Here is a 230,686-nt window from a genome sequence, read left to right on the forward strand (position 1 = left end):
CACCGCGCGTGTCATGGCTGTTACATGGACAAAGAAGGCTGTAGGTCATGCGGTGACCGATGTCATCATCCGCGATCCGGTGGTGATCACCGCTGGTCTGCCACGCTTCATGGCCCCTGGTGATCAGGCCAATATCCGCTTCGATATTGCCAATACGGATGCACCGGACGGCGATTATCGTGTGAGCCTTGAGACCACCGATAATCTCGGTGTCGAGGTTGGCTCCTACCCTGAAAGCATTGCGCTTACAGGTGGCAAACGGCAGTCGATCACCGTTCCGCTCAATGCTGTGGCCACGGGTGCCGGTGGTGTGACGATCTGGCTTTCCAACGATGCAGGCCTCAACGTTGAACAGGCCTTGGCATTGCCGGTGCGTCCGGTCGATCTGCCGGTCACGAGCCGTCATGTCGTCAATCTCGCGGCCAATGGCGGAAGCCTGAAAGTCGACGGCGGCCTTCTGTCGGAAAGCCTGCTTGATGGTGCTTTTGTCAGCGTTGGTGTGACGCGAAGCGCTGCATTTGATGTTCCAGCGCTTTTGATGGCGCTCGACCGCTATCCTTATGGTTGCACAGAGCAGACCACCAGCCGCGCGTTACCGCTGCTCTATTTGAGCGAAATGGCGGCAGGCACAGAAGCCGCAGCGGGTCTGGAAAGTCAGGAAGAGCTCAAGAAGCGCGTTCAGGACTCGATCTTCCGCGTGCTGAACAACCAGTCTTCAAGCGGTTCGTTTGGCCTGTGGTCGCCGGGGTCGGGCGATCTCTGGATGGACGCCTATGTGACCGACTTCCTCACGCGTGCCCGCGAAAAGGGTTATGACGTGCCGCAGCAGGCGATGCTTTCGGCTCTTGCTAATCTGCAGAATGCGCTCGGCTATACCACCGACGTCAAGGAACGCGGCAACGACATTGCCTATGCGCTCTATGTTCTCTCCCGCAACAAGAAGGCTTCTGTTGGCGATCTGCGTTACTTCGCCGATACCCAGCTCGAAAACTTCGCAAGCCCGATGGCCGTTGCCCAGCTTGGTGCAGCACTTGCCCTTTATGGTGATCAGCCGCGTTCGGAACGCGTGTTCAATGCGTCGCTCCAGCTTGCAACCAGCCAGTCCAGCTACGACTATAATCGCTCCGATTATGGTTCGCCGCTGCGTGATGGTGCGGCCATGCTGGCGCTTGCTGCGGAAACCAAGCCTGCGCCGAAAGTGCTGCCGTCGCTGATTACGCTGGTCGAGTTCCAACGTGAGCGCGCGCGTTATCTGAGCACGCAGGATCAGGCATGGATGCTGCTTGCAGCACGTGGGCTTCAGGATGACAATGGTGTAATCAGCCTCGACATCAATGGCACCGCGCATGAAGGTGCGTTCTCCGAGCGTCTCAACGGCGCGACCCTTGAAGCGCAGCCTTTGGTCGTCACAAATACCGGCAAAGGCTCGGTCGATGCGGTCGTCACGGCTGTTGCTGCACCCGCTCAGTCACTGCCTGCGGGTGGTGAAGGTTTCGCAATCGAGCGCACCTATTATACGCTTGATGGCGAACCGGCCAATGTCACCGGCGTCAACCAGAATGAGCGCTATGTGGTTGTTCTGAAAATCGATGATCTGCAGCAATGGCAGTCGCGTCTGCTTGTGACTGATCTCTTGCCAGCCGGTTTTGAGATCGATAATCCGGGCCTTGTTTCCAGTGCCGATCTTGGCAATTTCCCATGGCTGACCCGCACACAGGCCGCGCATCTCGAATTCCGCAATGATCGTTTTGTGGCCGCTTTCGACCGCTCGGCAGGTGAGAAGCAGCCGATCACGCTGGCTTATGTGGTGCGTGCGGTGACGCCGGGTCTTTACACCCATCCGGCAGCAACGGTTGAGGATATGTATCGTCCGCAATTTGCAGCGCGCACGGCAACGGGCATGATGGAGGTGGCCGCGCCATAGCGCGGCCAGACGAATGAAAAGGCGGTGGAAAATAGCGATTGGCGGTGCCGCGTTTCTCGGCATCGCCGCTGTAGGAACGGTCGCTGGGCTTGACTGGCTCGACCGCGCTTATCCTCCGCCTTTGCCGGAACGGCTGACCATTTCCACCGAAGTCATGGATCGTGACGGCGCTTTGCTCCGCGCCTATGCAACGCCGGACGGCTATTGGCGGCTCAATACCCGCATCGAAGATGTCGATCCGAAATTCGTGAAAATGCTGATCGCCTATGAGGACAAGCGTTTCTACGATCACGGTGGTATTGATTTCACAGCGCTTCTTCGGGCCGCTTATCAGCTTGCAGGGAGTGGTCGTATTGTTTCCGGCGGCTCCACACTGTCCATGCAGCTTGCCCGCCTGATCGAACCGCGCGAAAGCCGCAGCTTCGGCTCCAAGTTCCGACAACTGGCGCGTGCAATCCAGATCGAACGGCGGTTAAGCAAGTCTGAAATTCTTGAACGCTATCTGACGCTTGCACCTTATGGCGGCAATCTGGAGGGCGTGCGGTCGGCATCACTTGCCTATTTTGGCAAGGAGCCGCTTCGCCTCACCACTTCGGAAGCAGCACTTCTTGTGGCTTTGCCGCAATTGCCTGAACGCCGCCGCCCGGATCGCGAGATGAAGAACGCGGTTGCTGCGCGTGATCGTGTGTTAACACGCATGGTAACCTCTGCAGTTTTCACAAGCGAGGAAGCCGAACGTGCATCGCGTGAGCGCATATCCGCGATGCGTCATCCGCTGCCCGCATTGGCTGCCCACTTTGCCGATCTTGCATTGAAGCAGGCACCGACCGAGGCACGTCACCACTTAACGCTTAAAAAATCTGTGCAGGCTGGGCTTGAAGTTGTGGCGCGCGAAGCTGCTGCGAAGCTTGGGCCAAAAGTCTCTGTGGCAATCGTGCTGGCCGACAGCCGCAATGGCAATATTCTGGGTGAGGTTGGCTCCGCTGATTACTTCGATGGCAAGCGGCAGGGCTGGATCGATATGACCCGCGCCGTGCGTTCGCCCGGCTCCACGCTCAAGCCCTTCATCTATGGGCTGGCCTTCGAGCAGGGACTGATTGCGCAGGAAACCATCATCGAGGACCGCCCGCAGGATTTTGCGGGTTATCGTCCGCGCAATTTCGATATGAGCTATCAGGGCGATGTCAGCATCCGTCAGGCGCTGCAAATGTCGTTGAATGTGCCGACCATCAGCCTGCTCAATGCAGTCGGTCCTGCGCGGCTCACCACGCGTATTCGTCAGGCAGCGGTTAATCTCCAATTGCCGAAAGGCGAAGCGCCGGGCCTTGCCATCGGGCTTGGTGGCGCGGGCATCAGCCTGCGTGATCTGGTGCAGCTTTATACAGGCCTTGCCAATGGTGGTCGCGGTGCAGCCCTTCGTGACGGCACCGAAGGCTCAGAGCCGGTGCAGCCATCGGCCCCTATTCTCACCGAGCAGGCATCGTGGCAGATTGGCGATATTCTGGCCGGTGTCGTGCCACCGCAAGGCGCAAAGCGTCTCGGCCTCGCTTACAAGACCGGCACGTCCTATGGTTATCGCGATGCATGGTCGGTCGGTTATGATGGGCGTTATGTGCTGGGTGTCTGGGTCGGGCGTGCGGATGGCGGCTCGGTGCCGGGCCTTGCTGGTTATGCTTCGGCAGCGCCCATCCTGTTTGAAGCCTTTGTGCGTTCGGGCGTTGCTTCCGTGCCGTTACCGCGTGCGCCTGCTGGCGCATTTCGCACAGCACGCGCTGATCTTCCGGTGACGCAGATACGTTTTTCATCGAGCAGCGATCCTCTGCCGGTTCTCAAAGCCACGATTGAGCCTGCACCGCGCATCGTGTTTCCACCTGATGGCGCGCATGTCGAACTGAAAGCTCTGACCGACAATGCATCGCCGCTGGTGCTGAAATTACAGGGCGGACGCGCACCGTTTCGCTGGCTTGCCAATGGCAAGCCCATTGCTGAGATTGAGCGGCGGCGGACAACAAACTGGCAACCGGACGGAACCGGATATTCGACGTTGACCGTGGTCGACGCTGCCGGACGGGCCGCCAGCGTCAACATTTTCGTAGAATAACAGCTACTGGGCCGCTTCTGATAGAACAGCGCTTACAGCGGCCTTCTTCTCCAGCGACATGACTTTCAAATTGCCGGAAAACAGCATGCCGGTTATCGGAAGCACCGGCTCCGCAGGCAGTTCCTCGTGATGGGCACTATCTTTGGGAACATGCAGCTTGTGTTCCACGCCCTCTTCGGCACCAGATAGAGTAAGCGCCACATTTCCGCGTGCTTCCAGCAATTTAGTGCCGTAAAGAAACTCGAAACTCAGCATCGAAACCAGAAACTTGTAGGTTCCGTCGCGTACGCCGCCTTTCATCATTGCCGCGCGATGCACCTCCCCGCCCATCGCCACATCGAGCGGTGGAATGCGCGGATCACAGACATAGCCAAGCGCCAGCAGTTGTCCGTTATCAACCTCAAAGCGCATTCTGTCTAGACCAAGATCGAGCGCCGAAATCGAAAAACGGCGATTGCTGTATTGGACCGGCACGCGCCCCAGCCGCTTGCAAAGCTGCTCGCCGCTCAAAGCGCGTGCATTGGCGAAATGGTCCGGGTCGATAGCGAACGGCAGCGCTTTTGGACGATGTGGAACAGACAAAGCCGGTTCGAGAACATCTGCAATCAAGTTCGCAACGATGGTTGTCGAAACTGGGCGCGCATAATGACCCTGATCGAGATAGAAAGCCGGATTGCTTACGACATCGCGGCCATATTGCTGCATCAGCATTCGCGAAACATCAACCGTGGTCGTTCCATACCATTGCGAAATGTAGTTGATGCCTGCATCAATCGAGGGAACGGAATTCAGAAATGAGCCATTGCGTGCGCCGAACACAAGCGTTGCAATACGCAAGTTTGGGTTGCGTTCAAGCGCGTAACGAATGATCCCTTCGTAAAACCGTGCCCAATGACGGAATGGACGCCGTTCATCGCCATAAACAAAGGCATCGTTGATCGCGTACTCAATCAGCAACAGCTCACACTCTTCGAGCTGTTCAAACTGCTTGAGCTGATAAAGGCCAAGAGCACTCGTCGTGCCCCCAACCGCGAGATCAGCGACGATGTCGAGTTCCACGCCGCGTTTCGCCATCGTCGATAAAAGCGTCGGCAGATAGCCGGGCAGCATGACGGTGTTTGAACCACCGATGATTACAGTCTTGAGTTTCATTTCGTCACCGTTGCAGCCTTACCGGCTGGCGTCAGCGAACCGCAACGCCACACACCGTAAGTGCTTGCATCCCAATCAAAATAATAAGCGGCTGCGATCTGGCCGCTGTCCATCATCTGCCGAAAACGGTCGCGTGCCTTCTCGACCAGTTGTTCACGATTATTGTCATTGGCCGGACAGGCTTTTGAGGTATTTGCGAAGCCCCATTCGGTGATCCAGCAAGGCTTGCCATCTGCTCCACCGCAGAAAGACAGCGCACTGGCGATGTGTTTCGCGCGCGCAGCCCGCGTGCCGCTGCTGCCGGGATAGATGTGAATGCCGTAGCCATCAGCAGCGTCATTAAGACCATACTTCTTGAGGAGGTCGGTAAAGACGGCGGGGTCAACAGTATCTATCCCGCGCCGGTCGGCATCGATGAAGGGGATGTCGGACAAACCCGCAGATACGACCTTTGCCTTGGTGCTATGCCTGGTTTTCGCCAGCTCTACCCGGACAATACGCAAAAGTTCGACGTATTTTTCAGCACCTTTTTCGACCAGCGGAAGCTCGTCCATCTCGCTTAAAGAGCGGGCAGTCTTCATCTTTTCCTTGGGCAGGATGGCAAGATCGCCATTATAAGCGCCCCAGTTGATCTCGTTTCCGGGTTCAACCGCGACCAGCGGCACACCCAGCGCATCAATCTTTTGCAAGGCGTCACCCATCGCCTGCTGAAAGTGCTCGGGGGATATGTCGGAAAGCCGATACATGTCCCAGATACGCCCACGCCCGGAACGGGGCTTCGTTCCTTCAGGATAGAAGTCTGCATTGTTGAGCGATATTTCGAGCAGAATAGCGAGGCCTTTTTCATGGGCAAGGCGTACGGCATCGATGCTTTGATCGAGCGGTCGTGTGAGTGACAGCCGAACCGCCACCACACCGTTCTCAATCATCTGATTGAAAATCAGCTCGCGCTCTGCCGGCTTGAGCCAGGCCATGTTGACCCTGTTGACGCCAAAGCGCGTATCGGCAAAAGCGCTCTCAGATTGGGCTGCTAACAACATGCCGCCTAAAAGCGCCACCGCTGCCACCACCCCACTCCCGATGCTCTTGCAGGTTTCCATCATCGGATACCGATATCCTTCAGCGCGCCGTTGAAATTGGCTTCACATTCCGAATAACGATTGATGGCCGCTGGCACATCGATCCTGGAAAGGAAGTCGCGCAGATAGGCTTTTTTCTGCGGCTCGCGATTCCAGACGCTCGCATCGATATGCGGGAAGCCAACAAAACCGAGCATTTCGCGCATGCGATCATCGACAGCGATCATCAGTCCCGGGACACCCGACTGCATTCCGATGATCGTGCCGTGGAAACGGCGGCTCAGGCCGAAATCCTGACTGGAAATCCAGCTGCGCCATTTGTGCGTATCAAAGAACACCAGCAGCTCGTTCTTGCGCTGCCATTTTTCCATGTGTTTGTAATCGACCGGCGCCGTGATGCGGCTTGCGGCCTGATCATAGGCTTCGGAATGATCTTCACCCGCCATGTTCATGTTGTAGACGATGACCTCATCCTGAATGACATAGCTTGCAACGCTGTCCTTTTCGAGCAGTGCATGGGCATCAACAATCGTATCCGCCACACTGCCAAGATAGCCGCCGAAGGAAATTTTCTGCGCGTCTGCAAGGCTGGGATCGGCAAGGCGGCTCAGCGAGAGCTTCATCTGATCCGGCGCATAATAAAGCGATGGGCAGCCCGTCGGACGGACATATTTCATGCCCGCATCTTTCAGGAACTCTTCGGTGAAATGCCCGCGCGTGAGGAAAAAGCTCTCCTTGCGGCGCAGAATTTCGAGGAAACGGCGCGTACCTTCCGGCAACTCCGCTTTCAGATTTTCCTTCTTCTGAATACCGATGCCCATGACCACAATCGGCATGTTCAGCTTTTCAAAGACGAAGGATTCGGTCGTTGCGGCATAGCCGGGACGCAAAAGATTGGCTGATGCAAACAGGCAGAGATCGAAGCTTTCATTTAGCTTCGCATAGGTGTCCGGCGAGTTGAGGCTATTGGCCAGATGCCAGAATGGCACATAGGTCACATCATGGCCGCGCACGGCGTTAGCCGCGCCCTCACCGATGAGGTAATTGCCGGTATTGGCAATCTTCTTGACCTGATCGATCACATCCTTCTTGCTGCGGATGGGCTCGAAATAGGGGCGATGCTTAACGCTCGCCCCGGAAACACTTTCGACGGTCCGCATCAGATATGACGGAATGCCGGTGATCATTATGCGCATGGTGATCCATCTTCGCTGGAGTTGTGAAACGGGTTGGACTGGGAGTTATCCAATACCGATATCTGAAAGCACGTTTCGGAAATTGCGTTCTCGCGCCGAGTAGTTCTCGATGACTTCGGGAATATTCATCGCGGCGATGTGATCGCTGACGAAAGCTCGCCGATCATTGGCAGCGTTGAGATCGCGGGCGTCAATCTTTGGCAGACCGGAGAAATTCAGCATCTCGCGCATACGGTCATCGACAGCGACCATCAGGCTCGGCACACCAGCCTGCATGGAAATAACATTGCCGTGGAAACGACGACCGAAGGAGAAATCCATAGTCGAGCACCAGGCGCGCCATTGATTAGTATCGAGGAAGGCGTGAACGCTGATCTTCTTCTTGAGATCGTCCGAGCCCTTGTAGGTCAACGGACCGACGAGTTCGCCGGTTGTGGAATCGTAGGCGCGGCCATTGGCATCGGATTCAAGCTGCATGTCGAAGTGCAGCAGCTCATCTTGAACCACATAGGCTGAACGACCGTCATCCGAACTCAGCGCGTTCATATCGCCAATGGTTTCAAGTTCCGCCCCCATATAACCGGTGAAAACGGTACGGCCCTCGCCCACCTTCACATCGGGCAGACGGCTGATCGCCTTGCGCATATTATCCGGACGGAAATAGAGCGACGGACAGCCGACCGGACGAACATAGGAAAAGCCTTGATCGCGGAGATATCCGGCAGCATTTTCACCGCGCGTGAGGAAATAATGCTCGCGGGATTTGAGTACTTCCAAAAGCTTCTTCGTGCCCGCTGGCAGGCCGTCTTCGCCTTCAATGTCAGGACGGTTCTGGATGCCGATGCCGAGCATGACGACGGGCATATTAAGTTTGGATAGAACAAGCGCTTCCGCATCTGCGGACAGGCCCTTGCGCAGAAGGTTTGCGCAGGTGAAGACGCAGATATCGAAATCCTTGTTGACCTCTTCGAGACCCGTTCCATTGTTCACGCAATTATAGAGATGCCAGAACGGGATGTGCTTGGCGCTCGGCAGAAGCGCCGTCATCGCACCTTCGCCGATCAGATAATTGCCAGTATTGCTGATATTCTTCAGCTCCTGGATGAAATTATCCCTGGATTCGGAATCCCGCTGTTTTTCCGAATAATGGACCTGCGCTTTATCCGCACGTTGGATAAGGCGCGTCAGATGGCTCGGAATGCCTGTGACGAGGATTCTTGGATTGGTTGGGCGGCTCATAGGTCGACCTTTCTGATATAATCAGGCAACTGCACGGCCGGGAAGAACGGCAATCGTGCTGGCAGCATCTGCAACATCCGGCTGGGAAGACCGGGATTTCGGATAAGCGGGACGAATTTCATTCGCCCAATCGGTAAATTCGGAGAAAGCCGAGCTCCATGTGCGGTGAGCAGCGGAGGCGAGCGCACCTTCAGCGGTTCGCATCAGGGCTTCGCGATCCTGCGCAAGAATGGTCAGAATGCGCGTCATGTCGGAGACGATCTGCGCGTCGTTGCCATTGCGGATGAGAATGCCATCGCGGCCATGATTGATCAGCTCATCGACAGCACCAACCGCCGTCGCAACCGGCACGCAGCCAAGCTGCTGTGCTTCGGCAATCATCAGCGGCGCACCTTCCCAGCGCGATGGCATCAAGAGAACATCGGCCCATGCAAGATGGTTCGCAATGTCCTTGCCGTCAAAGACTGGTGGCGAGACTTTCACACCCGCATCCTTCAGGCGCGTCATCCAAGAGGCACTTGGATCGTCGGAGAGGATTTCGCCGCCAATTGCCTGCGCTTCGAAGGGAATACCCTGCTCTTTCAGCTTGACGATTGCATCGTGCAACCGGTCGATACCCTTCTGACGGTCAAGGCGCCCCATATAGAGCATTCGTATCGGCTCGCCTTTGCGCCCCTGCTTGCGCGCTGCGGTGACCTGCGTACGCAGTTTTGTATCGATTGAAAAACTGGCTCCGTTTGGCACCGAGAACACTTTTTCATACGGCACGCCAAAGCTGTGCAGATAGATTTTCAACTGATCCGAACAGGTCAGGAATGCATCGTAGGCATGTTCGAAAGCAATCGCGGCATAGGGCTGCCCCGCCTGGCGGCGGAAGACCGTTTCATCCACCACATGCAGATAGCAGGCGGTGCGGGTGCCTTCAGAGCGAAGTTTACCCATCAACGGATGCGCCGCCATGACGTGATTGTTCACAACAAGGTCGAATCCTGAAAGCTGGCCACGCAGGATGCCCCAATCAAGCGGATGATCGTCGGTGATAAAATCCTGCCCCAAGAAGCGATTTGTGTCTCCCCAGGCGGGAATGCCATCCTTCCAGAAATGCAGGTAGTCGAAGGACTGGTCGAACTCGTCCAGCACATCCATCCGCTCATTGCCAAGCACGAAGAGGTGGGTTTCAAATCCTTGGTTTTTCAACTCACGCCCGGCGGCATAAGCAACCTTCTCCGCCCCGCCGAACGAGGCATTCGGCACCAGAACGGCAGCCGTTTTCTTCCTTGCTGCATTATGCGCAAGTGGCAGCACCGGCCCGCCACCAAGTTCATTGCGCAGCACCTGATACATTTCAGAAAGAGCGGGCAGGCGACGCGGACGCCATGTCCAGCGCATGGCCGCACTTTGCTTGAGCGGGCTCGTCGCAATCGACGTCACCAGATTGAGCATCGATTGTTCAGGCCGTGACAAGGCCCGGCGCTGACGCACACGCGGGAACGGGAAACGCACTTTCATCCGCGCCGATGTAGGCCACAATTGCTGCGTGCCCAGTGATGCGAACCAATCCAGCGCATCGTTTTCGATGATGTCCTTGATCAATTTCGTCGAGACGAAAATCAGATCAGCGTGCGGCTGGCGCGTGCCGGAAGGCATGATTTCGGTGTCAATGCGCCGCTCGTCTTCAACATTGGTGAGTTCCACAAAGACGATATTGGCCTGTTCAGAAAGCTTTTCGAGCCGCGACAGGATATTCGGCAACAGTCGTGAACGCGCCAGAAGTTTCAATGTCTCTGTATTGGACGAGGCGAGAAATGGAGGAAAGTGAAAATTATCCGGTTCGGATACGCTGCCCCAAAACGCACGAATGGCATCATCAAATTTAAGATCTGAGGTGCCAAGGCTGAGGTCGGTGAAAAGGCTGACTGTCCCCTCGCCTGCGCGGATCACGCCATAGCGCGGACATTCTTCATGCTCGAAACCCACAAGTGTCGGGCGACGGAACAGCGCCTTGTGCCGCTTGCGCAGGAAACTGATTGAGCCGGAGCGGTCACGATTGGCTTCCTTGAAACGGCTCTCCGCGCGCAGGCGATACTCGAAACCGGTATCGTGGCAAGGCGCACCGACAAAGCCTGCCTCAATGGCGGACAGCCAGAACTCCCAGTCTTCAAAGCCATTTTGACGATCATCATCAAAACGGACACCGCTGCGGAAAACCTCCGCAGAAATCATTGATCCGGTATCGCAGATATTATCAGTGATGCAGTGGATCAGGCGCGAATAGCTGTCGCCATAATGAGCGCGCCAGTTGACCGAAAAGGTATCGATATTGGTGTAAACCCAGCCCGCATTCGACGCCAAAAGCTTGCGATAGAGCGTATCGATGGTGTGGGGCTGTACCCGGTTGTCGGCATCAACGAAATAAACCGCTTTAACATCCGGCATCTCTTCGAGAATATAGTCGACAGCACGATTGCGCGCACCGCCGGGCCCTGCATTCTCGCCGAAGATGATGTGAATGTTTGGATGAGCCGCCGCATAAAGCGTCAGGCTATCAAACACTTCGCGGCGCGGATCACCATCGACAGACACCACGATCTGCGTGCGGAAAACCGTTTCTGACGCGAGAACGGTTTCCAGCGCTTCGAGAGCCAGCGCCGCATGACCATAGAGCGGCATGGCGACAACGATCAAATCTTTCGACCTATCGTACATTCGCGGCCTCTTTGGTTATTTCCTGACTGGGGCGCGCCTCAATGTGCTTGACCAGCCGGAAGTTGAACACTTTGAGCCAGGAAAAATCCACGGAACCTGCTGCGGCTTTGCTCAGGACGACGAGATCCATCGTGCGGTCGATCGGTTCCTCAAGCATGAAGTTGATGTCGATCGGATGATTGGGTGCAACTTCCGACCAGCCGCTGAACAACACCTGCTGGCGGCGGCGGTCGAGGCTGGAAATCGCATCGATTTCTTCCTTCACATCCGACGCCAGATTGACCAGCAGCAGTCCCACTGCGCAGGGCTGGCCTTCGGGATGATCGATCACAGCCCGCGCTGAAACTCGAACTGTGCCCGGCGCGACCACACGACGGATTGCAGCTGCGGTGACCCCATCCTCAAGCGGATGGCAGCCGATGGCATCTTCATGTTCAAGAAACCGCACAGTCGGAAAGTCGGGCGTAATAGGTGTGACGGACACGTTGGCCACGTTACGCAGCAATTCAACGGGCAGACGGTAATCATCAACCTTGCGGCCATTGATCAGCGCAGTCGGTACAATGGCATTCGGCAGCGATGCCGGACGGACGCCCGGCAGGCCGGTGAAAATCCGCAATGCCAGAGGGCGCATGTCAAGATCAGCATGTGGAATACGCGCACGCGCCGCATAACGCTCATTGGCGATCACATTGCCCAACGACAATTCTGGTGGAACCCCGCCCGAAGCTGAGATGCGCAGACGCAATGTCCGATGGCTGCCATCGCACGCCTTCGGAAGCGAGAAGAAGTTCCACTCCGAATGCAGCGCACCGTAAGGCACCAGCCATTCGGCGATCCCTTCACCGTTTTCAAGATAGTCCAGCGTAACGATCAGCTGGCCATTGCGATTAGCAGGCAACTCACGGAAATGCAGGGCAAAACCGGAAACGGCATAGCTCGAAACCGGGAAAAGCTGTTCGATCTCCGATTCGCGCAGCAGACGCGCAAAGCCTTCGTCCTTCGGGTCGACCAGAGGGGCATGGCTGAAGATTTCCGTTGAGGAATCCCAGTTGCGAGCGTGAAACGCGTCTTCAATCGCCCGGTAATTCTCAAACATTGTCTCACGCTCGCGACGCAGCATGGCGAGCTCGGTGTGAACCTTGCTGACGTGGCCTACAAGGCGATCCAAACTGCTCTCAAGCAGTTGGGTGACCAGCAGGGGAACGGTTTCCGCCGTCGCATCGTCGATTCGCACAACGGGAAGTTCCGGAATGGTGCTCAGACGATAAACCTGTTGCAGAACCGTCTTCAGTTCGTCCTCGCCCTCTTGCGAAGCAGCAATCGCGATGAGCGGAAATGTATTCGCCAGCCGAAGACGTTTTCCATCCCCTTCAACAAAAGTGGTCAGCCCGCCCAGAGACGTCGCTTCCAGCGCTTCACGATCACGCATCGAAGCAATGGCATATCGGCGGGATTTCCGCGCCGAGATCGCAGGAAGTGGTGTGCTCAACATAATCATCCATTGTGTGATGGCCGACTTGGGAGTCTCGGCCTGCACTTGCAATGAGAAAATACAGTCAATGTATTGTCAACAGCCTTATAGCATCAACTATATGATAATATTGCGAATATTTGAAACAAGTTTAATTCAAAATTTGAAACAATGTGCATATATATTGCGTTTACGTCGTAAACACGCAGAAATACGGCATTTTATATTTTAGTATCACTGTTTGCACGCCCGATTGTCGCCACATACTGACTATCTCCCGTTCAATACTGCATCGATCAAGGTTTTTTGCTGCTGTAAACAATCCGACAGCCTGAACCGATTTTCGACTGTCCGGCGTGCGGCTGCACGCATCTGGAGGCATGCATCGGGATCGCGAAGGACATTCATGATCACTTCCGCCAACACATCCGAGTCAAAAAACGGCACGAGCAGCCCGTTTTGACCTGAGCGGATCACTTCCCGAACAGGCGGCGTGTCCGAACCGATGATAAGCGCGCCGCAGGCCATCGCTTCCACCACCGACCAGGACAGGACAAACGGATATGTCAGATAAATATGTGCGGTGGATATCTGGTAGAGCTTACGGAGTTGGGCGTGCGGAATTGTACCAGGAAATACGATGCGATCCGGCGGCAGATCCAAATTCTTGACCAGATGCTCGCGCCACGATCCGCCACCGGGCGGTGGCGTTCCATAGCTGACACCATCACCGCCGACAAACACGAAGATCGCATCATCGTTCTGCCGAACGACCTTGGCAGCGGCTTCAAGCGCTTGCGGAAATCCACGATAGGGTTCGAGATCGCGTGCGACAAATGTAATCACGCGCGATTCTCCTGCCTTCAGCGTGCGTCCATCGGGTAGCTGAATCGTGGCGTGACGGTCTGGATAGAAGAGTTTTGTATCCACCCCTTCGTGCACCACGGCGATGCGATTCTGCACGGAACGCGGGTAGAGGCTTTTCTGCCAGTGTGTCGGGCTAAACCCACCATCGATTCCTTCAAGGGTGACGAGCTGGGCCATGTTGCGCAAACGCAGACGCTTGCGAGTTTCGATGTCTGGTCGGTCGCCGGGCGCAAATCCTACATCCGCACCATTGGCGCGATAGAAGAACTCGCAATAACCAAGAGCTGGTGCTGACGGCAGCACGTCCTTGACGAACATCATGCTGCCCCAACCAATATGACCGATGACGATATCGGGCGCCTGGCCTTGATGAGCCATGGATTCCAGGGTTTCGGCCACACGGTACCCGATCCTCGTATGATGATCGGGTACTTCGAGATATCTGGCCATCGCACCGCCGGTGCGAGGACCAGATTCCACTCTGTGGCGGATGACGCGGACCGCTGGGAGGCGACGGTCCACTGTCTCGCAGATCAGGCTTACATCATGTCCGCTGGTAGCCAGACTTTCGGCTAAAGCAGCAAACTGGCCGAAACCGCGCCTGTGCACAAATGCTATACGCATGTTACGAAACGTGCTCGGCTAGTGGCCGAAAAGCGTCGCAACACATCAAATGCCAAATCGTGCGGCGTTACCCCACACGAGTTCCAGTCTGTGCAGAGTCTGATAGGCGATCTCGAGATTTCTGAGATCGTCATCATCGCGAGTGAGGATATGGTTGTAGGCCCGGCTTGCATTCCGCAAGCTTGCACACAGCCGCTCACCCTTGTCCGTCAGGCGGATACGGGCAGACCGTTTGTCCCTCTGCGAGGCGACACGATCAACATACCCACCATCGGTAAGCTGTTTAAGATAATAGGAAATGTTGGAACCGACGTAATGTCCGCGATCCAGTAATTCACCCACAGTGAGCTCGACATCGCCGATAGCCATCAGAACCAGGGTCTGGGCCGGGCCGATATCTTCCACGCCCAACTTCGTCAGCTCGGTTTTTAGCAAGCTCACAAAGCGGCGGTTTACTCGTTCTATCATCCGGGCCAGTTCGAAATGCGTGATAACGACTGTATGGACCGGATGTCTGCGTTCCTGTTTTTCGGCGGTAACTTCAGGAAAATCAACGGCAGTAAAGCCATCGACTGATGTTTCGACTTCCACTCCCTCGTGTAGAAGTTTTTGCATCTTTTGCTCTCCATTTTCAATTTTACTTCAAATTTTGAAGAAATTTGCAGCTATATTTTCTTTGCTCCTTTCGCATTTCCCCGCCGTAAGAACCTTTTTTCTGTCACATTCTCTGCAGTATTACTTTACTGATCTTGAGAACTAGCACACAGTTTTTAGGGATATCCGCCACCTGTGACCATTCCAAGGCAGATAGCGTATGAATGATACTCGCGAATTCAAATCGATTGGCAAGAGCCCTGCGCACAAAAAGGGGCAGGACGATTCGGTAACTACGCCCAAAGGCCTGATTTTCAAGGCCCGCCGCGTTTTCCTGTCGGGACTACTTTATGCAGTGCTGCTGAGCGCCTGTATCAATTTGCTACAACTCACTGTACCTCTCTATATGTTGCAGGTTCATGATAGGGTGCTGAACAGCCGAAGCATGGACACGCTCACCATGCTGACCGTGCTCGCCATTGGTGCGATGCTGGTGTTCGGCGTGCTGGAATATATCCGCTCGCTTTCCTTCCAGGCCATGGGCAGCGCGCTCGTGCGCCGCCTGAACCTAGCGGTTCTGACAGCAGCGGTGCAGGCCTCTGTGAATCAGGGGATGCCGAAAGCGACGCAGACGTTGCGCGATCTAAACGAGTTGCGCAGTTTCCTTACATCCCCGGCCATCAATGCTCCGCTCGATGCGGCATGGTCGCCGATTTTCCTCGGCGTTCTGTTCCTGCTTCACCCGATGTTGGGCGTGATCGGTCTCGTCGCCGTCATCATTCTGGTGGCGTGTGGTCTGCTCACCGACCTTTTGACCCGAAATCTGATTCAGGAGGCGAATCAAGCCAACATAGAAGCGGTTTCCAAAATCGGCAGCAGCTTGCGCCACGCCGAAGTCATCGAAGCCATGGGCATGCTTCCGGCGCTCGCTCGTCGATGGCGAACGATGCAGGTTCAGGCGCTGGAAGTACTTGACCTCGGTGGAACACGCGCCCGTGCCCTATCCTCGATTGCCCGCACGGCACGTTTCATCATCCAGATTGGATCGCTCGGTATCGGCACGCTGCTTGCCATGCAGCAGGAAATCACCCCCGGCGCCATGATCGCGACCAGCATCATCATCGGTCGTTTGCTGATGCCGTTCGATCGAATCGTTGAAAACTGGCGCCAGTGGGTCAGCGCAATTGCCAGCTGGAAACGCGTTCAGTCATTGCTTTCGGAAAATCTGGCCGTTCGCCAGACCATGCCAACACCGCGACCCAACGGCGATCTCGTGATCGACAAGCTGATCTATGCCGCGCCGGGCGTCGACGTTCCGATCATCAAGGGCATCTCCTTCTCGATTTCGCCAGGTGAAGTGCTGGGCGTCGTCGGTCCTTCGGCTGCCGGTAAATCAACGCTGGCCCGACTGTTGATCGGTATCGTCAAACCCACGTCAGGCGGCGTTTTCCTCGACGGCAATAACGTTTATCTCTGGGAACGTGGCTCTTTCGGTGAGATTGCCGGCTATCTGCCGCAGTCGGTCTCACTTCTTGATGGAACCATCAAGGACAACATCGCCCGCATGGGTGACAGCGACCCGCATCGCGTGCTGGAAGCCGCGCGCCTTGCCGATGTGCACGAGATGATCGGACGCATGCCGCTCGGCTATGACACGCCGGTCGGCGACGGTCGCCTCACCCTCTCTGGCGGTCAGCGCCAGAGAATCGGGCTCGCCCGCTGCCTCTACAACCGCCCGCGCCTGATCGTTCTCGATGAGCCGAATTCAAATCTCGACGCCGTTGGCGAACGTGCACTGATTCGAGCCGTCGAACATGCCCGCGACGACGGCGCCATTGTCATCATGATCGCACATCGGCCATCTATCATGCAGGTCGCCGACAAGCTGCTGGTACTCGAAAACGGGCGGATTTCACAGTTCGGTCCGCGCACCGATGTCGTCGCATCACTGACACCTGCCAATAACGGCCCGCAAATGGGAGCAGCGAACGCATGATGGGTAAATCAGTCATTTCTCGTCGTGTTTCCAGCCTGCTCGCGCCGCGAGCAGAATCGTCGGATCACAAAACTCTCACCCGTTTCGGCAGTGTCAAACCTGAATGGGCGCTTGATCTGGAACGAGAGGATTCGAGATCACCGCTGCGCGGTCTCATCATTGCAGGCCTCGCCACAATCGGTGTCGCTTTCGGTGGATTCTTCGCCTGGGCTTATTCCGCTAATCTGGGAAGTGCGGCAGTCGCAATGGGCACGGTGATTGTCGATTCCAAGCGCAAGACAATCAGCCATCTCGAAGGTGGCATTCTTGATCGTCTGCTCGTGCAGGAAGGCGACATAGTCAAAGTCGGCCAACCCCTGCTCCGGCTTGACGACACCAAGGCACGCTCCGATCTCCAATCTCTGGAGAGCAGGCGCATCGGCCTGATCGCAAAACTGGCCCGCCTGCGCGCCGAGCAATCCGGCGAAAAAGAAATCAGTTTTCCGGAAGGTTTCGCCGATGACGGCGAGAATGCACAGAACGCCATTCGCGCCGAAAACATCTTCTTCCAGAAACGACTTGCGCAGAAACTGAGCAAGATCGACATCCAGCAGAAGACCATCGAGCAATATACTGAACAGGCCAAGGCCTCCACATCGCAGATAGCGGCCACCGACCGGCAGATCGAGCTTATCAGCGAACAGCGCAAGGCGATTGCCAGCCTCGTTGAAAAGGGCTTTGCCCAGAAATCGAAGCTCACGGAAATCGATACACGCCTTAGCCAGCTTGCGGGCGACCGCGGCGAATATGCCGGTGACAAGGCGAAAGCCGAACAAGCTAAAGCCGGTGCAGAGTTCGCCCTGACAGGGATCGAAAGCGATCTCCAGTCGGAAATCGCTGGCGAGATCACCTCCAGCCAGGTCGAACTTTCAGATGTGCAGGAACGTATCGTTGCCGCCAAGGACGTGATGCGTCGCGTGGAAGTTCGCTCGCCGCAGGATGGTATCGTCGCGAACATCCGGCTGCGAACACCGGGCGGCGTCATCGCGCCGGGCGAAGCGATCATGGATATCGTTCCTGAGAACGAACCTTTGGTCGTTGAAATGAAAATCAGCCCGCGTGATATCGACAGCATCTCGGTTGGTGCAGGCGCACAGATCCGGTTAACCGCCTACAATCAACGCTCGATGGCACCGCTAGACGGCAAACTGACCTATATTGCCGCCGATCAATCGCTCGATGAAAAGACAGATACCGCATTTTTCGTCGCGCGAGCCGAAATTACTCCGGCGTCACTTGCCGCAAATCCGACTGCCCGACTTTATCCTGGCATGCCCGCCGAGGTAATCATCGTGCACAAGGAGCGTCGCGCCATCGATTACTTGGTCTCACCTATCACTGATAGTTTGAACCGGGCATTCCGTGAAGATTAATGATCAGATAATTTCAAAGTAAAACTCGATCATAGGTTGAAATTCTGAAAAGGAGGGACGCCGCGCATGACATTTCATGCGCGGCGTCATCTCATTGAAATATTTTCATTTTTCTTTTCATCACCTCGATATTTCAAATTTAGAACTATTTTCTCTGTAAATATAAATTAAATAGAAATTATAATGACTATAAATATCATTCATATTTTTGTTTACATAACTGTAATATAAATTAATGGTAATAATTTGTTACTTATCGTTGCCAAATTTATACCAATTACCAATGTTGCAATTCCAGTTAATGCAGAGCAGACTACTAAGAGCATAATGGTCGGAGCATTCCGGCTTGTGGAAACCCCATACAGGAACACAAGGAGAAGCAGATGGCCACTTTAGAAGGCGGCGCCTACGACGACGTGTTGTTCGGCTCCCGCTTTGACGATTTCATCCGCGCCCATGGCGGTGATGATCTCGTATTCGGAGGCGATGGTAACGACACTGTCTTCGGCGGTAACGGGAGTGACATCCTTTTCGGCGGCACGGGTAACGACACCCTGTTCGGCGAAAACGGGAACGACATTCTCTTCGGTAATGAAGGAAACGACGTCCTGAGCGGCGGCAATGGCAGCGACGTGCTGTATGGCGGCAATGGAGATGACATTCTCCAGGGCGGCAACGGCTCCGACCTGCTCTTTGGCGGCGCGCATAATGACATTCTCTACGGTGGGAATGGCAGCGATATCCTCGATGGCGGCGCCGGAAACGACGTTCTCATCGGCGGAAATGGCAGCGATACATTCCTGTTCAATGGTGGCGGCGGAAACGACGTCATTCTCGACTTCAATCCCGGCGAAGACATTCTGCAAATTCAGAAGGGTATCAATGGTCTTGATATCGCTTCCGCAGACGATCTTGCCGATCGTGTCACGCAGGTTGGTGGCAATGTCGTTGTCGATCTCGGCAATGGCGATTCCGTTACCCTCGTGAACACCAATGCAGACGATGTACAGGCTCATCCCGACCAGTACTTCACTGTTCACTGATTGAACAATTGAGAGCGTGCCCGGCAATCCTCCCGTCGGGCACGTTTCGTCTTTACCGGGCACGCATCTTCCCTAGCTTTTGCGTGCCCGGAACTTCCTGCAAGCCGAACGTTCCTGCAAGAATGAAAGGGCCTCACATTGAACCTCGATCATTCGGCGGACACTGAAAGCAAAACCGAGAACCTCTCTATTTGCCGTCTTTGCGCCGATGTCGCTGTGGTCATCTGGGATATCCCAGGCCCGGCTCGCACAACCACCAAATGCACATTTGAAATGGCGGCCCAACCGGTTCCGTTATTGAGCGTTGGCATTCCGCTCGAGAATGGCGGCCTACGCATGTTTTGGGCCATGCGCACGGGTAAAGAACCCGTCGAACTTTCGCTCTCCGCAGGCTCTCTCGGCCCTACGGCTCAGGCTATCGTGTATCCAGCTAATGAGCTTGCTCCCTTTGACGTCGAGTATGTCGTGAGCGACCTCACCTTACCCGGCCACATCAAGCTTCTGACCAATATTCTGACCACGTGGCGCAGCACTTTCCGGCTGTCGCGAAACCAGACTTTCGCATCCCTCGTGCGTGACCTGACTTTCGTATTGACGCCGGAACCGCGCGAGGCCCAGCATTGCGGCGAACCGGTTCAGGGACATCACCTTCTTGAAACCGCAGTCGACCCGATGCTGGGCGAGATTTCGGCCATCTATGGCATCACACCCGGCAGCGTCACGGTTATTCCGCCACGATTTGTGGTGGGCAGGCAGGCTCGTAATGCCTGGCAGCCATGCCATTTTCTGCTGGAAGCAGCGCAAGACCTGCCGTCATCGCTGCTGCTGGTGTTCACCGGCCAGAAAGGCGTTGCCGTTCGCAAGCTTGCGGCAACGACCGGTGAACAAACAGATTTCGCCAAATGGTGGACCAAATGGCAGGGCAATGGTGCTTTGCGGGAATTTCTTGTTCGCCAGCTCGGCAAACTAAGCCCTTCCGGTGCTGCGGTCGCCATCGACCTGCAAACGCGCACTCCGCTCCCCGTTCGTCAGATCGCACAATCTGCCACCCATCCGGCAGCGGAAATCGATCTCGCATTGGCGCTCGATGGCGGACTGATTGTTGGCGGATGGATGCATGACCCCGCCGCCATGCTTACCGATATCGAATATATTCCCGAAAACGGAAGCGCACTGTCGTTGAAGCCGAACTTTCACAAGTTTCCAGCCAAAATTGCCAAGCGGGAAGATACGCCACAGCAGGACGTGACGGGCTTTGTAGCCTGGCTTCCTTCGGTGCAGAATCTTGGGCCGCTCTTGCAGCCGCGGTTCCAGATGCGTCTCGCGTCCGGCACCACCGCGCCCCTCGTCCCCGCACCGCAACCCTTCGAGCCATCGGCGCAGCGTAATCGCATCTTGCGGTCCGTGCCGCCGCAGCAAGCAAGGCCTCACGTCTTCTCGCATATTCTGGGACCAGCTCTCACCGAAGTTGAGAAGAAGCTCGCCGCAACGGTGCGGATATCCGAAGTGAAGGATTACGGAACAACGCCCGCCTCCGCACTCGCATCCATCGTTATTCCACTCTACCGCAACCTGGATTTTCTGCGTTTCCAGTTCTCGTCGATGGCGACGGACCCTTGGCTGATGGAGAATGCAGAGTTCATTTTCGTGCTGGATTCTCCTGAAATTCAGGACGACACCGAGCATATGCTGGGCGGCTTGCACATTCTGCACGACATGCCATTCAAGCTCGCCATCATGAACCGCAATGGTGGTTATGCGCGTGCCTGCAATGCAGGCGCCAGCATTGCGACTGGAGCGACTATCGTGATGCTGAATTCCGACGTCGTTCCTGCGGAAAATGGCTGGCTGCAGCAGCTGATCCAGCCTCTGTTCGATCAGCCCAAGCTCGGAGCAATCGGCCCTCGCCTTCTTTTCGAGGATGGCTCGCTTCAACATGCGGGGCTTTATTTTGCCCGCGACCGTCAGGGTGTCTGGCTGAACCACCATTATTACAAGGGTATGCCGGGCAACTATCCGCCTGCGCTTCGTTCGAGGGAGGTGCCGGGGGTTACCGGTGCGTGCCTGATAACACGCAAGGATATCTTCGATCTCGTCGGCGGCTTTACGGAAGACTATGTCATCGGCGACTACGAGGACAGCGATCTCTGCCTGAAGATCAGGCAACTTGGCTTCCAGATATTCTATGAACCCGCCGTAGCACTTTACCATTTCGAGCGCCGTTCGATCCGCCGCAGCACGGATTACATGCGCGGCCTCGCCAGCCAATATAATTCCTGGCTCCACACACAGCGCTGGGATGATGACATTACCGAATTGATGGTCCTGCCCCAGGAACAGGAAGGCACTGCCGACCTGTCCAATGTGATCATGACCAAATCTGAAAGGAGCGCCGCTTGACGGACGTGGTAGCGCTGAAACAGCCAGAATTTGAAGCCAAACCAGCAATACCGGATGCGCAGATCGATTGGCTGATGCAGTCTGTTTTGAAGAACCGCTTTTTGCCCTCCCCCGACCCGAACAGCGTGTTCGTCGGCGACGGGGATTATCGTGCAGTCGGCGCCGAATTTCTCGGTCATTTCATTCGCAAGGGCGGGCTTCGACCCGATGCCCGTGTGCTCGATATCGGTTCGGGTATCGGTCGCATGGCAGTGCCGCTGACGCAATATCTCGACTCGGCAAAAGCGCGCTATTCCGGGATTGATCCCGTGGCAGGCGGCGTGAACTGGTGTCGCCAGAACATCACATCGCGTTATCCGAACTTCGAGTTCCGACACATCGATATTGCCCACGACCTCTATAACCCAAAAGGGGCGGTCAACGGGCTCAATCTCGTCCTGCCTTTCGCGGACAAGAGCTTCGACTTCATCATCATGACATCGGTGGTCACGCATCTGACGTCAGACGAGGTCAAGACCTATCTCGACCAGATTTCTCGCGTCCTCGTTCCCGGTGGAAAATTATTCATGACGGCCTTCGTCGTGGACGATGTGGCCGCGCGCGACCGCCTTGGCAAACGGGACAAACGACTTGCATTTGAACGCCATGGCAACGGACCGTGCTGGTTCGTACCGGAATTGCCGCCGCTTGCCGCGGTCGGGTTTGAAAACGGCTTTCTGGATCGTGCGCTTGCCGGCACGAAACTGACACTGGAGACAAAATCCTTCGGTCACTGGCGCGGCATCGAAGCGGATCACTATCAGGATCTTTTCATCGCCTCGCGAGGTGCTGCCTGATGGCCCAGCGTGTGCTCATAGCAGCCCATAACCATCCATCTCTGCACCCCGGCGGAACTGAAATTTTCGCGCACGATCTTTTCCGCGCCTATCAGCGCGCCGGTTGCGAAGCCATGTTCATGGGTGCCACTAACAAGGTGCATCGTGAGGCTCGGCCCGGTACGAGCTTTCAGAGCATCGGTAATGGCGGCGATGAAATCCTGCTCTGGTCCGGTCATTTCGACCGGTTCTACATGAGCCAGATCGACCTTTACGGGATCGTTCCCGACATTGTCGAACTACTGCAGGATTTCCGGCCTGATGTCGTCCATCTGCACCATCTGCTTTTGCTCGGCGCCGAATTCCCGCATATCGTGCGCCGAACTTTACCGGATTGCCGCATCATTCTGACTTTGCACGACTATTACCCCATCTGTCACCATGATGGCCTGATGGTTCGCACCACTGGAAAGGAACTGTGTCATGGGGCCGGTCCTGACCGCTGCCATGCCTGTTTCAAGGACATCGCGCTTGATAAATTCGTACTGCGTGAACGGCATATCAAATCGCTCCTCAGCGCAGTCGATGCATTCGTCTCACCGAGTGAGTTTCTGAAACAACGCTATGTCGAATGGGGACTTGCGGAAGAGCTGATCAGCGTCATTCCCAATGGCCAACCGGAACGCCCCGCAGCCGAAACGCGGCAGGTCGAGCGCAACAAACCGGTCTTCGGCTATTTCGGCAATCTCAATCCGTGGAAGGGCGCAACGGTCCTGCTTGAAGCAACACAGCAGCTTATTTCCGAGGGTTTCGATTTCGAATTGCGCGTGCATGGTGCAGCGCCATTTCAAAGCGAAAGCTTTGTCAGCGAAATCGACCGGCTCTTTGCCGAGACATCGCCGTTTGTCCAGCGTCGGGGTGCTTATCGTCGTGAGGACATTGCCCAGCTGATCCGGTCCGTCGACTGCGCCATCATGCCGTCGATCTGGTGGGAAAATGCTCCGCTCGTCATTCAGGAAGCACAGGGACAAAACCGTCCTGTCATATGCAGCAATATCGGCGGAATGGCCGAAATGATTGAGAATGAGGTCAATGGCCTTACCGTTCCGCCAAATGATCCGCTCGCGCTCGCCCAGGCGATGCGTCGAATGGCGGAAAACCCGGACTTGCGCCAGTCGCTCAGCGAGAATGCGCGTCATCCGGACACCATCGACACGACTGCTGCACGCTATCTCGATCTGATCGGGACACTGCGTATCGCGCGTGTCGAGGCAGCATAAGAGGTAAATCATGAACATCGCGACCAAAGTTCCATCCGAGGGGGAAACCAAACAGGCAGCGGCCCCCAATGCCGCTGCCGCGCCTCAAAGGACCGAAGCCATGAAAGGACGCGTTGACGCCATCGAGGAAGGCCGTCTCTATGGCTGGGCCTTCGATCCATCCGTTCCGACAGAACGGCTTCTGATCCGCGTTCTGCTGGACGATAAGCCTATTGCTGAAGCCCCCGCCGACAAGGATCGCCCTGATCTGAAGCGCAACGGTATCGGCGATGGCAAGCATGCTTTTGAAGTGATGCTGCCGCAGTTTGCCGCTGCTCGGGCTGGCGAACTCGTTGTCGTCGCCGCCAATGCGTCTGGCGCGGAGCAGAAGCTACGTGTACCGAAGCCCGACGAACAGGCGGCCGAAGCGCTTATCGCCGCGCCGATGACGCGCATTCTGGACAAGCTCGACATGCTGATGGCAGCGCAGCGCCAGTTGCAAGTCAACCAACGTTCGTTGCAGCGCGTCGCGCCTACCCTTGATGCATCCGGCAATGCCGCCCCGGCAGAACTGCTGGACATTGCAAGCTCCGTCGACGGTCTGCGAACCGATCTCCATCAGCGCATGACCGAACTTGACGTGCACATCATGCGCATGGACGGCGTTGTTGCAGGATTGGAACAGCGTCTGGATGACGTGCGCAAGCGAAGCGGCGGCGACCTCAAGTTCCTGATCTTGCTGGCTGCCGTCTTGACGGGTTTTGTCGCAGGCGCATTGCTGACCCTTGCGGTCATGCCCTGAGGAAAAACCTTATGGCGCAAGACGAGAGACCTATCACGCAGCAGCCGACAGCAAGACCAACTCGTGCACCGGATCGCCCTCCCATGATGATGGAGGGTGAAATGGTCGTCGGCAGCGCGATCGAAGACACGCTGGCATTGGTGCTCGGCATCGGCAGTGCAACAAACGATCAGGTAACAGCGTTCCTGAATGGCGATCCTGCCATGAGCGTGAAGACGAACCTGATTACATGGCCACTCAGGGAGCCTTCACCTGCCGGAACACATGGTTTCGTCGCCATCGTGCCAACGGCTGCTTTGCGCCGTGGCACTCTCAAGACGATCATGTTCCAACACCGGGCAAAGGTCGCCCGCTACAATTTCGCATCGCGCTCCGCTTCTATTGCCGATTTTGTCGCCATGATCGGCGATCTAGCCGGACCGAGCTTGCCGGGCGTCATCGATGAACTGGTGGAAGGTCTGATTTCCGGCCCTATCAGCCGGAAGAAACTTTCGGCCATCACCGTTCTGCTGCAGGCGGGGGCCCGTTCTGACGGCTGCATCGAACTCATCGGCGGCAGCGATGAAGGCGAGATTTTCGTTCAGGGCTGGGCGCAGGATCTGACGCCCGCCGTAACCCGGCTGCTGATCAGCGGCAAGAATCCATCACTTGCGGAATGCGCAGTCAGCGTTTTCGCACGGCCAGATCTCAATGATGAAGCTTCCGGATTTGCAGGCCTTCTTCTTGCCAACGAACCGGTCGAACCGACTGATATCGAACGGCTTCTGTTTCGCGGGCGAAGGGGCTGGCGTTTTACCGAAGTCTACGACCGCAGGCTGCTGTCCGGCTCGCGTGAAACGCCGGGCCATATCCGGGCAATTCTGCCGCGGGTACGCAGCTCGACAGACATCCTGCTGCGCATGCGTTCCGCCGCAAACCGTTTCGATGGTGCCGACACGGTATCCAGCCTTCCCTTTCCTGTCCGGATGGGGATAGACAATGTCTTCCGGGTGGAAGGCAGCGGCATGCTGGTTTCGGGCTGGCTGCTCGATCCCGATAGCCACGTGGAAAGTGTGAAGCTGCGCCGTCATCGCGGTGAAATCCAGATCGATACCAGTTGGACCCGCATCGACCGGCCCGACGTCACCCACGAATTCGACAATCAGCCGCCATTCAATGCCGGGCTGGACCCCAGCCGTCACGCGCATGGTTTCGTTGCCTTCGCACCCGAGCTTGCAGGCAACAGCACGTCGCCATTCTATCTAGAACTTGCAATCAGCGACGGACGGCGCGCATTTTTTCCATTGACGCCAACCCGCGTCACCTCGCGTGACGCTATCGTACGGCAAATCCGCGCGACCGATCCAAATGCATGGGCGCTGCGCCATATTGTCGACCAGCAGCTCGTGCCGCTGCTGCGCGGCGTCAACCGTCCCGCGCCGGAAGTCTTTGGTGTAGTCGATCTCGGCCCCTTCGAAGATGCGATAGGGCCTGCGATCATCATCGGTATCGATGAGCGCGTCGAGGAAGTCGAACCTTTGCTGGCGCTTCTCGCGCTCGATCCCGAAACCCGCATCGCGCCAATCGTAATCGCAGCTGCAACCGAGATCATTGATCGCGTCGGCGTACAAATCAGGCGTCTTGCGGATTTCTACCGCCTGCGCATCAGGCTCGTTTCAGCTACGGGGTCGGAAGACCTCTACGATGCACTGGAAGTCGGCGCCCGCACGGTTTCGACAGATCAGGTCATATTTCTGGCCGGATCGCTGCTGCCGCGCCGCTCCGGATGGCTGAACAAGCTCATCAGCGCCTATGAAGCGCACAAGGACTGCGTTCTGTCTCCCACCCTTGCCTATGAGGATGATTCAATTCGCTGGGCGGGAACCTGGGTTGCAGGACCGCAATCCGGCATGTCGGCGGATCGCGCTCTGATCAGCCGCTACGCCGGTTATCCGATCGACGCCGTTTCAGGAATGTCCTTGACGGAAGTCGCAACGGCTACGTTCGAGTGCTGCATTCTTCCACGCGAAGCCCTGTTTTCAGTCGGCGGTTTCACGCGCGGTTATCTCGGCACCCATGAAAAGGGACTGGATCTCGGATTGAAACTCAAACAATCGGGCTTGCGCTCCTATTGGTTACCATCAGCGCAGATGCTGGGAGCAGACGATACATCCGTAACTGACAGGGCATCGACCATAGCGCTCATTGAGCGCATTGACCGGCAGGTCTTCGATGCACGGTGGTCCTCCATTCTCGCTGGCAGGCGTAACGTACAGGTGGAGGAATCCGCATGAGCGATAAACTCCGTGTTCTCGTCATCTCGCACGCTCACCCGTCGATCTCGCTCGGTGGTGGTGAAATCGCTTCCTACAATCTGCACAAGGGTTTGAACAGCATTCCCGATGTGCAGTCAGTCTATCTGGCCCGAGCCGCTCATCCGATCCCTCGGCATGGCACGACGGCTCTCATGAGCATGCGGCGCGCCAGCGACGAAATCCTGTTCCATGCCGACGAATACGATCACTTCTATCTGTCGAACAAGAACACCGATGAAATCCGCCGTGACCTGCTGCGCTTTGTCCGCGACTTCGATCCGGACATCGTGCATTTCCATCATGTTCTCGGCCTCGGGCTTGAAACGCTCTATGCCATCCGCGAGGCACTGCCGGATCGCATCATTCTGGTGACGTTTCATGAATTCCTGTCGATCTGCAACAATGATGGCCAGATGGTCAAAGCTGGCACCTCCAAGCTCTGCAACGAGGCGTCCCCTATCGATTGCCACGGCTGTTTTCCGCAGATACCGCCAGCGCGTTTTCTCAAGCGCGAACGTTTCGTGCGCGGCATGCTGGAACTGGCCGACGCATTTGTGTCGCCGAGCGAGTTCCTTGCCAACCGCTATCTGGAATGGGGCCTCAACCCCGACAAGATGGCAGTCATCGAGAACGGCATCGCCATCCGTGATGTTACCCCTCCGCGTGAGCTGACCGGCCCGAACCCGCGTCGCAGTCGCTTTGCCTTTTTCGGTCAGATCAACCCGTTCAAGGGCATAGACGTTCTGGTCGATGCCGTATCGCGTGTGCCGGAACAGGTATGGGGCGAGGATTCCCGCCTGATGATCTTCGGCGGCAATCTGGAAAAGCAGCCACCCGCTTTTCAGGAACGCATGCAGAAATTGATTGAAGAGGCTGGTCCGCGTGTGCGTTTCTATGGTGCGTACCAGAATGCTGAAATGCCGCGCCTCATGCAGTCGGTCGACTGGGTGGTCATGCCCTCAATCTGGTGGGAAAATTCACCCATTGTCATTCAGGAGGCGCTGCACCATCGCCGTCCGGTCATCTGCTCGAATATTGGCGGCATGGCTGAGAAAATCCGCGATGGCGAAGACGGCCTGCATTTCCGTGTTCGCAGCGCCGAGGATCTGGCCGACCGTTTTACAGAAGTGCTCAGCGAGCCGAGCATATGGGATAGACTGCATCATTCCATCCGCAATCCGGTCCACTATGTCGATTGCGCAAAGGAACATCTGGACCTCTACAACCGGCTGCGTGGGTCAAAACCCCGCAGACAGAAACCGGCAGTTACGCAAACTGCTCTTTCTCAGGCAAGCTGAGCCTGGCTTGACCTTAGTGAAACAGAAGGAAGACCGTATGGCACGCGCCCTCGTCATGATCCCTGCGGGAGAAGTGTACGATCACGACAATGTCCGCTGGTATCGTCACACCGACGTTCAGGGCAGCATCAATCATTATCACAATATCGGCGATGCCTTCGTGTTCGAGTCATCGTTGAAACTGATGAATTACGAGAAGGCTTCCGAACTTCCGATCACCAATTTCTCACCTGAGAAAATTGATCAGCTGCGTGAAGAGTATGATTATGTGATCCTGCGCGGTTCGAACTATATCAATAAGGATATGAACTGGCGCGACACGATCCCGGTCTTGCAACGGCTTAAACTGCCGGTCATAGCATTCGGTATCGGAGCACAAGCGCCGGTCAGAGGGGAAATACAGCTTTCCGAAGAGACCAAGGCGGTCCTGCGCATCATTGCAGATTCGACGACATCCATCGGTGTGCGCGGCGCTTACACGGCGCAGGTACTGAACGATATCGGCATCCGCAATGTGCGCATCGTCGGTTGTCCGACTGCGTTTCGCCGCAACAACCAGCATTTGCGTATCAAGTTGCCACCACTGGAAAACGTGACTCAAGTCGGCGTTACGGTTCGCCGCGAGGTTTCACCAGCCTATGCACAGGATATCGAGCAATATCTGACGCGTCACCGCGACCTTATCAAAACCATGGCCGGGCGCTTCGATGTGACCTTGATGGCTCAGGGCGAGATCGATGAGAAGAAAATGGTCTTCGGCACTGCGGAGCAGAAGGAGGAGGCCATTGCAGCGCTCAAGAACCATCGCTGGACAGCGGACTGGTATTTCGACGAGACAATAGAAAACCTCTATCGCCATCGCATGTTCTATTCGGATGTCGTTGCCGATTACGAGGAACTGGTGCGCAGGCAACAGCTCGTTCTCGGCTATCGCCTGCATGGTAATCTGATGGCGCTGGCCAACGGCGTGCCGTCCATCTATTTCACCTATGACAGCCGTACAGCCGAATTTGCCGAAACCTACAAGATACCGAGCTATGACGTCTTCAGCGACAAGCCTTTCCGGCTGGAAGACTATTGGGACCAGTCGTTGTTCGACAAGTATAACCGGGCATGGTTCGAGACCTATGCCGAGATGAAGCAGTTTCTCGATGAAAATGGTGTCGACAACAAGATGACCGAAACCGGACTTCCCATCGCGGAGCTGAAGGTCGCGTAAGATTTAGTTCTTTGGCAGTTGAGCGGAGCTATTCCCCTTCTGCTCTTCTGCCAGAAGCGACCACGCAGCAATGAACATCGCGGCAATCAGCGGCCCGACCACAAAACCATTGATCCCGATCAGTGAAATGCCCCCAACCGTGGAGATCAGCACGACATAATCCGGCATGCGGGTGCCTTTTCCGACCAGAGGCGGGCGCAGGAGATTATCGACCAGTCCGATCACGAATACGCCCACGAAAACCAGAATACCTCCGCTGATCCATTCTCCGCTTGCAAAGAACCAGGCCGCTGCCGGCACCCAGACCAGTGCTGCGCCGACCGCTGGCAGCATGGAAAGGAATGTCATCAACACGCCCCAGAGCAAAGCCGCCTCAACGCCCAAGGACCAGAAAGTCACGCCACCGATCGTGCCCTGAATGATGGCAATAATGATATTGCCCTTCACCGTCGCGCGGATGACAGCGATGAACTTTTCCAGAAACTGCCGCGTGTAATCATCATTGAGCGGAATGGCCTGCCTGATCTTCCGTCCAAGGTCCGCACCGTCGCGAAACAGGAAGAACAGCAGATAGAGCATGATGCCGAAGCCGATGAAGAATTGCAGCGTGTTCTGGCCGAAGCTGACCAGTTTTCCGGCAAAAAGCTGACTGCCCTGCATGATCGCAGACGATATGCGCGCCCGCCATTCCGCGAAATCACCTAGCTCGAACCGGGTCAGCCACTCCTCCAGCGAATCCGGCAAGGCGCCCAGAATGCGTGAGATATAGCTGTTCAGATCAAACTCACGACTGCTCAGGCGTTGATAGAGAGAATTCCCCTCCTGTACCAGCGAACCGAAAATCGCGAGCATTGGAATGATGACCAGACAGATGCACATCAGTACTGAAAGCAGAGCGGCAATGTTTTTCCTGCCGCCGAGCAGACGTTCCAGGCGCTGTTGTACTGGCGAAAAAACCACGGCGAGAATGACTGCCCAGAGAACCGCCGAATAATAAGGCAACAGCAGCCATGCAAAGGCGATGGTGACCAGTGCCAGTAGAATATAGAAGCTCGCGCGCTGGACGGACATAATCACCTGCTGCAGATTTCCGGGTCAGGAAACCCTGCCCGGAAAACCATTCCAATTCAATAGAGAAGCGCAGGCCCGGCAGGTTATGCCGCTTTCAGAGGCGCCCGCTTTTCATCGGGAAGTGAACGCGCGAGTGTGCTCAGAAGATCGCTTTGCGACACCAAACCGATGATGCGGCGCATTTCATCAACAACCACGACAGCATGCGCCAATCCATCGGTCAGGCTGGGCAGAAGGCTCATCACCGGATCGGCTTGCGCAGCGGTGGGCGCTTCCACGATATAGTTTCTGAAATCGTCACCCGGATGCATCAATTCGCGCAAACCGACTACGCCCTTCAGACGACCGTCGGCCGTGTGTACCGGCAAGGTCAGTAGATTATGCCGCAAGATCAGGTCGCGCGCCTGACTCGCCGTTGCATCTTCATCGATACTGACGACATCACGAGACATAATGTCGGCGCAGGTCAGGTCGCCGTGGGAACGAATGGACACTTCAAGCTCCACTTGCCGCAGCAGACGTCCAAGATCGTTGCGATCGATATCGAAGCTTTCATCCAGTGCAAGCAAGGCGCGGTCGATATCTTCCTCGCGGATACCCATCCGGACCGAAGGCGGCAAATCTTCAGTGCTGTGCTTGTTTACCGGAGCAGCCGCCGCCACGTGCGGATATTTCCGACGCGACAGTTTGTGAAAAAGGATACCAAGGCCGACCAGAAGGCAAGAGTTCAGCGCGACCGGCACAAGCGGAAACAGCAATCCCCACTTGGCAACCGCAGAACCACCCAGAACTGCAGTCAGCGCCGCTGCGCCGCCGGGCGGATGGAGGCTACGGGTAACCGACATTGCCGCGATGGCGAGCGCCACGCCAAGGCCGATCGCCAAAGCCGGATCATCAACAAACTGGGTGACGGCCAGTCCCACAAAGGCGGAAATCGTGTTGCCGCCGATGATCGACCACGGCTGCGCCAGCGGGCTGGTTGGAACTGCGAAAAGCAGAACCGCCGAAGCACCGATCGGCGCTACGATCAAAGGCAGATGCGGACCGCTTCCCAGCAGCATGCTCGATATGAATCCGGTCAGCGCGATACCAATCAAGGCACCGAGGCAAGCAATCGAACGTTCTCGCAGCGTTGCACCGGCAAGAACCGGCTTGAACAGTCGGAGCGCACGCGACTGGTGTTGTTCTGGATCTCTCTGGGTCATTCCGTCAATCAGGCCGATGATAGGGGACGCTTCAGCGAAAACCCGTTGAAGCTAAAGACTGTTCTCTTGGGGGTGAGACAATATCCTGCCCTTGCCGGATTCGAACAAGAAAGCAAATCCGTATCCGCTTGCCGGAATGGAAAAATTGTTCCCCGTTCATCAACTCATCGAGAACAATGGTCTCAATGTCATTTCAAGCCCGAGGATCATAAGGCCGATCAGAAACCATCGACGGAAGGTTTCTGATCGGATTTTGCGGCGACAAGCCTGCCCTAGGAACATGCCAACCAGTGAAGGAACAATGGCCAGAACAGACGCCAGCAGGAGATCACCGGAATATGCCTGCCTGCTCGAAAGCCCGACCGCAAGTGCAGCAGTCGAGACAGTAAAGGAAAGCCCAAGCGACTGCACAAGATCATCTTTTCTGAATCCTAGCGATTGCAGATAGGGCACAGCCGGTATGACGAATATCCCTGTAGCGCCCGCAATCAAGCCGGTCAGCAGCCCGATGACAGGTGACAGCAGGCGTTCAAGCTTTTCCGACACCTGTAGCTGGCGGGCGAACAACGTGTAGGCTGCATAGATAACGAGCGAAAAGCCCAGCATCGATGTGGTGACTGCAATGTTCCCCCCGACCAGAACCGCAGTTCCCGCAATGGTCCCGACTGCAATGGCAAGCATCATGCTCCAGAGACGGAGCATAAGCTGACCGAAGCTAGGCCCCGCCAGAAGCTGCCAAAGATTGGTGATGAACGACGGAATAATCAGCAGGCTTGCAGCTGCGAGCGGAGATATCAGCGCGCCCAATATGCCCATGGCGACTGTGGGCAGCCCCATTCCTGTCACGCCTTTGACAAAGCCGGCACCGAGGAATGTAACCGCAATCGTCAGGATCAAGGATAAAGAATAAGTCATGCCCCTGCTATAGCGACTTGGCCATCAGACGGAATGCGGAAGTTCCTTATCGAGCCTTCGGCTTTCCCATAGGCAGAATTCGCGCTAACATTGCTTATGCGCTTTGATCTTACCGACCTTCGCCTCTTCCTCGCTGTCGCCGATACCGGCAGCATCACTCATGGTGCGGCTGAAGTCGGCCTGTCGCTTCCAGCGGCAAGCGAGCGCCTGCGTGACATGGAGGCCTCCGGGCAGGTTTTGCTTCTGGAGCGGGGACGACGCGGCGTTGCCCTTACCGAAGCAGGCGAAGCCCTTGTCCATCACGCAAGAGCGGTCATGCGGCAGATGGCCGACCTGCATAGCGAATTGGGCTCACATGCCAAAGCCATGCGCACAGCCATTCGCGTCGCGGCCAATACCGCTACCGTCACCGAATATCTTCCGGCAAAACTTGCCGCCTGGATGGCAAAAAATCCTCGCATCGATGTGGAGTTGAAAGAACGACAGAGCAGCGATATTGCTCGTGCCATTTTGCGCGGTTTTGTAGAGATCGGAATTTTATCGGATGCGGTGGAAACTGCGGGTTTGGAACTGGTTCCTTTTGCAATAGATCAGCTGGTACTGATCACTGCCAGAAGCCATCCGCTGGCTGAACATAAGCGCGTGAGTTTCTCTGACATCCTGCAGGAACAGTTCATCGGTCTATCAGCTGGCGCACTGCAGGAGCACCTCGAAATTCAGGCAACCCGGCTAGGCGGCAGGCTTAAAATCAGGACGAAACTCCGCACGTTTGAAGGGGTCGGTAATATGGTGGCTGCCAGCGTAGGTGTTGCGATCATTCCGCAGACCGCCGCCCGACGCCTTAGAAAGACACTCCCCATTGCAACGGTCGCTATCTCCGATGCTTGGGCAAGAAGAAATCTGGCAATAGCGGTGCAATCCTTAGAAGAACTAACCACACCGGCCAGGAGCCTCGTCGATCACCTCGTCTTGAATGCTGAGCTTCCCGCAATCAAAACTGCATAAGATTAGCCCCGATCAGAAAGAACCTTCAAGACGATACGCCAGCGCACAGCGAAAACATGACAAGCGAGCTACCCAGACTTTGGTAGTACAAGCGCTTTCATTGAAGGTCAGGCATTGGCAAGCCGCCGGGATACATCTACATTCTTTTTCAAGCGCACCGAATAATTCTGCCGATTCAAGAGCAACAACGGTGCAGAAACATTTTATTGCAGTCATTGAATAGTATCGCATCTGATTGCCCGAAGCGCCCAAAGAGGCGTGGGGAACCAAATTCAGAATACCGGCACGCCCGCCGCAACATAGTCTGGGAGGACGCTATGATGAAAACTATCGCCGCTCTGGCGACAACACTTGCTATTTCCACCGCAGCTTTCACCGCACAGGCACAAAATTATCCGGAACGGACGATCACCATGGTCGTGCCTTTCTCAGCCGGTGGGCCTACCGACACTGTCACGCGACTTGTGGCAGAATCCATGTCCAAGGATCTCGGACAACAGGTTATCGTCGAGAATGTTGGCGGCGCAGGTGGAACACTCGGCGCCGGGCGTGTCGCAACCGCCGATCCGGATGGCTATACGCTTCTGCTTCACCATATCGGCATGGCCACAAGCGCCACGCTTTACCGCAAGCTCGCCTATGACACGCTGAATGCATTTGAATATGTCGGTCTTGTCACGGAAGTTCCGATGACGATTGTTGCACGCAAAGACCTTGAGCCAACCGATCTCAAGGGACTGATCGAATATGCCAAGGCCAACAAGGATACGGCGACGGTCGCCAATGCCGGTATCGGCGCGGCATCGCATCTTTGCGGCATGTTGTTCATGAGCGCGATTGAAACGCCGCTCGTTACAGTTCCCTACAAGGGAACCGGCCCGGCCATGACCGATCTTCTCGGTGGACAGGTCGACATCATGTGTGACCAGACCACCAACACGACGAAGCAGATTCAGGCCGGCACGATCAAGGCTTATGCCGTTACCTCGCCTGAACGTCTGGACGTACTGAAAGACCTTCCGACTACCAAGGAAGCCGGTCTGGACGGCATGGAAGTGGGCATCTGGCACGGCATCTATGCCCCCAAGGGAACCCCGGCGGAAGTCACCGAACGTCTGTCGAAGTCGCTTCAGGTGGCCTTGAAAGACCAGAATGTGGTTGCCCGTTTTGCCGAACTCGGCACAAAGCCGTCTCCGGAATCCGATGCAACACCGGCCGCGTTAAAGGCCAAGCTCGAATCCGAAATCGCGCGCTGGAAGCCTATTATCGAAGCTGCAGGACAATACGCGGACTGATCGTACAGGAAACAATCAAGGCATGTCATCTGACGCGCCTTGATTGTCGTTCTCCCTTCGGCTGCACATCAAACTGCAGTCGACGGGATACACGACCGACGTCATATGCCGATCTTCCGGCATAGCCCTTTCAACGGCAAATCCGAAAGACGATTGGCCATGAACGAGCCCTCAAGGAAATTCTCAATAGATCCGACCAACGGATTGTGCGGTGCACTGCTCGCACTGACAGGTGCCTTTTTTGCCTATCAGTCGCTTGGTCTGGACCTCGGCACATCGCTACGTATGGGACCGGGATATTTCCCACTTGTCCTTTCCGGTGTGCTAATCCTGCTTGGACTGGTCATCCTTATTCAGGCTACACGTGTCTCCGGCGAGCCTATCGGCCCGATCGCTTGGCGCGGCCTGTTCTTTATTCTGCCTGCGCCGATATTCTTCGGCCTGACCGTGCGCGGCCTCGGCTTCGTACCGTCGCTGTTTCTGACCTGTCTCATCGCCTCTTTCGCCTCGATGCGTATGAAACCACTTGCAGCAATCATTCTTGCCGCTGCAATCACGGTCTTTTCGGTCATTGTCTTCAGCTACGCGCTCGCGCTGCCATATCAGCGTTTCGGGCCCTGGTGGCCGTTCTAAAGGGGGCACGAGCATGGAGCTTTTCAACAATCTTGCGCTTGGCTTCTCAACAGCATCGACGCTTGCCAATCTCGGCTTTTGCCTTATCGGCGTATTGCTTGGCACGTTGATCGGCGTTTTGCCGGGCATCGGTGCCACCGCGACCATTGCCATGCTTCTTCCGATCACGTTCCAGATTGGCGATCCGGTTTCCGCACTGATCATGCTTGCTGGCATCTATTACGGTGCCCAATATGGCGGGTCGACAACCGCAATTCTCATCAACATGCCGGGAGAATCCTCGTCGGCGGTGACGGCCATCGACGGCTACCAGATGGCGCGCCGCGGGCGTGCCGGTGCAGCACTTGCGATCGCCGCAATCGGTTCATTCTTCGCCGGTACTGTCTCCACCTTTCTGGTGGCGATCTTCGCTCCGCCACTCACAGAAATCGCCCTGAAATTCGGCTCGGCTGAGTATTTCTCACTGATGGTCGTCGGGCTGGTGTCGTCCGTTGCACTGGCGCACGGTTCGATCATCAAGGCTCTGGCGATGGTTGTACTGGGGCTGCTGCTCGGTCTTATCGGTACTGACATCTACACCGGCACACCGCGTTTCACGCTCGGCATTACAGAATATGCGGATGGCCTCAATTTCGTTGCCGTTGCTATCGGCGTGTTCGGCATCGCTGAAATTCTGCGCAATCTCGAAAATGAACATGCGCGCGAAGTGCTGATGGCCAAAGTCACAGGACTGATGCCGACGCGCGACGATTTCAAGCGCATGACTGCGCCAATCCTGCGCGGAACGGTCATCGGTTCGGCGCTTGGTATCCTGCCCGGCGGTGGCGCCATTCTGGCGTCTTTTGCTTCCTACACGGTGGAAAAGCGTATTTCCGATACGCCGGAAGAGTTTGGAAAGGGCGCGATAGCAGGCGTTGCAGGACCGGAATCCGCCAACAATGCCGGTGCGCAGACATCCTTCATTCCGATGCTCACGCTCGGCATTCCAGCCAATCCGGTCATGGCTTTGATGATCGGCGCCATGATTATTCAGGGCATCGTGCCCGGCCCAAATGTTGCAACAGAACAACCCGCCTTGTTCTGGGGTGTGATTGCGTCGATGTGGATCGGCAATCTCATGCTCATCATCTTGAACCTGCCACTGATCGGCCTGTGGGTAAAGCTTCTGACAGTGCCCTACTATGTGCTTTTTCCGATTATCATGACTTTCTGTTCAATCGGCGTTTATAGCGTCAATTCGAATGTCTACGATCTCTACGCAGTCGCCTTCTTCGGCTTCATCGGCTATCTGCTGGCCAAACTGCGCTGCGAACCGGCCCCCCTGCTGCTTGGCTTCGTTCTCGGCCCGCTGCTGGAGGAACATCTGCGACGCGCCATGATCCTGTCACGCGGCGACCCGGCAACCTTTTTCACCCGCCCGATCAGCGCCATTCTGCTCGCCATAGCTGCGGCCGTTCTCGTGGTCGTGCTGCTTCCATCGGTACGCAAGAAGCGCGACGAGGTGTTCGTCGAGGAAGGTTAACCTAGGTTAAGCCAAAAGATGACGCTGGAGCATTGATATGCTATAGGAACCGGGGGGCTTGGCCGGGGGCCTGTATTGTCGTTTGAATCGCCAGCACAGAGGGAGGTGTCATGGCGGACGAACAGCGTCGAAGCTTCCGGCAGCGACTGGCTGCCATCGTCATTGCGGGTATCGGCACGGCCGCCGCAAGCGTATTCTCCTATGCAGCAGCAATTTATGAAGCAGCCAATCCCGAGCCTATGCGGGAACTGAACCCCGGCGAGATGGTCGATACCGGGCGCTGGCACGTGGCGATAACCGGCGCGCGCTTTAGCTCTGTTCCACCGACCGGAGTGAAACCTTACGAGCCCAAGAACTACCTCATGGTCGATGTCAGTCTGGACAATCGCTCCGCGTCGTCAGCCTATGCATCGCGAAGGCTCCTCACCCTCGATCCGCCAAATCCGGCGCTGAAAGACCCAATCGTTTACATCATCAAGGACAAATGGATTGCGAGCCCGATCAATCCCGGCATGCCGGAAAAGCTGACCGTAGTATGGGAATGGCCGCAAGGTGAAACTCCGCCGCAGAAAGTGCGGCTCCTCATTGGCAGTGAAATCTACAAGAAGCGGGATAATCTCTATGGGGCCTCTACATGGCTTGATCGGGACCCCATCGCGGTCATCCAATTGCCTGTTCATATGTCATCTGCCGAGAGCGAAGGATGATGGGCTGGCTCAAAAACACTCTCATGCTGTGCGTGGCCGCCGCCGCGCTATATGGCATGCAGCATTCCACCCCCTATTACAGCGATATCTTTTCCTCCGTAACCATTGAAGGACAGCAGGGAAAGCCAGCAGAAACCAGTCGTTTTGTCGTCGGCATCGTGAATGTTTATCGGGCCCGGCAACTGACGACACCCGGCATCGGAAGCACCCGCGCCTATAATACGGATGGCGAATGGCTGGTCATCGAGGCCGCAGCCAAAGCAAAGATCGAGAGCCTTGGCCTCGCGGCTGTCGAATGGCTTGGGCCGAACGGTATCCGCTACGCCATGAGCAAACGTCCGACTTATGCGCCCGGTATAGTCGGCTCAGAACGACTGGAGCCGGGGATTCCACGTCCTATACTGATGGTGTTTGAATTGCCGCGTGACCAGATCGCAGGTGGAAAGCTGCTCATTGCCGAATCTTCACTGACCCCTCTTTCAGAACAGGTGCAGATCAGCATGAACTCCACGGCGCAGGACAATGTCAGCCAGTCAATCGCGATCAAACGCATGGGGACCATCATGCCCTGGCAATTGGAGGTCAGCCAATGAGTGAAGCAGCCTCTTCAGGCGAGCGAAAATCGTTCTGGATATGCCTTGCTCTCCTGATTATCGCCCTGCCCCTTGCTGTTTTCGTGCGTTCCGACGGCGGTTTGTTGCGATGGATCGAGCAGAACCTGCAAGAGCCGATTGTCGTGCCGCGTGGCGATGTGCAGACTTATGCTGGTGCCAACTGGAAACTGGTCGCATTGGACAAGTTTCCAGGCACATTGCCAAAGACGAATATCGTGCTTGCAGAAATCGAAGTGACTATTCAGGACGGTGAACAGTTGAAACAGTTGATCCCCTGTTTCGTAACTGCGACGGACACTGAAGGCCGCAGCTGGTCGACGTTGTATGTATCCAATCAAGTAATCCAAAAACTGAAACCGGAAGCCGCCGACAAGCCGAAATGCTACGATCTTGCCAATGAAAATGGCAGCGCCCCGGTTCGTATCGTCGAGAGCTTTCTTGTTCCCGAAAACGTCGGAGAGCTTTCGCTATCGCTCTCTATGCTGGGGAAACAGCCTGAGCATCTGGTTCTGAAATAGCCCTGTTCTTCTGGCTCACCAACGCATATTCGAGGACTGCCGCCAGAAGTGCGATACGTATTGCGTCAAGCAGGATGCCGCCATCAAGCTCCGTCGGGCTACCGATCAGAATAGCCAGAACATTGGCGATGCGTTGCCAAATTTCGATATCGTATGGTCCAAGATAATGGGTCGTACCGTACCAGATCCATGCGCCGGTCCAGCTTATGGCACGGTAGAGAACGATAAACGACAGCAGGGTTCCAAGCCCTGCCCCGACGACCAGTTTCAGGCAGGTCCATACAGGCCGGTAGCGGCTGCGATAACCGCCCAGATAATGTGCAGTGAAGTCGCTCAACCACTTCCGGAAGGTCGTTCCGCGAGATGGGGCTGGCGGAACCGGTGCTTTCCTGGCGGACAGATCATAGCCGTAGATGATTGCGGCCATCACCAGCCAGACCATCGGCAGGAGCGCATAGAAGAACAGATTCTGCGCCTGTACCCAGAAGCTCGGTTGCTGGAACTCCACGGGCACAAAATTTTCGGCAGCGTAAGCGCTCATCGAAAACCATGCAGCACTGACATCGAAACTGTCGAGCAGGGACCCGGCCCCAATCCAGCGGATGAGATCATCCTTCCACTTGTCGAGCGCAAACAGACCTATGAATATCCAGCTTGCGTCGGCGGCGACAATCAACAGCCGCAACCAAGGTGAATGGACTTTCTCATTCGCCCGTTTGGCAATCCAGCGGATCAGCCAGCAGACGAAAATTGCCGCGATCAGGCTACCGGAACGCACAAGGTCGAATATGTGCATCTTCTCGCCAAAGGCTGTGCGCTCAAAAGCAAGCCGCGAATATTCGCGCACTGTGTCGCCAAGAAAGCCCCATGCGGCGTAATAGGCGAAGAACGGCAGAATGACGGCTGCCGTCACCATCAGCATACGGTCGGCCTTGCGATTGTCGGGCGACGGTGCGGTTCCTGCCGTAGCGGTTTGGCGCAACGAAGCAAGCGCTGGCAATCCGGGGCGCAGCGTGGCGAACATCGTCACCACGACGAGCAGCTTCACAAGTACGACCAGCGAAAGCACGACCATTCCGGCGAGCGGAAAGTATCCGCCCGCGCGTACCGCAGCATCGAGCAGCAAGTCGCGTGCAATATAGCCCAGCGTACCGATAAGCAGCAACTGGGGCCAGAACCGTGCCAGAAGACGGGCTGTCAGAGCGAGCAGACCGCCGATATCCTTGAGCATCGTCATGGCCGCAGTTTAGCCAGCTGATTGGTGGGGCTCAATATATTTTATTTGTCTAATATATAGACCCGTACTTATCCACGCCGCGTGCCGGAAGATACGATGTCGAGATAGACAGCCAGAACAAGAATGCTGCCCTTGATGATCTGCTGCCAGAACGTATCGACGCCGAGCATGGACATGCCGTTGTCGAGGCTCGACATGATGAGCGCGCCGACCAGTGCACCCAGCACGGAACCAACGCCGCCGCGCATGGAGGTGCCGCCAATGAAACAGGAGGCAATGGCGTCAAGTTCGCCGCCCATGCCTGCCGATGGCGTGCCTGCCGCGAGGCGTGAGGTCGTTGTCAGGCCAGCCACCGCCGCCATCAACCCCATCAGTGCGAAGACGGCCATTTTGACGAAATTGACGTTCACGCCGGAAAAGCGCGTCGCTTCGGTGTTCGAACCAACCGCATAGATGTGGCGACCGAACACGGTCTGTTTTGCAATGACAGTGAAGACGCCAAGGATCACCAGCAGGATCAGCACCGGAACCGGCACACCCTGATAGCTGTTGAGGATCAGGATAAAACCGAGGATCAGGATACCAATACCGAGAAGCCTTGCGACTTCCATCCCGGATGAAAGTGTCTGGAGATTATGCTTGCGCTTGCTGGCCCGCGTGCGCAGCGTCATCAGGATCAGCACGCCGAACAGGGCAATAGCGCAGAGATTGCCAAGCCAGCCCGGCAGATAGCCCTGTCCGATATATTTGAACTCCGGAGAGATCGGCGCAATGGTGACGCCACCCATGATGCCAAGCACGATGCCGCGAAACACAAGCTGGCCGCCGAGCGTGACGATGAAGGACGGTATGCCGAGATAGGCAGTCAGCCAGCCGTTAAAAGCGCCAAGCGCCACGCCGAGAACCAGAACCGTGCTGATCGTCGCCCATAAGGGCCATCCGTAGATCACATCGAGAACAGCGGCGACACCGCCCAGAAGCCCTAATAGTGCGCCGACAGAAAGATCGATTTCGCCGGCAACGATGACGAAAACCATCGCCGATGCGAGCATTCCGGTAATGGCCATCTGGCGTAGAAGATTGGAGAAGTTGCGTGCCGTCAGGAACTGCGAACGTCCCATTTCAGGATCGTAGGTAAGGATCGCAAACAATGCCCAGATGAGCGCAACCACAATCAGCAGCGCGACAATCTTATAATCCGCCAGAAACTTCCGAAGGCTTTTGCCCGTCAATGTCATATCATGCACCGGTCAAATTTGAGCATTTCCAGCAAAGATGTGAAACGGTTTTGCATAAGGAAAATGCGTGAAAACAAAGAGTTATTCGAGGATCAGGCCGCATTGGTCATCGGTTTGCCGATTGCAGCGGCAAGCACCTTCTCCTGGGTAAGATTTTCATTGGGGAAATCGCCACGCAGCCTGCCCTCGCCGATCACGAGAACACGGTCGCTGATGCCAAGAACTTCCGGCATTTCGGAAGAGACCATGAGCACCGCGACACCCTGTTTCGCGAGTGCGAAGATCAGTTTGTAGATTTCATATTTCGCACCAACATCGACGCCCCGCGTCGGCTCATCGAGAATGAGCACCTTGGGGTCTGGCAGCATCATCTTCGACAGCACCGCCTTCTGCTGGTTGCCACCGGACAGGGATGCAATTTCCAGCATCGGATCGGCAGTCTTCACCTTGAGGCGCAGAATTTCGCGCTGGATCGTGGCCAGTTCCGCTTCCTTGTCGAGCAATCCGCGCAAGGAAAAGCGATCCAGCACGGAGACCGTCATATTATAGCCCACAGGCATGATCGGCAGGATGCCATCCTTCTTTCGGTCCTCCGGCACCATGCAGATGCCCTGTCGAACCGCATCGCGCGGTGTGCGGATTTTCAGCTCCTTGCCTTCCAGAAAGACTTGACCGTCATGCGCTCCAGGCCAGACACCGAACAGGCTGGACACCAGTTCCGTGCGCCCCGCGCCCACCAGCCCGGCAATACCGAGAATTTCACCGCGTCGCAGCGCGAATGAAACATTGTCGACCACCTTGCGATCCGGATTGGTCACATCCCAGCAGTTGATATTGCGCGCCTCGAAAACAACCTCGCCAATATCGTGCGGCTCGCGCGGAAACAGGTTTTTCATCTCGCGCCCCACCATCATGGTGATGATGGCTGGCGTGGTGAGTTCCGCCATCGGCTTCGTCGCGATATGCGTTCCGTCGCGAATGACCGTCACCGTGTCGGAAATTTCGGCCACTTCATCCAGCTTGTGGGAGATGTAGACACAGGCCATGCCTTGCGCCTTGAAGTCCTTGATGAGATCGAGAAGGACGCGTGTTTCGGATGCCGTCAGCGCCGATGTCGGCTCATCCAGAATGAGCAGTTTCGCATTCTTGTTGATCGCCTTTGCGATCTCGATCAACTGCTGCTTGCCACCCGGATAATGATAGACCGGAAGCGCGACATTGATGTCATGGATCTTGAGGCGCGCCAGAAGTTCCGTCGCACGCGCATTCATCTGGTCATAATCGATGAAGCCTCCGCTTGTCGGCTCCGATCCCAGAAAGATGTTTTCCGCAACCGACAGATGCGGCACCATCATGAGTTCCTGATGGATGATGACGATACCCGCGGCTTCCGTGTCGCGGATGCCCGTCGCCTTCAGTTCCTGGCCTTCCCAGAAAATTTCCCCGCTCCAGGTGCCATGGGGATAAACGCCGGAAAGCACTTTCATCAGCGTGGATTTGCCCGCGCCGTTCTCACCGCAAAGGCCGACACACTCCCCCGCGCGCACTTTCAGGTAAATACCGTCAAGCGCTTTCACGCCGTTGAAGTCCTTACCGATATTGCGCATCTCTAGAAGATATTCGGACATCGCATATGACCTTGCAGTAACGCAGCAGCATGAGCCGTCCGGTTTCAAACCACACCATCTTCTGGCGGAAATGCTCCGGACAACGCTGTCACAGACAGCATCGACAAGTCGGTGAGGCCAGAAGCTGGATCATGATTTCCAGACTTCCGGCCCCACTATTCTCTCAAGGATAAGTCGCCGGAAAAGCTTACTTCCCTTCAATCTGCTCCTTGGTGTAGAAGCCGTCCTGAACGTAGATGTCGATATTGTCCTTGGTCACGGCAGTCGGCGTCAGCAGAAGCGTGTCGACCTGCTTGCCGCCATTGTCGAGCTTGGAATTGAACTCAGGCGTTTCACCCTTGACCATCTGGACGGTCAGCTTGGCAGCTTCCGAAGCAATGAGTTTCAGCGGCTTGTAGACCGTAACGGTCTGCGTACCGTCAATCAGACGCTTGACGGCGGCAAGGTCGCTATCCTGACCGGAAACAGCAGTCTTTCCAGCCAGTCCCTGCGCGGCAAGAGCCTGAATGGCGCCGCCGGCGGTGCCGTCATTTGAAGCGACAACCGCATCAATCTTGTTCTGTGCAGCCGTCAGAGCATTTTCCATGATGGAGAGCGCTTCCGTCGGGCTCCACTCCTTCACCCACTGCGAGCCAATGACTTTCACCTTGCCGGAATCGATAGCTTCTTTCAGAGCCTTTTCCTGGCCGGCACGGAGAAGCTTGGCGTTGTTATCCGTCGGCGAGCCGCCAAGGAGATAATAATTGCCTTCCGGCTTGGCCTTCAGGACGGCTTCGGCCTGCATGAAGCCGACGCGCTCGTTGTCGAACGAGATATAGGCATCGATATCCGCATTGAGGATCAGTCGATCATAGGACAGAACCTTGATGCCGGATGCCTTGGCGTCAGCCACAACCGCATCGAAAACCTTGGAGTTCATGGGCACGATGACGATGGCGTCAACACCCTGCGCAATCAGGTTTTCAACCTGCTTGACCTGCTTTTCCTCGTTGCCGTCAGCCGACTGTACATTGACCTTGGCGCCCAGCTTTTCCGCCGCTTCAATGAAATAGTCGCGGTCACGCGCCCAGCGCTCGACGCGAAGATCGTCGATGGAAAAGCCAATGACCGGGTTTTCCGGCGAAGCATAGACCGGCGTGGACGCCATGGCGCCAATGCCCAAAGCCGCGGCAACCAGCGCGCCGGTCAGAAAATTACGACGTTTCATGCAAATCTCCTCCAAACAACACCGGCTTGCTACCGGCTGATACCAAACCGCGCCCCCGAACGTGTTCCGCCCCCGGAGTTCGGCACGATAAAACAGCCCTCTTCAGAGCTGCTTATTCCTTGAATGGCTGATCCTCCCATAGGCGCGGTGCGCCAAGATCACTCCATCGGGACAGCATGCAAAAGACACACTGCCCCATCCTCGGGAACCATTGATACGTGAAGAAAAATGAATAGCAAGCATTTTTTGATTTACGTACCTCATTTTTGATCTTATGGTCCGCATCGAGGAGCGAGGATGAAACCTACAGTCCATGATATAGCCAGAACAGCGGGCGTCAGCCTTGCCACGGTCGACCGTGTGCTGAACGAACGTCCGGGTGTGAGAGCAAAGACGCGCGACCGGGTTATGGAAGCGATGAACACGCTCGGTTATGTGCGCGATGTGGGCGCTGCCAACCTCGCACGCGGACGGCTTTATCAGTTCGATTTTATTTTGCCGGACAATGAAAATACCTTCATGCTGAGCCTGCGCGCGGAACTGCAATCCGCGACAGAACGGGCTTTGGCTGAGCGTGTACTGGTCAATGTCGTACTCGTTCCGGCCTTCGATGAAGCAGCACTTGTCGCAGCACTGGACGAATGTGCCTCACGCAAGCCCGACGGCGTTGCATTCGTGGCAGTCGACACCGATCCCGTGCGCGAAGCCTGCGCCCAATTGGGTGAGCAAGGCATTCACGCCGTCACGCTCGTATCCGACCTTGGGCATTCCACACGAACGCATTATGTCGGCGTCGATAACGGCGCAGCCGGACGCACGGCAGCGCGGCTTCTGGGGCTCTTTGCCAACGGAACGGAGGGGGCTCTTGCAGTGGTCGCCGGTTCGTTGAAAGTCCGCGATCATCAGGAACGTTTCGACGGTTTTACGGCAGCCATGAAAGCAGACTTTCCGGGTCGCGAGATATTGCCCGTTCTGGAAGGCTTCGATGAAGGATCGCGTGTGGAACACCTTGTCGGCAAGCTGCTTGACGAGCGCAGCGACATTGCCGGGATCTATAGCCTCGGCGCTGGCAACAGCGGTCTTGTGAAGGCGTTGGCTGAGCATACATCCAATCGACCGCTCGTCATCGCGCACGAACGCGACAGCGTGACCTCAAAAGCGCTGACAGATGGCATTATCCATGCGGTGCTGGCGCAGGATGCGGGCCATGAAATCCGCAGCGCCATCCGGGTTCTCAAAGCATCTGCGGATCGTCTGGCGATCGTTCCGGGACAGGAACACATCCGCATCGAAATTTTCCTTAAAGACAACCTGCCGCATTTCGACTGACGCGCGGGCCACAACGCCTTTCCAACAGGAGCAAATATGTATCTCGGGCTCGATCTAGGAACATCCGGTGTCAAGGCGCTGTTGATCGACGACGCGCAGACGGTGATCGGTTCGGCCCATGGCGAACTGGACGTGTCCCGCCCCCATCCGGGCTGGAGCGAACAGGACCCGGTACAGTGGATCAAGGCCTGCCGCACTGCAATTGATGGCCTGCGCGCGGCCCATCCGAAAGAGTTTTCGGCGATTGCCGGTATCGGCCTTTCCGGCCAGATGCATGGTGCCACCCTGCTGGACGAACAGGATCAGGTATTGCGTCCCTGCATCCTCTGGAACGATACGCGCAGCTATCGCGAAGCGGCCAAACTCGATGCCGATCCGGCGTTTCGCGCCATCACCGGCAATATTGTCTTTCCCGGTTTTACCGCACCGAAGCTGGTTTGGGTTGCCAATAACGAACCGGAGATTTTCGCGCGCATCCGTAAGGTGCTGCTGCCGAAGGACTACCTTCGCCTCTGGCTGACCGGGGAGTATGTCTCCGACATGTCGGATTCGGCAGGTACAAGCTGGCTCGATACCGGTGCACGCCGCTGGTCGCGCGAGCTTCTGGACAAGACCAACCTCGATGAAAACCAGATGCCGCGCCTTGCCGAAGGCACGGACGCAACCGGACGGCTGCGGGCCGAACTTGCCGCCGAATGGGGTATCGCCGGTCAACCGGTCGTGGCGGGCGGCGCTGGCGACAATGCGGCCTCGGCCTGCGGCATGGGTACGGTCAAGCCCGGCCATGCCTTCGTTTCGCTCGGCACATCAGGCGTACTCTTTGCCGCAAATGGTGCCTATCAGCCGAAGCCTGAAAGTGCGGTTCATGCCTTCTGTCATGCCTTGCCCGACACATGGCACCAGATGGGTGTCATCCTGTCCGCAGCGAGCGCGCTTGACTGGTATGCACGGCTTGTCGGCAAAACGGCACATGAACTCGATAAGGCACTCGGCGACACGCTGAATGCACCGGGCAGCGCGACATTCCTGCCCTATCTCTCGGGCGAACGCACCCCGTATAACGATGCGAAGATACGCGGCGTATTTTCAGGCCTTGAGCATGAATCCGATCAGCGCGCATTAACGCAAGCCGTTCTGGAAGGCGTCGCCTTCGCTATCCGTGACAATCTCGCCGCGCTGCAATCGGCTGGCACCGATATCAAGTCGCTGACCGCCGTCGGTGGTGGCTCGCGCTCCACCTATTGGCTGAAGGCAATCGCGACCGCGTTGAATGTACCGATTGCCTTGCCGGAAGAAGGCGACTTCGGTGGCGCTTTTGGTGCCGCACGACTGGGCCTCATTGCGGCAACCGGCGTCGATCCATTTGCCGTCTGCACGCCACCGCGTACGGAGCGCACGATAGAGCCGGAAGCCGCCCTGCTCCCTGCCTATGAGGAAGCCTATCAGCGCTATCACGCCCTTTATCCGGCACTTCACGCCCTCGCCGGTTAGTGACGCTGCCGCAAACAATCAGACATGACGACATTCGAACGGGAGGACACAATGAGCACCGGATTTTTCGGCGACATTCAAAAGGTTAAATATGAGGGGCCGGACAGTGATAGCCCGCTGGCATTCAGTCACTATAATCCGGATGAAATCGTGCTGGGCAAGCGCATGGAAGACCATCTGCGCTTTGCGGTCGCCTACTGGCACAGCTTTGCCTGGGAGGGTGGCGACCCGTTCGGCGGACGCACCTTCGACCGTCCCTGGTATTCCAACGAGCTGGATGCAGCAAAGCTCAAGGCTGATGTGGCCTTTGAGTTTTTCTCCCTGCTTGGCGCGCCCTATTATTGCTTCCACGATGCAGATGTGCGGCCCGAAGGGCGCAACTTTGCGGAAAACACGCGATATCTCAATGAAATTGTCGATATCTTCGAGAAGAAGCAGGCCGAAACCGGCGTAAAGCTTCTCTGGGGCACAGCCAATCTCTTTTCCAACCGCCGCTATATGGGCGGGGCCGCAACCAATCCAGATCCCGATGTGTTCGCCTTTGCCGCAGCGACCGTAAAAAGCTGCATCGACGCAACGAAACGGCTCGGTGGTGAGAACTACGTGCTCTGGGGTGGTCGCGAAGGCTATGAAACGCTGCTCAACACCGATCTTGGACGCGAACTTGACCAGATGGGACGGTTCCTCAATCTGGTAGTCGAATACAAGCATAAGATCGGTTTCAAGGGCACGATCCTGATCGAACCGAAGCCGCAGGAGCCGACCAAGCATCAATATGATTACGACGTCGCGACGGTTTATGGCTTCCTGAAGCGTTACGGCCTCGAAAACGAAGTGAAGGTCAATATCGAGCAGGGCCACGCCATTCTCGCCGGTCACTCGTTCGAGCATGAACTGGCGCTTGCCCGTGCACTTGGCATTTTCGGTTCCATCGACATGAACCGCAATGACTATCAGTCAGGCTGGGATACGGACCAGTTCCCGAACAATGTGCCGGAAATGGCACTCGCCTATTATCAGGTCCTGCTTGCAGGCGGCTTCACCACCGGTGGCACGAATTTCGACGCCAAGCTGCGCCGTCAGTCGCTCGATCCGCAGGACCTGCTGATCGGCCATATCGGTGGCATGGATTGCTGTGCACGCGGGCTGAAAGCAGCCGCCGCAATGCTTGAAGACGGCGCATTGTCCAAGCCGCTCGATGAGCGTTATGCAGGCTGGAACGGCGATTTCGGCAAGAAGCTTTTGACTGGCCTCTCGCTGGACCAGATCACGGCTGAAGTCGAAACGAAGGACATCAATCCGCAGCCGAAATCCGGCCGCCAGGAGTATCTCGAAAACGTCGTCAATCGCTACGTTTGAAGCCAATAATCGACGGATACAAAAAAGGGCGCCACCAGCGCCCTTTCTTCTATTACATGTCAATTTCTAAAGCTTGACCCAGCCGCCGTTTTTCTGTGACGAGCGCACGCAGGCATCGATGAAAGCAACGCCCTTCAATCCGTCATCGACGGTCGGATAGATCACGGCACTGTCCAGCTTTTTGCCGTTGCGATGAGCTTCGATGGCATTGGCCGCTTCCGAATAAATCGCGGCAAAAGCTTCCAGATAACCTTCAGGATGCCCAGCCGGTACGCGGGTCACGCGGGCGCTCGCAGAGCCAGTACCGGCACCGCCCCGCGTGATGAGCCGCTTTTGCTCGCCAAAAGGCGTGAACCAGAGATAGTTCGGGTCTTCCTGCGCCCATTCGATGCCGCCCTTTGTGCCATATACGCGCAGGCGCAGCGCATTTTCATTGCCGGGCGCAACCTGACTGCACCAGAGCATGCCCTTGGCACCACCCGCAAAACGCAGCATCACATGCGCATTGTCATCCAGGCGACGTCCTTCGACAAAACTGTCGAGATCAGCGGCAAGACTGTCAAGCGTCAGGCCGGTCACGAAGGAGGCGAGATTGAACGCGTGCGTGCCAATATCGCCGGTCGCGCCGCCAAGTCCCGATTGCGCCGGATCGGTGCGCCAGACAGCGCCCTTTGCACCGGTTGCCTCAACCGCTTCGGTCAGCCAGTCCTGCGCATATTCCACCTGTACGACACGAAGATCACCAAGATCGCCATTGGCGATCATCTCGCGTGCCTGCCGCACCATCGGATAGCCGGTGTAATTATGCGTCAGAACAAACAAGGCGTCGCTTTCATCGGCAACCTTTTTCAGCTTCTTCGCATCGGCAAGCGTCGAGGTCAGCGGCTTGTCGCAGATGACGTGAATGCCGCGCCGCAGAAACTCCTTGGCAGCTTCATAGTGAACGTGGTTCGGCGTTACGATGGAAACGGCTTCAATGCCGTTTTTCAGCCGCGCCTCACGAATGGCCATGTCCTTGTAGCTGGAATAAATGCGGTCTTCGGCCAGCCCCAGTTCACGTCCCGAGGCCTGCGCCTTTTCCGCTGATGACGACAAAGCGCCTGCCACCAGTTCGAACCGGTTGTCGAGCCGCGCCGCCATACGGTGAACGCCGCCGATAAACGCGCCAGCACCACCACCCACCATGCCGAGGCGGATACGGGGAGCAGCTGTTTCCGTGGTCTTTGCTTCGATGGTCATATCGATCCCTGTATCTTATAGGCCGAGCATACGGCGATTGGCAGCGTCATCGGTGCCGCCGGATGCGAAATCGTCAAATGCCTTGTCGGTGACGCGGATGATATGCGCCTTGACGAACTCCGCGCCTTCACGCGCTCCATCTTCAGGATGCTTCAGCGCGCATTCCCATTCGACAACGGCCCAGCCGTCAAAATCGTTCGCGGCCATCTTGGAGAATACAGCGCCGAAATCCACCTGCCCGTCACCGAGCGAGCGGAAGCGGCCTGCACGATTGACCCAGCCCTGATAGCCGCCATAGACACCTTGCCGCCCGGTCGGATTAAACTCCGCATCCTTGACGTGAAACATCTTGATGCGGTCCTTGTAGATGTCGATATTGTCCAGATAATCGAGGCACTGCAGGACATAATGCGACGGGTCGTAAAGCATATTGGCCCGCGGGTGATTTTTGACCTGCTCCAGAAACATCTCGAAGGTCACACCATCGTGCAGGTCTTCGCCCGGATGGATTTCATAGCAGATATCGACCCCGTGCTCGTCGGCATGATCGAGGATCGGCTTCCAGCGTCGGGCGAGTTCCTCAAATGCGGTTTCGACCAGACCGGCAGGACGCTGCGGCCATGGATAGACAAACGGCCAGGCCAGCGCGCCGGAAAAGGTTGCATGCGCGCCGATGCCGAGATTGCGCGAGGCGCGGATCGCCATCTTTACCTGCTCAACCGCCCAGGCCTGACGCGCCTTGGGATTGCCGCGCACCTCCGGCACTGCGAAACCGTCGAAAGCTTCATCATAGGCCGGGTGCACCGCAACGAGCTGGCCCTGCAAGTGGGTCGAAAGCTCCGTGACTTCGACGCCGTTCTGGCGAGCGACCCCGGCGAATTCGTCGCAATAATCCTTCGATTCAGAAGCCTTTTTCAGATCGATCAGTTGGCTGGCCCATGTGGGAACCTGCACCCCGGCATAGCCTTTTTCGGCAGCCCATTTGGTGATGCCATCCCATGTGTTGAACGGCGCTTCATCGCCTGCGAACTGCCCAAGAAAAATCCCGGGACCCTTGATCGTCTTCATCAAATTTCTCCTGAATATGCTCGGACCCCGCCATCAACCGGCATCGAGCAATTTGAGAGCGCGCTTCGCGCTGCATATCGGGAATGAAAAGAAAAGCCGTGCGCCTGCCCAGACAGGCGCACGGTATTCAAGTACCTTAGAACGGCGAATCCGGGAAATAGAAATCCTTCGCATTGTCCTTGGTGACGAGTGTTGCATCGAGGATGTAGCTACCGCTCACAGGAATCTGGTCATAGAAATGACCGGCGGCGAGTTCCATGGCAGTTGAAACCATTGCTGGCGGATAGAGAACATCAACCGGCACAAGCTTGTCGCCATCCATCACCTTCTTGATCATGTCCTTGGAGCCTGCACCGCCCACAACATACTGGATGTCGCTGCGGTTGGCCTGCTTGATGGCTTCGAGAACGCCGACAAGCATGTCGTCATCCTGTGCCCAGACCACATCGATCTTCGGATATTTGGTCAGGAAGTCCTGCATGACACGGAAAGCATCATCGCGGTTCCAGTTGCCATACTGGCGATCCAGAACCTTCACGTTGGAGCCTTCAATGCCCTTGTCGAAACCGTCCTGACGCTGCTGATCGATCGGGATCGGCAGGCCGCGAATGACGACGACCTGGGCATCGGGCGTGGTCTTCTTGATATATTCGCCGGCGACCTGTCCGAGTGCCGGGTTGTTACCCGCCACGTAAAGATCGCGGATGGAATTGTCGTTGCTGCTCGGCGCACGGTCGACCAGAGCGACAAAGGTTCCCTTGTCCTTGATTTCCTTGATGGCGTTGACAAGCGGATCTGGATCGGTTGGCAGAACAACCAGCCCGTCGAGGCCCTGTACGGCCAGATCCTGCAACGCATTGGCCTGCGATGCCGCATCGGGCGACGTCTTGACGATGACGTTGAGGCCCGGATGCTCAGCCATCAGAAGCTTCGCCACGCGTTCGGCGTGATAGACGACACCTGCCGTCCAGCCGTGATCGGCAGCCGGGATCGACACGCCGATCGTCACCTTCTTGTCCTGTGCGCTTGCTGCGCTGCCAAAGGCAAGCGCACCCGCCGTCAAAGCGGCGAAAGCAAGCTTCATCAAATTCCCTCGCATAGTCTTCCTCCCAGTAAACACGGGGCTCTCATTCCTCTCAGGCTGGAATCGCCCCAACAATTCCGCCAATCCGTAAAGCGTGCCGCATTTCATCGTACTCGTAAGAAACGCTTTAAGGTTTTGTTTTCATGCATGTCTTTATCCCAAAACCGCTTCCCGCTTTTGGGAGACATGCATTAGACCTATCTTCGCGACAGCGAACGCTGCACCAGCATGGCGATAATGATGATCGCGCCCTGAATTGCACCGAGCAGATACTCGCTGACGAAGTTCGACAGGATCATGATGTTTCCGATGATCTCCAAGATGAACGCGCCGCAGATCGTGCCCCAGATACGGCCCACGCCGCCGCGCAGCGCCGTCCCGCCGACAACGACGGCGGTAATCGCCTGCAGTTCCCACATCAGGCCGGTCGTGGCCGACGTAGAACCCAGACGCGGCACATAAAGAAGCACGGCCACAGCGACGCAAAGGCCCTGAATGATGAAGGCTATAGTGCGCACTTTCTTGACGGAAATGCCGGAATAGCGCGCTACATCCTCGTTCGATCCGACTGCAATGACATGGCGGCCATAGCGGGTCCGATAAAGGACGAATGCCGCAAGCGCTGCCGTCACGAAAATCACGATAACCGGCACTGGCACTCCAAGAATAGAACCAAAATAGGCTGGGCGATAAAGCGCCTGAATGTCCGGATTGCGCAAGGTGATCGCGCCACCTTGCGACAACCATGTGGTGAGACCACGATAGATGCCCATAGTGCCGAGCGTGGCGATAAAAGGCTCGATGCCGCCAACCGTCGTTATCAGACCATTCAACAGGCCGCAGGCTGCACCGACAATCAGCGCCAGCATCACCGCGGCAATCAGCATCATCACCGGATCGGCAATCACCCCACTATTCATGAACAGGATCATGATACTGGCGACGAACGCCACCATTGCGCCCACGGATAGGTCGAGCCCACCGGATGAAATCACATAGGTGGCACCAAGCGCGATAATGGCTATGAAAGCGCTACGCGTTGCGACATTGAGAAGATTGTCGATGCTGATGAAGTTCGGGTTGGCAATCGTGCCCAGAACAAGCAGCAGGGCGAGCGCGATGAACGGGGCAATTGCCCGCAGATCCCAATCCTTGGACGTCCTCGCCACTGAGCTTTTATCGGTCGCAACCTGTGTCATCTACTTCCCACTTTATTGTTTTTATGCGGCATTTTCGGCTTCAACGCCGGTTGCAAGCACGACGATGTCATGTTCCGTCATACGGTCGCCTGTCACCTCACCGGCAACCCGCCCCTCCCGCATCACGACGATGCGGTCGCAGATACCGATCAGTTCCGGCATTTCCGACGAAACGACGATGATTGATTTCCCGTCATCGGCCAGATTGGCGATGAACTGATAAATCTGCTCCTTTGTGCCGACATCGATGCCACGTGTCGGTTCATCAATGATGACGATGGACGGATCGAGCATCATCATCTTGGCAAGCAAAAGCTTCTGCTGGTTCCCCCCCGAAAGCTGACCTGCCAGAATGTCCTTGCGGCCCGTGCGAATATCGAACTCGCGGATCGCATCATCGAGTGCAGTGCGTTCCCGGTTGCGATCAATCTGCAAACCGCTCACGAATTTCTTCAATGAAGCTAGCGTGAGATTGACGCCCAGGTCCTTGGACAGAAGCAGCCCTTTGCCCTTCCGATCCTCACTGAGATAAACAATTCCCGCCTTCTGGCTTTCATGCGCATTGCGGAAATGAACCGGCTTGCCATTGTGGCGCGCGTCCCCCTTGCCGGGACGCAGGCCTACGATTCCTTCCATCAACTCCGTGCGTCCGGCGCCGACCAGACCGGCAAAGCCGAGTATCTCGCCCCGGTTGAGATGGAAGCTCGCATTTTGCACGTAGCCGGGTACGCTGAAGTTATCGACTTCGAGAATGGCAGCGTTGTCATGCTGGCTTGCGCGGTCAGGATAAAGCTTTGAAACGTCACGACCGACCATCAGGCGGGCCATGTCGGACGGCTGTAATTCCGAAGACAGATGTGCTGAAACAAGCTTGCCGTCGCGAAGCACGGTCACGCGATCGGATATTTCCTTCACTTCCGGCAGGCGGTGCGAGATATAAAGAACAGCGACGCCCTTTGCGCGAATGTCGCGAATGACTTTCAGCAGCGCTTCCGTCTCAAACGGTGTCAGCGAAGCGGTCGGTTCGTCAAAAATCACCACACGATGCGGCACCAGCAGCACGCGGGCGATCTGGACCAGCTGGCGCTGCGCAATCGACAGGGAGCCGACAACCGCATCCGGATCGATATCTGCGCCCAGATCATGAATGGCCTTGCGCGCACCTTCGCGCATCGATTTATCATCGACAACCAGTCCACGGTTAAGCTCGCGACCAAGATAGATGTTCTGCGCGACGGTCAGATCGGGTGCGAGGAGAATTTCCTGATGCACCAGCACAATGCCCTGCGCTTCGGCCTCCACCGGCCCCGAGAAAGTAACCGGCTTGCCGTCGATGCGGATTTCTCCGCTCGTAGGACGCTCATTGCCTGCAAGCAACTTCATCAGCGTCGATTTCCCGGCTCCATTCTCGCCGATGATCGCATGGACTTCGCCGCCGAAAATGCGCAAATCGATATTTTTCAGAACCTGAACAGGACCGAATGATTTGGAAAGCGACACAGCTTCCAACAGTGCTGGCCCGTCATCTTTATCTGGCGCACTCATGCGCAACCGCCCACAGCGAACTGCCGCATTTTTTGCGTCTTTAATATGCTCTTTGCCGATAGTTCTGGCTGCACGTGAACTCCTCCCAAAGCGTCACGATAAAAAGCTTAGCTTTCGTTTTGAGGTACGTAAAGCAAAATATGCACTCCAAGGTGTTATCAAACCGGAGGAGCCCTGACCTTACGAGGCTTCTGCCGTTAAACAGAAAGGTTCCGATCAATCATCCTGATGGATCGGTTCATCGACAAATGTACCGCCCTGATAGACCGCGAGTGCTGAATCCGGCGCTGGTCGCGGCGTTGTCTTCTCCAGCTCGACCCGGAAACGTTCCGCATTGTCCTTGGGGTGCCAGCCGAGAAAACGGGCATGGCTGTTGTTCCACCACGCCGAATCGTTGTTCGAAACACCCCAGATAACGGGACATCCCAGCATCGGCGCCCGGAAAACACACTCAATCAGACCGGCGAAATCGTCATACGACATCCAGGTCGAAAGCATGCGATGATTGCGCGGCTCCTCAAAACAGGAGCCGATGCGAACGATTGCCGTCTCCTGACCGAACTTGTCATGATACATGCTGGCAATGGACTCACCGAAGCATTTTGAAATGCCGTAAAGACCGTCTGGACGTGTGGGCGCCTTTGCGTCGATATATTCGTCCTGTCTATAGAAACCGATCGTATGGTTTGAGCTGGCAAAAATGATACGCGGATGGCCATGCGCCCGCGCAGCTTCATACAGATTGTACATCCCGACGATATTTGCGTTGAGTATTTTGCCGAAAGACGCCTCGGTCGAAATACCACCGAGATGCAGAATACCGTCGCAACCTTCGACAAGACGCATGACTGCATCTAAATCGCCGAGGTCGCATTGAACCAACTCTTCATTGAGTTTGGCTTTGCCGAGATCGGCAACGTCGGACAGGCGCAGCAGCTCGGCTTTGCCGGCCAGTTTATCTCGCATTACGCGCCCGAGTCCGCCCGCAGCACCGGTAATCAGAAGTCTTTTCACGAAAATCTCCAATCGGACGGGATAGGGCAAAATTCGACCGTTCAGCTTGTGGGCGTCAGAGCCCTCGTGAACGGTTATCTTAAGGATGGAAAAGCAGCGTCCCCTCCCAGGTACGTCGCCGCGACAACCATCATACATGTCCAAAAGTGACGGTCAACGCCGACACAGCCAGCAAACTATCGCTTCCGGCGACGGAACGGACATGATTACTGATCCGGCAACAGGCTAGTCAGATTATCGATGAGCGGCGACCGGTTGTTCTTCATCGAAACCAGCCCCAGCCGAGCCAGAAGCGGCTCGCCTTCGATTGGACGGTAAGTCACTCCGGCCAGCTTGATCTGGGCAATGGCAGCGGGAACAATCGAAACGCCAAGATCGGCGGCGACCAGGTTTACGACCGACGGCATCTGCGGTGCTTCCTGCGCGACGATCATTTCAAAGCCTGCATTTCGGCAAGCCTCAACCACATCGTCGTAAAGGCTAAGCCCCACAATGCGCGGGAAAAGCACGAATGCCTCATTTGCCAGAGCTGAAATCGGCAGCTTGGGATGGACGGCAAGCGGATGATGGCTCGGCAGGGCGATCAGCATCGGCTCATCAGCCAGCCGTTTCATGCGCACATCCTTGGGGTTTTCCAAACCGGGTCGGATGAAGGCGGCGTCCACTTCCCCCCTGACCAGCTTTTCCATCAGAAGATGGCTGTTCATCTCCGTCAGGGTCAGCCGGACATCGGGCCATCTGGCGCGAAATTTACGGATCGTGCCGCTGACGACCGGATTGAAGGCAGACGAAGCGGTAAAGCCCAATGCCAGCCTGCCGGTTTCTCCCCGTGCCGCGCCTTGCGCTGCGAGCTTCGCCTTCTCGGCGGCAGCAAGAGAAGCCTTCGCTTCACCGAGGAATGCCGTTCCTGCTGCGGTCAGTTCGGCTCCATGCGGCACGCGATGAAATAGCGCAACACCGATCTCGTTTTCGAGGTCGCGTATCTGCTGGCTGAGCGGTGGCTGGCCGATACCGAGCTTCGCAGCCGCGCGTGTAAAATTGCCCTCTTCGGCCACGGCCAGAAAATAACGCAGATGACGCAGTTCCATCGCCATATCCAAAAGCTATTACAATCGTCACTTCCATATATTGGACAAATGAAACATCTTTGACTAGATCAAAAAGCGGGAGGATTTGAAAAGGCAAAGTCATGTCACGCCTCGCAGAACGCAGCCTCGACAGCGTCAGAACACCGGAAAGCCAGCTCAAGCTCGTTTCAGCTCCCACGGCAACCGAACAGAAAAATTATCTCGTCAAGGGCACGCCGGCATTCCGCAATGCGAGCATCGCGCTGTTCCTGTCCGGCTTTGCGACCTTCTCCCTGCTTTACTGCGTCCAGCCGCTGATGCCGCTTTTCGCGCATGATTTTAACATCACGCCTGCAGCCAGCTCCTTGTCGCTTTCTGTTTCGACAGGCTTTCTAGCCTTTGCAATTTTCTGTGCCGCAGCTGTATCCGAACGCTTCGGACGCAGGACACTGATGTTCGCCTCGCTTCTCGGCTCCGCACTCTGCACAATAGCCAGTGCATTGGTGCCGGACTGGCATATGCTGCTCGTCATTCGCGCCCTGCAGGGCCTGCTGCTTGGCGGCGTGCCTGCGGTCGCCATGACCTATCTGGCAGAAGAAATCGACCCGCGTGGCCTTGGCGCGTCAATGGGACTTTATATTGCTGGCAATGCATTCGGCGGCATGGCGGGCCGTGTCATCGCCGGAACGCTCGCAGAGTATTTCTCCTGGCGTGTCGGCCTGGCAGGTATGGGCCTGCTGGGACTAGCCGCATCCATTGGTTTCCTCCTCCTGCTGCCCGCCTCGCAGAACTTCGTCTCGCGTCCCGGCTTCAATGCACGGTTTCACCTCGGCGCGTGGATCGGTCACATCCGCAACCCGGCCTTGCCACTGCTCTTTGCTATTGGCTTTCTCGTGATGGGTTCGTTCGTCACCATCTATAACTATATCGGTTTCCGCCTCGTGACGGCGCCTTATAGCCTCAGCCAGACAGCGCTCGGCGCCATTTTCACGGTCTATCTGTTCGGCATTGCAGCTTCATGGCTTGCTGGCAGAATGGGCGACAGGCTCGGCTATTTCACCGTGCTTCCCATCGGGCTTGCCATACAGGCTGCGGGCTGTCTTCTGACCCTCTTTGCACCGCTGCCTGTCATCATTGTGGGTATCATCCTCGTGACAGTCGGCTTCTTCGTCAGCCATTCGGTCGCCAGCGCTCTGGTCGGTCGGCTGGCACTCCACACAAAGGGACATGCGTCATCGCTCTATCTGCTCGCCTACTATCTCGGCTCCAGTGTTGCCGGTGCAGCAGGCGGCTATTTCTGGGTTGCGGATGGATGGTCTGCGGTTGCCGAATTCACCTTTGTCATGCTTGCCATTGCGTTCGCAGCGGCACTGGGTGCAGCCCGCCTGTCAAGCCGGAACTGAGATTGGACAAAAAGATAAAATTTTATGTTACCATCTTCATTCCAGCGCGTTCATGCGGCTCGGAAGGAGAATGATTGCATGCAAATTGTCGATGCTCTGGTCAAAAGATGCGGCAAGGAAAATTCCTATCAGGTAGAATTCATCGGTGAAGATGGCGAAACTGTTTGCGTATCCTTCCGCCACGATTCCGAGGAAGAGTTGAGCCACCACGACGCCATTGCGAGCGCGCTTGCCAAGATGGCGCCGCTCACAGCTTATGGTGCAGCGTTCATCAGCATCCTGTCGGCCAACAAGTTGAACACGGCCGCCACAGCGGCCTGATAAGTTCCAATAGGAAAGCCCTGCGCTCCAGCTGGAGCGCAGGGCTTTTTGTGTCTCTTGATCTGCCTTTTTGAACCGCTTTGGGATTGATATCCTTCTGAAAATTGCCTAGCTGCTTGACAGGAGCGAAGCAATTGACGGAGGTTCGGACATGAGCGAATTGGCCGACTGGCTATCGGACACACATCCGGTCACACGAAAGAATGCGGCTGAAGTTGTATTCGACGATATTCGCTCGGCCATCACATCCGGTCGCCTTGCCGTGGGCACCCGCCTGCCCTCTGAAACTCAACTCGCTGGCCGGTTCGGTGTCAGCCGCCCAATCGTGCGCGAGGCGCTGCGGTCACTACAGACACTGGGCCTCACCCAGACCCGAACAGGTAGTGGCACCTACGTCCTGAATGCTTCCCCCGCGAGCGAACTGAGTTATGGCGGCTATTCCGCGCGTGATCTGATCGAGGCACGCCCGTTCATCGAAGTGCCGGCGGCAGGTTGGGCAGCTTTACGACGCAGCGCCGAACAACTCGCCAACCTGCTTGAACTTTGCGACAAGATGGACCGCCAGACGGACCCACAGAAATGGGAATTGCTCGATTCCGAATTTCACTGCGCGATTGCCGAGGCTTCCGGAAACAAGGTCTTCTCCAAGATTGTCGCTGATGCCCGCGAGGCGCTGATCCAGCAATCTGAACTCGTCAACCTGATGTCTGGCCGCCGCGAAGCTTCGAATGTCGAACATCGCCTGATTGTCGAAGCTATTGAGGCGGGATCGGAAACTGATGCCCGCGCTGCGATGGAAGCGCATCTGAGCAAAGTCAAGACTGCTGTAACGACGATCATCGGCAAGGATGAGGTCTGACACCACAATTGCAGGACCACCGCTTTACACAGGATTCGCGCAGATTATTCATGCCAATCTGGCTTGGTGCGGCATTTTCATGCCAGATAAGCACATGCCGGTAACACTTTATTCCTGCTGATTTTTTCCCTGCCAGCCTATTTCGGAAATGCATGCGATGCTTCTCATTTGAAGCCGAATACTTGACGCGCGTTCTGCGATATGCGTTAAAACCGGCTTCAAAATCTGTCATGCAGCTTTACAGAATACCCATCAAATAGGGATGAATTCCATACCCTCATTGAATGACCGGCGGCGCGCCCTAATTGGCCTTTCACGCCGAACGGTCGCCTGTCGAAACCGCGCTCTCAGGGAGGAGCAATGCCGATCGAAACCATGAAGGCCACCCCGGCCGAACGCGAAGTGTTCATTGAAGAGGACCGTGGTTATCACAAAGCCCTGAAACCGCGTCAGATCCAGATGATCGCCATCGGCGGCGCAATCGGAACCGGGCTCTTTCTCGGTGCAGGCGGACGCCTCGCAATGGCAGGTCCGGCCCTGGTCTTCGTCTATGCCCTCTGCGGATTCTTTGCCTTTCTGGTGCTGCGTGCACTGGGCGAGCTCATCATGCATCGCCCCAGCTCCGGTTCCTTCGTCTCCTATGCCCGCGAATTCTACGGTGAAAAACTGGCGTTCGTGGCAGGCTGGATGTACTGGCTCAACTGGGCCATGACGTCGGTCGCGGACGTAACGGCTGTCGCGCTCTATATGAATTTCTTCAAGCACTATGTGCCGTGGCTGCAAGGCATTGACCAATGGGTGTTCGCACTGACGGCCCTTGTCATCGTGTTGTCGATGAACCTTCTGTCGGTGAAAGTGTTTGGCGAGCTGGAATTCTGGTTCAGTCTTGTCAAGGTCATTGCGCTCGTGACCTTTCTGGTTGTCGGCATTTACTTCGTTGTCTCCGGCACGCCGATTGACGGTCATTCGGCTGGCTTCAGCATCATCACGGATAGCGGAGGCCTTTTCCCGAACGGCATATTGCCTGCATTCATCATCATACAGGGTGTGGTTTTCGCTTATGCATCCATCGAGTTGCTGGGCACCACAGCGGGAGAAACCGAAGACCCGCGCAAGGTCATGCCCCGCGCAATCCGCACCGTGGTCTTCCGCCTTCTCGTCTTTTATGTAGGTTCTGTTCTGCTGCTCTCGCTGCTTCTTCCCTACACAGCCTATTCTGCTGGCGAGAGCCCGTTTGTGACCTTCTTCGGCAAGATCGGCGTCGAAGGTGCGGATATCATCATGAACCTCGTCGTCCTGACTGCGGTTCTGTCGTCGCTGAATGCCGGGCTTTATTCCACCGGGCGCATCCTGCACTCCATGGCCATTTCCGGCTCGGCACCAGCCTCGCTGGCCAAAATGAACAAGAACGGCGTTCCCTATATGGGCATCGCGGTTACCGCTGTCGTCACTGTCATCGGTGTTGTTCTCAATGCTGTCGTGCCTGCGGCAGCTTTTGAAATCGCGCTTAATCTCTCCGCACTCGGCATCATCACGGCATGGGGTGTTATCGTCCTTTGTCAGCTGAAACTTTGGCACCTTGCGCGTCGCGGCGAAATCGTGCGCCCGGATTTCCGCATGTTCGGTGCACCTTACACCGGCATCCTCACACTCGCATTCCTGCTTGGCGTGCTTGTCCTGATGGCGCTCGACTATCCAGTCGGCACATGGACGATTGCTTCACTGGCAATCATCGGCCCTGCCCTCATCCTCGGCTGGTATATGATGCGTGAACGCATCCATCGACTTGCTACCGAACGTGCTGTAGACGCCAGCATTCCCGGTAAGTGAGAGGATTCGGAAATATGACGCTTGCAAAGCCTTCCATAGCGGTGATCGCCACTGGCGGCACCATCGCCAGCAAGCGTGGGAAAGACGGAGCAAGCACACCGGTCCTGTCCGGTGAGGATCTGCTGGAATTCGTACCGGGCCTTGAAGCGGAGCTTCGCCCGGTCGACCTGATGGCGAAGGATTCTGCAAGCCTCACCCTTTCCGACATGCAGCGCATCAGCGATGCCGTCGGTTCCTGCCTCAAGGATGGCGACGTCGACGGCATCGTCGTCCTGCACGGAACGGATGCCATGGAAGAAACGGCGCTGCTGGTGCATCTGCAGCGCCGCATCAGCAAACCCGTGATTTTCACCGGAGCACAGTTTACCGCCGACCACCCGCAGGCGGATGGGCCGGAAAATCTCGCCACCGCCATTCGGCTTGCCTGCGATCCGGCCAATGCCGACAAAGGCGTCCTTATTGCCTTCGGTGGACGGATCGTACCGGCTTGGGGGGCATACAAGTTCAGCAGCGACAGCGCCGACGCCTTCCGCTCTGCACGTATGATCCCTATCCAGAGCCCGACGCTTCCCGCTCCTGTCGGTGACCGCCGGATCGACACGATTGCCATTTATCCCGGCTGCGATGCCCTCCACATAGAGGCGAGCATTGCAGCCGGTGCCAGCGGCATCGTTCTTGCAGCGCTCGGTTCGGGCAATACCACACCCTGCGTTGTCGAAGCTGTCCGCGAATGCTCGCGCCGCAATATTCCCGTTGCAGTTTCAAGCCGCGTACCGGAAGGCCTATTGACACCCGGCTATGGCGGCGGCGGCGGCGGATATGATCTTGGCGAAGCCGGAGCCATTCACGCACATACGCTTCGCCCGGGTCAGGCGCGCATCCTGCTTGCCGCATTGATCGCGAGTGGCAGCTCAAAGGATGCGATGGTTCACGCTTTCAGCGACGACCGATAAGCAGGTCAGCCCGGAAACTGGCGGTAGCATTCCTCCGCCACCTGCCGCAGCCGTTCGCGCGAAATCTCGCCGCTTACTGCATAACCAAGATCGTTGTCGATCCAGTAGAAAGTTTCGACACCATCGTTTGAAGCAAAACGGAAGCTCGTATCGCGGTTATCCGGATTGCGACCGACGATCACCGAAAGCCGTTTTCCTGCCTCGTCCTCATACATGAAGAAGGCGCCCGCCTTGCCGTCAACCGGCAACAGGCGCCCACCGACAAGCTGAAAACCCAACGAGCGGAGATCGGGAACACGAAGGTCGGGTATGTCGAGCCGTTTGCCAAGCCATGTCGCAAGATGCGCCTCTTCGTTGGAAAAGACCTCAACCGGATGCCGTACTTCGCTGGCATAGATGAGATATGCCGCCTGCGACTGCTGTGGCAGAGTCTGCACGCTCGCCAATTGCGGCTCGGCTTCCGCAAACAGGCGCGCACCTGCAAAGCCGCCTGCGGCGCCGATCAACAAGGCCGCCAGAACCGCTGCGGCAACAGTGCTACGATAGGTTCGCAACTGGCGGATCCCCGCTGAGCGGATCATTCCGGGATCGTCGTTCTTTGCCTCGGCATAACCGGAAAAGAGTTGCCTGATACCTTCGTTCTGTCTGCGCCATTCGGCAGCCAGCGCCGCCTGCTCGGGGTTGCTTTCAAGAAGCCCGGCAATGCGCGCATGTTCTGCTTCGGACAATTGCCCGTCGACAAAGCCGAGCAGTTCCGCTTCGGTTATGGGAGAATTGCGTTCTGTCATCGGTTTCTCCGAAGCGTTACAATATTCGAGCCGCTCATATGTTCGGCAACGCGATGTCTTGCCCGTGAAAGCCGCGACATGACCGTTCCGACAGGTATGCCCAGCATTTCCGCCGCCTCGCCATAGCTGTAGCCTTCGACGACGATGAGCATCAGCACCGCGCGGTTATCGTCCGGCAAGGTGTTGATCGCCTCTTCAAGCTGCTGCAGCTGGAACGGATCCGTCTCCGTCGCAGCGACACTGACATTTTCCGCGACATCCAGCGTTTCATGTCGGGTCCGGGCGCGGCTTTTGTAGCCATTGCGATAGAGGTTGGTCATCATCGTGAGTATCCACCCACGCAGATTGAGGCCACGCCACTGGCCGCGCCGCGACAACGCCTTCGCCACGCAATCCTGCAAAAGGTCCTCGCCTTCGGCATCGGACTTGGCAAGGCTGCGCGAGTAACGCCGCATGACCGGCAGGAGGGCCAGAAGCTGGCCCTCGAAACTTTCGGGAGCGGGATGGCTCACATCGGCCTCATGGCTTTGCTGCGTGCCAGACTCCATTAACGCCGTCTCCGGTGACATCGCCGGGCTTCTTGTCCTTCACCCAGTAATAGAGCGGCATTCCGTCTTTCGCCCATTGCTCGCTGCCATCCTTGCGCTTGACCAGCGTATATGCGCCGGAAGCCTTTGCTCCCTTCATCGCCATGAAGGGCGGCCAGTTCTTCGCGCAAGTATCATAGCAGCTGGATTCACCCTTGCTATCCTTGTCGAAAGTGTAGAGCGTCATATCCTTGGCGCCTGCCAGCACCTGCCCCTTCGAGCTTTCCATCGTCTTGACGGATGGCGCGGCCAGCGCGGCTGACGCCGCCACGGTAGCGATTGCCAGTACGGACATAAAACCAAACGTTTTCATGATCTGCCTCACGGGGTTCCAATCGCGACATGCGATATGGAGATAAGACAATCGACGACCGCGATTTATTCCCGAAGCCGCAAATATTTTTCCGTTCCTGCATCTGAGTGCCATCAAACCCATTGATTAGCAGGTTCTAAACATTATATATAGCTACACATATAATAGATAGCTATACAATGTCTCAGTCAAAACATGATCTCGAAGCGGCTTTCACGATGGAGCTTTCCACGGCCGCGCGCAAAATGCGTAACCTGTTCGATTCCCGCGTCCGGGAACGCGGGCTGACGCTGGCACGTGCCCGCGTACTCCTGCTTCTCGCCCAGCAGCGCGACTGGAATCAGCGCGAGCTGGCAGATGCTCTGGAAATCGAGCACCCTTCCGTGGTGCGCCTTCTGGATGGGCTTGAAAAGCAGGGGTTGATCTATCGCGCCGCGGTTGAAAGCGATCGCCGCGCGAAACGTATCGAGCTGACGGGTGAAGCGCAGGCGCAGGTGCGCGAGTTGCAGGAAATCACCCGCAACATCCGGTCGGAGCTCTTGCAGAAGTTCGATCAGAAGGCACTTGAAACCGCCCTTACTGTTCTTCAGGAAATCAGCCAAACGGTGGAAACGACACTCGCGGGGAAAGACCGCTAGAACCATGTCGGAAGAAGACAAAGATCAGCAAGGACAACAGGCTTCCCCGGCAAGCCAACCGGCTGCAACGCCTGCCGTTCCGCATATGCCGGTTTACATGTCCGCTATCTACATCGCCGCGTCTGTCCTCATGTGGTCGACGCGCGGTCTCAGCATGTATTTCATCTCGGCCAACACGCAGCAGATACAGGGATCACTCGGCGCAACGCTGACGGAAACCTCGTGGCTTATCGCAGCCTATATGGCTCCCTATGCCAGCCTGACGATCCTTCTCATCAAGATACGCACCCAGTTCGGTCTGCGCCGCTTTGCGGAAATCGCGATTGCCGTTTTCCTGATTTCTTCCCTGCTGCATCTGCTTGTCTATGATATCTGGTCGGCGGTCCCGATCCGCTTCATTGCGGGCGCTGCTGCGGCGCCGATCTCGACCATCGGCTTTCTTTACATGCTCGAAGCCTTTCCGCCCGCCAAGAAAATGACTTGGGGCCTCAGCCTCGCGCTCACCTGTTCGGCTGCGGCAGGCCCACTGGCGCGTGTCATCTCACCGCTACTTTTCGATATCGGCCAATGGCAGCAGCTCTATATGGTCGAAATCGGCCTGTCGCTCGCAGCCTTCGCCGTCGTCTATATCCTGCCGATGACACAAGCGCCGCGTGCAAAAGTGTTGCACTGGCTGGATTTCGTCGCTTACGGACTGATTGCCATCGGCTTTGGGCTTCTCGCGGTCGTACTGGTTCAGGGCAAGAACTATTGGTGGTTCGAAGCCCCCTGGATCGGCATATGTCTGGCGATCTCAATCGCTGTTCTTGCCTGCGCTGCCGCAATCGAACTCAACCGCGAGCAGCCGCTGATGAACCTGCATTGGCTGTTCCAACCGGAAATCCTGCGCTTCACGCTGATCCTCTTCATATTCCGCATCGTGCTTGCCGAGCAGACAACCGGTGCGGTCGGCCTCTTTCAGGCATTCGGCCTGCAGGACGGCCAGAGCCGTGGCCTTTATCTCGTCATTCTCGCTGCATCCTTGGCGGGGGGCATTACCTGCGGCATGTGGATGAAGCTTGAACGCGTATCGTTCATCTTCGGGCTGGCGCTGGTCTTCATCGCGGTCGGTGCCTTTCTGGACAGCCATGCCACAAACCTGACCCGCCCGCACAACGCCTATCTCAGTCAGGGCCTGATAGCCTTCGGCGGCGCTCTGTTCCTGCCCCCGGCCATGCTTGCGGGCATCACCAAGGCGCTGAAACAAGGACCGACCTACATGACGAGTTTCATCGTCATCTTCCTGTTCACGCAGAACATCGGCGGTCTTATCGGCTCTGCCGTGTTCAGCACATTCATCGCGATCCGCGAAAAGTATCATTCCGCCTATCTGGTGGAGCAACTGGTCATGTCCAACCCCGTTGTCGCCCAGCGCGTTCAGGCGCTCTCCGGCACCTATGCAAAGGTTCTGGCTGATCAGGGACTGACGAAGGCCGAAGGGCTGGCGCTTCTCGGACAACAGGTCACCAAGGAAGCGACGGTGCTGTCCTATAACGATGCTTTTCTCGCAATCTCCGTCATTGCGGGCCTCTCGCTCGTTTGCCTGATCGCCTATCGCTTCTATGAAAACATGCACACCCACCATAACGCTACTGTGGCTGGTTAAATCGACGAGTATTTGAAAATGTCAGTTGGAAAACAGTATATTCGCGGTGGTCTCGCCCTCATCATCGGCCTTGCAGGCGTTCTGATGGTGCTGTGGGCGTGGCAGTTGCCGCCTTTCAAACACACCGTCGAGACAACCGATAACGCCTATGTCCGTGGACAGGTGACGGTTATCAGTCCGCAGGTCGCCGGTTATGTCACCAAGGTCAATGTCAACGACTATCAAACAGTAAAACAGGGCGACCTACTGTTTGAGATCGACAGCCGCAGCTATCAGCAAAAGCTGGATCAGGCGCTGGCCGCACTCAACAGCAAGAAGGCAGCCCTGGCCAATTCAGAACAGAGCCAGCGTTCGGCTGAAGCGACGATCCAGTCGCGGCAGGCACAGATTTCCGGCGCCAAGGCAGCACTTGAGGTGGCCGAAGCCAATGCAAAGCGCGTCGAGGCTTTGCTGCCGCGCGGTGTGACCACGCAAAGTTCTGCCGATACGGCTCACGGAACCCTGCTTCAGGCGCAGGCCTCCGTCGAGGAAGCTCAGGCAGCGCTGGCCGTCGCACAACAGGACCTGCAGTCCATCATCGTCAATCGCGACAGCCTCAATGCCGATATCGCCAATGCGGAAGCAACCGTTGAACTGGCGCGGATCGATCTGCAGAACACCCATATCATTGCACCACGTGACGGCACGCTCGGCGAAGTGGGCGTGCGCCTCGGTCAATATGTGACAGCGGGAACGCAGCTCGTCTCCGTCGTACCAAAGATCAAATGGGTAATGGCGAATTTCAAGGAAACTCAGCTCTACGGCATGAAGATTGGCCAGCCGGTCACTTTCACCGTCGATGCGCTGCGTCATGCCGAGCTGAAGGGGCACATCGAAGCCTTCGCGCCTGCTGCCGGTTCCGAATTCAGCGTCATCAAATCCGACAATGCGACCGGCAACTTCACCAAGATCACGCAGCGCCTTTCCGTTCGCATCGCCATCAATGAAGATCAACCGGATGCGGCACGTCTAGTGCCCGGCATGTCGGTGGTCGTCCGTGTCGACACAAATGCAGAGCCAGTTGCAAACTAAAACAACCGCAACTTACGGGCATGAAACGCCTCGGCGTAGGTTTCAGGCGCGCGGCATTCCATGCCGCGTAGCCGGGCAAGCCCGCGAAAAGTTTCCGCGTCGAACCAGTCCTTCGAGCGCTGCGTGCCGAAGTGTTTCATCAACAGGTCGATCTTACGATCCATGATCACAGCCGGTAGCGCCGAATAGGCGTTGGGCTGGCCCAGATCGCCATCCCATTTCGGGATTTCATATTCAAGGATCACCTGATCCCGAAACAGGTTCCATGTCAGCTCGTTGACCGTGCGGTGGTCCTGATGCGCATCGCCATGGCGATGAGTAAAGACCATATCCGGCTGCCCTCGCCCGCGCTGTTCGATCAACCATTGTTTGATCTCACGGCTTTGCGCCGGGAAATAACTATCCTCGAACGAGGCAAGATGAATGTTGAAACTGTCTATCCCGCGCAGAAAATCGCGCGCGGAAGCCTCTGCCTCCGCGCGCCTTTCTTCATTTCCCGACAAAACACACCACTCCACATGCAATGGCGTGCCGCTCTCGATCAGGCTCAGAAGCGTGCCGCCGCAACCGATTTCGATATCGTCGGAATGCGCGCCCAGACAAAGCAACTGCAGCGGACGGCTCTGATTTGCGAGCGAGCGCAGATCGATCATAGCGCTATCGCGACATTGGTAGCGCGTCGTTCGGCCTCTTCCGCCTTGTGCCTCTTCCAGGGCATGTCGCCCTTTTCGACCATGTCCTCAAGCGTCTGCCAATCGCGCAGCGTATCCATCGAGCGCCAGAAGCCCTCATATTTATAGGCCATCAGCTGGTTTTCGGCGATCAGACGGCCGAATGGTTCAAGCACCAGTTCCTCGCCTTCGCGCATATAGTCGAAGATTTCCTTGCGGAAGAGGAAGTAACCGCCATTGATCCAGATATCGGAGGTGTTCGAAGTCCGGAAAGCCCGCACGTCGCCGCCTTCGGCAATATCTGCAAGGTGATAGGTCAGCGGCGGGCGGACGGCGAGGAAACAGGCAATCTTGCCGCTGGCACGGAAACGTTCCGCCATATCGTCGAGATCGACATCACTGAGCCCGTCACTGTAATTGGCAAGGAACATATCCTCATTCGCCACATGCGACCGCGCACTCCAGAGCCTCTCGCCGATATTGCGCCAGATCCCCGTATCGAGCAGCGTCACGCTCCAGTCACGATCCACTTCCTCAAGCAATTGCACATTGCGCCCGCCATCGGAAACCACACAGTCCGCGAAGGTCTGCGGGCGGATCGTCAGGAAGAAATCCTTCACGACATTGGCCTTGTAGCCTAGGCACAGAACGAACTCGTTGTGCCCGTAGTCGCTGTAATATTCCATAACGTGATGCAGGATCGGCTGATGGCCGAGCGGGATCATCGGCTTCGGGATGTTCTCCGAATATTCGCGGATTCTGGTTCCAAGACCGCCGCAGAACAGAACGACTTTCATGACTTACCGCTCCTCTGTGAGTAGTGCCGGGTCAATCAACGTGACGTGTGGGATCGGAATGATGAACTTTGCACCCCATTCGACCACGTGCTGCATCTGCCGGATGATCTCGTCCTTGAAGTTCCACGGCAGGATGAGGATGTAATCGGGCCGGTATTTGTCGATCGCCGACACATCGTAGATCGGAATGTGCATGCCTGGCGTGAAACGCCCGTGCTTATAGGGGTTGCGATCGACCGTGAAATCCAGGAAATCCGTGCCAATGCCGCAATAGTTCAGAAGCGTATTGCCCTTGCCCGGCGCGCCATAACCGCAGATGCGCTTGCCGGCATTCTTGGCTGCAATCAGGAAGGACAGGAGATCGCGCTTGGTGCGCCGGGTCTTTTCGGCAAACTGCTCATAGGTCGAAATCTCGTTGAGGCCGAAACTCTCTTCGCGCTTCAGAAGGGCGGCCACACGCGGTCCTGCCTTCCGCTTGCTGCTGTTATGCGCAAGATACACCCGGAGCGATCCGCCATGGGTTGACAGTTCCTCCACGTCGATGACCTTCAGGTGATGGCGGTGCGCCATGTACCGGATCGTCAGCAACGAGAAATACGAGAAATGCTCGTGATAGATCGTGTCAAACTGGTTTTGTTCGATAAGATTGGCGAGATGCGGAAACTCCAGCGTAATCACGCCTTCCGGCTTCAGCAACAGCTGCAGACCGCGCACAAAGTCATTGAGATCAGGGACTTGCGCCAGAACGTTGTTACCGATCAGGAGGTCGGCCTTGCGTCCTGTGCCGACCAGTTCGGCAGCGAGCGTCGAACCAAAGAAATCCACGCGCGTCGGCACGCCCTTGGCAATGGCCGTTTCTGCCACATTGGCCGCCGGTTCGATGCCGAGGATCGGGATGCCCTTCGGCAGGAAATGCTGCAGGAGATAACCGTCATTGCTGGCGATCTCGACCACGAAGCTGTTTTCGTTCAGTCCCAGCCGCTCGGTTATCTCGTCGCAATAGGTCTTCGCATGGCTGACCCAGCTGGTGGCGAAAGACGAGAAATAGGCATATTCAGTGAAAATCTCGGCAGGCGAGAAATACTCCTTCAACTGCACCAGATAACAATGATCGCAGACAAGCGCGTAGAGCGGGTAGTAAGGCTCCATGCGGTCGAGGCGATCCGCCGTAATGAAGCTTTCGCAAGGCGGCGACATCCCAAGATCAACAAAGGTGTGTTTGAGTAGTTTACCGCACAGGCGACAGCCGGTCTGCTCTTGCGCCATGCTCGTGCTCCGCGAAATATCCGGCGTCTGGATGGTCATACGTCGTTCCTCGCCTCAACGAACCTTCGGACTGGTCCGTTACGGGTTGATGGGGTTGAACTCCGATCCACGTCGGATAATCAAAACTACTAAGCGGCCTAAAAATTGCCGAGACTGTCATCAGGGGCGAGCCGTACATACGATCGGGCGCAACATTCACCGGACGGACTACGAGGAGTAGGTACCCGATCTTCACCCTATGGCGACGTGGGCGTAGGCGCCTACCTCATTCGGACAGGTTGGCCTCGCCCGGAAGGCTATTTGGATGCATCGAAGAAACTTCTATCGCCCGATAATCCCGCTGTCAGAATGCGCATGTATGGAAATCGGAGCAAAACATGCGTTTCACTTCGCTCAACATCGATGGCGCCTGGTCTATCGAGCCGGAAAGGCTTGAGGACGAGCGCGGCTGGTTCGCGCGGGTCTATTGCGAAGCCGCCTTCGCGGAGCGACAGATGGAAACACATTTTCCGCAGCACAGCCTGTCTTTCTCACGCGAAGAAGGAACGCTGCGCGGCCTTCACTACCAGAACGAGCCACATTCGGAGACCAAACTCGTCACCTGCCTGCAGGGCGTCATCTGGGATGTTCTGGTCGATCTGCGCCCGCATTCACCCACCTACAGGCGCTGGGCCGGCGTGGAACTATCCGCCGAAAACGGCGTCCAGCTCTACATCCCCGAAGGCTGCGCACATGGCTTCCAGACCCTGACATCTGACGTCCTCGTGCGCTACATGATCTCGAAGCCCTATGCACCTGATTATGCGACAGGCTTACGCTATGACGACCCGTCGCTCGGCATACCATGGCCGAACAGGCCCAGCGTCATTTCCGATAAGGATCTGGCCTGGCCGCTGCTTTAGCTCTCCACCAACAAGCCTACATCGCGGAGCCGGTCTGCGGCATCGGCAAGGGTTGCGAATGGCAGTTTCGCACGCTCTGCCATATCGAGAATGGAGTGCTCGCCATCCGCCAGATTGAGCACCCACAGCAGCGCCATGGCGTTTTGCGCGGCGCGACTGTCTCCACCCATGTTTCCATAAAGGCCACGCCGCCCGAGCTGCGGCTCCCCCTTTGGCGACGTGTTCAGCGGAAGCCAGTTTCGCTCAGCAATTTCAACAGCCTGCAAGACCATGTTGAACGATTGCTCAAGATAGTCCGGTTTGATGAAATCGAGATTGTCGGCTGATGTGTGATATTCCGGAAAGGTGCCATAAAGACTGCGCTGGAACATACCGACTGGCAAGTTGAATCCCGGCGAACAGAACTGGCGCTCGTCATAGCCATATGGCCAGAAATCATGAAGCGTCGCATTGGTGCAACCGGCAAGGACATGGCCCATAATGCGATCAATCTCCGCATCACCGCGACGACTGCGCTTGTAATTCGGCCCACCAGCATCGCCGACGCAAGACAGGACCAGCCCGTGCCGGACCAGCCCCAGTTGCTCTTCATTCTGCTTTAGCCATGCAAGAGCGCCGAAAGTCGCCGGGCCGAAAAGCAGCCGGTAGGTCAGGCGCGTGCGCCGTGATTGCAGCACTTCGCCAAGACGCGCCAGCAGCGCCAGCCCAGAGCAATTGTCATTGGCCAGCGACGGGTGGCAAAGATGTGCCGACAGGATGAACGTCTCGTCGGTTTCCCCCCGGTGAATGAACTCGCCGAAGGTCAGAAAACCGTCGCGGCGCTCCGCATCAATCACGACGTCATAGTCGCCGTCCTGCATCGACAGAAACCCGTTATGCGTCATGCAGAAGCCCCAGCCCTCCGCATGGTAACAGGTGCGATAGGGAATGAGGTCCGGCTGGTCGGGCAGTGTATGAATATGCTCCTTCAGCGCGTTGAGCGGCATTCGCACCCGCACAGGCACGCTGAAATTCACCACATGCAGATTATGCCGGGCAAAATCGACGATGCGATTGCCGTTCATGTCCGCGATATAGGCCTCATGGATGATCCATTCCTGCGGCGCTTTCCAATCATAAAGCAGAGTGCCCGTTGGAACCTGATGAACCGTCAGCGGCAGATGTTCCCCGATGATGGCAAGCGTTTCGCGCGCGCCATCACCGGCGAGACTGCGGCAGACTGGATAGAGGCGGGCAGCAAGATCGTAGATGGCCATCCCGTTCGACAATGGCGGAATGGCAATTTCAACGCCCTTGTGCCCGGCCCCCGTATCCATCACGCCGTTGCCCGAAGCGGTTGCGGTTCATCGTCAGCGCGCCGCAGATCGGCATCCAAGACCCCTTCCGCAATCAGCTTGCGAATATGCGCGATGCGCTGGAAGCGCGGGCCCTCAAACTCCTCAAGTGTCAGCGTCGAGCGGCTATAGGCGGCAAGCAGTTCGCGCGTGCCAGCAACGGCATCCCATTCCGGTTTTGCCTCTGGCAGCACCCGCGCCAGCTTTTCAAAACTGACGCGATAGGAACGTGTATCCGGTCCGGCATCATCCGCATATTCGATACGGCAATCGGGAACATTCTCGGCGACGATGCCCGCAATGTCGCGGATGCGGTAGTTATGCTCCGTCGAACCGACATTGAAAGCTTCGTTCCAGACTTTTTCGCGCGGTGCTTCCATAGCCGCCATGAAGGCGCGGGAAATATCGCGGATATGCACGATGGGTCGCCAGGGCGTGCCATCCGATTTGAGATAGATCAGCCCCTTCGTCACCGCCCATGCCACGAGATTGTTGAGCACGATGTCGAAGCGCAGGAACGGCGAAACACCATAAGCCGTTGCTGGACGCAGATAGACCGGGCAGAAGCTTGAATCTGCCAGTTCCCGGATCTCCTGTTCCGCCCGCACCTTGGACCGGCCATAGGCCGTTACCGGTTTCAACTCTCCAGTTTCGTCGATCAAATCAGCATCGCTGATGCCGTAATTGCTACAGGATGATGCAAACAGAAAACGCCCGACACCTGCCCGTTTGGCCGCTTTCGCCACGGCGACACTTGCCCGGTGATTGATGTCGTAGGTCAATTCCTCATTGAGATTACCCAGCGGATCATTGGAGAGTGCGGCTAGATGAATGACCGCGTCAAACCCCTCCAGATCGCGCGGCGACACATCGCGCACGTCCTTTCGGATGGTCGGCACGTTCATAACGGCACCGCCTTCTTCAAAGAGGCAATGTTCGTAAAGGCCGATGTCATAGCCGGACACTTCATGCCCCGCATTCATGAGGACCGGTACCATGACCGATCCGATATAGCCCTGATTGCCCGTAACCAGTACTTTCATGTCCGACTCCTCAAGCTTTGATAAATGCATGTTAGTCAGAGAGGACAGGAGCGACGACTTGACCGAAGGCATGCCCGATTAGGACAAGCGTTTATGAAAAGCGTGAAAGGACGTATCGCCTACCTCTTTTGGATGGGTCGCAGACGCTCGTTGCTGCCGATCAGCAGAAGCCAATCGGTTCCGCCGCCGGAATTTTGCACCTGCTTTGGCGTGTAGGTGGCAATCGGCCCCTCCACCCTCGGCTGGCCTGCATCGGCAAACTTGCCGGAAACAGGGTCATACCAGACGGCCTTCCGGCCATCTTTCACGACATTTTTCTGTACCTTGAAATCGTTGGCGTCCCCGTAAACCACCGACAAAGTGCCATCAGGCAGCGATACGGCATAGCTTTTCGCGCTGACCAGAACAGCTCCTTCGCCATCTGGTTTAAGTTGCGGCCAGGGCAGTTTGTCGAAGAGCCTCTTCAACGCCGTCATCGACTGCGCGCCTGGGCTGTCGAGCGCTTCCTGCCAGCTGCGATCAGCAGTGAAAACACCCGGCCCGGTAAAATGCCAGATGGGATTATTGCCAAAGAACTGTCCGGCAGCACCGGCAAGCAAAGCACCATAGGCGTTGCGCCGGATCATTTGCGCGGTCGTCTCCCGCTCGAACTCATAGCCCCCCTCCAGCAAAATGACGGGCATTTTGTTCGGTTTGCGCCGCTCGGAAACCGTGGCATGCACATCGTCATAGGTATAAACCGTATCGAAACTCAGCCAGGACTGATCGGCCCAGAGTTCCGCCGTACTCGTCTTGCGGCCAGAGTGCACCGTCTGGAGGGCGTCTGGATCAACGCGCGCTATACCCTCAGCCATTTCAGAGACAAGCCGCTGATCCGGCGCATTAAAATCACCGCCCAAGACCCAGACTATATTATGAAATTCCTTAAATCGTTGGGCGATCGCCTCGCCATAGACGCGCATTTTCTGGGGACCGGCAACCTCAGCCTTCGAGAACCAACCCTGACTGTTACCGTTCACGCCCAGATAGGCGGGAGCCAGAAAAACAACTATCCCCAATTGCTCCGCCCGCCCGATCACCCAAGCGGCGTGGTCAAAATATTTCGGGTTGAGATCGCCAAAGGCATCGCCCTTGAACGGTTTTTCACCATAGGCATTGGCGGGTGGATCACGGGAGAAATAGTGTTCGACAAGATTGACCAGAATGGCGTTGAAACCGCGCTTCCGGCGATCCTGCAGATAGATCTCGACATCCTCGCGCGTCAGTTCGGCGATCAGCGACCAGGCAGTATCGCCCTGCAGCAAAAACGGTTTACCCGTCGCATCCTCGAAAATGCGCCGATCCTGGCTGATCTTGATCGGGAACGAAGCAGCTGCATTGGACGATCCTGCTGCCATTAACAGCAGGATCGTGGCGATAATGGCGACTACAAAACGCTTCATCGCATCGTCGGCGGATAGGTCGGCGCTTCATTGAAGCGGCGATAGACCACCTGTGAAGGACGTCCGGTCAGATAAGAGCTTACACCGTCGTTCAACGCCCGGACGTAAACGTCGAGCGCACCGTCGATGGCATCCACCGTGCGCGCAATGTCGGTGTCACTGTGCGTATAGCTCACCACCAGCGATGGCATCAGAACGCCGCGCCGGATTGTCTCCTGAAGGAACAATGTGCGAAATTCCTGCGACGGCTGCCCTTGCTCGTCGAGCGTTCCATAGGCAAGGCAGCACGGACGCCCGAACAGGCGAACATGGTTCTGCAGGCCGTGACTGGCAATCGTTGCATTCACACCCTCTGCCAGTTTGGAACCTTGCTCATAGAGCCTTTCGATCACCGGTTCGTCGCGATAGATCGTCATCGTGGCAATCGCCGCAGCCATGGCATGGGTTTCAGCGCCATGGGTGGTCGAAAGCAGGAACACACGTGGATGGTCGGTCTGGGTCAGACCACCAAGCTGCATATATTCCGCCTTACCTGCCAGCGCCGATATTGCAAAACCGTTGCCCAGCGCCTTGCCGAAACAGGACAGGTCCGGCTCGACATCATAAAGCTTCTGCGCGCCGCGCATATGCCAGCGGAAGCCGGTAATCATCTCGTCCAGAATGAACAAGGCTCCGTTTTCATGGGCGATGCGCTTTGCTTCCTGCAGGAAGTTGTTTTGCGGCTCGTCAGCCTTTGCAGGTTCGAGGATAATGGCCGCGATACGCCCCGGATAATCCTCAAACAGGGCTTCAACGCTTGCAATATCGTTGTAACGGAAAGTTGCCGTCAAAGCCGAAACCGAAGCTGGAATGCCTGCATTCATCTTCGTCGTTCCAATGAACCAGTCATCGGTCGAGAAAAATGGATGATCGGCACAACAGGCAATCATGTCACGTCCGGTATAGGCACGCGCCAATCGCACCGCGCCGGAGGTCGCATCCGAACCGTCCTTGCAGAATTTCACCATCTCGGCGCTGTCGATCAGCTCCAGAAAACTTTCCGCGCATTCGACTTCGATGGCACTTGGGCGCGTAAAATTACATCCGTCCTGCAAGGCGTCGCGCACGGCGCGCACGACGGGCGGGTAGGCATGGCCAAGCCCGACCGCACGATTGCCCATGCCATATTCGATATATTCATGGCCATCGACGTCGAAGACATGCGAACCGGACCCGCGCTGGATGAACCCGGGCGCGAGTACCGGATACTGGTCGTCACCCTTGGCATAGGTGTGACAGCCGCCCGGAATGAGCGCGTGCGCCTTGCTGGCGAGCAACTGAGAATTGCGGAACTGCGATGTGAAAAGGTTCATGCCCCTTCTCCTTTCTTATTCACAGATCATGCTGCCGACCATCTCGTATGCAGGCGCTCGCGCACCTGACGCAGCCAGTTCTTTACCGGTTTTGGCAAGCGACTGCGCAAACTGGAATGAAGTGCGTTCGGCATCGACCATTGCGAAAGCGCCAGTGGTGGCGCAATGGCTGGGCGATCCTCCGCGAGATGTTCGAGAAGACCGGCATAGGCTCGACCAGCAATATCGTTGTCGAAGACCGTTTCCACTTTCTGCTGGGCGGCGGCTGCCATGCCGGCAAGTAGCTCTCGGTCGCGTGCAAGCCGGTTTATATGACGCGCAGCCTGACGGAAATCGCCGACGGGAAACAAGAGCCCGTCCTCGCCATCGGTGACAATCGTATCGGTCACACCAGCGATCTTCGAGACGACCGCCGGGCATCCCTGACTCATCGCTTCAATGAGCGTCAGACCGAAACCTTCAAAGCGTGACGGCATGATCATGACGTCATGCTGGTTCACCAGCCAGGGAACATCGGCAGGCGCAACCCAGCCACTAAAACTAACCTTGTCACCGAAAGGCGCAAGACGATGCCGCAGCTGTTCCAGGTCGGGACCATTACCGGCGACCGTCAGGTGATAGGAGCAATCGAGCTCGCGCAGAATATTCGGCAGCCAGAAAATGCCCTTCGAGTTGTCTTCCATCCGCCCCAGATAAAGCAGGCGAAGCGGGCCGGACTCATCCGGCTTTTGAACATTGCGCGACAAGTGAATGTCCCGGTTCAGTCCATGCGGGATGACAAGCGTGCGCGACGCATCGAAACCATGCTGGCGCACGAGATCGTCACGGCAGCGTTTTGAAACGCCGACAGTTGCGTGAACATGATCACGGATTGCCCGCGCCGCCGCGTAGGTGCCGGGTGTGATATTGTGCACGATCATGATGCGCAGAATATCGGCGGGCAGATAGCGCGCCAGATTGGTTTCGAAACGGTTCGCAAGAACATTGACGAAAACGGCGTCGAAATGGTTTTCGCGCAGGAAGCTGATCATATGCCTTGCGCGAGTTTCTTCATCCAGCACACCCATGCGGTCGATGGCATCCCCCTTGCGAAGCGCATCATCAAGCCCCTGCCCTGTCGGCACATTGACCGTATCGCCAGCAGCGCCTGCAGCAAGCCAGCGAAGCTCTATGCCCGACTGGGCAAGCGAGGCGCGCAGACGCGTGAAAACCGAATAGGTCCCGCCTATGTGAGGACGGACAAAGTAAGCACATTTCATGGCCAGAACCTTGTTGCCACAGAAACACCTCAGGGGAGACAAGACTTCGAGGGAACAACTCCCTCGAAGCCTTACTCCGGTATATCGGGGGGCAATGGATATACCGCTGGCCAGTGTATCGAAATTGCTCTGCCACGCATTTCGGCTATGAGGGGTACACCCCATCCTACAATAGAGTATGGTGTTCACCCTTCTGCCAGTTTTCCTGCAGGTCGGTCTGGCCTAAGCTTGTCGGTGCAGCGGGAGACACGCGCATGAGAATAGGACTTTTCGGGCAGTTTGGTTCCGGCAATACCGGCAATGACGGTTCGCTGGAAGCCATGTTGCAACTCTTGAAGCGTAACTGTCCCGACGCACAGCTTGTCTGCATCTGCTCCAAACCCGATATCGTTGCGCAGACATTCGATCTTTCGGCTCATCCGGTCTCCCAGCCCGATCCATCCAACTGGCTGCTCCGGGCAGCCAACAAAGCGATGCTGCATTTTCCCCGACGAACAGTTGGTTTCAGTTGCGCGCTTCTGCTTGTTTCTCAGCTCGATCTCATCATTGTGCCGGGTACGGGCATACTGGATGATTTCAACGAGAACCCCTTTGGCTGGCCTTTTGCAGTACTGCGTTGGTCGCTGGCGGCCAGACTGACCGGCACGCGCATGATCTTCGTGTCGATCGGCGCCGGACCGGTCGATCATCGATGGAGCAGGTTCTTCATCCGTCAGGCTGCAATGCTGGCGTCTTTTCGTTCCTATAGAGATCAGATCTCTCATGACTTCATGAAACAGCTGGGCGTAAAACCCGCTCAGGATTTCGTCAGTGCTGATATCGCCTTTGCATTGCCAACGGTTCCAGATCAGAACCGGGATAGCCCGGAACAATGTGTGGGCATCGGCGTGATGACTTATCGCGGGTGGAAAAAGATGGAGAAGGATGGCGATGCCATCTACAGGGACTATGTCTCCAAAGTGACGACACTGGTGAACAGGCTTCTGGCCAGCGGGCGTCAGGTGCGTCTGCTGATCGGAGACAAGGGCGACATAGAGGCGGCCCGCGATATACTGGCGCAGCTCGCTCCGGCGGAAGCGAACAAAGTCGCATTTGAACCATCCGCTTCCCTGCACGAACTCATGCAGCAGATCGCCAGAACCGACGTCGTTATCGCAAGCCGCTACCATAACATCGTCTGCGCGCTGGCCATGGGACGCCCCACAATCTCCATGGCTTATGCGAGCAAAAACGACGCTTTGTTGCACGATACCGGACTGGCGGCATTCTGCCACCGGATTGACAGTTTTGATCCTGAAACAATCCTCTCCCAAGTCGACTTTGCTTTCGAGCATCGAACGATTTTGACCACGCAGGTGAAAGCCGGTGTGGAGCGCTATCGCAGCCGGCTGGCACGACAGGAAGAGCTTCTTCACACCACATTTCTCGACAATGTCAGGAGTACGGCTGATCCAGCCATTCAGTCACTACGACCGAACTAGTACGTGTTTGGAAATGCCCTATCTTTTTGTTTTTACACACACCTTGATCCGAAAATCGTTTCGGATTTCTCGGGATGCGTTCTAGGCGCCACGTCCGCTTCGCCACGCGGAACGCTTCAACAGATAGTCGAAGGGTGGCATGACAGCGAGCAAGGGCTCCCGCTTCAGCGCGAATGCCATCAGCGAACCCGCCACTTTCGGCCTCCGCGCCAGATTGGAGATCGCTGACCAATAAGCCCGTTTGGTAAGGCAATCCTGAACCATTGCAAACAGACGGTGTTGATGCGGCAAGCTGGCGCCTTCATGATCGAAGAAGGACCGGAATCCCGCCTCGAACTCGCGGTTCCAGGACAGAATACCATTCACCGTCGCCGACCGGTTCTGGGGATGCGACCGCGCAAAAGCCTGTATCTGGCCGGTAGAGGCGACGGAACCGCGTGTGGCAATGCGAAGCCACATTTCGAGATCGTCAGTATGGGAAAGCGACGTGCGGTAATATCCCATCTGTTTCTGGATCGCAGTCCTCACAACCGCAGTCGGACCTGTAACCGGGTTAAACGCATGCCGGCAGGCAAACTCAATGAATTCTTCCCCGGACCATATCCGCCACTCGTCCGAAGCGGGGGACGTGGCACCCGTCACACGAGCTTCACCATCGTCGGCTTTTATCCGGCCCGTCGCGCCATGCGCGAGATGAACGTCGTCGCGTTGCGACAACATTCTTGTCGCCCTCTCCAGAGCCCCTCTCGCCAGCAGATCATCCGAACACAGGATCAGGAAATATTCCGATGCGGCCCAGTCTATGCCCTCGTTGAACGAAGCATGCGGCCCCAGATTTTTCTGACGGAGCAGCAGCTGGACGCGGCTGTCGTCGGCCGCAAGGCTCTTTGCAACCTCGACGCTATTATCTGTCGAGGCATTGTCGATGATGAGCAGACGGACATTGACGCCTGATTGTTGCAAGACGCTGTTGGCGCAGGCGGAAAGATAGCGACCATAGTTGAAGTTGGGAATAACAACGTCGATTGTCGGCTGTTCCAATTTGCATTTGTCCATGACAGGCCGTCCTATTCTGCAGGGGTCGACGCCGATCGGGGCACAAGCCGCGCCCGAAGCTTTCCGAAAAGCCAGCTCAGCGATGGCTCGACCTCGGCAGCGAAGGGATGGCGCACCAGGAATAGCGCGCCCAGCCAACTCACCACCGCGATGAGGCCCATCACGACGCCTCTGGTCCAAGGGATTTCCAGCGAGAAGCCATCAGCGGCAACCATTGCAAGCGGTATGGCCAGCGCAATCAGAGTCACAAGACCGCTTTTCAGCAATTCCCGACCAAGCACGGCATAGGAAAAGGCCACGTGCCTGCGCACGAAAACGATGGCTATGACCATCTGTATGGGCAAGCTGATGAACTGTCCAAGCGCGACGGCAAGCAGCCCATAAAATGCAGCCGTGCCTATAACGGTGAGTGCGACCAGCCGCGAAATGAGATTGGACAGGAAAGCTTCGCGGTTTTCACCCAATGCCATCAGCAAGGGATAGGTCAGAATCGCAGGAAACCAGAAAAGGCAGGCAAGGCTGAGGATCGCCACTATGGGCACGCATTCAGTCCAGTCGGGGCCAAGAACGATGTGCACTGCCGGATAGGCGAGCAGCGCCAGCAATGCCTGTGCCGGCCAGTAGGCGACGGTAATGTAGGACAAGGCGCGGATGTATGACTGGCTGATATCCGCTCCGGCACGAACTTGCGCCGAAAGCATCGGGAACGCCACGGTGAAGACGGCTGAAAGGATGATGCGATCCGGCAGACCGCTCAAAGTGTCGGCACGGTTGTAAATGCCAACTGCCGATATGGGCATGAAACGCCCGAGCAGAAGCTGCGGAAGCGTCATGCAAATCTTGTTCAGACCAGCATTGCCTCCAAGATAAATCCCGAACCGCCAGGCCGTGTCGAAACTGGCCAATGACGGGCGGAACAGATTTTTCAAAGGGTGGATCGAGACAGCCAGCCCCGTTGTTATCAACGCGCTTGCCAGCAGTCCGAAGGCAAAACACATATGCCCGAAACCGCTGAAGGCCATGGCAATGGTTACCAATGCGCCCAGACCGGCCCCGGCGGTGCGGATGCGCGCCAATGTTCCGAAGGCCATGTCGCGCTTCAGCAATGCGACAATCGGTAAGGACAGGCTTTCGACCAGCGCGGCCACAATCGTGATGCTGAGAAAAAGCTTCAACTTCGGATCGTTATAGGATTCGGCGAAGTATCCGAGTGCAAAATACAGGATCAGCGACAGCAGAACCGTTACACCCATCAGAAAAGTAAGCGAAGTCCGGATGTCCTGATCGCGTACCTTATCGATCTTTATCAAAAATTCGGGACTGGCGAATTCGCGCAGCGAAAACACGACTGCCGTAAGGCTCAAGCCTATCACACCCATTCCGGTTTCGGCTGGCCCCAGAACACGTGACACCGCAGCCACCGTCACAAAATTGAAGAGCAGCCCTGCATATTGTTCGAGCGCCGCCATGAGGAAACCCCTGCGACTGCCATTCATGATCCGCTCCAACAGGTATTCTCTGGCACCGCCAGCGTTTTCTGCATCATCGTTTCATCCCCCATTCATGACAGCGCGGGCAAAAGCGTCCGCAGGCGCAATTTTCCAATCCTCGCTCAGAATAATCCTTTGCCACAGGCACGAAATGTCGCCCTTGGTGTTAGCACCTGACCTGAAAGGAGTATGCGGCACGCTCTAAAGCCAAGTCGTGGATAGCAGTGTCAGTGCGTAAAAATTTCGGGAGTTTGATCTTTTGCACGCGCCTCGGAGGAGACATGACGAGTCTTTCCTGGATCACGCTTCTGGCCTTCGCTCTTTCCGTCGCTTTCTGCCTCGGCTTTCGGGGGCTGGCACGCGAATGGCATCTCATCGACATTCCTGATGCCCGCAAGAGGCATGACGGGAATGTCCCGCTTTGCGGGGGCATTGCCATTTTCCTCTCGTTTTCCGCAGCCACGTTTCTGGCGTTTGGCGTTTCAGGACATGCCAATGCCATGGCCTTGCTGCCAGGGCTTGTGCTCATCCTCGTCGCCGGTGTTCTCGATGACCGTTTCAACCTGCCTGTCGCGCCGCGCCTTGCAATCCAGTTGCTCGCAGCCTTCCTGATAATTGCTATCACCGGGGTGACGCAGACCTATCTCGGGCTTGCTTCCGACGGCATCGAAACTGCCGCCACGTCCACTCCGGAAATGCTTATACAGGTCCTGACCGGACCGCTTTTCCTGATTATCGCGCTTGCTTTCATTGTCGGCCTCGTCAATGCGGTCAATATGAGTGACGGCGTGGACGGACTGGCAGGGTCGGCGAGTGCTGCCGCATTCTTCTGGCTGGCCGTCATCGGCTTCGGGATCGGCGAACATCGCCTCGGGCTCCAGGCGCTCGCCCTTGCTGCTGCCTGCCTCGGCTTTCTGGTTTTCAACATGCGGCATCGCTGGCGCACCCGAGCAAGCCTTTTCCTTGGCGATGGCGGCAGCACATTTCTCGGTGCAGCCCTTGCCGGATTTATCCTCATCCTTGCAAGCGGAACCGCCGCCGTCGCCTTTCCCGTCCTGATCTGGATCGTGATCGTGCCAGTCATTGATACGCTGAGCCTGATCGTGCGCCGCATGTCTGTACGCAGAAGCCCGTTCTCGCCGGACCGGCAGCATCTGCATCATCTGCTGATGGATGCGGGCCTTTCCTGCGGGCAAACAGCCGTAGCGGTCATGGCGCTCAATCTTCTGGCGGGAGCCATCGCCTACATCGCCATCCGGTTCGACATACCCGTCTGGCCGATGCTTCTGGCGCTGGCGATCCCTGCCGCAGCGCACACGCTCTTCGTGCTGCGCATGACCAGAGGCGCACGTCCGATCGTTACCGCTTCGATGGCCGAGGCCAACCCGACCACCAAACCGAACATCACTTATCCAGGGGCAACTTCATGACTGTGTCCGTCCTCATCAGAACGCTTAACGAGGAAGTCAATCTACCTGCATGCCTCGCCTCACTCGACTGGTGCGACGATATCGTGGTGCTCGATTCATTCAGCACTGATCGTACCGTGGAAATCGCCAAAGCAGCGGGCGCGCGCGTCTATCAGCGCGTCTATGACACCGAGGACCGCCAGCGCATGTACGGGCTGACGGAAATCGAGTTCAAACATCTTTGGGTCTATACACCCGACGCGGACGAAATCACACCGCCGGATCTGCGAGATGAAATACTGTCGGTCACCGCTGATCTCGACCGACCGGAAGTGTTTTTCCGGCTTCGCTACAAGAACATGTTCATGGGGCGCTGGATACGCCATGCAAGCCTCTATCCGACATGGATCACCCGGCTGGTCAGGCCGGATCGCGTACGCTTCGAGCGTTCGATCCATGCACGCGCAACCGGAGGTCCGAGCGGCCAGTTACAGGCGCATTTCATCCATTACAGCTTCAACAAGGGGCTCGCCGCCTGGTACGACAAACACAATCTCTATTCCACCGTTGAAGCGGATTTGTCAGCAGCGCGGCTTCTTGAGCGGCGCGTCGATTGGGGTGGCCTCCTGTCAGGCAATCCGGAACGGCGTCGGCGCGCCATGAAATCCCTGTCCTACAATTTGCCGTGTCGGCCGACCTTGCGCTTCTTCTACATGTATGTGCTGCGCGGTGGCTTCCTCGACGGCAAGCCCGGCTATCTCTATTGCCGCCTGCTTTCGGCTTACGAGTTCATGATCGTGATCAAGATGGAAGAGCAACGCCAGCGCCAATCGGCGCTTCTGGCTGAATCATCATCAGTCAGACGCCCTTTGGAAACCGAAGCACCAGAACGGCGTATGGTATGATGCTGCCCATTATTCTGCCCTGTGCCGTTTTGTTCGGACTGGTCGCCATGTTCTTCTCGGAACCTGTTCTGACCTTGCAGGATGATGGCGGCAGAGCTGATGTGATCGTCGTACCCGGCGGAGACGGACCACCCCGCGCGGCGGAGGCCGCACGTCTCTGGAAGGAAGGCCGCTCACCGGTGATCCTTGTTACCGGCGACGGGGATTGTCTCTCCAACAAACGGATCATGGTGCGCAAAGGCGTGACACCATCGGCGATTTTTGTGGAATGCCAATCGGGCAGCACCTGGCAGAATGCCCGATTTTCCGCGCCCCTCATGCGCGAAATACAGGCCAGAAGTGCGCTGATCGTGACCAACTGGTATCACTCGCGCCGCGCCATAGCGAGCTTTCGCGCCGCCTGCCCCCAGATGCGTTTCATCTCGTCTCCCATCGGCGGCGATGACGGTCGGCCCGGTTTTCCGACAACACCCACGGACATGGAACTCGTCGTCAAGGAATATGTGAAACTTGGCTGGTATCTGATTTCAGGCCGCATCTTCCCACACGACCTTTCCGCGGATGAACCGGCACCCGATCTTTCGGATGTATGCGCTGATGCGGGGGTTACACAATGAACCTCTCACTCACCTGGATTTTCGTCGGTTGCGTCCTCTGCCTTCTGGCTGGCGGTCTCTTCTCCAGACCGGAACGCATGTATCAGTTTCCGTTTCTTGCAGGGGTGATGACCTTCGGCTTCCTGCTGCCGCAGCTTCCCGCCCTCGTATATGATCAGTTTCTGCCTTCCGGCGCTTACGCCAAGACGATGATCATGGGCATTCTGTCGTTCGCAATGCTGATGCTTGGATGGCGTCTGACGAGAAAGCCGATTCAGTTTCTCAGCATGAGTTTCAGCGAACGCAGACTGCTCTGGGCTGCAGCCGGATTGTCGGCTTTCGGCGCTGTCTTCTATTTCCTCCTTAGCCGCCTTCCAGGAGACGTCTCCATCGGCGTACAAATGACTGGTATGCCGGTGGTGTACCTCTTCTTTGCACAGCTCATGCCCTATGGCCTGGCCATCGCCGTCCTGTGTTTCGCACGGCGTCCGTCTTGGTTCGCCATCGCGATCATCCTGTTCGATCTGGTTTTCTATCTGGACCGTATTCTGGTCACAGGAAAACGCGCAGAGACCATCCAGCTGGTCCTCATGTTCCTTCTCGCCTTCTGGTTCTACCGACGGATTGTCGTACCTCGAACAATCATGGCAATCAGCATTCTGGCTGGCACATTTCTGATGACCAGTATGGGCGATTATCGACAGGTAACCCGTGCGGATGCGAGCTTTGTTCTCGATGAGATTCTGGAGATCGACTATGCCGCCAATTTTCGCGCTACCCTTGACCGTGGTGGTCCGGAAATGCGCAATGCCGTGCAACGTATTGATGAAATTGATCGGCGGCTCGAGTTTGATTACGGCAAATATCACTGGAACCGTATCGTCTTTACATTCGTTCCGGCGCAACTTGTGGGTAGTCGCATCAAGGAAGCGCTCTATCTCGATGTCCCGGGACCCAGCCGCGATTACAACCCTCTGACAGGCTCGACCGAAACGGGATTGGTCGATGCGTTCTTGTCATTCTGGTATTTCGGAGCCCTGAAATTCCTGCTGCTTGCCTGGGCCATGCGCAGACTTTGGGAAACGGCAATGGCAGGCGAGATGCTCGGACAATTGGTGTATATGCTTTCCATTGTTCCGGCCATGCACTCAATTTCTCATCACACGGATTGGGTCGTGCCTGTCTGGATTCACATGGCATTGTTCCTCATTCCCGTTCTGTCGTTCTGCGTAATCCGCAATCGATCAATCCAGCTCCCGCTTCCGCCATCACAAAGTGGCGCGATCAGCATTGCGGGGGCCAGGTTTCAGGAAGGATGGTCATCATGACCGTGACGTCAGACCACAAAGGGACGTTCGCCGGAGAAACCGGTAAATCGCGCCAACTGGATGGCATTTCAGGCAGAATGAACGCGTCGCGCCCCATGGAAGGCGGCGCGACCTTCACACTCGGACACCGTGTTCAGCGTCTGTGCTGGCAGGCAAGCTGGTTGTTACTGGCGGCATGGACGCCATCTTTCCTGTGGCGCTGGCGTGGCGCGGTGTTGCGCGCCTTCGGCGCGAAGGTTCACAAGACCGCCATCGTGCGCGGCAGTGCGCGTATCTGGTGGCCGGGCAATCTGACCATGGGTGCTCATTCATCGCTGGGACCGGGTGTGCTCTGCTATAACGTAGCGCACGTAACGCTTGCCCCATTCGCCATCGTTTCACAACGCGCGCATCTGTGCACGGCGGGGCACAATATCGATCAGGCGGATTTTCCCCTCATAGCAGCACCCATTCACATCGGGCCTTATGGCTGGGTTGCAGCTGAAGCCTTTGTCGGGCCGGGCGTGACCATCGGTGAAGGCGCAGTTCTTGGCGCACGCGGGGTCGGCTTCCGTGATATGGAACCATGGATGGTCTATGTCGGCAATCCGGCCAAGCCCGTGAGACCCCGACGGAAGCCCTGACAATCAGGAAGCAGGAACGGACCGGAGCGCCTTGCGGCCCGCAACGGCGCCGCTTTTTTGCGATTGAAAGCTCTGATAGGCCGCAATTGTCTGGAGAGCGATGCGTGGCCAGGTGTAGTTGGCCCGCACAAGTCTGGCACCAGCCGCACCCATGCGTTTCGCGCGATCCGGGTCTTCCAGAATTTGCTCAAGCGCTGAAGCCACAGCCATCGGGTCGAGTGAACAGACCACACCGGCACCGGCTTCAGCGACTTCCGGAAAATGGCACGCATCGGTAATCGCAACCGGTACGCCGCAGGCCAGCGCCTCGGTTATGGCGACGCTGAATCCTTCCTGACGGCTTGGCAGGCAAAAACAGGCCGATTGTTTCAGGGCAGCGATCTTCGCCGGACCATAGAGCCCGCCTGTCATGTGTACCCGCGTCTCAAGCCCGTATTGACGAATACGCTGCCGAAAATCTTCTTCCGCACCACCATCGGGACCCGCGACAACCAGATCCACATCAGGGAACAAGGTGGCAACACGACGAAAGGCATCGGCAAGTATATCAAGACCTTTCTTGTAGTGCAGCCGCGACAGAAAAAGTATGTAGGGCCGTTCCGGCAATCCGCGCACGGCAATATCCTTGTCGCCCTCGACTTCATTGAGGAAAATTCCGTTCGGGATAATCATCGAGGGTGATTTCAGGCCAAGCGGCCGCATCAGCTCGATTTCATCCGCATTCAGTGCGTGGATGAAGGCCGCACCGTCGAGCATACGACGAAAGCCGAGCATCATCGCGATCTTCTTCTTCCATGCGCTCTGTTGCATGCTCCACACGTCGAGCATACCGCAACAACATACGCAATATGGCACACGATAGCGGCGGCAAAGCATTGATGCCCGCAACAGATTGGTTTCCCATATGCCATGAAGATGCACAAAATCTGCCGAGCGCAGCAGCATCTCCATTGCTTTTGCTGCAGCCCCGCCGAACAAGGTTTCCCGCAGGTCAGGCATTGGCAGAAGCAGGGTGCACACCTTGTCGAAACCGGGGATTGTGGCCGTGGCGCTGACGGCGCGACCGCTCACTTCATCATCGCTATAGCTTACGATTGTCACTTCATGACCGAGCGTTGCCTGCGCTGCTGCAAGCCGCACCACGACGGCTTGCGGGCCGCCCTTGGCAGGGTCGTAGGAACCGATGACGTGGACAATGTTCATGCCGCCTTCTCCCGAAAGATTGCTGAGGTCAACCGTTCGCCATAACGCGATAAAGTAAAATCAGCCGCGCGTTCGCGGGCGCTTTCGCCCATCCGTTCCAGCGCTGCCGGATTGCCTGCAAGTTCCCGCAGGATTTCCGTTGTCTCCATGACATCCCGGATAGGCACGATATAGCCGTCGATACCGTTGCGAACGACACTGCCCGTATTCTCCGTACAAATTACAGGCAGCCCAGCGGCCAGCGCTTCATAAACGGAAATCGCCGACCCTTCGCATAACGAAGGCAACAGAAAAACATCGGCCCACTCAAATTGCTTGCGCATCTCGCTGCGCGGAATGGGGCCTGTCAATTCGACCGAGGCGGCGAGCTTCTTCTGTGCTTCCGGCAACAGTTCCAGCGGGCCGACCATCCGGAATTCCACCTCTCCCGCCAGTAATCGGGAAACCCCGCCGACATAAGGTGAACCTTTGCGCAAGCCAACCGCGCCCACTGTCAGCACGCGCAATTTGCCTGGTGCCCGTGGTTTCCGTTCAACCTGGAAACGCGTATCGACACCTGTCGGAACCACCACGATTTTTTCGGGAGCACAACCTTCTTCAACCACATGACGGGCAACAAAAGGTGATGGACACACAACCACATCGGCCAGCTGCCATTCAGCTCGTTCACGCTCCGCGAAAGCCTCGGAATATCCATCGCTTTCGAGCGGCAATTGCCAACCCGGGTTCAACAATTCCTCTTCATAACCAAGCTGGTCGACGATGGCGCGCGGCGCGATCACCTGATCGACCGCTGTCCAGAGACCCATTTTTCGTGCAGCCGACAACAGTTCAACAGCTTCACCGCTGAAGGCATAGACACCACTTGCGCCGTGAAATCCGCTTTCGGCGACCAGCCTTCCGAAGGTTTCACCAGCCCATATTGCATTGGCAGTGGATTTCGGCCCGGTCTGGTTCGCCAGTCTGCGTACTGCGGAATGCAGTCCGAAGCCCGGAAAGGTTGTCATCTGTTGTTGGGGAATTCCCTGGGGCTTGCGTCCAATCAATCTCCGAACAGAGGATGGGAGTGCATTGGAGGGCAAGCTGTTGAGGAAACGTGGCCATCCCTGAAAAGCGCATATGTCCGTATAAAAATGTGCCAGCTTCTGATTATTCGCAAAAATCCGCGGGACTGCATAGTGCCGGCGGGCGCCCAACTGGCTGACAACGACCGACCCATCCATCATAATTCCCTCGGCTGGAACTGCCGGTCGAGAACCGGCATGGCCTGTGGCACCACCTTTTCCTCAAGCCGCGAGATGGCCGACTGCCAGACGGCTGCGCCATATTCACGCGAATAGGCCGTTTCCATCAGATAGCGGGCATTGTTGCCCATCGACATGCGCCCCACAGGCGAATGCCGCAAATGAAGGATCGCGTTGATCAACGCATCGACATCGCCCGGTCTCAGCGCCATACCGCACTGAAAATCGCGGACAATCGTGCCGATCTCGCCTTCCGTATCACCGATGAAGATTGTCGGACGGGCCGCCGCAAGGACGCCATAGAACTTGCTGGGCACGATACAATGTTCCAGCTCCGGCTTCAGCGAAACCAGATGCACATTGGCCGCGCCAAGGCTCTCGGAGAGCTTTTCCACGGGCTGGAATGGTTTCATCATCACATTGGTCAAGCCGCGTCGCTTGACTTCACTTTCGACGAAACCACGCTGCTGCCCCTCGCCGATCATCAAAAAGACGATGCTTTTCATATGCCGGAGCCGCTCCGCAGCATCAAGCACCGTCTTGAACTCGTGTGCGCGCCCGAAGTTGCCCGAGTAACCGATGACGAATTTTCGACCAAGCCCCCAGCCACGGCGCAAGGGGTTCTGCGACGGCTCCACCGGAACGATTTCATTGCGGTCGGCCCAGTGGTGAACCACGCTCAGGCTTTCCGCCGGAATATCCCGCGTCGAAAGATAATGCGCCATGCGTTCTATCGGACAGATTGTCAGTGCGGACTGGCGCATCGACCAGTTGCGCAGGATCAGGGCGAGCTTACCGGAAACGGTATCGGATTTGATGAGGCCGAGTTCCATTGCCGTTTCGGGAAAAAGATCCATCACCCAGTTGACCAGTTTTGCGCGTCGCAGGCGAACAGGCAGCGCTGCCGAAACGGAAAGAAGCGGCGGATCGGTACAGACGACGCAGACATCGTCCTTGTGGGCATTGGATGCAAACCAGGCGGCCGCGGACAGATGAAAGGTTGCATAATCGACCGCGCGCCCGACAAGCTTGCCCCGACCAAAGCCCGAGGTCCATATGCGATGCACATCTATGCCGTCGATCGTTTCACGCGCGGGCAACACGTCCTTCCGCTTGTCGTGATAGCTGCGGCTTGCCAGCACTGTCGTCTCGATGCCTTCACGCACAAGCGTATGGGCAAGGCTCGTCACCATCCGGCTCGTCGCCGACTGGTCCGGGTAGAAGTAACGATTGGCAAGCACCACACGCATGATTTCACATCCTGTTGTTCGATCCCGTTGAAACGAGCATCGCAACTGCGCAGCAGATACCGCAAGAAACACAAAGGCATGGCACGCACCGACACCGGGCGAACTGCCTACCTCTTTGGGTGAAACCGGACATACCGGGCGCGCCTCAAGCCTCATCCGAAGAGGGATGTTCCGGCCCGCAATTGCCGTTTTGGAGCCGTTCTGCCCACGCAGGAAATCGCTAACATGGTTTCATTGCAGCTTTGGAAAGCTTTGGTCGGAGGGAAGCCCTTGCAAGAGAAAACAGCTCTCATCGTCGGTGTGACCGGACAGGACGGCGCTTATCTAAGCGAGCTTCTGCTCAAAAAAGGCTATCGCGTACATGGTCTGAAACGGCGGTCTTCCTCGTTCAACACTGCGCGTATCGATCATCTCTATCAGGACCCGCATGAGGAGGACATTCGCTTCCGCCTGCATTTCGGTGACCTGACCGATGCAACCAATCTGTGCCGTGTCATTCAGGAAGTGCGGCCCGACGAGATTTATAATCTCGGCGCGCAAAGCCATGTTCAGGTAAGCTTTGAAACGCCTGAATATACGGCCAATGCCGATGCGCTCGGCACGCTGCGTCTGCTCGAATCCATGCGTATTCTGGGTCTCGGCAAGACATGCCGTTTCTATCAGGCTTCCACGTCGGAACTCTTCGGTAACAGCTCGCCCCAGGCACAGAACGAACAGACGCCTTTCGCCCCGCGCAGTCCTTATGCGACGGCAAAGCTCTATGCCTACTGGACGACGGTAAACTACCGCGACGCCTATGGCTTCCATGCCTCCAACGGCATTTTGTTCAATCACGAAAGCCCGCTTCGCGGCGAAACCTTCGTTACCCGCAAGATCACCCGTGCTGTCGCGGCCATTGAACGCGGCCTGCAAGACAGGCTTCGGCTCGGCAATCTCGATGCCCGTCGCGACTGGGGTCATGCGCGTGATTATGTCGAGGGCATGTGGCGTATCCTGCAGGAAGACACCGCCGACGACTACGTGCTGGCGACCGGCGAAACGCACACGGTGCGCGAGTTTGTCGAACACGCCTTCAAGGCCGTCGACAAGGAGATCGAGTGGCACGGCAACGGCGTGGAAGAAATCGGCCGCGACCGAAAATCCGGCAATTGCCTGATAGAGATCGATCCTCGCTATTTCCGTCCGAACGAGGTCGACTTCCTGCTCGGCGATGCATCCAAGGCGAAAAATCGCCTCGGCTGGCAGCATACGACCGGCTTCGACAATCTTGTCACCGAGATGGTCGACTGGGATTTGCGCAACATCATGCGGGAGGTTGGACGCAATGACTTCTACGGCTGACATCACCCCCGCTCCGTTTTATTCACTCGAAGGCAAGAAGGTGTTCGTTGCCGGGCATACTGGCATGGTCGGTTCGGCCATTCTGCGCCGCCTGCAAGGCACGGATTGCGACATCATCACTGCAGCGCACAGCGCACTCGATCTGACCCGGCAGGGACCGACGGAGAATTTCATCAGCGGTCGCAAGCCGGATGTCATCATCATCGCTGCCGCCCGCGTTGGCGGCATCCTTGCCAATTCGCAATATCCGGCAGATTTTCTCTATGACAATCTCGCCATCGGCATGAACCTCATCCGCACTGCCCATCAGAACGGTGTCGAACGCCTGTTGTGGCTCGGATCAAGCTGCATCTATCCCCGCGACGCAGCGCAGCCTCTCACCGAGGATGCCCTGATGACAGGCCCGCTGGAAGCGACCAACGAAGCCTATGCCATCGCCAAGATCGCGGGGCTTGAATATGCGCGGGCTTGCGCACGGCAATATGGTAATCACTTCATGACGGCGATGCCGACCAATCTTTACGGTCCAAACGACAATTTTGATCCCAACACCTCGCATGTCCTGCCGGCATTGATCCGCCGGATTCACGAGGCCAAGGTGCGAGGGACCGACCATGTGACGCTCTGGGGCACCGGCAAGCCCTTGCGGGAGTTCCTGCATGTGGATGATCTTGCCGATGCCTGCCTGCACATGCTGCGTTTCTATGAAGGCGTCGAGCCGATGAACATCGGGACGGGTGAAGAGATTTCGATTAAGGATCTGGCACTGACCGTTGCCCGCGTCGTCGGTTACGAAGGTCGCTTTGAACACGACCTCAGCAAACCGGACGGTACACCGCGCAAACTCCTCGACACGTCGCGGATGCGGGCGCTGGGCTGGAAGCCGCAAATTCGTCTGGAGGACGGCCTGCGTGAAGTCTATCGCGATTGGTTGGAGGAAGCCGCCGATCCTGTCGCCGCTTGAAGCCCCCGGAAAAGCGGGACCCGCTTTTCCGATCAAGCGCGACGTTTTCTTCGACATTGTCGATCCTGGACAAGTCTCCTCGGCATCCCTCATGCCGGGGAGACGCGCAGCGTCGTCCCGAAGCACGAAGAGACGCCGCGCCTTCCTAAACTTCCATTGAAGTGAAACTCTCAACCTATGACGGCGAGCCGCCAACCCTGCTCATATCCAGCTCGACGCGCAGGATGTCACCCGGTTTGATTTCCGTGCTTTCGTTGGCGACGATATCCTGAAAGCTGCCATTCACGATACGACTGATCGAGAACACCAGTTTCTGGCGCAGCGTGGCCGCGGAAATATTACCGGAAGACTTGGCGATCTCGGCCATAGCCTGGAGTTGTGTATTGCTGCGGCGCTCCATGCGGGCAATGTTGAGGTCAATATCCTGCAAATTGGTAGCCGCTTCGCTTTTGCGAATTTCTTCCAGATTGGCGATGCGCTGCTCCATGGCAAGCTGGTTCTGTCTCGCCCGTGCAAGAAACGAAGCAAGCTCCAGTGCGGCTCGCCGTGTGGCCGACAGATCACGTTCCATGTCGCGCAGGTTGGATTTTGCGGCCAGGCCGCGATCCACCAGTGACTTGCTGGAATCCACATTCTCCTGCAACAGCCCGATTTCGGTGTCGTGCAGCTTGATACTCTGCTGCAGGGTCTGGATTTCATCGCCATAGCTCGCTGCTTGCGCTTCAAGCGCCCTACGCTCGGCAGCAAGATTGCTGCGGCGGACGTTGAACACTGTCTTTTCACCGTCCAGCATCTTCTGCGTCAGGGCCACGGTTTCCTTGTTCGCAGCCGCCTGATCCGGCAGAGTATAAGTAAAATCCGTGCCGTTCAGTTCCGCCTCGAAACGGGCCCGCCGGATTGCCATGGCAGTGATCTGCATCTGCAGGTCGACATATTCCTGCTGCGCGGAAATAAGCTGCATCCCGGCAGTCAGGGCTGGAGATTCCGCTTTTCCGGCTCCGCCACCCAGCGCCATGAGTTCAAGCACCACCATTCCGGGCCGGAACTGATATTTTCCCGGCGCCTTCACATCGCCAACGACAAATACCGGCGCATATTGATTGATCGTTGCTGTGACCGTCAGTCCCGGAATATGCTGGGATAGCGATCCCGCGATCTTCTCGCTGATCTCATTGGTGGTCAGCCCGGTGACGGAAATATTACCCACGACCGGATAACCGATATTGCCGTCCACATCGACCGGGTAAAGCCCGGTGAGTGACGGTTGCCCATAAACGGTTACCTGCAGCACGTCATTTGCGCCAACCCGATAGGCTTGTCCGTCCGCAAGCGCTCCAAAAGTCCCGCCGACCAGAATGAGGCCCGAAAGCATAGTGGCCCGAAGATGGGTACCAATGCGTTTCTTGATGATCCTGTATGACATGGTTTGCCCTCACGCCTGTTCCTGTGCGCCATCCGCATCTGGTTTCCGGCGCCGCGCGAAGATCGCGCTTATGCTCCGCCGTGCTTTCTGCAAGCCCAGTCCGCAAAGCACCACGGGGAGCACTATCCAGCTGCGATAAGACGAAGAATTATGGTTCACGACCGCCAGCGCGGGCTTGCGACCGAACGACGCCATCGTCTGTATCAATGCATTGGTCGCAAGCTGGTCCTGTCGGTCGGACGGAACCACAAGAAGCGCCGTATCCGTCGCCCGCGACAGGAGAACCGAGCGCTTGTCTTCCATGACCGCCGGCAGATCGACGAGGATGATCTTGTGATCCGCGCGCAACTGGGCAATCAGCTCGGCCAGCCAGTCTCCGTCACGCATCTGTCTGTTCGGCTTGATGATATCGATCCCCGAACCGTGATCATGCACGAGCGTTGCGCCGGAAAGCGGACGCCCTGTAGAAACAGCACCGTAATCGCCATGCGGAAGCCCGAAGGCCTCCGACAGGCCCGACCGCTTGTTTGTCGCATCGATGACTGCAACCGTTAAGCCGGTCGCGGCGATCTGTTGCGCGAGCGCGGTGATCAACAGGGTCTTTCCCTCGCCATCGGACAGGGATACGACGGATAGCGCCAAGGAATCCCGGCCGCGTGTCAGTGCCCGCAGACGATCGTGCACGGATTTGATTGCACGACCGAACGGGCTTGCCGGATCGAGACCGCGATTGACGAGAAGCGGCACAGTCAGCTGCGGCGAAACCGGCAGCAACGTCGCAGCCGGAATGCCGGGCAGCATCAGAGATGCCGTCTGCGCGGGCCTGATCTTGTCGAATGTTTCCTTCAGCATGGTGCCTGCAAGTGAAACCAGTCCACCCAACCCCAGCCCCAGCAGCAGCCAGTTGGCGAGGTTCGGGCTGGCCTTGGCCATCGCCGGCTCCGCAGGCGAGATCATCTGTGCTTCGGGCGCGGCAATGCCGTCCTGTTCGATCAGCTGCTTGTAACGCGTGAGATAGCTTTCATAGACCGTGCGGCTGGCATTGGCCTCGCGGTCCAGCTGCCCGGCCCTGACTTGTGCCTGATTGGCTTCGGCAAGATCGGCTTCCGCATCTTTCAATGCGCCTTCCAGTCCGCTGCGCCGCTGGCGCGCAATCTGGATTTCATTGCCAAGGCTCTTGATGATTTCGCCGACCTGGCTCGAAATCTGCTGCTTCAACGCTTCCTGTTCCGCCTTCAGCACAGGAATTTCAGCGCTCTTCAACGCGCCATTCGACTGCAATTCGCCAAGCTGGCGTTCGACGCGTGCTGCCTCATTGCGCAAGGTCTGGATCGCAGGCGAAGCCAGCACCTCGGCCAGTGCAGGCGCTTCATTGTTGTTCTTCAGCTCTGATGCCGTGCGCAATCGTGCTTCGGCGAGCGAGACTGCTCCCGTTGCGGCGACAATTTCATTGTTCAGCGCCGCGACGCGCTGGGCCTGAAAGCTGATCTGTCCCTGATCGCCCGCAAGCCGCGACTTCTGGCGGAACTCTTCCGCAGCACTTTCGGCACTTTCAAGATCGCTGCGCAAGGTACCAAGCTTTTCGCCCAGCCATTCGCTGATACGCCGCGTGGCCGATTGCTGCACGTCGATCTGATGATTGAGATAGGCCGTGGCAAAGGCATTGGCGACCTGGGCCGCATAAACCCGATCGGAAGCGCGATAAGAAATGAAGATCGTATAGGAACGGCCATCATTTGTGACCCGCAACCGCGAAAGAAGAAGGTCGATCTGCTGGCGTTCCCGCATGGCCGGATCGACATCGCGTGCGCTCTTCGCCTGCGATCCTGTATTCGAAGCAGACGACAACACCGTGCGCGAACGGAATTCCGTCGGCACGACAATGTTCTCCGCTTGCAGAATGTCGATGACCTTTCGCGCCATCATACGCGAATTGATGATATCGAGTTCGGAACGCAGAACCGGACTGTCCTGCGGCAGTGGCGTGATCGCGCTTTCATTGGGAAGCGCCTGCAATCGCCGCATATCCAGCACCAGCACAGACTCCGACACATAACTGACTGGTGCTGTAAGATACCCTGCGAAGCCGACACCAATGCCTGCAAGCACCGGTACGATCAGCATCATCCTTCTACGTTTTATAGTGTCGAGCAGGTCAGCCACCGGCTGCCGCCCGTTTCCTGCTGAAACGTCGGAGATAATCACCAAAAGTCTCCTTCACGGAACAATTCTATCCGTCGGCCGGGCGGCTTCGCTGCCGCCAGTTGCGCCCTACTGCAAGTCGGAAAATGATGTTTCCGACGGGAACAGCTCGTTGATGATGCAAGCCACTTCGGTACGGTTGGACGCCTTCAGCTTCTTCATGATGTTGCGGATATGAACCTTGACCGTGCTTTCCCGCAGCTTCAGCTCATAGGCGATGATCTTGTTCGCCTTGCCCCGGCGCAGCGCATTGACCACTTCGGCCTGACGCTGGGTGAACATTCCGCCGAGAGGTTGCAGCCGCTGTGAGTTCGGATCGGTGGCGTGACGCAGGGCGAGCACACTGCTGGCTGGAACAAAGGTTCCGCCCGCCATGGCAAGCCGCAATGCTTCAACGCAGACATTCACATTCACCGATGTTGGAATATACCCCTTCACGCCATGGTCGAGCGCTTTGAGAACCTGCGAGATTTCTTCCTTGTCGGCCAGAAGAATGACCGGTGCCGGAGCGCAGTCAGTAACAATGCGATTGAGATAATTTCCGACAGCCGGGTCCGAAACCTTCTGGCCACCGATGTTGAAGAGCACTGCACCTGCGGTGCGGCCCTTGCGCTGATGTTGCCACTGCTCGAACGAGCTGAATGTGGCGATCGACATTTCGATGCTGTGGTTTGTCAATCCATGTGCGAGGCATTCGCGATCCAACGCACGGTTGTCTATGATGACCAGTAGCGGCAACATGCTGTCGTTAGGCTGTTCAGGTTTAAAAGAACTATCTTTTGACGCCCCAAAGCCATTATTCTTTAATTCACTCGTCCTGCTACTGAATTGTGGAGAAATGTTCATCTGTTCGCCCTCTAATCCGACTTATGCGCACGACACCATTGTTTGCACATCACAATCACGGAAGCGCATCGGTTACCTGTTTTATTTTTCTTCTTGAGATCTAGACAAAACCCCGGAAGCAATTCTTGTTTTTGTTCTTATTTTGATGAAAAGACTGCCTGAAAATTCTTTGAGTGTCATTAACCTAGATTAAGGGTTTCGGCAAAATATGGTTTAGACAAAGCGCGGATATATACCCAATTAGTGGTAGAAATTACTACCTTGCCAAAACAAATGGCCTCGCTGAAACTCTTTAGATACCTGGCCTCCTTGGAAGAGCCGGGGGAAACGAACCGTGGGGGGCGCTCGACTTAAAACTTATATGCACTCATGCTGGGCGAAACGGCAGGTAGGCTCTATGGTGGTAAATGCCGACGAAGCAAAAACGCTGCGCCATTTTCTGGAAAGCGCGCCTATCAGTGCGGTTTTCAATGAAAGTGACCTGAGCGTTCTTAGCGCCCTGCCCATATCCTCAAAAAACTATGCCCCGCACACCGTGGTGAGCAGCCAGGGAGACTGGGCCAATTCGGTTCACATAATAAAGAGTGGTTGGGGCTGCATCTATCGCGATCTTCCCGATGGTGATCGCCAGATTCTGGACTTTCCCATGAAAGGTGATTTTCTGGGTTTCCGAACCGGGCTCGGCTTCAACTATTATACCCTGATTTCGGTTACCGAGCTTTCTGTCCTCGAAATCTCCCTGGATCATCTCACCGAAAGCCTTCTCAACTCCCCTCGTCTTGCCATGACATTCATGGAACTGATGGCGCGTCAGCGTGCCATTCTGATTGAGCATCTCATCAGCATAGGCCGCCGAAGTGCACTTGTGCGTATCGCACATCTCCTGCTCGAACTGGGGCACAGGGCGCGGATCAACGGAACGGGCGATGAAAACAGCTTTTTCTGTCCGCTGACACAAAGCGAGCTGGCCGATGCGCTGGGGCTTACGCCGATCCATATCAACCGGATGCTGCGTGAACTTCGTGAGGACGATCTTCTCGTCTTCCGCAACAATGAGGTCGAATTTCTGAACCGGTCAGCTCTCGTCCATATTTCAAGCTTCGATGAGCACTATCTGACCATGGAAATTTTCCCGCGCGTACGGATCAGCCGGTGAGCGACACGCAAAATCACGGATTATTCCAGCAGGAAACTATCGTTGATAAGTCATCAAAACTCGCATACTAAAAATATTATTCATATATAAATTATACCTCAACCTACATATAGAACCAAAGATTAAAGTGGCTGTCATCGCACCGGATATATCGGTAAAGCCTCAAATACGTCGCCATATATTCATATATGCGCTATATATTTATCAGAGAATTGTGACTAGTTTCCGCTTCACCATCGTGCCCGGAGGGGCAGCATTGAGGAGGAGGCTCAACGATGCAAGACAATCTCGTCGATTCCGCCGTTGGCAAGGCGACAAAGCGACTTCTGCCATTTCTGGCAATCATGCTGATCCTGGCCTTTCTGGACCGCGCCAATATCGGTTTCGCCAAGTCCGAGTTTCAGGCTGACACGGGCTTAAGTGACGCTGCCTATGCATTCGGAGCCGGCATATTCTTTATCGGATATGCGCTTTTTGAAGTTCCCAGCAACATCATCATGCACAAGGTCGGCGCACGCCTCTGGCTGAGCCGGATCATGATTTCGTGGGGTATCGTCTCCGCCGCCATGATGTTCGCTCATACGGAAGGCGTCTTCTACACGCTGCGTTTTCTGCTCGGCGTTTGCGAGGCCGGTTTCTATCCGGGCGTCCTGCTTTATCTGACCTATTGGTTCCCCGCGAAGCAGCGCGCACGCGCGACCGGTATCTTCTATCTTGGCGTTCCGCTGGCGCTCGTCCTGGGAAGCCCGCTTTCCGGCTGGTTGCTGACCCATCACGGTATTTTTGGCCTCACCAACTGGCAATGGATGTTCGTGGTCGAAGGGCTTGGCGCATCACTGGTCGGGATCATCGCCCTTTTCTACCTGACGGATCGCCCCGAAAAAGCGCGCTGGCTCTCGGTCGAGGAGCGCGATGCCCTCACACGGGTTATCGCCGCGGAAGAAGCCGCAAAAGAAACACAGGCCCAGCATTCAGCCATGTCGGTACTGAAAGACCGCCGCGTCTGGGCTTTCATTGGCATCTACTTCTTTCTGCAGATCGGCACCGCGCCTTTGACCTTCTATTTCCCATCGCGCTTCGCACAGGCAGCATCGAATGGGCAGATGAATCTTCTTATCGGCTCGCTTCTCGCCCTTCCCTGGCTTTGCTCGGTCATCGCAACCCGTTATTTCACGGTTCTGGCCGACCAGACCAACCAGCATCGGCTTGTCTGCATGGGCATGGTCATCGCTGGAACAGTGGCGCTCGCCGTCATCGGGCTCACCGGCAACCCATGGCTGATGCTTCTTGCGGCCTGCATTGCCGTGCCGGGCCTCACAGCTTCGCAACCTGTATTCTGGAGCCTGCCTACCCGTTATCTGGGCGGGATCGGCGCGGCCAGCGGCATCGCTTTCATTGTTTCCATCGGTAATCTCGGTGCATTCTTCGCGCCGCAAATCAAGAATTGGGCCGATGTCGCAGTGGGCAATCATGATGCTGGTTTCTACACGCTTGCGGCCCTTTGCGGCATCGCTGTTCTGCTTCTCGCAGGTGCCCGCAAGGCCGCTCCTGCAGAGCGAGTAGTCACTGCCAAATAAGGTTCATCTTCGCGAAATTATTGAAACAGAACCCTCGCTCCGGCGGGGGTTTTTCTGTTCCAAATATGTGAAGTCACTCTATATTCAGCGATCGAAATCAACCTTCGAAAGGACTGCACAATGAGGATAAGCGCCCGCAATCGACTAAAGGGAACAATCGTCGAAGTCACCAAAGGGGCAACCACATCCCATGTCCGGATCGATATCGGCAATGGTGTGATCGTTACCTCGTCCATCACCAATGAGGCTGTCGACGAGCTTGGCCTGAAAGCTGGCGCCGCCGCTTATGCCGTGGTGAAGGCATCCGACGTGATGATCGCAGTTGACTGAACTCTGCAATTGAAGCGTTTGTTGCGTGTGAAGAAAATCTTCTACGCACGCAACCTTCGTTCTTCAACAGTTCGTCACTTGCGACGGGCTGGAATAGTTGCTCCCTTCGTCCTAGATTCAGGGCACATATCAAGGGAGCGCATATCATGACCTACAGCAAGAACCCCGAAGCGATTGCGAAGCTCACGCCGGAGCAATATCGCGTCACGCAGGAAAGCGGCACCGAGCGCCCCGGGACCGGTGAATATCTCTACAACAAAGAGCCGGGAATTTACGTCGATATCGTTTCGGGCGAGCCGCTCTTCGCCTCAGCCGACAAATATGAGTCCCATTGCGGATGGCCCAGCTTCACCAAGCCGATCGAACCCGCCAATGTTGCCGAACTGAACGATATCTCGCATGGCATGGTACGGACCGAAGTGCGCTCGGCACATGGCGACAGTCATCTGGGCCATGTCTTCCCGGATGGGCCGGTTGATCGCGGCGGCCTTCGCTATTGCATCAATTCGGCCTCACTCCGTTTCGTTCCAAAAGACCGGATGGAAGCGGAGGGATATGGTCAGTATCTCGATCAGGTCGAAGATATCGGTTGATTTCTATGTCAGGCCCGGACCCGTTTCAGGCCTGAATGCTCTCCAAAGATAGAGGCGACCTTGCCAGACGAAACAAAGAATTCCGTTCGGATTTTAAACCCTGACAATGTCGCACCGCCTATAGCGGCCTATTCACATCTGGCAGTCATTCCGTCCGGCACGGAACTTCTGGTTATTGCAGGCCAGGTCGGCATGGACTTGAGCCGTACAGTTCCCGAAGAGCCGGAAAAGCAATATGAGCTGGCTCTGCGCAACATTGTCGGCATCCTCGACAGTCAGGGCCTCACACCGACCAGTCTGGTGAAGCTGAACATCTTCCTCGTGGACCGGCTCGACCCGGAACGCGCCAAAAAAATCCGCGCTGAGTTGCTGGGTGACAGCCTTCCACCGACCACGCTCGTTTATGTCGCCGGACTGGCACGGCCCGAGCTGAAGGTCGAAATCGAGGGCATGGCCGCGCGAAGTATTTGAAATAAAATGCCTGCGATATGGAAATAATTTGCATACAAATTAATTGATCCACAGGCATTACATCAGGCCATGAAGTAAGACTTCTTTCTGTCGCAATGATCACTAATCTGATCCAGCGCACCGCTTCGGCGGAATCAGGCAAATGCGCAGCCTCGGTATGATTATGCTATCACCACACATACCGAGGCTTTCCGGGGCTTTTGGCCGTTTCATGCCCATTATGCCGCCCCATTCCAGATAATTCTACACTCTGATAGGTAAATCAACCGGCACAATGGTTGCAGCCACAGCATGATTTCCATTGCAAATAGCGAAAAACTATATTCAATATACTGTCTTACTATTAAAGGACGACCGATTTCCATAACGCAACATTTTGGGAGGCAGCTTGGACAGCGCAGTTGGGGCCTACCGGATTTATTCTGAAAAGGAGTGCTCGGACGCACCTGCACTCGACTGGCCCTATGTTTGCGCACTGCACCTGCTCCGAGAGCCCTTCGAGAACGCGATTTCGGAGTTTCTCGCCTTCGTGGGCAATGCATCGCGGGCTGATCGCGCCTGGATGATTGAGTATTCGCCCGATCTTCTGCGGTTTTGTAACACGCATGAATGGTGCAAAGGCGATACAACCGCCTATATTTCCGAACTTCAGGAAACCCCAACCACGCTGATTGGCTGGCTGCACCGCTATCTGACCGAAGGACAGGCCGTCGCCGTCCACGATGTCAGGGGGCTGCCGCGCACCGCGCGCGCCATCCAGGCTGAATTCCTGCGTCAGGGCAATCAAAGCATACTCAGCATACCGGTTTTTCATCAGCGTCGGCTGCGAGGGATCGTCGGTTTCGATACGACCGTGGAAGCCAGACACTGGTCGCGCGCAGAAATCAAGGCCATGTTCCAATGTGCGTGCCTGATCGCACAGGCGAAATATTCGACCTCCGATGAGGAAGCGGTGTCAGACGAAGAGCCCGACCCGACATCAGTAATCTATGTCAGCAAACGCGGGGTAATGCGCGGAGTGTCCCCGGAAGAAATCATCGGGGTGCGCTCGGCTGGCAATTACAGCGAGATATGGCTTGGCGATGGTTCCTCCGTTCTTGATTCCAGACCGCTTGGCATATGGGCAGGTATTCTTCCCGCTAGCGTCTTTTTTCGCATTCACCGCACGACGTTCATAAACGTGCTGCATGTGTCGGACTTGGACAGAAGTACCATCGACAAATGGCTGGTCAGGATGCGTGGCATCGATCAGTCGTGGCCCGTCTCGCGATCCTATCGAAAAGCGTTGCGGGAGCGTCTGGGCTTCTAGCCTTTGTTTCGCCTTGTTTTCGTCCGCCCGTCGCCACAAAATTTGATGCAAAATAAGCAGGTTTTGCTCCAAGAAATGCCGCTTCAGCGCCGAACGGACACAAATCCCGAACTTGCCTTAATTTGAAATCGGCGCTTGGTGCATAATCCGATCGAAGTGAAAAGAGGATCGGTAAGATTATGCTTTGGGAAGAAAAGTTTAGGGCACCGATCTGATTGAATCAGATCGGTGCCCTAAGACAGGTCCAGATGTGCCTTTAGCGGCATGTCGTCATGAACCGGAACAGTCTGCCTTTCGATCATGCGATGGACGAGCGGCGGCTTGTCCCCCTTGTGCAAAGAAAGGAGCCGTTCCGACACTTCGGCATCGGCCTGGGTGCGACGCTGGTTATGGCGGACATACTCGACCCAGGTTGGCACGTGATAACTTTCCGTCCAGGTTTCCGGGTTCTCCAGATCACGCAGCAGCACCCATTGCCGGGCACCATCGCGGATGCGCATACGGCGGCGCAAAGCCATGGCGGAAAGGAAGGCTGGAACATCTTCCTGTGCGATCTTATAGTCGACCATGATCATGATTGGGCCGCTGCGCGAACGCAAATCCAGCCGAAGCTGCGGCTCGCTGAAACGGTTGAGCGGATCGAGATTGAGGTCTTCAAATTCAGGCTGCGGCAGGAGCAGACCGATCAGCGCGCCGAACATCAGCACCACGGCAGCAGCCAGAAGCGCGCCTGGCACGCCATATTCATCTGCGACAGAGCCCCAGAGCCAGCTACCTGCCGCCATCCCGCCGAAAGTCGCCGTCTGATAGAGCGCCAGAGCACGCCCCACCACCCAGCGCGGCGTGGAAAGCTGCACGGTGACGTTGAACAGCGACAGCGCCAGAACCCACGAAACACCCGCAGGCAGCAGGAAAATGCAGCTCAGCCACATATTCCGGCTGATCGACAGCAAGGCACAACTGATCGCAAAGGCCACAAAAGCGCCGCGCACCAACCATTCATTGCCGAGAAGTTCGCGAAGCCGGGCACTGAGCAAGGCGCCGCCAATGGCGCCAAGCCCGAAAAAGCCCAGCATGATGCCGTAGGTGAGCGCGGTTCCGTGGACGAGATCGCGCGCGACGAGCGGCAAAAGCGCCAGAATGACAATCGCGGACAGGCCGAACAGAAACCCCCGGAACATCACCTTGAGCAGGTTCGGCGACATGGCGACATAACGCAGCCCTGCCACCATGGCCGGTCCCAGCGTTTCGCGCGGCAGGGTGGATTTGACCGTTTCCGGCTTCCACTGCCATAGCGCCAGAATAAGCGCACAATAGCTGAACGCATTGAAAATGAAGGCAAAAGCAGCACCCGCTGCCGCAACGATGATACCGCCGATGGCAGGACCAATGCTGCGCATGAGATTGAAGCTCATGCTGTTGAGCGCTACAGCTGCGGGCAGATTGGTGCGGGGCACGATGTCCCCCATCGACGCCTGCCATGACGGGTTGTGCAAGGCCCCGCCGCAGCCGATCAGGAATGTGAAGCTGAGCAGCATCCATGGTGTGAGAATGCCAAGATAGGCAAAAACCGCCAGTGCAACCGAAACAATCAGTAGTAAAACCTGCGCGGTGAGCATGATGCGGCGGCGGTCGAAATTATCGGCCAAAGCGCCTGCAGCAACTGAAAAGATCATCACGGGCAGAGTTGTCGAAGCCTGCACCAGTGCAACCATATCGTCCGAATGGGCGATGGTTGCCATCATCCAGCCAGCACCGACCGTCTGCACCAGACCGCCGAGGTTGGAAACCAATGTAGCTGACCAGAGCGCCCGAAATGTTTTGTATTGGAAAGGCGCCAGGGGGGAAATTCTCTGCGGCACCGGACGACCTCCCGTTCCATCTGCCTAATAGAGCGGATACGTGAATCTCTCCCAAGGGACAAGGGGTTAAAACCAAAACCGGCGCAGAACTTCTCCTCCAGTGAGACTTCCAAACGGTTTTTCTCCCCCGATTGACTCCACCTTTCAATTAGGTAGACTGGTCTACCTAATTATTCGGATGAAATATGATGAGCGATCCCGCGACACCCAGTTCAAAACCGGCACGCGAGCGGCTTCTGCAAGCGGCAGCGGAATTGTTTTACGATACGGGCATTTCGGCGACCGGGATCGACGCGATCATCCAGCGTGCGGGCGTGGCAAAGCAGAGCCTCTACAACAACTTCGCATCCAAGGCGGAGCTGGTGGCCACCTATCTGGAGCATCGCCATGCCGAATGGTTGGGCCTCTATGACAAGCGCCTGGAAAAGGCAGCAAGCCCGATGGATGGGATACTGGCCATATTCGACGCTTATCGCGACCATGCGGAATTTGCCTACGAACACGGGTTTCGCGGCTGCGGGCTGCTGAATGCGGCAGCAGAACTGCCCGCTGGCGATCCGGGCCGCAAGGCGGTGAGAAAACACAAGGAGGAGGTCGAGGGCCTGCTTGTGACACATCTCACCGGCTTGATCCCGGACGATCCGCCTCGGGTCCGCCAGCTCGCCGTGCAGCTCTCCTTCATTCTCGAAGGAGCAATCATGCGGGCTGGCCTTGAAGGCAATAGTGCGCGTCTTGGCGAGGCCAAGGCCATGGTCACGACAATTTTGAAACCAGTGTAAAATGCAATCATCAAAAAGCTATCTTCTGGGAGTGACCGCCATCATCGTCGCTTCCACCATCTGGGGCACGACAGGCACCGCAGCAACCTTTGCGCCCGAGGTTGGCGCGGCGGCGATCGGCGCCGCTGCCATGGGACTTGGCGGACTGGCGCAGGCGGCAATCGCCTGGCGCGGGCTGATCGCTTCACGAAAGGCGCTCGCCGATCAATGGCGCGTCCTGTTAGTGGGAGCCGTCTGCGTCGCGATCTATCCCCTCGCCTTCTATGGCTCCATGCGGATGGCTGGCGTGACCATCGGAACGGTCATTTCGCTCGGTTCCGCCCCGCTTCTTTCGGCAGGGATTGAGTATCGGCAAAGCGGCTTTCGCCCTTCGCTGCGCTGGCTGGCAGGTGCGATCATCGGCATTGTCGGCATGGTCCTGCTCAGCATGTCGGAGGACGGCGGCGGCCATGCCTCGTCTGCAGAAGGCTCCACACTCATGGGGGCCTTGGTCGGATTGGTGGCGGGCTTCACCTATGCGCTTTATTCCTCATGCGCGCGCCAGCTGATGCAGGGCGGCATATCATCGACAACCGCCATGGGCGCGACTTTCGGTATAGGCGGTCTTTTGTTGATGCCGGTTCTGCTCGCAACCGGCGGACCGTTCCTCGCCTCGTGGAACAATGCAGCTGTCGGCCTATACATGGCCTTCGTGCCGATGTTCCTCGGCTATGTCTGCTTCGGTTACGGGTTGAGCCGCGTTGAAACCAGCGTAGCGACGACGATCACACTTTTTGAACCGGTTGTCGCCGCGTTCTTCGCAGTGGTGATTGTCGGCGAACGCCTTTCCGCCCTCGGCTGGTTTGGTGTTCTTCTGGTTGTCATCTGCCTTGTCTGCATCACCATACCGACCCGCAGCCAGAAAGCCCCGCTGGAAGTGCCCGAGCCATCAACCTGACGCGCATCTCATCCGAAAACCATTTCACACTTTTCGGGATGCAGTTTGTTTCAACGCGCATCTTAGTCCGAAAACCGTTTCACACTTTTCGGGATGCGCTTTTTAACCAGGCTTTGACTGCATCGACCGATTCCGGATGACGCGGCTTTCGCAGGGAAACCGCATAGAAATCCGCGCCCACCCGCAGCTCGGTGGCCATTGGCTGGACGAGGCTGCCCGCTGCAACTTCCTTTTCCACGAAGAAGCGGCTTGCCAGCGCCAGCCCCTGCCCGGCAATCGCCGCATCGATGGCAAGTGACGTCTGGTTAAAGCGGATATTCTTCGGCGATGTCGACACGCCGTCCGGAAAAGCCTTTTCCAGATATTGCGGCCAGAAATTATGTGCGTCGTGCAGCAGCGGATAGCGTTCCAGGTTTTCCGGCAGCCCCGGATCATCAAGCCTTTCGACCAGCACCGGGCTTGCCACGGCGACAATCACGTGCTCGAAAAGCAGCTCCGCGTTCAGTCCCGGACCGAAAGGCGGCTCGCCGTAGCGTACCGCCAGATCGACGGCATCGGTCTGGAAATTGGCGACCTTGTCGCTGGCGACAATGCGCAATTCTATATCGGGATGTGTGTGCGTAAATTCCGCCAATCGCGGGATCAGCCACTTCGACGCGAAGGTCGGCGTCACGCTGATGGTCAGGTGCTGCGGCTCGGGTCGCAGCATTTCGGTCGCCTCCGAAAGCAGGTCGAAAGCCCGTCGCACATTGGCAATATATGCACGAGCCGGTTCGGTCATGACCAGCGTGCGGGGTTGGCGTTCAAAGAGTTTCAGTCCAAGCTCTGCCTCAAGCCCGCGTATCTGCTGGGCCACTGCTGCCTGTGTCACGCCAAGTTCTTCCGCTGCCAGCCGGAAATTCAGATGTCGCGTGACGACTTCAAACACACGCAGACCATTGAGCGAGGGAAGCCTTTTCATGAGTTAAACTCGATAGAATTTCTATTGATTAACGTTACGCGTTTTCGTTCGTCACGATAATGGCTCTCCGCTATAACGTCAAATAATGGTTGTCGACAGTTGCGACCTGGTGCAACATTTCGGAAAAAGGAACGCATCATGACAGTAGAAAAAGTAGCGATTGTAACGGCTGGCGGAAGCGGCATGGGTGCGGCCGCCGCACGCAGGCTTGCGCAAGACGGTTTCAAGGTTGCAATCCTCTCATCCTCCGGCAAGGGCGAAGCGCTGGCACAGGAGTTGGGTGGCCTCGGCGTCACCGGCTCGAACCAGTCGAATGATGATCTGAAGCGCCTCGTAGACCTTGTTCTGGAAAAATGGGGCCGTGTCGACGTGCTGGTAAACAGCGCAGGTCATGGCCCGCGTGCGCCGATCCTCGAAATTACCGATGAAGACTGGCACAAGGGAATGGACACTTATTTCCTGAATGCAGTTCGCCCGTCGCGTCTCGTCGTGCCGACGATGCAGAAGCAGAAGTCTGGTGTCATCATCAATATCTCGACCGCATGGGCATTCGAGCCGAGCGCCATGTTCCCAACCTCGGCGGTGTTCCGCGCAGGGCTCGCCTCTTTCACCAAGATTTTCGCCGACACCTATGCTGCCGACAATATTCGCATGAACAATGTTCTTCCAGGCTGGATCGACAGCCTGCCGAAGACGGAAGAGCGCCGGGCAAGCGTTCCATTGCAGCGCTATGGCAAGAGCGAGGAAATCGCGGCGACGATCGCCTTCCTCGCATCGGATGGCGCCGCCTACATCACCGGCCAGAACCTGCGCGTGGATGGCGGGTTGACGCGGGCTGTTTAAACTACGACTCGACGGTGAGCCGCCGCATGGCGGCTGCCGTTTCCTCATTGGCGGGGAAGAAGGTCTCGATGACCACTTCCGACAGCGTGATATCGACGGCGGTGCCGAATACCGTCGTCGCGCTCAAAAACTCCAGCGGGCCTTCACGGCTGTCGATCCTGAGCGGAATGGCCACCGGATTATCAGTGACAGTTCCCCCACCCGAAGACACCGCGCGCGCGGGGACCGGATAGGATTTCAGTTCATCGAGAAGTGCTGCCAGTCGCGGATCGGCTGAATTGTCCGCATCGCGGGCAAGACGCGCAAGAATATGGCTGCGCCACTGCCGAAAATTCTGGATGCGCGGGGCCAGTCCTTCCGGGTGCAGGCTGAGGCGAAGCGCATTCACCTCCCCCTGCAGAAGATGTTCCGCCACACCCTCCGTGAGAACACCTACCGCCTTGTTAGCCAGAAGCAGGGTCCAATGCCTGTCGATTGCAAGGGCGGGATGCGGGTTGTGTCCGTGCAGCAGGGCTTCAATCACGCTTCGCGCGGCGGTAAATTCCGGCGCTTCCAACCCTCGCTCGCTGTGAACGGGCGCATATCCGGCGGCAACCAGTATCCGGTTGCGCGCCCGCAGCGGCACGTCCAGATGTTCGACCAGACGCAGAACCATGTCGCGGCTCGGCACCGAGCGCCCCGATTCAAGAAAACTCAGATGACGCTGCGAAATCTCGGCCTCGACCGCCAAGGATAGCTGGCTGAAGCGGCGGCGCTGCCTCCATTCCCGGAGAAGCGAGCCGACTGTCTGTTGTGTTTCGGTCATAGGCTTGTCCAATCCCTTCAACGATTTGACTGCCCATCATGGCTGGCAGGTGCATTCTGGAATGCGTCGCAAAATTCATAGCAACAATTACCTCTCACGTAATCGACCCCAGAACGCAACAGGGCAAATATGCAGCTAGCCCGAAGAACGGGACGCCAAATTGAAAGGTCGATAGGATGAAAACCACACACCCAATATTTGCCCTCAAGCCAATCGTCGCAATCGATGCCGGTACCTGCGCAGCGATGGGTGCCGCGCTTGTCACTGCCTCAGCACCGGTGGGCGAACTGACTGGAATTCCAGCGTCGTTGCTTTACTGGGCAGGCATACTGCTGCTGCCAGTGGCGGCCTTTATGGCCTGGGTGTCGCGGAGCGCAAATCCTCCCGCATGGGCGGTAAACCTCGTCATTCTTGGCAATGGCGCATGGGTAGCAGCCAGCCTTTTCCTGCCTGTTGCGGGGATGATTTTTCCCAATCTGTTCGGCTGGGTTTTTCTCGTTGGACAGGCCGCGGCTGTGACTGTGCTTACCTGGCTCGAAGTTCGCGCCGCCCGCATCCCTCAAACCGCATTCTGATCGAACGGAGACCTCAAATGACCGCTTATGCAATCGCCCAGCTTCGCAATGTCAGGGTCAATCAGGGAATTGTCGATTATCTGAAAGCCATCGATGGAACTCTGGCGCCCTTCGACGGACACTTCATCATTCACGGTGGACCGAAGGATGAACTGGAAGGTCTGTCACCGGACGATCTGATCGTCATCGCTTTTCCCGATCTAGCAACAGCACGCAACTGGTATGCCTCGCCTGCCTATCAGGCGATTATCGAATGGCGCCGGCAAGGATCGGAAGGAGAGGTGTTTCTGATCGACGGCGTCGATAAACATCACCGCGCCGCCGATATTCTGTGAAGCCGAACCAATCCGGCGACAGTTTTCGTTCTGTCGCCGGATTTTGCGGTCAGGCCGTGTAACGTCTGGTGCCATCCATCCAGGTTTCGCTGACCTTGATCTTGCCGATCTTCACATCGGGCGCGGTGGGGTCTTCTTCCAGAATGGCGAAGTCTGCAAACTTTCCGGTTTCCAGCGAACCGATCTGGTCTTCCATATGGCACTGCCAGGCCGCATCGATGGTAACAGCGCGCAGCGCTGCATCCACCGGAATACGTTCTTCGGAGAAGAACACGTCGCCACCTTCGTTCATCACGCGGGTGACGGCATCTTCGACATAGCGCAGCGGCTCAATCGGTGTCACGTTCCAGTCGGAATGAAGCGAAATCTTGAGACCCGCAGCCAGCGCGGAAGCACACGGATCATAGAAGCGGGCGCGCTCAGGCCCCAGAAGACGGTCACGGAACGCCTTGCCCCACCAGCGCACATGGCCGATCAGGAAGGACGGCGAAAGCCCCATATCCTTCATACGTACCATCTGCTCCGGGTGGAAAACGCTGCAATGTTCGATGCGATGGCGAAGATCGCTGTTCGAGGACTTTCCGAGAACGGCCTCGTAAGCATCCAGTACCATGTCGATTGCCGCGTCGCCATTGGCGTGAACGCCAACCTGCCAGCCGCCTTCATGCGCCCGGCGGATAACTTCCGTTACCTGCTCAAGGCTGTAGTTCAGGGCGCCGCGCGCATCGGTGCCCAGATAGTTCTCGCGCTGATAACCGGTCTGCGCCTGATTGGAACCATCGGCCCACGCCTTGATGCCATCGACGCGGAAAAGATCATTGCCGCGACCGGGTTTGATCCCCTCCTTTTCCCATTCATCCATGATCGTTGACACGAGCATACCACGATAGCGCACCGGGGCCTTGCCTTCGCCCAGAACCGCATCGAGGATTTTGAGATCCTGCGCACCGGCCATGATGCCGATGCCGCAATCGTGCAGCATGGTGCAACCGACAGAACTTGCATGATCCAGAAAACGCTGGACGCGACCGATCATATCCGCCGCAGTCGGAGACGGCATGACGCCAAGGAATTCCTGTTGCGCCGCCATCTCTTCCAGGCGCCCGGTCAGGCTGCCATCAGCATCCTTTACAAAGCGCGCGCCGGACGGGTCAGGCGTCTCGCGGGTGATACCGGCGGCCTTGAAGGCGGCACTGTTGGCATAGGCGATATGGCCGTTGCTTTCCTGCATGAAGAATGGATTGTTGGGCGCAAGTGCATCCAGTTCGGCAATCGTCGGAATTTTGGCATCGCGGGTGATGCTGGCATCAAACTGCTGCGCGCGCACCCATTCCCCCGGCTTGGCATCAGCCACGCCTTTCTGCAACTTCGACCAGACGGTCGCGTAATCCGGTGTCGTGATCGGGCTGACATCGATCCAGTCCTCGAATGCCGTGAACACGAAATGCATATGCGGATCGATCAGGCCCGGCATCAGGGTGCGGCCCTGAAGATCCACCACCTGCGCTCCGGAACCGATGGCGGATTGCACGTCATCCAGCTTGCCGACGGCCAATATCTTGTTGCCGCGAATGGCAATCGCTTCGGCACGCGGCGCCTTGTCATTCATGGTCAGGATTGTCCCGCCCTTGAAGACGATATCACCCGCGGGTGCTGCAGCCTGCTGCGCGAACGCCATACCCGGCGAAGAACAGGCAAAGGCCGAAGTCGCGGCGGCAACGCCGAGATATTTGAGAAAATCGCGCCTTGAGGCCGTGGACCGCAGAAACGCCACCATACCCGGATTACAGGCTATACACATCTGAATATCCTCTTTACCGTCACAACAAAAAAGCCCTAGATCAAGTGGCAATTATTTTTGTATCGAGACGATACTTATACAATATTACAATTTATTAAATAGATATTATTGTTACTTTCATTAGTATTTACTAAAATAAACACTCTACAAGATGACCAATTATAAGAAATAAAGATAGACATAGATACATGTTTTGTCTTCGCGATTTCGTGTGCTCGTAACTTTGAGACTGCCTTTTGCACGACAGACACGCACCCGAGCATCGAAATGCGCATTAAAAAATCCGCCGCAAACCGACGGATTTCACAAAAATTCTCGCAAATTAGGGGGGCAATCAGCTGCGTTTGGTTTTTCGCTGCGCCCGCTTGGCTGTATTATGCGCTATGGCAGCTTGAACGAGTGCGATGAAGGCATGTTCGTTGACCTCTTCACCTTCGCTTATGTCCAGCGCGCGGCGCGTATTGCCTTCAAGACTGGAATTAAAGATGCGGGCGGGATCGTTCAGCGCTGCGCCATTGGCAAAAGTCAGCTTCACGACCTTCTTGTAAGTCTCGCCGGTGCAGATGATGCCGTCATGCGACCATACCGGCACGCCACGCCATTTCCATTCCTCGATCACGTCGGGATCGGCCTTCTTTATGAGCGCCCGCATTCGGGCGAGCGTCTCGCCGCGCCAGTCATCGAGCTCGACAATCCGCCCGTCAATAAGCTTTGAAGCGTCATTATCATCTGTCATGAAACCCCTCCCAGAGCGTCTTTCGATCTGTGCTCCAACCTACATTTTCTCGCCCGGTAGCTGGCTTGCCTGCCTGATCCAGTCCGTCAGCTGGGCTTCATCCACATCGTCGTGCTCATGAATGTGGAAATAGCGCGTATCCTGGCTCTTGGATTCAACCGGCGGCATCGGCTTCAGCTTTGCGCCGCGAAAGAATGCCACCTTTATATATTTGTCGAAACAATGATAGCTGAGGAACCACCCCTCTCCCTTCATTCCGTAGAAGGGGGAATTCCATTTGACCGCTTTATGCACATCGGGAACGGTACGCACGATGAGAGCATCCAGGCGGCGACCTGCTTCGCTTTTCCATCCCGGCATGGCAGCGATATAGGCCTGAACCGGCGCATCCCCTTCCCCTTTTGCAATCTGGGGATTGCCGCCCGACAAAAGTACCGGACCGTCAGGTTTTTTATCGGTCATTACGTTTCCTCCACTGATCGCGTCTCCCGCCGGTTCTTCGTTGCTGGGACCATACATCTCATCCGGTTTGCGACCAAGCTTTGGATGACAGGAAAGAACAACTCCCGTTTCAGCCATGTCTCGTGTAAGCAAAGCTGACCACATCAAACAAGCAGATGGCAATGAGACGATTTTTCCACCTCGCGGCACGCGGAATTTCTCTGGCATTTCTATCGCCAGGCCTGATGAACCCTGCTTTCGCGGAAGAAAATCTTCCTCGCCTTCTGCCAGAACCGGGCGTGAGCGCGCATATCGAAAGACGCAAAGAGGGTTATGTTCTGACCCAGCCCGATGGATCGAAACTCGTTTTGCTGGATTCCGATTGGCTCAACGGACTGGACGGGCCTGTCAGCTTCGAAACCGGCGACTATGACTTCGATGGCTACACCGATTTTTCTTTGGGCGCCCGCGAAGCGGGAAGCCTCGACGTTGGCGTCGCGCTTTATCTCTATAATCCAAAAGCCAAAGCCTTTTCCCCACTGATTATCGAGGACGAACTTGGCGGAAAACTGAATTGCGGCGAGCTGTGGAATGTCGAACGCATCCCGGAACGAAAGCTGATCAAAAGCAGCTGTAGTCTGGATGGGCATTATAACCGCGTCGACATCCTGTCGATTGATCGCGACCAGACGGTGCGGCTTGTGGAACAATCGCGCCCGGAAGAGCAGATGTCTGGCTGGCCCTACCTGATGAAACCCATGCGCATGGTCACCTATGACGCACAGGGAAACAGCGTTCTTGAAGTGCCTTTGGCACCGGATGAAACGGAACAAGGCTGGGAGGCTCCTGTAGAAAAGCTGGCCCTGTACAGCGATCCTGACCGGCAAAGCACCACAAAATCCTATCTGGCCAAGGGCGACAAGGCGCGCAAGCTTGTCTTTGCCGGCGATGACTGGATGAAAATTGCCTATCAGGGCAAAACCGGGTCGCTGGAGGGCTGGATATCCCTGAAAGAAGCCTACGATCTTGCAGCCTGGCAGGCGGAAAACGAGCAAGAACCGCAATCCTTGCAGCTCGGTCTCGCGGATTACAGCGAGGTCGACAAGGATCAGGATTATTACAAGCACCTGTTCACGCTGACGCTGGCCAATGAAAGCCGCGAAGCCGTGGAACTCGGCTATGGTGAATTGCACCTGATTTTCACATCTGCCGACGGCCAGCAGATCACGCATAAGCTCTATGATCTCTTCAACAAGACCCTCGAGCCGGGAAAGAGCGAAACGCTCGACGATAATCCCGTACAGAAGCGCGGCGGGCAATTTGTGATCTATCACCCGGTCGGCGACGACGACGACGCCTATTCGCCGTTCTTTCCCGAAGGGCTGGCTACAGGAAAATACAAGATCCGCCCCATCCTGACCGGCCCCAACCTGAAGAGCCCTATTTACGGTCAGGACGAAATCGAGATGGATTATCCACCTAAACTACCGGACAGCCTGATCGAACCGTGAGCTGGCACTCGCTTTGGCAAGGGCATCAAGAGCCATGCTCGCCGGCAAAGCTGGTGAAAACAGGAAGCCCTGCCCGGCATTGCAACCGAGCTTACAAAGCATGTCGCGATCTTCCTCGGTCTCGATCCCTTCGGCAGTGACCTTGATGCCAAGAGCATCGCCCAGCTCGACCATAGCGCGCACGATGTGCTGATCACCTTCGGATTCGGCAATGCCGCGCACGAAAACCTTGTCGATCTTGATCTTGGTGATGAGGCCCTTCTTCAAGGAGGCGAAAGTAGCAAAGCCCGTGCCAAAATCGTCAAGTGCGATAGAGACACCAGCGCTCGACAGCACTCCGAGGCTGTCACTCATCCCGCGCTGATCGAAGGGAGCTTCCTCCGTTATTTCGATTTCAAGCATGGACATCGGAAGTTCGCGTTTTTCCATCTGGGACAGGATTTCGTGCGGAATACGTCCCCCCGCCAGTTCGCGAGGGGAAAGATTCATGGCAACTGTCAGATCGCTGCGCCCGCCTTCGGTGAGCTTGTCGATCATCTCGCAGCAATTGAAGAGCACATTATTCGTCAGCTGGCGCACCACACCCACTTCGCACGCAACATCGATGATTTCCGGCGGGGGAATTGTGCCGTGCTGTGGATGATCCCAGCGCAGCAATGCCTCAAAACCAACCATGCGCCCACTGGAGAGTTGCACCACCGGCTGAAAGTAGGTTTGCACCTGCCCGGTTTCGATTGCAATGCGCAGGTCTCGCTCTATGCTTTGCTTGCGCTCCCACTCGTGCTGCAGACGCTTCTCGAAAAAATAATATTCGTTGCGTCCGCGTTTCTTGGCCGCATAAAGCGCGAAGTCGGCGCGCAGCAACATTTCGACCGGATCGAGACGCTCCAGCCGGCAAATGCCGACACAGGCGCCGATCTCCACCGACAGAATCCCCTCATAATGGGCGGTCAGACTGCCGATGATGCGTGCGGCCACCAAACCGGCCTCGATCTTGGCTGAAGGCTCGGGATAAGCGAGTACGAATTCATCACCGCCAATACGCGCCAGAACGGAACGCTCCGGCGAGACCTGACGGATACGCTGCGCAATGGCGACAAGGAGGTCGTCACCCACCTTGTGACCATAGGTGTCGTTGACGGACTTGAACCCGTCGAGATCGATCAGCATGACGATGAACGGGCCGTCTTTCACAGGATAGAGGCGAATGGAGGTTTCAAGGCCGCGCCGGTTGAAGAGCCCCGTCAACGGGTCCTCCTGCGACTTGAGTGCCATTTCGTCAGCCAGCTGCTTGGCTTCGTGTTTCAACCTGCTGGTCTGGATGAAGCGGTTCTGCCCCAAAAGTGCGCCACGCGTAAGCCCGAGCCAGAACAGAACAACTGCAACAGCAATCACGCCATATTGCAGGTCGGCTTGCAGGACCAGACACACCACCGTCACGACAAGCGGCGGCGTTATGAAATTGATTGCAACGGCGGCATAGGACGAGCCGTAGGTGACGGCGCCCGCGCAGATACCGGCCAGAATGACCAGATAGACCGACGATTGCGGATCAGAGAACCCATGGGAAAGAATGGCGATACCGGCCCAGACGAAACCGGCCATTGCGCCAAGCAGTTGAAAGCGGGCGAGCTGGCGCTGCAGAACCGCGATATTCTCAACTGGCGCAGCCGGGCTTCTATAATAGGCTATCGCATCGATAAAGCGCAGCGCATTGATGATATTGACCAGCGCGAACCAGATGATGGGCATCCAGAAATGCCCGGCAGCAATCTGGACCAGCAAAATGAGCACGGACAGAATCGTGCTGATGGGCATCGAGAAGCGCGCGCCGTCGCAAATCTCCCTGAGCTGGTCCGCAAGTATCTTGTCGGCTATCGGGCTGTCCTGCCTGCCATAGGCCGACCTGACCAGTTGAAGCCAATATTCAGTTCTCGACCCCATTTAAACGCCACCACTGGCCAGAGCACGTTCAGCTTTTTTCCAATCGGGACGCCCCTCGTGTCCTGATTAAAAAGGAATGACAGCAAACCTGCCCCCGACTGACAACTATAACATGCATACAATCTAAAATGCCAATGGTACGGCAGTTCAATCAAGACGATCACTTCGGCGGACAAGGCATACCATCGACATGCCGCTTGAGGCGCGCGCTCAACAATAGTTAGGGACGCGCAGGAACCCATGCCATGCGCCACAGTTCGGACAAACCAGGGAATGTTCTATCCCGGAATTACTCGGTCGACTGTTCTTCCGCCGTCAGCAGCAGCTTGTCGATGCGGCGTCCGTCAAGGTCAACGATTTCGAACACCCATCCGTTCTTGACGAAGGTTTCACCCACATCCGGCAGATGCTTCAGTTCCTCAAGCGCCAGCCCGGCAACGGTGTTGTATTCCGCATCGTCGTCAATCGGGAAACGCAAAAACTCCGAGAACTCGTCAATCGGCATCCAGCCCGAGACGAGATAAGAACCATCCGCCCGGCGCACGATAGCCTTTTCCTCGATATGGTCCTCCTGCATGGCGCCGATGATCGCTTCCATCACATCGCCCGCAGTAATCACACCTTCAAAATGACCATACTCGTCATAGACGAGCACCATATGCGTTGGCGTGCCGCGAATGGCTTCCACCACGTCGAGCGCATCGGAAAAGTCCGACACGACCGGAACATCACGGACGATCTCGCGCAGATTGACACTGCCCCTGGAGGACAGCTGATTGAAGAAGTCGCGCACCTGTAAGACGCCGATCACTTCATCGGAATCTTCGCCGCGCACAGGAAGCCGCGAGCGGCTTGTATTGTGCAGTTGCAGGCGAATTTCATCGAAACTATCGTCCACATCAACCATTTCGACATCCATGCGCGGCGTCATCAGCCCGCGTGCCGTCCGGTCTGCAAGGCGCATAACGCCTGCAATCATGCGGGATTCCTCCGTCTCGATCACGCCCGCGCTATGCGCTTCGGCGAGAACGGACTTGATCTCTTCGTCGGTCACGCCGTCGCTCGACTTGCCCGACTGGCCAAGCAGCCTCAAGACCAGACGGCCCGATGTATCGAGAAGCCAGACCAGAGGTGCAGCCATCTTGGACAGCAGTGTCATGGTCGGCGCTACACGGCTTGCAACCGCTTCCGGCTCACGCAGTGCGATCTGCTTTGGCACGAGTTCGCCGACGATCAGCGACAGATAGGTGATGACCACGACCACCGATCCGACGCCAACAGCATCGGCAAGGGCTGGCGACAAGCCTTGCCCAAGAAGCCAGCCCGACAAACGGGCACCCAGCGTCGCGCCAGAAAATGCACCCGACAGAATGCCGACCAGCGTGATGCCGATCTGGACGGTGGACAGGAAACGGCCGGGATTATCGGCAAGCTCGATGGCCATGCGGGCGCCGCGGCTGCCCTTGTCGGCCATTACCCTCAGTCGCGCTGGGCGGGAGGAAACCACTGCGAGTTCCGACATGGCGAGAACACCATTGAGGATCGTCAACAGCACGACCGTAATTATTTCAAAGTACAAAACTGCCCCTCGGGATCAGATAATCGGAATATAATGATAGAAAGGAACCGCCCCTCTTTCCAGAGGCCGCGACACAAAATACTGCGATACTGTCGGAATTGCAGTACTTATGTGCTCTCTTCTGGCCAGCAGTAGCTGCCTTTTCTCTTCTTTTCAGTAAATGATTCACGATGCAGGTAAAACCGCAAAATCATGGTCTGGTCAGGCCAATTAGGTTTAATAACTGAAATTCTGGAGAGCCAGTCCGCGATGTGGCGGGTTTTTTGCTGCTCGCGCAAAATTGGCTTGACCAGAAACCAGCAGGCTTCTACTTCTTCCATTCATAGGTGACGAAACTTTGCGCGAGGGAGGAAGCGCGATGGGAGGATTGCCGTCAGCGACTGCGCGCGCCGATACCGCGCCTATCTTGCTCAAGCTGGATTCCGTTTCCAAAGAATTTCCAGGCGTCAAAGCCCTGTCGAATGTCAGCTTCGAATTGCGGGCGGGCGAGGTTCATGCCGTCTGCGGCGAGAATGGTGCGGGCAAATCGACGCTGATGAAGATCGTCAGTGGCGTCTATCAGCCGGATGGCGGGATGATCCATTATCGCGACCAGACTGTCCGCTTTGCTTCCACGCTTGAATCGGAAGCGGCGGGCATCGCCATCATCCATCAGGAACTGAACCTCGTTCCGCACCTGAGCGTTGCCGAAAACATCTATCTTGCACGCGAGCCGAAACGCGGCTTCTTCGTCGATCGCCGCAAGCTGAAGCAGGACGCGCAGCACTGCCTCGACCGGCTTGGTGTCAAGATCGACCCGTCTGCACAGGTGCTGAACCTGTCCGTCGCCCAATGCCAGATGGTTGAAATTGCCAAGGCACTATCGCTCAATGCCTCCGTCCTCATCATGGACGAGCCGACCTCCTCGCTGACCGAGCAGGAAGCGCAGCTTCTGTTCAAGGTCATCCGCGAACTGAAAGCGCAAGGCACCGGCATCGTCTATATTTCGCACCGTCTCGATGAAATGGCGGAGATCGTCGACCGCGTCACCATCCTGCGCGACGGACGTTATGTCTGGACCAAGGACTTTGACGCTGTGACCGTGGATGAAATCGTGGCCGGGATGGTCGGGCGCTCGCTTGATGAAAAGTTTCCGGAACCGACCCGAAAGCCGACGGAGGAAGTGATTTTCTCCATCAGCGGACTGACACGAAGCGGCCTCTTCGAGAATATCGGCTTTGAACTCCGGCGCGGAGAAATCCTCGGCTTTGCCGGACTGATGGGCGCAGGGCGCACGGAAGTAGCGCGGGCGATTTTCGGCGCCGATCCGCACGATGCCGGAACGATTGTGCTTGAAGGCGAGATGCTTTCCATCTCCAGCCCGCGCGACGCCATCGAGGCAGGCATTGCCTATCTGTCTGAAGACCGCAAGGCGCAAGGACTGGCGGTCAAGATGCCGGTCGATGCCAATCTCACACTCGCCAATATGGAAGCGGTCAGCAGTGCCTATGGCGTGATCGATTTCGAGCGACAGCGGCAGGCGAGCCAGCGTTATGTCGATCTTCTCAATATCAAGACGCCGGGGCTGGCCCAGCCCGTTCGGCTGCTTTCGGGCGGCAATCAGCAGAAGATCATCATCGGCAAATGGCTGTTCCGCGAACCGCGTATCATGTTCTTCGATGAACCGACGCGGGGCATTGATGTCGGTGCAAAATTCGCGATCTACCAGATCATGGACGAACTGGCCGCAAGGGGCATCGGCATTGTGCTGATCAGCTCGGAGCTACCGGAAATTCTGGGGCTTTCGGACCGTGTGGCGGTCTTTCACGAGGGGCGCATCACCGCCGTCCTGAACACGGCCGCGACATCGCAGGAAGAAATCATGACCTATGCCTCCGGTCGGGGCCGGCAGGACAAATGAGGACGCAGTAATGGCCGAAATCACTACGGACCAGCCCCAGCAGACGGCAAAATCCAAGGGGCTCAACGACCGTCAGAAGGATATCATCCAGAAATTTGCGGCTGTCGGCAGCCTTATCATTCTGGCGGCGATCTTTTCCGTCACCAGCAGCGCCTTCATGACCGTCAACAATGCGATGACCATCGCCTTGCAGGTGACCTCAATCGCGTTTCTCGGCATCGGCGCAACCTATGTCATCATAACCGGCGGCATCGATCTTTCGGTCGGCTCGGTTCTGGCACTCGCCGGTGTTGTGGCCGCACTTGCGGTCAAGGACCTTTCGCTGCCGATCCCGCTCGCCATGCTGCTCGGTATATTGACGGGATCGCTCTGCGGCCTCATCAATGGCGTCGTCATCACAAAACTCAAACTGCCGCCCTTCATCGCCACACTTGGCATGATGCTGATCGCACGCGGTGTCGCGCTTCAGATCACCGGTGCGCGTGCCGTCTCCGGCCTTGGCGAATCTTTCGGCGTGCTGGGCAACGGCTCGCTGTTTCGCATCGAGAGCATTGACGAACAGGGCTTTCCGGTCGTCACCTTCCCCGGCATCCCCTACCCGGTTGTGCTGATGATCGTGATCGCGATCGTGGCCGCACTCGTGTTGAACCGCACGGTGCTCGGCCGCCACATCTATGCCATCGGATCGAATGCCGAGGCTGCACGGCTTTCGGGCGTCAACGTCGCCCGTGTAACGGCCTTCACCTATGTCGTATCGGGAACACTGGCGGGTCTGACGGGCTGCGTTCTCATGTCCCGCCTCGTGACCGCACAGCCCAATGAAGGCGTCGCCTATGAGCTCGACGCCATTGCGAGCGCGGTCATCGGCGGCACTTCGCTCATCGGTGGCGTTGGCACGATTTCGGGCACGTTCATCGGCTCGTTCGTCATCGGAATCCTGCGGAACGGCCTCAACATGAACGGCATTTCCGCTTTCACACAGCAGATCATCATCGGCCTCGTTATTCTGGTCACAGTATGGATCGACCAGATGCGCAACCGTCGATGAGAGGGGAGACGGAATGTGTCAGGCATTCCGGAAAAGGGTAGAGCCAAGAGCTCGATAACAGGAGGAAAACATGCGTAGACTGGTTTCTGCATTGATGGCTTCGGCCTTTGTGCTTACTGGAGCGGCAAGCGCTTCGGCGGGCGAAATCGCCGTTATCGTGAAGACCGTGAATTCGACTTTCTGGCAGAACGTTCAGAAGGGTGCCGAAGCTGCGATCAAGGATTCCAAGGATCACACCATGACCTTCCAGGGTCCGGCGGCTGAATCGGCCATCGCCGATCAGGTGAACATGGTGGAAAATGCCGTGAACCGCAAAGTGGATGCAATCCTTCTTGCCCCGTCCGATCCGGATGCGCTGACGCCTGCGGTAAAGAAGGCATGGGAAGCCCGCATTCCGGTCGTCATCATTGACTCGCAGCTCGCCGATGGTGCCGACAAATACTACCAATCGTTCCTCGCCACCGATAACCGCAAGGCCGGTGAAGCCGCAGCCAAGGCCCTGATCGACAAGGCAGGCACGACCGGCAAGATCGCCGTCATGTCCTATGTTGCGGGCGCTGGCTCGGAAATCGGTCGCGTCGGCGGCTTCGTGGATTACATCAAGGCCAATTCCAAGCTGGAAGTCGTCGGTCCTTACTACTCGCAATCGCAGATGGCGACGGCGCTCAACCAGACCACCGACGTTCTGGCGGCCAATGGCGACCTCGTCGGCATCTTCGGTGCCAATGAACCGACCGCCATCGGCATGGGCCGCGCGATCAAGCAGGCAGGCAAGTCCGGCAAGCTGACCGCCATCGGCTTCGACGGCAATCAGGACCTGCAGGAATTCGTCAAGGACGGCACGCTCAATGCCATCGTGGTTCAGGGTTCCTACCAGATGGGCGAAAAGGGCATCGAAACCCTGTTGAAAGTGCTGAACAAGGAAAAGGTCGAAAAGGTCGTCGATACGGGTGCCGTCGTCGTCACCAAGGACAATATCGACCAGCCGGAAGCCAAGAACGTGCTCTACTAAAACACGGCAACAAAGCTGCATGAAAAAGGGAGGCGTAACGCCTCCCTTTTTTTGTTTTGTCGCGATTCTTATCCGGAAACCGTTTCACACTTTTCGGGATGCGCTAACGGCCATTTTGTTCGCGCCAGTTCTCAAACTTGCGCTCGGTCTCTTCTTTCGTGCACGGATAGAGGCCGACAATGGTAGCGCCGTTCAGCACTTCTTCCAGCACGAAATCCTCATAAGTTTCCATGCTGATACATTCGGTTGCGATTTCATCCGCAAGACCAGCCGGAATGACCATGACACCGTCAGAATCGCCAACCAGCACATCGCCCGGAAACACTGCCGCATCGCCGCAGGCTATCGGCACATTGATATCCACCGCCTCATGCAACGTGAGATTGGTCGGCGCAGATGGCTTTGAGCAATAAGCAGGCATATCAAGCTCGCCGATCCCGCTGACATCGCGAAATCCGCCGTCAGAAACAATGCCCGCCGCGCCGCGCAAGGCAAGCCTTGTCACGAGGATAGACCCCGCAGTCGCCGCACGCGCATCCTTGCGCGCATCCATCACCAGCACGAAACCGGGTGGGCAAGTCTCTATCGCAACGCGCTGCTTGTGGTCCGGATTACGAAAAACCGTGATGGGATTCCGGTCCTCACGCGCCGGGATGTAGCGCAGCGTGAAGGCCTGACCGACCATGTTCTCGCGCTTGCGCGCCACCGGCAACACACCCTGAATGAACTGGTTGCGCAGGCCACGCTTGTAAAGCGCCGTCGCAACGGAAGCCGTCGAAACCGTCTTCAGCTTGGCCCGCGTTTCCTCGGAAAGCACATAATCTGACATCGAAACTGCCTCTCAATAGATGACCGGTTCGTCGACAGGACGGCCGAAATCGGTTTTCAGGAAGTCGAAATCGCAGCCCTTGTCAGCCTGTTCGACATGCTTGGAAAAGACAAAGCCATAGCCGCGTTCATATTTGGGTGGTGGCGTCTGCCAGGCTGCGCGCCGTGCCGCCAGTTCCTCGTTCGAAACCAGCATGTTGAGGCTGCGGGCTGGAATGTCGAGTTCGACGATGTCGCCCGTCTTCAGCAGGGCGAGTGGTCCCCCGATGAAGGATTCCGGCGCGACATGCAGAACACAGGCCCCGAAACTGGTTCCCGACATGCGCGCATCCGAAATCCGCACCATATCGCGCAGCCCAAGTTTCAACAGCGCTTTCGGCATGGGGATCATGCCCCATTCCGGCATTCCCGGCCCGCCCTGCGGACCGGCATTACGCAGCACCAGAACCGTATCCGGCGTCATGGGATAATCGGGGTCGTCGATGATCTTTTTCAAGTCGGGGTAACTGTCCGCGACAAGCGCCGGGCCACTATGGCGGTGAAAGCGGGGGTCGCAGGCAGCAGGTTTTATCACCGCGCCATCGGGGCAGAGATTGCCTTTCAGCACCGCAAGCGAGCCTTCATGATAGACCGGATTGGAAAGCGGGCGGATCACGTCATCGTTCCAGATATGAGCCTCATCCAGACCGTCGGTCAGCGGCTTGCCGGTCACGGTCACGGCCGAAGGATCGAGTTTGTCGCCAAGCTGCTTCATGAGCGCTCGTAACCCTCCCGCATAGTAGAAATCTTCCATCAGATAGATCGTGCCGGAAGGCCTGATATTCGCGATCACAGGCGTCGTGCGTCCGATGCGATCCAGATCGTCCAGTTCCAGTGGCACGTCTGCCCGGCGCGCCATCGCAATCAGATGAATGATGGCATTTGTCGAACATCCCGTTGCCATCGCAACAGTGACCGCATTGGTTATTGCAGCGGGCGTCATAATCTTTTCCGGCGTCAGGTCTTCCCAGACCATTTCCACAATGCGACGACCGCACTGCGTGGACATGCGCTGATGATTGGCATCCGCAGCCGGGATCGATGATGCACCGGGAAGCGTCAGCCCCAAGGCTTCAGCAATCGCGGTCATGGTCGATGCGGTTCCCATGGTCATGCAATGGCCGTAGGACCGTGCGATGCCACCTTCAATCCCCTGCCATTCCTCCTTGGAAATGGTGCCTGCGCGGCGCTCGTCCCAGTATTTGAAGCCATCAGTGCCGGACCCCAGATATTTACCGGCATAATTGCCGCGCAGCATTGGTCCGGCGGGCAAGAAAATGAACGGCAGTCCCATACTGACGGCCCCCATGACGAGACCCGGCGTTGTCTTGTCACAACCGCCCATAAGCACCGCACCGTCGACAGGATGCGAGCGCAGAAGTTCCTCGGTCTCCATCGCCAGCAGATTGCGATAGAGCATGGTTGTCGGCTTCACGAAGTTTTCCGACAGCGACAATGCTGGCAACTCCATCGGGAATCCGCCTGACTGCAGGATGCCGCGCTTGACCCATTCCACCCGATCCTTGAAATGCATGTGGCAAGGCTGGGCCTCGGACCAGGTGTTTATGATGGCGATGATCGGACGACCTTCCCAGTCGACCGGATCATATCCCATCTGCATGGTGCGCGAACGATGGCCGAACGAGCGTTGATCATCGGGCAGCATCCAGCGCGCCGAACGCAGATCTCCATAGGTCTTTCTGGTCATTTCCCTACCTTCCCGATCAGAAAATATCCCGAAGGGCGTAAAACGGCTTCGAGATGATATTCAATTCAAAACAAATATTCAGGAGTGCCTGCGCGATCACGTTACACTCCGTTCATCCGGGCCACGGGGGCTCCTGCAACCGAAGCCTGCGCCAGAAATACGCCACCCGACCGAGGTGCGGCCTCCAGGGTCGCTTCCGGCAGCTGGCGATGCGAGGTGATGGCCAGAAGTGTCAGGTCTGGTCCGCAAAAACAGGGCATTGTTGGAGCCGGAACCGGTACCGGAACCTTTTCAAGCAGATTACCCTCGCGGTCGAAGCGATTCAGAATGCCAGCGGATACACCCGCGCTCCAATAAGCACCCTCAGCATCGCAGGCGCCGCCATCCGGCCTGCCGCTTTGCTCATCGAGGTCGCAAATGCGCTTGCGCCCACTAATCTCACCGGTCTCCGGGTCGAAGTCATAACGGTCGATCCACGGCCCGCGGGAATCCGTATGGAACATGGTTCTGCCATCGGTCGTCCAAGCGAGACCATTAGAAATCTCAAAACCCTCGGCCTTAACAGAAGCCTCGCCGTCCCATGTTACTCGGTAGAGCCGCGCGATGGCTTCCCGCTCAGGACGGCCATCCATGCTGCCGATCCAGAACGCACCGTCAGGACCGACCTTGCCGTCATTGAGGCGGGATGTTCCCGGCTCATCGTACCCCGCCCATAGCGGTTCACGAATGCCGGTTTCAGGATCAAACAGGACAACCTCACGTGAAAGCGCCACCACGAGACGTCCGCTTTCTGTCAATCCGAAGCTTGCTACCTCGCTTGTAAAGGACCATTCACGAAGCACACCCCTATCGGCGTAAATGTCGATTTCATATATGCGGCGCCCATAGATATCGCAGGCGAAAAGTGTTCCCCTGCGGTCATCCCAGACCGGACTTTCCATCAGTTGCCCACGCAGATCGGCTATGCAGCGAAACGGTCCCATCATTCAGCTCCCGTCTTTTTCCGAATGACATCGGGATGACTGAGTACGAAATCAGACAACTCCAATCCCAGACCCGCTCCTTCGAACGGATAGATCATGCCCTTCTCTATGCGCGGCATCACCGTCACCAGATCGCGATACCATGAGGTGTAATAGGCCCGCACAGATTCCTGAAAGATCGCGTTGGGCGCATTGAGCGACAGATGGACGGAGGCCGCGAACACCACCGGACCAGTGCAGTCATGCGGCGCAATGGGGCGCTGAAATGCCTCGGCCATGGTGGCGATCTTCTTCGCTTCCGAAAGCCCGCCACACCATGAAATGTCGAGCATGACATAATCGGAGGCATCGGCGCGTAGGACATCGAGAAATTGCGCACGCGTCGCCATGGTTTCGCTGGCACAGACCGGAATGCCGGACTGGCGTGCGTAAACGGCCAGCGCCTGCGGGTTCATCATCTTGATCGGGTCTTCCGACCAGAACGGTCGGAAGACTTTCAGTTCGCGCGCAATGGCCAGAGCCGACGTCAAGTCCCACATGGAGTGGAACTCGACCATGATTTCCATCCGCTCGCCGACCGCATCGCGTATCTGGCGAAACGGTGCCAGCGCCTTGTCGAGATCGCCGGCATGGATGAAGTTTCCGCCGGATGCGACAGCGAACGGGTCGAAGGGCCAGATTTTCATGGCCGTGATGCCTTCCGACAGAAGGCTTTCGGCAAGTGCACCTGCGTCCCTATGAAAAGCCAGCTGGTCCTCGTAGGGCCCTTCCGTTGCCTCATCGGCATCACCGATATATCGGCGCGCGCCGCTTTTGTTATAGGTGTAGCCCGCGCAGGTATTGTAGGTGCGGATCGATTGTCGAGACAGACCACCGAGCAACTGATGGATTGGCTGGCCGGTCACCTTGCCAAAAATATCCCAAAGCGCGATGTCTATCGCCGAGGCAGCACGGATTTCCACGCCTGACGAGCGAAAGCCGACATAAGGCTCCAGCAGCAGTTTGGAGATACGGTCGATCTCCAGCGGGTTCTGGCCGACGAGCAGCGGTGCGATATCGCTGTGGATATAGGCGGCAACCGCATTTGCACCACGGAAAGTCTCACCAAGTCCGACAATGCCCTCATTGGTGTGGACCTGCACCCACACTATGTTGTTGAGGTGCGGAAGCTGCACCGTTTCGATAGCGATGATTTTCATCCTGTTGTGCCTCAATGCGCGGACGGTTGACGGTTGCGCGCAACGATCTGCGTCGGATTGACGAAACGCAGGGCCAGAAGCAGCCAAACCAGCGAGGTGACCATGTAAATGACCGCCATGGCGTCGATGGACTGGACGGAGCGGACCCCGGCAGCGAACACCGAATAATAGAGCGCGACGACGAGCGTTTGCGATGTCGGTCCTGCGGTCAGGAAGGTCAGCTCGAACATCGCGACCGTGCGCACCAGAACCAGCAGCATGGCCGCAAGCACACCGGGCAACAGCATGGGCAGAAGCACATGGATGAAGAGCTTGAATGTGCCTGCGCCAAACACACGCGCCGCCGCCTCGACCTTCGGGTCGATCTGCTCGATGAAGGGGATCATCACCAGAATGACGAAGGGTACCGTCGGCACGAGATTGGCGAGAACGACGCCCCAGAAGGTACCGCCCACCCCGAACTTGTAAAGCACGGTTGCCAGCGGAATGCCGAAGGTTATCGGCGGCACCAGAAGCGGCAGCAGGAAGATCAGCAGCACAAGCTTTTTGCCGGGAAAATCGCGGCGCGCCATGGCGTAAGCTGCCGTGACGCCCAGAACACCCGACAGGATCACCACTGCAAAGACGACCTGAAAGGTGACCAGAAGCACTTGATCAAGCTGGAATTCGGCCCAGGCGGCTGCATACCAGCGCGTGGTAAACGCGTCTGGCAGCCATGTACCCAGCCAGCGCGTGCCGAAACTTGAAACCACCACGGCCACGATGACAGCAAGAACATTGAGCACGAAGAAGCCGGTTACGAGCCAAACGAGCGTGATCCAGAGCTTGGAAAGGATGGAAGTATCGCGGATCATGATCTATCCCTTTCCGCCAGCGGTCGAGCCGCGATAGAAGAGCGAGCGCACACCGAGCAGTGCCCCGACGACGAGCAATTGCACTGCCGCCATGATCATGGCGATGGATGAAGCCATGGAGTCGTCATATTGCTCGAAGGCCGCCTGTGCTGCAGCGATGGATATCACGCGGGTCGGTCCCGACGGCGCGCCCAAGAGGACAGCGGATGGAAACACAGCAAATGCCTGCACGAAGGTGAGGCAGGCTGCGACCACCAGCCCCGGCACCAGCAATGGCAGCATGACATGGCGAAAGCGCTGCCAGCTATTGGCGCCATGCGTGGCGGCGGCCCGTTCCAGTGCGGGATCAATGCCGGTTATGTAGGAAAGCGTCAGCAGGAAGGTGAACGGAAAAACCGTAATGACCAGCGATGCAAAGACCCCCCAGTAATTATTAGTGAGCTTCAGCGGATTGTCGATCAGGCCAATATAGATCAGCGTGCGGCTGAACCAGCCTTGCGGCCCCAGATAATTCAAAAGACCTTCAGCGATCAGAACCGTGCCGAGCGTCACCGGCAGAACGAGGATCGTGGTCAGCAGGCGCTGGCGCGGCATCAGACGCACGCGCATGGCGATGGGAAGCGCGAAAAGAACACTGATGACGGTGACGGGAACCGCAAGCCAAAGCGTCGCGCCGATGGTCTTGTAAAGATAGGGATCAGAGAAGAACTTGTGGTAATTGGCCAATGCACCGCCGCCATCAATTGGATTGAAGGACAGAACTAGCCCGTAAAGAAACGGATAGATGAATACACCCACCACAAAGAGCAGCGCGGGCAGGATCAGAAGGGTGACGCCGTCGAAGCCGCGATTTGCAAGCCGTTGTCGCAAACCGGGCTTAAGCGGTGCATCCGCGTAGGTCTCAGCCACCATCGCTCAGCCCTCCGCCGGGAAAACCAGCGCATGGCCAGCATCGACGCCCAACACGATACGACTGCCGGGCTCCACGCCCTGCGGCCCATGAAAGATCAGCTCCATCCCGGTTTCGGTGCGGGCTGTACCGACATATTCGCGCCCTCGATATTCGATGGTCTCGACGGTCGCCTGCAGGTCATTGCGATGACTCGAACCGGACACGACATCATCGCCGCGTGCCATCAGCACGGCATCGTCACCCGGCTCAAGCCCATCCATCGCACGGCCAACGAGTTCGTTTCCCGCGACGGAAATGATCGCCTGCCCGTTCTCGACGCGCACGACCTTGCCTGGCAAGGCGTTGCGGAAACCCATGAAGGCGGCGACATCACGATAGCGGGGCTCTTCGTAAAGCTCGTGCGGTTTGCCGACCTGACGGATTTCACCGTCGCGCAAGACCACGATGCGGTCGGCCAGCGACAGGGCTTCGTCTTGATCGTGGGTCACATAGATCGTCGTTGAGCCGAGCTGGTTATGGATGCGGCGGATTTCGGCGCGCATCTCAAGCCGCAGCTTCGCATCGAGATTGGAAAGCGGCTCATCCATGAGAACCACCGGCGGCTCGATGACGATGGCGCGGGCAATTGCCACGCGCTGTTGCTGGCCACCGGAAAGCTGTCCCGGCAGTTTTTCTTCCTGTCCTTGCAAGCGCACCAAAGCCAATGCGGCGCGCGCACGTTCGTCGATCTCGCTTTTTGCCAGACCGCGCATCTTGAGACCGAACCCGACATTTTGCAGGACATTCATATGCGGAAACAGCGCATAGTTCTGGAACACCATGCCGAAACCGCGATCCTCCGGTTTCAACTGGTCCACGCGCCGTTCATCGATATAGATACCGCCGCTCGTCGTGCCGAGAAGTCCGGCGATGCAATTGAGAGCCGTCGATTTCCCGCAGCCGGAAGGTCCCAGAAGTGCGATGAACTCGCCTTTCCGGATTGTGAGGTTGATTTCCCGCAGCGCATTGAAAGTTCCGAATGATCGGCTCATCCGGTCGAGCCGGAGTTCTTGAAAGGACATTGACACAAGCACCATGATTTAGAATTGGCGACTATCAGCGGCCAGTGGCGAGCCCTTCACGGCCCACCACCCAGCCTTCGGTCAATCAACCAGCGGCGACGTCTTCGTCCCAGCGGCGGAATGCAGCGACCAGCGCCTCCGGTTCGAGCGGCAGCTCGATCGGATTATTTGCAATCCAGTCGGCATATTCCGGACGGCCAAACTCCGCGATGATGTTCTGGCTTTCCTTCGGCGCCATTTCGATGGTGACATCCTTCACAGCAGGACCCGGATAGAAATAACCGGCATCGTAGGAATAGGCCTGCTGGTCGGGCTTGAGCGAGAACTTGATGAACTCCATCAGCACTGCGATTTTTTCCTCGGACACGCCCTTGGGAATGGCGAAGTAATGCGCATCGCAAACCCAGTGGAAGCCTTCCAGCTTGCTGACGCCCATTTCCTTCGGCACCACACCGAGCGCACGCGGATTGATGTCCCAGCCAGTGGTGGTCACCGTCATATCGCGCGTGCCTTCGCCCAGTTCCTTCATGAGCGCGCCCGTACCTGCCGGGTAGTATTCAATATTCTTGTGCAGCTCCTTCAGATAGGCCCAGGTTTTGTCCCACCCCTTGACCGGGTCCTTCGGATCACTATCACCCAGAAGATAGGGAAGCCCCATCAGGAAGGTGCGCCCCGGACCGGAATTGGCCGGGCGAGCATAGATGAACTTGTTCGGGTTTTCTTTCGTCCAGGCCAGCAGTTCTTCAGCGGTCTTGGGCGGTGTCTTCACCTTGTCGGGGTGATATTCAAGAAGGGGGCCAGATGGATAATAGGAAACCACAACGCCCTTGCCCTTCGACATTTCCTGCATACGCCATGCCGGTTCAAGATAGATATCCTGAAGCTTCGGCAAGCCGTTATCCGGCAACGCGATGATGTCGGTCCATATGTCATCGGCAAGTCCGGCGGAAAGCGCATCCGGCCCGACGATCACCATGTCTATGTCAATTCGGTTGGCGCGCTGCTGCGCCTTGATTTTCCCCGGCAGTTCCGGCGCCGGTGCCTTGTTGAAGGTGAAGCGCGAAACCAGCGCTTTCTGCTCGGCTGCGAAATTGTCGAAGATCGGTTGGGTCAGGGCCAGATTGCCAGCGGCATCAATGACGTTGAGCGCTACTGGCGAAGACGGCAGTTTCGCCGACTGTGCCCATACGCCTTTCGGCAGCATGATACCCATGCCGGTCGCAATCCCGGCCCCCGCCATGAATGTACGACGTGAAATTCCCTTATTCATGTTCTCCTCCACTTTTTGGTTTTCCGGTGCGCCCCCCTTCTCCCTGTCAGGACGGCCGGGTTTCATTTGTCAGACAATGCCATCAGTCTCCCAGCCCGAGACGATTGTCTGGAGCACCTCTCGATCATTTGCTTCAAGCTGCGGCAATCCGGGTAGTCGCACTTTTCCGACCTCAAACCCCTGAATTTGCAACGCTTCCTTCACAACAGTCACGTTCGCGCCATTACGGTACTTGGTGCGCATGGTCTCGAAATCGGCAATGCTTTCGACCACCGCCCGCGCTTTTGCGAAATCTCCCGCTTCCAGCGCATTCCAGACCGCCAGCGAACGCTTCGGTGCAACATTGACGAGGCCAGAGGTAAAGCCGCGGCCACCAAGGGCATAGAAAGGCAAGGCCCAGCTTTCCGCCAAGCCGCAGATCCAGGTCGCATCCATGCCTTTTGTCGCCCGACAGCATTCGAAGAAGAGCATCGTGTTTTGCGATGCAAACTTGACGCCTGCGACCTTGGCATGGGTCGCAAGGCGCACCATTTCATCGAGCGGAATCAGATCCGAACGGATATAGGCAACGATTGGCAAGTCTATGGCTTCGGCAATCGCAATGAAATAATCCACCTGCGCATGCGGCGCCGCAAAGGGATCAAGCGGATGATGGATCATCACGCCATCGGCACCTTCGGCTTGTGCTGCTTGTGAAATCCTGATCGCATCACGCACGGAACGGCCGGCTGCGGCTGTCACTGCAGCCTTGCCATTTGCCGCTTTCACCGCGATAGCCTGCAAGCGGATGACCTCATCCACAGTCATGCTGTAGAACTCACCCGTATTGCCGCCGGTAACGATATTATGCACACCGGCGCCGGCGATCCGCTCGACAATTTTCGCCGTCAGCGCGTCATCGATTTCACCATCTGTATCATAGGCAGTCGCGTGCACACCCGAAATGCCCCGAAGCACCCGGCGGTATTCCGCTAGATCCATTATTTCCTCCCAATGTACTGGTCAGAAGACCAGTTCGATATGCGTGTCTCCCGCTTTCACGATGTGTTCGCGCATCAGACGCTCAGCCAGATCGCCGTTACGTGCCGTAATTGCCTTCATGATTGCTTCGTGCTCGTTGAAGGACTGCCGACGCACATCCTCGCGCGACAGAACAGTCACCCTTGCGGCGTGGTCGTACATGCGCTGTGCATTTTGCAACCGGCGCAGATATTCACATCCCGATGCCTCATGGATGCCGTCGTGGAACTTCTCGTTCAGCTCGATCAGCTGATCGACATTGCCTGCCTCGACCGCCGCCCGCATTTCTTCAATCACCGCGCGAAGAAAGCCGAACGCCTCCTCGCCGCCATGCTTGGCCGCCTGCCGCGCAATGATGCTTTCAAGCGCGGCACGAGCGAGCGTCATCTCTTCGGCCTGCCGCGCATTGAACGACACGAACGTCCCACGACGGGCCTCCGTGCGCACCAGCCCTTCTCCTTCCAGCTGGCGCAGCGCTTCTTTCAAAGGGCTCGTGCTGATGCCCAGATCGGATGCCAGCTGCCTCTCATTCAGCTTTTCGCCGGACTTGATCCGCCCGGAAATAATCGCCTCCCGCAGATTGTCATGCACATGGTCTCTGAGGCTCTTCACCTTGATCGGAGAAAGGGGGGAAACGTTATCACCCAAGGCAACACCTGTTTGTCACTGAATTCACGCTCCGATCCTGAAACAGCGAATCTGATATGTCAATATCTGATACATCAGATATCAAAGGAAACTCTTCCGCTCGTTGTCAGACAATAAAAAAGACGGCCAAAGGCCGCCTTTATTAAGTGTATCCTGATATGCAGATCAGCCTATTCCGCCGCTGAATAATGCCCCTGATCCAGCCCGGCCTGCGCAATATGCAGGCGCTTGTAGCGTCCATCCTTCATGGCCAGAAGCTCGGCATGACTGCCCTGTTCGGCAATCCGCCCGCCCTCCACCACCAGAATGCGATCGGCATTGACGATGGTTGCAAGGCGGTGCGCGATCACCAGCGTCGTGCGCCCTTGCGAAAGCTCGGCGAGCGATTGCTGGATGGCACGTTCGGTTTCCGTATCAAGCGCGGAAGTCGCCTCATCAAGGATCAGGATCGGCGGGTTCTTCAGGAATATGCGCGCAATGGCCATGCGCTGCTTCTGCCCGCCGGAAAGCTTGACGCCACGCTCGCCGATAACCGTGTCATAGCCTTCCGGCAGATTGGCAATCACGCCATCAAGCCGCGCGCGGCGCGCAGCCTCGACGATTTCCGCGTCGGTCGCATCGAGACGGCCATAGGCGATGTTTTCCCGGATCGTTCCGGCGAACAGGAACACATCCTGACTGACAATACCGATATTCGACCGCAGAGACTTCAGGGTCATATCGCGAATGTCGCTGCCGTCGGCAAGAATCGCGCCCTTCGTCACATCATAGAAGCGCGGCAGCAGCGAGCAGATCGTCGTCTTGCCTGCACCTGAAGGACCGACAAAGGCAATCGTTTCGCCAGCACGAATGGAAATATCGAGACCGTCGACAATGGGGCGCTCGGTACTATAGCCGAAACTGACATCGCGATATTCGATATCGCCGGTCAGACGTGCAACGGACTGCGCACCGGGGCGGTCTGCAATATCCGGGCGCGTATCGAGAAATTCCGTATAGCGCTGAAAACCGGCAATGCCCTTCGGATATGTTTCGATGACCGAATTGATCTTTTCAATCGGGCGGAAGAACACGTTCACCAGCAGCAGGAAGCCGACAAATCCACCAGCCGTCAGTTCGCCGCGCACCACAAACCATGCGCCTGCCAGCATCACAACGACCTGCACAAAGCGCATCGACAGATAGGACAGAGACATCGACGCGGCCATGATCTTGTAGGCGGCGAGCTTGGTGGTGAGATACTTGTCGTTGCTCTCCGCGAAAAGCTGGCGTTCATGATCTTCGTTCGTGAAGGCCTGAACGACACGGATACCGCCGACATTTTCCTCGATACGGGCGTTGAAATCACCGACGCGCCGGTAAAGCGCGTGCCATGTGTGCGTCATGCGTCCGCCATAGCGGGCGGTGACATAGGCCGACAGCGGTACGATGACGGCGGTAATCAGCGCAAGCTGCGGATGCACCCACAGCATCAGGATGAAGGCGCCGATCAGGGTCATGATCGCGATGAAGACATCTTCCGGCCCGTGATGCGCCACTTCGCCGATCTCTTCCAGATCCTTGGTCAGCCGCGCCACAAGATGGCCGGTCTTCTGATTATCGAAGAAGCCGAAGGAGAGTTTCTGCAGATGATCGAAGGCCTTGCGGCGCATCTCTGTCTCGATCTTGATACCAAGCATATGCCCCCAATAGGTCACGATGACCTGCAGGAAGGCATTGACGACGTAAATGGCCAGCAGGCCGATCGCAGCAATGGCGATCACACCAAGCTGGCCGGTCGGCAACAGCTTGTCGATGAAAAGCGTAACGGCAACCGGAAAGGCAAGCTCAAGCAGGCCGGACGCCACGGCGCTGGTGAAATCCAGCGCGAACAGCCCACGATGCGGACGATAATATCCGGCAAAACGTTTCAGCAATCCAGCCATGGCACGGTTCCCTCAAGATCGTTCAAAGGGTGCCTAACTCATTCATCTCCCTATTAAAAGGGTAATTTGACCAAAGAGTTCAAGATTTGAATGCTTCTGCTGGCTTTTGTCCGGAATTTCGCCGCCCGGAATGATTTTCCTATGAAGACTTCGTCATAATACGATCGTGGAAAATCATTCCCAAAACCATCATCGCAACGAAGAGCCATACCTGCGGCAACCCCATGGACAGTGCGGACACGACAGGGCCTGGACAAAAACCTGCCAGCCCCCAGCCCGCACCGAAGATGGCAGAACCGGTAATCAACCGACGGTCGATCTCAGTATTCTCCGGTAAATGGAAAGACTGGTCCAGCACCGGCCGCGCCATACGCCGCTGCAACATCACGCCGGGGATAGCCACCAGGAGGGCACCGCCCAGCACGAAGGCAAGGCTTGGGTCCCAATGGCCGCTGGTAACATTCAGGAAGCCCGTCACGCGCGATGGATCGATCATGCCCGACAGCGACAGGCCAAAACCAAAGATCGCGCCCGCAAGCAGCGTCATGGCCAGACGCGCATATGCCGACTGTTTCATAGCAATGCTCCCGAAATGCTGGCCACCACAATGCCGGTTACAAGAAAGGTGAGCGTTGCGGCTATCGAACGCCTGGAAAACCGCGCCATGCCGAGGATGCCATGACCGGATGTGCAGCCCGATCCCATCCGCGTTCCGATGCCGACCAGAAGTCCTGCCACGACGATGACGGGCCAGGACATAGCCATCGTGACCGGGGGAAATGAACCATAAATCGCCGCATAGATAATCGGCCCCAGAACGAGGCCGACGACAAAGACCGCATTGGCTGGAATCTGTTTGCCGCCCAGAAGCCGCCCGACGATGCCGCTGATCCCGGCGATGCGCCCATTGAAGACGAGCAGCAGGACTGCGGAAAGACCGAGCAACATGCCGCCTGCCAATGATTGCAGATAGGTTGTGATCATGCCCGTTCCTCCGGTGCGCAAAAAATGCCGTAAAGCGCCTCGATGAGTTGTGCGGCCTTGGCTTCCGTCAGCCGGTAGAAAATCTGCTTCGCTTCGCGACGGGTTTCGACAATGCCCGCTTCGCGCAGCACGCCCAGCTGTTGCGACAACGTCGGCTGGTGAATGCCAAGCGCTTCCTCCAGCTCTCCAACCGAATATTCCCGTTCTGCAAGCGTGCAGGCCAGCATAAGCCGCGCCGGATGCGACAGCGTCTTGAGAAGTTCGGCAACCTCGGTTGCCCGCCCCTCCATTTCCGTGCGCGTCATCTTGTTTTCATGGGCTGGCACTCGGCCCGAAATCGCATCCATCATGGCACCCAATTTTCAATATACAATTAAATATAATGTATATTGTTTTTTTACAAGAGAGCCAGAACAATAATACCGCCGTACAAAATTGAACGGCGGCTTTGAGCTCAATTCTGGAGCAGTGACTGAACGGCGGCCAGTTCCGTCTGGCGCAACTCGTGCCCGCCCGGATGCCAGACCAGCTCGACATCAGCTTTCTGGCGCTCGAAATAATATGCAAGCGCTTCTGTCACATCCGGCGGACAGATCGGGTCCATCCGCCCGGCAGTCATCAGAATTTTCGCGCCTTCGAGCGCCGGATTGTCCTTCGGCCTGAATGGCACCAGCGGATGCAGAAGTGCCGCCTTGTCGAACACCCTGCCTTTCTCGATCAGAAGGTTCGCCATGATATTGGCGCCATTGGAATAGCCGAGCCCGATCACTTCGGATGGCTTGTGCTGAGCCACAAGGCCAGCGATGAAATCGGCCATCTTGTCGGTGGCGCGAGCAAGGTCTTCCATATCGTAGACGCCCTCGCCTGTGCGGCGGAAGAAGCGCGCAGCTCCATATTCCGACACATCACCGCGTGGCGACACGATGGTCGCTTCCGGCAAAAGCTGTTCCGCCAGACCGAAAAACTGGTTTTCATCGCCGCCCGTACCGTGAAACACGATGAACAGCGGCGCTCCGTTCGCACCGGCCTTCAGCCGGTGCTCATAGGTTTGGATTGTCATGTTCGATCTCCTGTCCCGACGTCTTCAGATCCTGTCCAGATGCTCTTCGAGATAGCCACGCAGATGCTGGTGCTGCTCCGGCAGCTTCAGCGCTTCACCGAGATGGGCCGTATCCTCGTCGCGGTCGAAACCGGGTTCGTTGGTCGCCACCTCGAACAGCACGCCGCCCGTCGTGCGGAAATAGATCGCCCAGAAGTAATCGCGGTCGATGACCGGTGTGACGTGATAGCCCGTATCCATCAGCGCCTTGCGCACCTCCAGCTGCTTCTCGCGGTTTTCGACAGCGAATGCCACATGATGCACGGAACCGGCACCCTGCTGGTTGCGACCAACTGCTGGCAAGGTTTCCAGATCGATGACGCCCGCACCATTGCCTTCCGGCATGATGAGCCGGGTAACACCGTCCTTCGCATCGAGCTTCTGGTATCCCATATATTTCAGCAATTCCGAGGTCGCGCCTTCGTCGCGAAGCCGCATTGAGACCGAATGAAAGCCACGGATGGCGTGCTCGGCATCAATCCCCTCATGTGCCCACGGCGCACGCGGATCGTCCTTCACTTCAACCAGTGCAAAACTGTCGCCATCCGGCCCACGGAAATGGATACGCTTTTCGCCGAACGCCTCGTCTTCGGATTCAATCTTGACGGCGGATTGCTCGAAACGATCCTTCCAGAAGCCAAGAGAACCCTGCGGCACGGCAAATACCGTCGTCCCCACCTCGCCCGTACCATCGCGACCGCGCGGCATGCCGGGAAATGGAAAATAGGTCATGACAGTGCCGGGCGTGCCTAGTTCATCACCATAATAGAGATGATAGACACTCGGATCGTCGAAATTGACGGTCTTCTTGACGCGGCGCAGTCCCAGAGTATCGGTGAAAAAGCGGTTATTGGAGCGCGCATCGGCGGCAAGCGAGGTCACGTGGTGGAGGCCCTTGATCTGATTAAGCATGGCTATCTCTCCTGTTGTGTTACCGCCAATATAGCCATCAGTATGATCATTGAAACATTGACAATCATGCACAGATTGTATCGATTTCAGATACAGTTGCAGGCTATGATGATTTCCATCTAGACGTACTGCCCATTCAAAGTTTAGCTACCTGCAACAGCAATATAGAAAGGTTCCCCATGGCGTCCGGCTTGTTCGCGCTTCTCGATGATGTCGCAGCCATTGCGAAAATGGCGGCAGCTTCGCTCGACGATGTTGCAGGACAGACGGCAAAGGCCAGCGCCAAGGCAGCAGGCATCGTAATTGATGATACGGCCGTCACGCCGAAATATGTTGTGGGGCTGAAGCCGGAACGTGAATTGCCGGTCATCTGGAAAATCACCAAGGGATCGCTGCGCAACAAGCTCATCGTCCTGCTGCCGCTGGCGCTCATCCTAGGCTATTTCGCACCATCCTTCATCATGCCGCTTCTGATGATCGGCGGTGTCTATCTGGCCTTTGAAGGAACGGAAAAGCTGGTGGAGTTCTTCATCCCGCACAAGGAAGAGGAACATGAGGAAACCAAGGGCACGACTGCCAAGGAGATCGAGGAAACAACCGTCAGCGGTGCGATCCGCACGGACTTCATCCTGTCGGCGGAAATCATGGCGCTGACGCTGGCGGGCCTGGCTCCGTCGAGCATTTATACGCAGGCGGCCATCCTCGCCGCAGTCGGCATATTGATCACCTTCGCCGTTTATGGCGTGGTCGGCATCATCGTGAAGCTCGACGATATGGGCGTCTCGCTCGTGCGCAACAGTCACACGGCTTTCGGCAGGCAACTCGGCAAGGGGCTGGTCGCGGGCATGCCCATCATATTGAAGGTTCTGAGCACTGTTGGCACCATCGCCATGCTTTGGGTCGGCGGCAGCATCATCGTACATGGGCTGGATTCCATCGGCATCCATAGCGTTGAAGCCTTCATCCATTCCATCGTCTCGCACCTGCCGACCGAGGGCACCCGGTTTGCAGCCGCCTTCGAATGGATCGCCACGTCCTTCCTGCAGGCTGTACTTGCGGTTCTAATCGGTATTGTCGTCGTGATAGCCGTCAACGTCTTCAAGGCCCTGAAAGCGAAGGCCTAGAGCGCGTTTCGATCTGATTGCATCAGATCGGCGCCCTATCTGTTCGTTTTCACGCATGTCTTCATCCCGAAGCCGGTTCCCACTTTCGGGAGACATGCTCTAACTTCAGGCCAGATAGCGCTTGAACCATTCGATTGTCCGATCCCATGCGAGCTTCGCCGCCGCTTCGTCGTAGCGCGGTGTGGAATCGTTGTGGAAGCCATGATTGACGCCCGGATAGATGTAAGCCTCGTAGGTCTTGCCGTTCTTTTTCAACGCTTCCTCATAAGCGGGCCAGCCCTCATTGATGCGGGTGTCCAGTTCGGCATAGTGCAACAGGATAGGCGCCTTGATGCGCGGCACGTCATCCGCCGGGGCCTGCCTGCCATAGAAAGGCACAGCGGCTGCGAGTTCCGGAAAGGCGACCGCCGCCGCATTGGCAACACCACCGCCATAGCAGAAGCCGGTAATGCCGACCTTTCCGGTCGTCAGATCGCTTTTCATCATGAAATCGACCGCCGCAAAGAAGTCGTTCATCAGCTTGGTCGGGTCGACCTGCTGCTGTAATTCGCGGCCCTTATCGTCATTGCCGGGATAGCCACCAACCGAAGTGAGACCGTCGGGCGCGAGTGCTATGAAACCGGCCTTTGCGACCCGGCGGGCGACGTCTTCGATATACGGGTTCAGTCCGCGATTTTCGTGCACTACCACGACGGCGGGCAGCTTGCCCTGCAGCTTGGCCGGTCGCACCAGATAGGCTCGAACCTCACCGTTTCCTTCCGGTGACGGATAGGTGATGTATTCGGGATGGATGTCGGGATCGGTGAATTCGACCTGTTGCGCCATCGCATAATCGGGACTGAGCGAGGCCAGTATGGTTGTGGCCGTCATGGTGCCGACCGCAAACTTTGCAGCCTTGTCCAGAAACTCTCGTTTGGTTATCCGGCCATGGGCATAGAAATCGTAGAGTTCGAGAAGTTCTTGCGGGAAATCCTTCGCCGTCAGACGTGTCATGGTCAGCCCTTCCTCTCAAAGAAGGTCAGTCTAACACAAGGTTGAAATGGAGCCACACCGCTGCCAGCAATGCATGTCGGCAGCTTCTTCACATTGATTGAAACCAACTTTACTGCATTCGTCTTTCAAAACAAAAGGCCCGGCAAAAGCCGGGTCTTTTCGATGAATTATATCCGAGAGCATCAGATATTCGGTTCGATCTTGCCCTTGCCTTTAGCCCCGCCTTTATCCTTGGCCGTGAGCTTGTCGATATAGGCGAGGAACAGCGCCGAAAACACGAATGCCAGATGGATGATGGTGAACCACAGCAACTGGTTTGACGTGTAGGTGGTGGCGTTGAGGAATATCTGCAGCAGATGAATCGACGAGATCGCCACGATGGTCGAGGCAACCTTGATCTTGAGCGATCCTGCATCGATGGTGCCAAGCCAGTGCACCTCGTCGCCAGCCTGATCGAAGCGGCTGACGAAATTCTCATAGCCCGAAATGATGACCATCACCACGAGGCTCGCAATCAACGCCGCGTCGATGAGCCCGAGGACTTTCAGGATCGTGTCGGTATCATTCAGCGCGGTAACTTTCGTTGCAAAATCGAACAGCTTGCCCACGAAGGATACAGCATAGATCGCCAGCGCAACGGCGAGACCGAGATAGAAGACAACCAGCAGCCAGCGTGACGCCAGAATGATATTTTCGATCAGAAGTTCAATTCGTTTCATCGATCCGGTTCCAGGTAATCATATCGACACCTCTTAAAAAACCGCGCGCTTTTGGCAAGCGCGTCAGATATTGAATGATGTGCAAAAGTAGGATCGCGACTGCTTTCTTACAATATCAGCTTTCGTCTGCTGCTTGCAGCAATTCCAGTGCGAGCTTCCGCGCGCCCGCAGAAATGTCCGGATTGAAGACCAGCCAATAACCCTTGTCGCTCGTCTGCGACACCTCGCAAGCATGGACAAGCTGCCCGCGCTGCACGGCCCCGTCGATCAGCCCCGCCCAGCCAAGCGCCACCCCCTGATCGGCAATGGCTGCCTCAATCACCAGATTATAGGTGTTGAAGACTAGCCCGTAATTGCCGTCCTCGATGTCCTCACCGATAGCATCGAGCCATGACTGCCATGTGAACCAGCGATCACCCTGCAGCGTATCCAGATGCAGCAGTGAAGCTGCACCAAGCCGTTTCCCATCCGGAAACGGGCCATGCTCGGCAAGATAGGCAGGCGAACAGACCGGCACGACTTTTTCACCGATGAAGGCGATAGCGTCCTTCGGGAAATCCTCGCGACCGCCGAAAAGGACCGAAATATCCGCGTCACGCCGGTCGAGCGGCTGAAGCATGGATGATGCCGTGATGCGCACATCCACCTCCGGATGTTTCGGGCGAAACTGCGCGACACGCGGCATCAGCCAGAACGTCGCGAAGCCATAGTCGGTCGCGATCCGCAGTCCCGGCGCGCGCTGACGGCGTTTTATCTGCTGCACCGCCTCATCGATTCCATCGAGACCGGAGCGCACTGCCTCATAAAGAATGCGGCCTTCGGGTAATATCTCGACACCACGGGCCCGTCGAGCGAACAATGCGACGCCCAGACGCTCCTCGATACGTTTTATTTGATAGCTGACCGCCGGTTGCGTCATGCCGAGTTCACGCGCTGCAAGGGTCAGATTTTCCAATCGTCCCACCGCTTCGAAAACGCCAAGGCTGCCAAGGTCCCAGGATGGAGAAACCATAAATACTTTCTATAGCTTCGATAAAAAATGAATGGGTTTTTCCTTAGCCTAAATGATGTTCTCCTTAAAGTAGGAACATAAGACATAACTGGTCTTAATCTATAGGAGGGGTCACAAAATGCGCTATTTGAAGATTGCGGCACTGACGTTCACGGCACTGGCGGGGCTTTCAGGAGCGGCTTCTGCTGCCGATCCCGCCGCTTGCGAAACCATCCGGCTGTCCGATCCGGGCTGGACCGACATCACCTCCACCAACTCCGTCGCAAGCGTGCTGCTGGAAGGTCTCGGCTATAAGCCCGATGTAAAAACCATGTCCGTGCCCATCGGCTATGAGGCGCTCAAGACTGGCAATCTTGACGTTTTCCTCGGCAACTGGATGCCCGCACAACAGAAGTTCCGTGACGATCTCGACAAGGCGAAAGCCGCCGAAGTCATCGTGAAAAACCTCGAAGGGGCAAAGTTCACGCTGGCCGTGCCGGATTATGTGGCAAGCGAAGGCGTGAAGGACTTTGCCGACCTCGCCGCCCATGCGGACAAATTTGGCAAGGAAATCTACGGCATCGAGCCGGGTGCACCTGCCAACCAGAACATCCAGAAAATCATCGAGGACCACAAGTTCAAGCTCGACGGCTGGAAGCTGGTGGAATCGAGCGAGCAGGCCATGCTCGCGCAGGTGGATCGCAAGAACAAGGATAAGGCATGGGTCGTGTTTCTGGCCTGGGCGCCGCACCCGATGAACAACAAGCTCAAGATAGAATATCTGGCGGGTGGCGATGACTATTTCGGCCCGAATTTCGGCGGCGCGGAAGTCTACACGCTTGGCCGCACCGGCTGGGCCGCACAATGCCCCAATGCCGCAACGTTCTTCAAGAACCTCACTTTCACTGTCGATATCGAGAATGAGCTGATGGGCAAGATTCTCGATGAAGGTGCGGAAGGTCCTGCAGCCGCCAAGGAATGGCTGAAGGCGCATCCGGACCAGATCGACAAATGGCTTGCAGGCGTCACCACCTTCAAGGGCGAACCGGGCGCGGAAGCCGTCAAGGCAAACCTCGGTCTTTAACCGAGAACAACACGCACTTTGCAGGCGGGCGTTTCAGCGCCCGCCGTTTCGCGTTCCCACACTTGCCAACGGTCCCGCACAATGAAAAAGCCGAATATCCTCATCCTCATGGTCGATCAGCTGAACGGCACGTTCTTTCCGGACGGCCCGGCCGAATTCCTGCATGTTCCCAATCTGAGAAAGCTTGCCGAACGTTCAGCACGTTTTGCCAACTGCTACACGGCAAGCCCTCTTTGCGCCCCGGCGCGTGCGTCGTTCATGTCGGGCCAGTTGCCGTTTCGAACTGGCGTCTATGACAATGCGGCGGAGTTTTCGTCTGAAATCCCAACCTATGCGCATCACCTTCGCAACGCTGGCTACCAGACGGCGCTTTCCGGCAAGATGCATTTCGTCGGTCCGGATCAGCTGCACGGTTTCGAGCAGCGGCTCACCACCGACATCTACCCGGCAGATTTCGGCTGGACGCCGGATTATCGCAAGCCCGGTGAACGTATCGACTGGTGGTATCACAATCTCGGTTCGATCACCGGAGCGGGTTCCGCCGAAATCACCAACCAGCTCGAATATGACGATGAAGTTGCCTATCAGGCCGAAGCGAAGCTCTATGATCTGGCGCGCGGCCACGACGAGCGGCCATGGTGTCTGACGGTCAGTTTCACACATCCGCATGACCCTTACGTAGCGCGCAAGCGCTTCTTCGATCTCTATGCGGGCATTCCCGAACTTGATCCGAAAATCGGACCGCTGGCTGAAAGCGAGGTCGACCCGCACACCGAACGCCTGTTACGGGCCTGCAAGGCCGAGGACTACGATCTGACCCGCGAGCAGGTTCGCACGGCACGTCAGGCCTATTTCGCCAATATCTCCTATGTGGATGACAAGATCGGCGCCCTGCTCGATGTCGTCGAACGCTGCGGCATGGCGGAAGACACGATTGTCGTCTTCACTTCCGATCACGGCGATATGCTTGGCGAACGCGGCTTGTGGTTCAAGATGAGCTTCTTCGATGGCTCCGCTCGCGTCCCGTTGATGATTGCGGCCCCGCAATTGCGGGCTGGCCGCGTGGATGCGCCCGTCTCGACGCTCGACGTTCTGCCGACACTGGCGGACCTTGCCGGGATCGACCTCAAGGGCATCATGCCGTGGACCGACGGCGTTTCACTGACAGATGTTGCCTCTGGCGCGGAGCGCGGGGCGGTGCCTATGGAATATGCAGCCGAAGGCACCATTGCGCCAATGATCTCGCTGCGGGATGGCGACTGGAAGCTCAACCTGTGCCGCGCCGACCCGCCACAATTGTTCAACCTTGCCGACGATCCCGACGAGCTGCGCAATCTGGCGGAACTGCCGGAATTCAAAACCGCTCTGGACGACCTTCTGGCCAAAGCTGAAAAACGCTGGAATCTGGAACGCTACGATGCCGACGTCCGGGCCAGTCAGGCGCGTCGCCACGTCGTCTATCCGGCGTTGCGCAACGGCGCCTACTATCCATGGGACTACCAGCCGCTGCAAAAGGCGTCCGAGCGCTATATGCGCAACCACATGGACCTGAACGTGCTGGAAGAAAACCAGCGCTTTCCGCGCTGATTAGCAAAGCGGGGCCTCACAGCCCCGCCTGTTCAAATTCTTACTGTTCGGAAAATTCCAGAACCGTGCCGCTGGCATTTTCCGGCAGCACGGCGATGCCCGCAGATGTCTTCACGTGGGAAATTCCGTTGGTATCGAGAACGCCGCGCGCCTTGTCCAGCGAAGCGACCCGGATGCGCAGAACGGCGAAAGCCTTGCCCGGTGTCCGGGCAAAATCCACACCGGGATAGATTGCAGCGGCTTTCTCCTCACTCACAACCCATATGTCTGCCGAACGTGAGCCTGTCGAAACCTTCCAGCCACCATCCTGTACCTCTGCCTTGCCATTGGCGTACAGGCGGGCAAAACCATTGGCAGCAGCTTCCGGATCGGATGAGATGGCAACAATGGCGGAAAGGCCATTTGCACCATTTGCATGTTCGATCAGTTCCGGCAGCCAGACTGTTTCGCGGGTCTTGTGCTGGCACATGAAGACCATACCTTGCGGCACTTCACTTTCCGCGAAAGACACCGTTTCAAAAGCCGCAACACCCTCGCCGCCGCCCGGCAGTTCTACGGGACGCTGAAACGCGCCAACCTCGCCGGTCTTGATGCCAAGTGCGTCCAGTTCCGCCTTGGCATCGCGCGCATTGTCGATGCGGCAGGCAATGGCATGGAGTCCTTCGCCCTGCGCTGCCAGCTTCTCGCGCTGATGCAGATTGCCCGACGTCTCGGCGACGATGCCGAGCAGCTCGAAATAATCTTCCGGAAACATGATGGTGTAGTTGCCGGTGCCCTTTTCCTTGCTGTGGAGGCCACGTGGGCTCAGCGTAAATCCGAAACGGCGATATTGTTCGGCACTTTTCTCCAGATCGCCGACCAGCAGGAAAATATGATCGACGCCTTTGACCGGATGAGACATACAAAACTTCCTTTTCTATTTCTTGGTCGGAGCCAGAACGATCTCGTGGATCGTAACCTTGGGATTCATATTGGCAACATAGAGCGCGGTTTCAGCCATATCATCGGGCTGGATGACATCATCCATGCGGGAGAGATCGAAGCCCGGACGACGCGCCAGAAGCGGCGTCGCCACCTCACCGGGGCATAGCACCGTCGACCGGATGCCGTTTGGTCCTTCCTGCGCATTCAGGCTGGCGCTCAGATCGTTGAGCGCATGTTTGGACGCACCATAGGGGACGCCGCCGCCGGGCGATGAAAACCGCCCTGCCCAGGACGATGTGTGGATCATCAACCCACCACCCTGTGCGCGCATGGGCGTCAAAGCAGCGGCAATCACATTGATCGCACCCTTGATGTTGATGTCGATGACATCGTCCCATGAATCGAAATCAATATCCGCCCAGCTACGGCGCGGAATATTGAGACCGGCATTGTTGCAGAGCACATCAAGACGACCTGCCCAATCGACGATAGCTCCGGCAGTAGCGGCAACCGCCTCCCGGTCGAGAACATCCGCCGGAAATATCTGCGCCTCGCCACCATTGGAGACGATCTCCTCGGCAATCGCTGCAAGTGCACCCGCCTTGCGGCCCGTCAGCGCGACGCGCCAGCCTTCACGCGCGAACCGTCGTGCCATGGCAGCGCCGATGCCGGACCCGGCGCCGGTGATCCAGACCGCGCTGCGCTCGTTTTTGCCCGAGTTTGCGTTCTGCTCGGGGGAATTCTGGCTCATCAACAAACTCCGTCGTAGAAAATCGACATTTATTAACGCAGGCTGGTCGAGAAATTTTACCAATTTTGCCCGCGATATTAGTTTATCTTGACATTATCGCCACGGATTCTAGCATATCAATGCTTGCATACAATAAAGACCCTCTGAGGTGGCATTTCGTTGCGATTTCAGGGGCTTGAACAATATTGGGACGTGCGGGAAAAGAGGCTAGAAAGCCCTCCCTCAACGTCCTTCAGGGGAACAGAGAATGCATATCAGAAAAGCTGGCCTTGGCCTGTTTCTAGCGGCGTTTTCGCTTGCGACGGCGTCTTCGCACGCCGAAGAAGTGAAGCGCGGCGGCACTGTCATCGTCCATATGAACACCGAGCAGGGTGTGCTTAACCCTGCGCTGCGCGCCTCCACCGGCGTCTATCAGATCACCGGCCGCATCATGGAGCCGCTGATCGACCGCACTTATGAGGGCTATGTGCCGGTTCTGGCCACAAGCTGGTCGTCCTCGGAAGACGGCAAGGCCATCACCTTCAAGCTGCGCGAGAATGTGCGCTGGCATGACGGTCAGCCTTTCAGCTGCGATGACGTTTCGTTCAGCGCGATGAACCTCTGGAAGAAGCTGCTCAACTATTCGACCACGCTTCAGGCCAATCTCGAAGCCGTCGATTGCACCGATCCTTACACAGCAGTGTTCCGCTATTCCAAGCCGATGCCGCTGGAACTGCTCGTCGCTGCCATGCCTGATCTCGGCCATCCGGTGCCGAAGCATCTTTATGAAGGCACTGATATTCTCAAGAACAAGTACAACGCCGCGCCGGTGGGCACGGGACCGTTCAAGTTCGTCGAGTATGAGCGCGGCCAGCACATCATTGCCGAGCGCAACGACGATTACTGGCGTGGCAAGGAATATCCTTATCTCGACCGCATCGTCTGGCGTTTCATGCCGGACAAGGCCGCTGCTGCCGCAGCGCTTGAAGCCGGTGAAATGATGGAAACCGCCTTCAACGGTATTTCCATGTCGGATACCGAGCGCCTCCAGAAGGATGGCCGCTTTGACACCGGCACCAAGGGTTTCGAAAACAACGTTGCCCACTCGACCATCGAGTTCAATCTGCGCAATCCGATCCTTGCCAATCTGAAAGTTCGCCAGGCGATCTATCACGCGCTCGATATCGACTTTGCGATCAAGACGATCATGCGCGGCTATGCCAAGCCGGGCCGTGGCCCGATCCCAAGCGCCGGCGGCGCCAATTACACGGATCAGGTCCAGACTTACCCGTATGATGTTGAAAAGGCTAAAAAACTGCTCGACGAAGCCGGTTACCCGGCTGGCCCCGACGGCATCCGCTTCAAGCTGCGTCATCGCCCGGCACCATGGGGTGAATATACGCAGCTCTGGGCCGAGTATTATGCCCAGGCGATGAAGGAAGTCGGTATCGACGTCCAGATCCTGACCAACGATGCGCCGGGCTTTCTGAACGGTGTCTATCGTGACCATGACTTCGACACGGCAAGCGGCTGGCACCAGTTCCGCTCCGATCCGGCTGTTTCCACCACCGTCTGGCTGCGCTCCGGCGCTCCGGTCGGCACCGCATGGTCCAACCAGTTCGACTACAAATCGGACGAAATGGACAGCCTGATCGACAAGGCCGCGAGCGAGCTCGACCCGGCCAAGCGCGCCGATCTTTATCACCAGATCCAGCAGCTTGGCATGAAAGACCTGCCGGTCATCTTCGCCATCGAACATCCGTTCGTCGGCGTGACCAACAAGGTCTTGAAGAACCACCACAACACGCCGCGCTGGGATTCTTCCAGCTGGTACGATCTGTGGATCGATCAATAAACAATACCAACCGCTGCCGGTCATCCGGCAGCGGCTCCCCAGTTTTATGAATGCTGAAATGAATATCTTGCAGGATAACCCGCAATGCCCCTGCCCCCGATCCTGACTTTTGCGCTGCGGCGCATCTTGCAGGCGATCCCCGTCATTCTTCTCATCATGATCGGGTCATTCCTGCTGATCAAGCTTGCGCCCGGCGATACCGTGGACGCACTTGTTGGCGACATGGGCGGCGCAGATCCGCAATTCGTCGCCAATCTGCGCGCCGAATACGGCCTTGACCAGCCGGTCTGGACACAGCTCTGGATTTACATGACCAAGCTGGCGCAGTTCGATTTCGGCTGGTCCTATGTCTACGAGCAGCCGGTGCTGGATGTGCTGATGGCCCGCCTTTTGCCGACCCTCCTGCTCATGGTTTCCTCGCTTTCGGTGGCCTTCATTTTCGGCATTGCGCTTGGGGCTTTTGCGGCGCGCAAGGCATATTCCCTGACCGACAATGCAATTTCCACGCTCGGTCTTGTTTTCTATGCCATGCCGAGCTTCTTTCTCAGCCTCATCTTGATGTTCATCTTTTCCGTCAAGCTCGGTTGGCTGCCGGTCGGCGGTTACAAGACGATTGCCGGGTTTTACACCGGTTGGAAGAATGTCTGGGATATTGCCGTGCACCTCGTCATGCCGACGACGGCGCTTTCGCTCATCTATCTTGCATTCTACATGCGCCTGATGCGCACCAGCGTGCTGGAAGTGGCTGACCTTGATTATGTTCGTACCGCACGCGCCAAGGGTGCAAGCGGTGCAAGGCTGATGTTCCATCACATCATGCGTAACGCATTCCTGCCTGTCGTTACGCTGCTCGGACTGCAATTCTCGACTGTGCTTGGCGGCTCGGTCGTGATCGAGACAATCTTTTCGCTGCCCGGCCTCGGCCAGCTTGCCTACACCTCCGTGATCAAGCGCGACCTCAACACGCTGATGGGCATCATCTTTCTGTGCTCGGTGCTGGTGGTGATCGTCAATTTCATCACCGATCTCATCTATGCGCGGCTTGATTCCAGGATCGAACTGTCATGACTCCACAGGACCTCTCCCTCACCCGCCCGCAGGTCTCGCGCGCAAAAATTCTGTGGCAGCGCTTCAGCCGCAACCGCGCTGCCGTACTGGGCCTTATCCTCTTCATCGCCGTGGTCCTGATCGCGTTGCTGGCCGATGTCATTGCGCCCGGCGACCCGCTGCGGCGCGCAGGCGATCCGCTCGTCTGGCCATTCGTCAATGCTGCAACGCCCCTTGGTACCGACCAGCTTGGGCGCGATATCATGGCAGGCATTGTCCATGGCGCGCGCATTTCGCTTCTGATCGGCGTGGTCGCCACCCTGATTTCTATCGTGATCGGCATCATCATCGGCGCGCTTGCCGGCTATTATGGTGGCTGGGTGGATGACGTTCTGATGCGCATCACCGAAGCCTTCCAGACCGTTCCAAGCTTCGTACTGCTTCTGACACTGGTAGCAATCTTCGGCTCATCGATCGAAAATATCATCATCTGCATCGGCATCGTGTCATGGACCGCGCCTGCCCGCATGGTGCGCGCCGAATTTCTGGCGCTGCGCAAGCGCGAATTCATCGATGCAGCGCGCAATCTCGGCGTCGGGAATGCCTCAATAATCTTCCGTGAAATCCTGCCGAATGCCCTGCCGCCGGTGATTGTCTTCGCATCCGTGGTGATGGCCACTTCCATCCTGATGGAAAGCGCGCTCGCCTTCCTCGGCCTCGGTGACCCAAACTATGCAAGCTGGGGTAACATGATCGGCCAAGGTCGCGCCGTGCTGCGCACTGACTGGTTCTGCTCGGTTATTCCCGGCATCGCCATTCTGCTCACCGTTCTTTCCTTCAGCCTGCTTGGCGAAGGCCTGAACGACGCGCTTAATCCGAGGCAGAAGAAATAATGACCGCTGCACCCGTTCTCGAAATCAAAAATCTGCAGATCGCGCTGCCAAAGGGCGCCGACCGCCCTTACGCCCTGCAGGACCTGACACTGACCATCAACCCCGGTGAAATCGTCTGCCTCGTCGGCGAAAGCGGCTCCGGCAAATCGCTTTCGGCAGGCGCAATCATGCGCCTTTTGCCGGAACCGCATGTGCGCGTGACCAATGGCACAATCAGGCTGGAAGGCACCGATCTCTATTCGCTCAGCGAAACCGACATGAAGAAGCTGCGCGGCGACCGCATCGGCATGATCTTTCAGGAGCCGATGACCGCACTCAACCCGCAGAAGACGGTCGGCTGGCAGATCGATGAAGTGTTGCGCCTGCACACGAAACTCGGTCGCAAGGAACGTCGCGCCGCCGTGCTGAACATGCTGGCGGAAGTGAAAATTCCGGACCCGGAATCCGCTTACAACGCCTATCCGCACCAGATTTCGGGCGGACAGCGCCAGCGCGTCATGATTGCCATGGCGCTTATCCTGAAACCGCGCCTCATCATTGCCGATGAACCAACCACCGCGCTCGATGTGACCACGCAGGCACAAATCCTGAAACTGATCCGCGACCTGCAACGCGAACACGATACCGGCATCCTGTTCATCACGCATGACTTCGGCGTGGTGGCGGAAATTGCCGACCGCGTTGCCGTTCTGCGGCTTGGCGAACTGGTCGAGGAAGGCCCGGCAAACGAAGTGCTGAACCATCCGCAGCACCCATATACCAAGGCGCTGATTGCATCGGTTCCAGCTCTCACTCCGCCCGAACCGAAGCCATCTGTGGACGCTCAGCCGATCATTCTCAAGGCGAGCGCTTTACGCAAAACCTTCAAGGCGCGCGGCGGATTGCTGACCGGCAAAAGAAGTGCCGTTCCTGCCGTGAAGGACCTTTCGTTTGAACTACGTCAGGGTGAAACGCTTGGCGTCGTGGGCGAAAGCGGGTCGGGCAAGACAACCGTTTCGCGCATCGTCACCCGTCTGCTTGAAGCCGATAGCGGCAAGGTCGATGTGAATGGCAAAGATTTTCTGAGCGCCAGCCCGCGTGAAGTGCGGGCCATGCGCAAGGACATCCAGATGGTCTTTCAGGACCCGATGGCCTCGCTCAACCCGCGCCGCCGCGTCGTGGACCTGATCGCACAGGGGCCAATCGTCCATGGCGTACCGAAGGCAGAGGCGCACGCAAAGGCCCGCGAGTTGCTGGAGCTGGTCGAGCTTTCGCCTGCCGCAGCCGACCGTTTTCCGCATGAATTTTCCGGCGGGCAGCGGCAGCGCATCGGCATCGCCCGCGCGCTGGCGCTGGAGCCGCGCATCATCGTCGCCGACGAACCGGTCTCCGCGCTCGATGTCTCCGTACAGGCTCAGGTGTTGCGGCTCCTGGCCGACCTCCGCGAACGGCTCAATCTGTCGCTTCTTTTCGTCACGCATGATCTGCGCGTCGCGGCCCAGCTTTGCGACCGCATCATCGTCATGTCGAAGGGTGAGATCGCCGAAGCAGGTCTGACGGCGCAAGTCTTCGCTAATCCGCAACATGAATATACACAGCGCCTCCTTGCCTCCATTCCCGGCAAGGGCTGGACGCCTCCTCGTTTGGAAAATGCGTGACACCATGCAGAACATAGTCTTTCCACCCTCCATCTGGGCTGCCACTGCCCCTGCCCGCATACCGGCAAAGCCGCTGACCAATGACGCGGAAGCCGATGTCGCCATCGTCGGCGGTGGCTTTACGGGACTTTCAGCAGCGCTCCATCTGGCGAAACGCGGCAAGCGTGTCATCCTGCTGGAAGGCAATGCGGTCGGCTGGGGCGCATCGGGGCGCAACAATGGACAGGTCATTCCGACCATGACTTCGGCGGAACCCGATGCAATCGCCAAACGCTACGGCGCATCGGGCGAACGTTTTGCTCGACTGATCGGCAATAGCGCCGACATTCTGTTTTCCATCGTGCGTGATGAAAACATCGAGGCCGAGGCCGAGCAGAACGGCTGGTTCCAGCCTGCCCATTCGCCGGGCCGGGTGAAGCTTTCGCAAACCCGCGTGGACGCATGGAAACGCTTCGGCTTCCCGGCGGAATTTTTCGACCGCGCCGCAACATCGCGGCTGTTGGGCAGCGATTTCTGGTATGGTGGCATGTTCAACCCGACCGGCGGTCATATCAATCCGCTGGCCTTCGCGCGCGGTCTTGCCTCGGCTGCCGAACGCCACGGCGCGATCATTCACGAACAAAGCCCGGTCATCTCCTATGCCCAAGTGGGTGATCACTGGGAGGTCAAGACCGCCAGCGCCACAGTGCGCGCCAAGGGCTTTTTGCTCGCCACCAACGCCTATACCGGCGAGTTGCGTGAAGGGCTTGCCCCGCGCCTTGCCCGCACCATCGTGCCGGTGCTCTCGTGGCAGATGGCGACCGCGCCCGTCAGCGATAATCTGCGCGCAACGATTTTGCCCGGTCGGCAGGCCGTTTCCGACACCCGCGGCGACCTGCGTTTCTTCCGCTACGATGCCCGCAACCGGCTGATTACCGGCGGCGTGGTGATGGGCGATTTCAACATCGCAGAACGCGTCAAGCGCAAGACGGCGCGCAACATGGCGGAAGCCTTTCCAGCGCTTGGCGAGCCGGAAATCACCCATGTGTGGAGCGGCTATATCGGCATGACATGGGATCGCTTTCCACGCGTTCATCAGCTCGGCCCCAATGGCTGGGCCTGGATCGGCTGCAACGGTCGCGGCGTTGCGCTTGGCACATCGCTCGGGCGGGAATTTGCACGTGCGCTCGACGGCGAGCCTGTGCAAAAACTTGCCCTGCCCGTCTCGGAACCGGCACCACTGCCTTTTCATAAAGTCGCGCGAAAGATTGCCCCGTTCTACCTCGCATGGCTTCGGCGCAAGGATCTCTCCGAGCCAAATCTTTAGTTCCGCTCATTTAACGTTCATGTGAAAGGTCAGGTCCATGAATCAAATGTCAATTCTCGAACGTCGCCGCATCGAAGCGCTGGTTCTCAAGAATGTTTACGAAGTTATTCGCGAACGCTCCGGTGAGGAAGAAGCGCAGGCTGCAATCGGCGAAGCCGTCAGCCGTTCGGCCATCGAACAGGGCAAGAGTTTTGCCGACGAGCTGGGCCGCACGCCAACGATACAGGACTTTGCCGATATCCAGCCGCTGTGGACGAAGGAAAACGCACTGGAGATCGACGTGATTTCGCAGGGCGAAGATCATTTCGATTTCAACGTTACGCGATGCCGTTATTCGGAAATGTACCGCGAGATGGGTCTTGGCCATATCGGCCACCTGCTCTCCTGCAATCGCGATGGCGATTTCTGCATCGGCTACAACCCAGAAATGAAGCTGGAACGCTCGCAGACCATCATGAAGGGCGCAAGCCACTGCGATTTCCGCTACCGTCTCGACAAGACTGAAGACAACACAAAAGGAGCCTGACATGCCGGTTGAAAACTGGACATCGAACCAGCTGGACGAACTCGTCGCGTTCCGTCGTGACCTGCACGAAAACCCGGAGCTGCTTTACGATGTAAACCGGACTGCAGAAAAGGTTGCCGAAGCGCTGCGCGCCGCAGGCGTCGATGAGGTGGTGGCCGGCATCGGACGCACCGGCGTCGTCGGCGTCATTCATGGGCAGTCGAACCGTTCCGGTCGCGCCATCGGCCTGCGTGCCGACATGGATGCGCTGCCGATCCTCGAAGAAACCGGCGCGGAATGGTCATCGAAAGTGCCGGGGAAAATGCATGCCTGCGGCCATGACGGCCATACGACCATGCTTCTGGGCGCTGCCCGCGAACTGGCGCAAAGCCGCGCCTTCGACGGCACCGTCATCGTTATCTTCCAGCCTGCCGAAGAAGGCGGCGCAGGCGCAAAGGCGATGATCGACGACGGCCTGTTCAAGCGCTGGCCGGTCAATGAAGTCTACGGCATGCATAACCGCCCTAATCTTCCCGTCGGACACTTCATCATCAATTCCGGCCCGATCATGGGATCGGTTGACATTCTCGACATCACCATCGAGGGCGTTGGCGGACATGCGGCCTCCCCACACCAGACCATCGACCCCATCCCGGTGACGGCAGCACTCATTCAGGCAATCCAGACGCTGACCGCACGCACCGTCGACCCGCTGGATTCCGCAGTGATCTCGATCACCACCATTCAGGGTGGTGATGCTTTCAACGTGATTCCGCAGAAAATCCGGTTGACCGGTACGGTCCGCACGCTTCGTGAGGAAGTGCGCGACCATATCGAGGAAAAGCTGGCTCGCGCCGTGCAGGGCATTGCCGATGCTTTCGGCGCCAAGGCCACGCTCGACTATCAGCGCAGCTATCCGGTGACCGTTAATCACGAGCGCGAGACGGAACTGGCCGCAATCGCTGCCGATGCAGTTGCGGGCGCTGACCGCGTGGCTCGGGATATGCCGGCAACGCTTGGCGGTGAAGACTTTGCCTTCATGCTGAACGAGGTGCCGGGCGCGATGATCAACATCGGCAACGGCCCGAGCGCCAATCTCCATCATCCGAAATATGACTTCAACGACGATGTCATTGCCTGGGGTTGCTCGTACTGGACAACGCTCGTGCGCCATCGGCTGCCGATCGAGAACTGATAGCCGCCTATATATCTATTCAGGGCGGCGCCCCAAGGGGCCGCCCTTTGTATTTTTCGTAAAAAGCGAAGTGTTTTTACACTAAAACCTCTAGTTTATCTGAGCCTCACGTAATATAACGCGCTCCCAATAATCCATCGCGGCTTTTCCCGATGGGAAAAGAGAATCCGGTTTGGACGCATATCCTGAACGTCTCAGTTTCGGAAATGCGGGAAGCCAATGGTAGAGCGGGAAATCCATGAATATCGAGTCTGCCTTGAGCGACAGCGCCAATATTTTTGACCTTGCGCCAATTTCCCTGTGGCTTGAGGATTATAGCGGTCTGCGCAAGCAGTTCGAAGAATGGCGCGCGCTTGGCGTTAGCGATCTCGGGGCTTTCCTGCACGAAGACACAACCCGGCTGCGCATCTGTACCAGCCATATCCGGGTTCTGAAGGTCAACCGCAAGACGCTTTCGCTTTTCGAGGCGGACAGCGTCAGTCATCTGGTCGCCAACCTCGAACGCGTGTTTCGCGACGACATGCTGGACCCGCATATCGATGAGATGGTCCAGCTCTGGAACGGCGGCGGTACTTTCTCAAGCGACACCATCAACTATTCGCTCGGCGGCAAGCGGCTCGACATCCAGCTCAAGGGCGTCGTGCTTCCCGGCTATGAACACACTTGGGAGCGGGTTCTGCTTTCCATCGAGGATGTGACCGCTCGCGAGAATGCCCGCCGCGAGCAGGATCGGCACAAACAGCACGCAGTGGGCCTTTTCGAACATTCACCGGTTTCGCTCTGGGTCGAGGATTTCAGCCGCATCAAGCAACTGATGGACGATGTGCGCCAGCGCGGCATCGTTGATTTTCGGGTGTTTACCGACGTGCATCCAGAATTCGTGCGCCAGTGCATGAGCGAGATCCGCGTGCTCGAAATCAACACCGAGACGACGGCCCTATTTCTCGCGTCCGACAAGAAAACGCTGCTGCAGAACCTGCCGCATATCTTCAAGGATGAGATGGAAGCCTCTTTCCGCGAACAACTGATCGACCTGTGGAACGGGATCCTGTTCCAGCGTCGCGAAGTGGTGAACTATGCGCTCGATGGATCCGAACGGCATGTTCTGCTGCAGTTCTCTGTTCTGCCGGGACATGAGACGGATTGGTCGCTGGTGCAGGTCGCACTTACCGACATCACGGCGCGCAAGAAAGCCGAGGCCTATCTGGAATATCTGGGCAAGCACGATGTGCTGACCAAGCTGCACAATCGCGCCTATTATGTCGATGAGCTTAACCGGCTTGAGCGCAAGGGCCATACGCCCGTTTCAGTCATCATCATCGATCTCAACGGCCTCAAGGCCGCGAATGATCAATGGGGCCATGCGACAGGCGACGGATTGCTGCGACGCATCGGAGAAGTGCTGAATGAAGCCGTGAAGCAGCCAGGCCATGCCGCACGCATTGGCGGTGACGAATTCGCGGTTGTGCTGCCTTATGTCGATGAGCGCGGCGCCGAGGCGATGGTCGAGGACATTCAGCGACTGGTAGACATCAACAACCAGTATTATTCCCAACTCAAGCTCAATCTTTCCATCGGCTCTGCGACCAGCATGCCGGGCGAGAAGCTGGAAACCGTTGCCAAGCGCGCCGACCTGCTGATGTATGAGAACAAGCGCCAGCAGTATACGAGCGGTACAATCTAGAGCATTTCCTGTTTTGATTGAATCATTGGAAACACTCTATCTCTTTGTTTTTAAGCATGTCTTTATCCCAAAACCGGTCCCCACTTTTGGGAGACATGCTCTAGTCATCAAATGCGATAATCGTCTTGCCGCGCGTCAGATCGGTGACGAGGCGGGATAGTTCATCCCGCGCGGCGATGGGCATCGTGCCCGCCATTTTCACGCCGGTGCCGGTGAAATTCTCTTGCGCGATGGCAAGGTTTTCCACCGCTGTCAGGCGTGCTTTCAGCAGCGCATGATCTGAAAAATCGCAGGCGAACTGAAATCCGACCAGCGGAATAACTTCTGTTTTCTCAGCCTGTCGCAGACAGGTAGCGGCAGTGCCGCCATAGGCGCGCATCAGGCCACCGCTTCCCAGAAGAATGCCGCCGAACCAGCGCGTAACCACGACTGCAATATTGTCCAGCTGCTGGCCGTCAATTGCCTGCAGGATCGGCTTTCCTGCCGTGCCGCTCGGCTCTCCATCGTCGCTGAAACGGTAGTTCTGCCCCATGCGCCAGGCCCAGCAATTATGGCTCGCCGACAGATCGGAATGCTCGCTCAAAAAATCCTTCGCCGCCTGCTCGTTTGCGACAGGCGCAGCAATGGCCAGAAATCGACTTTTCTTGATCTCCTGACTAAAGGTTTCGACGCGACTGATCGTGAACATGGCAATCCTACAAAGATGATTGCGGGGCCTAGCATTTTCCATTGAGGATGACGACCCCTTCCAGCTTCCCCCGGCATTGCGCCCACCGGATATAGGGTATAAGGCAATTGGAAAATGAGCCCATATTTTTGAGCTCTGTTCTTGCATATCCAGACGAAAGGTCCCGCCGATGTTCGATTTGATCGTGAGAAACGCCAATCTCCCCGACGGTCGCGAGAAGCAGGACATTTTGGTCAAGGACGGTAAGATTGCCGATATCGGGCCCTCCAAGGGGGAGCATCAGGCGGCTCAGGAAATCGATGCGACCGACCGGCTCGTAACCCCGCCTTTCGTCGATCCGCATTTCCACATGGATGCGACCCTGTCGCTCGGCCTGCCGCGCCTCAACCGTTCCGGTACGCTTCTTGAAGGCATCGCGCTCTGGGGCGAACTGAAGCCGATGCTGACCGTTGAAGCCATGGTCGAGCGCGCGTTGCGTTATTGCGATCTGGCCGTTTCGCAGGGCCTGCTGGCGATCCGCAGCCATGTCGATGTCAGCGATCCGCGCCTTCTCACTGCTGAAGCGATGATCGAAGTGCGCGAGAAGGTGAAGCCTTACATAGACCTTCAGCTCGTAGCCTTTCCGCAGGATGGTTATTACCGTTCGCCGGGCGCGGTCGATCTCGTCAACCGCTCGCTCGATATGGGCCTCGACGTCGTCGGCGGCATTCCGCATTTTGAGCGCACCATGGCTGATGGCGCAGCCTCGCTGGAGGAACTCTGCCGCATTGCCGCTGAACGCGGCCTGCCGGTCGATATCCATTGCGACGAAAGCGACGATCCGATGTCGCGCCATGTCGAGACGCTGGCGGCGCAGACCATGCGTTTTGGCCTGCAGGGCCGCGTTTCCGGTTCGCACCTCACCTCCATGCATTCCATGGATAATTATTACGTCTCGAAGCTCATCCCGCTGATTGCGGAAGCAAAGATGAACGCCATCCCGAACCCGCTCATCAACATCACGCTGCAAGGCCGCGCGGACACCTATCCGAAGCGCCGCGGAATGACACGCGTGCCGGAGCTGATGGCTGCCGGTATCAATGTCGCTTTCGGCCACGATTGCGTGATGGACCCCTGGTACTCGATGGGTTCCGGCGACATGCTGGAAGTCGGCCACATGGCGATCCATGTCGCACAGATGACCTCCATCGAAAGCAAGAAACAGGTTTTCGATGCACTCACCGTCAATTCCGCCAAGGCACTGGGCCTCGACGGCTACGGTCTTGCAAAGGGCTGCAATGCCGATTTCGTGGTGCTGCAGGCGCGCGATCCAATTGAAGCGCTGCGGCTCAAGGCAAACCGCCTCAAGGTCGTGAAGCGCGGCAAGGTCATCGCCGAAACCCCGCAGCGCATAAGCCGCATCAATCTCGAAGGCCGTCCGTCTTCGGTTGACGGGGCTGATTACGCGCCAATCGGCTAATAATATCAACAGTTTCGGCCTACCCGGCACATTGCCGGATGAACGAACCGGAACAGTCGCGGCTTGAAACCCCATGCCTAATTTTCAGGCCGCAGCCTAATTCGCTTGTATTCGAGGCAGATTGAGCAAAGATAGAACCGTTGCTCATACATTCTGCTCACACAAAACGAAGCAACCGGCAGTGCATTCCCGGCACGCCGAAAACACAAAAGAGGGGTCCTATGACCAAAATCATCAAAGCACCGAACTTTACCCGTCGCGACATTCTCGCAATGTCTGCAGCACTCGGCGCAACGGCAATGACCACTCGCGTCTTTGCGGCCGATGAAAAGCTGAAAGTCGCGGGCATCCACGCCTCGCCGGTCGAGAATGCCTGGAATTCCCGCCTTCACGAGGCACTTAAGCAGGCAAATGACGAAGGCGTCATCGAATATGTCTTCTCCGAAGGCGTTTCGGCAAGCGACTATCCCCGCGCCATGCGCGAATATGCCGAACAGGGCATCAAGCTGATCGTCGGCGAATCCTATGCCGTCGAACGCGAAGCGCGCCAAGTGGCAGGCGATTATCCGAAGACGGCTTTCGTCATGGGCTCCTCCGGCAAGCCGCAGGGCGATAATTTTGGTGTTTTCGGCACATGGAACTTTGAATCTGCTTATCTCGCGGGCATGCTGGCAGGCGCGATGAGCAAGTCCGGCACCTTCGGCTCCGTCGGTGCCGTGCCGATCCCGGAAGTCAACATGCTCATCAATGCCTTTCAGGATGGCGTGAAGGAAACCCGTCCCGATGCGAAGTTCATCGCGTCGTTCATCGGCACCTTCTTTGACCCGCCGAAAGCACGCGAAGCCGGTCTTGCCCAGATCGACTCGGGCGCCGACATCCTGTTCGGTGAACGCATCGGCACGGCAGATGCCGCCAAGGAACGTGGTATCAAGGCCATCGGCTCGCTGATCGACTATACGCCGCGCTATCCCGACACGGTCTTCGCCAATGCGATCTGGAATTTCCGCCCGATCCTGAATGCGGCTATCGCCGACGTGAAGGCCAGCCAGGCAACCGGCAAGGATTACACGCCGTTCAGCCTGATGAAGGAAGGCGGCAACGACATCATCTACGTCAAGGGCATTGCCCCTGCCGAAGCGGAAGCCAAGATGGAAGCCCGCCGTGTGGAACTGAAGGAAGGCAAGTTCGAGTACAAGCCGAACCCGGCCGAACCGAAGTAGTCATTCAGGACGGGCAAGCATATCGTGGCAATCGACATGAACCAGCAGGATGCGACCGCGCTCGCGCAGGCGATTGCGGAAGGAATCCTCAGTGCCGAACAGGCCATGGATGCTGCTCTCGACGCAGCAGAAAAATGGCGCCCCCTGGGCGCCATTGCATATCTCGATCGCGATCTTGGCCGCGCCGGTGCCATTGCATTCGATGCAGCGCCATCCAGAGCTGCCTTCGCGGGCGTTCCCTCCCTGTTCAAGGATCTGGGCGGGCCCTGTGCCGGTCTGCCGATCCGGCTCGGCTCGCAGGCATTCCTCAATGCCTCACCTCAGATGGATTCCGAACTCGGCCACCGGCTACGCGCAGCCGGATTGAATTTCTTCGGTACAACCACCGTTCCCGAATTCGGTCTGGCGCTTGCGAGCGAACCAGCGGGAGCACCGCCTGCATGCCATCCCTTCGATGAAACGCTTTCACCCGGTGGATCATCCGGCGGAGCAGCAGCAGCGGTTGCAGCCGGGATAGTCGCAATTGCGCACGCTACCGACGCTGGTGGTTCCATCCGTGTACCCGCTGCAACCTGCGGGCTTGTCGGCCTGAAACCAAGTCGCGGTGCTATGCCCGCTGGTCCGCATTTCGGCAATTATCTCGCAGGCATCGCGAGCGAATTTGCGCTTTGCCGCTCGGTCCGTGATGCGAAAGCGTTACTGCCGCTTGTCGAAGGCAAAACTGAAGGCTTTCTGCCCGACCCGGCGATGCAGGCAGGCGATTTGCCGGACCGCCTTCGTATCGGCATAGTGACCGGCGATCTCGCAAACTATCCAATCACATCGGAGCGCCTGCAGGTTGTGGCCGATGCAGCGCATTTCCTTGAGGCACAGGGGCACACAATCCGCGAAATTCCGGCTTCGGAATTCAGCCCGCTGATCGCTTCCAGCGCGCGCGCATTCGACCGTATCATTTCCGTCAATCTTGCGGCTGCAATCGATTTTCTGGCCCTTGATGAAGACAAGCTTGAACCGCTCACCCGCGCCGTTGCGGAGCGCGGGCGGTGCATGGAAGCCACCGCGCTTTACCGCGCCATGAACGGAGCTGTCAGCGCCGCACATATGCTCTGGCAGATTTTCCGCAACATCGATGTGCTGATTACACCCATGCTCGCGCGCGGGCCGATGCCGCTCGGCTCCTTTTCCATGAATCACGGCGATGTCGATGCGCATTGGCAGAAGTTGAATGCCTTCGCACCTTATGCGGCGCTCGCCAATATTTCCGGTTTTCCGGCGCTCTCGCTTCCCTTTGGGACGGATACCAACGACATGCCGGTCGCCTTGCAGCTTGTGGCCCCGATGGGCGCGGACCGGCTGCTTTTGAGCCTTGGCCAGCGTCTGGAGACGGACCAGCGTTGGCAGCACAGATTTCCCGTTGCGGGGTTGCACACATGACCACGACCGTTCTTGAACTGCAGAACATCACCAAGCGGTTTGGCACGCTTACCGCCAACGACGATATTTCGCTGAAGCTTGAACGCGGCGAAATTCTCGCTTTCCTGGGCGAGAATGGCGCAGGCAAAACCACGCTGATGAATATCCTGTTCGGCCATTATGTGCCGGATGAGGGCCGTGTCTTCGTCAAGGGTGCAGAAATTCCGCAGGGCAAGCCCCGCGCCGCCATCGACGCAGGCGTTGGCATGGTGCACCAGCATTTCACGCTCGCGCCCAACCTCACAGTGCTTGAAAACATCATCACCGGCACTGAAAGCCTCTGGAGACTCAAATCCGCGCACGGTGCAGCGCGTAACAAGATCGCGGAAATCGCCAAGCGCTTTGGCCTGCAGGTTGATCCCGATGCACGGCTTGGCGATCTTTCGGTCGGTGAACAGCAGCGCGTGGAAATCCTGAAAGCGCTTTATAACGACGCCGACATTCTGATCCTCGACGAGCCGACCGCCGTTCTGACCACGCAGGAAGCCGAAAACCTGTTTGCGACACTGAAAGAGATGGCACGTCAGGGGCTGTCGCTGATCTTCATCTCGCACAAGCTGCATGAAGTCATGTCGGCAGCCGACCGCGTTGTCGTCCTGCGCGGCGGAAAGCTTGTCGCTGAGCGCAAGGCTTCCGAAACCTCGAAAGAGGAACTCGCTGAACTGATGGTTGGCCGTCGTGTTTCGCGCCCTTCGCGTGCAGCGGCCACGCCCGGCGAAACCTTGCTGGAAGCAAAGAATGTAACAGTGGTGGAAGATGGCGCGACACGCTTGACTGATCTCGGCTTTCACCTTCGCGCTGGCGAAACGCTTGGCATCATTGGCGTGTCGGGTAATGGGCAGGCAGCGCTCGGGCGTCTCGTTTCGGGTCTCAGCCAGCCTGCGAGTGGCTCACTTGTCATGTTCGGGCAAACGGTCACCAAATTCGACCCGCGCCAGTTTGTGGCAGAAGGTGTTGGCCGCATTCCAGAAGATCGCAACGCTGAAGGCGCTATCGGTGATCTGACGCTTTGGGAAAATGCTGTGCTTGAACGCGTGCGTGATCCGCAGTTCTCCAATGGTCTTCTGGTCAATCGCGCGGCTGCGCGTGAATTTACCGACCGCATCATCAAGGATTTCGATGTGCGCGGCGGCACGCCTGATAGCCGTATTCGCCTGCTTTCCGGCGGCAACATGCAGAAGCTTATTCTGGGTCGCAATCTGGAAACGGCTCCCCGCATTCTGATCGCGGCGCAGCCGACACGTGGCCTTGATGAAGGTGCCGTCGCAGCCATTCATGCCCGTATTCTGGAAGCGCGGGCAAAGGGAGCAGCGGTTCTGCTAATCTCGGAAGATCTGGATGAAATTATCGGCCTTGCCGACCGCGTACAGGCCATCGTCAAGGGCCGCCTCTCGCCGCCGATTGACGCCGGAGAAGCCAATGCTCAACGGCTGGGCCTGATGATGGCTGGGGAATGGCAGACTAATCTCACGAAGGGGCTGAACTGATGCGTATTGAAAGACGCGAAACACGGCCCATGGCACTGGTAGCAACCGCACCAATTATCGCCGTTTTGACCGCCTTTGTGCTTGCCGGACTGCTCATTGCCGCTGCCGGTGCGCCGGTTTTGGAATCCTTCCGCCAGATAGCCATCGGCGCTTTCGGCAACAAGCTTTCGATCACCGAAACACTCACCCGCGCAACACCCCTGATGCTGACCGGCCTTGCCGCTGCCGTCGCCTTCCGCTCCAAACTCTGGAATATCGGCGCCGAAGGCCAGTTCTATATGGGTGCGCTGGCGGTGGTCGCCTGTGGGACACAGTTGCAGCTTCCTGCCCCTATTCTCATTCCGCTGTTGCTTATCGTCGGTGCGATTGCGGGCATGGTTTTCCTGCTCATTCCGCTTGGGCTTCGCCTGCGCTTCGGTGTCGATGAAGTGGTGACGACGCTGCTCTTGAACTTCGTTGCGGTGCTCATCGTCTCGATGATGATCGAAGGGCCGATGAAAGACCCCCTCGCCTTTGGCTGGCCGCAATCCGAGCCTGTGCCGGATGCGGCGGTGCTGCCAAAAATCATGGCAGGCATGCGGCTTCACATTGGCATAGTCATCGCTATCGCTCTTGCGCTCATCATCGCCTATGTGCAAAAGCGCACCGTGTTCGGGCTGGAAACCAAGGCTGCCGGTCTCAACCCGCAAGCCGCGCGTTTTGCAGGCGTTCCGCTTGGCAAGACACTGGTGAAAGTCGCCTGCATTTCCGGTGGTCTTGCAGGACTTGCAGGCGCAATACAGGTCATGGGCGTTAAGGGTTACGTCACGACCGATCTGTCGCCGGGCTTCGGCTATTCCGGCATCATTGTCGCCATGTTGGCCAATTTGAATCCTATCGGCGCGATCTTCTCCGCACTTTTTGCTGCCGCAATGTTTGTCGGTGCCGACGGCATGAGCCGTGCCATTGGCATTCCGAGCTTCATCGCCGATGTCACCGTGGCGCTGTCGCTTCTGACTATGCTGGTTGCTCTGTTCTTCACACAATACAGGATCGCCCGATGAACGAGTTGATGGATATCCTGCTCTCCGCAGGCCTCTGGGTCTCGGTCCTGCGCATTGCAACGCCACTGATCTTCGGCACGCTCGGTGCGCTTTATTGCGAACGGGCGGGCGTGCTCAATCTCGGTATCGAAGGAATCATGACCTTCGGCGCGATGATCGGCTGGATGACTGTCTATAATGGTGCCGACCTGTGGGTCGGTGTGCTGGCCGCCGCCGCTTCCGGCGCTCTGTTCGGCCTGCTTCATGCAGCCCTCACCGTGCCGCTCGGCCTGTCGCAGCATGTCGTGGGCTTGGGCATCACATTATTTGCATCGAGCCTTAGCTATTTCCTGTTTCGTCTTCTGGTGCCGCTCTCTTCAACTCCGCCGACGATCACACCATTCCAGCCGGTCAATCCGTCCTGGCTTGCAGATATCCCGTTCGTCGGACAGGTGCTTGGCACGCAAACGGCCCTCACGTGGATCGCCATTCCTCTGGCACTGCTGCTTGGTTATGTGCTTTTCCGCACGCCGCTCGGCCTTGCGATCCGCATGACCGGCGAAAACCCGCACGCAGCTGAAGCGCAGGGCATCAACCCGATCCGCGTGCGCATTTTCACAATCATGTTCGGCAGCGCGCTCATGGCTGTCGGCGGCGCGTTCCTTACGCTTTCCGCCTTCAATTCGTTTTTCCCGACGATGATGCAGGGACGCGGCTGGGTCTGTATCGCGCTCGTCGTTTTCGCTTCTTGGAAGCCTGCTCGTGCGCTTCTGGGTGCCTTGCTCTTTGCACTCTTCGATGCTTTCCAGCTGCGTCTGCAGACGGTCTACGGCAAGGTCGTTCCGTATCAGCTTTTCCTGATGATCCCTTATATCATGTCGATTGTGGCGCTCATCGTGATGGCGCGGCGGGCACGTGTCCCGCAGGCGCTGATGCAGCCCTATCGTCGCGGAGAACGTTGATCGCATAGTGCGCGATAAAATAGGCAATGGTGAAAACTGCCAGTCCACCAAAGACATCGCTCAGATGGTGTCCGCCGTGCAGCAGGATCGCGGGTACCATGAATATATTCAGAGCGAGTACCGGTAAACGCACCCATGCGATGCGCCATGTAAAGACCACGGACATGGCAGCCATGACGGTGTGGAACGACGGGAATCCGATCAGGCCGAGCACATTGGCTGGCGTCAGATAATCTACCCCTTCCTTCGACAAGCGGATCAATTCCAAGCCATAGGACGGACCGACAGCCAATCCTGCACTTCTCACAACATCATCAGGCAGGTTCCATACAGCCGATGTACCGAATGTTGGAAAAAAGGCCCACACCACGATGCTGAGAAGAGCGCCTACAATTCCAGTCATCAGGAAATGAGCAAGTTTTTCTGATTGCCCCGAAAAGCCGAGCAACAGAACAACCATCACCAACTGCGGCAGGGAAGTGAAGTAAACTATCTTCAACAGTGCTGAAACACCGGGCCACTGCGCAATGTATGTGACCAGACTTGGCCAATCATATCCCATCAGTCGATCGACCCCGACCAGGAATTCGTCAATTCGCGGGAAATGGATCGGCAGCAACATATAGTTAAAGACCGACCCGACCAGTGTGAACAATATGAAGCCCGCAGTCAGAATGAGTGTCTCCGCAATCCGGGCATCATTCCTTACGAAGCGATAAAACAGGCCGAGCATGATCGTTCCAAGACCGATCGCCCCGATCATTCCGTAGCCTGTCCAGTCTACGCGAATGCCCTTCGCGGCAATCAGAAGAATGTCGATTGCGCCCAACGCACCAACGACAGTCAGAACAAATCGCTCATAACGCGAGAATATCATCAGCGCCCCCAATTGATCTCATAATCGACCAAAGAGCTGAAGTTCACGTTAAACGTGCAAACAAAAACGGCGCCCGAAGGCGCCGTTTTCTTTTATGTTGTCGAACTTATGCAGCGCTGGACTTGCCGCTCTTTTCGAAGCGCTTGCGCTCATTCGGGTCGAGGTAGAGCTTACGAAGACGGATCGACTTCGGCGTCACTTCAACCAGCTCGTCGTCCTGAATCCACGACAGAGCGCGTTCCAGCGTCATCTTGATCGGTGGGGTGAGCTTCACGGCTTCATCCTTGCCTGCGGCGCGGATGTTGGTGAGCTTCTTGCCCTTGAGCACGTTGACTTCCAGATCGTTGTCACGGCTGTGAATGCCGATCAGCATGCCCTGATAGACCTTGACACCAGCGTCGATGATCATCGGGCCGCGATCTTCAAGGTTGAACAATGCGTAAGCAACAGCTTCACCCTGATCGTTGGAGATCAGAACGCCATTGTTGCGACCAGCGATTTCACCCTTGTACGGCTGATAGTCGTGGAACAGACGGTTCATGATCGCCGTGCCGCGCGTATCGGTCAGAAGTTCCGATTGATAGCCGATCAGACCACGGGTCGGTGCGTAGAACACCATACGAACGCGGTTGCCGCCGGAAGGACGCAGCTCGACCATTTCGGCCTTGCGTTCGGACATCTTCTGCACAACCGTGCCGGAATATTCTTCATCGACGTCGATGACGACTTCTTCCACCGGCTCCAGCTTCTCGCCGTTCTCGCCGTCCTTCATGACGACGCGCGGACGCGAAACGCCAAGTTCGAAGCCCTCACGGCGCATGTTTTCGATCAGAACTGCAAGCTGCAATTCGCCACGACCGGACACGAAGAACGAATCCTTTTCGGTCGATTCCTCGATCTTCAGTGCAACGTTGCCTTCAGCTTCCTTGAGCAGACGGTCACGGATAACGCGGCTCGTCACCTTGTCGCCTTCGGTGCCCGCATAAGGGCTGTCATTGACGATGAAGGACATGGTCACGGTCGGCGGATCGATTGGCTGAGCAGCCAGAGGCTCGCTCACAGAAGGATCGCAGAACGTGTCGGCAACGGTGCCCTTGGAAAGACCAGCGATAGCGACGATGTCGCCCGCATGGGCTTCGTCAATGGCCTGACGCTCGATACCGCGGAAAGCGAGGATCTTCGAGATACGGCCATTTTCGAGCAGCGAACCATCCTGACCGAGAACCTTGACGGCCTGGTTCGGCTTGATCGAGCCGGAATGAATACGACCGGTGATGATGCGGCCCAGGAACGGATCGGCCTCGAGGATCGTACCGATCATGCGGAACGGGCCTTCAGCAACCTTTGGCGCTGGCACGTGCTTCAACACGAGGTCGAACAGCGGAGCCAGACCTTCGTCCTGCGGGCCTTCCGGGTTCAGCGCCATCCAGCCGTTACGGCCTGAACCGTAGAGGATCGGGAAGTCGAGCTGTTCGTCGGTCGCATCGAGATTGGCGAAGAGGTCGAACACTTCGTTGATGACTTCTTCATGACGGCCATCCGGACGGTCGATCTTGTTGATCGCAACGATCGGACGCAGACCAACCTTCAGCGCCTTGCCGACGACGAACTTCGTCTGTGGCATCGGGCCTTCGGCAGCGTCAACGAGAACGATAGCGCCGTCCACCATCGAAAGGATACGCTCAACCTCACCGCCGAAGTCGGCGTGGCCCGGCGTGTCGACGATGTTGATACGCGTGTTTTTCCAGACAACCGAAGTGGCCTTCGCGAGAATGGTGATCCCGCGTTCCTTTTCGATGTCGTTGGAATCCATCATGCGTTCTGCAACGCGCTGGTTGTCGCGGAACGAGCCGGACTGCTTCAGGAGTTCATCGACCAGAGTGGTTTTGCCATGATCGACGTGTGCGATAATAGCGATATTACGCAATTCCATATGGAGATCACTTCTATATGAGTTGGGAGCCGCGCCAACAGACCCGCGCGGAAAAACAATGCGGCGCTCTTACAGGTTTTTTTGCATTTTAGAAAGGGGCAGCGCGAAACTGCCCCCCAATTAACCCGAAAAACCCGAATTTCATTGCGTTTTTACACTGTCATTCTGACAGTTTTTTGAATTCTTTTTGGGCATGTCGTTATCGAAAAACCGGTTTCCACTTTTTTCGCGACATGCCCGAGCCTTACAAGAGCGTGCCTGACAAAATGACCAGCGCGACGCTGAAATAGATCACGAGACCGGTCACATCGACCAGTGTGGCGACGAAAGGCGCCGATGCGCTGGCCGGATCGAATCCGAGCCTTTGCAGGATGAAAGGCAGCATGGAGCCTGTCAGCGAGCCGAAAGTCACGATGCAGACCAGTGCCATACCGACGGTCGCGGCCACCAGAATCCAGTGTTCGCCATAGTCGTAGATGCCAAGCGTCTGCCAGATGGCGATGCGAATGATGCCAATGACGCCGAGGAAGCTGCCAAGGGCCAAGCCCGTTGGCAATTCGCGCAGGGCGACACGCCACCAGTCCTTGAGCTTGATTTCCTGCAAGGCCAGCGCGCGGATAATCAGCGACGTCGCCTGAGAGCCGGAGTTACCGCCCGATGACATGATGAGCGGGATGAACAGCGTCAGCACCAGAGCCTTTTCAAGCTCCAGCTCGAAATGCTGCATCGCGCTCGCGGTCAGCATTTCGCCGAGGAAAAGGATACCGAGCCAGCCCGCACGCTTCTTCAGCATCTCGCCGAAGCCGATGCGCATATAGGGCTTGTCGAGCGCCTCCATACCGCCAAAACGGTAAGCGTCCTCGCTTGCCTCTTCCGTCATGGCGTCGAGCACGTCATCAACGGTCACAATGCCGATGATGTGACGGCTTTCGTCCACCACAGGTACGGCCAGAAGGTCGTGCTTGCGGAACAGGCGCGCCACTTCCTCACGACTTGCGAGAGGCGAAATGGTGATCGGCTCTTCGTCGCGGGCGATAGACAGAATCGGCTCGTCTGGCTGGCGGATGATGAGGCGGCGCAAGCTGACCACACCCAACAGAACACGGCTGGCCGGATCAACCACGTAGATTGCATAAACCGTCTCACGCGTGCGTTCGACCTTGCGGATATATTCCAGCGTCTGGCCAACATTCCAGTTGGAAGGCACGGCGATGAATTCGATGGTCATGAGCGAGCCCGCCGTATTCGGCGGATAGCCCATCAATTTCTTCAGCGCGACCTTGGTTTCAGGCGCGAGAATGGGAAACAGGCGTGCGCGGTCGTCGTCTTCCAGTTCCTGAAAAACGTCGGTTGCACGGTCCGCCGACATACCATCGAGCAGGAGACTCGCGAGGCCGGGCGGCAGGGTAGCGATGATTTCGGTAGCACGGTGAAGTTCCGGCTGGTCGAGCAGACGGATGGCATCTTCGTGCGAAAGCTGTGCGATGACGGCGACTGCATCATCGGCATCGAGTTCGTTAACGAGTTCCACTGCGTCGCCGGTACGCATGTCCGCAATGCGGCTTGCGATGGCAGCAGCAGGAAGGTCGGCAACATTGAGTACTTCCGGGAAGAAGTTGTTGTCGGTCATGGGCTTGCCTTTCTGTCGATCCGCCGTCAAAGGCAGACCGTGCAAGCCGACCGCAAGCGATCAGATCACGAACTGCCTTGACGGCTGAAACAATCGACTGTGACTGTCGCTGGGCATAAGAGAATAAAACTCCGGTTGAAAATGCTGCCGCAGAAATTCGGCTGCGAGCGTGATTTGCGCTGGGTCGCCAATAAAGTCAAGCCCTGCAAGACGATGTCGAACGCTTTTTCCAAGCTCCTGCCCCGGCAGCGAGACGCCCGCGATGTGGAAACCGTGAAAGCGGCCTTCCAGCCCTTGCCCCTCTGCTGCTTAACTCCTAAGTCTGATCCATATCGAATTCATCTGAACCGGAGTCTCATCATGTCCGACAAGACCGCTTACAATCGCGCCCTGACTGAATGGAGCGGACCGCTGGGCCTGCCGGATTTCACCGCTTTCAAGGATGACGATTTCGCGTCTGCATTCGATGCCGCGTTGGCTGCGGACCTCGCAGAAGTGGAAGTCATCGCGAAGGCGACCGATGAAGCGACCATCGATAATACGCTGAAAGCTCTGCAACTGACCGGCAAGGCGCTCGACCGCGTTTCATCGATTTTCTGGATGCGCGCTGGTGCGCATAGCAACGACACGATCCAGGCGCTCGAACGCGAGATCGCGCCGAAAATGTCACGTCATTATTCGTGCATCATGATGGACCCGGCGCTTTTCGCCCGCATCGACGCGCTCTATGAAAATCGCGATATGCTGGACCTCGACACCGAGACCAAACACGTTCTTGAAAAGACATGGAAAGGTTTTGTCCGCTCCGGTGCGAAGCTCGATGAGGCGGGCAAGACGGAGCTTGCAGGCATCAATGAAAAGCTTGCCGGACTTGGCGCGCACTTTGGTCAGAATGTGCTGAAGGATGAATCAAGCTGGGCCCTGTTCATCACCGATGAAGCCGACCTCGCCGGGCTGCCGGATTTCCTGAAGAACGCCATGCAAAGTGCCGCCGCTGAACGCGGCAAACCAGATGCCTGGGCGGTTACGCTATCGCGCTCGATTGTCGAGCCATTCCTTTCCTTCTCCGAAAACCGTGAATTGCGCGAACAGGCGTTCAATGCCTGGGCGAAGCGCGGCGAGAATGGCGGCGAAAGCGACAATCGTGACATCGTGCGCGAAATGGTGGAACTGCGCGAGCGCAAGGCACATCTGCTCGGTTACGCCAACTTTGCCGCCTACAAGCTCGACGACACCATGGCCAAGACTCCGAAAGCGGTTATGGACCTGCTGGAACCTGTCTGGGACAAGGCACGCGCCAAGGCCCATGAAGAAGAAGTCGAACTGGAGCGCCTGATCGCAGCCGATGGCGGCAATCACAAGGTTGCGCCATGGGATTGGCGCTTCTATGCCGAAAAGCTGCGTGCCGAACGCTTCGCCTTCGATGAGGCGGAACTGAAGCCTTATCTTCAGCTCGAAAAGATCATCGAAGCCGCTTTTGACGTGGCAGGCCGCCTGTTCGGCATCCGCTTCGAGGAAAAGAAGGGCATCGCTGCGTGGCATCCGGATGTGCGGGTGTTTCAGGTGTTCAATGCGGATGGCAGCGAACGCGGCCTTTTCCTCGGTGACTATTTCGCCCGCACCTCGAAGCGTTCGGGTGCGTGGATGAGCTCCCTGCAATCAAGCCACAAGCTCGATGGCGGACAGAAGCCAATCATCTACAATGTGATGAATTTTGCAAAACCAAAGGCAGGTGAACCTGCCCTGCTCTCGCTTGACGATGCGCGCACGCTGTTCCACGAGTTCGGCCATGCGCTGCACGGGCTTCTGTCGGATGTGACCTGGCCCGCCGTTTCCGGCACTGCCGTTTCGCGCGATTTCGTGGAACTGCCGTCGCAGCTTTACGAACACTGGTTGACCGTCCCGGCCGTTCTCGAGAAATACGCTGTGCATTATCGCACCGGCGAGGCCATGCCGAAGGCGCTCCTCGACAAGGTGCTTGCGGCCCGCACCTTCAATGCAGGCTTCAACACAGTCGAGTTCACCTCATCCGCGCTGGTGGATATGGCGTTCCATACCGGTAAGGAAAAGATCGCTGATCCGCTCGCTTTCGAGGTAAAGACGCTGGAAAAGCTTTCCATGCCGGATGCGATCATAATGCGCCATCGCACGCCGCATTTCACTCACGTCTTCTCCGGTGACGGTTATTCCGCTGGCTACTACTCCTATATGTGGTCGGAAGTGCTGGATGCGGACGCTTTCTCCGCATTCGAGGAGACCGGCGACGCCTTCAATCCTGAACTGGCGGCGAAGTTGAAGCAGCATATCTATGCCGCTGGCGGCAGCCGTGACCCGGAAGAGCTTTACAAGGCATTCCGTGGCAAGATGCCGACGCCGGACGCGATGATTGAAAAGCGCGGCTTGAACTAAAGCCAAAAACAAAAGGCCGGGAAACCGGCCTTTTTTCAACTCTTGTGGGCTAGAATATTCACGAGCCGACCGTACGGGTCACGCGTGTAGAAGCGGCGCACGCCCCATTCCTCATCCGCCGGGCCATATTCAACGGGAAATCCCAACGCGATCGCGCGCTCCAGCACCGTATCGACATCATCGACCTCGATGGAAAGATCGGGCACCGGTGTGCCCGCCCCGCCCTCACTCATGATGCTCACCTGTACCCGTGCCTGCGCATCCGTGGCATAGGTGACGATCCAGCCGAAATCCATCGCCACATCAAGGCCCAGCAAGTCGCCGTAGAAGCGCTTTGCCGCCGCAGGATCGGCGGCTGCAATATTGGCAACGATGCGGCGGACGGCCATCAGTATTCGCCGAGCTTGATGTCCGGCGTGTAATCGACGCCGTCGACTTCCTTCACCACCGGCTGGCCGCAGTGCATGACGCCGGTTGCGGCGTTGAAAGCATAGGTCGGCGAACCATGGAGCAGCCAGCCCTTGTTGAGCGCCGCCGTGACGCGATGACAGAATGCGGAATCATCCGGACCTGTAATCAAACGATATAACTTCATGCTGTTACTTCCTCTGTTATAACTTTACGCCCGTTTTAGCGAGTACACGCTCGGCCATTTCGAGATGCAGACGTTCGACCATCTGCCCGTCCAGCGAGATGACACCCTTGTCGGCATTTTCAGGCCGGGCAAAGATTTCAACGACAGCGCGGGCATGCGCAACTTCGTCCTCGGTCGGTGAGAATGCGCGGTTAGCCGCTTCAATCTGGCCGGGATGAATCAGCGTCTTGCCATCGAACCCCATGGCGGCACCTTGCGCGCATTCCGCCTCGAAACCAACGCTATCCCGAAAATCATTGTAAACACCGTCGAGAACGGTGATCCCGCCAGCGCGCGCTGCAAGAATGATCTGCATCAGCCATGGGACGAGATAGGGCCGCCCCGGTTGCGGACGCACGCCGGTTTCCCGCGCAATATCGTTCGGCCCGACGACGAAACAGGCGAGCCGCACCGCCGAACGATGTCCGAGAACCGCAATCTCGTCGGCATTGAGAATGCCACGCGCGGTTTCGATCATCGCCCAGACACCAACTGCCGGATCGGCATCCCGACGATCAAGCCGGTTGGCCGCGTCGATTATGTCTTGTGGGCGTTCGACCTTGGGCAAAAGGATTGCATCTGCACCCATTTTCGCAGCTGCCGCGACATCATCCTTGCCCCACGGCGTTTCCGCCATATTGACCCGTACAATCCGCTCGAAACCGACCTTCGGATGGCTTGCGAAATGCGCGGCCAGCGCATCGCGCGCCGCGACCTTCGCCTCCGGCGCGACGGAATCCTCCAGATCATAGATCACGCAATCCGCTGACAGGGTCAGAGACTTTTCCAGAGCGCGAGCGTTGGCGGCAGGAACGAAAAGGACAGAACGACGGGGACGAACAATAGTTTTCATACCCCGATTTGTGCACCGAACCATCCTGCAGCGCAAGCGCCGAGAGCGCGAGCAGGCAGGCCCTTGAAATCCTGTATCGACGCGCCTATTTTCCAGCCTTCGGTTGGAATGCACCTGCCGTCCGCAGCCTTTGGCCATGGTAAAGCATCCCTGTTTCACGTTTTTGTTCCGGTGACGGCAGAAACGGCAATGCGGGCACCCGTTCATGAAAACGCCGCTCACAATCAGGAGCGAAAACAATGACCACAGCTATTATCGCTGGGACCAATAACGCTGACTTCAAGCATCAGGCCCGCCGTCTGCGGCAGGCTTTGAGCGAGGAAGGCATCAACATCAGCCACGGCAAGGCACTCGACCTTGTGGCGCGCCAGTCCGGCACACGCGACTGGAATACGCTGGCCGCCAATGACAGCAAGGTGGAGACCGCACCCGTCGAGGGCGGTACCGCGCCTTACCGCGTCGGGCAGCGCATCACCGGCATGTTTCACACCACGCCGTTCGATGCCCGTATCATCGCCGTCGAGGAAACGATCAAGCCTGAACTTTGGCGCATCACGCTTCAGTTCGATCCGGCCATCGATGTGGCGGTTTCGCCGAACCTCTCAATGCGGCGCAGGCGTTATACGATCGTCGTTGGCACAGATGGCAAATCCCGCCGCCTGACCGGCAGCGAGACCGGTGGCGTCGCCCTCAATGTCTGATAATTGCGCAAACTGTATCAACGACGCATGATCCGGAAAACTTGACGCGGTTTCCAGACAGGATTATGCGCATAACCTGACAGTCGAACTATCCGGCGCGCGGACAAGCGCGCCGGATATTTCGCGAAACGGGTCGGGAGTTGCGACCTATTGGGCAGTTTCGGCCTCAAACGTTGACTCTCGGTCAAGCTGATGTAAACCAGTTTGCAAATTGCAAATTCCCAACCGACAGGTTCAGGACATGGATAAGTTCACCAAGCTCACGGGCGTTGCCGCCCCCCTGCCGATCGTCAATATCGATACGGACATGATCATCCCGAAGGATTACCTGAAGACGATCAAGCGCACGGGTCTGAGCAAGGGTCTTTTCGCCGAAATGCGCTTCAACGAAGACGGCACGGAGAACCCGGATTTCGTTCTGAACAAGTCGGGCTATCGCAACGCACAGATTCTCGTTGCAGGCGACAATTTCGGCTGCGGCTCCTCGCGCGAACATGCGCCATGGGCCCTGCTCGATTTCGGCATCCGCTGCGTGATCTCGACCTCGTTTGCCGATATCTTCTACAATAACTGCTTCAAGAACGGCATTCTGCCGATCAAGGTCAGCCAGGAAGATCTGGACAAGCTGATGGACGACGCCTCGCGCGGCGCCAATGCGACGCTCACCGTCGATCTCGAAGCCAAGGAAATTCACGGTCCGGATGGCGGCTCGATTTCCTTTGATGTCGATGATTTCAAGCGCCACTGCCTGCTCAACGGTCTCGACGATATCGGCCTGACCATGGAAAAGGCTGGCAGCATCGACACATTCGAGGCCAAGCGCGCCGAATTGCGTCCCTGGGCATAATGTCGGTATGCACTATATATACTCGGCCAGAATGCTCGGTCGCAGGTTTGGTGGCCTGCACAAGTGAATAGGACACGATTGGCTGGAATGGCCCGAGAAGATCAAAGCGGCGACTGGGCGGGACGTCTCTCGCCCTCGCTGGACGAAATCGAATCCATCGCGATTGAAGCTCTTGCGCATCTGCCGCAGGAGTTTCGTGCGTTGTGCGGCGACATCATCATCCAGATCGCCGACTTTCCTGACGATCAGATCATCGAGGATATGGGGCTGGAAACGCCTTTTGATCTGCTCGGCCTTTTCGAAGGTCGTGGCATCGGCGAACGTTTCAGCTTGCAGACCGGCGAAGGTCCCAACCGCATCACGCTCTACCGCCGTGCGATCCTTGACTATTGGTCCGAACATGAAGAAACGCTGGGCGATATCATCACCCATGTTCTGATCCACGAGATCGGCCATCATTTTGGCTTGTCCGATGACGATATGGAAAATATCGAGGCGCAGGCAGAGTAAAGCCGCACAGCCGAGATGGCTGTCTGAATTTGTCGTTTTCGACAAAACCATCGGCAGTTCTGGCAGTTCTTCCTCGGATTCTGGCACAATCGCATACAGATATTGCATGGAGAGAATGCTATAGATTCTCTTGATGCAACTAATGGTCTGATTCCGACATTTGCATCCTTGGGATATGAGCGCCGAGCAAATGTCGAAATCAAAACGCCCCCTAGTAACCTTATGAATCTAGCGGATTTTTCGAGTTTGACGTTTGAAACGAGATTTATATCGGACGGGTATCAAACGTCAAATTCATTCCACTAGAGTAGCGATATGAGCATTTCCCCCGCCATCTACCAGCTCCTCCTCGTATATGTGACTTACATCATTGCAGCTGGCAGCCCCGGTCCGAGTACGATGCGGATCATGGGCGTAGCCATGGACCAGGGCCGAAAATCAGGACTTGTCTTTGCTGCCGGTGTCGTTACAGGCTCCATTTTTTGGGGCGTGATGGCCGCGACTGGCGTTTCGGCCATCCTCACACGATTTGCCGAAGCTCTGTTCATCCTGAAAATCTTCGGCGGGCTTTATCTGCTTTATCTTGCCTTTCAAGGCCGGACGCGCGGCCATGACATCAGACGAAGCATTGGCTACGCGAGCTTCCAGCAGCAAAGCAATTCTGTCTCATGGTGAGCTTTATCGCCGTGGACTTCTGATGCATCTGTCAAACCCGAAGTCCATCCTGTCCTGGATCGCATTGGTTACGCTGGGACTCGGCACCAACTCTTCATGGCCACATCTGGCAGCGTTTCTGGGTGGCTGCATCGTGCTCAGCATCACCATTTTCTGCGGCTATGCCATCATATTTTCCACTATGCCAATGGTGCGCCTCTATCGTCGTGCGCGTCGCTGGATCGAAGGCGTCCTCGCGGCTGTCTTCGGCCTTGCCGGTATCCGCCTGCTTCTGTCGCGCTAACCTGATTGAGAAAGAGCACCATGAAATTCTTCAAAGGTCTTTCAGCCTTTCCGCTGACACCAAACGACACCGATGGCAAACTCATTGAGGATACGCTCTGCGTTTTTCTTGAGCGCATTCACGAGGCGGGAGCGGATTCTATCGGTCTTCTGGGAAGTACTGGCGGCTATGTCTTTCTCACGCGGGAACAGCGGTTGCATACGATCAATACCGCCGTCAGATTTATCGGCGGCAGAACACCGATCATCGTCGGCGTCGGCGCGTTGCGGACGGATGATGCGCAGGCGCTGGCCCGGGACGCAGCAGATGCCGGTGCAGACGGGCTGTTGCTGGCGCCTGTTTCCTATACGCCGCTGACGCAAGACGAGGTTTTCCAGCACTTCAAGACCGTTGCCGAGACGACCGATCTTCCCCTTTGCATCTACAATAATCCCGGCACGACAAAGTTCATCTTCAACGACGAACTGATTGCACGGCTTGCCAGTGTGAAGAATATCAGCGCGATCAAGATGCCTCTGCCCGCAAATGGCGATTACGAAGGCGCAATGTCAAAGCTGCGTACCGAAACTCCGCCAAGCTTCGCGATCGGATATAGCGGTGACTGGGGTGCTGCGGATGCACTGCTGGCTGGTGCCGATGCCTGGTACAGCGTGGTTGCAGGACTTCTTCCCGACCCCGCTCTGGCGTTGACGCGCGCTGCGCAAAGCGGAAACAATACTGAGGCAGAACGCATAAATGCAGCTTTCACACCGCTTTGGGACCTGTTCAAAACCCACAGCAGTTTCCGCGTCATGTATGTCATTGCCGACCTTCTCGGTCTCGCGAAAATCGAGCCACCACGTCCGATCCTGCCGTTGGGAACCGAAGCATACGGGCAGGTTGAGGCTGCACTTGAGCACCTGAGGGAAATAGAGAACTGACTTAAAGCGCCGCATCCTCACTCAAGAATTTGATCGCCATAAGCGCGGCACAACGACTGAGCAAGATGTCTCGTTCGACTGTAAGGTCCGCAGCAAAACGATCAGCAAGTCGACGATACGAGGCGTCTATAGTCGGATTTATAAGGTAGCGCTCCTCCATTTGCTCGCAAGTGGAGCGAAGCTCACGAATATCCGGCATTATAGTCATCGTATGGCTTCCTACTAAAATTCGGAAGATATTATAAAACAAAGGCGCCCTCATCGGGCGCCTTTTGCATTTCTTTGTTAAGCGACGCTCAGACGAACATCGATATTGCCGCGTGTTGCATGCGAGTACGGGCAGACGATATGCGCAGCCTGAACCAGTTCTTCGGCCTTCGCCTTGTCCACGCCCGGAAGTGCCACTTGCAGCTCCACATCAAGCCCGAAGCCAGTGCCATCTTCACGCGGACCAATGCCGACCGTCGCAGTCACGGTGCCGTCTGCGGAAATGGCAACTTTCTCCTTGGCGGCAACGAATTTCAACGCGCCCAGGAAGCAGGCCGCATAGCCAGAAGCGAAAAGCTGCTCAGGATTGGTGCCTTCGCCACCCGAACCGCCGAGTTCCTTCGGCGTATCGAGAACGACACTGAGCCGTCCGTCTGTGGTCTTGGCGCTGCCGGTGCGGCCGCCGGTTGCTGTGGATTGGGTTGTGTACAGAATTGGCATTTGGGCTTCTCCTTTGGTTTGTCTCCGCAGCCAAACTTGCAGATAATTAAATTGTGCACAATCTAATTTTGCAAAATTTAATTTCACAATTAAGTGACGCGCAATCCAATTGCGCATGATGTATATATTTGCCAAGGAGTTATCACTATGAAGCGCGACGATCAGGATTCCAATCTCGGTCTTTCCAACATGGTCTGCTTTGCGATCTACTCGACCGCGAATGCGCTGACGCGCGCCTACCAGCCAATTCTGAGCAAGCTTGATCTGACCTATCCGCAGTTTCTGGTGATGATAGTGCTCTGGGAACAAGACGACCGGACGGTCTCTGAGATCGGCGCAAAGCTCAATCTCGATTCAGGAACCCTGACCCCGCTGCTGAAACGTCTTGAAGCCGCCGGACGCATTACGCGGCGGCGCGACCCGCAGGACGAGCGACAGGTCCGCATCACATTGACTGAAGAAGGACAGGCACTGCGCAGGGAAGCCGAGAGCATTCCTGAACAGGTGTTCTGCGCGCTTGGTCAACCCATCGATGAGTTGCAGGATTTGCGCACAAGGTTGCTCGATATACGCGGCAATCTCGCGGAGAGCATTTCCCGCTAACAAAAAAGCGCCGGGTGACCGGCGCTTTTTAATATCAGTACTGAGTACAGTAGATCAGGCAGCAAGCGCCTTTGGCTTGATAAGGCCGCGCGCGACCAGCAATTCAGCGATCTGGATCGTGTTGAGAGCAGCGCCCTTGCGCAGATTGTCGGAAACAACCCACAGAGCCAGACCGTTCTCGACGGTGATGTCTTCACGGATACGGCTGATATAAGTCGCATCTTCGCCAGCGGATTCGTAAGGCGTGATGTAGCCACCGTTCTCATGCTTGTCGACAACCTGGCAGCCTGGAGCTTCACGCAGAATCTCGCGTGCTTCTTCCGGCGTGATCGGGTTTTCGAACTCGATATTGACCGCTTCGGAGTGACCGATAAAGACCGGAACGCGAACGGCCGTCGCCGTCAGCTTGATCTTCGGATCGAGCATCTTCTTGGTTTCGGCCACCATCTTCCATTCTTCCTTGGTGTAGCCGTCTTCCATGAAGACATCGATATGCGGGATCACGTTGAACGCGATGCGCTTGGTGAACTTCTTCGCAGAGACAGGGTCGGCGACGAAAACAGCGCGCGACTGTTCGAACAGCTCATCCATACCTTCCTTGCCTGCACCCGAAACCGACTGATAGGTCGAGACGACGACGCGCTTGATCTTGGCAACATCGTGCAAAGGCTTCAGAGCCACGACGAGCTGAGCCGTCGAGCAGTTCGGATTGGCAATGATGTTCTTCTTGCGGAAGCCTTCGACTGCATCCGGGTTCACTTCCGGCACGATCAGCGGCACTTCCGAGTCATAACGCCAGGCCGAGGAATTATCGATGACGACGCAGCCCTGCTTGCCGATCTTCGGCGACCATTCCTTGGAAATCTCGCCACCAGCAGACATCAGGCAGATGTCCGTATCGGAGAAATCATACGTGTCGAGCGCCTTGACCTTCAGCGTCCGGTCGCCATAGGACACTTCCGTGCCCTGGCTGCGGCGCGATGCAAGCGCTACAACTTCGTCAGCCGGAAAGCCGCGTTCTTCGAGGATATTGAGCATTTCGCGCCCGACATTTCCGGTGGCGCCGACAACTGCAACCTTGAAACCCATTTTTTGTCTCCTGTCCCTCTCCGCTTCCAGATTCGGAACCCCGCAGGCCACGCGGGACTTCCGCCCCCGGGCCAGACCCGGGGAGAGGGCGAGCAGGCCAAGGGAATCAGACCGTTTTCGTGGTCGTTTTAGTAATGGCCGTGAGTGTTTTGGAAATCGAAGGCATGCGCGCTGCCCCGGCAAAAATGCCGGCAGTTCCAAGCGAAACTGACGCTACGTTGACGCGATCCACGCGGGTTCTCCTTCGTTCGCCACTGCTTTTACGCGGTTTATAGATGGAGTCAATTCTCTACCTCTTCAAGAAGCGCATTTTTTATGGCTCTCGCTCTCTACGACAGTATTTCAAGCTGGCAATTCTGTCTCATACTAAAGACTACTGCACGAATCCCCTTTTTCGGTTCATCATGCAAGTGTGAGGAGAGTGCCCGGACAGTTGAGAGGAACTGTTCCCGGCGCATCAGGCGAACTTCATTTACCCGGTGAAGAAGGATCGTCTTACATTTGCCCGTCAGGGGCTCTGTTTGGGAGGACAGATTAATGGCAGTCTCGTCAAGTGCCGACGTCGGCACGCAGAAAATGACGAGCGAAGAACGCAAGGTGATCTTTGCGTCGTCGCTTGGTACCGTCTTCGAATGGTACGACTTCTATCTTTACGGAACACTCGCAGCCTTCATCGGCGCGGCCTTCTTCAATGAATACCCGGAAGCAACCCGAAACATCTTCGTCCTGCTTGCTTTCGCGGCAGGCTTCCTCGTCCGTCCGTTCGGCGCTCTCGTCTTCGGACGCATCGGCGATCTCGTCGGTCGTAAATACACATTCCTTGTCACCATCGTCATCATGGGCGCGTCCACGTTCCTCGTGGGTATCCTGCCCGGCTCGGCCACGCTCGGCATTTTCGCACCGATCATCCTGATCGCCCTGCGCATGCTGCAGGGTCTCGCACTCGGTGGTGAATATGGCGGCGCTGCAACCTATGTTGCGGAACATGCTCCGAACAACCGTCGCGGCTTCTTCACGTCATGGATCCAGACCACGGCGACACTCGGCCTGTTCCTGTCGCTGCTGGTCATCCTCGGCATTCAGGCCGTGATGAGCAAGGAAGCATTCGCGGCCTGGGGCTGGCGTATTCCATTCCTCGTCTCCATCGTCCTGCTCGGCATTTCCGTCTGGATCCGCATGCAGATGAGCGAGTCGCCCGCATTCAAGCGCATGAAGGAGGAAGGCAAGACCTCCAAGGCTCCGCTTTCCGAAGCATTCGGTCAGTGGAAGAACGCGAAGATCGCACTCATCGCCCTCTTCGGCCTTACCGCCGGTCAGGCCGTGGTGTGGTATTGCGGTCAGTTCTATGCGCTGTTCTTCCTCCAGAACGTTCTGAAGGTCGAAAACCAGTCGGCAAACATCATGGTTGCTATCGCGCTCCTGATCGGCACCGGCGGCTTCGTCTTCTTCGGCTGGCTGTCGGACAAGATCGGTCGCAAGCCGATCATCATGGCAGGCCTTCTGCTCGCTGCCCTGACCTACTTCCCGTTGTTCAAAGCACTAACCGGTGCTGCGAATCCGGCTCTGGCTCAGGCTGAACAGACCATCAAGGCAACTGTTACTGCAGCGCCTGGCGATTGTAACTTCCAGTTCAACGCCACCGGCACGTCGAAGTTCACCACGTCTTGCGATGTGGCGACGAGCTTCCTCGCCAAGAGTTCGGTGCCTTATGAAATCGTCCAGACGGCAGCAGCTGGCACCCCTGCAACCGTTACGATCGGTGACAGCACGATCACGTCCTACGACGCTGTTCAGGCTGGAGCAGATGCTGCAGCCAAGCAGTCGGCACTGTCTCACGACGTGAACCTCGCCCTGCAGAAAGCCGGTTTCCCGCTCGTTCGCGATGCTGCGAAAGTGCCGGACAGCAAGCTTGATGCATTCGTCGCCGCCAATCCGGAACTTCAGCTGAATGCCGAAGCAATCCGTGGTGGAGACAAGGCCATGGTTCCGGCTGCCGATCTGGTAAAGCAGAAGCTTCTGACCCAGACCGAAGCTGACGGCCTTGGCGTCAGCACCGATCAGGCCGTCTACACCATCCCGAATGCCGGCGCATTCAAGATGGTTGCCGACCCTGCACAGGTGAACTGGTTCCTGACAATCGCCATCCTGACTATCCTCGTCATCTATGTGACGATGGTGTACGGCCCGATTGCCGCGATCCTTGTCGAGATGTTCCCGACCCGCATTCGCTATACCGGCATGTCGCTGCCATATCACATCGGCAATGGCTGGTTCGGCGGTCTGCTTCCGGCTGGCGTGTTCGCACTGAGCGCTGCCAAGGGCGACATCTATTACGGCCTCTGGTACCCGATCATCATCGCTTCTATCACCTTCGTGATCGGCATGATCTTCGTCAAGGAAACCAAGGGCGTCGACCTGCATAAGCTCGACTAATCATCGCAGCTGCACAAAGCAAAACGCCGCCCATCGGGCGGCGTTTTCATGTTTCTCCGAGTTTCATCGGCGATACTGCGCTTCAATCTCGATCAGCTTCTGCTTGCGCCACAGACCGCCGCCATAGCCGGTCAGTGACCCGTCCGCGCCGATCACACGATGGCATGGAATGATGATGGCAATCTGGTTCGCCCCATTGGCCCGGGCGACCGCACGCACGGCAAGCGGCTTTTCCATGGCCTGCGCCAGTTCACTGTAACTGCGCGTTTCCCCTGCCCCGATGTTCTGAAGTGCGCGCCACACACCTTGCGTGAATGCGCTGCCATGCAGCACCAGCGGTAAATCGAACCTCGGAGAATTGCCGTCAAAGAAGGCATTCAACTGCTGCTCGACGTGATCATGCGTATCGAAACGACCGATCCCCAGATCACCGCGACAGGTAGCATAAAGCTTCTTCAGTTCCGCAGATAGCGCCTTGCGATCAGCGAATTCGAGAAGATGCAGGCTTCGTGCATCGCAGATCGCAATCATCGTGCCAAGTGGCGTCTTGATCCAGTCGGCGCGCAACAAGCCAACAACCCGCAATTTGCCGGGTGGAAGCCCCAGAATACGTGCAAAGGCACTACGAAAAGCTTCGGGAGATTCAAAACCCGCATCAATCTGGGCATCAATCACGCGCCCACCATCGGCAAGCGCCTGAAACCCATGTCGCAGGCGTTCCTGCCGCGCCATTTCCAGAAATGTCATTCCGAAATGACGGCGGAAACTGCGACGGACGGTCGAGACATCAAGCCCCATCCGAGCAACATCCTCTTCGCTCCAGCGCCGCTCCGGATCGGCCTCAAGCGCGTCAAGAAGCTTCTTGACGGAAGGCTCCGCCTCCGCAGCGGGCTGTAGCGGATGGCATCTTTTGCAGGGCCGGAAACCGTCGGCCATGCATTCGGCAACCGATGCGAAGAAGCGGCAGTTTTCCTGTTTCGGTTTCCGCGCCGGACAAGTCAGGCGGCAGAAAATTCCGGTTGAGACAACACCGACATAGGCCCTGCCCTCATAAGCGGCATCGCGGGCGACAAGTGCATCGTAGAGTTTGTTTTGATCTGGGAGCGTGAACAACATGCCGCTATTCTTATGCAGCACAGCATGAATTTACAGCCTCAAATCGGGCACTTATTCAAAAAAGAAAAGCCCGCCATGCGAAGTGCATGGCGGGCTTTCAGCAAGCGGTCTTGTCACGCTTATTGAGCGGAAAGCTTCGAAAACTTGTCGAGGATGGCATCGCCCATTTCGACGGTGCCAATCTTGGTCTTGCCTTCCGACCAGATGTCGGCAGTGCGCAGACCATCATCCAGAACCTGTGCGATCGCCGCTTCCAGGCGATCCGCTTCTTCAACGAGGTTGAACGAATAACGCAGGCACATGGCAAGCGAAGCAATCATTGCAATCGGATTGGCAACGCCCTTGCCAGCGATGTCCGGCGCGGAACCGTGTACCGGCTCATAAAGCGCCTTGCGCTTGCCGGTTTTGGAATCAACCGCACCAAGCGAAGCCGACGGCAGCATTCCAAGCGAACCGGTCAGCATTGCGGCAACGTCAGACAGCATGTCGCCGAAAAGATTGTCTGTCACAATAACGTCAAACTGCTTCGGCCAACGCACAAGCTGCATGCCGCCAGCGTCAGCCAGCATATGCTCCAGTTCAACGTCGGCGTGCTTGTCCTTGTGACGCGCGGTAACAACCTGATTCCACAGGACGCCCGACTTCATCACATTGCGCTTTTCCATCGACGTAACCTTGTTGCGGCGCGTGCGCGCCAGCTCGAAGGCGACATCGGCGATGCGCTCAATTTCGTAGGTGTCATAGACCTGCGTATCGATACCGCGCTTCTGGCCATTGCCGAGGTCGATGATTTCCTTCGGTTCACCGAAGTAAACGCCGCCGGTCAGCTCACGCAGGATAAGGATGTCGAGACCCTCGATCACTTCCGGCTTCAGCGACGAAGAATGAGCCAGCGCCGGGTAGCAGATGGCCGGACGCAGATTTGCATAAAGCTGCATGTCCTTGCGCAGACGCAGAAGACCGGCTTCCGGGCGGACTTCATAAGGCACGCTATCCCACTTCGGACCGCCGACAGCGCCGAACAGCGTGGCATCGGCAGCCAGCGCCTTCTCCATATCCGCATCCGAAATCGCCTGACCGTGCGCGTCGTAAGCGCAGCCGCCAACCAGACCTTCTTCGGTTTCAAAGCCGAGATTGAGGCCCGAGTTGAGGAAAGCGATGATCTTGCGGACTTCCGCCATCGCCTCTGGGCCGATGCCGTCGCCGGGCAGGAGAAGGAGTTTTCTGGATGCCATAATGCCAAGCCTCTGTTTTGTTTCGCATATTCGGGAGAATGGGGACCCGTTTCGCCGAGAATATTGCGTTCAAATTCACGACAGTAACGAATGGCATGACGCCGTCCGAAACCATCTTTATCTAGTTCCGCGAGGGTTATAGAGCCCTGTTGTCCGACAAGCAATAATGCGCATGGCTGAAACTTATGAAAAAGATAGAGGCTTATGCAGAAATTATATAACAGCCGATAAAGCAGACACAGTTCGACGTTTCAGAGTTCCCGCAATCTGCAAATCGGCCTGCGGTCACTCCGTCAAACTGCGCGCTTCGGATGGCAGCATGATCGGGATTCCGCCCCGGACCGGATAGGCAAGCTTTGCCTTGCGCGAGATCAACTCGCCATGTTCCGCATCATATTCCAACGGCCCTTTGGTAAGCGGGCATACCAGAAGTTCCAGCAGACGTACGTCGATATTGCCGGTTTGCGTCTTGTCGTCCATTGTCTTATTCCCGAAGTTTATTGCAGCCGCGATCCGAAATCGTCGTCCTTTACTCTGGCCAATACCATCTCGGTAATGGCAATCAAAGTTGCTGCACGCGTCTTCAAATCGGGCGCTTCCAGAAGGGCCTGTTTTTCTGCAGGGCCAAAAGGCGACATGATGGAGAGCGCATTGACGAGGGTTTCATTGTTTGCCCGTGCAATACTGTCCCAGTCGGCTTCCAGATTATGCGCTTCAAGATAATCGCGGAAAGCACCCAGCAAAGCATCCCGGTCGATTTCCGACGAATCCCGCGCCTCCTCCAGATCGGCCAGAAACGGCATGATCCGGCATTGCCGGTAAGGCTGACGGCAATGCATTTCTTCACGCACGCGAAATCGGCAGATACCCTGCAGGGTAATCAGCAGGCGACCGTCGCCCGTTTCGGCAAAGGTCGTGATACGGCCAAGACAGCCGACATTACTCAATTGCGGACGGAGGCTTTCATCAAGCTCATCGATCATTTCGTCATCGTCGCCATCGATTTTCGGCTGGATCATGCCGATGATGCGCTTGCCCGCCAGGGCATTTTCGATCATCGCCAGATAGCGCGGTTCGAAAATATTGAGCGGAAGCTGGCCACCGGGCAGAAGCAGCGCCCCTTTCAACGGGAAAACCGGCACGGTCTCGGGTATATCGGCGCCCGTTCTGTAACGGGCATTGCCCACCTGCATTACAACCTCCTCAAAAGCATATCGCTTTTTATCGTACTCTTACGACACGCTTTAAGCTTTTGTTTTCATGCATGTCTTTACCCCAAAACCGGTTCCCACTTTTGGGAGACATGCATTAGGACTCACGAAACATGCGCCCTAACAGTTGGAATCCGCATGGCGCACAAAGCACAATTTGCCCGCCATGCTCCCGACCGCTCGCGATCAGGAGAACAGAAGCGACGACAGCTTGCGCCGTGCACCGAGCGTCGCCGGATCGGCATTGCCCCATGCCTCGAAAAACTGGAGCAGCTGCTTGCGTGCGCCGTCTTCATTCCATTCGCGGTCGGACTTCATGATGACAAGCAGCTCATTGGCCGCATCTTCACGCCGCCCCTGTGCATTACGCACCTGCGCAAGATCAAACCGGGCCTGATAATCCTTCGGATCAGCCTGAATTCGCTTCTCAAGCGCAATCGGATCACCGATGAGCTTGACCTGATCAGCCAGCGCAAGGCGCGCTTCCAGCGCTCGAACGACAGGCGCATTCTGTTTGTCAGCCGGAAGCTGGGCCAGAATTTCCCGCGCCTTTTCAGCATCGCCGGATTCCAGAAGGCAGGTCGCAAGACCGACAATCGCATCGACATTATCTGGAACGGCATGAAGGATGGACGAGAAAATCTCCGACGCCTGAACGAAATCACCGGCTTCGATCAGCTCATTCGCGGCCGTGATGGCTTCGGCAAGCGCCGCTTCCGCGTCGCTCGGCCCACCGATCTTGGCGATGAATTCCTTCACCTTCGATTCTGGGACGGCCCCCATGAAACCATCGACCGGCTGGCCATTGACGAAAGCAATGACCGCCGGAATGGACTGAATACCAAGCTGACCGGCGATGGCCGGATGATCGTCGATATTCATCTTGACCAGTTTGACGGCGCCACCAGCGTCCCGCACGGCCTTTTCAATGATCGGTGTCAGCTGCTTGCAAGGTCCGCACCATGGCGCCCAGAAATCCACCAGCACGGGCTGATTGCGGGATTCGGTAATTACATCCGCCTGGAAACCTGCCGTCGTCGTGTCCTTGACGAGATCAGTTCCTCCGGCAGCGGCTGGTGCCGAACCGAAAGAAACATTTGCCGTCATCTGGCCACCTGCACCGGCATAAGGATTGTTCTGGCTGGTCATAAGAAATTCCTTCGTATTTTCCGACCGATGCGACGGTCCGCATACAAGCCGGTGTCGTTCTTTCAGTTCGTATCTTCAAAAGCCAATTTCAAGACGGTCGATTCAGCAAGTTGCGCTGTAACTTAGCGCTCCCGCCTCTCACTTCAATTGCCAATTGCCGTGTGCAAGAAAGCCGCCCGTTTTGAAAATCAGTTTATACCGAAGTGTCCGCTTTCGCACCTTCGGAAACGGCGAGAATGCGCGGTTCATGTCCGGTGGAAGTGAGGAAAGCGACGAGGTCTTCGCGCTTGATGGAAGTCGTGGCTTCGTTGGTCAGCGGATGGCCGTTGATGACGTCATATTTCATCAGATCGGCATCAAGAATGACCTGCACATTATGTGCTGTATCGTTGACCGCGCCAAACACCGTAACTGCACCCGGAATCACACCCAGGTATTCCAGCAGCTTTTCCGGCTTGCCGAACGAAACGCGGCTTGCCGCACCAATCAGCTGATGGATCGACTTCAGATCGACCACCGCGTCCTCCTCGACTGTCACGAGAAAGAAATTGTCTTTCTTGTCCTTCAGGAAGAGATTTTTCGTATGGCCGCCCGGGATTTCACCACGCAGGCTTTGGGAATCCGCGACCGTGAACAAGGGAGGATGTTCGACAGTTTTCACTTCGATACCGAGTTTCTGAAGATAATCGTGAAGTTCGCTCGGCGACAAAGGCATGATTCCACCCCATTCTGTTCGGCATTGAATATGTTGAGCATGTCATCACGCTCCTCACGCTTCGACGACTTGCAACAGCGCTTATAGACCATGGATAGAGGCTTAGAAACCATGCAAAGCAAATTGGATTGTTCGCACAAAACGCACCGGCCTCGCTCACGCCTCTGACAGCCGATTCCATTATCCGTGGAGGCTCATTTTTCTTGCTTTGACGAGAAAACGCAGCAGAGAATATGACGCGCATTCTGGAAAGCATAATATTTACAAATACTTATCAATTAACCGGCAGCTAATTTCGTTGAAACGACATTTTCCTGTAATTTCCCTGTTGCAATCTCCGGGGCGTTAGTTCATATAGCGCCTGCCTGACGGAAACGACTGGCGCGAGCGGGTGTAGCTCAGGGGTAGAGCACAACCTTGCCAAGGTTGGGGTCGAGGGTTCGAATCCCTTCGCCCGCTCCAGTTTTCCGATCAGATAAGCAACAAAATCCCGGCTTTGTCCGGGATTTTTGCTTTTAAGGCGTATTTTGCGTCAGCTAAGTTCCACGGTTTGCCAGTGCGGATTACCGCAGGATCACGAGTTCAGCCGACTTGGAACCAATCGCCCGCTGAACCCTTAACTTGCTAAAAGTGCAGCGTGTCAGGTCACCACGTTTTCTTCGTAAGTCTTTTTCACCCCCGGCACACAAAGGCAGGCTGGCACGATCAGAACGGCGATAAGCATCATCGCTACAAAAGTTGCGTGCAGGCCATATTGAAGCGCCAGCCGAAGCTCCTGCTGATCAATCAACATCTCCGCGCCATTCAACAGGTCCCGAAGTTGGTCTGACGTAATCGCTTCGCCATGATTGGCGTTGGCAAGACCATAGGTCAGCACCGCACCAAGAATGGCTGCTCCGAGCGTACTGCCCAAATTGCGCGAGAAGACGTTCGATGCCGTGGCGCTGCCGCGCTCCGACCAACTCACACTATCCTGTGTCAGGATGAGTGCCCCAATGTTGAGCAGCCCCATGCCGAAACCCATGATCAGAGAACCGGTTCCAGCCAGTGTGGCTGAACTTGATGGAGTCAGCATGACAAGCAGGGAGGTGCCAATCGGAATGCAGATGCTTCCGGCGATCATGATCGGGCGTAATCCGAACCGCGTGAACTGCCGTGATGCGATCGTGGCACCACACGGCCAGCCCAGCAACAGCATAGTCAGGGCAAAGCCCGCGACCACAGGAGAACGGTCGAGAACTGTCTGTACATACATCGGCAGGAATGTCGTCAGCCCCATGATCGACATACTGGCCAGAAAAACCGCCAGATTGGAGAAAGCGATAGGACGTTTCAGCCACAGGTCCGGTGCGACCATAGGCTCCTTCGTGCGACGTTCCTGCCAGATGAAGGCAATCAGCGAAAGAGCAAAGAGAATGAACGCCAGAATTCCCTCGAGCGAAACCGCGCTCTCCATCAGGGTGAGCGCAATCATCAGGGAGGAGATGGAGACGGCGAAAAGTGCTGCGCCGAGCACATCGATCGATACCGGCTTTGTCCGCTTCTCCTCATGAAGAAAGAGAAGAAACCCCGACGCCGCCAGAATACCGACCGGCACATTAATCCAGAATACCCAGGCCCAGCTCAAATTGTGAATGATGAGACTGCCAAGCAACGGACCGACAACGGCTGACAATGCCCAGACGCTGGCAAGATATCCCTGAACCTTGCTGCGCTGCGCTCCGGGGAAAAGATCGGCCACCACGGTCATGGCCGCAGGCTGGATTGCCCCCGCCCCGACGCCCTGCAACAGCCGGAAGACAATCATCGAAGGCATCGACCACGCGAAACCGGCCAGCACCGAAGCCGTCAGGAACAGTGCAATACCAAAAACAAGCACCGGCTTGCGCCCGTAAATGTCGGCCAGTTTGCCAAACACGACTGTCGTTGCTGTCTGTGTCAAAAGAAATGACGAGAAAACCCAGGAGTAGAGATTGAGCTGGCCCAGCTGCGCCGCGATCTGCGGCATTGCCGTCGACACAATCGTTGCCTCGACGGCGATCATGGCCATGCTTGCCATAATCGCGGCAACTACAAGCCCGCGATGAGAATGTTTTTCTGTCATGGATTGCCTTCAGACCAGAACCGGTCGTCGTTGATGGAAGCCTCCTCGCCTCCGACCTGTTTCTTAGACCTGCCCGATCACCACCGCAATAGGATGCCCGTCCCGACCAGTACACATTGTTGCTACCTCACTTGGATCGGGTTCGCTCAATCGACGGAAATGTTCTACCTGCTTGTTTTAGCGCACAACTTATCGGAAAACCGCTTCACACTTTGTAGAAACGCCTAACCTCTTGGAGAATGACCATGACAAACAGCACACCGCCCTATTTTCTGGAGGATACGGACGAAAGCGAAATCTCTTCCGATGTCGCAGGCATCGGCAATTTTCTGGTGACCACCCATATCCCCATCCGGGCAGACGGTTCCATGGAAACCGGCGACATAACAGTCCAAAGCGAATGCACGCTGAACAGCCTCAAAGCATCGCTCGAAAAGGCTGGCAGCAGTCTGGCGAATGTCATTCACCTGACGATCTATCTGACTGACATCAATGAACGCCCCGCCTTCAACGAAGTTTATCTGCGCTTTTTCAAAAAGCCTTTTCCGGTTCGTTGCGCGGTCGGCGTCGCCGGGCTCGCCACGCCTGAAATGCGGGTCGAAGTCACGGCAATGGCCGTGCGCAATCAATAACTTACGAAGCGGACGATCAGACGGTTTCGTTCAGCATATCCGGGCGTCGCGCACGAGCGACCCCGAGCTCAAGCAGGCTTCAGCGCACATTCTGCAAGAATTGCATATCATCATGCGCTAATTTCATAACCTACTTCTTTGGGCTGCCTAGCCGTTGCTTCCGGGTTTATGCAATGCTCATGCATCAAACCAGAGGAGGGGTTCGATAAAATGAAAAAAATCATAACAATAATGGGTATCGCAGGCGCTATTCTGGCTACCGGATTCTCTGCCTATGCGGGAGAGACGCTGGATCGCGTCATGGAAAAAAAGGCCATGGTTGTCGCGACCAATGCTGGCTGGCCGCCCCAGAGCTTTCTGGATGATTCCAACAAGTTGGTAGGCTTTGACGTGGACGTGGCCAACGAGATCGGCAAGCGTCTTGGCGTCACCGTTTCCTTCGAAACGCCAGACTGGGCAACATTGACAGGTGGTCGTTGGCAGGGTCGTTATGACGTTGGCGTCGGATCGGTCACGCCAACCAAAGCCCGCGCTAACGTCATCGATTTTGCTGGCATCTACTACTACAGCCCCTATGTCTATGTCGTTCATAAGGACAGCGCGGCAAAATCTGTCGCCGACCTCAAAGGCAAAATCATCGGTGTCGAGACTGCAACAACTTCCGAAGATTACGCTCGTCGGCAATTGGAAATCGATGCCCCCGGCCTTCCCCCGATTGAATACAAGCTCGAACCAGGCGAAATTCGCACTTTCGCAGATTCCATGCTGCCATTCGACGATCTGAGACTGGGTGATGGCGTCCGCATCGATGCAATCATCGCTCCAGAGCAAACGGCACAGAACGCCATCAAGAATGGCTATCCCGTAAAGATTATCGAAGGTGAATACGCTTTCCGTGAGCCGTTGGTGGTTATTGCCGAAAAAAACGATCCAGACTGGACAGCCAAGATTGGCGAAATCATCAAGCAGATGAAGTCTGACGGTACTTTGGCGACACTCACTGCAAAGTGGTACGGCAAAGACTACAGCGCCGACTGATATTACCCTTACATCAATATTGAAATGAGCCATCGTGACGATGGCTCATCCGATATGCTTTTCCTGGTGTTGCGATGACTTATCCGGCCACTTATTACAGCCAAACAAAGGCGGACGATTTCGCGCGTCCAACGCTTGAACGCGAAACAACAGCAGATGTCGCAGTGATTGGCGGCGGACTTGCAGGCTTGTCGGCCGCGTTGCAGATATCGCGAGCTGGCAAGAAAGTCGTTGTCCTGGAGGCTGAAAGCATCGGCTTTGGCGCATCCGGACGCAATGGTGGATTTGTCAGCCCCGGCTTCGCGTCCGGTGGCGATGACATTGCTGCCGGCGCTGGCAAGACGATTGCCAAAACACTTCATGAATTGTCGATTGAAGGCGTCGAATTTGTTCGACAGAACATTGACACGCTGAAGATTGAAGAAGCCCAACTCATTCCCGGCATTATGAGCGTGCGCCGGTATGACGACGGCGAAAGCCTGAAACATTATGCCGAAGCGCTTCAACGCGATTATGGCTACAGAATAGATTTTCACCCAACGGCTGAAACGCGCAATATTCTGAATTCCAAACGCTATTTTCAATCCGTCTACGACCCTAATGCATTTCATATCCATCCGCTGAACTACTTGCGGGCGCTCGGTTGCGAGATAGAGCGGCTCGGCGGACGGATATTCGAGAACAGCCGCGTACTCCAATTGCTCGACCACAATGATGGCAAGCTTATAAAAACAGCCCGCGGGCAGGTCAAAGCGGGCAAAATACTGATCACCACAGGTGGCTACACCGATGGGCTCGTCAGCCAGATCAGACGGGCCTATCTGCCCATTGCCACCTATGTGATGGTGAGCGAAGAAGCGCCCGAACTGATCGCGTCGGCGATCCGCACCACGGCCGCGATTGGTGATAACCGTCGTGCCGGTGACTACTACCGTGTAATCGATGGTGGTCGCAGGCTTTTATGGGGCGGACGCATCACGACGAGAGCAGCCGATACGCCCGGCGTAGTCCGTGAATTGCGCAACGAAATGGTTGGAACCTACCCTCAGCTTGCTTCACTGAAGACAGAGTTGGCATGGTCGGGCCTGATGTCCTACGCCAGACACTTGATGCCCCAGATCGGTCAATTGGACCGCGCTACATGGTACTGCACAGCCTTCGGGGGGCACGGGCTGAACACAACCGCGATCGGCGGAAAGATCGTGGCCGAAGCCATTTGCGGACAGAGTGACCGCTACAAACTCTTCGAAAAATTCGGGCTGGTCTGGGCCGGAGGCGCCGCAGGTCTCGCAGCCGCCCAGCTAACCTATTGGAAACTGCAGATGCAGGATTGGCTTGCGGAGCGAAAGGCAAGCTGACAGGGGAGAGAACATGCTCGGGAGGTTTTTTCTGACGCGGCCCGAGGCCGCTAAACGTACTGTCCAGATAGCGTTCTTTGTTATCCTGACAGCACTCTTCTGTTTCATGAATATCCGGTTCTCCGGCATAACAAACTGGCTTGGCATCGACCCGAAAGTCGCAAAAGCCGGCTTCACCAAGGCGACGCTAATCTCCTCGATACTGCTTAGCATCGTCATCTTCGCGAATTGGAGTTTCCTGAGACTTTTTCCGCGTTGGGCGCAGATCACGGCAATATGGCTGGAACTGTTCCTGCTGCTGATGATCTTCTTCTATTCATTCGATCTCTCATTTGATTTTATCGCAAGAAAGATCGGATTTCTGATCAGCCAGGGTGTCGTCACGACGCTTTATATTTCCGCAGCCTCGATATTCTTCGCAACCATTCTGGCTCTGATCGGTGCGGTGGCCAAGCTTTCTAAGAATGGCCTCATCTACGGTCTGGCAACGTTCTACACTTCGCTTTTTCGTGGCCTGCCATTGTTGATGCAGATCTACATTATCTACCTTGGACTGCCGCAGGTGGGCTATGTCATCGGACCTATTCCCGCCGGCATTCTGGCGCTGTCCTTATGCTACGGCGCCTATATGACGGAAATCTTCCGCGCAGGCATCGAGAGCATTCCCCGCGGGCAGCAGGAGGGCGCATATGCGTTGGGCCTTGGGCCCTCGCAAACCATGTGGCTGGTCACCCTTCCTCAAGCGATGCGCATCATTATTCCGCCAACCGGCAACCAGTTCATCGCGATGCTCAAGGACTCGTCCCTGGTCTCCGTCATCGGCGTTTGGGAACTCATGTATCTTGCCCGCACCCAAGGTCAGACCGAGTTCCGGCACATCGAAATGCTCATCACCGCATCGATGATCTATTGGGCCCTGTCCATCGTTCTGGAATATGGTCAGGCCAAACTCGAAGCTCGCTTCAAGCGTTCCATCGCGCGTTAAGCGCGATGGAAATCCACTTCTCATTGAGTCGCCCGATAAGGGGGACATGCTGATAAATGACAAGCAGAGCGACCATGGACAAGCGTCACGAAATTCTGTTCGAGCCGATCAAGATTGGCCCTGTTACGACGAAGAACCGCTTTTATCAGGTTCCGCATTGTAGCGGCATGGGTCATCGTTATCCCGAGCACGATCTGCGGCTGCGTGAAATGAAAGCGGAGGGCGGCTGGGGTGTCGTTTCCACACAGGAAACCGAAATCCATCCGACGTCAGATATCACGCCATCCAATCAGGGCCGCATATGGGACGAAAAAGACGCCGACCGTCTCCAGAAGCTGACTGAGGCCGTACACCAGCATGGTAGTCTCGCTGCAATCCAGCTTGTGCATAATGGTATCCACGTCTCCAACCGTTTGACCAGACTGGCGCCGCTCGGTCCCATGGACATGATTGTCGATGTGGAGGACCCAGTTCAGGCAAGAGCCATGGACAAGGCCGATATCGCCCGGTTTCGCAAATGGCATCGCGATGCCGCACTTCGCGCCAAACGGGCCGGTTTCGATATTATTTATGTCTATGCAGGTCACGACATGACCTTGCTGCAGCATTTTCTGCTGCAGCGCTACAATACCCGCACGGATGAATATGGCGGGTCGTTCGAAAACCGCTTGCGATTGTTCCGCGAGGTTCTGGCCGATACGCGCGATGCTGTCGGCGACAAATGCGCGATCGCAGTCCGCTTTGCGGTTGAGGAGTTTCTGGGCGACCAGGGCATCCAGTACAATGGTGAAGGTCGGGACGTCATTGCCGCTCTCGCCGATGAACCCGATCTTTGGGATGTAAACCTGTCCGGCTGGTCCAACGACAGCCAGACGTCGCGCTTTTCGCAGGAGGGCTTTCAGGAGCCTTACATCTCATTTGTAAAATCACTCACCAGCAAACCGGTCGTGGGTGTTGGTCGCTATACCTCACCGGATACCATGGTACAGGCCATCCGCTCCGGTGTTCTGGACCTCATCGGCGCAGCCCGTCCGTCAATCGCCGATCCATTTCTGCCCGAGAAAATCCAGAGCGGTCGCATCGACGACATTCGCGAATGCATTGGCTGCAATATATGCACGGCCAGCGACAACACCGTTGCACCATTGCGATGCACGCAAAACCCGACGATTGGCGAAGAAGCGCGCAAGGACTGGCATCCGGAGAAAATCAGCAGGCTGCAGGCCACCGAGAAAGTTTTGGTGGTCGGCGGAGGACCAGCCGGTCTGGAAGCCGCTCGCGCCATGGCCGAGCGCGGTGCAGAAGTCATCATAGCCGAAAAGCATACCCATTGGGGTGGGCGCGTCACGGAGGAAGCTGCCCTCCCCGGACTGGCAAGCTGGGCGCGTGTTCGCGATTGGCGCATGATGCAATTGCAGCGCGCGACCAATGTGGAGATGTATCTCGACAGCCAACTCGATGCCGACGAGATTCTGACTTACGGAATCCCGCATGTGGTGCTGGCCACCGGAGCGCACTGGCGCGCGGATGCAGTCGGTCGCTCGCATCGGCAACCTCTGGAAACACTGGAAGGACGCACGCTGAGCGTCGACGCTATCCTGAAAGACAAAACATCGCTCGATGCGTGCCGCGGACCTCTGGTGATATTTGATGATGATCGCTACTACCTCGGATCAGTTCTGGCCGAGTTGGCCGTGAGCCGCGGTATTGATACGACATTGGTCACGCCAGCGCCGATCGTGGCTCCCTGGACGGAACACACGCTTGAACAATCAAAAATTCAAACAAGATTGATAGAGCTGGGTGTCAGGATAATCCCGCTGCATAAGCTCGCAAGACAAACATCGGACAGTCTGTCGGTCGCATGTGTCTATTCCGGCAGGGAAACCGAGATTCCATGCAGCACACTGGTACCAGTGACCAGCCGCCATCCCAACAACACGCTGCAAGCTGCTTTGGAAGCCCGCAAAAATGACTGGCAAGATGCGGGCGTGATATCCGTCACGGCGATTGGCGACTGTTACGCACCATCTATCATCGCGGCTGCGGTCTATAGCGGCCATTATTACGCCCGTAATTTTGGCGCACAGGCCCCGGAAAATATGGATATGTATCGATAAAGACCCATCCGGTCGGCCAGCGTTCTGTTGATAGGCGAGGCTCGAACAGGTGTAACGGCGCAGGCGTTCGGACCGTCAAACAGCAGCTATCAACGGGTGGCTCCTGTGACCTTTAGTCTGGACGAACCAAGAGCTTGAATCTGACTCACCATGGCATGCGATTGGTCTCGCATCGCCGATGGTGTCATGCCGAAGTGCTGGCGAAACACCCGATTGAAATAGGAAAGATCGCCAAAGCCAACCTCGTAAGCAATTGAACTGATCGAGCGATTGTTATGTCGTGAAACACGCAGTCGGGCCATATCCAGTCGACGCTCAAGCACGTAACGGGAGAACGTCGTATTCTCAGCCTGAAAAAGCTTTTGGACCTGACGGGCAGTAACGCCAAACCTTGCGGTAACCGTACCAAGATCGAAGGTTGCATCCGACAGACCAGTCTCGATGAAAGCTTTGATCTGCGAAAGGTTCAGACCTGAGCGATGTTTACGGTGATCGTCCCGGAGAAACTCCAGAACCATTGGCAACACCTGTCGGAAGTGCGCCGCGATCATCTCGGCTTCGCCGGGCGCGTGCGTGCCTCGCATAAGCAGATAGGCACCATGCGTAATAAGGAGCTTTAATGGTGGATAGGCCTTCGGTATTGGGCGCATCAAAAAGTTTTTCACGGCCTGTTTTGAGACCGGAAAATAGCTCACAGGCAAACGTCCACAATCGACACGTCCGCCTTCAGGGAGCCACCATTCATACGCCTTGTCCGGCGACAGAAAAACTACGTCGCCCGGCAACAGGTTCAATGTCTCACCGGATTGTCGGATGCGAAGCGCTCCTTCCATGCTTCGCACCATAAGCAATTGATCGGCCGAGCATCCGCCTTTACCCCGGATCAATATCTCGCAACTCGGAAAATAGCAGGTCATGATCCGGAGCGGATCTACCGAGCAGTAAATACCCCGGACAGCACCCTGTGCAGTTGCGCCCACGACCAGCGAGACATCTCCCACAATCTCAGTGAGCGCCGAAGCACAGAGTTTGCAGTCGGTTTCATTCCCGATATCGGCAATATGAAAGTGCTGCGGAACTATCGTTTCGATCTGCTTAGACGGAATCATGATGCATCCTTGCAACACGGGTAAATGACCAACGGTCAGTTCGTCCTGGTCCTATCAATTTTCGCCAGAAACCAAGCCGAACGCACAGGCCACCCTATAAAGTTGAGAATAATAATCTAGTTTAAACGACTTTCGCGGAGACGGCCAGTCCTGTCTCCGTCGAATGAAGGCGGGACGACAAAAGGAGACCTTCATGGATCACCCTCATGACCGGGCACCATGTCCTTTGCGTCCAGGGGCGACTGTAACAGATTGATGGAAAACCGACGCCACGGATTGGCCATCCATCGGATTCCATTGACTATTCTCACTTGGGGAAAAACATGAACAGGCAATTCATAGTTCTGCTGCTCTCAGGCTGCGGATTTACGACGGCAGCGTTTGCACAGGAAACTGCAGGCAACGACGCAGGGGTTACGCGGCTGGACCAGATTATCATCACCGCCGGACGCAATGAGAGCTCAATTGCCGCTGTTGCTCAATCCGTTCAGGTGATTGATCGGGAACAAGTCGAAGAAGCGATGCGAATCTCGCCGAATGCCAGCGACTTGATTTCGCGCCTGGTTCCCGGTTTCGCACCAAGCAACCAGACCATATCCGGCGCGTCGGAAACATTTCGTGGTCGCAGCGTTCTGATCATGGTGGACGGTGTGCCCCGCAACACGCCACTGCGCGACCTGTCACGCATCCTGTCGATGATCGATCTCAATTCTGTTGAACGCATTGAGGTCGTGAACGGAGCTTCAAGCCTCTACGGTGCCGGCGGGACAGGCGGAACGATCAATTTCATCACCAAGCGGGGCACCAGCGATAAGCCGACCGTCACGGTACGCACCGGCCTTTCCGGCTACACGGAAAACCTTGGCAAATCGACCGCGCCGGAAACGAGCATCTCCATTGAGGGTCGAAAAGACAAGCTCGACTATTACTTCTCCGGAACCGGCGATTGGACCCGCCGCACCTATAACGGACATGGCAATGAAATGCCATCCGACGCCATGCTTGGACAAGGTGGCGGCGACAGGACGGTCAACGGCAATTTCTTCGGTGTCGTAGGCTATGAAAGCGGTCCGCGCCGGTTTGAAGTCAGCTTTGACTGGACCTACGCCAAGCAGAAGCCGGAATGGTTCACCGACTACACGACGAACCCGGTTTCACCGAGATTCGGTTCAGCCTACACCGGCGAACCGCTTCGCGAGGATTCCAAGTATCTGACTGCAAAATATACCGATCAGGATTTTGCACTCGGCAATCTTGAAGTGAAGGCTTTCTATAACAAGATCTTCAAACAGTCCCCGTTCACCGAACTTTCGGCTGTGAACACTCAGGTCTATTATTCGGGAAATCCCCGACAGCCGACCGCATGGTTCAACCAGTCGAAATATGACTTCGACCGGACAGGCGTGAACATGACCATCACGACACCGATGGATTTCATCACCAATGGCAGCAAGCTGACCTGGGGTGTGGATTACGCTTACGACAAGGTGGCGCAGACACTGCTGAACGACGAAGATGCTATCGCCCCGATGACGCAGAATTCCATCGCGGCTTTTGCGCAGGCCGAAGTTCCCGTCACGGAACGGTTCCGTTTGCAGGGCGGCGCGCGTTTCGATCAGTTCTACCTCGATGTGAATGATTTCACGCGGCCTACAGCAGTTGCCTGGCCTGCGCGGTCACTGGCGAATATCTATCCGGCGATCAGCGTTCTTGGTGGTTCGTTTGACTACAACGCATGGACCTTTAACGCTGGAGCCGTGTACGACGTCACGGAAGAGGTGCAGGCCTTCGGTAATTTCTCGCAAGGCTACAGCCTAACGGATATTGGCGCATTTACACGCCGCGCGGGTGTCAATTCACTTGCAGAAATCTGTGATGCCTACGGCTCGATAGCTGCCATCTATGGCTGCCGCGGCACGCCTGACTACACGATCAGCTATGCCGACATCGCGCCAAAGCCTCAGCTGGTCAACACTTATGAAGTGGGTCTGCGCGGCGATTGGGGCGATCTTCGCAGCACGGTGAGCAGCTATATTTCCACCTCCAAGGATGGTGTGAACTATGATATCGCGGCAAACCGCGTAAGCCAGCAGAAGGAACGTATCTGGGGCGTGGAGGCACGAGCCGACTACGACATCAATTCGATGTTCACCATCGGCGGTCTGGTTGCCTATCAGGAAGGCAAATATGACGCCAACCGGGATGGCAGCATCGGTTCGGACGAATACCTTCCCAATAACCGTATTCCAACCACATGGAAGGGGCTTGCCTATACCACAGTGTCGTTCGAAGGCGGGTACAAGGTCCGGGGGGAAGTTGAATATTTCTCGGGTCGCGACCGTATCAAGGGTCAGCAGATAGACGACGCTACATTGGTGAATATGGCGTTCTCGAAAACCTTCGAGAACGGCAGCGAAGCAAGCCTCGCCGTCCGCAACGTCTTCGACACCTATTATATCAACCCCACGGCAACAGCCACGCGTAACGCACCTGTAGCAGGGCTGGGGCGCAGCGTTTTCCTTTCCTATAAAGTGACGTTCTAAGGCAGAGCCGGGCGATGAAGATGCTTTTCAGCACCACGGCCTGCCTGGCAGGCCAACACTCTCACAAGGGCAATCGATGATGACGATTGCCCCCTCTTCCATCGTCGCCCGCCCCTCATCACGGACACGGTTGTTCTGTGTCCTTGCGGGGCTCTATCTGGCTCAGGGCATTCCGACCTATCTGTTTGCTGCCGCCCTGCCTCCCATCTTGCGGGAACAGGATGTGTCACGCACCGCTATCGGCATGTTTTCCATTCTGCTTCTGCCCATGGTCCTGAAGTTTGTATGGGCACCTTTGGTCGACCGCTTCAGGCCATGGGCACGTTCTCACCGGGCTGGCTGGGTCGTGCTTACGCAAAGCGGGATCATCGCGGCCATAGTGTGCCTCATCCCGCTAGGTCCGGATAATGTCACCGGAATTTTCATTGTCGGCTTCATTGCATCGCTTTTGCTCGCCACACAGGACATCGCAACCGATGGCTATGCTGCAAAATATCTCGACGAGGCAGACAGACCTCTCGGCAACGCCATCCAGGGTGGTGCGGTTGCATTCGGCGTGCTGATCGGCGGAACGCTGGGACTGGTTCTTTATCACCATGCAGGCTGGGCGATCATGCTTGGCACGATCGCATTTCTTTCGCTCATTCCTTTGATCGCCGCCTTATCGATGCGGGAAAACGACCCCGCACCTTTGCTCGACGGGCGGGCTCTTTCACGTCCCTCGATCATGCATTTCCTACGCCGCGCCGAAGCACGGCAGATTCTGTGGATTGCACTGATCTATCGGGCAAGCGAAGGGCTGATGAAAGCCATGGAGGGACCCTATCTGGTGGATGCGGGCGTTCCGCTCGACGTGATCGGCTATCTGTCAGGTGCCGCCGCCGCAACCGCAGGCATTGCCGGTTCTGCCATCGCCGCCGTTCTTCTTCGTCGCAATGGTGTCGCCGCAGTGCTTCGGCTTCTGGGGAGCTTGAGAACAATCTGCTTCCTGCTGTTCACCCTGCATGCGTTCGGCGTACTGGGTGGAATCTGGCCGCTTTACGGGGCATCGGCATTTCAGACGATCATCCGGTACATGGAGATCGTTGCGCTCTACAGCCTTTTCATGAGCGTCACATCGCCCGATCAGCCTGGAACTGATTTTACGATCCTCGCCTGCGCACAGATTGTTGTCTATCTGGCTGGTTCTATGGTTTCAGGCATCCTTGCAGATCGTCTGGGCTACGGCCCTCTCTTCGCTCTGGCCGCAGTGCTTTCGGGGCTGGCCGTTCTCGCCACAATTAGGATGCTCAAGACACTACCGAGGACAGGCGTTGATGCCATTGGCAGGCGGCCGTCATGATCCAGCATCCCTCTTGTTCTTCATGTATCTCGGGCCTTCATCGAGAAGGCGAGAAGCGCTGCCATGCCAGCAAGGATCGCGCTGACAAAAAGCGGTGCCTGCGCAGAGACTGTAAAAAGATAGCCGCCGGAGATCGCGCCCGCTCCCTGGCCAAGTACGTGAGCACTTGCAAGCCAACCAGCCGCAGCCCCCTGTTCTCCCTGTTCCATCCGTCCGGTGAGCCATCCAAGATAGTTGGGCGTGGCAATCGCCATTCCTACTCCGGCCACCACCAGTCCGCAGAGATTCACATATGCGAGGGGTACCGCCACGAGCAGGACACCAGCAGCCAGCAGAACTGTACCGAGGATAACGCAGGTTCTATTGTCGAGCCGCAACCGGGGAATGACCAGTATCTGCGTTGCGATCATCGCAAGCGCCACGATGATCAGCGTGATCCCCGCAGCAGCGGTCGCCTCGGCCGGACCGACGGCAAGATGCAGTTGCAGCAGCGGTCCGAGGATCATCTGAACATGTCCGAAGGACATCGTGACCAGAAATCCAAGTCCGAGGAATGGCAGCAGGCGTCCGTCGAGTGGAGAAAGATATGCCCGACTATCGGAACGCGGACCAGCTTTGCCGACAGTGTCGTTTGCAGCAGGCGCCAGCAGGAGACTGAGCGGACTTGCAACGAGCAGCATAAGTGGCAGAAGCGGCATGACACTGGCGGTCACCGCCGCAGCCGAACCCAGAATGCGGCCAATGCTGAGCCCGGCGCTGAGCCGTGCCAAGGCAACGGTGCGCTCCTTTTGCGGCAACAATCCGGAAATCCAGGCTTGAGCAATCGGCATAATTCCAGCGGATGCCGCCCCATAGACGAGGCGCGATATTACGAGCAAACCGAGAGCCGGCACATAGGGCAGTGGACCCGCCATCATCAGCGCCAGAAAGATGAGTTGCGCCAGCAGAAGTACGACCCCCAGCCAATACAGAGCGCGACGCGCTCCAATTCGAGCGCCGAGCATTCCACACAAGGGAGCGCTGGCAACGAAGGCCACGGCACCAAGCCCCGCTGTAAGACCGATCTCACCTGTTTGCAGACCCGTCGCAGTCGCGATGAGAGGGACAAGCGCAATGAATGCTGTCTGATTAAAACCGATAGTCGAAACGGCAACCGAAAGACGAGAAGACATTTTAAGCGCCGTATCATCGAAACCCATGGAAATCACCGCATGTTTAATTTTCGATATCGGTAGCAATGTCTGCATAGTATGTAAATAAAAAATAATAACTATTTCGGAGAAGCGAAATGAACAGAGTAATTAATACAAATTACTTCGCTATATCGGAAAGTATATTCATAAATTCTCTGAAACGAGAATGGAAAAATTGGGAAATAGTGGATGGACCCCCATCACCTGCTGGAGGCACAACAAAAAAATACTTACTTCTGAAGCTTCCGGCATCAGATATCGAGGTCAGGGTGCCTGTGACTTTCTGGTCGCTCGCCGGATATCATTGCTTCGGCGCGCCTATGTGGAAATCCAATGGCGACCGGTTGGAACCTATAAGTTTGCCAGAACTCGCGCTCCTGCTTCTCAAAGAAAATGAGATCGGCGGCAGCGTTTCACCCAATGCGAAACTACTCTTCCAGCAAAGAGTGCTGGACAGCACGCGCTCAATTACCGACCTCCTCCGGGAAACCGCCGATGAACGACCTTTTGTTGAATCAGACCCTGATTTCATCACGGCCGAAAAAGCGTTGCGGTTCGGTCATGCGGTACATCCGTTTCCACGCAGCCGGGATGAATTCACCGATGAAGACAACCGCCGTTTCGGCCCGGAATATGGCAATGCCTTTGCTTTGCGGTGGTGGGCTGTCGAACCAGAACTGCTGGCACAGGGAGCGGCTGATGGCTTCGACGTTGCCGAAGCTATCGTATCCATTGCGTCGGATTCTCGACTGATTGAAAAAGCGGCCGGGCGACCGCTCATTCCGTTGCACCCATGGCAGGCGTCTCGCCTGTCGCTACGCCCGGATATCCAGCAACTGGAGCGTCAGGGCAAGATAACCGATCTTGGCAGCGGCGGCCCTGACTGGCGTGCGACCAGCTCGTTGCGCGCCATATATTCCCGCGAGAGCGACTGGATGCTCAAGTTCTCGCTCAGTCTCCGGCTCACCAATTCGCGTCGCGTCGTAGAACCAAGCGAATGCCTGCGGGGCATCAACGTCCATCGGCTCATAACGGGAACGATTGGCGAGGCTCTAAAAAAACGCTTTCCAGATTTTCACATCATGGGTGAACCCGGCTGGATATCCCTGCGTTTGCCGGACGGCTCCATCGACAATGAAACAATTACAGTTTTCCGGGAGAATCCGTTTCGCGGAGAGCAGCAACCGCACGCGGCCGTCCTTGCAGCGCTTTGCGAACGTCACCCGGATGGAAATGGCAGCCATGTCGCAGACCTCATACGCCGGATCGCCGCGTCGGAGGGAGCCCCAGAGACTGATGTAGCGAAGCGCTGGTTCGAACGCTTTCTGGATGTTGCCATTGCGCCCTTCATGATTGCCCAAGGCGATTACGGCCTGCTTTTTGGCGCTCATCAGCAGAATCTCGTCCTTGGCCTCCAGGACGGTTGGCCGAATGCGCTCTATTTCCGTGATTGCCAGGGGACAGGTTACGTCCGCTCGTTCTTGCCGTTTCTGCGCGAACATCTGCCTGAGGCAGGTGCTGCTACCGACCATGTCTTCGGCAGTGACGAAGCTGCTCAACTGATTGGATACTATCTGTTCATCAACGGCGTTTTCGCACTTATTGCCGCGCTGGGCTCGGCGCGTTTCATTGATGAAAATGAACTTTTTGCGGCCCTGCAACGCTTTCTGGAACGGCTACACAAGCAGCCCGTGCGGGACAAGACCGCACTGGATTATCTCCTTCACAGCCCCACTCTGGTCGCCAAGGGAAATTTCATGATCTCGGCTGGAAACGTCAATGAAAACACCGACGTGACCGATCCCCTCGCCTCTTACATCCAGTTTCCCAACCCTCTTTCGACACGGTGAAGCCATGAATGTTCAAACGAAGAGCAGTGACTATCAGCGCCTTTCGCCACACACGGAAATAGGTGGTGAATTATCCTGGCATTATTGCGCGACGAATTCCGAGCGGCTTGCGGCAAGGCTGGACAAGAGTGGACGTATATTCCTGTTCGGAGAAGCCGGAGCGTTTCGCGCCGAAGCAAGCCTCATCTTCGACCGGCAGACAATCGCACTGCAAGATGTGAGGCTCGATCCTTTGCATAGCGATGCGGCCATGCTGCTTGCTGCCGTGTTGGATGCCGTCTTTCTGCGTTTTCCCGACATTGCGGCTTTGACACTACCACCAGCCAGCGAACTTGCTCCAGTCAGCGCCTTGGCTCTGCGGGAAGTCGAAGGTTTGACCGTAGTGGATCGCTGTGTGTTACGCCAGTTGCCGTTGCTGTGGCGCAAACATGCTGCCCATATGCCTTATCCCAGCATCCGATCGGCACTCGGTCCCGCTGACCGGCTGCCATTGCTTCGTCCTCCCCGTCCATCCGGCATATTTTACGAACGCTGGATACCTGATCTGAACAAGACTGTTTCCTTCCGCCCCATCGATCGTCGTACGGATCTGGACTTGTTCTACGACTGGATGAATCAGGGACGCGTCTCCTTTTTCTGGGAGCTGGCGCAAAGTCCAGAGGCACTTGAGACCTACCTCGCAGATCAGGAGCAGGACCCGCATATCTTTGGCGTCATCGCGAATTTTGATAACGAGCCGACCGGCTATTTCGAATTCTATTGGGCACGTGAAGACCGTCTCGGTCCACATTATGAAAGCGAAGACTTTGATCGCGGCTGGCATGGCCTGATTGGCAATCCCCGGCACCTCGGCCGCCCCAAAACGCTCGCGCTTTTCCGCTCGGTCACCCACTATCTTTTCCTTGACGAGCCTCGAACGCAACGCATCGTTGGCGAGCCACGGGCATCCCACCAGAAGATGCTCAGCTATTGCGCAGACGTGGCCTATGACAAGGTGAAGGAATTCGATTTTCCTCACAAGCGCGCCGCTCTGGTGTGTTGTGAACGGGACCGCTTCTTCAAGGAGGTGCCGTTATGAACCGTCAACCAGTCTCCGGGGCTCTTCTTGGCCCGCTTCCGGGCCGCAAAGCGGTTGACGACGAGATATGGGGAATAGTGAACCGAACAGCTATTGCCAAAGCCATCTCGGAACTGTCGTATGAGGAAGGCTTTGCGCCTGTCGCCTTGAACAAGGCTGAAACGATGTGGACGCTGACGCTTGGCGATGCTGTTTCCTATCGTTTTGAAGCACGCCGTCGCATCTGGGGACAGCTGCATATCGATCCGAAAAGCCTCGTGCGGGCGACATCGACAGAAGAAGCTGTGGCAAATGACGCAGTCGGCTTCCTCGCCGAGGCGCGTGATGTTCTGGACATTTCACCAGCCACTTTCTGCACGTATGCAAAGGAGCTTTACAACACGCTGATGGCGGACGCCCGTATCGTGGCACGCCGTGCCGCTTTCGATGCAAGCGAGCTGGCTGGCCTGTCCGACACGGAACTGCAAACACTCCTCGACGGTCATCCCAAGGCGCCGGCAAACAAGGGACGGCTGGGTTGGGGATTGCAGGATAGCGAAACCTACGCACCGGAATTCGATGCACCGATCCAGCTTTTCTGGCTCGCCGCCGCGCGCAACCATTGTCAGCTTGCACTTGCACATGATCTTACAGAGCCTGCGTTGCTAGCCGAATGCCTCGGCACAGGAGAACGACACAATCTGCTTGCTGCGATGAGTGACGCGGGCATTAGCCTTGACACGCATATGCTGCTGCCCGTCCATCCCTGGCAATGGCAATCGATGATTGTCAGCCAATATGCCAGTGAGATTGCTGCCGGACGACTTGTGCCGCTCGGTTGTTTCGGCGATGCCTACATTGCGCAACAGTCCCTGCGGACACTTGCCAATCAGGTTCGCGTGCGCGCGCTTCATGTCAAATTGCCGCTCACCGTCCTGAATACGTCTGCCTGGCGTGGCGTTCCCGGAAAATATATGCGGATCGGACCGGCGCTGTCTCACTGGCTCGCGGAAACAGCCAAGAGTGATCCGGCGCTGAAAAATGTCCGGATTCTGCAGGAAGTCGCCGGTGCGTTTTACCCTCATCCGCACTTCGCAACACTGAAAGGCGCGCCCTATCAGTTCTGCGAGATGCTGGGGACCATCTGGCGGGAGAGTCCGGAAAAGCACTTGCCGCACGGTTGGCGCCCCATGATGATGGGAGCACTGGCGCAGTCTGATAATGCGGGGCGTCCTGTTATAAGCGCCCTGATCGAACGATCCGGCCTGTCCCATGATCAATGGCTCGAACGTCTCTTCGAGGCAATCGCGGTCCCGCTCTACCATTTCTTATGCTGCTATGGAGTTGGCTTCATTGCGCATGGCCAGAATATCACGCTTCTTCTGGACGGCGACATTCCTGCCGGTGTGGCGATCAAGGATTTTCAAGGTGACACCGATCTGATTGACCAAGAGTTTCCGGAGCTGGCAACACTCCCCGCAGATGTAAAGGCGACGTTGAAACGTCGACCGGCGCCCCATCTGCAGCAACATCTCCAGACAGGACATTTTGCGAGCGTACTACGGTTTCTTTCCGAAGCACTGGTCGCTCACGATAGCTATCCCGAATTATCGTTCTACACACGCCTCTCAGCCCGGTTGAGGTTTTATCAGCAAAGCCATCCGGAACTGGCCGAGCGATATAAAATTTTTGATCTGTTTCTTCCGAAAATACCGCGCATAGCGATTAATCGCGTTCGTCTTGCGATCGGTTATGGCGACACCAATGAGCGGCCTGTTCCCGCTCTTGGTACCGAGTTGAACAATCCTCTTTACCTCGCGGAAATGGCGTCTTTCTCCTCCCAGAGGGCGCAAACTTATATCAATGAAGGAGTTTCAGTATGACACATTCCATTCTTGATCTGTGCGGAATTGGCGTTGGTCCATTCAATCTCAGTCTGGCGGCGCAGCTGGATTCAATCAACGGCGTAAATGTCCAATTTTTTGATCGCAAACCCAAATTCGACTGGCACCCGGGCATGATGCTGCCCGGCGCCGAACTCCAGACCTCCTTCATGAAGGATCTGGTGACAGCCACTAATCCGACGAGCCCGTGGACATTTGCAGCCTATCTGGTCGCCCATAAACGGTTCTATGAGTTTCTCAACGCTGACTACGACGCCATCCCTCGCAAGGAGTTTGCGCGGTATCTGTCTTGGGCTGCAAGGAATATTCCGAGCCTGAACTTTGGTCAGAATATCCGCGAGATCACTTTTAGCGGCAATCATTTCCAGCTGGCCTTCGATAATGAGGTCCGAACGGCCCGCAATCTGTCCCTCGGTGTGGGGTTGAAACCCTATGTACCTGAATGGGCCAGATCGGTGATTGGCGATCGTGCATTCCATTCAAGCGAAGCCGTACAGAAACTGGACACGCTGAAAGGCAAGAGGATTGTAGTTATCGGCGGAGGGCAAAGCGGCGCGGAGATATTCCAGCATCTGCTGGAACGCAGAGATTCCGACAACGAGATCAGCTGGATCAGCAGGCGACCGAACTTTCAGCCGCTTGATGACTCACCGTTCACCGACGAGCATTTCACCCCGCAATACGTGGCCGAGTTTCATCAGCTTGCCGAGCCGCGACGGCACGCGATCGTCGAGCATCAAAAGCTCGCAAGTGACGGTATTTCTGCGTCGACAATCAGGGCCATATATCGGCGTCTCTACGAACAGCGTCATCTGGACGGCAATGCACTACGGGCGACCTTGCTTCCATACCGGGAAGTTCTTGACCTCAAGCAGGATGGCGCAAGCCTGTCGATCGTGATGCGCAACGGTTTCGATGGCACGATCGAGATGCTCAGCACCGATCATCTGATCTTTGCCACGGGCTACAAATTTTCACTACCTGAATGCCTCTCTGCAATCCAGGATCGACTATCGGCTGTAGAGGGCAGGTCTTTGCGTGTCGGCGCAGATTTTGCTCTCGACTGGAACGGGCCTGCTGACCGCCGGATTTTTGTACTCAACGCAGGCAGGCTTTGCCATGGCATCGCGGAACCACAATTGAGCCTGATGGCTTGGAGAAGCGCTGTCATCACAAATGCGCTTCTAAAACGCGCGCATTTCGATCTGGAATTTCCCGATACCGCTTTCCGCTGGACGTCAGGCAACCTTGATTTGAACCGCTCGGCATCCGGAATATCTTGAAGCCACACTCATCAGCCTAACCCGCGCCAACACATCCACCGGGGTTACACCATGCAGCTCCGGTGGATTGAGAATTACGCTAGCATCTAGCTGCCCACCCTTGGGGTTATGAGCGCGCTGCGGTGCGTGCGTATAGAACTCGCTTCCGTGCATCGATATTAAGTCGAACGGTCTTGACCTTGCCCCCAAGTTTTATCCAGTTTTGAGTTCGCTCCAGCGGTTTTGGGTTGCTGTATTTGGGGCGGTAGCGACGGGTTGCGGTGCGGAGCCATTTCGGCTGCGCAGCACCGCATCACGTCGCGGGTTGATGGTCTGAGCGAACTCGGCAGGTGTCAGCCAGCCGAGGCCAGAATGTGGACGGTGATCGTTGTAATCGCCGCGCCAGTTTGAAAGCGCTGATCGAGCATGGGTCAGTGACGAGAAGAGGGTTTCATTCAAGAACTCGTCTCGCAGCCGTCCATTGAAGCTTTCGATGAAAGCGTTCTGAATGGGTTTGCCAGGCGCAATGTAGTGCCAATCCACCTTAGTCTTGTCCGTCCATTGCAGGATCGCGTTGCTGGTGAACTCGCTGCCGTTGTCACTGACGATCATTTTCGGTTTGCCGCGCTCCTCGATGATCCGGTCAAGCTCGCGGGCAACGCGCAGACCGGAAAGCGATGTATCGGCGACGAGTGCCAGGCATTCCCTGGTGCAATCGTCGACGACCGTCAGAATCCGGAACCTGCGTCCATCGGTGAGTTGATCCGACACGAAGTCCAGTGACCAACGATCATTGGCCGTCATCGGAACCAGCATCGGTGCTCGTGTGCCGATCGCTCGCTTGCGACCGCCGCGCTTGCGCACCATCAGCTTTTCCTCCCGATAGAGCCGGAAGAGCCTCTTGTGGTTCACAAGGTGCCCCTCGCGTCTGAGTAGGACATGAATGCGTCGGTAGCCAAAGCGGCGGCGTTCATGCGCCAACGCCTTCATTCGCTCGCGAAGGTCATGGTCGTCGATGCGGCTGCTTTCGTAACGAACTGTCATCCGGCAAACACCGATAGCTTTACACGCCCGCCGTTCGCTCATCCGATGTTGGTTCATCAGATGCGCGATAGCGTTCCGCTGGGCTGCGGGCGTCACCACTTCTTTCCCAAAAGGTCTTTCAACGCGGCGTTGTCGAGCATCGCATCCGCCAGAAGCCGCTTCAGTTTCGTGTTCTCGTCCTCCAGCGTCTTCAGTCGCTTGGCCTCAGACACGTCCATCCCGCCGAACTTGGCCTTCCATTTATAGATGCTCGCATCGCTGACACCGTGTTTGCGGCAAAGCTCCGAGACAGGCGTGCCCGCCTCGTGCTCCTTCAGGATGCCAATGATCTGTTCGTCTGTGAAACGGTTGCGCTTCATTCTCTGGTCCTCTCAATGGGCCAGAGCTTACTTCAAAATGGATTATTTCAACGGGGCAAGGTCACGCTGGATCGTTTCTTTTTGCTGCCCACCCTTGGGGTTATGAGCGCGCTGCGGTGCGTGCGTATAGAACTCGCTTCCGTGCATCGATATTAGGTCGAACGGTCTTCTGGGAGAAGCCGGAGCCAGTTCGCAAAGATACGAACATCGGTTATGCTTGAGAGATTTCGTGTATTTTTGTGGGAATTTGGTTGCGGGGGCACGCAACCATCTCAACTTGCATTTCCTATCGACCTGCCTACGCGTGCTGGAACAGATGGCGGCCGGTAACCATGGCGACCTGTTTCGTACAGCGGCGTAGCCCACCGAATAACCTGGATTCTCACTATCTATATAATATTAAATGTCTTTCCATTGTCTAGGTTGGGCACTAATCAGAGCCGACTTGCTTCACCGTTACTCGAATGCACGCTCGCTTCCCCGGCGCCATCGATTCAGCTATCTTGGATCCGACGATCCTCCGCTTGTCCAGGCTCAGGCCGAGCTGCGGCAGCTTCAGACTGGTCGCCGCCGCCGCTGCTGCAACCGAGGCAACATCACTTCGCAGATTTGCCCAAGACCTCCTGACCGCTGCTTGCTTCTGCAAATCGGCTCCGATACCGCGTCTCGAAAGTGGCTTGGATGGCTTCAGCCATCAACGCCCGAAGCTGTTCGCCCTCGGTCGGCGCGACACCGGTCTGCTTCCAATCCTGGCGCTCGAACTCTGAGGCATCGATAGTGAATTCGTCGCTACGGTCCTGCTTGCCAAGTACATCGTAGGCGTAAATGTGTTCGACCAAATCCACCGGACCTCTGGCATCGGCAAACAGACCACCAACTCTTAAAACACCCAAAATCTCGACATAGGCGATCAACTGTCCGCTCATCGGCACCGAACGGACGATGATTTTGTGGCCAATAGGAATATCCGGCCCCTTCAGGCCGGGAAGACCCTCAACCATGTATCGAAACGTCCCACCATGACTCTGCATGGCCCCGATCACTGCTACGAGACGCTCCCAGTCCATAAAGGCGCGGCCCGTCGTATGGATGAGATACAACCAAATAGCCGTCGTCACACCACCGAACACACCCTGCGGACTGAAATCCAGACCCATCCTTAACTCGTCGCCGTCCTCAATCCCGACCGTGCGGGCATGCTGCTCAGCCTGGTTTGCGTCAAATTGAGGAAATTCTTTCTCCGCGCGTCTCAAGAGCTGCCGGAACGTCGTCATGTCGCCAGCCGAAATGTGCACTTCGTGTCCGTCAGCAATAGGCGTGACGTCATAAACAACATTTACTGCCGTCATGCTACCATCCCGCTCCAATCGGACGCGGCGGCCATTGCGGGTTTCGATCAGTTTAGGCGGATTCTTCCCACGGTCTCTCGGCAAATCGAGAAGCGTCGGCCAATCCCCAAACGCCTTGACCAGCGCATTATCAGCCAAAGCGTCGAGCTTGGTGTTGCACGTCTGGCAAATTATGCCTTTCGGTTTGAGCCGACCACCAAGCGCATTCGGGATGATGTGCGCCTCGGAGTCATTCTCGCCAGTCAGCGCCTCACCACAGCCTTGGCAAATCTTCTGTGGACTTGCATTCTCTTTCTCTTCGCTCAAAATCCTACTTCTCCAATTCGCCCGCGTAGGCAATCGTTCATTCGCCAGCCGGTATTCGATCCGTTCGCTCTGCGAACTGCACAAACATGTTGTCCAACATGGACTGACCGATGCCAACTGTCTGCGCTTCAATCTCACGCAAAATCGCCATATGGGAAATCGCCTTCATAAGCTCAGTGGCATCCCAAAGATCTGCGCCTTCAAGAATCTGCGAGGTCTTGTCCGTCCGGTGTGCGTAAAAATTCCGTGTGGCAGCCAGTTGCGAAATAGCCGCCTTCTGTTTCAGGCCAGGGCGAAGTACCTTGATTTCTGCCGCGAAGAGCTCCCAGTAGTATTTTAGCCGTTGGCGAAGCCCTGGCTCGTGCGCATGAGCCAATACGCCGCCAACACGATCAACGACATCGTCGGAAATGCCCGCTGTCCGGAGAGTATCCAAGATAGGTACTGCGGCAATTGGGCTTGCTGACAGAGGCGCTGTCCGACGATGAGCAGCCTCGATCGCTTGAACAAAAAGCTGAAATCGTAATGCTGGCTCCAGATCCCGTTGCTCTAAACCCTGGAAATGCAGACTGACTGCATCTGCCAGTCCATCTGCTCGAACCAGCCAACGGTCGAGAAGCGCCGCCAGCTCAACAGGATCGTCAAAACTCACGATCCTGTTAGCTGGCTTATCAGAAAGCTGCGTTGCGCGGAGACCGTGGATACCGACATCATGGGGCCGACCATCTTCGATCAGCCGGAGATACGCCTCGTTGATACCTAACATCCGCCCCATTAACAGAGAAAAAAATTGCCTCACCCGATTCATCTTTTTCAGCGCCGTGTCCAAATCGACAGGCGTCTCGAAGCGCAGTTTGACAGGATACTTAAAAGCAAGTGATGGGCCTCCAACGAGGTCACCGTTAGTCTTCATGTCTTGGCCAAGCTCCACTATGAGCTTCGCTTCAGAACAATCGAGTTCGATCGGCTTCGCTGGATTGAAGGCCCAATTCAATGCAATTCGATTGTCCGGCAACAGCATAATCGAGTGCTGCAGGCCCGTAACGTGGTGAATCTTCGCGACATCCTCGACATACACGCACCAGCAATCAGAACGAACATCATCCAGTGCCGGAAATAGAGCCTCTTCCAGCGCAAAGGACACGCTGAACATGCTCATCCCGCCAACGCCGAGCCTAGTTTTCGAGCTTATTCGACGAAGGTGTAACAAAGAAAAATAGCTGCTATTGGTTCGAAAATGAATCAAATCTAACTTATCCGGGATGACATCTCGGAAATGTCCTTCCGGATCGGACACTTCAAGACGAAGTCGATTGTTGATCAACCGAAGCGCCGCGCCGAAACGCTGTTCACCGAAAAATACATGGCCGCGACGTTCATCAGATAACACTTCGATACTCTCTTTTGCGTATAGAATCGAAGTCACCTTCGATCCGTTACTTTATGCCTCGAAGCGAACGCTTCTGGAAAGAGCGTTAGAGCAATACGCCCCGTCAAGCTCTGTGGATCGTCTTGCTCCGCCTTGAGCGCAATCGCCACCTTGCTCTGAACGCTCTTTGTTTCCAAAGTGTCTTTCCTGCCTGCAAGCTCAGCGAATCGACGGATGAGGCGCGCAAAGCGATGCCGCCGCTCTACGTTAAGAAATGTGTTCAACACCTCCACGAGATTCTTCTGGCGCGACCCTACCGGGTGGCCGTCAAGCAAGGAGAGCAAGCAGTTGATCAAGGAGTCGATATCGCCCTCCTCGAGTGTGCGGTCGTCGACATCGATGAGCGATAGCTTGTAAGCCAGCTCCGCAAGAAGCTCCCCTCGTTCCGGCCTCTGAGTACCATGCTCGCCAGTTGCCGCACGCCAACGTGCCAGGAAGTCCTCGTGCCAATGAGGCTCAGGCGCCACAGCAAAAGCGCGGCCACTCGAAAGCCAATTCAATTCATGAAGACCGACGAGCTTGGAATGCCACAGGTTCTCCCTGACCCAGAAAGCACGAAGAATGACCTCGTTCCGCTGCCGTGAGAGCTGAACGGTCTCGTTGTCCATCGAGAACAGGTTCTTATTATGCGAATAGAAAATGTCTTCGAATGAACTGAGAAGCCGTCCGTTTGTCGGAGGCGGCTCAAAATTCCAGGTCAGCCACAGGAGCCGATACGCCTCGCTGTCATAGAAATCTTCGCGTTGGATGATGATCGGAATCTGGGTTGTCGCAAGCTGAACTTCGACGACAACTGGCGCTTCATCATAAACTGCACGCACATCGGGGCGCCGGCGGCCCCCTTCGCTGATGAGATATGCATCGATAATTACGCTTTCCGGCTTGGTCCGGCGATCCGCCGTGAGGAGTTCACCAACAATGTTTTTGATCTTCGCATGCAACGGACTTTCTTGAGCGCCGTCAAACTGCTGCGCACTGACTACGTCCACGCCGGAGGGCATCCCGGTCCACCATAAGCAGTCCTCAGGAGCGCCCGGATGATGCTTCCAATAAGGCTGTCCGGTTCGACCTTCACGCGGAGCGTAGACCGCATGCCCGCATAAGCCACAAACGTAACGCGGTCGACGATCCAGCCGGGCTCTGGTCGCAAGCCGCCTGACAATCTGGTAGTCGTCTTTGGGCATCCCCATCAAGGCATCGCTTGAAATCGTAAGCATCGTCTCCAGATCGATGGCTCGTTTAAGTGTCCTCTTGAATTGCTTCCCAGCCATCGCGACAAATCATCCCCATCAAACCGCATTCTAATTATTGCATTCCGGTGCAAGGCGATTGAACTAACAAACCTCTCCTCGCGGTGCTTGCCGAGGCGTCCGAACAGCTCCAGACCCGATCGGCCTTACACAGCAAAAGGCCACCACTAAGGGACTGAGCCGCAGGCTACTAGGACGCCCCGTAAACGGTCGGACGGCCATCAATGATGTCCTTGTCAGCCCCGACCATCGTTGGCCGAATCCAAAGCAACCTGCTTTCTGCCAGCGCTTTCCCAAACCGTTGATTCCGCCAGTGTCCCCGCCGCCAATGGCCAACGGCTGTCCCGCCGAGCATCTTTCGCTTGTCGAATGAAGTTCGATAGCCGCAGAAATTGATCCAGCGACAACCATCCTGGCGTGCTCGCGCTTCGGCCAATTTTCTTGCTTTGCCTTTGGCCCGCCTTACCTTTTCATGGACCCGCGGATCGCTTAGTCGTTTTTCCTGATCGCGATCGGGATAATTCAAATAGCAGACGAGGTTGAACACCAGTCGCGTGACCTCCTCCAGAACCGTCGGGTCGGAAATCACGTTGTGAAGATCATCAGGATGCCCATCCTCTTCTCGAAAGGTATCCATTGGAATGGCCGAGCGGCGACCACGCTCGATGCCATCTGCAACCGTATTGCGGTGCGAGACAAAATCGTAATACGCACGGAGTGTTGGCTGGCCCAAAAGTTCGGTCAATGAAAGCGATGTCGGAGCATGATCACGCCGACGGAAAGTGAAATCCACGCTGAACATCAAGTATGAGCGCCACTCGCCCGAACCGCGGATATCCACCTTGGCTGCTATTTCATCCATCACCGCATCGGGATCTAGCAGGTATCGGTCATAAAGCTGTTGGGCGGCCGAATTGTCAGCCAGTAGCTTCGCAATGTAACTGTCAAAGCTTGCAAAACTTTCGGAGCCCTTGCGCAGGCTGTCCAGAGCGCCTGGGATTCGCTCAAGATCCGCCCATTGTTTTCTCTGCTCAGCGATCAGTTCGTTCGGAGGGCGGGGGATCAACCGGAGAGAGTCAACCAGGCAGGTTTCAGCGGTGACATAGAATCCATCGACTACCCAATCGCGATTGTAGTCGGGCAGAAAATGTCCCGGTGTGAGAGCAACATAGAATGTGTTGTACGGCATCCGCAGGTTCTGGACGGGCAACTCATCCACGTCCGTATCGGCAAGCATTGCCAACAAGTCGGGGGCAAACTCAAATATCTGTTGCCCATCGTGGCGCCAGCTTCTGAGCACGGAACGCCAGTTACCCTCGCGCAAGATAACCTCCCAGGCTGTTCTTTCCGGCACGCCGTGAGGGAACTCTGCGAGAAAGGCGTCTTCGTGAGGCGCCACCACCTGCCGGTAATAGCTTTCCCGCTCTGCGTCGGTACCGTCCGGCCTATTGCTATCGACCGCCCAGTAAGCGTCAAGCCGAGGCTGTAAACCGCGCAATTCGGCTTCATGACGCCAAGCGTGCAACTGAGAAAGCCTCACGGCTGGATTAGTCACAACTCCCCCCAAAACAACAGATTCAGCTCACTGCAAGTTCTCGCTCAAACTCAGCAAGAAACGCTCATGTTAGTATGAATCGGGAAGCCGGAGCAGCGTCAACGTCTGATTGATTGACTCCAAAAACTCTTCCGCTGCTTGTCCGGCGATAAGCTCGGACAAGGGCCCGTGCGATTCTTGCCCGGAGCGCAGCATAAGTGAGATTCCCTCGCACCTATCAACCTCTATCTTGAAATTGGCGCCCTGAGAATATATATTCCGATCCATCGGAAGATTAAATTAGGAGGCCTACATGCCCGCTGTCGCGGAAATGCTGAAGGCGACCGAGGCCGCTGTCGTCTCGCGCGTGAGCCTGCGCGACATCAATCGCGTCATCGATGAGCGCATCCTGCCAGATGCCTTCGTGTCACTCGACAACGGGCGGTATGTTCTCGCTGGCGCATGCTCCTTCATTGCGTTTTACTTCGAGAGCGCCAAGCGCCTCACCTCGGAAGAACGGCTGTTCGCCATTAAGACCGCCGGCCCTAGGCTGACGCGCTCCCGTGCGCTCGCCTGGGCGGCATTGCTGCGCGAAGACTGGACCGTGCGCGACGAGTTCCTGACCATCGATCTGTTGCCCTTCGTGAAGGGCACGAGCGAGCGGCTGGACGATCTGGCAGCAGCGCGCGAAATCGTCTGTACCTCCGACGATATTCTCAGCAGTACGCCAGTCATTCGTGGCACTCGCGTTCCTGTCTACGATGTCGCAGCCGCCGTCGCGGCCGGTCGCCCGATCGAGCGCATCCTTGACGCCTGGCCAAGCCTCGATGCCGAGAAGGTTCGCCTTGCCGCGATCTATGCGGAAGCCAACCCGCTCCGCGGCCGGCCCCGCGTCTCGGGCGACCTCCCGGAAGGCTCGACCATCGTCACTGACCGGCGCGTACCTCGCCGTAGGAAGGCGGGATGAAGCTTCTAATCGACGAATGTCTCAGCCCAGAGCTTGCGAAGATCGCAATCGACAAAGAACACGGCGAAACCAGCCATATCGTTTGGCTGGGGCTCGGAGGATATAAAGACTGGGAGTTGACGCCGATCATCCTGGATGGCGACTGGATCTTCGTCACCAAGAACTCGGTCGACTTCCGAGGGCCAAGGGACAAGCCCGGAACGAAGGGGCAGTATGCCGATGTCGCGATTCATGCCGGCCTGATCTGCCTCAACGGCCCTCCTGGCATGGATCTCGATATGCAGATCGAACTCTTCGAGCAGGCTCTGCTCGAACTCGATGCCGACCCTGATCTGGTGAACCAAGTGCTCGAAATCACGCTCGACGACGACGATGATCTGCGCGTGCTCCGCTACGCGCTTCCTGCCGAAGAAAGCTGAGGTGGCAGCATGGCCCTGACGATGCCGACAGCATGGCGTTATGGCTCCCCCGGTGCGATGCCCCCGGTAGCGGTGAATGCCTTTAATTCACTTGTTCACTCCATCGCCAGCCAATCGGAATCGTCCTGGTCGATCTTTGAGCTGTTCAAGGCGAAATTCACTGGCGGCCAATCCTGGAGCTCCAGCGAAAGCTGGGCGATCAGCGACCTTCATGGTGCGATGATGTCGGCCGGGGACAATGCCCCGGTATTTATCAGCGCCTTCTGGGATGGGTGCGCGCAGATACAGACGGCGCATCCGGAAATAGGCCTCCCTGACGCCGATGTCGTCAACCAGATCCTCTATGAACATGAAGTGCCCTATGAGGTGAGGCCCCCAGCCCTGCTGGCACGCCATCCACAGACACCTATTGTCGTCCAGACGCCGCAGAAATCGCTGGGCCAACGCGCGCATGAGCTTATTCACACCTCGCTCGACCAAGCCGATCGCCTTCTTCTCGAACAACGGCCGCGGCAGGCAGTGCAGGAAATTCTTTGGCTCCTTGAAACGGTGTCGACGGCATTCCAGGGTCAGGAAAGCGGATCGGGAACGGTCGAAGGAAAATACTTCAACGAGATCATCCGCGCCCTGCGCAAAAATAACGGCGGCAGCGCGCTGGCCGAAGCGCTCGGTTGGATGACCAAGATGCACGGTTTCCTCTCTTCGCCGGGCGGCGGCGGCGTCCGACATGGCACGCAACTCGCGGCCGATGTTTCGCCGTCGCTGAGGGAGGCCCATCTCTACTGCAACCTGACACGCAGCTACATCAACTATCTCCTCGCGGAGTTGGCGGAGGTATCTTGATCGCCATCGCGCTTAAAGCGGGGAAGTCGCGTTCGAAACGGGAATGAAAATACTGAGGGACTGAGGGTGACCATGGCTGAGCTGATTAAGTTACCAAGACTGCTGTATAAATATCGAGGTTTCAGCCATCGCTTGCTCGACATGCTGGTCGCCGATGAACTGTACTATTCAGACCCGGGTGACTTCAACGACCCTCTCGACTGCCGACCAACGCTCGATGCGAACATTCCCAACGATCAGCTTGAACAGGTTCTTAGCCGTCTCCGCGAGCAGCGCATCCTTGATGAAATGCAGGCAGCGGCAAAGTCCCTCAAATATCGTGGCCCCAAAACCATCGATCACATAGCGCGGCACAGCCAGAAGGATGCCGCTCGGCTGCTTGAAGAAATCCGCTACCACGCCACAGATCCCAGCTACGAGATCGACGATCCCCTGCAATCGCTTCTGCGGCAGTATCTCGAAGAGGAACTGCTTCGCCGCTACGACCGTGGCATCGTTTCGTTCGGCGTCCGCGCCACATGTCCGTTGATGTGGAGCCATTATGGCGATCAGCACAACGGGATTTGTGCCGGCTACTCCGTTCCGGCCGGGGCGGAAGCCGACCTTCATAAAATCCGCTATGGGGGCAGTCGCAAGGTACTGGCCAGCGATGTGGCCGTGATGGAGATCGACAGCGCGGCGCGAGGCCGCGTTGACGAAGCCGTCCTGCTTCGCAAGGCCGCGAGCTGGCGTTATGAGCGGGAATGGCGCCTGATCGGGAGACGCGGCGCACAGGATTCACCGCTGGAACTCGAAGAAGTCGTCTTCGGCATTCGCTGCAAATCCACCGTCAAGTTTACGATCGTTCAGGCCCTGGCAAACCGAGGACGACCCGTGCGATTTTTCGAGATGCGCGAAGTGTCGGGTACTTTCCACCTCCGGAAGTACGCGCTCGACACCGATGAACTCGGAGCATCACTACCCCGGCGATCGCGCTCGATTTTTGAAGCCTTCGAGGTTCTGGATAAATAATGAAAACAGATTTCATAGAAGACTTGCTTTAAAACAACCTGTGGATGCTAAAAAGCTTTTAAGTCACATGGATTCGGACAGAGCAATAGGCCATCTATTTCTGCCGACACACGCGGAGGGGCAATGATCGGTAGAGGTTCGCAGTGGCGGCGTTGGGAGCCGCATATCCATGCGCCGGGGACAATCCTGAACAATCAGTTCGGCGGCGGCGATCCCTGGGAGGCCTATCTCACATCACTGGAAAGCTGCACGCCGACGATCGGAGCGGTAGCTGTCACCGACTACTATGTTACTGACACGTATGAGGAGGTGTTGCGACGCAAGCAGGCGGGGCGCTTGCCCAACGTCCAGCTCATCTTTCCAAATGTCGAACTGCGGCTCGACATCGCCGCCAAGACCGGCTTCGTCAATGTGCACCTGCTAGTTAGTCCGGAAGATTCTAATCATTTGGCCGAACTGCATCGCATTCTCCAACGATTGCAGTTCCAGGCGCATGGCGACACCTATAACTGTACTCGCAACGACCTGATTGCTCTGGGCAAGCGCGCCGACACCGCCATCATCGACGATGGCGCGGCTCTGCGCCACGGTGCCACGCAGTTCAAGGTCAACTTCGCTCAACTGCGCCAGGTGCTAAGAGACAGCGACTGGGCGAAGGCCAACATTTTGGTCGCAGTGGCCGGCGCAGCGGGAGATGGAACGTCGGGGTTGCGACAGGCGGCCGATGCGACGATGCGCCAGGAGATCGAGCGGTTCGCCCACATCATCTTCTCAAGCAGCCCCGCACAGCGCGAATTCTGGTTTGGCAAAAAAGGTGTGAGCGTCGAGCAACTCCGCGAAAACTATGATGGTTGCAAGCCCTGCCTGCACGGAAGTGACGCCCATGATCAAAAGAGCGTAGGCCAACCCGTCGAAGAGCGCTTCTCATGGATCAAGGGCGGGCTCGAGTTCGATGCACTGCGCCAAGCCTGCATCGATCCGGAAGGCCGCGCTTACGTCGGAACGGAACCGCCGCGAACCGCTATGCCCTCGCAAGTCATTTCGCACATCTCCATTGCTGATGCAGATTGGGCCGCGACTCCCAAAATCCCGCTAAACCCCGGCCTGGTGGCTATCATCGGGGCTCGCGGTTCCGGGAAAACGGCCCTCGCCGATATGATTGCTGCTGGATGCGATGCCATCACGCCATCTGGATGGAGCGCCAGCGAGAATGCTAGTCCCTCCTTCCTTGTCCGCGCCCGCAAGCTGGTCGGCAATGCGACGGCCACGTTGACCTGGGGTGGTGGTGCCACCATCACACGCGCGCTCGATGGTCGGGACGCCAACAATCATCTATCCTTTCCGCGCGCCCGATATTTGTCGCAGCAATTCGTGGAAGAGCTCTGCTCTTCCGGCGGCTTCTCTGACGGTCTGATCGCCGAGATCGAACGTGTGATTTTCGAATCCCACTCCGACGATCAGCGGGACGGTGCGATCGACTTCGCCGAGTTGCGCAGCCATAGCACAAGTCGCTTCCAGCAAGCCCGTGAGCGAGAAGCCGAAGCTATTGCCGACATTTCCGATCGCATCGCTACGGAACTGGAAAAGGAAAGTTCGGTCGCGACTCTGACTGCGCAGGTGACCCAGAAAACCAGCCTGATCAAAAGCTACAATGAAGATCTCGCCAAACTCGTCGTCAAGGGCACCGAAGCTCAGGCACAACGGCACACGCAACTCAGTCAGGCGGTGCAGGCCGTACGCAGCAAGATTCAGGGGTTCGGCAATCAGCGGCGGACCTTCCTCGCCCTGCAGGATGAGGTGAAAAGCACCCGCGCGACCAAGGCGCCCGAATTGTTGCGGCAGGCCAGGGAACGCCATCAGCAAGGCCATATGAACGATCAGCAGTGGGACGAATTTCTGCTGGTCTATAAAGGCGATGTCGACAAGAGTCTGGCGGGTTACGTCACATGGGCGGATCAACAGATCGCCGCCCTTAATGGTGTTCCTCTGCCACCGGGAATTCCCGCGCCACCCATCGCCGACGGTGCCGATCTTTCGACACTCACCCTCAACGTTCTTCAAGCCGAGATGACACGGCTCGAAGCTCTGGTCAGCGCAGACAAATTGATCCGGGATCAGTATTCCGCGCTTTCGCTCCGTATCGCGCAGGAGAACACCGCCCTTCAGAGCCTGCAGACCCGTCTCACCGATTCGCAGGGCGCCGCTGTCCGCAAGAAGGACCTGCAAACCGAACGTGATGCAGCCTATGGCCGTGTGTTCGAAGCGATCATCAATGAGCAGATGGCGCTCGCTAGTCTCTACGCTCCCCTTATGAGCCGTCTGGCAGCGTCATCGGGAACCTTGCAAAAGCTCGGCTTCTCCGTGCGACGTATCGTTGATGTCGAAGCCTGGGGAACGATTGCCGAGGAGAAACTCCTAGATCGTAGAAAGGCCGGCCCCTTCAATGGTCGTGGATCGCTGATCCAGTTGGCCAATACAGCGCTCAAGCCGGCGTGGGAAAATGGGACGGCAGCGGATGTGCAGACCGCAATGGCCACCTTCATTTCAACCTATCTGAGAGACTTGATCGGGCACGCCCCAATCGCTCAAACGCAACAGGCGGAGTTTCGCGCCTGGCTGAAGGAATTTGCCCATTGGCTCTTTGCAACCGATCATATCTCAGTGCGCTACGAGATCGTCTATGACGGCATCGATATCCGCAAGCTCTCACCCGGCACGCGAGGCATCGTTCTCCTTCTTCTCTATCTGGCTTTGGATGATGCCGATGACCGTCCGCTCATCATCGATCAGCCCGAGGAGAATCTCGATCCCAAGTCCGTCTTCGACGAACTCGTCTCGCTGTTCATAGCTGCGAAGTCCAAGCGGCAGGTGATCATGGTCACCCACAATGCGAACCTCGTGATCAATACGGATGCGGATCAGATCATCGTTGCAGAAGTCGGCCCGCATCAGATTGGCGGTCTGCCCCCGATCACCTACAGGGCTGGGGGTCTGGAAAATGCCAATATCCGCAAGGCAGTTTGTGACATTCTTGAAGGTGGCGAGGAGGCATTTCGTGAGCGGGCACGGCGTCTGCGCGTCAGACTGGAAAGATGAAATGCGTTCATCCGGATTGACAGCTTTCAGGCATTACAGAAAGGCGTTTTTGTGGGGGAAGGCCTTCCCCCTGGCCGGCGACGTGGTCGCCGGCACACCCCCATCAGCGGGGAGACCCCGCAACGCCCCCAGCCCAGCCATAAACTGAGCAACCGCTGGCTACATGCTTGCCCGTTACCTGCCCACATGCTACGACCCTCCAGTCGATAAGAGAGCAGGCCGTTGGTAGTTCGGCCGCTTCCACGTATGTGGAAGTTTCTCGTCCTCCAGGACATCCACGACAGTGCCAACCGTGATCCCACGGCGCACTGGTGTGTCCGAGGCTATCTTCAACGTCACGGCGCACCTAGCTTTTTTGAAAGGATGCACGATGACGACAACACCAAAGAAATTTCTCATTACTGGCGGTGCCGGTGGCATCGGTCTGGCGCTCGCGAGGGCGCTGATCGCCGAAGGTAACGCCGTAATTGCTTGTGGTCGCGACCAAGGTCGACTTGATGCGGCCAGAACCTTGGTTCCAGAATTGTTGACCAGACAATGCGATGTCTCGGATCGACAAGATCGCACCGCCCTGGTGAATTGGATTGCTCAGGAGCATCCAGACCTTTCCGCACTTATCAACAACGCTGCAGTGCAGACCAAGACAGACTTCAGCCGTCCACTCGATGAAGCCCAGGTCACCGCAGAAATGCAGATCAACTTCCTCGCGCCTTTGATGCTATCGCTGGAGTTGCTGCCGATCCTGAAGTCGCAGGACGCAGCCATGATCATAAACCTGTCGTCAGGTCTGGCATTTTGTCCGGTCGCATCCCTGCCCGTTTATAGCGCGTCCAAAGCGGCGCTACATTCGGTGACACTGAGCCTGCGGCACCAACTCGCCTCTCAGGCGGTCCGCGTGATCGAGATCATTGCCCCTCCCGTAGACACAAGCCTTGGCGGCCATGCGGCGCTGGACGCAATCGCCGCTGGGCTGCCTGTCCTTAAACCAGAGGAGTTTGCTGCGGAGGTCGTGGGTGCCCTGGGCAAAGACCAAGACGAGATCGCGATCGGCATCGCACAGGCGAGCCGGCAGCAGGGCGAGGCCCTCTTCGCTTTGATGAACCAAGCGTAACTGAAAAGTATGCAGTCGCCCGCCCTGGAAAGCGGGCGATGGGCAGGCACTGCGGCTTGGAGGCCATCATGAGCAAACCCATAGAAATCGTTGAACGCTCGTTAGACGAAGAAGATATCCGTTCGATGTCTGAAACGATGCTCCCGCATCACATAAAATCCTGCCAACTTGAAGGTAAGGATCTCTCAAGACTGAATTTTTCGGGATGGACTTTTGAGGCCTCCTCGCTGGTGCGCACCAAATTCGATAGTGCCCAGTTGGAGGGCTCGAGATTTATACGTTGTAGAGCCGGACACGCTAGCCTGGAGGCTGCCAACCTGTCGGAAGCGGTGCTGAGCAACAGCGATTTCAACAATGCCAATCTTAGGCGAGCCAAGCTGAACCAAGCCGAAATTGCCGACTGCAAGTTCACGGGGGCGGACATGTCCTCAATAGCGGCTTTGGCCATAAAGTTGAGTGGAAGCATTTTCTCCGCGGCGGCGCTGCCAGCGATGTCATTCCGCAAGCAAGTGCTTGAACGCCTGGACTTCAGCATGGCAGACCTGTCGCGATGCGATTTTCGGGATGCTATTTTACGCGAGTGTAGTCTGAGGGAAGCTAATCTGGTTGATACCCGATTCGAAGGCGCCGATTTGCGAGGGGCTGACGTGGGCGGGATCAAGCTCGTCGATGCCAGAAAGTTCAAGGGCGCCATCATCTCACGCCAGCAAGCAGGTCAATTACTGTCAGAATTGGGAATATTGGTACGCTAACGGCCGCCACCGAACCTAACCTTTATTCGTGGTGAACTAGACCGGCATCGCTCTACCGTGAGGCTCGACAAAGTCGAGTTCAGAACGGGCGCCGCCCGCAGCCAGCCCGATCTTTGGAGAGGCGTGAATCGGGTTTGCGCCTTTGCGCTCCTCAGGCTTTCCGGTTCTCCGCTTGTGCGGCCGAAAGAGAGTAAGAGGAGTGTGGGGATTTTCGTGACGGGTTCAGGACGGGAGAGAGGCTCTCGGCACCCGTCGCGGAGACTATCACGATGGCACCTGCTGCTCAGAAAATCACCCTGTCGTCCTCGCGCGACATTCCCTTCAACAAGCTGATCCTCAGCCAATCGAACGTCCGCAAGGTCAAGGCTGGCATCTCGATTGAGGAACTGTCGCAGGACATCGCCCGCCGCGGCCTGCTTCAGGGCCTTAATGTCCGACCTGTCGTCGATGCAGAGGGCAATCAGACCGGCATGTTCGAGATTCCCGCTGGTGGCCGCCGCTACCGCGCGCTTGAACTTCTGGTCAAGGCCAAGCGCCTCGCCAGGACCGCGCCGGTGCCCTGCGTCGTGCGCGAAGCTGGTAGCGACATCCTACCTGAGGACGACAGCCTCGCCGAAAACCTTCAGCGCGCGCCCCTCCATCCCCTCGATCAGTATCGCGCCTTCCAGGATATGCGTCTCAAGGGCATGTCCGAGGAAGAAATCGCGGCGGCATTCTTCGTTTCCACCAATATCGTGAAGCAGCGCCTGCGGTTGGCTTCCGTCGCGCCCTCGCTGCTCAACCTCTATGCCGAGGACGGCGTGACGCTCGAACAGCTCATGGCTTTCACCGTCAATCCCGATCACAGCCGTCAGGAACAGGTCTGGGACGCGATCAAGGATAGCTGGTCGAAGGAGCCGCACCAGATCCGCCGCATGTTGACCGAAACAACGGTACGCGCCTCCGACAAGCGGGCGCAATTCGTCGGCATCGAGGCTTATGAGGCAGCCGGCGGCATCGTGCTCAACGACCTCTTCCAGTCCGACGATGGCGGCTGGCTGCAGGATGTCGGCCTGCTTGAGCAGCTCACCGACGACAAGCTGAAGGCGCAAGCCGAGGCGATCGGCTCTGAGGGCTGGAAATGGGTCGATGCCCGCACCGAGACGCCCTATGGATATGGCCACGGCCTGCGCCGGCTGATCGGCACGACCACGCCCCTGAGCGATGAAGAACAGGCGACCTTCGACGCCCTCACCGCAGAATATGAGGCACTCGAAGCGGAATATGCCGAGGCAGAACAATACCCTGAGGAAGTTGACGAGCGTGTTGGCGAGATCGAAACGGCGCTTGCCGCCTTCGACGATCGTCCGGTCGTCTACGACCCAGCCGAGATCGCCCGCGCCGGTGTATTCATCAGCATCGACCGCGAAGGCCGCATGTCGATCGATCGCGGCTATGTCCACCCCGAGGATGAAGCCCCTCTCGCCGTCGATGGCGGCGACGACACTGAGGGCGCGGTCACGCCGCCCGGCGGTTCGGCATCGTCGATCTCGGCACGACAGCACGCAGTCATCACCATTGGCGGCCAGCCGACCGAACAGGATGATGACGAAGAGGATGTCATCAAGCCGCTGCCCGAGCGGCTGGTCTCAGAACTGACAGCGCACCGTACGCTGGCGCTCCATAATGCGCTGGCGAATAATCCCCATGTTGCAATGACCGCCTTGCTGCACAGGCTGGTGACGGAGCGCTACCACTATTCCGCGCCGAGCGGATGCTTGGAAGTGACCGTGCGTCATCACTTCTTCTCGGCCCAGGGCAATGACCTCAAGGACAGCGCTTCCGCCAAGGCCATCGCACAGCGTTACGACGACTGGAAGACCGATCTGCCCACCGAGCCGACTGCCCTGTGGGACTGGATCGCAGCACTCGACGACGCGAGCCGCATGGCCTTGCTCGCCCATTGCGTCAGCTATGGCGTCAATGCGCTCGTCGAGAAGGTCGACCGTTACGGCGGCTCAGGGCTTTCGCAGCACAGCCTCGACCAGCGCATCACGCAGGCCGATCGACTGGCCCGCGCCACCGCCCTCGACATGGTCGACGAAGCAGGATGGCGTCCGACGGTTGAGAACTATCTTGGTCGCGTCACCAAGCCGAGAATCCTCGAGGCTGTCCGTGAAGGCGCTGGCGAACGCGCGGCCCAGCTCATCGAGCATCTCAAGAAAGGCGACATGGCAAAGGAAGCCGAACGCCTGCTAGCCGATACCGGCTGGTTGCCCTCGCCGCTGCGTCTGATCGAGACCGAACAGTCCCCGGTCATTGAGGTGGAAGCTGAGACCGCGGCACTGCCGGACTTCCTCTCCGGCGTCGACGAGGATGCCGGCGACATCGACGCCGATCCGACGCACCTGATCGCGGCGGAATAATCAGCCACAGCGGGGCGGTCACGGTCGCCCCGTCTGCTCCCCTTCGCCCCTCCAAGCCTGGCATCCGCCGGGCCATTCTCGTTTCAGGAGACCTGACTGTGTCTGCATCACTTGTTTTCGATATCGCCCCGCTCGGCTCACTTGTGGCCTATGCCAACGGAGAGCCCAAACCGCCAGCGCGCTTCACCAAGAAGCTTGCCGCTTGGGAACGGAACAATGGCGTCGGCCGCCTTGTCCGCAAGGAGCCCATGCGCGAACGCCCAACCTACACGTCCCCTCCATGCTTCACCCTGCATGAAGGCAATTTCGGCCAAAGCGGCATCATCCTCGTCACGATCATGCGGACTTACGGCATCGACAGCAGCCTGATCTTCCGCGTCATCGAACGCCCTCAGATCGGCCAGGTCCGTGTCGTGCAAGACATCGGCGACAATGTGGAGCTTCTCCATCTCGCCGAAAGCCGTGAAGCCGCCGAACTCTGGTTGGCGAAGACCGGATGCGCGCGCGCGCATCTCGAGGAGATTTCGGCTGACGAGGTTGGCGCCGATGTCATCGAAGGACGCATCGCCGCCTGATCACAACGTTCCATCCAGCTAGGCCCGCTGTCGAAAGATCGCGGGCCAACTTCGTTTTTCTGGGAGATCATCATGGCCATCGCCGACCATGCCCGCGCCAACTTCAACCTGCCTCTGTGTGCCGCAGCCGACGGCAATGCAACGGGTACGCACATCGGAGGATCCGCGTCGTGATCGACATAGACACCATCTTTGCGCTCGATCGTGAGCAGCCGCCCGCGGAACGCTCGCTGCCGTGGGAGGACAATTGCAATGGATTGGCCGTCGTCGTTGAGCCAAAACCGCATTGGGCCAACGATCTGCTGGTCTACAAACTCACGTCCCGCGAGTATTGTTGCTATCGCGACTGGACCGAGAATGGATCGGCAGCCCGTTTCATCGGCCATGTCGACACTACCGGCGATGACGTCATGATGAAGGCAAGGGGGATGATCGCCCGCGAAATTGCGGATGGTCTGTGGTGCTAAACCACGGCCCAGAGGAACCGCCGCGCGGCGATGTGATAGCGGAGCGTCTTCGCCGCGAAGAGATTAGATTTCGGCTTTTGACCATGCAGGGTCGAGAGAGCCGACGGCAACGCCCGCGGCATTTGTCAGGAAACACGCTAACTACCGATCAGAGCATCGGCGAGACTGACGAAACACAGCATCTGCATAAGGGGTTACGGCTCTGGTCAGATGCGAAATACCATTCCCGCTTCCATTCGCAAACCTTGGTCCGATCCGTCTCTTTGACAATCAACCCGTGAAGGGTCGGCTTACGCGAGCGTGCCGCCCTCGCGGATTCGGGGCATTCCCGAACACACGAGGGTGATTGCAGATCCGATCAGACACTTCGGGCGCCTGTCGCGCGGGGGATGGTCCCCCGCCTCCCCAAGACAGGAGCCGGAACCATGTCCTTTGCAGATGCCACCGCTTTCGCCGCCAGCCTCGCCACCACCCTGATGGTCTCGATCGTCGTTTTCCAGGCAGGAGACGGCACCCACGCGGCGATGGTCGCCTCCGAGTTCGACGGCGACGAAGACATGGTCGAGCTCGAGATCGATCCCTTCCAGTGAGGCGCAAGCGCCTCACATCAACGGCCCGTGGCACCTTGCGCCCGGGCCTTGCGGCGTGGTCGGCCAACTCCACCACACCCATAAAAGCCGAAACCTGAGCTTCGGCAACCACCGCAATAAGAGTGAGAGGACGGAGGTGGAGGCCATGACGGGATGAGGGTTGGGAGAGAGACTTCCGCCGCCTGTCACGGAGTGATCCTCATGCGACACAGCACACCACAGGCCGCCGCCTTCATACCTGCCAAAAAGATCACATTCGACGAGTTGGTCTCACATCTGCGCAGCGCGGCGCGTTTTCCCCTCCGCATCGTCATGATCGGGACCGCCACGTTCATCGATGACGATCCCCAGGCCGAGCTGATCTTCTACGACCGCACCGTCCATCTCGCCGAATGCGGTTCTCTGCAAGATGCCATCATCACCGCCGAAACCCGCATCGCCCATGCCGATATCAAAGGCAGTGCGGGCGCCGGCGTTCGCTACTCGCCGCGCATCGTCACCGTAATCGACCGCGAGGGACGGCTTGTTGTCGCAGGCGAAGTCCGTGCACAGAACATCAGTTGGTGCGATCCCGTGACGTCCGACGGCGAGGCCCGCATGGTCGTCACCGAAGCCAGCCAATTGCGGGGAAAGGCCTTCGCAGAAGCAAGCTCCGACAATTCCGACGCCGCGCGGTGCCTGCGCTTCCGCGCCGGTGTTCTCGAAGGCCGGCTCGTTGACAGTATCTGGCGCGAGCCTGCCCGCGAAGCGCTCCTCCAGGCCACCTGACCAACACTCATTCCCTACCCCATGCCTGGCGGCCGCGCCGGGCGTTTTTGTTTCAGGAGCCCGACATGGCCGACTATTTCACCCATTTCTCCTGCCTGCTCAATGTCGGAACACCCGACAATGCGGCGCACGCGCTCGATCTCTATAATCGCCTGTCCGAGGATGGCGCCTCCGAGGATCCGCCGTCCAACGGCTTCTTGCTGTCCATCCAGCCCGAGCATGGCGGAACGCAGCTCTGGATGCGCGATGACGTGACCGGCGATCCCGAACGCCTCACCCAATTCGTCAAGCTTTGCGCCACGGAATTCCGGCTGACCGGCAGATGGGGTTTTCAGTACGCAAATACCTGCTCGAAAGCTCGTATCAACGCTTTCGGCGGCGGTGCGCATGTGATGGATCTGGCAACCGGGGAAACGATCGCCTGGACTTACACCGATGGCTGGCTCGCGGAAGTCCTCGACGGAGGTGATTCCAATGCCTGAGATCATCGAAACAACCGTCTATCGCCTACATGAGTTGTCCGATGCCGCAAAGGACAAAGCACGCGCTTGGTATCGGGAAGCCTCCGGCGACGATGATTGGCACGAGTTCGTCTTCGAGGATTTCGAGGCGATCTGCACCATTCTCGGTGTGCGGCTGAAAACCCGCCCGTTACGGCTTCATGGCGGCGGCACCCGACAGAAGCCTTGCATCTGGTTTCGCGGGTTCTGGAGCCAGGGTGACGGAGCTTGCTATGAAGCCTTCTATTCCTATCAGAAGGTAGCGCCGCGCCAGATTCGGGGCCATGCGCCGAAGGACTACGAACTGCACCGTATCGCGGAAGCGCTGCAGGCGATCCAGCAACGCAACTTCTTCCAGCTCAACGCCGAGGCCAGCCACCACGGTCACTACTACCACGAACATTGCATGTCGATTTCGGTCGAGCGTAAGCGGGTAGGCCACCCCACGTAGCGGATTTTCGGTTTGAGGCTCATTTTCCTCGTGAATCACGAGGAGAGTCATATGAGCGACAAGGTGAGTCAGGTCCGAACGTTCGAGGTTTTGACGGCGACTGCGGTGTCGCCGCGTCGGCCGCCGCGTCATTGGTCGGAGGATGAGAAGGCGCGGCTGGTTGCGGAGGCGTTTTCGCCGGGAAGCACGGTGGCAGAGGTCGCCCGCGCTTATGAGCTGGATGTGTCGCAACTCTATGCGTGGCGGCGGAAGGCTTTATCGTCGGGGACGGTCGCGCCGTTGGCAGTGCCCTTGGGCGGGCGTGGCGGCTCGCCGAACGATCCGTTGAAGTTCACGCGATTTGATGCGGGTGCCGGCGCGCCGGTGGAGATCGTGCTGGGCGATGCTGTCGTGCGTGTCGGCGGCGATATCGATCCTGACCAGTTGGCGGGGATCATCCGCGCGGTGCGCCAGGCATGATCGCGTCGGGTGTTGTGGTTTACGTATCGGCGCAGCCGGTGGACTTCCGTAAAGGAGCGGCGTCCCTGATGGCGCTGGTGAGGGATAGCGGCCTCGACCCGTTCTCGGGTGCTCTGCATGTGTTCCGGTCGAAACGGGCGGACCGTATTCGCATCGTGTGGTGGGATGGCAGCGGGGTCTGTCTCTATGCGAAAGTTCTGGAGGAAAACAGCTTCTGCTGGCCGGGCATATCGGCTGCGCGGCTGCGTCTGGACCATTCGCAGCTCATGGCGCTTCTGGCAGGTCTCGATTGGAAGAGGATCCGACCCGCGCGGATCAAACGCCCGCAGTTGACGGGGTGAACATGCCTGCCGGATTGCGCGCTAAAATCGGCTGAACCCATTGGAAAATAGGGCGTTTTGTGCTCTATTCCCTCCATGGTTTTGCCCGTTGCCGAACTGCCGGACGATGTTGATGCGCTGAAGGCGATGATCCAGGCAATGGCGCGCGAACATGCCGAAATCGCCCGCGGGAATGCGGCCCGATTGGACGCTGCGATGGCAGAAGTCGCCCGTCTGAAGGCGGTGGAGGCGGCAGCCAATGAGCGGATCGCCAACCTGACGACGATCATGAACGTCCTGCAACGCACGCAGCATGGCACCCGGTCGGAGCGGCTGCGGCTTGCCGTGGATGACGAGCAGGTATCCTTTGCCTTCGAGGAGGTCGAGACGGGTCTTGCGGCGATCCAGAGTGAGCTTGACCGCGCGAGCGGCGACAAGCCGAAGCGCGCGCCGCGTCCGCGCAAGGGCTTTGCCGCCCATCTCGTACGCATCGAGGAGATCGTTGAGCCGGAAATCCCCGCCGAATATGTCGGGCTGGAAAAGGTTCTGATCGGCGAGGATCGGTCCGAGCGCCTGGATGTCGTGCCGCCGAAGTTCCGGGTCATCGTGACGCGCCGCCCCAAATATGCCTTCCGGGGCCATGACGGCGTGATCCAGGCGCTGGCGCCAGCGCACATCATCGAAAGCGGCCTGCCGACGGAGCGGCTGCTGGCCTATATTGCCGTCTCCAAATATGGCGACGGTCTTCCGCTCTACAGGCAGGAGGCGATCTACCTGCGCGACGGCGTCGAGATCAGCCGGAACCTGATGGCGCAATGGATGGGGCATCTGGGGTTCGAGCTTCAGATATGCGCCGATTATATCCTGGAGCGGGTCAAGGAGGGCGAAAGGATCTTTGCCGACGAAACGACCTTGCCCACCCTTGTACCCGGCTCCGGGAAGGCCATGAAGGCCTGGCTCTGGGCTTACGCACGCGATGATCGGCCCTATGGCGGAACCTGCCCGCCGATGGTGGCCTATCGCTTCGAGGACAGCCGAGGCGGCGAGTGCGTGGCACGTCATCTCACCGGGTTCAACGGTATCCTTCAGGTCGACGGATATCCCGCCTATACGAGCCTTGCTAAGGCGCGCGCCAAGGCTGGCAGCAATGACACGATCCAGCTTGCCGGGTGCTGGGCGCATCTGAGGCGAAAGTTCTACGACCTGCACATTGCCGGGGTCTCGCAGGTCGCGACGGATACGATCGTCACCATGAGTGCGCTGTGGAAGATCGAGGATGAGGTGCGTGGTCGAGATGCTGAGACCAGGGCGGCGCGGCGGCAGGAAAGGGCCACGCCCATCGTCGCCGGTCTCTTCGACCTGTGGGAGAGCGAACTGCGTAAAGTCTCCGGCAAATCCAAAACCGCCGAGGCGATCCGCTATGGGCTCACCCGGCGCGAGACGCTGGAGCGGTTCCTGACCGATGGTCGCATCGAGATCGACTCCAACATTGTCGAGCGCGCAATCAGGCCCCAGACGATCACGAGGAAGAACAGTCTGTTCGCCGGAAGCGAGGGCGGTGGTCGCACCTGGGCAACGCTCGCCACGCTTCTTCAGACCTGCAAGATGAATGACGTCGATCCGCTTGCCTGGCTGGCTCAGACCCTACGCCGCATCGCTCAAGGCTGGCCGGCCGCCGACATCGAAGCCCTGATGCCATGGAACTTCAAGCCCGACGCCATCGGCTGACCGCTTACGGTCGAGCGCGACAGCCCGACTTATCAGGACAAGACGACCGATGCGGAGGAGACCGTGACCGAACTTCTGCGCGATCTTGCCCGCTGGCTCTACCGCCAGCTCGAACGCGAATACGAGCACCATCTGTCTGACGCAGTTGTCGATGAAATGCTCACTATCAACGGCCACACATTCACAAAGTCAGGCGATCGTTTTGAATGATCGGCTGAGTCAACGCTTGCCACAATTGCGACGGGCCCCTATTCGGTATTCGTGCTGAGCGTGTATCTGCTGCTCAGACAACGGAGACTGGATGTCAGAGCTTGTGTGATAAGGCTCTCTGAAAATCAGAGAGCCTCGTGAAATTCTAAGCCGCCGGGCGCTCACGCGCCAGGGCGTTTTTTCACATCTATACACGAGCCTATTATGAACATCTCTCGAAATGACCCACGTGCTCTGCGCGCTCTCGCCCTTCGCGGCCATATTCTGCGTGAACGCGACCGCGGCCCAAAGATTAAGACCGTTGGCTGCTTTGTTCGCGACGGGATAATCCTTGCCGACTATGGCCCAGCTACATTCTCCCGACTGCGGCGAAAAAGCTTTATCGAAGCCAGATCAGGCCAGCCTTATCGTATCTCCAGACGTGGTCTCATCGCCGTGCGCTCTCAACTCGACAATCAGGGAGTCTGACATGCAGATCCGTAACGAAATTACAGGCGACACGCCGGCAGTCAGCCAGCTTGTCACTGAAGCGTTCGGGACGCTTCCGCAATCAAGCGGCACCGAGGCGAATATCGTCGAGGCACTGCGGGCGCAGGGTGCGCTCACCCTTTCGCTTGTCGCCGAGGACGACGGTGAAGTGATCGGTTACCTGGCCGCCTCAGC

General features: G+C 56.9%; 201 protein-coding genes, 1 tRNA gene and 3 pseudogenes (2 of these 205 running past the window's edge). 111 read left to right on the forward strand and 94 right to left on the reverse strand.

What is annotated here, in order from left to right; genetic code table 11:
• Together ABDF71_RS15490 and pbpC are read left to right on the forward strand one after the other, a co-directional pair.
• Positions 1-1,924: the final stretch of an alpha-2-macroglobulin family protein gene (locus tag ABDF71_RS15490; protein ID WP_500061821.1), read on the forward strand. Its footprint begins 3,581 nt before the window's first position; the window shows 1,924 of its 5,505 coding nt (coding positions 3,582-5,505); its start codon lies off the left edge, out of view; it ends in the stop codon at positions 1,922-1,924.
• A 13-nt stretch (positions 1,925-1,937) separates the two neighbouring features.
• Positions 1,938-4,025, forward strand: coding sequence for a penicillin-binding protein 1C (gene pbpC / locus ABDF71_RS15495; RefSeq protein WP_151663620.1), 2,088 nt, complete (start codon positions 1,938-1,940; stop codon positions 4,023-4,025).
• 3 nt (positions 4,026-4,028) lie between these two features.
• Here the strand turns inward: pbpC and ABDF71_RS15500 are convergent, their stop codons facing one another.
• The 8 genes from ABDF71_RS15500 to ABDF71_RS15535 all read right to left on the reverse strand — a co-directional run bounded on the left by ABDF71_RS15500 (position 4,029) and on the right by ABDF71_RS15535 (position 14,977).
• A complete protein-coding gene (locus ABDF71_RS15500; protein ID WP_258124370.1) occupies positions 4,029-5,177 on the reverse strand; it encodes an SGNH/GDSL hydrolase family protein in 1,149 nt (382 codons plus the stop codon).
• Complete coding sequence (locus tag ABDF71_RS15505) at positions 5,174-6,280, reverse strand: glycoside hydrolase (RefSeq protein ID WP_151663618.1); 1,107 nt, start codon at positions 6,278-6,280, stop codon at positions 5,174-5,176. The genes ABDF71_RS15500 and ABDF71_RS15505 overlap by 4 nt, the downstream gene beginning before the upstream one ends.
• Positions 6,277-7,452, reverse strand: a complete 1,176-nt coding sequence (locus ABDF71_RS15510) for a polysaccharide pyruvyl transferase family protein (RefSeq protein ID WP_151663617.1) — start codon at positions 7,450-7,452, stop codon at positions 6,277-6,279. The genes ABDF71_RS15505 and ABDF71_RS15510 overlap by 4 nt, the downstream gene beginning before the upstream one ends.
• Positions 7,453-7,497: 45 nt before the next feature.
• The gene (locus ABDF71_RS15515) at positions 7,498-8,691 is read right to left on the reverse strand and encodes a polysaccharide pyruvyl transferase family protein (protein ID WP_151663616.1); all 1,194 of its coding nucleotides are present in this window, start codon (positions 8,689-8,691) and stop codon (positions 7,498-7,500) included.
• A 21-nt stretch (positions 8,692-8,712) separates the two neighbouring features.
• On the reverse strand, positions 8,713-11,397 hold the full coding sequence (locus tag ABDF71_RS15520) for a glycosyltransferase (RefSeq protein WP_151663615.1): 2,685 nt from the start codon (positions 11,395-11,397) through the stop codon (positions 8,713-8,715).
• Positions 11,387-12,892, reverse strand: coding sequence for a DUF6212 domain-containing protein (locus ABDF71_RS15525; protein WP_258124371.1), 1,506 nt, complete (start codon positions 12,890-12,892; stop codon positions 11,387-11,389). Before ABDF71_RS15525 ends, ABDF71_RS15520 begins: the two co-directional genes overlap by 11 nt.
• 249 nt (positions 12,893-13,141) lie before the next feature.
• A complete protein-coding gene (locus tag ABDF71_RS15530) occupies positions 13,142-14,362 on the reverse strand; it encodes a glycosyltransferase family 4 protein (protein ID WP_036586487.1) in 1,221 nt (406 codons plus the stop codon).
• A 45-nt stretch (positions 14,363-14,407) separates the two neighbouring features.
• Positions 14,408-14,977: a MarR family winged helix-turn-helix transcriptional regulator gene (locus tag ABDF71_RS15535; RefSeq protein WP_010658636.1), complete on the reverse strand. Its 570-nt coding sequence runs from the start codon at positions 14,975-14,977 to the stop codon at positions 14,408-14,410.
• A 199-nt stretch (positions 14,978-15,176) separates the two neighbouring features.
• Between ABDF71_RS15535 and ABDF71_RS15540 the strand changes: the two genes are divergently transcribed.
• The 10 genes from ABDF71_RS15540 to ABDF71_RS15585 all read left to right on the forward strand — a co-directional run bounded on the left by ABDF71_RS15540 (position 15,177) and on the right by ABDF71_RS15585 (position 29,494).
• On the forward strand, positions 15,177-16,952 hold the full coding sequence (locus ABDF71_RS15540; protein ID WP_012092860.1) for a type I secretion system permease/ATPase: 1,776 nt from the start codon (positions 15,177-15,179) through the stop codon (positions 16,950-16,952).
• On the forward strand, positions 16,949-18,364 hold the full coding sequence (locus ABDF71_RS15545) for an HlyD family type I secretion periplasmic adaptor subunit (protein ID WP_029927624.1): 1,416 nt from the start codon (positions 16,949-16,951) through the stop codon (positions 18,362-18,364). The genes ABDF71_RS15540 and ABDF71_RS15545 overlap by 4 nt, the downstream gene beginning before the upstream one ends.
• A 383-nt stretch (positions 18,365-18,747) precedes the next feature.
• Positions 18,748-19,407 (forward strand): calcium-binding protein, encoded by a 660-nt coding sequence (locus ABDF71_RS15550; RefSeq protein WP_010658633.1) that lies wholly within the window; start codon positions 18,748-18,750, stop codon positions 19,405-19,407.
• A 138-nt stretch (positions 19,408-19,545) separates the two neighbouring features.
• Positions 19,546-21,807, forward strand: a complete 2,262-nt coding sequence (locus ABDF71_RS15555; protein WP_151663613.1) for a glycosyltransferase family 2 protein — start codon at positions 19,546-19,548, stop codon at positions 21,805-21,807.
• Complete coding sequence (locus ABDF71_RS15560) at positions 21,804-22,643, forward strand: class I SAM-dependent methyltransferase (RefSeq protein ID WP_151663612.1); 840 nt, start codon at positions 21,804-21,806, stop codon at positions 22,641-22,643. Before ABDF71_RS15555 ends, ABDF71_RS15560 begins: the two co-directional genes overlap by 4 nt.
• Positions 22,643-23,902 (forward strand): glycosyltransferase family 4 protein, encoded by a 1,260-nt coding sequence (locus ABDF71_RS15565; protein WP_151663611.1) that lies wholly within the window; start codon positions 22,643-22,645, stop codon positions 23,900-23,902. The genes ABDF71_RS15560 and ABDF71_RS15565 overlap by 1 nt, the downstream gene beginning before the upstream one ends.
• 10 nt (positions 23,903-23,912) lie before the next feature.
• On the forward strand, positions 23,913-24,683 hold the full coding sequence (locus ABDF71_RS15570; protein WP_036586490.1) for a hypothetical protein: 771 nt from the start codon (positions 23,913-23,915) through the stop codon (positions 24,681-24,683).
• Between the two features lie 11 nt (positions 24,684-24,694).
• Positions 24,695-26,956 (forward strand): glycosyltransferase family 2 protein, encoded by a 2,262-nt coding sequence (locus ABDF71_RS15575; RefSeq protein WP_151663610.1) that lies wholly within the window; start codon positions 24,695-24,697, stop codon positions 26,954-26,956.
• Positions 26,953-28,275, forward strand: coding sequence for a glycosyltransferase family 4 protein (locus tag ABDF71_RS15580; protein WP_151663609.1), 1,323 nt, complete (start codon positions 26,953-26,955; stop codon positions 28,273-28,275). Before ABDF71_RS15575 ends, ABDF71_RS15580 begins: the two co-directional genes overlap by 4 nt.
• A gap of 37 nt (positions 28,276-28,312) precedes the next feature.
• On the forward strand, positions 28,313-29,494 hold the full coding sequence (locus tag ABDF71_RS15585) for a polysaccharide pyruvyl transferase family protein (RefSeq protein ID WP_010658626.1): 1,182 nt from the start codon (positions 28,313-28,315) through the stop codon (positions 29,492-29,494).
• Between the two features lie 3 nt (positions 29,495-29,497).
• On the opposite strand, the gene ABDF71_RS15590 is transcribed toward ABDF71_RS15585, so the two are convergent.
• The 3 genes from ABDF71_RS15590 to ABDF71_RS15600 form a co-directional block, all read right to left on the reverse strand.
• A complete protein-coding gene (locus ABDF71_RS15590) occupies positions 29,498-30,565 on the reverse strand; it encodes an AI-2E family transporter (protein WP_012092851.1) in 1,068 nt (355 codons plus the stop codon).
• A gap of 83 nt (positions 30,566-30,648) precedes the next feature.
• On the reverse strand, positions 30,649-31,770 hold the full coding sequence (locus tag ABDF71_RS15595; RefSeq protein WP_010658624.1) for an HPP family protein: 1,122 nt from the start codon (positions 31,768-31,770) through the stop codon (positions 30,649-30,651).
• A gap of 159 nt (positions 31,771-31,929) precedes the next feature.
• Positions 31,930-32,685, reverse strand: coding sequence for a sulfite exporter TauE/SafE family protein (locus tag ABDF71_RS15600; RefSeq protein ID WP_151663608.1), 756 nt, complete (start codon positions 32,683-32,685; stop codon positions 31,930-31,932).
• Between the two features lie 96 nt (positions 32,686-32,781).
• Here ABDF71_RS15600 and ABDF71_RS15605 point away from each other — a divergent pair, with 96 nt between their 5' ends.
• The 7 genes from ABDF71_RS15605 to ABDF71_RS15635 all read left to right on the forward strand — a co-directional run bounded on the left by ABDF71_RS15605 (position 32,782) and on the right by ABDF71_RS15635 (position 38,979).
• Positions 32,782-33,690: a LysR substrate-binding domain-containing protein gene (locus ABDF71_RS15605; protein WP_010658622.1), complete on the forward strand. Its 909-nt coding sequence runs from the start codon at positions 32,782-32,784 to the stop codon at positions 33,688-33,690.
• A gap of 317 nt (positions 33,691-34,007) precedes the next feature.
• Entirely contained in the window at positions 34,008-34,985 is a 978-nt protein-coding gene (locus tag ABDF71_RS15610; RefSeq protein ID WP_012092847.1) for a tripartite tricarboxylate transporter substrate-binding protein, read from the forward strand.
• Positions 34,986-35,144: 159 nt separating this feature from the next.
• A complete protein-coding gene (locus tag ABDF71_RS15615; RefSeq protein WP_010658620.1) occupies positions 35,145-35,618 on the forward strand; it encodes a tripartite tricarboxylate transporter TctB family protein in 474 nt (157 codons plus the stop codon).
• A 13-nt stretch (positions 35,619-35,631) separates the two neighbouring features.
• On the forward strand, positions 35,632-37,140 hold the full coding sequence (locus tag ABDF71_RS15620) for a tripartite tricarboxylate transporter permease (protein ID WP_151663607.1): 1,509 nt from the start codon (positions 35,632-35,634) through the stop codon (positions 37,138-37,140).
• Positions 37,141-37,250: 110 nt separating this feature from the next.
• Positions 37,251-37,847 carry a hypothetical protein gene (locus ABDF71_RS15625; RefSeq protein WP_151663606.1) on the forward strand — a complete coding sequence of 199 codons (597 nt, stop codon included), beginning with the start codon at positions 37,251-37,253 and terminating at the stop codon, positions 37,845-37,847.
• Positions 37,847-38,440, forward strand: a complete 594-nt coding sequence (locus ABDF71_RS15630; RefSeq protein WP_010658617.1) for a hypothetical protein — start codon at positions 37,847-37,849, stop codon at positions 38,438-38,440. The genes ABDF71_RS15625 and ABDF71_RS15630 overlap by 1 nt, the downstream gene beginning before the upstream one ends.
• Positions 38,437-38,979 (forward strand): hypothetical protein, encoded by a 543-nt coding sequence (locus ABDF71_RS15635; RefSeq protein ID WP_010658616.1) that lies wholly within the window; start codon positions 38,437-38,439, stop codon positions 38,977-38,979. Before ABDF71_RS15630 ends, ABDF71_RS15635 begins: the two co-directional genes overlap by 4 nt.
• On the opposite strand, the gene ABDF71_RS15640 is transcribed toward ABDF71_RS15635, so the two are convergent.
• The 4 genes from ABDF71_RS15640 to xylF form a co-directional block, all read right to left on the reverse strand.
• Positions 38,939-40,216 (reverse strand): hypothetical protein, encoded by a 1,278-nt coding sequence (locus ABDF71_RS15640; RefSeq protein ID WP_036586500.1) that lies wholly within the window; start codon positions 40,214-40,216, stop codon positions 38,939-38,941. The genes ABDF71_RS15635 and ABDF71_RS15640 overlap by 41 nt on opposite strands.
• Positions 40,217-40,284: 68 nt before the next feature.
• The gene (locus tag ABDF71_RS15645) at positions 40,285-41,454 is read right to left on the reverse strand and encodes a sugar ABC transporter permease (protein WP_012092841.1); all 1,170 of its coding nucleotides are present in this window, start codon (positions 41,452-41,454) and stop codon (positions 40,285-40,287) included.
• Positions 41,455-41,546: 92 nt separating this feature from the next.
• Positions 41,547-43,082, reverse strand: coding sequence for a xylose ABC transporter ATP-binding protein (locus tag ABDF71_RS15650; protein WP_036586501.1), 1,536 nt, complete (start codon positions 43,080-43,082; stop codon positions 41,547-41,549).
• A 187-nt stretch (positions 43,083-43,269) separates the two neighbouring features.
• Positions 43,270-44,289, reverse strand: coding sequence for a D-xylose ABC transporter substrate-binding protein (gene xylF / locus ABDF71_RS15655; protein ID WP_010658612.1), 1,020 nt, complete (start codon positions 44,287-44,289; stop codon positions 43,270-43,272).
• Positions 44,290-44,586: 297 nt separating this feature from the next.
• Here xylF and ABDF71_RS15660 point away from each other — a divergent pair, with 297 nt between their 5' ends.
• The 3 genes from ABDF71_RS15660 to xylA are packed head-to-tail and all read left to right on the forward strand — an operon-like array spanning position 44,587 to position 48,468.
• Positions 44,587-45,618: a LacI family DNA-binding transcriptional regulator gene (locus tag ABDF71_RS15660; protein WP_258124372.1), complete on the forward strand. Its 1,032-nt coding sequence runs from the start codon at positions 44,587-44,589 to the stop codon at positions 45,616-45,618.
• 36 nt (positions 45,619-45,654) lie between these two features.
• The gene (xylB, locus tag ABDF71_RS15665; protein WP_151663602.1) at positions 45,655-47,109 is read left to right on the forward strand and encodes a xylulokinase; all 1,455 of its coding nucleotides are present in this window, start codon (positions 45,655-45,657) and stop codon (positions 47,107-47,109) included.
• A 51-nt stretch (positions 47,110-47,160) separates the two neighbouring features.
• Entirely contained in the window at positions 47,161-48,468 is a 1,308-nt protein-coding gene (gene xylA, locus ABDF71_RS15670) for a xylose isomerase (RefSeq protein ID WP_151663601.1), read from the forward strand.
• 66 nt (positions 48,469-48,534) lie between these two features.
• On the opposite strand, the gene ABDF71_RS15675 is transcribed toward xylA, so the two are convergent.
• The 7 genes from ABDF71_RS15675 to ABDF71_RS15705 all read right to left on the reverse strand — a co-directional run bounded on the left by ABDF71_RS15675 (position 48,535) and on the right by ABDF71_RS15705 (position 56,705).
• Positions 48,535-49,707 (reverse strand): Gfo/Idh/MocA family protein, encoded by a 1,173-nt coding sequence (locus tag ABDF71_RS15675; protein WP_151663600.1) that lies wholly within the window; start codon positions 49,705-49,707, stop codon positions 48,535-48,537.
• Positions 49,708-49,722: 15 nt separating this feature from the next.
• Complete coding sequence (locus ABDF71_RS15680) at positions 49,723-50,775, reverse strand: sugar phosphate isomerase/epimerase family protein (protein WP_010658607.1); 1,053 nt, start codon at positions 50,773-50,775, stop codon at positions 49,723-49,725.
• 136 nt (positions 50,776-50,911) lie between these two features.
• A complete protein-coding gene (locus tag ABDF71_RS15685) occupies positions 50,912-51,874 on the reverse strand; it encodes a substrate-binding domain-containing protein (RefSeq protein ID WP_012092835.1) in 963 nt (320 codons plus the stop codon).
• Between the two features lie 182 nt (positions 51,875-52,056).
• Positions 52,057-53,058 (reverse strand): ABC transporter permease, encoded by a 1,002-nt coding sequence (locus ABDF71_RS15690; protein ID WP_010658605.1) that lies wholly within the window; start codon positions 53,056-53,058, stop codon positions 52,057-52,059.
• Positions 53,059-53,079: 21 nt separating this feature from the next.
• Positions 53,080-54,603, reverse strand: a complete 1,524-nt coding sequence (locus ABDF71_RS15695) for a sugar ABC transporter ATP-binding protein (protein WP_151663598.1) — start codon at positions 54,601-54,603, stop codon at positions 53,080-53,082.
• Positions 54,604-54,819: 216 nt separating this feature from the next.
• Complete coding sequence (locus tag ABDF71_RS15700) at positions 54,820-55,617, reverse strand: NAD-dependent epimerase/dehydratase family protein (RefSeq protein ID WP_151663597.1); 798 nt, start codon at positions 55,615-55,617, stop codon at positions 54,820-54,822.
• A gap of 206 nt (positions 55,618-55,823) precedes the next feature.
• Complete coding sequence (locus ABDF71_RS15705; protein ID WP_036586663.1) at positions 55,824-56,705, reverse strand: LysR family transcriptional regulator; 882 nt, start codon at positions 56,703-56,705, stop codon at positions 55,824-55,826.
• Between the two features lie 101 nt (positions 56,706-56,806).
• Here ABDF71_RS15705 and ABDF71_RS15710 point away from each other — a divergent pair, with 101 nt between their 5' ends.
• The 5 genes from ABDF71_RS15710 (at position 56,807) to ABDF71_RS15730 (ending at position 62,050) form a co-directional block, all read left to right on the forward strand.
• Positions 56,807-58,087, forward strand: coding sequence for an MFS transporter (locus ABDF71_RS15710; protein WP_151663596.1), 1,281 nt, complete (start codon positions 56,807-56,809; stop codon positions 58,085-58,087).
• Positions 58,088-58,165: 78 nt separating this feature from the next.
• Positions 58,166-58,408 (forward strand): hypothetical protein, encoded by a 243-nt coding sequence (locus tag ABDF71_RS15715; RefSeq protein WP_010658600.1) that lies wholly within the window; start codon positions 58,166-58,168, stop codon positions 58,406-58,408.
• 151 nt (positions 58,409-58,559) lie between these two features.
• Complete coding sequence (locus tag ABDF71_RS15720) at positions 58,560-59,267, forward strand: FadR/GntR family transcriptional regulator (protein WP_151663595.1); 708 nt, start codon at positions 58,560-58,562, stop codon at positions 59,265-59,267.
• Between the two features lie 360 nt (positions 59,268-59,627).
• Positions 59,628-61,097 carry an amino acid permease gene (locus ABDF71_RS15725; RefSeq protein WP_010658598.1) on the forward strand — a complete coding sequence of 490 codons (1,470 nt, stop codon included), beginning with the start codon at positions 59,628-59,630 and terminating at the stop codon, positions 61,095-61,097.
• A gap of 14 nt (positions 61,098-61,111) precedes the next feature.
• Positions 61,112-62,050, forward strand: coding sequence for an asparaginase (locus tag ABDF71_RS15730; RefSeq protein ID WP_010658597.1), 939 nt, complete (start codon positions 61,112-61,114; stop codon positions 62,048-62,050).
• A gap of 5 nt (positions 62,051-62,055) precedes the next feature.
• On the opposite strand, the gene ABDF71_RS15735 is transcribed toward ABDF71_RS15730, so the two are convergent.
• The 3 genes from ABDF71_RS15735 to ABDF71_RS15745 are packed head-to-tail and all read right to left on the reverse strand — an operon-like array spanning position 62,056 to position 63,738.
• Complete coding sequence (locus tag ABDF71_RS15735; protein WP_029927678.1) at positions 62,056-62,838, reverse strand: anti-sigma factor family protein; 783 nt, start codon at positions 62,836-62,838, stop codon at positions 62,056-62,058.
• The gene (locus tag ABDF71_RS15740) at positions 62,835-63,386 is read right to left on the reverse strand and encodes a sigma-70 family RNA polymerase sigma factor (protein ID WP_151663594.1); all 552 of its coding nucleotides are present in this window, start codon (positions 63,384-63,386) and stop codon (positions 62,835-62,837) included. Before ABDF71_RS15740 ends, ABDF71_RS15735 begins: the two co-directional genes overlap by 4 nt.
• Positions 63,358-63,738, reverse strand: a complete 381-nt coding sequence (locus tag ABDF71_RS15745; RefSeq protein WP_012092824.1) for a COG4315 family predicted lipoprotein — start codon at positions 63,736-63,738, stop codon at positions 63,358-63,360. Before ABDF71_RS15745 ends, ABDF71_RS15740 begins: the two co-directional genes overlap by 29 nt.
• Positions 63,739-63,917: 179 nt before the next feature.
• Between ABDF71_RS15745 and ABDF71_RS15750 the strand changes: the two genes are divergently transcribed.
• The 3 genes from ABDF71_RS15750 to ABDF71_RS15760 are packed head-to-tail and all read left to right on the forward strand — an operon-like array spanning position 63,918 to position 67,092.
• Positions 63,918-64,376, forward strand: coding sequence for a MarR family winged helix-turn-helix transcriptional regulator (locus ABDF71_RS15750; RefSeq protein ID WP_036586511.1), 459 nt, complete (start codon positions 63,918-63,920; stop codon positions 64,374-64,376).
• Positions 64,377-64,380: 4 nt separating this feature from the next.
• Positions 64,381-66,021 (forward strand): MFS transporter, encoded by a 1,641-nt coding sequence (locus ABDF71_RS15755; protein WP_151663593.1) that lies wholly within the window; start codon positions 64,381-64,383, stop codon positions 66,019-66,021.
• Between the two features lie 18 nt (positions 66,022-66,039).
• Positions 66,040-67,092: an HlyD family secretion protein gene (locus ABDF71_RS15760; RefSeq protein WP_029927685.1), complete on the forward strand. Its 1,053-nt coding sequence runs from the start codon at positions 66,040-66,042 to the stop codon at positions 67,090-67,092.
• Here ABDF71_RS15760 and ABDF71_RS15765 read toward each other — a convergent pair.
• Genes ABDF71_RS15765 through ABDF71_RS15775 form a run of 3 tightly spaced genes read right to left on the reverse strand, consistent with a single transcriptional unit; the run spans position 67,089 to position 69,865 of the window.
• Positions 67,089-67,745: a PIG-L deacetylase family protein gene (locus ABDF71_RS15765; protein ID WP_258124373.1), complete on the reverse strand. Its 657-nt coding sequence runs from the start codon at positions 67,743-67,745 to the stop codon at positions 67,089-67,091. The two genes, ABDF71_RS15760 and ABDF71_RS15765, sit on opposite strands and share 4 nt — an antisense overlap.
• Positions 67,742-68,560, reverse strand: coding sequence for a sugar phosphate nucleotidyltransferase (locus ABDF71_RS15770; protein WP_500061679.1), 819 nt, complete (start codon positions 68,558-68,560; stop codon positions 67,742-67,744). The genes ABDF71_RS15765 and ABDF71_RS15770 overlap by 4 nt, the downstream gene beginning before the upstream one ends.
• A gap of 3 nt (positions 68,561-68,563) precedes the next feature.
• Complete coding sequence (locus ABDF71_RS15775) at positions 68,564-69,865, reverse strand: class I SAM-dependent methyltransferase (protein WP_010658588.1); 1,302 nt, start codon at positions 69,863-69,865, stop codon at positions 68,564-68,566.
• Positions 69,866-70,203: 338 nt separating this feature from the next.
• Here ABDF71_RS15775 and rfbC point away from each other — a divergent pair, with 338 nt between their 5' ends.
• Positions 70,204-70,728, forward strand: coding sequence for a dTDP-4-dehydrorhamnose 3,5-epimerase (gene rfbC, locus ABDF71_RS15780; protein ID WP_010658587.1), 525 nt, complete (start codon positions 70,204-70,206; stop codon positions 70,726-70,728).
• Here the strand turns inward: rfbC and ABDF71_RS15785 are convergent.
• From ABDF71_RS15785 to ABDF71_RS15805, 5 genes are all read right to left on the reverse strand, one after another.
• Positions 70,725-72,044: a DUF4910 domain-containing protein gene (locus tag ABDF71_RS15785; RefSeq protein WP_258124430.1), complete on the reverse strand. Its 1,320-nt coding sequence runs from the start codon at positions 72,042-72,044 to the stop codon at positions 70,725-70,727. The two genes, rfbC and ABDF71_RS15785, sit on opposite strands and share 4 nt — an antisense overlap.
• Positions 72,044-73,105 (reverse strand): NAD-dependent epimerase/dehydratase family protein, encoded by a 1,062-nt coding sequence (locus tag ABDF71_RS15790; protein WP_012092816.1) that lies wholly within the window; start codon positions 73,103-73,105, stop codon positions 72,044-72,046. The genes ABDF71_RS15785 and ABDF71_RS15790 overlap by 1 nt, the downstream gene beginning before the upstream one ends.
• Before the next feature lie 119 nt (positions 73,106-73,224).
• Positions 73,225-74,547 carry a glycoside hydrolase family 140 protein gene (locus ABDF71_RS15795; RefSeq protein WP_258124374.1) on the reverse strand — a complete coding sequence of 441 codons (1,323 nt, stop codon included), beginning with the start codon at positions 74,545-74,547 and terminating at the stop codon, positions 73,225-73,227.
• Positions 74,544-75,899 carry a glutamate-1-semialdehyde 2,1-aminomutase gene (locus ABDF71_RS15800; protein WP_258124375.1) on the reverse strand — a complete coding sequence of 452 codons (1,356 nt, stop codon included), beginning with the start codon at positions 75,897-75,899 and terminating at the stop codon, positions 74,544-74,546. The genes ABDF71_RS15795 and ABDF71_RS15800 overlap by 4 nt, the downstream gene beginning before the upstream one ends.
• Positions 75,900-75,925: 26 nt before the next feature.
• Positions 75,926-77,158, reverse strand: coding sequence for a glycosyltransferase family 4 protein (locus ABDF71_RS15805; protein ID WP_010658582.1), 1,233 nt, complete (start codon positions 77,156-77,158; stop codon positions 75,926-75,928).
• A 254-nt stretch (positions 77,159-77,412) separates the two neighbouring features.
• Between ABDF71_RS15805 and ABDF71_RS15810 the strand changes: the two genes are divergently transcribed.
• A complete protein-coding gene (locus ABDF71_RS15810) occupies positions 77,413-78,639 on the forward strand; it encodes a polysaccharide pyruvyl transferase family protein (RefSeq protein ID WP_258124376.1) in 1,227 nt (408 codons plus the stop codon).
• 81 nt (positions 78,640-78,720) lie between these two features.
• Here the strand turns inward: ABDF71_RS15810 and ABDF71_RS15815 are convergent, their stop codons facing one another.
• Positions 78,721-79,695, reverse strand: coding sequence for a glycosyltransferase family 2 protein (locus ABDF71_RS15815; RefSeq protein ID WP_258124377.1), 975 nt, complete (start codon positions 79,693-79,695; stop codon positions 78,721-78,723).
• Positions 79,696-79,706: 11 nt separating this feature from the next.
• A complete protein-coding gene (locus ABDF71_RS15820) occupies positions 79,707-81,191 on the reverse strand; it encodes an oligosaccharide flippase family protein (protein WP_029927703.1) in 1,485 nt (494 codons plus the stop codon).
• Positions 81,192-81,466: 275 nt separating this feature from the next.
• Here ABDF71_RS15820 and ABDF71_RS15825 point away from each other — a divergent pair, with 275 nt between their 5' ends.
• From ABDF71_RS15825 to ABDF71_RS15845, 5 genes are all read left to right on the forward strand, one after another.
• Entirely contained in the window at positions 81,467-82,615 is a 1,149-nt protein-coding gene (locus tag ABDF71_RS15825) for an MraY family glycosyltransferase (protein ID WP_258124378.1), read from the forward strand.
• Complete coding sequence (locus ABDF71_RS15830; RefSeq protein WP_012092808.1) at positions 82,612-83,499, forward strand: glycosyltransferase family 2 protein; 888 nt, start codon at positions 82,612-82,614, stop codon at positions 83,497-83,499. Before ABDF71_RS15825 ends, ABDF71_RS15830 begins: the two co-directional genes overlap by 4 nt.
• Positions 83,496-84,116: a YdcF family protein gene (locus tag ABDF71_RS15835; protein WP_258124379.1), complete on the forward strand. Its 621-nt coding sequence runs from the start codon at positions 83,496-83,498 to the stop codon at positions 84,114-84,116. Before ABDF71_RS15830 ends, ABDF71_RS15835 begins: the two co-directional genes overlap by 4 nt.
• Entirely contained in the window at positions 84,113-85,423 is a 1,311-nt protein-coding gene (locus ABDF71_RS15840) for a hypothetical protein (RefSeq protein WP_258124380.1), read from the forward strand. The genes ABDF71_RS15835 and ABDF71_RS15840 overlap by 4 nt, the downstream gene beginning before the upstream one ends.
• 77 nt (positions 85,424-85,500) lie before the next feature.
• Positions 85,501-86,046 (forward strand): LbetaH domain-containing protein, encoded by a 546-nt coding sequence (locus tag ABDF71_RS15845; RefSeq protein WP_258124431.1) that lies wholly within the window; start codon positions 85,501-85,503, stop codon positions 86,044-86,046.
• Between the two features lie 3 nt (positions 86,047-86,049).
• Here ABDF71_RS15845 and ABDF71_RS15850 read toward each other — a convergent pair whose 3' ends face one another.
• Genes ABDF71_RS15850 through ABDF71_RS15860 form a run of 3 tightly spaced genes read right to left on the reverse strand, consistent with a single transcriptional unit; the run spans position 86,050 to position 89,743 of the window.
• Complete coding sequence (locus ABDF71_RS15850; RefSeq protein ID WP_258124381.1) at positions 86,050-87,249, reverse strand: glycosyltransferase; 1,200 nt, start codon at positions 87,247-87,249, stop codon at positions 86,050-86,052.
• The gene (locus tag ABDF71_RS15855; RefSeq protein WP_010658572.1) at positions 87,246-88,472 is read right to left on the reverse strand and encodes a glycosyltransferase family 4 protein; all 1,227 of its coding nucleotides are present in this window, start codon (positions 88,470-88,472) and stop codon (positions 87,246-87,248) included. Before ABDF71_RS15855 ends, ABDF71_RS15850 begins: the two co-directional genes overlap by 4 nt.
• On the reverse strand, positions 88,472-89,743 hold the full coding sequence (locus ABDF71_RS15860; RefSeq protein ID WP_258124382.1) for a glycosyltransferase family 4 protein: 1,272 nt from the start codon (positions 89,741-89,743) through the stop codon (positions 88,472-88,474). Before ABDF71_RS15860 ends, ABDF71_RS15855 begins: the two co-directional genes overlap by 1 nt.
• 270 nt (positions 89,744-90,013) lie before the next feature.
• Here ABDF71_RS15860 and gmd point away from each other — a divergent pair, with 270 nt between their 5' ends.
• Both gmd and ABDF71_RS15870 read left to right on the forward strand, forming a co-directional pair.
• The gene (gene gmd / locus ABDF71_RS15865) at positions 90,014-91,084 is read left to right on the forward strand and encodes a GDP-mannose 4,6-dehydratase (RefSeq protein ID WP_010658570.1); all 1,071 of its coding nucleotides are present in this window, start codon (positions 90,014-90,016) and stop codon (positions 91,082-91,084) included.
• Positions 91,068-92,048 carry a GDP-L-fucose synthase family protein gene (locus ABDF71_RS15870; RefSeq protein WP_258124383.1) on the forward strand — a complete coding sequence of 327 codons (981 nt, stop codon included), beginning with the start codon at positions 91,068-91,070 and terminating at the stop codon, positions 92,046-92,048. The genes gmd and ABDF71_RS15870 overlap by 17 nt, the downstream gene beginning before the upstream one ends.
• Positions 92,049-92,223: 175 nt before the next feature.
• Here ABDF71_RS15870 and ABDF71_RS15875 read toward each other — a convergent pair whose 3' ends face one another.
• The 3 genes from ABDF71_RS15875 to ABDF71_RS15885 all read right to left on the reverse strand — a co-directional run bounded on the left by ABDF71_RS15875 (position 92,224) and on the right by ABDF71_RS15885 (position 96,519).
• Complete coding sequence (locus ABDF71_RS15875) at positions 92,224-93,471, reverse strand: polysaccharide biosynthesis/export family protein (RefSeq protein WP_258124384.1); 1,248 nt, start codon at positions 93,469-93,471, stop codon at positions 92,224-92,226.
• Between the two features lie 9 nt (positions 93,472-93,480).
• Positions 93,481-95,676, reverse strand: coding sequence for a GumC family protein (locus ABDF71_RS15880; RefSeq protein ID WP_010658567.1), 2,196 nt, complete (start codon positions 95,674-95,676; stop codon positions 93,481-93,483).
• A 66-nt stretch (positions 95,677-95,742) separates the two neighbouring features.
• Positions 95,743-96,519, reverse strand: a complete 777-nt coding sequence (locus ABDF71_RS15885; protein WP_012092799.1) for a response regulator transcription factor — start codon at positions 96,517-96,519, stop codon at positions 95,743-95,745.
• Between the two features lie 397 nt (positions 96,520-96,916).
• Between ABDF71_RS15885 and ABDF71_RS15890 the strand changes: the two genes are divergently transcribed.
• The 6 genes from ABDF71_RS15890 to ABDF71_RS15915 all read left to right on the forward strand — a co-directional run bounded on the left by ABDF71_RS15890 (position 96,917) and on the right by ABDF71_RS15915 (position 101,955).
• Positions 96,917-97,675, forward strand: coding sequence for a Crp/Fnr family transcriptional regulator (locus tag ABDF71_RS15890; protein ID WP_010658565.1), 759 nt, complete (start codon positions 96,917-96,919; stop codon positions 97,673-97,675).
• 275 nt (positions 97,676-97,950) lie between these two features.
• Positions 97,951-99,252 carry an MFS transporter gene (locus ABDF71_RS15895; RefSeq protein WP_029927720.1) on the forward strand — a complete coding sequence of 434 codons (1,302 nt, stop codon included), beginning with the start codon at positions 97,951-97,953 and terminating at the stop codon, positions 99,250-99,252.
• A 120-nt stretch (positions 99,253-99,372) separates the two neighbouring features.
• Positions 99,373-99,582 carry a TOBE domain-containing protein gene (locus tag ABDF71_RS15900; protein ID WP_010658563.1) on the forward strand — a complete coding sequence of 70 codons (210 nt, stop codon included), beginning with the start codon at positions 99,373-99,375 and terminating at the stop codon, positions 99,580-99,582.
• A gap of 146 nt (positions 99,583-99,728) precedes the next feature.
• Positions 99,729-100,175: a peptide-methionine (R)-S-oxide reductase MsrB gene (msrB, locus tag ABDF71_RS15905; protein WP_010658562.1), complete on the forward strand. Its 447-nt coding sequence runs from the start codon at positions 99,729-99,731 to the stop codon at positions 100,173-100,175.
• 60 nt (positions 100,176-100,235) lie between these two features.
• The gene (locus tag ABDF71_RS15910) at positions 100,236-100,646 is read left to right on the forward strand and encodes a RidA family protein (RefSeq protein ID WP_258124386.1); all 411 of its coding nucleotides are present in this window, start codon (positions 100,236-100,238) and stop codon (positions 100,644-100,646) included.
• 388 nt (positions 100,647-101,034) lie between these two features.
• Positions 101,035-101,955 (forward strand): LytTR family transcriptional regulator DNA-binding domain-containing protein, encoded by a 921-nt coding sequence (locus ABDF71_RS15915; protein WP_010658560.1) that lies wholly within the window; start codon positions 101,035-101,037, stop codon positions 101,953-101,955.
• 233 nt (positions 101,956-102,188) lie between these two features.
• On the opposite strand, the gene ABDF71_RS15920 is transcribed toward ABDF71_RS15915, so the two are convergent.
• Complete coding sequence (locus tag ABDF71_RS15920) at positions 102,189-103,817, reverse strand: MFS transporter (RefSeq protein WP_010658559.1); 1,629 nt, start codon at positions 103,815-103,817, stop codon at positions 102,189-102,191.
• A gap of 188 nt (positions 103,818-104,005) precedes the next feature.
• On the opposite strand from ABDF71_RS15920, the gene ABDF71_RS15925 reads away from it, so the two are divergent.
• Complete coding sequence (locus ABDF71_RS15925; RefSeq protein ID WP_125302392.1) at positions 104,006-104,596, forward strand: TetR/AcrR family transcriptional regulator; 591 nt, start codon at positions 104,006-104,008, stop codon at positions 104,594-104,596.
• A 1-nt stretch (position 104,597) separates the two neighbouring features.
• On the forward strand, positions 104,598-105,533 hold the full coding sequence (locus ABDF71_RS15930) for a DMT family transporter (RefSeq protein ID WP_258124387.1): 936 nt from the start codon (positions 104,598-104,600) through the stop codon (positions 105,531-105,533).
• Positions 105,534-105,612: 79 nt separating this feature from the next.
• Here the strand turns inward: ABDF71_RS15930 and ABDF71_RS15935 are convergent, their stop codons facing one another.
• Complete coding sequence (locus ABDF71_RS15935; protein ID WP_029927730.1) at positions 105,613-106,494, reverse strand: LysR substrate-binding domain-containing protein; 882 nt, start codon at positions 106,492-106,494, stop codon at positions 105,613-105,615.
• A gap of 138 nt (positions 106,495-106,632) precedes the next feature.
• Here ABDF71_RS15935 and ABDF71_RS15940 point away from each other — a divergent pair, with 138 nt between their 5' ends.
• A complete protein-coding gene (locus ABDF71_RS15940) occupies positions 106,633-107,337 on the forward strand; it encodes an SDR family oxidoreductase (protein WP_010658555.1) in 705 nt (234 codons plus the stop codon).
• A 1-nt stretch (position 107,338) separates the two neighbouring features.
• Here ABDF71_RS15940 and ABDF71_RS15945 read toward each other — a convergent pair whose 3' ends face one another.
• A complete protein-coding gene (locus ABDF71_RS15945) occupies positions 107,339-108,142 on the reverse strand; it encodes a helix-turn-helix domain-containing protein (protein ID WP_258124388.1) in 804 nt (267 codons plus the stop codon).
• 176 nt (positions 108,143-108,318) lie between these two features.
• Between ABDF71_RS15945 and ABDF71_RS15950 the strand changes: the two genes are divergently transcribed.
• Together ABDF71_RS15950 and ABDF71_RS15955 are read left to right on the forward strand one after the other, a co-directional pair.
• Positions 108,319-108,717 (forward strand): hypothetical protein, encoded by a 399-nt coding sequence (locus ABDF71_RS15950; RefSeq protein WP_258124389.1) that lies wholly within the window; start codon positions 108,319-108,321, stop codon positions 108,715-108,717.
• Positions 108,718-108,734: 17 nt separating this feature from the next.
• Complete coding sequence (locus ABDF71_RS15955) at positions 108,735-109,052, forward strand: DUF1330 domain-containing protein (RefSeq protein WP_010658552.1); 318 nt, start codon at positions 108,735-108,737, stop codon at positions 109,050-109,052.
• Positions 109,053-109,101: 49 nt separating this feature from the next.
• Here ABDF71_RS15955 and ABDF71_RS15960 read toward each other — a convergent pair whose 3' ends face one another.
• The 3 genes from ABDF71_RS15960 to ABDF71_RS15970 form a co-directional block, all read right to left on the reverse strand.
• Positions 109,102-110,853, reverse strand: coding sequence for an amidohydrolase (locus ABDF71_RS15960; protein ID WP_258124390.1), 1,752 nt, complete (start codon positions 110,851-110,853; stop codon positions 109,102-109,104).
• A 334-nt stretch (positions 110,854-111,187) separates the two neighbouring features.
• Positions 111,188-111,589 (reverse strand): DUF1801 domain-containing protein, encoded by a 402-nt coding sequence (locus tag ABDF71_RS15965; protein ID WP_258124391.1) that lies wholly within the window; start codon positions 111,587-111,589, stop codon positions 111,188-111,190.
• Positions 111,590-111,628: 39 nt separating this feature from the next.
• The gene (locus ABDF71_RS15970; RefSeq protein ID WP_012092783.1) at positions 111,629-112,051 is read right to left on the reverse strand and encodes a DUF1801 domain-containing protein; all 423 of its coding nucleotides are present in this window, start codon (positions 112,049-112,051) and stop codon (positions 111,629-111,631) included.
• Between the two features lie 161 nt (positions 112,052-112,212).
• Here ABDF71_RS15970 and ABDF71_RS15975 point away from each other — a divergent pair, with 161 nt between their 5' ends.
• Positions 112,213-113,541, forward strand: a complete 1,329-nt coding sequence (locus ABDF71_RS15975) for a hypothetical protein (RefSeq protein WP_500061680.1) — start codon at positions 112,213-112,215, stop codon at positions 113,539-113,541.
• Here ABDF71_RS15975 and ABDF71_RS15980 read toward each other — a convergent pair.
• The 3 genes from ABDF71_RS15980 to ABDF71_RS15990 form a co-directional block, all read right to left on the reverse strand.
• A complete protein-coding gene (locus tag ABDF71_RS15980; protein WP_010658547.1) occupies positions 113,515-115,485 on the reverse strand; it encodes a putative bifunctional diguanylate cyclase/phosphodiesterase in 1,971 nt (656 codons plus the stop codon). The genes ABDF71_RS15975 and ABDF71_RS15980 overlap by 27 nt on opposite strands.
• A 289-nt stretch (positions 115,486-115,774) precedes the next feature.
• Positions 115,775-117,064, reverse strand: coding sequence for a hemolysin family protein (locus tag ABDF71_RS15985; RefSeq protein ID WP_012092780.1), 1,290 nt, complete (start codon positions 117,062-117,064; stop codon positions 115,775-115,777).
• Between the two features lie 107 nt (positions 117,065-117,171).
• On the reverse strand, positions 117,172-117,384 hold the full coding sequence (locus ABDF71_RS15990) for a hypothetical protein (protein ID WP_151665324.1): 213 nt from the start codon (positions 117,382-117,384) through the stop codon (positions 117,172-117,174).
• Positions 117,385-117,422: 38 nt separating this feature from the next.
• Between ABDF71_RS15990 and ABDF71_RS15995 the strand changes: the two genes are divergently transcribed.
• The 3 genes from ABDF71_RS15995 (at position 117,423) to ABDF71_RS16005 (ending at position 121,024) form a co-directional block, all read left to right on the forward strand.
• The gene (locus ABDF71_RS15995) at positions 117,423-118,964 is read left to right on the forward strand and encodes a sugar ABC transporter ATP-binding protein (RefSeq protein ID WP_258124393.1); all 1,542 of its coding nucleotides are present in this window, start codon (positions 117,423-117,425) and stop codon (positions 118,962-118,964) included.
• A 10-nt stretch (positions 118,965-118,974) separates the two neighbouring features.
• Positions 118,975-120,012 (forward strand): ABC transporter permease, encoded by a 1,038-nt coding sequence (locus tag ABDF71_RS16000; RefSeq protein WP_258124394.1) that lies wholly within the window; start codon positions 118,975-118,977, stop codon positions 120,010-120,012.
• Positions 120,013-120,082: 70 nt separating this feature from the next.
• A complete protein-coding gene (locus tag ABDF71_RS16005) occupies positions 120,083-121,024 on the forward strand; it encodes an ABC transporter substrate-binding protein (RefSeq protein ID WP_029927748.1) in 942 nt (313 codons plus the stop codon).
• Between the two features lie 103 nt (positions 121,025-121,127).
• Here ABDF71_RS16005 and ABDF71_RS16010 read toward each other — a convergent pair whose 3' ends face one another.
• From ABDF71_RS16010 to ABDF71_RS16085, 16 genes are all read right to left on the reverse strand, one after another.
• The gene (locus ABDF71_RS16010) at positions 121,128-121,853 is read right to left on the reverse strand and encodes a ribonuclease activity regulator RraA (protein WP_258124395.1); all 726 of its coding nucleotides are present in this window, start codon (positions 121,851-121,853) and stop codon (positions 121,128-121,130) included.
• Positions 121,854-121,865: 12 nt separating this feature from the next.
• Complete coding sequence (gene araD, locus ABDF71_RS16015) at positions 121,866-123,599, reverse strand: L-arabinonate dehydratase (protein WP_258124396.1); 1,734 nt, start codon at positions 123,597-123,599, stop codon at positions 121,866-121,868.
• Between the two features lie 101 nt (positions 123,600-123,700).
• The gene (locus tag ABDF71_RS16020) at positions 123,701-124,585 is read right to left on the reverse strand and encodes an SMP-30/gluconolactonase/LRE family protein (protein WP_258124397.1); all 885 of its coding nucleotides are present in this window, start codon (positions 124,583-124,585) and stop codon (positions 123,701-123,703) included.
• Positions 124,582-125,781 carry a mandelate racemase/muconate lactonizing enzyme family protein gene (locus tag ABDF71_RS16025; RefSeq protein ID WP_010658539.1) on the reverse strand — a complete coding sequence of 400 codons (1,200 nt, stop codon included), beginning with the start codon at positions 125,779-125,781 and terminating at the stop codon, positions 124,582-124,584. The genes ABDF71_RS16020 and ABDF71_RS16025 overlap by 4 nt, the downstream gene beginning before the upstream one ends.
• Positions 125,782-125,792: 11 nt before the next feature.
• On the reverse strand, positions 125,793-126,635 hold the full coding sequence (locus ABDF71_RS16030) for an ABC transporter permease (protein WP_029927754.1): 843 nt from the start codon (positions 126,633-126,635) through the stop codon (positions 125,793-125,795).
• A 3-nt stretch (positions 126,636-126,638) separates the two neighbouring features.
• Positions 126,639-127,547: an ABC transporter permease gene (locus tag ABDF71_RS16035; RefSeq protein WP_258124398.1), complete on the reverse strand. Its 909-nt coding sequence runs from the start codon at positions 127,545-127,547 to the stop codon at positions 126,639-126,641.
• 3 nt (positions 127,548-127,550) lie between these two features.
• Complete coding sequence (locus tag ABDF71_RS16040; protein WP_258124399.1) at positions 127,551-128,624, reverse strand: ABC transporter ATP-binding protein; 1,074 nt, start codon at positions 128,622-128,624, stop codon at positions 127,551-127,553.
• Between the two features lie 70 nt (positions 128,625-128,694).
• The gene (locus ABDF71_RS16045; protein WP_043063088.1) at positions 128,695-129,849 is read right to left on the reverse strand and encodes an extracellular solute-binding protein; all 1,155 of its coding nucleotides are present in this window, start codon (positions 129,847-129,849) and stop codon (positions 128,695-128,697) included.
• A 99-nt stretch (positions 129,850-129,948) separates the two neighbouring features.
• On the reverse strand, positions 129,949-130,860 hold the full coding sequence (locus tag ABDF71_RS16050; RefSeq protein ID WP_010658534.1) for a dihydrodipicolinate synthase family protein: 912 nt from the start codon (positions 130,858-130,860) through the stop codon (positions 129,949-129,951).
• A gap of 21 nt (positions 130,861-130,881) precedes the next feature.
• Complete coding sequence (locus ABDF71_RS16055; protein WP_010658533.1) at positions 130,882-131,490, reverse strand: GntR family transcriptional regulator; 609 nt, start codon at positions 131,488-131,490, stop codon at positions 130,882-130,884.
• Positions 131,491-131,717: 227 nt separating this feature from the next.
• Positions 131,718-133,472, reverse strand: a complete 1,755-nt coding sequence (locus ABDF71_RS16060; protein WP_036586542.1) for an ABC transporter ATP-binding protein — start codon at positions 133,470-133,472, stop codon at positions 131,718-131,720.
• A 139-nt stretch (positions 133,473-133,611) separates the two neighbouring features.
• Positions 133,612-134,049, reverse strand: a complete 438-nt coding sequence (locus tag ABDF71_RS16065) for a YeeE/YedE family protein (RefSeq protein ID WP_125302349.1) — start codon at positions 134,047-134,049, stop codon at positions 133,612-133,614.
• Complete coding sequence (locus tag ABDF71_RS16070) at positions 134,046-134,456, reverse strand: YeeE/YedE family protein (RefSeq protein ID WP_010658530.1); 411 nt, start codon at positions 134,454-134,456, stop codon at positions 134,046-134,048. Before ABDF71_RS16070 ends, ABDF71_RS16065 begins: the two co-directional genes overlap by 4 nt.
• The gene (bigR, locus tag ABDF71_RS16075; RefSeq protein WP_036563524.1) at positions 134,453-134,803 is read right to left on the reverse strand and encodes a sulfite-sensing transcriptional repressor BigR; all 351 of its coding nucleotides are present in this window, start codon (positions 134,801-134,803) and stop codon (positions 134,453-134,455) included. Before bigR ends, ABDF71_RS16070 begins: the two co-directional genes overlap by 4 nt.
• 107 nt (positions 134,804-134,910) lie before the next feature.
• Positions 134,911-135,516: an alpha/beta hydrolase gene (locus ABDF71_RS16080; protein ID WP_036586544.1), complete on the reverse strand. Its 606-nt coding sequence runs from the start codon at positions 135,514-135,516 to the stop codon at positions 134,911-134,913.
• A 24-nt stretch (positions 135,517-135,540) separates the two neighbouring features.
• Complete coding sequence (locus ABDF71_RS16085) at positions 135,541-136,467, reverse strand: VOC family protein (protein ID WP_500061681.1); 927 nt, start codon at positions 136,465-136,467, stop codon at positions 135,541-135,543.
• A gap of 179 nt (positions 136,468-136,646) precedes the next feature.
• Between ABDF71_RS16085 and ABDF71_RS16090 the strand changes: the two genes are divergently transcribed.
• Complete coding sequence (locus tag ABDF71_RS16090) at positions 136,647-137,591, forward strand: DUF808 domain-containing protein (RefSeq protein ID WP_010658526.1); 945 nt, start codon at positions 136,647-136,649, stop codon at positions 137,589-137,591.
• Between the two features lie 105 nt (positions 137,592-137,696).
• Here the strand turns inward: ABDF71_RS16090 and yghX are convergent, their stop codons facing one another.
• The 3 genes from yghX to ABDF71_RS16105 form a co-directional block, all read right to left on the reverse strand.
• Complete coding sequence (gene yghX / locus ABDF71_RS16095) at positions 137,697-138,584, reverse strand: YghX family hydrolase (RefSeq protein WP_151606357.1); 888 nt, start codon at positions 138,582-138,584, stop codon at positions 137,697-137,699.
• A gap of 182 nt (positions 138,585-138,766) precedes the next feature.
• Positions 138,767-139,303 carry a TIGR00645 family protein gene (locus tag ABDF71_RS16100; RefSeq protein WP_010658524.1) on the reverse strand — a complete coding sequence of 179 codons (537 nt, stop codon included), beginning with the start codon at positions 139,301-139,303 and terminating at the stop codon, positions 138,767-138,769.
• 115 nt (positions 139,304-139,418) lie between these two features.
• Positions 139,419-140,315: a LysR substrate-binding domain-containing protein gene (locus tag ABDF71_RS16105; protein ID WP_258124401.1), complete on the reverse strand. Its 897-nt coding sequence runs from the start codon at positions 140,313-140,315 to the stop codon at positions 139,419-139,421.
• Between the two features lie 118 nt (positions 140,316-140,433).
• On the opposite strand from ABDF71_RS16105, the gene choX reads away from it, so the two are divergent.
• Positions 140,434-141,378: a choline ABC transporter substrate-binding protein gene (gene choX, locus ABDF71_RS16110; protein WP_151665316.1), complete on the forward strand. Its 945-nt coding sequence runs from the start codon at positions 140,434-140,436 to the stop codon at positions 141,376-141,378.
• A gap of 81 nt (positions 141,379-141,459) precedes the next feature.
• Positions 141,460-142,965 (forward strand): choline-sulfatase, encoded by a 1,506-nt coding sequence (gene betC / locus ABDF71_RS16115; RefSeq protein ID WP_258124402.1) that lies wholly within the window; start codon positions 141,460-141,462, stop codon positions 142,963-142,965.
• A 40-nt stretch (positions 142,966-143,005) separates the two neighbouring features.
• Here the strand turns inward: betC and ABDF71_RS16120 are convergent, their stop codons facing one another.
• Both ABDF71_RS16120 and ABDF71_RS16125 read right to left on the reverse strand, forming a co-directional pair.
• On the reverse strand, positions 143,006-143,866 hold the full coding sequence (locus tag ABDF71_RS16120) for a VOC family protein (RefSeq protein WP_036586550.1): 861 nt from the start codon (positions 143,864-143,866) through the stop codon (positions 143,006-143,008).
• Between the two features lie 15 nt (positions 143,867-143,881).
• Positions 143,882-144,640, reverse strand: coding sequence for an SDR family oxidoreductase (locus ABDF71_RS16125; protein ID WP_258124403.1), 759 nt, complete (start codon positions 144,638-144,640; stop codon positions 143,882-143,884).
• A 247-nt stretch (positions 144,641-144,887) separates the two neighbouring features.
• On the opposite strand from ABDF71_RS16125, the gene ABDF71_RS16130 reads away from it, so the two are divergent.
• The 8 genes from ABDF71_RS16130 (at position 144,888) to ABDF71_RS16165 (ending at position 154,741) form a co-directional block, all read left to right on the forward strand.
• Positions 144,888-146,474, forward strand: a complete 1,587-nt coding sequence (locus ABDF71_RS16130) for an ABC transporter substrate-binding protein (protein WP_258124404.1) — start codon at positions 144,888-144,890, stop codon at positions 146,472-146,474.
• An 84-nt stretch (positions 146,475-146,558) separates the two neighbouring features.
• Positions 146,559-147,542 (forward strand): ABC transporter permease, encoded by a 984-nt coding sequence (locus ABDF71_RS16135; protein WP_029927783.1) that lies wholly within the window; start codon positions 146,559-146,561, stop codon positions 147,540-147,542.
• Positions 147,539-148,414, forward strand: a complete 876-nt coding sequence (locus ABDF71_RS16140) for an ABC transporter permease (RefSeq protein ID WP_258124405.1) — start codon at positions 147,539-147,541, stop codon at positions 148,412-148,414. Before ABDF71_RS16135 ends, ABDF71_RS16140 begins: the two co-directional genes overlap by 4 nt.
• Positions 148,414-150,051, forward strand: coding sequence for an ABC transporter ATP-binding protein (locus ABDF71_RS16145; protein ID WP_036586553.1), 1,638 nt, complete (start codon positions 148,414-148,416; stop codon positions 150,049-150,051). Before ABDF71_RS16140 ends, ABDF71_RS16145 begins: the two co-directional genes overlap by 1 nt.
• A gap of 4 nt (positions 150,052-150,055) precedes the next feature.
• A complete protein-coding gene (locus ABDF71_RS16150) occupies positions 150,056-151,357 on the forward strand; it encodes an NAD(P)/FAD-dependent oxidoreductase (RefSeq protein ID WP_258124406.1) in 1,302 nt (433 codons plus the stop codon).
• A 37-nt stretch (positions 151,358-151,394) separates the two neighbouring features.
• Positions 151,395-151,883, forward strand: a complete 489-nt coding sequence (locus ABDF71_RS16155) for an L-2-amino-thiazoline-4-carboxylic acid hydrolase (RefSeq protein WP_010658513.1) — start codon at positions 151,395-151,397, stop codon at positions 151,881-151,883.
• Between the two features lies 1 nt (position 151,884).
• Positions 151,885-153,057 (forward strand): M20 aminoacylase family protein, encoded by a 1,173-nt coding sequence (locus ABDF71_RS16160; RefSeq protein WP_036586555.1) that lies wholly within the window; start codon positions 151,885-151,887, stop codon positions 153,055-153,057.
• A 238-nt stretch (positions 153,058-153,295) separates the two neighbouring features.
• Positions 153,296-154,741 (forward strand): sensor domain-containing diguanylate cyclase, encoded by a 1,446-nt coding sequence (locus tag ABDF71_RS16165; protein ID WP_258124407.1) that lies wholly within the window; start codon positions 153,296-153,298, stop codon positions 154,739-154,741.
• Positions 154,742-154,841: 100 nt separating this feature from the next.
• On the opposite strand, the gene ABDF71_RS16170 is transcribed toward ABDF71_RS16165, so the two are convergent.
• Complete coding sequence (locus ABDF71_RS16170) at positions 154,842-155,429, reverse strand: IMPACT family protein (protein WP_010658510.1); 588 nt, start codon at positions 155,427-155,429, stop codon at positions 154,842-154,844.
• A 169-nt stretch (positions 155,430-155,598) separates the two neighbouring features.
• Between ABDF71_RS16170 and ABDF71_RS16175 the strand changes: the two genes are divergently transcribed.
• From ABDF71_RS16175 to ABDF71_RS16200, 6 genes are all read left to right on the forward strand, one after another.
• Positions 155,599-156,888 carry an amidohydrolase family protein gene (locus ABDF71_RS16175; protein WP_500061682.1) on the forward strand — a complete coding sequence of 430 codons (1,290 nt, stop codon included), beginning with the start codon at positions 155,599-155,601 and terminating at the stop codon, positions 156,886-156,888.
• Between the two features lie 221 nt (positions 156,889-157,109).
• The gene (locus tag ABDF71_RS16180; RefSeq protein ID WP_010658508.1) at positions 157,110-158,108 is read left to right on the forward strand and encodes a BMP family protein; all 999 of its coding nucleotides are present in this window, start codon (positions 157,110-157,112) and stop codon (positions 158,106-158,108) included.
• 36 nt (positions 158,109-158,144) lie between these two features.
• Positions 158,145-159,542: an amidase gene (locus ABDF71_RS16185; protein WP_258124409.1), complete on the forward strand. Its 1,398-nt coding sequence runs from the start codon at positions 158,145-158,147 to the stop codon at positions 159,540-159,542.
• A complete protein-coding gene (locus ABDF71_RS16190) occupies positions 159,539-161,068 on the forward strand; it encodes an ABC transporter ATP-binding protein (protein ID WP_029927796.1) in 1,530 nt (509 codons plus the stop codon). The genes ABDF71_RS16185 and ABDF71_RS16190 overlap by 4 nt, the downstream gene beginning before the upstream one ends.
• Positions 161,068-162,111, forward strand: a complete 1,044-nt coding sequence (locus ABDF71_RS16195) for an ABC transporter permease (RefSeq protein ID WP_036586560.1) — start codon at positions 161,068-161,070, stop codon at positions 162,109-162,111. The genes ABDF71_RS16190 and ABDF71_RS16195 overlap by 1 nt, the downstream gene beginning before the upstream one ends.
• A complete protein-coding gene (locus ABDF71_RS16200; protein ID WP_258124411.1) occupies positions 162,108-163,052 on the forward strand; it encodes an ABC transporter permease in 945 nt (314 codons plus the stop codon). The genes ABDF71_RS16195 and ABDF71_RS16200 overlap by 4 nt, the downstream gene beginning before the upstream one ends.
• Here the strand turns inward: ABDF71_RS16200 and ABDF71_RS16205 are convergent.
• From ABDF71_RS16205 to mgtE, 3 genes are all read right to left on the reverse strand, one after another.
• Positions 162,982-163,929, reverse strand: a complete 948-nt coding sequence (locus ABDF71_RS16205) for a phosphatase PAP2 family protein (RefSeq protein WP_010658503.1) — start codon at positions 163,927-163,929, stop codon at positions 162,982-162,984. The two genes, ABDF71_RS16200 and ABDF71_RS16205, sit on opposite strands and share 71 nt — an antisense overlap.
• Positions 163,930-164,035: 106 nt before the next feature.
• Positions 164,036-165,862 carry a translational GTPase TypA gene (gene typA, locus ABDF71_RS16210; protein WP_010658502.1) on the reverse strand — a complete coding sequence of 609 codons (1,827 nt, stop codon included), beginning with the start codon at positions 165,860-165,862 and terminating at the stop codon, positions 164,036-164,038.
• Between the two features lie 244 nt (positions 165,863-166,106).
• A complete protein-coding gene (mgtE, locus tag ABDF71_RS16215) occupies positions 166,107-167,492 on the reverse strand; it encodes a magnesium transporter (protein ID WP_010658501.1) in 1,386 nt (461 codons plus the stop codon).
• A 360-nt stretch (positions 167,493-167,852) separates the two neighbouring features.
• Here mgtE and ABDF71_RS16220 point away from each other — a divergent pair, with 360 nt between their 5' ends.
• Positions 167,853-169,901, forward strand: coding sequence for a M3 family metallopeptidase (locus tag ABDF71_RS16220; RefSeq protein ID WP_500061683.1), 2,049 nt, complete (start codon positions 167,853-167,855; stop codon positions 169,899-169,901).
• Between the two features lie 35 nt (positions 169,902-169,936).
• Here ABDF71_RS16220 and ABDF71_RS16225 read toward each other — a convergent pair whose 3' ends face one another.
• Genes ABDF71_RS16225 through ABDF71_RS16235 form a run of 3 tightly spaced genes read right to left on the reverse strand, consistent with a single transcriptional unit; the run spans position 169,937 to position 171,388 of the window.
• The gene (locus tag ABDF71_RS16225; protein WP_010658499.1) at positions 169,937-170,290 is read right to left on the reverse strand and encodes a VOC family protein; all 354 of its coding nucleotides are present in this window, start codon (positions 170,288-170,290) and stop codon (positions 169,937-169,939) included.
• Positions 170,290-170,496 carry a DUF1737 domain-containing protein gene (locus ABDF71_RS16230; protein ID WP_500061684.1) on the reverse strand — a complete coding sequence of 69 codons (207 nt, stop codon included), beginning with the start codon at positions 170,494-170,496 and terminating at the stop codon, positions 170,290-170,292. The genes ABDF71_RS16225 and ABDF71_RS16230 overlap by 1 nt, the downstream gene beginning before the upstream one ends.
• 16 nt (positions 170,497-170,512) lie before the next feature.
• Positions 170,513-171,388, reverse strand: a complete 876-nt coding sequence (locus tag ABDF71_RS16235; RefSeq protein ID WP_258124414.1) for an HpcH/HpaI aldolase/citrate lyase family protein — start codon at positions 171,386-171,388, stop codon at positions 170,513-170,515.
• A 239-nt stretch (positions 171,389-171,627) separates the two neighbouring features.
• Between ABDF71_RS16235 and ABDF71_RS16240 the strand changes: the two genes are divergently transcribed.
• The 5 genes and pseudogenes from ABDF71_RS16240 (at position 171,628) to ABDF71_RS16260 (ending at position 175,324) form a co-directional block, all read left to right on the forward strand.
• On the forward strand, positions 171,628-172,089 hold the full coding sequence (locus ABDF71_RS16240; protein WP_029927807.1) for a glyoxalase superfamily protein: 462 nt from the start codon (positions 171,628-171,630) through the stop codon (positions 172,087-172,089).
• A 241-nt stretch (positions 172,090-172,330) separates the two neighbouring features.
• Positions 172,331-172,936, forward strand: coding sequence for a 3-isopropylmalate dehydratase small subunit (gene leuD, locus ABDF71_RS16245; RefSeq protein WP_029927809.1), 606 nt, complete (start codon positions 172,331-172,333; stop codon positions 172,934-172,936).
• A gap of 87 nt (positions 172,937-173,023) precedes the next feature.
• Positions 173,024-173,446, forward strand: coding sequence for a metallopeptidase family protein (locus ABDF71_RS16250; RefSeq protein ID WP_012092734.1), 423 nt, complete (start codon positions 173,024-173,026; stop codon positions 173,444-173,446).
• Positions 173,447-173,761: 315 nt separating this feature from the next.
• Positions 173,762-174,404, forward strand: a pseudogene (locus ABDF71_RS16255) (LysE family translocator).
• 20 nt (positions 174,405-174,424) lie between these two features.
• Positions 174,425-175,324 (forward strand): dihydrodipicolinate synthase family protein, encoded by a 900-nt coding sequence (locus tag ABDF71_RS16260; RefSeq protein WP_258124415.1) that lies wholly within the window; start codon positions 174,425-174,427, stop codon positions 175,322-175,324.
• A gap of 285 nt (positions 175,325-175,609) precedes the next feature.
• Here the strand turns inward: ABDF71_RS16260 and ABDF71_RS16265 are convergent, their stop codons facing one another.
• Positions 175,610-176,032, reverse strand: coding sequence for an organic hydroperoxide resistance protein (locus ABDF71_RS16265; protein ID WP_258124416.1), 423 nt, complete (start codon positions 176,030-176,032; stop codon positions 175,610-175,612).
• A gap of 147 nt (positions 176,033-176,179) precedes the next feature.
• On the opposite strand from ABDF71_RS16265, the gene ohrR reads away from it, so the two are divergent.
• A complete protein-coding gene (gene ohrR / locus ABDF71_RS16270; RefSeq protein WP_010658489.1) occupies positions 176,180-176,635 on the forward strand; it encodes a transcriptional regulator OhrR in 456 nt (151 codons plus the stop codon).
• Between the two features lie 54 nt (positions 176,636-176,689).
• Here ohrR and ABDF71_RS16275 read toward each other — a convergent pair whose 3' ends face one another.
• Complete coding sequence (locus ABDF71_RS16275) at positions 176,690-177,724, reverse strand: aspartate-semialdehyde dehydrogenase (protein WP_010658488.1); 1,035 nt, start codon at positions 177,722-177,724, stop codon at positions 176,690-176,692.
• 537 nt (positions 177,725-178,261) lie between these two features.
• Here ABDF71_RS16275 and ABDF71_RS16280 point away from each other — a divergent pair.
• Entirely contained in the window at positions 178,262-180,157 is a 1,896-nt protein-coding gene (locus ABDF71_RS16280) for an MFS transporter (RefSeq protein WP_010658486.1), read from the forward strand.
• A 63-nt stretch (positions 180,158-180,220) separates the two neighbouring features.
• Here the strand turns inward: ABDF71_RS16280 and ABDF71_RS16285 are convergent, their stop codons facing one another.
• The 6 genes from ABDF71_RS16285 to ABDF71_RS16310 all read right to left on the reverse strand — a co-directional run bounded on the left by ABDF71_RS16285 (position 180,221) and on the right by ABDF71_RS16310 (position 185,583).
• The gene (locus ABDF71_RS16285; RefSeq protein ID WP_151665309.1) at positions 180,221-181,273 is read right to left on the reverse strand and encodes a bifunctional transcriptional activator/DNA repair enzyme AdaA; all 1,053 of its coding nucleotides are present in this window, start codon (positions 181,271-181,273) and stop codon (positions 180,221-180,223) included.
• A 119-nt stretch (positions 181,274-181,392) separates the two neighbouring features.
• Entirely contained in the window at positions 181,393-182,508 is a 1,116-nt protein-coding gene (leuB, locus tag ABDF71_RS16290) for a 3-isopropylmalate dehydrogenase (protein WP_010658484.1), read from the reverse strand.
• Between the two features lie 285 nt (positions 182,509-182,793).
• Positions 182,794-182,988 carry a Trm112 family protein gene (locus ABDF71_RS16295; RefSeq protein ID WP_010658483.1) on the reverse strand — a complete coding sequence of 65 codons (195 nt, stop codon included), beginning with the start codon at positions 182,986-182,988 and terminating at the stop codon, positions 182,794-182,796.
• 17 nt (positions 182,989-183,005) lie between these two features.
• Positions 183,006-183,701: an LON peptidase substrate-binding domain-containing protein gene (locus ABDF71_RS16300; RefSeq protein ID WP_010658482.1), complete on the reverse strand. Its 696-nt coding sequence runs from the start codon at positions 183,699-183,701 to the stop codon at positions 183,006-183,008.
• 204 nt (positions 183,702-183,905) lie between these two features.
• Entirely contained in the window at positions 183,906-184,868 is a 963-nt protein-coding gene (gene trxA / locus ABDF71_RS16305; protein ID WP_500061685.1) for a thioredoxin, read from the reverse strand.
• Positions 184,869-185,061: 193 nt separating this feature from the next.
• Positions 185,062-185,583 (reverse strand): prolyl-tRNA synthetase associated domain-containing protein, encoded by a 522-nt coding sequence (locus ABDF71_RS16310; RefSeq protein ID WP_010658480.1) that lies wholly within the window; start codon positions 185,581-185,583, stop codon positions 185,062-185,064.
• Between the two features lie 387 nt (positions 185,584-185,970).
• On the opposite strand from ABDF71_RS16310, the gene ABDF71_RS16315 reads away from it, so the two are divergent.
• Positions 185,971-186,045: transfer RNA gene (locus ABDF71_RS16315), tRNA-Gly, on the forward strand.
• A gap of 178 nt (positions 186,046-186,223) precedes the next feature.
• Here ABDF71_RS16315 and ABDF71_RS16320 read toward each other — a convergent pair.
• Positions 186,224-187,687, reverse strand: coding sequence for an MDR family MFS transporter (locus ABDF71_RS16320; protein ID WP_258124419.1), 1,464 nt, complete (start codon positions 187,685-187,687; stop codon positions 186,224-186,226).
• Between the two features lie 245 nt (positions 187,688-187,932).
• Here ABDF71_RS16320 and ABDF71_RS16325 point away from each other — a divergent pair, with 245 nt between their 5' ends.
• The 5 genes from ABDF71_RS16325 (at position 187,933) to ABDF71_RS16345 (ending at position 193,820) form a co-directional block, all read left to right on the forward strand.
• Positions 187,933-188,319 carry a RidA family protein gene (locus ABDF71_RS16325; protein WP_010658478.1) on the forward strand — a complete coding sequence of 129 codons (387 nt, stop codon included), beginning with the start codon at positions 187,933-187,935 and terminating at the stop codon, positions 188,317-188,319.
• Between the two features lie 210 nt (positions 188,320-188,529).
• Positions 188,530-189,357: a transporter substrate-binding domain-containing protein gene (locus tag ABDF71_RS16330; protein ID WP_012092708.1), complete on the forward strand. Its 828-nt coding sequence runs from the start codon at positions 188,530-188,532 to the stop codon at positions 189,355-189,357.
• Positions 189,358-189,431: 74 nt separating this feature from the next.
• Entirely contained in the window at positions 189,432-190,715 is a 1,284-nt protein-coding gene (locus tag ABDF71_RS16335) for an NAD(P)/FAD-dependent oxidoreductase (RefSeq protein WP_258124420.1), read from the forward strand.
• Positions 190,716-190,728: 13 nt separating this feature from the next.
• Positions 190,729-191,700: an amino acid ABC transporter permease gene (locus tag ABDF71_RS16340; RefSeq protein WP_010658475.1), complete on the forward strand. Its 972-nt coding sequence runs from the start codon at positions 190,729-190,731 to the stop codon at positions 191,698-191,700.
• A 56-nt stretch (positions 191,701-191,756) separates the two neighbouring features.
• On the forward strand, positions 191,757-193,820 hold the full coding sequence (locus tag ABDF71_RS16345) for an oxidoreductase (protein WP_258124421.1): 2,064 nt from the start codon (positions 191,757-191,759) through the stop codon (positions 193,818-193,820).
• 89 nt (positions 193,821-193,909) lie between these two features.
• Here the strand turns inward: ABDF71_RS16345 and ABDF71_RS16350 are convergent, their stop codons facing one another.
• Positions 193,910-194,929 (reverse strand): helix-turn-helix transcriptional regulator, encoded by a 1,020-nt coding sequence (locus tag ABDF71_RS16350; protein WP_010658473.1) that lies wholly within the window; start codon positions 194,927-194,929, stop codon positions 193,910-193,912.
• 323 nt (positions 194,930-195,252) lie between these two features.
• On the opposite strand from ABDF71_RS16350, the gene ABDF71_RS16355 reads away from it, so the two are divergent.
• Together ABDF71_RS16355 and ABDF71_RS16360 are read left to right on the forward strand one after the other, a co-directional pair.
• A complete protein-coding gene (locus ABDF71_RS16355) occupies positions 195,253-197,472 on the forward strand; it encodes a TonB-dependent receptor (RefSeq protein WP_258124423.1) in 2,220 nt (739 codons plus the stop codon).
• Positions 197,473-197,548: 76 nt separating this feature from the next.
• A complete protein-coding gene (locus tag ABDF71_RS16360) occupies positions 197,549-198,814 on the forward strand; it encodes an MFS transporter (protein ID WP_258124424.1) in 1,266 nt (421 codons plus the stop codon).
• A gap of 20 nt (positions 198,815-198,834) precedes the next feature.
• Here the strand turns inward: ABDF71_RS16360 and ABDF71_RS16365 are convergent, their stop codons facing one another.
• The gene (locus ABDF71_RS16365; RefSeq protein WP_258124425.1) at positions 198,835-199,986 is read right to left on the reverse strand and encodes an MFS transporter; all 1,152 of its coding nucleotides are present in this window, start codon (positions 199,984-199,986) and stop codon (positions 198,835-198,837) included.
• A 290-nt stretch (positions 199,987-200,276) separates the two neighbouring features.
• Here ABDF71_RS16365 and ABDF71_RS16370 point away from each other — a divergent pair, with 290 nt between their 5' ends.
• From ABDF71_RS16370 to ABDF71_RS16385, 4 genes are read left to right on the forward strand one after another with little or no spacing between them, the layout of a single operon-like run.
• Positions 200,277-201,857 (forward strand): IucA/IucC family protein, encoded by a 1,581-nt coding sequence (locus ABDF71_RS16370; RefSeq protein ID WP_500061686.1) that lies wholly within the window; start codon positions 200,277-200,279, stop codon positions 201,855-201,857.
• Between the two features lie 4 nt (positions 201,858-201,861).
• Positions 201,862-202,935: a GNAT family N-acetyltransferase gene (locus ABDF71_RS16375; RefSeq protein WP_036586577.1), complete on the forward strand. Its 1,074-nt coding sequence runs from the start codon at positions 201,862-201,864 to the stop codon at positions 202,933-202,935.
• On the forward strand, positions 202,932-204,797 hold the full coding sequence (locus ABDF71_RS16380) for an IucA/IucC family protein (protein ID WP_036586578.1): 1,866 nt from the start codon (positions 202,932-202,934) through the stop codon (positions 204,795-204,797). The genes ABDF71_RS16375 and ABDF71_RS16380 overlap by 4 nt, the downstream gene beginning before the upstream one ends.
• Positions 204,794-206,101, forward strand: coding sequence for a lysine N(6)-hydroxylase/L-ornithine N(5)-oxygenase family protein (locus ABDF71_RS16385; protein ID WP_258124427.1), 1,308 nt, complete (start codon positions 204,794-204,796; stop codon positions 206,099-206,101). Before ABDF71_RS16380 ends, ABDF71_RS16385 begins: the two co-directional genes overlap by 4 nt.
• A 192-nt stretch (positions 206,102-206,293) precedes the next feature.
• On the opposite strand, the gene ABDF71_RS16390 is transcribed toward ABDF71_RS16385, so the two are convergent.
• The 5 genes from ABDF71_RS16390 to ABDF71_RS16410 all read right to left on the reverse strand — a co-directional run bounded on the left by ABDF71_RS16390 (position 206,294) and on the right by ABDF71_RS16410 (position 213,372).
• Positions 206,294-207,483 (reverse strand): IS3 family transposase gene (locus ABDF71_RS16390; RefSeq protein ID WP_182506152.1). Its coding sequence is split into 2 segments (ribosomal slippage): positions 206,294-207,234 and positions 207,234-207,483, totalling 1,191 coding nucleotides; the frame shifts between segments, so codons are not numbered across the junction.
• Between the two features lie 596 nt (positions 207,484-208,079).
• Entirely contained in the window at positions 208,080-209,138 is a 1,059-nt protein-coding gene (locus ABDF71_RS16395) for an HNH endonuclease (RefSeq protein ID WP_062424993.1), read from the reverse strand.
• Between the two features lie 37 nt (positions 209,139-209,175).
• Positions 209,176-210,564 carry a HEPN domain-containing protein gene (locus ABDF71_RS16400; protein WP_156379275.1) on the reverse strand — a complete coding sequence of 463 codons (1,389 nt, stop codon included), beginning with the start codon at positions 210,562-210,564 and terminating at the stop codon, positions 209,176-209,178.
• Positions 210,561-211,838, reverse strand: coding sequence for a DUF6035 family protein (locus ABDF71_RS16405; protein WP_062424995.1), 1,278 nt, complete (start codon positions 211,836-211,838; stop codon positions 210,561-210,563). Before ABDF71_RS16405 ends, ABDF71_RS16400 begins: the two co-directional genes overlap by 4 nt.
• Before the next feature lie 169 nt (positions 211,839-212,007).
• Positions 212,008-213,372 carry an AcrVA2 family anti-CRISPR protein gene (locus tag ABDF71_RS16410; protein ID WP_156379276.1) on the reverse strand — a complete coding sequence of 455 codons (1,365 nt, stop codon included), beginning with the start codon at positions 213,370-213,372 and terminating at the stop codon, positions 212,008-212,010.
• Between the two features lie 292 nt (positions 213,373-213,664).
• Here ABDF71_RS16410 and ABDF71_RS16415 point away from each other — a divergent pair, with 292 nt between their 5' ends.
• From ABDF71_RS16415 to ABDF71_RS16510, 20 genes and pseudogenes are all read left to right on the forward strand, one after another.
• Positions 213,665-214,318, forward strand: coding sequence for a DUF433 domain-containing protein (locus ABDF71_RS16415; RefSeq protein WP_062424998.1), 654 nt, complete (start codon positions 213,665-213,667; stop codon positions 214,316-214,318).
• Positions 214,315-214,737 (forward strand): DUF5615 family PIN-like protein, encoded by a 423-nt coding sequence (locus ABDF71_RS16420; RefSeq protein ID WP_062424999.1) that lies wholly within the window; start codon positions 214,315-214,317, stop codon positions 214,735-214,737. Before ABDF71_RS16415 ends, ABDF71_RS16420 begins: the two co-directional genes overlap by 4 nt.
• Positions 214,738-214,746: 9 nt before the next feature.
• Positions 214,747-215,580 carry a hypothetical protein gene (locus tag ABDF71_RS16425; protein ID WP_082546383.1) on the forward strand — a complete coding sequence of 278 codons (834 nt, stop codon included), beginning with the start codon at positions 214,747-214,749 and terminating at the stop codon, positions 215,578-215,580.
• A gap of 72 nt (positions 215,581-215,652) precedes the next feature.
• A complete protein-coding gene (locus ABDF71_RS16430) occupies positions 215,653-216,591 on the forward strand; it encodes a DUF2971 domain-containing protein (RefSeq protein ID WP_062425000.1) in 939 nt (312 codons plus the stop codon).
• A 123-nt stretch (positions 216,592-216,714) separates the two neighbouring features.
• Positions 216,715-219,687 carry a TrlF family AAA-like ATPase gene (locus tag ABDF71_RS16435; protein ID WP_062425001.1) on the forward strand — a complete coding sequence of 991 codons (2,973 nt, stop codon included), beginning with the start codon at positions 216,715-216,717 and terminating at the stop codon, positions 219,685-219,687.
• 370 nt (positions 219,688-220,057) lie between these two features.
• Positions 220,058-220,798 carry an SDR family oxidoreductase gene (locus ABDF71_RS16440; protein ID WP_062425002.1) on the forward strand — a complete coding sequence of 247 codons (741 nt, stop codon included), beginning with the start codon at positions 220,058-220,060 and terminating at the stop codon, positions 220,796-220,798.
• A 68-nt stretch (positions 220,799-220,866) separates the two neighbouring features.
• Positions 220,867-221,550 carry a pentapeptide repeat-containing protein gene (locus ABDF71_RS16445; protein ID WP_082546391.1) on the forward strand — a complete coding sequence of 228 codons (684 nt, stop codon included), beginning with the start codon at positions 220,867-220,869 and terminating at the stop codon, positions 221,548-221,550.
• A 269-nt stretch (positions 221,551-221,819) separates the two neighbouring features.
• Positions 221,820-223,955: a ParB/RepB/Spo0J family partition protein gene (locus tag ABDF71_RS16450; RefSeq protein WP_062425004.1), complete on the forward strand. Its 2,136-nt coding sequence runs from the start codon at positions 221,820-221,822 to the stop codon at positions 223,953-223,955.
• Positions 223,956-224,053: 98 nt separating this feature from the next.
• On the forward strand, positions 224,054-224,530 hold the full coding sequence (locus tag ABDF71_RS16455) for a UCP036055 family protein (RefSeq protein WP_062425005.1): 477 nt from the start codon (positions 224,054-224,056) through the stop codon (positions 224,528-224,530).
• 170 nt (positions 224,531-224,700) lie between these two features.
• A complete protein-coding gene (locus tag ABDF71_RS16460) occupies positions 224,701-224,997 on the forward strand; it encodes a hypothetical protein (RefSeq protein ID WP_062425006.1) in 297 nt (98 codons plus the stop codon).
• Positions 224,998-225,422: 425 nt separating this feature from the next.
• Positions 225,423-225,587, forward strand: a complete 165-nt coding sequence (locus ABDF71_RS16465) for a hypothetical protein (RefSeq protein ID WP_171380208.1) — start codon at positions 225,423-225,425, stop codon at positions 225,585-225,587.
• Between the two features lie 153 nt (positions 225,588-225,740).
• Positions 225,741-226,355, forward strand: coding sequence for a hypothetical protein (locus ABDF71_RS16470; protein WP_500061687.1), 615 nt, complete (start codon positions 225,741-225,743; stop codon positions 226,353-226,355).
• Positions 226,356-226,420: 65 nt separating this feature from the next.
• Entirely contained in the window at positions 226,421-226,837 is a 417-nt protein-coding gene (locus tag ABDF71_RS16475) for a hypothetical protein (protein ID WP_062425008.1), read from the forward strand.
• Positions 226,830-227,282: pseudogene (locus tag ABDF71_RS16480) on the forward strand (DUF8835 domain-containing pootine); the annotation flags it as partial. The gene ABDF71_RS16475 and the pseudogene ABDF71_RS16480, both read left to right, overlap by 8 nt.
• 87 nt (positions 227,283-227,369) lie before the next feature.
• Positions 227,370-227,765 (forward strand): transposase, encoded by a 396-nt coding sequence (locus ABDF71_RS16485; RefSeq protein ID WP_500061688.1) that lies wholly within the window; start codon positions 227,370-227,372, stop codon positions 227,763-227,765.
• A complete protein-coding gene (gene tnpB, locus ABDF71_RS16490; RefSeq protein ID WP_024269940.1) occupies positions 227,762-228,106 on the forward strand; it encodes an IS66 family insertion sequence element accessory protein TnpB in 345 nt (114 codons plus the stop codon). The genes ABDF71_RS16485 and tnpB overlap by 4 nt, the downstream gene beginning before the upstream one ends.
• 75 nt (positions 228,107-228,181) lie before the next feature.
• Entirely contained in the window at positions 228,182-229,813 is a 1,632-nt protein-coding gene (gene tnpC, locus ABDF71_RS16495; protein ID WP_133037267.1) for an IS66 family transposase, read from the forward strand.
• 18 nt (positions 229,814-229,831) lie between these two features.
• Positions 229,832-230,023: pseudogene (locus ABDF71_RS16500) on the forward strand (DUF8835 domain-containing pootine); the annotation flags it as partial.
• A gap of 204 nt (positions 230,024-230,227) precedes the next feature.
• Positions 230,228-230,491: a YjhX family toxin gene (locus ABDF71_RS16505; RefSeq protein WP_156379279.1), complete on the forward strand. Its 264-nt coding sequence runs from the start codon at positions 230,228-230,230 to the stop codon at positions 230,489-230,491.
• Position 230,492: 1 nt separating this feature from the next.
• On the forward strand, positions 230,493-230,686 hold the 5' portion of the coding sequence (locus ABDF71_RS16510; RefSeq protein ID WP_062425010.1) for a GNAT family N-acetyltransferase. The gene runs 307 nt beyond the window's last position; 194 of the gene's 501 nt are visible here — the first part of the coding sequence; the start codon lies at positions 230,493-230,495; its stop codon lies off the right edge, out of view.

The sequence above is a fragment of the Ochrobactrum sp. WV_118_8 genome, from assembly GCF_039631535.1.
In the GTDB taxonomy this organism is placed as follows: domain Bacteria; phylum Pseudomonadota; class Alphaproteobacteria; order Rhizobiales; family Rhizobiaceae; genus Brucella; species Brucella anthropi.

Excerpts from the sequence above, each read along its gene's own strand:
- pbpC (WP_151663620.1), top strand. The coding sequence starts at position 1,938 with ATGAAAAGGCGGTGGAAAATAGCGATTGGCGGTGCCGCGTTTCTCGGC.
- ABDF71_RS15500 (WP_258124370.1), bottom strand. The coding sequence starts at position 5,177 with ATGAAACTCAAGACTGTAATCATCGGTGGTTCAAACACCGTCATGCTG.
- ABDF71_RS15505 (WP_151663618.1), bottom strand. The coding sequence starts at position 6,280 with ATGATGGAAACCTGCAAGAGCATCGGGAGTGGGGTGGTGGCAGCGGTG.
- ABDF71_RS15510 (WP_151663617.1), bottom strand. The coding sequence starts at position 7,452 with ATGCGCATAATGATCACCGGCATTCCGTCATATCTGATGCGGACCGTC.
- ABDF71_RS15515 (WP_151663616.1), bottom strand. The coding sequence starts at position 8,691 with ATGAGCCGCCCAACCAATCCAAGAATCCTCGTCACAGGCATTCCGAGC.
- ABDF71_RS15520 (WP_151663615.1), bottom strand. The coding sequence starts at position 11,397 with ATGTACGATAGGTCGAAAGATTTGATCGTTGTCGCCATGCCGCTCTAT.
- ABDF71_RS15525 (WP_258124371.1), bottom strand. The coding sequence starts at position 12,892 with ATGTTGAGCACACCACTTCCTGCGATCTCGGCGCGGAAATCCCGCCGA.
- ABDF71_RS15530 (WP_036586487.1), bottom strand. The coding sequence starts at position 14,362 with ATGCGTATAGCATTTGTGCACAGGCGCGGTTTCGGCCAGTTTGCTGCT.
- ABDF71_RS15535 (WP_010658636.1), bottom strand. The coding sequence starts at position 14,977 with ATGCAAAAACTTCTACACGAGGGAGTGGAAGTCGAAACATCAGTCGAT.
- ABDF71_RS15540 (WP_012092860.1), top strand. The coding sequence starts at position 15,177 with ATGAATGATACTCGCGAATTCAAATCGATTGGCAAGAGCCCTGCGCAC.
- ABDF71_RS15545 (WP_029927624.1), top strand. The coding sequence starts at position 16,949 with ATGATGGGTAAATCAGTCATTTCTCGTCGTGTTTCCAGCCTGCTCGCG.
- ABDF71_RS15550 (WP_010658633.1), top strand. The coding sequence starts at position 18,748 with ATGGCCACTTTAGAAGGCGGCGCCTACGACGACGTGTTGTTCGGCTCC.
- ABDF71_RS15565 (WP_151663611.1), top strand. The coding sequence starts at position 22,643 with ATGGCCCAGCGTGTGCTCATAGCAGCCCATAACCATCCATCTCTGCAC.
- ABDF71_RS15570 (WP_036586490.1), top strand. The coding sequence starts at position 23,913 with ATGAACATCGCGACCAAAGTTCCATCCGAGGGGGAAACCAAACAGGCA.
- ABDF71_RS15575 (WP_151663610.1), top strand. The coding sequence starts at position 24,695 with ATGGCGCAAGACGAGAGACCTATCACGCAGCAGCCGACAGCAAGACCA.
- ABDF71_RS15580 (WP_151663609.1), top strand. The coding sequence starts at position 26,953 with ATGAGCGATAAACTCCGTGTTCTCGTCATCTCGCACGCTCACCCGTCG.
- ABDF71_RS15585 (WP_010658626.1), top strand. The coding sequence starts at position 28,313 with ATGGCACGCGCCCTCGTCATGATCCCTGCGGGAGAAGTGTACGATCAC.
- ABDF71_RS15590 (WP_012092851.1), bottom strand. The coding sequence starts at position 30,565 with ATGTCCGTCCAGCGCGCGAGCTTCTATATTCTACTGGCACTGGTCACC.
- ABDF71_RS15595 (WP_010658624.1), bottom strand. The coding sequence starts at position 31,770 with ATGACCCAGAGAGATCCAGAACAACACCAGTCGCGTGCGCTCCGACTG.
- ABDF71_RS15600 (WP_151663608.1), bottom strand. The coding sequence starts at position 32,685 with ATGACTTATTCTTTATCCTTGATCCTGACGATTGCGGTTACATTCCTC.
- ABDF71_RS15605 (WP_010658622.1), top strand. The coding sequence starts at position 32,782 with ATGCGCTTTGATCTTACCGACCTTCGCCTCTTCCTCGCTGTCGCCGAT.
- ABDF71_RS15610 (WP_012092847.1), top strand. The coding sequence starts at position 34,008 with ATGATGAAAACTATCGCCGCTCTGGCGACAACACTTGCTATTTCCACC.
- ABDF71_RS15615 (WP_010658620.1), top strand. The coding sequence starts at position 35,145 with ATGAACGAGCCCTCAAGGAAATTCTCAATAGATCCGACCAACGGATTG.
- ABDF71_RS15620 (WP_151663607.1), top strand. The coding sequence starts at position 35,632 with ATGGAGCTTTTCAACAATCTTGCGCTTGGCTTCTCAACAGCATCGACG.
- ABDF71_RS15625 (WP_151663606.1), top strand. The coding sequence starts at position 37,251 with ATGGCGGACGAACAGCGTCGAAGCTTCCGGCAGCGACTGGCTGCCATC.
- ABDF71_RS15630 (WP_010658617.1), top strand. The coding sequence starts at position 37,847 with ATGGGCTGGCTCAAAAACACTCTCATGCTGTGCGTGGCCGCCGCCGCG.
- ABDF71_RS15635 (WP_010658616.1), top strand. The coding sequence starts at position 38,437 with ATGAGTGAAGCAGCCTCTTCAGGCGAGCGAAAATCGTTCTGGATATGC.
- ABDF71_RS15640 (WP_036586500.1), bottom strand. The coding sequence starts at position 40,216 with ATGACGATGCTCAAGGATATCGGCGGTCTGCTCGCTCTGACAGCCCGT.
- ABDF71_RS15645 (WP_012092841.1), bottom strand. The coding sequence starts at position 41,454 with ATGACATTGACGGGCAAAAGCCTTCGGAAGTTTCTGGCGGATTATAAG.
- ABDF71_RS15650 (WP_036586501.1), bottom strand. The coding sequence starts at position 43,082 with ATGTCCGAATATCTTCTAGAGATGCGCAATATCGGTAAGGACTTCAAC.
- xylF (WP_010658612.1), bottom strand. The coding sequence starts at position 44,289 with ATGAAACGTCGTAATTTTCTGACCGGCGCGCTGGTTGCCGCGGCTTTG.
- ABDF71_RS15660 (WP_258124372.1), top strand. The coding sequence starts at position 44,587 with ATGAAACCTACAGTCCATGATATAGCCAGAACAGCGGGCGTCAGCCTT.
- xylB (WP_151663602.1), top strand. The coding sequence starts at position 45,655 with ATGTATCTCGGGCTCGATCTAGGAACATCCGGTGTCAAGGCGCTGTTG.
- xylA (WP_151663601.1), top strand. The coding sequence starts at position 47,161 with ATGAGCACCGGATTTTTCGGCGACATTCAAAAGGTTAAATATGAGGGG.
- ABDF71_RS15675 (WP_151663600.1), bottom strand. The coding sequence starts at position 49,707 with ATGACCATCGAAGCAAAGACCACGGAAACAGCTGCTCCCCGTATCCGC.
- ABDF71_RS15680 (WP_010658607.1), bottom strand. The coding sequence starts at position 50,775 with ATGAAGACGATCAAGGGTCCCGGGATTTTTCTTGGGCAGTTCGCAGGC.
- ABDF71_RS15685 (WP_012092835.1), bottom strand. The coding sequence starts at position 51,874 with ATGCGAGGGAATTTGATGAAGCTTGCTTTCGCCGCTTTGACGGCGGGT.
- ABDF71_RS15690 (WP_010658605.1), bottom strand. The coding sequence starts at position 53,058 with ATGACACAGGTTGCGACCGATAAAAGCTCAGTGGCGAGGACGTCCAAG.
- ABDF71_RS15695 (WP_151663598.1), bottom strand. The coding sequence starts at position 54,603 with ATGAGTGCGCCAGATAAAGATGACGGGCCAGCACTGTTGGAAGCTGTG.
- ABDF71_RS15705 (WP_036586663.1), bottom strand. The coding sequence starts at position 56,705 with ATGGAACTGCGTCATCTGCGTTATTTTCTGGCCGTGGCCGAAGAGGGC.
- ABDF71_RS15710 (WP_151663596.1), top strand. The coding sequence starts at position 56,807 with ATGTCACGCCTCGCAGAACGCAGCCTCGACAGCGTCAGAACACCGGAA.
- ABDF71_RS15715 (WP_010658600.1), top strand. The coding sequence starts at position 58,166 with ATGCAAATTGTCGATGCTCTGGTCAAAAGATGCGGCAAGGAAAATTCC.
- ABDF71_RS15720 (WP_151663595.1), top strand. The coding sequence starts at position 58,560 with ATGAGCGAATTGGCCGACTGGCTATCGGACACACATCCGGTCACACGA.
- ABDF71_RS15725 (WP_010658598.1), top strand. The coding sequence starts at position 59,628 with ATGCCGATCGAAACCATGAAGGCCACCCCGGCCGAACGCGAAGTGTTC.
- ABDF71_RS15730 (WP_010658597.1), top strand. The coding sequence starts at position 61,112 with ATGACGCTTGCAAAGCCTTCCATAGCGGTGATCGCCACTGGCGGCACC.
- ABDF71_RS15735 (WP_029927678.1), bottom strand. The coding sequence starts at position 62,838 with ATGACAGAACGCAATTCTCCCATAACCGAAGCGGAACTGCTCGGCTTT.
- ABDF71_RS15740 (WP_151663594.1), bottom strand. The coding sequence starts at position 63,386 with ATGGAGTCTGGCACGCAGCAAAGCCATGAGGCCGATGTGAGCCATCCC.
- ABDF71_RS15745 (WP_012092824.1), bottom strand. The coding sequence starts at position 63,738 with ATGAAAACGTTTGGTTTTATGTCCGTACTGGCAATCGCTACCGTGGCG.
- ABDF71_RS15750 (WP_036586511.1), top strand. The coding sequence starts at position 63,918 with ATGTCTCAGTCAAAACATGATCTCGAAGCGGCTTTCACGATGGAGCTT.
- ABDF71_RS15755 (WP_151663593.1), top strand. The coding sequence starts at position 64,381 with ATGTCGGAAGAAGACAAAGATCAGCAAGGACAACAGGCTTCCCCGGCA.
- ABDF71_RS15760 (WP_029927685.1), top strand. The coding sequence starts at position 66,040 with ATGTCAGTTGGAAAACAGTATATTCGCGGTGGTCTCGCCCTCATCATC.
- ABDF71_RS15765 (WP_258124373.1), bottom strand. The coding sequence starts at position 67,745 with ATGATCGATCTGCGCTCGCTCGCAAATCAGAGCCGTCCGCTGCAGTTG.
- ABDF71_RS15770 (WP_500061679.1), bottom strand. The coding sequence starts at position 68,560 with ATGAAAGTCGTTCTGTTCTGCGGCGGTCTTGGAACCAGAATCCGCGAA.
- ABDF71_RS15775 (WP_010658588.1), bottom strand. The coding sequence starts at position 69,865 with ATGACCATCCAGACGCCGGATATTTCGCGGAGCACGAGCATGGCGCAA.
- rfbC (WP_010658587.1), top strand. The coding sequence starts at position 70,204 with ATGCGTTTCACTTCGCTCAACATCGATGGCGCCTGGTCTATCGAGCCG.
- ABDF71_RS15785 (WP_258124430.1), bottom strand. The coding sequence starts at position 72,044 with ATGGATACGGGGGCCGGGCACAAGGGCGTTGAAATTGCCATTCCGCCA.
- ABDF71_RS15790 (WP_012092816.1), bottom strand. The coding sequence starts at position 73,105 with ATGAAAGTACTGGTTACGGGCAATCAGGGCTATATCGGATCGGTCATG.
- ABDF71_RS15795 (WP_258124374.1), bottom strand. The coding sequence starts at position 74,547 with ATGAAGCGTTTTGTAGTCGCCATTATCGCCACGATCCTGCTGTTAATG.
- ABDF71_RS15800 (WP_258124375.1), bottom strand. The coding sequence starts at position 75,899 with ATGAACCTTTTCACATCGCAGTTCCGCAATTCTCAGTTGCTCGCCAGC.
- ABDF71_RS15805 (WP_010658582.1), bottom strand. The coding sequence starts at position 77,158 with ATGAAATGTGCTTACTTTGTCCGTCCTCACATAGGCGGGACCTATTCG.
- ABDF71_RS15810 (WP_258124376.1), top strand. The coding sequence starts at position 77,413 with ATGAGAATAGGACTTTTCGGGCAGTTTGGTTCCGGCAATACCGGCAAT.
- ABDF71_RS15815 (WP_258124377.1), bottom strand. The coding sequence starts at position 79,695 with ATGGACAAATGCAAATTGGAACAGCCGACAATCGACGTTGTTATTCCC.
- ABDF71_RS15820 (WP_029927703.1), bottom strand. The coding sequence starts at position 81,191 with ATGAATGGCAGTCGCAGGGGTTTCCTCATGGCGGCGCTCGAACAATAT.
- ABDF71_RS15825 (WP_258124378.1), top strand. The coding sequence starts at position 81,467 with ATGACGAGTCTTTCCTGGATCACGCTTCTGGCCTTCGCTCTTTCCGTC.
- ABDF71_RS15830 (WP_012092808.1), top strand. The coding sequence starts at position 82,612 with ATGACTGTGTCCGTCCTCATCAGAACGCTTAACGAGGAAGTCAATCTA.
- ABDF71_RS15835 (WP_258124379.1), top strand. The coding sequence starts at position 83,496 with ATGATGCTGCCCATTATTCTGCCCTGTGCCGTTTTGTTCGGACTGGTC.
- ABDF71_RS15840 (WP_258124380.1), top strand. The coding sequence starts at position 84,113 with ATGAACCTCTCACTCACCTGGATTTTCGTCGGTTGCGTCCTCTGCCTT.
- ABDF71_RS15845 (WP_258124431.1), top strand. The coding sequence starts at position 85,501 with ATGAACGCGTCGCGCCCCATGGAAGGCGGCGCGACCTTCACACTCGGA.
- ABDF71_RS15850 (WP_258124381.1), bottom strand. The coding sequence starts at position 87,249 with ATGAACATTGTCCACGTCATCGGTTCCTACGACCCTGCCAAGGGCGGC.
- ABDF71_RS15855 (WP_010658572.1), bottom strand. The coding sequence starts at position 88,472 with ATGGATGGGTCGGTCGTTGTCAGCCAGTTGGGCGCCCGCCGGCACTAT.
- ABDF71_RS15860 (WP_258124382.1), bottom strand. The coding sequence starts at position 89,743 with ATGCGTGTGGTGCTTGCCAATCGTTACTTCTACCCGGACCAGTCGGCG.
- ABDF71_RS15870 (WP_258124383.1), top strand. The coding sequence starts at position 91,068 with ATGACTTCTACGGCTGACATCACCCCCGCTCCGTTTTATTCACTCGAA.
- ABDF71_RS15875 (WP_258124384.1), bottom strand. The coding sequence starts at position 93,471 with ATGTCATACAGGATCATCAAGAAACGCATTGGTACCCATCTTCGGGCC.
- ABDF71_RS15885 (WP_012092799.1), bottom strand. The coding sequence starts at position 96,519 with ATGAACATTTCTCCACAATTCAGTAGCAGGACGAGTGAATTAAAGAAT.
- ABDF71_RS15890 (WP_010658565.1), top strand. The coding sequence starts at position 96,917 with ATGGTGGTAAATGCCGACGAAGCAAAAACGCTGCGCCATTTTCTGGAA.
- ABDF71_RS15895 (WP_029927720.1), top strand. The coding sequence starts at position 97,951 with ATGCAAGACAATCTCGTCGATTCCGCCGTTGGCAAGGCGACAAAGCGA.
- ABDF71_RS15900 (WP_010658563.1), top strand. The coding sequence starts at position 99,373 with ATGAGGATAAGCGCCCGCAATCGACTAAAGGGAACAATCGTCGAAGTC.
- msrB (WP_010658562.1), top strand. The coding sequence starts at position 99,729 with ATGACCTACAGCAAGAACCCCGAAGCGATTGCGAAGCTCACGCCGGAG.
- ABDF71_RS15925 (WP_125302392.1), top strand. The coding sequence starts at position 104,006 with ATGAGCGATCCCGCGACACCCAGTTCAAAACCGGCACGCGAGCGGCTT.
- ABDF71_RS15930 (WP_258124387.1), top strand. The coding sequence starts at position 104,598 with ATGCAATCATCAAAAAGCTATCTTCTGGGAGTGACCGCCATCATCGTC.
- ABDF71_RS15935 (WP_029927730.1), bottom strand. The coding sequence starts at position 106,494 with ATGAAAAGGCTTCCCTCGCTCAATGGTCTGCGTGTGTTTGAAGTCGTC.
- ABDF71_RS15940 (WP_010658555.1), top strand. The coding sequence starts at position 106,633 with ATGACAGTAGAAAAAGTAGCGATTGTAACGGCTGGCGGAAGCGGCATG.
- ABDF71_RS15945 (WP_258124388.1), bottom strand. The coding sequence starts at position 108,142 with ATGACCGAAACACAACAGACAGTCGGCTCGCTTCTCCGGGAATGGAGG.
- ABDF71_RS15950 (WP_258124389.1), top strand. The coding sequence starts at position 108,319 with ATGAAAACCACACACCCAATATTTGCCCTCAAGCCAATCGTCGCAATC.
- ABDF71_RS15955 (WP_010658552.1), top strand. The coding sequence starts at position 108,735 with ATGACCGCTTATGCAATCGCCCAGCTTCGCAATGTCAGGGTCAATCAG.
- ABDF71_RS15960 (WP_258124390.1), bottom strand. The coding sequence starts at position 110,853 with ATGTGTATAGCCTGTAATCCGGGTATGGTGGCGTTTCTGCGGTCCACG.
- ABDF71_RS15965 (WP_258124391.1), bottom strand. The coding sequence starts at position 111,589 with ATGACAGATGATAATGACGCTTCAAAGCTTATTGACGGGCGGATTGTC.
- ABDF71_RS15970 (WP_012092783.1), bottom strand. The coding sequence starts at position 112,051 with ATGACCGATAAAAAACCTGACGGTCCGGTACTTTTGTCGGGCGGCAAT.
- ABDF71_RS15975 (WP_500061680.1), top strand. The coding sequence starts at position 112,213 with ATGAGACGATTTTTCCACCTCGCGGCACGCGGAATTTCTCTGGCATTT.
- ABDF71_RS15980 (WP_010658547.1), bottom strand. The coding sequence starts at position 115,485 with ATGGGGTCGAGAACTGAATATTGGCTTCAACTGGTCAGGTCGGCCTAT.
- ABDF71_RS15990 (WP_151665324.1), bottom strand. The coding sequence starts at position 117,384 with ATGGAAGAAGTAGAAGCCTGCTGGTTTCTGGTCAAGCCAATTTTGCGC.
- ABDF71_RS15995 (WP_258124393.1), top strand. The coding sequence starts at position 117,423 with ATGGGAGGATTGCCGTCAGCGACTGCGCGCGCCGATACCGCGCCTATC.
- ABDF71_RS16000 (WP_258124394.1), top strand. The coding sequence starts at position 118,975 with ATGGCCGAAATCACTACGGACCAGCCCCAGCAGACGGCAAAATCCAAG.
- ABDF71_RS16005 (WP_029927748.1), top strand. The coding sequence starts at position 120,083 with ATGCGTAGACTGGTTTCTGCATTGATGGCTTCGGCCTTTGTGCTTACT.
- ABDF71_RS16010 (WP_258124395.1), bottom strand. The coding sequence starts at position 121,853 with ATGTCAGATTATGTGCTTTCCGAGGAAACGCGGGCCAAGCTGAAGACG.
- araD (WP_258124396.1), bottom strand. The coding sequence starts at position 123,599 with ATGACCAGAAAGACCTATGGAGATCTGCGTTCGGCGCGCTGGATGCTG.
- ABDF71_RS16020 (WP_258124397.1), bottom strand. The coding sequence starts at position 124,585 with ATGATGGGACCGTTTCGCTGCATAGCCGATCTGCGTGGGCAACTGATG.
- ABDF71_RS16025 (WP_010658539.1), bottom strand. The coding sequence starts at position 125,781 with ATGAAAATCATCGCTATCGAAACGGTGCAGCTTCCGCACCTCAACAAC.
- ABDF71_RS16030 (WP_029927754.1), bottom strand. The coding sequence starts at position 126,635 with ATGATCCGCGATACTTCCATCCTTTCCAAGCTCTGGATCACGCTCGTT.
- ABDF71_RS16035 (WP_258124398.1), bottom strand. The coding sequence starts at position 127,547 with ATGGTGGCTGAGACCTACGCGGATGCACCGCTTAAGCCCGGTTTGCGA.
- ABDF71_RS16040 (WP_258124399.1), bottom strand. The coding sequence starts at position 128,624 with ATGGTGCTTGTGTCAATGTCCTTTCAAGAACTCCGGCTCGACCGGATG.
- ABDF71_RS16045 (WP_043063088.1), bottom strand. The coding sequence starts at position 129,849 with ATGGCGGGGGCCGGGATTGCGACCGGCATGGGTATCATGCTGCCGAAA.
- ABDF71_RS16050 (WP_010658534.1), bottom strand. The coding sequence starts at position 130,860 with ATGGATCTAGCGGAATACCGCCGGGTGCTTCGGGGCATTTCGGGTGTG.
- ABDF71_RS16060 (WP_036586542.1), bottom strand. The coding sequence starts at position 133,472 with ATGGCTGGATTGCTGAAACGTTTTGCCGGATATTATCGTCCGCATCGT.
- ABDF71_RS16065 (WP_125302349.1), bottom strand. The coding sequence starts at position 134,049 with ATGAAACAGTCGGCATATGCGCGTCTGGCCATGACGCTGCTTGCGGGC.
- ABDF71_RS16070 (WP_010658530.1), bottom strand. The coding sequence starts at position 134,456 with ATGATCACAACCTATCTGCAATCATTGGCAGGCGGCATGTTGCTCGGT.
- bigR (WP_036563524.1), bottom strand. The coding sequence starts at position 134,803 with ATGGATGCGATTTCGGGCCGAGTGCCAGCCCATGAAAACAAGATGACG.
- ABDF71_RS16080 (WP_036586544.1), bottom strand. The coding sequence starts at position 135,516 with ATGACAATCCAAACCTATGAGCACCGGCTGAAGGCCGGTGCGAACGGA.
- ABDF71_RS16085 (WP_500061681.1), bottom strand. The coding sequence starts at position 136,467 with ATGCTTAATCAGATCAAGGGCCTCCACCACGTGACCTCGCTTGCCGCC.
- ABDF71_RS16090 (WP_010658526.1), top strand. The coding sequence starts at position 136,647 with ATGGCGTCCGGCTTGTTCGCGCTTCTCGATGATGTCGCAGCCATTGCG.
- yghX (WP_151606357.1), bottom strand. The coding sequence starts at position 138,584 with ATGACACGTCTGACGGCGAAGGATTTCCCGCAAGAACTTCTCGAACTC.
- ABDF71_RS16100 (WP_010658524.1), bottom strand. The coding sequence starts at position 139,303 with ATGAAACGAATTGAACTTCTGATCGAAAATATCATTCTGGCGTCACGC.
- ABDF71_RS16105 (WP_258124401.1), bottom strand. The coding sequence starts at position 140,315 with ATGGTTTCTCCATCCTGGGACCTTGGCAGCCTTGGCGTTTTCGAAGCG.
- choX (WP_151665316.1), top strand. The coding sequence starts at position 140,434 with ATGCGCTATTTGAAGATTGCGGCACTGACGTTCACGGCACTGGCGGGG.
- betC (WP_258124402.1), top strand. The coding sequence starts at position 141,460 with ATGAAAAAGCCGAATATCCTCATCCTCATGGTCGATCAGCTGAACGGC.
- ABDF71_RS16120 (WP_036586550.1), bottom strand. The coding sequence starts at position 143,866 with ATGTCTCATCCGGTCAAAGGCGTCGATCATATTTTCCTGCTGGTCGGC.
- ABDF71_RS16125 (WP_258124403.1), bottom strand. The coding sequence starts at position 144,640 with ATGAGCCAGAATTCCCCCGAGCAGAACGCAAACTCGGGCAAAAACGAG.
- ABDF71_RS16130 (WP_258124404.1), top strand. The coding sequence starts at position 144,888 with ATGCATATCAGAAAAGCTGGCCTTGGCCTGTTTCTAGCGGCGTTTTCG.
- ABDF71_RS16135 (WP_029927783.1), top strand. The coding sequence starts at position 146,559 with ATGCCCCTGCCCCCGATCCTGACTTTTGCGCTGCGGCGCATCTTGCAG.
- ABDF71_RS16140 (WP_258124405.1), top strand. The coding sequence starts at position 147,539 with ATGACTCCACAGGACCTCTCCCTCACCCGCCCGCAGGTCTCGCGCGCA.
- ABDF71_RS16145 (WP_036586553.1), top strand. The coding sequence starts at position 148,414 with ATGACCGCTGCACCCGTTCTCGAAATCAAAAATCTGCAGATCGCGCTG.
- ABDF71_RS16150 (WP_258124406.1), top strand. The coding sequence starts at position 150,056 with ATGCAGAACATAGTCTTTCCACCCTCCATCTGGGCTGCCACTGCCCCT.
- ABDF71_RS16155 (WP_010658513.1), top strand. The coding sequence starts at position 151,395 with ATGAATCAAATGTCAATTCTCGAACGTCGCCGCATCGAAGCGCTGGTT.
- ABDF71_RS16160 (WP_036586555.1), top strand. The coding sequence starts at position 151,885 with ATGCCGGTTGAAAACTGGACATCGAACCAGCTGGACGAACTCGTCGCG.
- ABDF71_RS16165 (WP_258124407.1), top strand. The coding sequence starts at position 153,296 with ATGAATATCGAGTCTGCCTTGAGCGACAGCGCCAATATTTTTGACCTT.
- ABDF71_RS16170 (WP_010658510.1), bottom strand. The coding sequence starts at position 155,429 with ATGTTCACGATCAGTCGCGTCGAAACCTTTAGTCAGGAGATCAAGAAA.
- ABDF71_RS16175 (WP_500061682.1), top strand. The coding sequence starts at position 155,599 with ATGTTCGATTTGATCGTGAGAAACGCCAATCTCCCCGACGGTCGCGAG.
- ABDF71_RS16180 (WP_010658508.1), top strand. The coding sequence starts at position 157,110 with ATGACCAAAATCATCAAAGCACCGAACTTTACCCGTCGCGACATTCTC.
- ABDF71_RS16185 (WP_258124409.1), top strand. The coding sequence starts at position 158,145 with ATGAACCAGCAGGATGCGACCGCGCTCGCGCAGGCGATTGCGGAAGGA.
- ABDF71_RS16190 (WP_029927796.1), top strand. The coding sequence starts at position 159,539 with ATGACCACGACCGTTCTTGAACTGCAGAACATCACCAAGCGGTTTGGC.
- ABDF71_RS16195 (WP_036586560.1), top strand. The coding sequence starts at position 161,068 with ATGCGTATTGAAAGACGCGAAACACGGCCCATGGCACTGGTAGCAACC.
- ABDF71_RS16200 (WP_258124411.1), top strand. The coding sequence starts at position 162,108 with ATGAACGAGTTGATGGATATCCTGCTCTCCGCAGGCCTCTGGGTCTCG.
- ABDF71_RS16205 (WP_010658503.1), bottom strand. The coding sequence starts at position 163,929 with ATGATATTCTCGCGTTATGAGCGATTTGTTCTGACTGTCGTTGGTGCG.
- typA (WP_010658502.1), bottom strand. The coding sequence starts at position 165,862 with ATGGAATTGCGTAATATCGCTATTATCGCACACGTCGATCATGGCAAA.
- mgtE (WP_010658501.1), bottom strand. The coding sequence starts at position 167,492 with ATGACCGACAACAACTTCTTCCCGGAAGTACTCAATGTTGCCGACCTT.
- ABDF71_RS16220 (WP_500061683.1), top strand. The coding sequence starts at position 167,853 with ATGTCCGACAAGACCGCTTACAATCGCGCCCTGACTGAATGGAGCGGA.
- ABDF71_RS16225 (WP_010658499.1), bottom strand. The coding sequence starts at position 170,290 with ATGGCCGTCCGCCGCATCGTTGCCAATATTGCAGCCGCCGATCCTGCG.
- ABDF71_RS16230 (WP_500061684.1), bottom strand. The coding sequence starts at position 170,496 with ATGAAGTTATATCGTTTGATTACAGGTCCGGATGATTCCGCATTCTGT.
- ABDF71_RS16235 (WP_258124414.1), bottom strand. The coding sequence starts at position 171,388 with ATGAAAACTATTGTTCGTCCCCGTCGTTCTGTCCTTTTCGTTCCTGCC.
- ABDF71_RS16240 (WP_029927807.1), top strand. The coding sequence starts at position 171,628 with ATGACCACAGCTATTATCGCTGGGACCAATAACGCTGACTTCAAGCAT.
- leuD (WP_029927809.1), top strand. The coding sequence starts at position 172,331 with ATGGATAAGTTCACCAAGCTCACGGGCGTTGCCGCCCCCCTGCCGATC.
- ABDF71_RS16250 (WP_012092734.1), top strand. The coding sequence starts at position 173,024 with ATGGCCCGAGAAGATCAAAGCGGCGACTGGGCGGGACGTCTCTCGCCC.
- ABDF71_RS16260 (WP_258124415.1), top strand. The coding sequence starts at position 174,425 with ATGAAATTCTTCAAAGGTCTTTCAGCCTTTCCGCTGACACCAAACGAC.
- ABDF71_RS16265 (WP_258124416.1), bottom strand. The coding sequence starts at position 176,032 with ATGCCAATTCTGTACACAACCCAATCCACAGCAACCGGCGGCCGCACC.
- ohrR (WP_010658489.1), top strand. The coding sequence starts at position 176,180 with ATGAAGCGCGACGATCAGGATTCCAATCTCGGTCTTTCCAACATGGTC.
- ABDF71_RS16275 (WP_010658488.1), bottom strand. The coding sequence starts at position 177,724 with ATGGGTTTCAAGGTTGCAGTTGTCGGCGCCACCGGAAATGTCGGGCGC.
- ABDF71_RS16280 (WP_010658486.1), top strand. The coding sequence starts at position 178,262 with ATGGCAGTCTCGTCAAGTGCCGACGTCGGCACGCAGAAAATGACGAGC.
- ABDF71_RS16285 (WP_151665309.1), bottom strand. The coding sequence starts at position 181,273 with ATGTTGTTCACGCTCCCAGATCAAAACAAACTCTACGATGCACTTGTC.
- leuB (WP_010658484.1), bottom strand. The coding sequence starts at position 182,508 with ATGGCATCCAGAAAACTCCTTCTCCTGCCCGGCGACGGCATCGGCCCA.
- ABDF71_RS16295 (WP_010658483.1), bottom strand. The coding sequence starts at position 182,988 with ATGGACGACAAGACGCAAACCGGCAATATCGACGTACGTCTGCTGGAA.
- ABDF71_RS16300 (WP_010658482.1), bottom strand. The coding sequence starts at position 183,701 with ATGCAGGTGGGCAATGCCCGTTACAGAACGGGCGCCGATATACCCGAG.
- trxA (WP_500061685.1), bottom strand. The coding sequence starts at position 184,868 with ATGACCAGCCAGAACAATCCTTATGCCGGTGCAGGTGGCCAGATGACG.
- ABDF71_RS16310 (WP_010658480.1), bottom strand. The coding sequence starts at position 185,583 with ATGCCTTTGTCGCCGAGCGAACTTCACGATTATCTTCAGAAACTCGGT.
- ABDF71_RS16320 (WP_258124419.1), bottom strand. The coding sequence starts at position 187,687 with ATGACAGAAAAACATTCTCATCGCGGGCTTGTAGTTGCCGCGATTATG.
- ABDF71_RS16325 (WP_010658478.1), top strand. The coding sequence starts at position 187,933 with ATGACAAACAGCACACCGCCCTATTTTCTGGAGGATACGGACGAAAGC.
- ABDF71_RS16330 (WP_012092708.1), top strand. The coding sequence starts at position 188,530 with ATGAAAAAAATCATAACAATAATGGGTATCGCAGGCGCTATTCTGGCT.
- ABDF71_RS16335 (WP_258124420.1), top strand. The coding sequence starts at position 189,432 with ATGACTTATCCGGCCACTTATTACAGCCAAACAAAGGCGGACGATTTC.
- ABDF71_RS16340 (WP_010658475.1), top strand. The coding sequence starts at position 190,729 with ATGCTCGGGAGGTTTTTTCTGACGCGGCCCGAGGCCGCTAAACGTACT.
- ABDF71_RS16345 (WP_258124421.1), top strand. The coding sequence starts at position 191,757 with ATGACAAGCAGAGCGACCATGGACAAGCGTCACGAAATTCTGTTCGAG.
- ABDF71_RS16350 (WP_010658473.1), bottom strand. The coding sequence starts at position 194,929 with ATGATTCCGTCTAAGCAGATCGAAACGATAGTTCCGCAGCACTTTCAT.
- ABDF71_RS16355 (WP_258124423.1), top strand. The coding sequence starts at position 195,253 with ATGAACAGGCAATTCATAGTTCTGCTGCTCTCAGGCTGCGGATTTACG.
- ABDF71_RS16360 (WP_258124424.1), top strand. The coding sequence starts at position 197,549 with ATGATGACGATTGCCCCCTCTTCCATCGTCGCCCGCCCCTCATCACGG.
- ABDF71_RS16365 (WP_258124425.1), bottom strand. The coding sequence starts at position 199,986 with ATGTCTTCTCGTCTTTCGGTTGCCGTTTCGACTATCGGTTTTAATCAG.
- ABDF71_RS16375 (WP_036586577.1), top strand. The coding sequence starts at position 201,862 with ATGAATGTTCAAACGAAGAGCAGTGACTATCAGCGCCTTTCGCCACAC.
- ABDF71_RS16380 (WP_036586578.1), top strand. The coding sequence starts at position 202,932 with ATGAACCGTCAACCAGTCTCCGGGGCTCTTCTTGGCCCGCTTCCGGGC.
- ABDF71_RS16385 (WP_258124427.1), top strand. The coding sequence starts at position 204,794 with ATGACACATTCCATTCTTGATCTGTGCGGAATTGGCGTTGGTCCATTC.
- ABDF71_RS16405 (WP_062424995.1), bottom strand. The coding sequence starts at position 211,838 with ATGGCTGGGAAGCAATTCAAGAGGACACTTAAACGAGCCATCGATCTG.
- ABDF71_RS16415 (WP_062424998.1), top strand. The coding sequence starts at position 213,665 with ATGCCCGCTGTCGCGGAAATGCTGAAGGCGACCGAGGCCGCTGTCGTC.
- ABDF71_RS16420 (WP_062424999.1), top strand. The coding sequence starts at position 214,315 with ATGAAGCTTCTAATCGACGAATGTCTCAGCCCAGAGCTTGCGAAGATC.
- ABDF71_RS16425 (WP_082546383.1), top strand. The coding sequence starts at position 214,747 with ATGGCCCTGACGATGCCGACAGCATGGCGTTATGGCTCCCCCGGTGCG.
- ABDF71_RS16430 (WP_062425000.1), top strand. The coding sequence starts at position 215,653 with ATGGCTGAGCTGATTAAGTTACCAAGACTGCTGTATAAATATCGAGGT.
- ABDF71_RS16435 (WP_062425001.1), top strand. The coding sequence starts at position 216,715 with ATGATCGGTAGAGGTTCGCAGTGGCGGCGTTGGGAGCCGCATATCCAT.
- ABDF71_RS16440 (WP_062425002.1), top strand. The coding sequence starts at position 220,058 with ATGACGACAACACCAAAGAAATTTCTCATTACTGGCGGTGCCGGTGGC.
- ABDF71_RS16445 (WP_082546391.1), top strand. The coding sequence starts at position 220,867 with ATGAGCAAACCCATAGAAATCGTTGAACGCTCGTTAGACGAAGAAGAT.
- ABDF71_RS16450 (WP_062425004.1), top strand. The coding sequence starts at position 221,820 with ATGGCACCTGCTGCTCAGAAAATCACCCTGTCGTCCTCGCGCGACATT.
- ABDF71_RS16465 (WP_171380208.1), top strand. The coding sequence starts at position 225,423 with ATGTCCTTTGCAGATGCCACCGCTTTCGCCGCCAGCCTCGCCACCACC.
- ABDF71_RS16470 (WP_500061687.1), top strand. The coding sequence starts at position 225,741 with ATGAGGGTTGGGAGAGAGACTTCCGCCGCCTGTCACGGAGTGATCCTC.
- ABDF71_RS16475 (WP_062425008.1), top strand. The coding sequence starts at position 226,421 with ATGGCCGACTATTTCACCCATTTCTCCTGCCTGCTCAATGTCGGAACA.
- tnpB (WP_024269940.1), top strand. The coding sequence starts at position 227,762 with ATGATCGCGTCGGGTGTTGTGGTTTACGTATCGGCGCAGCCGGTGGAC.
- tnpC (WP_133037267.1), top strand. The coding sequence starts at position 228,182 with ATGGTTTTGCCCGTTGCCGAACTGCCGGACGATGTTGATGCGCTGAAG.
- ABDF71_RS16505 (WP_156379279.1), top strand. The coding sequence starts at position 230,228 with ATGAACATCTCTCGAAATGACCCACGTGCTCTGCGCGCTCTCGCCCTT.